Below are 230,686 nucleotides of genomic sequence, written 5' to 3' on the forward strand. Positions count from 1 at the left end.
TCATCAACGGTAACCATATCAGTAGCTATTGCTGAGCTTCTAAATGAGCTTGGAATTGAGACAGCAGGTGTTCCAACGACGAAGAACAAATTGCCAGAAGCTTTCGTTAACCTGCCTCGCATTGGCTCATCCCATCAGCCGGATCTAGAGCAAATTGCGAAGCTTCAGCCTGGTGTCATTCTTGGACCAAGCTCCATTAAGGATAGTTTGGATAAGTCCTTTAAACCAGCGAATCTACCTACAGCTTATTTGCCTGCAGACTCCTTAGACGAGTTGAAACTCAGCACGGTAGTTCTAGGTCGAGTGTACGGGAAAGAAGACAAAGCGAATGAAGTATTGCAGAAGCTGAGCGAACAAGAGGCGGAAGCAGTTAAGCTATCCGAAGGCAAAGATGCTCCAAGCGTAATGGTTCTATTCGGTTCTGCTGAATCATTAATGTTCATGAATGATAGTACTTTTGTAGGCAGCTTGGCGAAGAAGCTAGGAGCAAAAAACGTATTATCAGAAGTATTGAAAAAAGAAGATGCTTATGTACCACTTGATATGGAAAGCATCGTAACGGCTAATCCAGATATTATTTTGCTAGTTGCTCATGGTGATCCTTCTGCTGTTACGAAGCAGCTTGAAGATGATGTGAAGAAGAACGGAGCTTGGGAGAAGCTGAACGCATTCAAAAACGGCAAGCTGATTGCACTTGATTATAGCTTGTATGGCGTAGCTTCGTTAGTAAATGCACCAAATGCATACCAAGATATGGCGAAAATTTTGTATAACTAATGAAAGGGAGCTTAGAGGTGACGGATAATAAAAAAATGAGAACGACCACGCTTCTAGCTCTCTCATTTTTGTTGCTGATTGTAGCTATTTTGTTCTCAGTTGCGCTTGGTAGTGCAAGATTTGATCTAGCTTCTACTTTTCAAGCGATATTAGGCAATGGGAATGAAGCGGCAAATTCTGTGCTTTGGGACATTCGAATTCCTAGAGTATTTCTTGCTTTGATTATCGGCGCGAACCTTGCTGCATCAGGAGCTTTGCTGCAAGCGGTTATGTTAAATCCACTGGCAGACCCGGGGCTAACTGGTGTTTCGTCCGGGGCAGTGGTTACCGTATTATTCATTATGCTAGTCATGCCTAGCTATTCATCGTTTATTCCGTTAGCTGCAATTATTGGCGGCGGTATTGCTGCCGGAATGGTTTATACTTGGGCATGGAACAAGCAAACAGGTTTTACACCTGTTCGCATCATTCTTTCGGGTGTTGCCGTAAATGCGGTATTTGGAGGAATGATCGGCCTGCTCTCTATCAAATACAGCGATAAGCTGCCTGGCGCACTTGCATGGATGAACGGAAGTTTGGCAGGCAAAGGAATGGGCGATGTGCTCATGATATTGCCCTATTCGATTATTGGATGGATTGCGGCGATTCTATGTATTCGGCAAGCGAATATATTACGTTTAGGCGAGCAAGTAGCACATAACTTGGGGCAAAACCTTAATCGAAGCCGCTTGATTTTATCGTTTGTGGCGGTGTACTTAGCTGCTGTTTCAGTGTCGACAGTAGGGCTTGTTGGGTTTATTGGCTTAATTGTGCCACATATGGCTCGTTTATTAATTGGCACAAATTATCGCCACACGCTGCCGCTTAGCTTAATACTTGGGGCACTGCTTCTCTTAGTGGCAGATACGATTGGGCGGACTGCCTTCGGCTCTGTAGGGGTGCCTGCAGGTATCGTCATGGCATTGGCAGGAGGTCCGTACTTCCTCTATTTGATGCGAAAAGGAGGGGTCTAAGTTGTTAAAGGTCCAATCGTTGAATATTCGTTATGCGGATCGTACAATAGTGAGCGACTTTTCTCTTGATGTGAATGAAGGAGAAGTGGTGTCCATTATTGGACCGAACGGCTCGGGAAAGTCGACTATTTTGAAGGCTGTATCTCGAATGATTCCATGCGTTAGCGGACGCGTCTGTATTGCCGATCAAGAGATTCGCTCGCTTAGTACGAAGCAAGTATCGCAAATGCTGTGCATGCTTTGTCAGAAGAACGTCAGTCCGTCGGACATGACAGTAGAGGAATTGGTTGGTTATGGGCGAATTCCTCATAAGAAATGGTATGAGCGTCTTGATGCCGAAGATTATAAGGTCGTACATTGGGCGCTTGAACAGACGGGCATGATGGAGTTTAAAGACAGACTTATCGTATCCCTCTCTGGTGGAGAAGCACAGAAGGCATGGCTTGCTATGGCGCTCGCTCAAAGACCTAAGGTGCTTCTACTTGATGAGCCCACTACTTATTTGGACATCGCACATCAACTGGAAGTGCTCGAACTTGTACGACGGCTAAATCGTGAATTGAAGCTGACGGTTATAATGGTGCTGCATGATTTGAACCATGCATCCGCTTATAGCGATAGGGTTTGTGTGATTAAGAATGGGGATAAGCATGTATTTGGCAAGCCGAAGGATGTTTTTACGATGGAGCTGATTCGCAGTGTCTACGGTGTGGAAACAGAAATTCAGCAAATGCCCGAAAGCGCTAGTCCACGAATTCACGTATTAAAAAAAGTCTTATAAAAAAAGCGAGGGATGACGAATGAAGGCGATGGATATTGAAATGATTAAGGTGAATTATTTAAACTTTACGGAAAGCTTGAAATCTGTCGTGCTCGGTACAATCGACGATGAGGGAAAACCTTTTGTTTCCTATGCTCCCTTTGTGAAGTTCAATGGAAAGCTCTACATTTATATTAGCAGAATCGCTCATCATTTCCGGTACATGGAAGCCAATCCATCAGTGGACGTTATGCTGCTGGAGGATGAGTCGCAGACTACAAATTTATTTGCTAGGCAGCGCGCGCGCTTCGTGTGTAGTGCCGTTAATATCGGCAATGAAGGGCATATTGAGATATTTGAACGGTTTGAGCAAACCTTCGGCAAAAACATGATTGGCATGCTTCGCGGCCTTGATTTCTCTTTGTTTGAGTTGACGGCTTCGGAAGGCCGTTATGTAGCAGGCTTCGGTCAGGCTTACGATATCGACTTGTCAGGCGAGAAATTTGAGCATGTAGCAAGAGATGGGCATGCACAAGCGAAGAAAGTTTAATAAGAGCAGAGGAGCGGACTCTATTATGACGATCACAACAGTACTGCCTATTTGGCGTGCTATTCAAGAAAGATTCCACAAAACGGTCAAAGCATTGCCGGAGCAGGATTTGTCTTTGCAGCTTGGAGCATCCTCCATTGGCTATATGCTTCGACATAATGCTGAGGTTGAATATATGTTCGCAGATTGGTTCTTCGGGAAAAAGATGCCGGAGGGATTGCAGATCTCGACAAGCAGAGGTGCTGCTGGGAGCAAAGCAACCTACGATAATTTACAGGAGCTTATTGAGCTGCTTGAATCCTCCAACAATCATCTTATGGATGCAATGAAAGAGCTTCCAGAAGAGAAATGGCATCAAATCGTGGACTGTCCGATCGGCCCCTCAACGCCGCTTGAGGCTGTTGGCCGTTTGATGTATCATACCGGCATTCACGCTGGCCAAATCTCGCTTATTCAAAAATGCGCTCCTAAAGAGGAGCCAGCTACTTAGGGATACGATTGAAGTCTCAGAGACCACTCTCTGGGGCTTTTTTTTATGAAATAATAGTCAAATCCAAATGTCGGATCATGACGGAAAATACGGATTAAGAGTAAAGGTCGCAGGTGATTTCGGTAAAAGATGCCACAATTTAAAGGGGAAGAATCGATTAAATTGAACTCGCTCTGAAAATTATGGATCACATGGAGCGATTAGACAGTTTGGAAAACAAGATATCCGTCATTTGATTTACTCTTTGCCTTATTTGCAGTACCACTTATAATATATACATAACATCATAATTAAGATTGCCAGGCTATTGCTAAAACTAGATATTTAACTAGGAGTTGCTATCATGATATTAGAGGTTGCTTCATTGCAGGTTAAGGCAGGGCTGTCCGAACAATTTGAAAGCAATTTCAAAGCCGCATCGAAAATTATCTCAAGCATGAACGGTTATGTCAGTCATGAACTTCAGAAATGCTTAGAAGAGGATAATAAATATATATTGCTTGTACGATGGGAAACGCTGGAGGATCATACCGTTGGTTTTCGCGGATCGGCGGAATATTTGGAGTGGAAAAGTCTGCTGCATCATTTCTATGATCCATTTCTAGCAGTGGAGCATTATACGAATGTGGATATTAGCTAAAGTGAATGGTAAGAGCCATCACTGAAAATAAATATAGAGGTGAGAAGCATTCAAGATTTTATTCCGTTACATCTTTGCTTCGATGGTGTAGGTCAAGAGGTCGAGATACTAGACGTTGTACAACTGGGTGATGACCTGTATCGCATTGAGGAGAATCCTGTATTTACTGAAAATGTTGCCTTTGGAGATGTTATTCGCGTAAGAGCGTTCAAGGATGTATCCATGTACATAGAAACGATAGAGAAATCAACGTTCACCAGACATAATTGGCTGCTAAGCAAAGAAGTGATCTATTCATTAGAGCTTAAACTATTAAAAAATAAAATTCGAGAGTGCCAAGGCAAGTCGCAGCAAGTGTTTGGCGGTATTTTTATTGTAAATTTACCTGCTCATTCGGAAATTGATATAAACCATGAGGTACAAAAGGTGATCAAAGCAGTTGGGAAGTAAACATTAAACGATATAGTAGCAGAGAAGGAGGAGTTACAGATGGAGCTTGGGCTAAAAGGGAAAATCGCAGTCATTACAGGCGGAAGCAAAGGCATTGGGCTGGCAACAGCATTGCTGCTAGCTGAGGAAGGTGCTGAGGTGGCCATTGTTGCACGGGAGGAGGAGTCTCTGCGCAGCGCGGCAGCACTTATAAAGGAACGAACAGGCAAAGAAGCGTTAGCAATCAGCGCGGATGTAAGTCGGCCGGAAGATGCTGCAAGAGCGGTTGAGCAAACGGCAGCACACTTTGGCGGTGTCAACATTCTTGTGAATAACGCAGGGGTTTCTGCAGCGCAGCCTTTTGAGAAGGTGGAGACTGATGCATGGACTGCGGACCTTGATTTAAAGCTGCTCGGAGCAGTTCATTTTGCGCGTGCGGTACTTCCATATATGCGTCAAGCAGGTGGAGGAGCTATCGTCAACGTGACAGCAATAGGCGGGAAAACGCCGGGTGCTTCCTCTCTCCCAACCTCTGTTAGCCGCGCCGCAGGTCTTGCACTGACCAAAGCGATGAGCAAGGATCTGGCTGTGGATCAAATTCGTGTAAATGCAGTTTGCATCGGGCTGATTCGCAGCGCACAAATCGAGCGGATGTGGCAAGCTGCGAGCCCTGAGCTTAGCTGGGATGAATTCTCAGCGGACAAGCGCCATGGGATACCATTGGGTCGAATCGGAAGAGCGTCAGAAGCAGCAAATGTTATCGGTTTTCTCGTTTCGGAAGCCGCATCCTTCGTAACGGGCACGTCTGTTAATATTGATGGCGGCATTTCTGCGGTGCTGTAGTCTGTCTGCTGTAATAAGAAACGAAAGAAGCTCCTTACAGATTGCCGCATTGAACGGCTCTGTTTGGAGCTATTATTATTACTAATTTTTTATTTCTTTTGTTGAAATCGTTGGTTGAAGCGGTCAACTCGTCCACCTTTATCGGTATTGCGTTGTTTGCCAGTATAAAAAGGATGCGAAGCGGAGCTTGTATCTACGCGAATGACCGGGTAGCTATTCCCGTCTTCCCATTCCATTTTTTCATTGGATGATTTGGTTGAGCCCGTCAAAAATTTGTAGCCGCTGCTCACATCAAAAAACAATACTTGATGGTAAACGGGATGTATGCCACTTTTCATTTTATTCTCTCCTTTTATTTGTAATTGTTACGAATAACTATTTTTGTATCATACTCGATATACGATTTTTGTGTCAAGGAGTATGGTTAAACACTTATTAATATATGGTATTTGCTAATTTCGCAAAAGTATACTACCATTAAATTATAATCATTCTAAAAGTAAGCCTTTACATAAAGTGGAATGCATTCATGTACTGGCTTTTCAATAAAAGGAGGTAGCTTTGCATGTTAAACATCACAGCAGAAACGGATCGAATAAATCGACATTTGATGGCGAACGGATATAAACTGACAACTCAGCGTGAGATTATATTGCGAGTGCTGCTTGAGAACGAAATGGATCACTTGAGTGCAGAAGGTGTCTTCATGCTCGTTAAGCGGAAAAACTCTGAGATCGGTCTAGCGACTGTATATCGGACACTCGAACTGCTTGCTGAGCTTCATGTTGTTGAGAAAATGAATTTCGGGGATGGTGTAGCCCGCTATGACCTTCGCGGTGAGGATCATGAGCATATGCATCATCATCTCATATGCGATGAATGCGGCTCGCTGACAGAGATTAAAGAGGATTGGCTGCTCGAGCTTGAGCAGCGGATTGAACGGGAGTATGGCTTTAAAGTGACCGATCATCGGCTTGATTTTACAGGCAACTACAAGTCATGCAGCAAGGGTCAATGCAAGCGGAGAAATAAAGCTGTATCTTAACTTCATAAAGGTTTATAAGAAGGGCTTCCCCACTATGTGGGAGAGGCTCTTTTTTGTTTATTTATGCGGTTGTTGCATGTCTAGTCATCATCGAAATTTTTCAAAAATGTTTCAAAACATTATTGTATAATATAAGAATGCTCTCGCAGATAAATATCTTACATAGAATAGAGGGGATTTAATGGAGCATGTTCATGGAACCTATGATAGTTTATTAGTTATTTTCTCTTATATTATAGCAGTCATGGCTTCATATACAGCACTGGATCTTGCAGGGAGAGTGAGCACCGCCAAAGGAGGCACGAAGCTAAGCTGGTTGATGTTTGGAGCGGCTTCTATGGGGATGGGAATCTGGTCGATGCATTTTGTCGGCATGCTCGCATTAAAGCTTCCTTTCCCTATAAAATATGATTTGGTTATCGTGCTTATCTCGGTAATTGCAGCGATTGGAGCGGCTTTTACTGCGCTGTATGTTGTCGGTCGTAGTGAACTTTCGAGATCGCAATTGCTAGCTGGCGGACTTTTGCTTGCCACAGGCATTACGATCATGCACTATGTTGGCATGTCTGCAATGCTTATACATATAACCTATAATCCGATTATCGTTATGCTCTCTATTCTTATCGCATTTGTCGCATCCATTGCAGCTCTTTGGCTATCGTTTTATTTCCGGAAGGATAGACAGAAAGGACAATGGTGGAAAAAGCTTGGAAGCGGCGCAATTATGGGGGCTGCGATAGTTGGGATGCATTATACGGGAATGATCGCAGCTAATTTTCATACCAGCAATAAGACTGCATTGTTTCTTGGCGTTATTTTGGACCAAACGTGGCTGGCCTACATTATTGCGTTAGGTATATTTTTTACACTTGGATTATCGTTGTTTGGGATCTATATATCGAAGCGATTTGCCCATAAGGACTCAGAAATTGAACAAAATGAAAAATGGTACAAGTCCTTATATGAAAATAGCCAGGATGGCATCGTGTCTGTTGATTTGCATTACCGTGTGACTAGCCATAATACGAATGCTTTGAAGATAACAGGTTTCAGCAGCAAGCAGGTTATGCATCAATCGATATCCACGTTAAGCGGGATTATCGTTCATGAGGATCAAGAACGTGTGAAGCAAATGTTTCAAAGATCCTTTGCGGGGGAGACTGTGAATCACGAAACCGCCATCATCCGTGCTGACGGCATGAGAATTGAGCTCAACGTAGCTAATGTACCGGTTGTTGTGGATGGTGAAGTAGTAGGCAGCTATATTATTTTTAAAGATATAACCGCTGAGAAGCGGGCGCAGCTGAAAGTCAATCATTTAGCCTTTCATGACGAATTGACAGGTTTGCCGAATCGTCGCAAATTCAATCAAGCGATTGCTGAGACCATTGAACAGAGCAGTACAAGCGAATCACACTTTGCTGTGATGGTGCTTGATATCGACCGTTTTAAAATTATAAATGATTCACTCGGGCATTTGGTCGGCGATCAGTTTTTGCAGGAAGTTAGCGGACGCATTCAACAAGCTATTGCAGGGCAAGACGTTATGCTTGCTCGCATAGGCGGAGACGAGTTTACGCTGCTCTGCCGCCATTATGAAACGCAAGACACGATTAAGCGGTTAGCGGAACAGATCATTAGCTGCATCCAAGCGCCGTATCGATTAAAGGACAGTGATTTTTATGTGTCCGCGAGTATCGGAATTGCACTGTTCCCTAGTCATGGACAGGATGCGGTACAGCTGCTCAAAAATGCCGATACAGCGATGTATGAGGTCAAGAAAAAAGGTAAAAACGATTATCAATTTTTCACTGGCGAGCTCGACCGAGTGCTGCAAGAAAAAATCGAATTAGAGGGCGATCTTCGAAAAGCGATCGAACGAGGGGAACTGCTGCTCCATTACCAGCCGCAAATCCGAACAGAGGATCGCACGATGATTGGGATGGAGGCGCTTGTACGCTGGCAGCATCCAACTAGAGGGCTGCTAAGCCCAGGCGTCTTTATACCGCTTGCGGAGGAAACCGGTCTCATTTATGAAATGGGAACATGGGTACTGCGCGAAGCCTGCAAACAAATGCGGATGTGGCATGTACAGGGAGGGCCGCTTATCCCTATATCCGTCAACTTATCTTCGCAACAATTCCATCAGCCTAAACTTGCGGATTATATTATGGCTATACTGCAGGAAACGGGATTGGAGCCGAAATATTTAGAGCTGGAAATAACAGAAAGCATGATGATGGATGCTGCATTGTCCAGCAGCATTTTGAATCAGTTGAATGAATATGGTATTCGCATTAGCTTAGATGATTTTGGGACAGGCTACAGCTCGCTCAGTTATTTGAAAATGTTCCCGATTCAAAAAGTTAAAATAGATCGCTCCTTCATCCGTGATATTACAAATAACAGCGATGATAGAGCCATCGTTTCAACCATCATTGCGATGGCTATGCATTTGAACATGGAAGTTATTGCGGAGGGAATTGAAACGAAGGATCAGCTGGATATTTTAACGGACAATTCGTGCAGAAAGATACAGGGCTATTATTTTAGCAAGCCGTTGTCTGCAAGTGCTGTGGAAGAACGTTTTTTTGTGCCAGCCCGATAAGCAAGCTTTAAAAAAAAGAAGCTGTTTCTAAAAGGTGGTTTACCTTCCAGAGACAGCTTCTTAATTTTGTTCTTCAACTGCTTTGCTTAAGCAATTTCGGCAGATGCAGGCTTTGTTTTTGAGCTCTGCAGGAACGGCTTCTAGAAGCGCGCTGGGAAATGATTTCTGGAAGCACCAGCAATCTTTCGCTGCATTGTTTTCTTCCATAGCGCAATCGTTTGGCTCATTGCAAAGGGGACAATTCATAAATGCAGTCGCCTCCTTGCTTATTATTCCGTGACGTTAAGCACAAACTTCTCAATAACGTGGCGAACGCCTTCCTCGTTATTTGACAATGTTACATAGTCAGCAATGTCCTTCAGAGATTGAATGGCGTTGCCCATTGCTACACCAAGTCCGGCAGCAATAATCATTTCATTATCATTCCATGCATCGCCAAGGGCGATTGTTTGGTCCATTGTACAGCCAAGATGCTCGGCCATAAATTTCAGTGCATGTCCTTTAGTGCCTTCCTTATGCATGAACTCTAAATAGTGCGCTTTGGATTTAGTAATATGCACGCGATCACCGATTAGTGGCTTAAGCTGCTCAGCGATTTCATCGAGGCGAGCCGGATCATCGATAATAAGCATTTTGTTCATCGGAAAGTCGAGCAGTTTGTTGAAGTCAGGCTCTATTTTGTAAGGAATATTGGCAAGCTTAGAATAAGCTTTGATTTTGTCATTGTCATGTGTGCTGTAAAGCTCATCGTCAACGTAAAGCTGCAGGTGCAAGCCGTTCTCTTCAGCGAAAGCGTGAAGCTCTTTAGCTGCATCAATCGGTACGTTTCTTTCATACAGGACTTGTCCATCAAGCAGTGTTTTGACGAGTGCCCCTTGATAGGTAATAATAGGAACATTGAGTTCAATTTGCTTAGCAATTTTTTGAGCGGAAGCAAACATGCGGCCTGTTGCCAGTGTAACGGTTACACCTTGGGCAATAGCAGCTTCCATGGCACGCTTCGTGCCTTCCGTTACGGTTAGGTCATCCGTTAATAACGTGTCGTCAACATCAATAGCGATAAGTTTATACATACTAGCGGTGAAGCTCCTCTCCAGCTCTCTATATTTAAAAATATAAGAAGTTATAAGTTTCACATGTATAACTAGGCTTATATTTCGCTGCGAAACGATTGTATACGCCGCCAAGGTGGCGATAGCCGTTTACGCTTTGATTAGGTTGATTGTAGCTAAAATGATCCAGACATTCAAGACTAGGCTTATGCTTTCGAAGTAAGTTTACTTCGTAAAACTTTTGAGGAGATGAACAGATGAACTATTTTACATCAGCGGCAGCAAAACAAAGATTTCTGACTCTCTGCGTCATGGGAGCTGTGGTATTTACTGCTCTTGGCTTTGCAATCGGGTTTTTCTGGATGGGGAATCAGTATCCGATGATCAAGGAGCCGACCTTTAAGCAATTTACGGTTTCATACAACAAAATTATGAATGACTACTTAAACGGAGCTGAGCCGAAGAAGCTGATTAATGGCGCAATTGCAGGCATGGTTAGCTCGCTTGAGGACCCGTATTCCCGGTATTTGGCTGAGGAAAAGGGCAGTGCCTATACCCAGTCCTATGAGGGCGAAATTTATGGTATTGGTGCTGAACTGCGCGAAGAGGAAGGCATGTTCATCATTACCGGGCTCACGAAGGGAGCTCCAGCCGAGCGAGGCGGCTTACTGACGGGCGATATCATTCTCTCTGTAGATGATCAGAAGCTGGCTGGAAAGACGTTTGAGGAGCTGCTTGGCCTTGTTAGAGGCAAGGAAGGAACATCAGTTTCGCTGCAGATTCAGCGCCCGAATCAAGTTGAGCCGATTACATTAAAGTTGAAGCGGGAAGCTATTCCAGTACATACGGTAACGTCAGAGCTTCTTGAAGGCGGTATCGGGCATGTTACGATTAGCCGTTTCGCTGAGAAAACTGCGGATGAATTTGAAGCTGCAATTACGGAGCTGCAGGCGAAGCAGCCGCTTAAAGGATTGCTGCTGGATATGCGATCCAATCCAGGGGGATTGCTGCAGCCGACCATTAAGATTGCTAGCAAGCTTATACCGAAAAACAAGGTTATTTTGAATGTTGTTTACAAAAATGAGCGGCAAACGATTTCGTATAAATCTGATCAGAAGAAGGAATGGAAAGTGCCGATTGTAGTACTCGTGAATGGACAATCAGCAAGTGCGAGCGAGGTGCTGACGGCTGCGTTAAAGGAATCAGCGGGAGCAACAGTTGTCGGTGAAAAAACCTATGGCAAAGGTGTTGTGCAAGCTTTTAATCAGTTTAAGGACGGTTCTGTCTTAAGCTTAACGGAAGCGCAGTGGAAGACGCCAGGCGGCACTTGGATTAACAAGACAGGCGTATCACCGGATTTTGCAGTAGCCCTTCCCGAGTATACGAAACTTAGACCGCTTGCGATTGGTACACATATGAAGATAGGCAGCTATGGCGAGGATGTAAAGACGCTGCAGATGATGCTGAAGGAGCTCGGTTATTCACCTACAGGACAAGAAGGCATGTTCGATAAACAAACAGCAGCAGCATTAACTAAGTTCCAAAAAGCCGAGAAGCTGGAGGCAACGGGCAGCTTTAATGACAAAACGGGGTATAAGCTGCTGGAGCGTCTACGCGAGAAGCTTGGACGCGAGGACAGTCAGCTGATTAAAGGGTTAGAGGTTCTTAAAAACGGCAGTTGACAACGGGGATGATAATCATTATCATCAAGTAGAAAGCAAATCCTTCGTTGCGCTGCGGGGTGTATCTTATGAAGAAGATTAAGTATTGCAAACGGAATCTCAAGAACGGTTTGGAGCCGGTTTATAAGGCGATGAAAAATCGATATCCGGATATTAAGCAGAAAAAAAGTGATTGCCTTGGCGATTGCAAAACCTGCAAGCTAGAGTGCTTCGTCGTGGTCAAGTCGAAGACGGTTAGCGCGCCGTCCGCAGAGAAGCTCTATAAGCGATTGAAAAAAATGATTGGGTAGCTTAAATTTCAATAAATTAACAAGAACGGCATTTGCCGTTCTTTATTTTTATGTTAGAATAAGTACAATCTAGGAAAGCTGAGGTGCATAAGCATGAATGATGGATTAGCAGAAGCATTAAATGAACAGATGAATTTTGAATTTTATTCAGCGCATGTGTATCTGGCAATGGCGGCTTACTGTTCAGGTGAAAGTCTTGATGGTTTCGCTAACTTCTTCATTGTACAGGCTGAGGAAGAACGGTTTCATGCAATGAAAATATACAAGTTTTTGAATGACCGTGGTCGTCGTGCTACGCTGTCTGCTCTTGGAGAGCCGAATAACGAATACTCTTCCATTTTGGACACTTTCGAGCAAGGCTACGGACATGAGCAGCAAAATACAAAACGTTTCTATAATTTATCTGACCTTGCGATCAACGATCGCGAGCACGCAACGATCAACTTCCTCAAATGGTTTATCGATGAGCAGGTTGAAGAAGAGGCGTTGTTCGATAACATTATCCATAAGCTGAAACGCATCGACAAGGATAGCAATGCATTCTATATGCTTGATGCTGAGTTCGCTGGACGCTCCTTCACTCCTCCAGCAGTTTAAGCTGGACACCGCAATAATGAATAATAAGGGGATGTGCCGGAAGTAGAGAAATCTACTTTCGATACATCCCCTTTTTTCGATTGTGTGGTTATTCAGCCCTTTAGCATTTGCTCCACTATTTGATTGGCTGCTGCTGCGGTTGAAATTCCATGTTCGTCAGCTGTTTGAAATACGTTCAACAGTGTACCATTTATTTTCTCAACTTTTCGCTGCGCTGTCGCAGCATCCCCGCCAATAAGCTCAACAGAGGTTACGATGATCCCGCCTGCGTTAATCACATAATCCGGTGCATACAAAATGCCTAGCTCATGAAGCTTCTCGCCATGGCGGATTTCTGCTAATTGATTGTTCGCTGCCCCAGCAACGATGCTGCAGTCCAGCTGCCCTAAGGTAAAATCATTTAGGATGCCGCCTAAAGCACATGGCGAGAAGACATCGCAAGGTATGCGCATAATGACATCTGGCTTGCAAGGCATTGCCCCAAACTCCTCGACAACCTTCTTCACCCGCTTTGAATCAACGTCCGTTACAACGAGCTCTGCGCCCGCATGCTTTAAATAGCGGCATAGCTGATAGCCTACTTTGCCTAATCCTTGAACGGCAATGATTTTTTGCTGCATATTTTCGGAACCGTAAACCGTTTTGAGAGAGGCCTGAATGCCAAGGAAAACGCCGTATGCGGTCATTTTAGCTGTGAGATCATTTACTGCTCCGAGCGACCCGGATACATCAGTCACATAGGGTGTCTCGAGGCGAACCCAGTCCATATCCGAAACATCTGTACCCAGATCCATACCGGTAATATAGCTTCCTTGCAGGTTTTGAATATGCTGGCCTAGCGCCCGAAACAATATTTCCCGCGAGCTTTGACCGGGCTGGCTTAGAATGACAGCTTTGCCGCCGCCAAATGGCAAACCTGAGATCGCTGATTTATAGGTCATTCCCTGCGCTAGCCGCAGCGCATCGAGGACAGCAGCTTCATCGCTGGCATATTGCCAAAACCGGCAGCCGCCGAGGGAAGGACCAAGCTTTGTGCTGTCTATTGCAATAATTGCCTTTAAACCGATAGAACGATCCTGAAGGAAGATGAGCTGCTCATAGCTTTGATTCCATACATCCAAGTGGATTCCTCCTTTGAGGTCTGCCTGTCGCGCTTCTTGTATGTAGTGTATTCATTGCTGCTATCATGAGCTACGTCATGTGTCCCAAGCCGCATCAATAAAGCGGGCAAAATTAATCATAGTAATTCTCTACCAGATCGGGGACAAATAATTTGCTATGATATGGATAGTGGAAAGTAATAGATTCATCATTTGCTAACAACTAGGATGGATTCACGATTTAAAATAGATAATGAAAAAGGATGAGGTACCCTTGCATTTATTTCCTGTAGCATACTCGCTATTATCAACCGAAGCGTTATTGTCGCATATTAAAGCCCACTATGGCATTCATGAGTCCGCTCGCCTGCACTATTTTCTGAGAGGGATGAACGATACTTATATTTTAGATACGGAGCAAGGCAAATACATATTTAGAGTGTACCGAGCGGACCGGAGAAACCAATCAGAGATTGCTTTTGAATTAGATTTATTAAACGCTCTTCATGCAAAAGGGATAAGCGTGTCCGTACCGATTGAGAAAAATGACGGCACATTGATTAATGAGTTTTTGGTCCCTGAGGGTGTAAAGTACGGGGTAATGTTTAGTTTTGCTGATGGTCAAGAAAAGCGTATGCAGCATCCAGAAGACAGTCGTCTATTTGGCGCATCCGTTGCTCAGATTCATCAAGCTGCTGACGATTTCACCTCTGAGCACACAAGGGGAGAGCTCGATTTGGAGCATTTGATAGACAATCCGCTTCGCATAATTAAGCAGCATATGGAAAATCGGCAAGAGGATTATCAATATCTATATGAGCTGGTTATGCGCTTAAAAGATCAGCTTAACATTCATCTGAAAGCAGGGCTGGACTTTGGAATTTGTCATGGGGATTTGCATGGCAATACGAATGTCGCTTTTACGGAACATGGAACATTGACGCATTATGATTTTGATATTTGCGGTTATGGCTGGCGAGCTTATGACATTGCAGAATTTAGACTGGCAAGAGAAATTCATAGCAGGCACGATAAAGATGAGGTTGAACGTCTTTGGGATGCATTTGTTTGCGGATATAGAGAAATCAGATCTATAGGCGAAAATGATATTCAAGCGGTTCCGATATTCGTAGCGCTTAGACAGCTTTGGCTCTTTAGCTTATGCTTCAGTGAATCTGAGTTGATCGGAGCAGCTGATTTTGATGACGGATTTATCGACAGCAAGATGGAGTATTTTAGAAATTTAGAGTAATTGTCACAAAAGAGCTTATCTCATCGTTTTATGTGCAAACATGCACAGGAGCTGATGGAGATGAATGAGAAAAAGGAAATAACATGTGTCATTATTGGCGGCGGTTATGCGGGAATTAACGCCCTCAAGGCAATACGAAAAACATTGCAGCCGGAATTAGGAGCTGAGAAGCTCCGTTTAATTCTGATTGATAAGCAGCCATACCATCTTAGGAAGGTACTGCTGTTCAAGCCGGCTGTCAATGATGATAATATTGTTGTTCCTTTTGGCAGCTTGTTTCCGGATGGCGTGGAATTTATTCAAGGAATGGTAATGACCATAGAAAAAAGGGATAAACGGTTATTGTATCAAGATGAGGATGGGCAGGAGCAGAATTTAAAATACGATATTCTCATTTTGGCAGCAGGAAGCGTTATTCGTCAGCCCGATGCCGATCAGGGAGGTATTGCCTTGACTGGACTCGCAAGCGCAGCTCATATTCGAGAGCTTTGGCATGAAAACTTGAGAAAAGCGGTAAAGGAAACAAGCCGTGCGAAGCGTCAAAGATGGATGACTGTTGCCGTTGCAGGAGCGGGGATTAGCGGAATCGAATCATCTGCTGAGCTTGTCTATGCTTTGCGTAAGGAAGCAAGTACACTCGGACTTGATCCGTCAGAAGTGATTCTCTACTTGCTAAATGCGCAGGATAGGTTATTTCAGGAGGGACCGGCAAAGGTTGGCATGAAGCTGGAGCGCTTGCTTAAGGGCAGCGGAGTGACTGTTCTGCACGGACGCAAAGCTATTCGTGAGAGGGAAGGGGAGCTTCTCTTATCGGATGGTGGGATTTTAAAGGTGGGCTTATGTATTTGGACGCTTGGCCTGCTGCCCAATCCGATGCTCAGAAGCATGGGGCTGCCGCTTACTACAGATGGTCGAGTCATTGTGGACGCTAATTACCGTGTGAAAGAAGCACCTGGGATATATAGCATTGGCGACTGTGCTCAAATTGTTGACCCGGTGAGCGGGCTTGAGGATAGGATGACGTGCAAGGAAGCGACAGCGCAAGCAGATAGGCTGGGGAAAGTCATAACGGCAGATATAATGGGTCATTCTGCACCTGTTCACAAGAGCTATCTTGATTTTTTCTGTTTTGGTCTCGGGCCAGAGCGGGGAATGGTATGGACAAGGCAATGGGGCCTCGACATTATCATAACGGGGAAGCTCGGATGGAAGGTACGGAAAATGACTTGGGATTATGCGAGTCTCATAAAATGATAAAAGCAGCACTTGTTAGGAAACGAGGGATGGCGAAATGAAAGAGCTTTACCTGCAATATAAAGCGCTTTTGTTCAAAATTGCATACCAGCTTACGGGTTCGGCTGCTGACGCTGAAGATATCGTGCAGGATGTTTTCGTGAAGGCATATGATATAGATCCAGAGAGCATAGCCGAGCCGAAGGCTTATTTGTGCAAAATGGCGACAAACCGCAGCTTGGATTTGCTAAAGTCTGCCCGAAAGCAGCGAGAGCGGTACGTTGGGCCGTGGCTCCCAGAACCCATTATTACAGAAGAGACGGATGCACTGGATGCCGTTATTCACCACGATTTGTTGTCTTATGCAATGCTGGTTTTGCTTGAACGGTTAACCCCCTCGGAGCGTGCTGTATTTGTGCTTCGTGAAGCGCTGGGCTTCGAATATTCGGATATTGCAAAGCTAATAGAAAAAAGCGAAGTCAATTGTCGAAAGCTGCTGAGCCGTGCGCGAGACAAAATGGGGATTTCCGAGGCTGAACCTGTTTATGCGCAGCCTGCGGGTGAAGAATGGGTTCGTCGTTTTGTATTGGAGCTTGCGGAGGGCAATGTGAAGGAGGTCCTTTCTCTGCTTGCAGAGGAGGTTGTACTCCTTTCAGATGGCGGAGGCAAAGTGTCTGCTGCTATTCATCCTATTAAAACACGCGAAAATGTTTCTCGGTTTTTATTCGGTTTGGTTCAAAAAGGACCACTTGCTGATGGCAGTGTGAAAGCCGAGCTTAGAATTCTGAACGGTCAGACGGGACTTGTTTTACGATCAGATAAAGGAATCGAGGGGGTTACTCTTTTCCATGTGGTGCAGGGGGGTGCACTTCATCTCTACATTGTAAGAAACCCAGATAAGCTGAAACTGTTGGAATTGTATACTGGTGGATCATAAGGAGGGAGGTGTCTTCATTTGAAGTTAATTGACGAGACCGTTGTAAAATTAGCAGAAGCCTTTCAACTGCCTGAACGCATATTTAAAATAGATGATTTGCCATGGGTTCCTTTTGATAAAAATCATACCTGCTATTTCAAACCTTTACGCTTTGATCTTAGCAATGGAACATGGATTTATTTATTCAAAATAAAAAGCAATCAAGTGTTAGGCAAGCATAGGCATACCGGCGGATCTGTGATCGGGTATAACATTCAAGGGAAATGGCGATATGAGGGGCGCGATTGGGCAGCCACCCCGGGAACCTTCATTTATGAACCGCCCGGAGATATTCATACGCTCATAACGGAAGACGAGGAGGTGCTGACGCTCTTTATATTAGGGGGAGCGCTGCAATACTTCGATGACAACGATGAGATTACCGGACAAGATGATATTTTCACTGTACTTCAGAAGTATAAGGATTTTTGCGCACAAAATAATATACAGGAAAATCATGAGTTGATTTATTAATGCTGAGAGTAAAAATAGGAGAGATTATTGTGATGACACAACTTGCAAAACACATCATTGAGGGGAATTCGGTATTATTGCGTCCAGCAAAGGAGTCCGATATAGAGCCTTATTTAGCTTTTTTACAAGATACGGAGATGAACCTGCTGACAGGGTCACAAAAAGCTTTTACACGTGAGGAAATCGAAGCTTGGATTCGTAAAATTAGCGTCATAAACGAAGAGCGATTTGACTCCATGATTATATTGAAGGAAACAGGAGAGCTGCTTGGCGAGGTTGTACTAAATGATATGGATACGATCAATCGCAGCGCGAATATACGTATCGGTATTCAAGGGACGCAGCATCGCGGCAAAGGTTATGGTACAGAAGCGCTGCTTCTCATGCTTAGATACGGCTTTCAAAAGTTGAACTTGCACCGAATCCATCTCGGAGTATACGCCTTTAATCCGCGCGCCATCCATGTGTATGAGAAGATCGGATTTCATCGCGAGGGAGTAGAGAGGGACGCTTTGTTTATGGATGGGAAGTTTCATGATCTCATTACGATGTCTATATTAGAGGATGAGTTCGACGCGCTATATGGAGCATAAAAACAAACAAATAAAGCGCCAATCGAGGACACGGTTCATTCCATGTTCGGGATTGGCGCTTTTATTTTGCAACTACATCTCGTTAGAATGGAGCGCGAGGAAGGAGTCAACGAGCTCAGGGTCAAAATGCAGCCCGCGCTGTTCACTAATATATTCCAGCGCCCGTTCTTCGGACCATTTTTCTTTGTAGGGACGAGTGCTGGTCAATGCATCATAAACATCAACGACGCTGACGATACGTGCTTCAATAGGAATGTTTTCTCCGGCAAGCTGATGCGGGTAGCCGGTGCCGTCCCATTTTTCATGATGGTATAAAATAATATTTTTACCCATTTCGAGCTCAAGCTTAAATAAATCATCTGTAAGCTCAGCATAAATTTTATCAATGATATCAACGCCGATTTGGGTATGCATCTCAACAATATTTCGTTCGTAATAAGCGAGCGGACCCGGCTTATATAGAATGCCCTCCGGAATTCCTGATTTGCCGATATCGTGCAAAATGCTTGCATGAGAAATGCGGTTCACGGCTTCCTCCGTCCAGCATAATTGCATGCGTTCATTATGGAAGTGAGTGAGCCGTTCCGTTAAATCCCGCACACGGACGAGATGCTGCTCGATGCCCGGATCACGAATCTCGCAAGAAATGGCGAGCACCTTAAGCATCGAGCTTTGAATGGAGCCGATGCGCTCCTCTGGTAAATAGAAGCCGCTCTTTAACTTCTCCAGCTCACGAAAAATACCGATATAATAGGTTACCCCTGTGATTTGCAGAGGTGTTATGGTAATGGAGGAATGCCAAATGCTGCTGTCTCTTCGCCGATTTGTTAGTACGCCTGACCATGGCAAGCCTTGTTTAAGTGCTTGCTTCATCTGATCATGCGTTTCCTTTGGCGTATAGGATGTTCGCAGGATGCCAGCTTTTTTCCCTGCTATTTCTTGTGATGAGTAGCCCGTAATTTTCTCGTAGGACGGATTGACTGCAAGAATATGATGTTCTATATCTGTGATGATCACAGCATCAGCTAGTTTAAGGTAATGGACGAGGTGTTCATTCATGTTGCAAATCGTTTCTCCTCACTTCTTTTTCTTCGGCAATATCTTTGTGCCTTGCTCCATTGGAGACTGGCATAATGGGCAAGCACGAGTCTCTGATTGTGAATCCTCGTACGTTATAATACGCTGCCATACCTCGCAGGAATCGCTAGTACATAACCATGCAAGAGCAGATTCAGTATCACCGTCCTCTTCTTCACCTGACATAAAGGCAGAGCGGATGAACCTTGATAGTTCAGCCGGTTTTCCTCGGTACAGAGCAGGGGAGCTGATATACAACTCCTCTTGGGCTCTAGTAACAGCAACATAGGCGAGTCTTCGTTCTTCCTCCAGCGCTTCTGCCAGTGCGTTGTCGCCCGTTTGAATGGAGCTCCGGTCACTATGCTTATCCGCAGCTAATGCAGAGCTATGCGGTAAAATGCCTTCTGAAGCGCCGATGACGAATACAACAGGAAATTCAAGTCCTTTGGATCTATGAATGGACATCAAAGATATCGCACTGCGGTTATGATTATGCTTCTGAAGCTGCTGCACGGCAGCATGCTTGTCCGTAATATCATCAATATAGGCCAGAAAAGCTTCAATGGTATCATATGTGCTCGCCGCAGATTCGAACTCATCAAGCACTTCCTTTAGACCTTCCTTATGCTCCGTCATTTCATGACGCTTGCTCGTTTCAAGAAATTGGTCATAAAAGGATTGGCGAAGCTGCATAATAGCTTCAGCAGGCTTTAATTCGGCCAGCGCTTTAATAAGCTTAATGCGTTCCTTGATTTTGTCTTTCTGAAATTCTTTGATTTGCGGAAATTCAAGCAGATGTATGAGCGGCCATTTCTTAGCACGCTGCTTGTCTTGGTTCCATATGAAAGCCATAGCCTGTTCCCGATTGACATAAAGCGAGGGGAGCAAAATTTCCATCGCATCGAAATTGCGGCGATCCATTGCAAGCCTCAGATGGGCAACTAGCGGCTTTATCGCCCACTGGTCATAAAAGAGCTGGCCGTCGCCGAAGTCGATAAACGGAAGCTCCTTTGTAAGAAGCAGCTCGACGAGCGCCCTGCTGCTGCTCGCAGTACGGAATAAAACAGCAAAATCGCCAAAGGAGCGATTGCCTTGAGCAATTTGCATGCTAATCGTGTCTGTAATGAGCTTTGCCTCGTCTTGCGTCGTCTTGAGCCGTGCATAGGAAGGGCTAACTCCTTTGGGCTTGACAGCAAAGAGCGATTTCTCTTTGCGGAGCTTATTATATTGAATGATAGCATTGCCAAGTCCCACGATTGTGCTCGTTGAGCGGTAGTTAATATCCAGTACATAAGTTGCTGCACCTGGATACTGATGCTCGAAGTTCAATATATAATCGTTTTTTGCGCCGTTGAAGGAATAGATCGTCTGATCGTCATCGCCGACGACCATAAGATTGCGATGCTTGTCGGCAAGCATTTGGACGAGCACGTATTGCACCTGATTCGTATCTTGGAATTCATCGATCATGATGTACTGAAAGCGCTGCTGAAGGGTAGCAAGCAGCGCCTTGTCGTCCCTCAGAAGCTTGTACGCTTCAAGCAGCAGATCATCGTAGTCGAATTTATCCATCTCTTTCTTCCACTGCTCATAACGGGTGAAAAGCAGCTTTAGCTCTCTTTCCTCCGTTGTAGAAGCGGGAAGGTCTTCGATGTTGATCATCTGCAGCTTAATGGCGGAGAGCTGTGCTAGAATGGTTTCGGGCTCATATTCGTTTTGCAGCAAAAGCTCCCGCATCAGACGTTTGAAAAAAATATGCTTTTGTCCGGTTTCACCCAAAATGCCTTGGCGATAGCCGCGCCCTCGCAGCAGTTGGAGGCAGAAGGAATGAAAGGTACGAGCCTCTACGCCGCTTGCTGCTTGCGGATTAAGCACAGGAAGAGCGCGAATGCGGCTTCGCATTTCATCGGCTGCTTTTTTGGAAAAAGTCATTAATAAAATATGCTGCGGCAAGGCGCCTTGCACAGCCAGCAGATAAGCAGTTCGGCATACGAGTACAGACGTCTTGCCCGATCCTGCTCCGGCCAGCGTTAGCGCTGCTCCTTTGTTATGGCGAACAGCGGCAATTTGAGGCCTATTGAGTGATATGCCGAATTGCTCTAAAGACCGGAAGAAGCCGGCATCCTTCTGGCTTGCATCAACAAGCTGAAGGCTCGTTTCGGCTTCTGCTTGCTCGGCAAAAGGAACCTGACTGTTCCGAATGCCTATGGGAAATGTATAATAGACATGACTCACTACTTCATCACCTTTAAGAATAATATTCACTTATTATAACAGAACATTAAAAGAATGAGGGATGACATCATGATTGAACAAGCTGTGAAGGAAGACTTAAAAGAAGTAATGCCGCTGCTGCTATCTGCGATCGGCCATATTGCCTACACATTGGCAGGAACTGAGGATGATGCTGAAGTAGAGCGCATCCTTGGCGATTTTTATGTTCGCGAGGACAATCGGATTAGCTATAAGCATGTTCTTGTCGATAGGAGAGAAGATGGTATTGCAGGAATGCTTCTTAGCTATTCAGGCGATGGAGCTGCAGAGCTGGATGTGCCATTTGTTACACGTCCTGGGCGAGATAAAGGTGTGCGTGCGGATGAAACGATTGCTGTTGAGGCACAAGAAGGCGACTTTTACTTGGATTCCATCGCAGTTGCCGAACGTTATCAGGGGCAGGGCATAGCTAAGGCGCTAATTAGCGCTTTTGAACAGAAGGGCAAAGAGGCTGGATGCAGCAGGCTGTCGCTGATTGTAGAGCCAGAAAATACGAGAGCTTATGCGATTTACAAAAAGCTTGGTTTTACTGAGGATGGTACGATTTTAGTGAGCGGAAGTCCTTATATCCGAATGGTGAAAATGAAGTAATTGTTCAATAAGTTAATTATGGAATAAAAAGGGTTTGTGCGGTAAGATGAGAGAGTTATATGTAATTTATAATAGACTTTCATCGTAACCGGGGGCGTTTTATTTATGGCTATGGCAAGCTTCAAATCGAAATTAGCTTACAGCTCGGGAAATTTATCAGTCAACTTAATTGCACAGGCCTTCGCATCCTACATCGTTTTTTATTATGTGGATGTGCTTGGTGTAAAACCGACTTTAATCAGTCTAGCGATGGTGATTCACGGCATCGTCAATGCGGTGCTAAACCCGTTGTTCGGACACATTTCCGACCGTACGAGCTCCCGTTTTGGCAGGCGCATTCCGTACATGCTGTTTGGCATGGTGCCGCTGGTGGCCTTGTTTACTGCGATTTGGTTTCCAGTTGGCACCGGATCAGCGCTGTTCTGGTACTTCTTAACGATCGTGCTGCTCTATGACATTATGTTCGTTATGGTTGTATTGAACTATTCTGCACTTTTCCCTGAAATGTTTACAACGATGAAAGAACGGGCTACGGTGTCTTCATGGCGTCAAATGTTCGGCATCTTGGGGATGATTATTGGTGTGGCTCTTCCTCCCCTCGTTTATGCGAATATGGGCTGGGGGCCGATGGGAGCGATTTTTGCCGGAATCGCGCTTATTTTCTTTATTGTTATGGTATCGGCGAGCAAGGAGAAAATAGTAGTTTCGCGTGAAGAGGTCGGATTCGTTCAATCCTTGAAATTCACATTTTCGAATAAGGCGTTTGTTTTATTCGTTATCGGCAGCTTTTTCGTCCAGTTTACCTTTGCCATGCTGCCCGCGGCTATCCCTTTCTTCACCAAATACGTGCTCGGAGCTGAAGATAGCAGCAATACGATTTTGCTGGGCGCTATTTTTGTTGCTGCCATTCCGTGCGTCTACATATGGGGGAAATTGCTGCAAAGATGGGGACCGCGCATGACCGTTATGATTGCCGTTAGTATTTATGCATTAGCAACGATTCCATTTTTATTCGTATCCAGCGTTGCAACTGCGGCCATGGCGGCGGTCGTGATCGGCATCGGTTTAGCTGGATTGCTCGTTTTGCTGGATGTTCTGTTGTCCGAGATTATTGATGAGGATGAGAAGCAGACAAACGTACGCAGAGAGGGCATGTACTTTGGGATGAACGGCTTTATCGTCAAATGGGGAATTTCACTGCAGGCTGTTGTTCTGGGTGTTGTGCTGGAGGCTACCGGCTATGTGAAGGACGCGGTTCAAGTGGAAGCGGCAGTGTGGGGCATTCGTTCAATGCTCAGCTTCATCCCATTCATAGCTTTGCTTGTAGCTCTTCTATTTTTCTATTTATACCCTATTCGTCCTACGAATACGATTACAAAAAGCGGAGCGGTGACCCATAGTAATGACTAGTTTTATAGATTGGGTAAAAAAGAACCCATTATTGCTGCTTCTGTTTCTCGTCGGGGCTGCGGTGAGAGTAGTATATGCGGGCGCCATACCAGGCGGCTTGAATCAGGATGAGGCATCGATCGGCTATGAGGCTTATTCTATTCTGCATTATGGCATTGATCGCAATGGCATATCGCTGCCGGTTCATCTTATTGCATGGGGAAGCGGTCAGAACGCGCTTTATGCTTACCTGTCTATGCCTTTTATCTATTTATTCGGTTTAAATGAACTGTCAGTTCGGATGGTTAGCATCTTGTTTGGTCTACTGAGTATGGTGCTATTCTATCGGATTGCAAATCAGCTATTTAAAAGAAAGCATGCAGCTGCGGCTGCAGCTTTTTTTATCGTCATATGTCCTTGGCATATTATGATGTCACGATGGGCGCTGGAGTCGAATATTTTTCCTACTCTAGTGCTGATCGCAGTGTTTTTTTTGTTCAAAGCGCTGCAGCAGCCGAAATGGCTGATTGGCTTTACATTAACACTAGCCGCTTCGCTTTATGCTTATGGAACGGCTTATTTTTTTGTACCTGTTTTTGGAGTAGGCGTATTGGCTCTGCTCGTTGTTAAAAAGACGTTCAAGCTTCGAGTTCTGCTTTGGAATTGCGTGGTTCTCATTATATTAGCAGCACCTATCGGTCTGTTTCTTCTTATTAATCGGTATAGCATGGCAACCATACAATTTCTGTTTTCTATTCCTAAGCTAACCGTTCCTCGTGTAGAGCAAATCTCTACCGCATTTGGCGGTCATTTTTTCTCAACGTTTGCGGAAAATTTCAAATCATTTTTGCAAATGTATTTGACTCAAAATGATGGTTTGCTGTGGAATGCCATGCCTAAATTTGGGTATATGTATCCGTTAGCATTACCGCTGATCGGGATTGGCATCTTATATGGTGTTATGAAACTGATTAATAATTTCCGCATAGAGACAGCAGTCATTGCTATCTGGTTCGGAACGGCAATTCTAATGACATTGATTACAGATGTGAATATCAATCGTATTAATATTATTTTTTATCCGACGGTATACTTGGCAGTTGCAGGCCTTATGTGGCTGCACAAGCGGATTAAATACTCTTTCCCTATCGTTATAGCGGCGTTCACCATTTTCTTTGTTTTCTTCTGTGCTAACTATTTCACTACTTATGCGAAGCAAATGAGCCCGCTTTTCTATGAGACCTTTGGAGAAGCTGTACAGTACGCATCGGATGAAACGGAAGGCAATATCTATGTGACAGATCAAGTGATGATGCCTTATATTTATGTATTGTTTTATGAAAAAATGGATCCGAAGCAGTTTATAAGCACAGTCGACTATATCAATCCAGGTGAACCCTTTCAGTTTGTTCGGGCATTCGGCAGATACCATTTTGGGCAGCCAGAGCTGAAGCCAAACGAGGAAGCGGCTTATATTTTCAAAAATAGCGACTCTATTCCGGGTGAGGATTCAGGCTATAAGATTAAAAGATTTAAACATTATACGGTCGTGAGCGGTACAGGAACAATGGTGGCTCTGAAGGTTCATGAATCATTTCAGAACGGCGGCTTTGAGGAAGGGCAGCAGTATTGGTCATTTACTTCCGGCACGGGGATCGGCTCAAACCGTCCTTACAGCGGTTCCAACTTAATGTATGTTGACCCAGGCAACGGTCGTGTCGTTTCCCAGACCTTCTCGGTTGCTGATGACGGTGACTATATTCTTTCTGCTAAAGTGAGTACGAGCGCTGCTGTTGGAATGATTGGGGTTTCCATCAATGGAGTAAAGATTGAAGATCTTGCGATTAACGCACAAGAGCAATATGTAGAAGTTAAGCTGCCTGCTGTATCCGTGAACATGGGGGACACCGTTTCTATCTATTTTACCGGAGGGGCGGGCTGGTTAAATGTCGATGATGTGGCGTGGAGCAAGCATGCTTAATAGAAAGATGGAGGAGTCTCAAAACCATTTGGATTGGGACTCCGGGAGTGGGAAGATTCCAACGACAACTGGAAAATAACGTCCATCACACGATACATGGAGTGAAATTATTCCGATACGGCTTCACCGTTAATATAATAACTGTCCTCGCGATAAGCATGAAACACGATTTCAATTTCGGATAAGCCAATCTGGCTGACGTATTTGGTAACTGCCTGTGCAAATCGATTTCTTACTTGCTGTCCCCGCTCGAACCACCCGACCTCGATAAATGCAAACCCTTGATCATCTGTCTCAGTGCCAAAAACGCTGGTCGCATTTAGACAAGCCATTGTAAAATTATCGGTACCGCACTCGCAAATAGCGGCAAGCTCAGCAGCAAGCGGTGCCGAAACGGACTTTAACTGCTCGGACGGTACTCCGCGGAATAATAAATGTGGCATTATACTGTTCCTCCTGCATAGATAGATTAATTATCCATAGTAGTATAACAAAAAAAAAGCATCAGCCGCTTTATACCAGGGAATGCCGTCTGATTCACAATCAGTGGGCATTCCAGTATAACGATTGATGCTTGTTTGTTTGCTGCTATTTACTCCGTCACATGAAACGGCTTAAGAAACAGCTTAGGAATTTCAGTTTCAAACTTGACCAGCTTGCCGGTTATCGGATGCGTGAAGGACAATACGCGGGCATGCAAGCCAAGGCGGCCAATGATGCGTGTGCGTGCGCCGTATTTTTTGTCGCCAACAACGGGATGGCCGATGTCCTCCATATGAACGCGAATTTGATTTTTTCGGCCTGTCTCGAGATTCACTTCGAGAAGCGAGAAGTTTTTATTGGAACGAAGCACCTTGTAATGGGTAACGGCGTGCAGACCATCGTTCGGATAGGAGCTGGAATACATTTTGAGCGTTTTGCTTTCCTTCAGCCACGAGCTGATTGTTCCTTGCTCCTTCTTAACCATTCCTTCTACGAGCGCGATATAGCTGCGTTCTTGAACCGAATCCTGCCAGCTGGTTTGCAGCTGCTGCTGAACCGCCTCGCTCTTTGCAAACATCATGACGCCTGACGTATCACGATCCAGACGATGCACAACGTAAATCCGGTTTTTCGTATTTTCGACCCGTACATGCGCCATAAGCTGACGATAGGCGGTCACTTCATTTTCTGGCGCGGAATCAGATGATATGGACAGAAGCCCCGATTCCTTCTTTATAACGATAATATGCTCATCCTCAAACAGGATCGCGAGCCCTTCCAGCGGTATTTTATCCTGCGGCCGGTCTCTGCCAACCGTAACGGTTTGACCGGGCTGAAGCGGATAGTTGTAAGCGGTCGTTGATTTTCCGCCTACAGATACTTGTCCATTCGCTAATATGGATTTCACTACATTGCGTCCAGCACCTGAAATATTTTTTATGAGAAAGGGAAGCAGTTCCATCGGTTCGTTAACCGGGTAGGACTTGCTCTTATCTGCTTGTGATTGAGGAGCTCCGCGCTTTTTTCCCCTGTGCATGCCAAAAAACCTCCTAGATTCAATGCTCCTACTATACCATGAGTATGGGCTTCAGTTCTAATCTTCTGTTTAGCAGTTTAACAACGCTCTATGAATCTCGATCTAATAGACAAAGAGTTAAGAGGAGTGGTAGGATTAATGATAGATTTACCAAATGGTGAAAAAGGAAAAGTTTGGAGGAAATGATCGCGTGAAAACAAAAATTTTAAAGACTATGCTAAGTCCTATGCTCATTGCCGGGTTATTGCTTGCCCCATTGTCAACACTTAGCGTAGATTCTGTAGCGGCAGCCAGCGCTGCAAGCAAGACGGTTGCCGTATCGACGCAACAACTGCAGGTGATTGTAGATGGCAAGAAATTATCTCTATCAGCCGGCGCGTATGCAGAGAAAGGCGTCACATTTGTTCCGATGCGCGATATTTTTACAGCACTGGGCGCTACCGTAACTTGGGAAGGCAAGACGGAGACGATTATTGGACGTAAAGGCAATCGTTCTATTTCTCTTAAAGTAGGCATGAAGCAAGCGGTCATTAACGGTAAAACAGTGAAGCTCGATTCACCTGCTGTCGTTCGCAAAGGCGTCACGTTTGTACCCGTTCGGTTTATCTCGGAAGCTCTTAACGCAAATGTGAAATGGGATAAAGCCGCTAACGCGGTTCGAATCACATCGCAAGAGGCTGCCGAGCAAGCAGAATACAACGAGTGGCTTGAGCAGCAGAAAAACATTCCTAGACTTACTCCTAAAGAAATCGTAGATAAATATGATGAGAGCGTTGTTCTCATTATGACCAATCGCGCTCAAGGCAGCGGCGTTGTTATTGGTGATAATCTGATTCTTACTAATTATCATGTTATCGGCGATGCAGCCTCCGCTACTATGCTGGATGTTTATGGTGACGAGCTGAAGATTACAGGCGTGGTACATTATGATAAGGCAGCAGATCTAGCTATTGTTAAAACAGAAAAATCAATAGACATTCCGCCGGTCGTTCTAGGTTACGGGTTAAACTCGTATAAAGGCGGCAAAGTCGTTGCCATTGGGAGTCCGCTAGGACTGCAAAATACAGTTTCTGACGGTCTGATTAGCAACATCACCTATGAAGACGGTATCCGATACATTCAGACTAGTGCTCCGATCGATCACGGCAGCTCAGGCGGGGCATTGTTTAATGAGTTCGGAGACCTTATTGGCATCACCACGCTTGGATACTCTGGGACGAGCGCGGATTTGAATTTTGCTGTATCCGTTATTCATGCCGCTAGTCTGAATAGTGAAGTGACAGAGGAGAAAATAAAGAACGCCAAGTTTTTACCTTCAAGCTTGCCGGATACGCTCGTTGGCGCTCCTCTGGCTGATATCGAGAAGGTGCTGAAGGATCAATTTTCTTCTGTATCTACTACAGAAGGCGAGGCTAAGTTTACGAAGTGGGAAGCCAAACGTGATTCCGCTGGCTGGCTCGTACTGACAGCAGATATTGATCCTAGGTTTTATATGTTATACGGAGCGTCGATGTCTCAGGAGCTCAGGCTTTGGGCAATTAATCTAGGGAATGAGTTCCATAAGATGCTGCCGGATGAGAAAATTCAAGTGCTCATTTCCTTCGAGCGCGATTATGGTTTCGAGCCGCGCGGCTTTGAATCGGGCGAGGTCACAGCACTTGGCGGCGACAAATGGCGTGTTCGCTATCCGATTATCGATATGCAGCTCAAAAATGAGCTTTATATTAAAGTAAGAGTGTAAAAAAATGGAGGCATCTGCTGCTGCGATCTGCGGCAAGGGATGCCTCTTCTTTTTTTTGATTTTTTTCTGTACAATAGAAGGCATCTTGCTATAAGCGCTGAAGGCTTTCGCGAACGTGCTTTATAGGCAAATGCTTAAGTTAGAGAGGTTATTACTTATGAAAGTGGTACTGTCCACATTAAATGCCAAGTTTATACACACATCACTGGCGCTGCGCTGTTTGAAGGCGTTTAGCGGCGATCGATTCGATATTGAAATTGCAGAGTACACCATCAAAGATCCAGTGATGAACATCGTGTCCGATATTTTTTCTAGAAAACCCGATGTAGTCGGATTCTCCTGCTACATTTGGAACATCGAGGAAACGATTACGGTTATTAATATGCTGCGCAAAATCATGCCTGAAATCAAAATTATTTTAGGCGGTCCAGAAGTCAGCTATGATATGGACTATTGGATGGAGCGTGTGCAAGAGGTTGATTTTATCGTGGTGGGCGAAGGCGAAGAGACCTTCCATCATTTGCTTACTGAGATTGAAGGCGATGGCAAATACCATATGGTATTTGGAATTACCTATCGGAAGCAGCGCGAGGATCGCGTCGAGGTGCTGATTAATCCGCCGCGTCCCAAGCTGAATCTGAATGAGCTGCCATCTCCGCATCGCTTTGAGGAGGATATTCCTCATTTGGGAAGCCGTGTCGTTTATTTTGAGACAAGCCGAGGCTGTCCGTTCAGCTGCCAGTTTTGCCTATCCAGTATCGAGGTTGGCGTTCGTTATTATGATATGGAGCGGACGAAAGCGGATATTTTGTATTTGATCGAAAAAGGCGCCAAGCTTATTAAATTCGTCGATCGAACATTTAACATTAAACGGGATTATGCGCTTGAAATTTTTGAGTTTTTGATCAAAAATCACCAGGGCTGTGTTTTTCAATTTGAAATAACAGCAGATATCATGAGACCTGAGGTGCTTGATTATTTGGCTGAAAATGCGCCTCCAGGCATATTCCGCTTTGAAATTGGCGTACAATCTACGAATGATCCAACAAATGAAGCGGTTCAGCGTCGTCAGAACTGGATGAAGCTGGTGCGTACCGTTATGAAAGTGAAAAATTCTCAAAAAATCGATCAGCATCTTGATTTGATTGCCGGTCTGCCGCTTGAGAACTATGATACGTTCCGCGGAACGTTTAATGATGTATTCGAGCTGCGTCCCGAGGAGCTGCAGCTAGGCTTTCTCAAAATGCTCCGCGGTACGGGTCTGCGCCGTGAAGCAGATAAATGGGGCTATATTTATATGGACAGATCGCCTTATGAAATGCTGGGCAATGATTTGATGCCATTTGGCGATATCGTACGCATTAAGCGGGTAGAGGATGTATTGGAGAAATATTGGAATGCGCACCGAATGGATCATACGCTGCTTTATTTGGTTGATCGTGTGTTTCCATCGCCATTCGACTTCTTCCAGGCGTTCGGCGATTTCTGGGAACGAAGCGGCTGGCAAAAGATCGGCCATCAGCTGGAGGATCTGTTCTCGCGGCTCTCGGCGTTTCTTGGATCGCTGCCTATCTCAGTGGAGAAGAACAGCGAGCTTGTGCCAGCACTGCAAGAGGATACGAAGAGAGTTTCCGCATCTCAAGAAGAGATACTCGCAATTGCAGGGGAACGCCTTGATAAGGACGTCGTGCTGGGGCTAATGAAATACGATTATTTCCTTAATCATAATTATAAGCCTCGCAAAATTTGGTGGGAGTTTACGATGGACAAGTCGCTGTGGAGCGGCTGGATGCGCCACTTAGCGGATCGCCCAGAGGATGTATCTCCTGAATTCGCAGCACTGCGATTTGGCGAGAAGGAGCTTCACAAACATGCGGTTATTGAGAAGCTGCCGTTTGATCTTGCAGCATTCCTTGCTACAGGAGAGGTTGATCGCGAACATCATACGCTGCTCGTTGTTCTGTATGCACTGGAAGCAGGCAGCAGCAAACCGAAGCCGCGTCCTTTCACTTTAAAGATTAAAGCTGGTCAAGAAGCGATGATTAAGTAGTCCTGATTGAAATGAAAAGAACCTCCAAACCCATGAAGCAAACGGGTTTGGAGGTTCTTTGTTATTAGTTTGAAAATATGAAATTAAACAGAAGCAGGTACAATACTGCGAAGTACAGTCATGCTGCCGGAAAGCTCATAGTCGCCAAGGTTAGCGGGAAGGAGGAAGCACTCGCCTGCTTTAACGGATTGCTCGCCATCTGCCCATTTTACTTGTCCCTCACCATCGGCAACTACAAGGATAACGAAGCTATCAAGCGATGTGGACAGCTTCCAAGGCGCGGCTACGATACCTTTCTCAACGATGAAGTAAGGAGAAGAAGCGATGGTCAGCCACTGGCCAGCTACTGCGCTGTCTGTTTTCATCCGCTCAGCGCCTGCGCCTTCATAGGCAATGACATTAAGGGAATCTTCAATATGAAGCTCGCGCAGCTGACCATCAAGCCCAAGGCGATTGTAGTCATGCAAGCGATAAGTAGTGTCGGAGTTTTGTTGAATCTCAGCTACAACAACGCCAGAGCAGAGAGCATGAACGGTTCCTGCAGGAATGTAAAAGGCATCTCCGGCTTCAACAGTCACTTCTTGTAGCGCGTCCATAATGCGGCCTTCAGTGATTGCTGCTTCCATCGCCGCACGGTCAATGCCGTCTTTTAGGCCATAGATGATTTTTGCGCCTGGCTTAGCGTCGAGGATGTACCACATTTCTGTTTTGCCAAGCTCGCCTTCAGGCAGCCCTTCGTACGCATCTGTAGGATGGACTTGAATGGATAGGTCATCATTGCAATCGAGCAGCTTGATAAGGAGCGGGAAACGTCCATTTTTCTCGGAAAAGCCTTGTGAGCCAAACCATACAGGTCCGTAAGTTTCACGAATTTGGTCAAGTCCAACGCCAGCAAGCTCGCCGTTCATTACTTTTGTAATGCCGTTAGGGTGATCACTGATCATCCAGCCTTCGCCAATTGAGCCTTCAGGCATTTCAAGGCCAAAACCTTCTAGTGCGCGTCCTCCCCAAATACGTTCTTTCATTTCCGCTTTAAATTGTAATGGATAAGGTTTTACTGTCATTATTTATCTCTCCCATATCGGTAGTATGTCGTTCTACTGCAGCTAAAAAATAACATTCAGAGCAATTGGCTTTAAAGAGCTGTAAGGTGAGCGCGTTGCAAAAAAATTAACGAGCAGTTGGACGCTTCTCGGCCGCTATAAGGTAAGGGGCCGTCTTGCGCTGGGTCTGCCTGTAACTAACGGTCTGCGCTAAGCTTTGAGGCAGCTGTGCTGCCCAAGACTCTACCGCGGCGGCTTCCTCAGCACCTCCAGGATGCCCTGGATACAATACGCAGGTCACGATACCTCCAGGACGAAGCAGCATGAGAGCTGCATCGAGCGCAGCCAGTGTTGTTGCAGGCTCGGTTATGATCGTGAGATCATCGCTTCCCGGCAAATAACCGAGATTGAACATTACGGCTGAGACTTGTCCGATAATAGAAGGATCAACAATCTCAGCCATACTTGCGTGATTGCTCAGCACAAGTTTAATATCGGGAAGCTTATTGTTATTTTGAAGGGAAGAAAGGCGCTCTTGCGTGCGATCAAGCGCCTCCTGCTGGATATCAAAGGCATATACCGTGCCGTTAGGTCCAACAAGCTCGGCAAGCGCAAGTGTATCTACACCACCGCCGGCAGTAGCATCAATGACAATGTCACCCGGTGAGGTACGCTCGTTGATCCATTTGTGAGCCATGCTTAGGACTGATAGAAACCCCATATTTCGCTAAACCTCCTGCTGCCATAGCTTGCCTTGCCACGTATTGCGGCGTTTCAACTCGTCGTCGAAGGCATTCAGCACTGACCATTTATTCATGCTCCACATCGGACCAATCAACAGGTCACGCGGCGCATCTCCCGTAAGGCGATGCACGATCATTTCTGGCGGGAGAAACTCAAGTGTATCAACAATCAATTTCACATATTCATCCTGCTCAAGAAATTGAAGCAGACCAGCCTCGTACTGACGTACCATCGGCGTCTTGCGCATGAGATGAAGCAAATGAATTTTAATGCCTTGCACGTCCATCTTGGCGACGGCGCGACCTGTATCTAGCATCATTTCATGCGTTTCCTGAGGAAGACCGTAAATGATATGCGCACATACGCGAATGCCGCGTTCCCGAAGACGCTTTACGGCATCGAGATAGCAGGCCGTATCATGTGCACGGTTAATGAGCTCTGAAGTAGATTCGTGCACGGTTTGAAGTCCCATCTCCACCCAAAGGTAGGTTCGTTCATTCAGCTCAGCCAAATAATCGACTACATCATCGGGCAAGCAATCAGGTCGTGTTGCAATGGACAAACCAACAACGCCAGGCTGCTGCAAAATGACTTCATAATATTCCCTTAGCTCTTCAACGGGCGCATACGTATTTGTATAAGCTTGGAAATACCCAATATACTGCGCATTTTGCCATTTTTGATGCTGACGGTCCCTTATTTTATTGAATTGTGTAACGAGGTCGTCCCGCCTGCTGCCCGCGAAATCACCGGAGCCGCGAGCGCTGCAAAATGTACAGCCGCCCTTCGCAATGGACCCGTCACGATTCGGGCAAGTGAAGCCGGCATCAAGCGTAACCTTGAATACCTTGCCTCCCAACTGCTCATGCATTTCGTAATTCCATGTATGAAATCGTTTATCGCCCCAAAGCAGTGGCTGCTGGTGTTGCGATGTTGATAATTTAATCATCGTTTTCCCCTTCATTCAAGACCTACACCATATATTTTAGCGAAAAACGAGTGGAAAAGCCACGTTTGTCATGCGAATAGATATTGAATGTTCGGAAAACGCTTTAATTGGAAATATTTTTTGAAATGGGTGTTTTTAGACTTGCGTAACCTTACATGAAGTGTTATATTAAAAGTGCGACAAAACAACAAATAAACCTAACATAGCCCATATGCACCTGCATTCATGAAACGTCGATTAAATGGAAATACTCTTACTAATAAATCGATGAGGTGATTAGAGATGAATAATGTAACCAAAATACCGCACGGCGACGATACTGTAACTGTTGAGCTAACTGTAAAAGAATTGATGGCGCTTACAGGCGTCCGCTTTCACAATAATCATGGTGTTGAAATTTCCGCTCGCAAGAAGTTGAATGAAGTATTAGTGGGAACATACGAGCGTGAGCAGAAAGAGAACGCTCCGATTCCGTATCAGCTTTTGCTGTAACGACTATACATCCAATGACATGATAAGCAAGCCGCATCGCCGATAATTGGCTGCGGCTTTTTTCTATCCTCTTTACATTGCTCAATTTCTTGGGCACAATAAGGACTAGTCTATTCGTTGCATCGTCTACGATAAATGGAGGAATCACTGCATATGCGTTTAAGAGGAAGAAAAGGTATTCGTGAAAGTTTAGAGGGTCAGCCGGAGCTAGTCGTGCTCGATGCTGCGCCGCACAAAGGCAAGTGGCGTGAGTTTTTTGGCAACGACCAGCCTATATATGTAGAGCTTGGCATGGGCAAGGGTCGTTTTATTAGTCAAATGAGCGCTCGCTACCCGCACATCAATTTTATTGGCGTTGACATGTATGATGAGCTTCTTCGCCGCGCAAGCGAGAAGGCACGCATCGTATGGGAGCAAAAAGGGGAGTCGCATCCGCCCAATCTTGCGCTGCTTCGCGCTAATATTGAAGGAATCGAGACGATGTTTGCTCCGGGTGAGCTTGAACGCGTCCATCTGAATTTTAGCGATCCATGGCCAAAGGCTAAGCATGCGCGCAGAAGACTAACGCATCCAAGACTTGTTGCCAAGTATATTGAACTGCTTAACGAGCGCGGCGAGATCCATTTTAAGACGGATTCACAATCTCTGTTTGAGTTTTCATTGAACAGCTTCGCGGAAATGGAGCTTATCATGCGCAATATTTCGCTTCATTTACACAAAGAAGGCCCTCGAGAGGACCTTGTGTTTACGGAATATGAGATGAAGTTTATGGAAAAAGGACAAAATATTTATCGAGTTGAAGCCGTTATCGGCTCCGAGGCTATTCGGAAGCATCGTGAAGCGAAACATGAGAAGTCGCTTAAAGAGGAAGCTGAGGCATCAGAATCCGTCTCGAATGATTCAGATGACGAGGATAATTAATTTAGTCCTACTGCAGACGATACCCAAGAATAATTGACTGCCAAAGCTGTTATCGTTCCGATCAGTGCGCCAGCTGCAACATCAGATGGGTAATGCAGCCCTAGATACATTCTTGACCATCCAACGGATAGTCCAATTATTAACGCAAGCGGCACCAGCAGAGTCATCCATATCCCGCTAGTCAGCAATATAGGGACTAGCCATGCGAAGATCGCTGTTGTGTGTCCGGATGGAAATGAAGAATCGACAAGCGGCTTATGACATGTATTTACATCAGGCAGCGCTTGATAAGGTCGAAGCCGTTTGAATTTACGCTTTACAATTGCTACTGGCAAGTGGCTTATGACGACCGCAGTCAAGCATTGCCACCCAGTAAGGCTCCAAGGAGCAGGTGCAAGTAGTGCATATAGAAGGGCGGTTGCGAGCGTAAAGGTTGCGCCGCCCATATGTGTGACCGTGCTTAACCATTTCCCCAGAATTCGATGTCTTTTTCTCCCTGAAGGTCTCCGGTTTGCCCAAATCAATAATCTTTGCTCACTCGTTTTCAGCCAGCCTATCATTCGTTCCATCGCTGTCATCCTCCTAACGGTGGCTTACTTCTATAACATTTATCAATTCCAGACTTAATTTTAGCATGTTTTTGTTCGCTGAGCGTAAACTATTTCTTGTCCCTATATTAAGGATAAGTAAGTATTATAGCACTAACTTGCTTTCCATGGGTGCTGCCTGATGCGAATGCGCTGTCATGCGTCTATCGGTATCCTATTTTCACTCCAAATACAGGGAATAAATATTGATTTCAAATTACTGTTTAATAATGTGCATTTGATGGTAAAACTGTAATGGACAAATTCCACGCGGTTATGACAGGGTCTGTCGAAACCGCAAAAGATGTCGGAACGGAACTTTCTCGTTCACTTGTTCGTCACATAGACCTATTTCGATTTAAGAAACATTTTCACACATTTTAACGTAAATAAGGACGTTAGTGCTAAAAACTTAGCAATTGGTTGAAAATAAGGCTGAGTCGTCGTAAAAGGAGGTAATGTATTCATCCGTGAGCAATGCAAGCGTTTTTCTGCCGAGATTAAGCGCAATGAAGACTAATTCAACTTTTGACAAAGAAGTTGTTTCTGTGGAGAATCAATTAAGGTCCGAGAGTGTTTGCAGAGAAACACTCATACAAAGAGAAAATATATAATAAAAAGCTTACGGCAGCCACGGGTGGATGCTGAAAAAAGCAAAAAAAATGGGGTCTAAAGGGGTAATGCCGCATGTTCAATACGATTATGTTTGTGGTTCAAATTCTATTTGCGTTGCTAGGTGTGTATCAGCTGTTTTTAACGTTTTTCGGATGGCGGCGTAAAAAAGAAGATCTTTCTCATGCACCGAAAAAAACATTCGCACTGCTGATAGCAGCTCATAACGAAGAGCAGGTTGTTGGCGCACTGATTGAAAACTTGCAAAAAATGAAATATCCACGGGAGCTTTATGATATTTTTGTAATTTGCGATAATTGCACCGATGGTACAGTCGATGTTGTAAATAGTTATGATGGAGTATATGCATGTGTTCGTGAAAATCCAAATCAACGCGGCAAGGGCTTTGCAGTTGAGTGGATGCTTAAAGAGTTGTGGGCTATGCCAAAGAGCTACGACGGCGTAGCGATCTTTGATGCCGATAACCTTGTAGCGACTGATTTCTTGCAGTACATGAACAATGACTTGAGCAATGGGTTCAGAGTTATTCAAGGCTACCTGGATACAAAAAATCCAAATGATTCTTGGGTCAGCTCAGCAAATGCAATCAACTACTGGTTCTGCAACCGGCTTTGGCAGCTTCCGCGTACAAATCTTGGCCTTGCCAACTTTCTAGGTGGAACAGGCATGTGCTTTGATTCAAAGCTGCTTCAGGAAATGGGCTGGGGAGCTACAAGCTTGGTTGAAGATTTAGAATTTACAGTCCGCTGCATTAAACGCGGAATTTATCCGAAGTTCAACTTTGAAGCAAAGGTGTTCGACGAGAAGCCGATTACGTTCCAAGCATCAGCTCGCCAAAGGCTTCGCTGGATGCAAGGACACTTTGATGTTACTCGGAAGCATATGCTTCCTCTGCTTTGGCAGGGAATCAAGGATCGCAGCATGACAAAGATTGATGCGGCCCTTTATGTGTTCAATGCTTATAATTATTTGGCTGGATTTTTTATTGCAGCGATCATTTGGGGAGACATCCTGCTCTCAGGCGGAGATAACGTCACCTCCGTGTACAACCTGCTTCCAATTTGGCTGAGCATTCCGTACATGGCATATATTTTTGTGCAAATACCTTTATCCATGTATATGGCTAAAGTTTCGTGGAAGCTATATTTGCGGATTCCGACCTTTCTATTGTTCACCTTGTCATGGTGGCCGATAACGGTGCATGCATTCTTCACGCAAAACAACAAAAAGTGGAGTCATACCCAGCATACACGCGTCATCCGTCTTGAAGAAGTTCAAAGCAAACAAGTTTAATCGCTTGTTGACAAGGCTTTGTAGGCCATGGTATAGTAACACGGTAACATTTACAACTAACTTAATACGCACAAGCAGAAGCACCCGCTTCTCACCTTTCGGCTCAGGCTGGCTGGTTCGCGATAATCGATTAGTCATTCCATCATTTCAACTGAAGTGATGCTCTGACATACATGTACGGTTATGAGATGCGGGTTCGAGCGAACCCGCATTTTTTTATTGCGTGGAGACATGAACAAACCATTTTTGGAGGTGGCACGTTATTAGCAGAGAACATCAAATCAATGATGAAATCCGGGCCAGAGAAGTGCGTTTAGTAGGCGCTGAAGGCGAGCAAATCGGTATTAAATCCATTCGCGATGCTATGCAGCTTGCTATCGAGCTGAATTTGGACCTGGTGAACGTCGCACCGACGGCTAAACCGCCGGTATGCCGCATCATGGACTACGGAAAATTCCGTTATGAGCAGCAGAAGAAAGAAAAAGAAGCACGCAAAAACCAAAAGATCGTTGATCTTAAAGAAGTTTGGTTCCGTGCTAACATTGATGAAAATGACTACCAAACGAAGTTTCGTAACGTTGTTAAGTTTCTCAATGAAGGCGATAAAGTGAAAGCATCCGTAAGATTCCGCGGTCGTGAGATTGCTCATGCATCTCTAGGCCAAAAGATTTTGGATCGTCTTTCAAAAGAGGTTGCCGAATTATGCAGCGTTGAGCGCGCTCCTAAGCTGGAAGGCCGGAGCATGATTATGATTTTGGCACCCAAAACCAACAGCTAACAACTGATGAAGAACTTTAAGGAGGATAACTGATATGCCTAAGATGAAAACTCACAGCAGTCTGAAAGACCGCTTTAAAATTACTGGAACTGGTAAAGTAAAACGTTACAAAGCTTACCGTAACCACTTGCTTTCACACAAATCCGGTCGTCAAAAACGCGTACTTGCTGGTCAACCGCTTATGGCTGCTGGCGATGTTCGTCGTTTGAAACAAGGCCTTGCTAACTTGTAATAATAAGCTACACCAAATAAGCTAATTCAACCTACAGGAGGTTTCCACTCATGGCAAGAGTTAAAGGCGGTTTTGTCCGCACTCGTCGTCGCAAAAGAATTCTAAAGCTAGCTAAAGGTTATTTCGGTTCGAAACATCGTCTGTTTAAAACAGCGAAGGAGCAAGTTGGTAAGTCCCTAATGTACGCTTACCGTGACCGTCGCAACAAAAAACGTGACATCCGCAGACTGTGGATCGTTCGTATTAACGCGGCAGCTCGTATTAACGGACTTTCGTACAACAAATTCATGCACGGCTTGAAACTTGCGGGCGTAGAAGTAAACCGCAAAATCCTTGCTGACCTTGCAGTTAACGATATGACTTCGTTCAACTCGCTTGCTGGCATTGCAAAAGAAAAAATTAACGCTTAGGCGTTGACCGCATATAAGGGCTGTCCAAGTCATCTAATCGATGATTTTTGGACAGCCTTTTTTACGTTTTTTTTGCGAAAATGAACCGACATGCGCACATTTATAGGAGCAGAGGACAAATAAACAGACGGATGCCACCCTCCGCGAATATGCTGTAGGACAACGGGAAGGGAGGGATTTCGCATGCGTAACGTTTCCAAGCAGCAAGTACGGAAACTGGTCGGCAAATCCATTTATGCAGTACGTCCTGACGGCTCTGTCGTCACTGGCAAGCTCGTTCGGGTACACCAAAATAAACTGATCGTCGCTCCACTTGAAAAAGACAAAGGCAAGCTCGTGCAGACGAAAGCAATTTTGCCTCTCGTATTGTTTGACCTTCTTGCCATCGGCACGCTTCCTTTATGGGGTGGCGGCTTTGGTGGTGGTTTTGGCGGTGGCTACGGTGGCGGCAACTGCTGCAACAACAACTTTAACCAATACGGCAATGGCAACTATGGAGGTTATGGCGGCAATGCTGGTTATAACGGCAATGCTGGCTATGGCGGTTATGGAAACCAGGGCTACAACGGTTTCTAATGGCAATTAAGTAATCATAGCGGGGTGAGCGGTTTAAGTAATTCGTAGCAGCGCAGCTCAGGATAGTATTGGACGGTATAGTAACCAAGCTTACTATAGAGTTGATGTGCTTTACCATTAACCTGATCGACAAACAGCCTGGCAACTTTGCAATTCTGCGTTTTGCCGTAAGCTTCGCTATGAGCTATTAATTTTCTGCCCCATTGTCTATTCCGGTGATCAGGATGCGTGACCATCATATCTAAATAAAGCACCTCACCCATCACTTCAAAATGGATGAAGGAGACTGGAGGGCTTTTTTTAGATAAGGATGCTACAAAAGTAACGCCGCGACGGAAACGCTTAGGGAGCTCTCGAATCGTTTGCGCATCATGCTGGTGTACCGTATGGGATAAGGGAATAAGCTCGTTGCGAATGAGGCGAACCACTTCGGCTTGGTCATACCTTGGCTCATAAATACGAATCATGCTCATCATTCCATTTCTACCGCGCCAAATGGATCTGGGACGCAGCATGAATTTGCCGCATTAGGGCTAAACTAGTATATGTAGCGCGCTAAAGGATTGCGCCGAATACATTTTACAACAAGAGTTGTTTATGGTTCTTGACGAACTGAGATTCACGGCATATAATAAGGAAAGTCTTATCTACCACGTACTGGTATTCGTACCATGTGGTAAATACAAAATCAGCATTGATGAGGACGAAGTGCTTAGGGCCCTTTTGAACAGAGAGCGGATGGATTAGCTGCAACCATCGCCAAAATCCCTTTTCTACGAGCTCACCTCGGAGCTGTTTTCTTGAAAAGCAACCATGTGTTGCCTATTAGGGGGAATCGCAGGGCAAGCGTTACAGTGCCATTGGTAGAACGTATATGCATGACGTTCTTACTTGTAGAGGTTATACATCGGGAGATGTGTAACGAATTTGGGTGGTACCACGGAAGATATACCTTTCGTCCCTCGTTGCTTCGTATTGAAGCATGAGGAACGAGAGGTTTTTTTGTTTTTTCTGAGAGGAGGATGACTGATGATAACGCAAGGTGCAACACTGAAGTCAAAAGAGGAAATGAAGGAAAGAATTTCGAAACCTGAGGTTATTTCTGGTTCGGAAATTTTGCTAAGAAGTCTATTGCTTGAGGGTGTAGATTGTGTGTTCGGCTATCCAGGTGGAGCAGTGTTGTACATTTATGACGCGATGCACGGAAACCCCGATTTCAATCATTTATTAACACGGCACGAGCAAGGCGCGATTCACGCAGCAGACGGTTACGCCCGCGCAAGCGGCAAAGTAGGCGTATGTATCGCTACATCAGGTCCTGGTGCAACAAACCTCGTGACGGGAATTGCAACTGCATATATGGATTCCGTACCACTAGTTGTTATTACCGGTAATGTCATCTCCAGTCTGATTGGCAGCGATGCATTCCAAGAGGCAGACATTACGGGTATCACAATGCCAATCACTAAACACAGCTACTTGGTTCGCGACGTTGAGGATTTGCCTCGTATTATTCACGAAGCATTCCATATTGCCAACACGGGGCGCAAAGGTCCAGTATTGATCGATATTCCGAAGGACATCTCAGCGGCTAAGACATTGTTCAAGCCAGTAACAGAAGTTAACATCCGTGGTTACAACCCGACAGTTACGCCTAACAAAAATCAAGTGGATAAGCTGATTAAGGCGATTGAACAAGCGGAGCGCCCGTTAATACTAGCAGGCGGCGGTGTCGTTTACTCTGGCGGACATGAAGAGCTGTTCGAATTCGTTACTAAAACGCAAATACCAATTACAACAACATTGCTTGGTTTGGGAGCTTTCCCAAGCGGCAATGATTTATTCCTAGGCATGCCAGGCATGCATGGCACATATACGGCTAATAAATCGATTCAAAGCGCAGACTTGCTAATTAATATTGGCGCTCGCTTCGATGACCGCGTAACCGGCAAGCTTGCGGGCTTTGCTCCACTGGCGAAAATCGTACACATCGATATCGATCCAGCGGAAATCGGCAAAAACGTACCAACAGACATCCCGATTGTCGGTGATGTAAAGACTGTGCTTGAGATTGTGAATAAGCTTGCGAAACGTGCAGACAAAGCGGATGATTGGCGTGCGAAGCTCAAAGCTTCATGTGCGGAATATCCGTTCAGCTATACCGATTCTGACGTTGAGCTTAAGCCGCAGTGGGTTGTTGAGCTGATCCATGAGACAACGAATGGCGATGCGATTGTAACAACTGACGTTGGTCAACATCAAATGTGGGCTGCACAGTATTACAAGTTCAACAAGCCTCGTTCATGGGTTACTTCCGGAGGGCTAGGTACGATGGGCTTCGGATTCCCTTCTGCTATCGGTGCTCAAATGGCGAATCCGGATCGCGTAGTCGTTTCCATTAATGGTGACGGCGGGATGCAAATGTGTGCGCAAGAGCTTGCAATTTGCGCAATTAACAACATTCCGGTTAAGGTAGTAATTATCAATAATCAGGTGCTTGGTATGGTAAGACAGTGGCAGGAGCTTATCTATGACAACCGCTACAGTCATATTGATCTCTCCGGCAGCCCAGACTTTGTTAAGCTGTCAGAAGCTTACGGAGTTAAAGGCTTCCGCGCAACGAACAAAGAAGAAGCGCGTGCCGCATGGGAAGAAGCATTACGCCATCCTGGTCCAGCTGTTGTTGAGTTCGTCGTTCGCAAAGAAGAGAACGTGTACCCAATGGTAGCGCAAGGAAGCACCATCGACGAAATGATCATGGGGGATGCGGAATGAAAAAACACACGATCGCAGTAATCGTTAACGATCAGCCCGGCGTTCTACAGCGCGTATCTGGTTTGTTCGGACGCCGCGGCTTCAACATTGAAAGCATAACGGTTGGTTCCAGTGAAGAAGCAGGCTTGTCGCGTATGGTCATCGTCACTTCTGGTGATGATCATACGCTCGAGCAAGTAACGAAACAGCTTTATAAGCTGATTGACGTTATTAAGGTCATTGATCTTAGCTCAAATCCGATGGTTGGCCGCGAGCTTGCACTCATTAAAGTGAATGCAGAGCCAGCATCTCGTCCGGAAATTTTAGGTGTTGTTGAAACTTTCCGCGCAGCGGTTGTGGACATTGGCACTCATTCGCTTATGGTACAAGTAGTAGGTGACACTGAAAAAATCGATGCTATGGTTGAACTGCTTAAACCGTATGGCATTCGTGAACTGTCGCGCACAGGAGTAACAGCATTAAACAGAGGCAATTCCAAGTAATAAGAGTTCATCATTCAACATCCCGCTTTGAGCGGGAGTTTAAGGGGAGAACCGCTGCTTAAGGGTCATTCTCTGCTTAAACACCCGCTCAAAAGGGTTAAACTAAAGGAGGCAATTATTAATATGGCAGTTACAATGTACTATGAAAAAGACGCTGATCAAGGCGTACTACAAGGTAAAACAATTGCAGTTATCGGTTACGGCAGCCAAGGTCACGCTCAAGCACAAAATCTTCGCGATAGCGGCTTGAAAGTTGTTATTGGTCTTCGTCCTGGTAAATCCGCAGACGTTGCTAAAAAAGATGGTTTCGAAGTACTTACTGTTGCTGAAGCAACTAAAGTGGCTGACGTTGTTCAAATTTTGCTTCCTGATGAAACACAAGCGAAAGTGTACAATGATGAAATCGCTCCTAACTTGAAAAAAGGCGCGGCTCTTATGTTCTCCCACGGCTTCAACATTCACTACGGACAAATCGTTCCAAACAAAGATACAGATGTATTCTTGGTAGCTCCAAAATCTCCTGGTCACATGGTTCGCCGTACGTACCAAGAAGGCTTTGGCGTTCCTGGACTTATCGCTATTGAGCAAGATGCTACTGGCAATGCTAAAGCTATCGGTCTTGCATATGCTAAAGGTATCGGCTGTACTCGTGCAGGCGTTATCGAAACTTCTTTCAAAGAAGAAACAGAAACAGATTTGTTCGGTGAGCAAGCCGTTCTTTGCGGTGGTGCTACTGCACTAGTTAAAGCTGGTTTTGAAACGCTTGTTGAAGCTGGCTACGCTCCAGAAATGGCTTACTTCGAGTGCTTGCACGAGCTTAAATTGATCGTTGATATGATGTATGAAGGCGGAATGGCGTCCATGCGCGATTCTATCTCCAACACAGCTGAATACGGCGATTATGTAACTGGTCCTCGCATTGTTACTGAAGAAACGAAAAAAGAAATGAAACGTGTATTGGAAGATATCCAATCCGGTCGTTTTGCTCGTGACTTCATCTTGGAAAACCAATCGAACCGTGCAATGCTTACAGCTACTCGCCGTAATGAAGCTGCTCACCCGATTGAAAAAACAGGCGCACAGCTTCGTGAATTGATGCACTGGATCAAGAAGTAATAAAAGATAGAATGTAGGAAAATATCCCGGTTCGCCGGATCGTTTGACGATGAGCACGTTGTATCGCCATGTGGTCCGAGCGCACCGGGATCATTTTGTTCACGGAGGTGCATTGCACAAATGCGGAAAATATATGTTTTCGATACAACGCTTCGTGACGGAGAGCAATCTCCTGGGGTTAACCTGAACACGAAGGAAAAGGTAGAGATTGCCCTTCAGCTTGAAAGGCTGGGAGTGGACCGCATGGAAGCTGGCTTCCCTGCTGCGTCTCCGGGAGACCTTGCTGCAGTTAATGCGGTAGCGCGAGCAGTTAAAAATGCTACAGTTATCGGACTCTCACGCTCGCGTGAGCAGGATATCGATGCTGTTCGTGAAGCGCTTATCGGCGCACAGGATCCGTGCATTCACGTATTTCTTGCTACAAGTCCAATTCACCGCAAGCACAAGCTGCGGATGGAGAAGGAGCAGGTGCTTGAAACGGCAGAGCGTGCCATTCGGTATGCAAAGCAATATTTTGACAAAGTTGAATTCTCAGCAGAGGATGCTGGACGTACAGAGCTGGACTTTCTGTGTCAGGTCGTTGAGATGGCCATTAAAGCGGGAGCAACGGTCGTAAACATTCCGGACACGGTCGGTTATATGAATCCGCAAGAATTCGGGAACATCTTTAAGGTGTTGAAGGAAAATGTGCCGAATATCGAAAAAATTCAGTTGAGCGCACATTGTCACAATGATCTCGGCATGGCGACTGCAAATTCGCTGGCAGCGATCTTGAATGGTGCAGATCAAGTTGAGGGTACGATCAATGGTATCGGGGAGCGCGCAGGTAACACAGCGATCGAAGAGATTGCAATGGCGCTTGCTACGCGCCCGGACTACTTCGGAGCTCAAACGACGCTGAACCTGAAAGAAATTGCCAAGACGAGCCGCCTTGTCAGCAAGCTGACGGGCATGGTCGTTCCAGGCAACAAAGCAATTGTTGGTGCCAATGCATTCGCGCATGAATCTGGTATTCATCAGGATGGCATGCTGAAAGAAAAAACGACGTATGAAATCATTTCACCGGATACGATCGGACTGAAGGAATCCAAGCTGGTGCTTGGCAAGCATTCGGGACGCCATGCGTTTCGTGAGAAGCTGATCGACCTAGGTTATGAGCTTGAGGACGAAGCGGTTAATGCTGCTTTTGCTAAATTTAAAGATTTGGCAGATCGCAAGAAAACCGTAAGTGATGAGGATATTCTTGCTCTGCTTGAAGAGAAGCTCATTGATACGCCGGAAGTATTCAAATTAGAGATGATCCAAGTAAGTTATGGCAATCAATCTACGCCAAGCGCATCCGTTCGGATTCGTAAAGCGGAGGGTGAGGTCATCGATGAAGCGGCAATCGGCAACGGTTCCGTAGACGCCATCTATAACGCGATCGACAAGGTGACACAGGAAGTCGTGGAGCTTGAAGATTATTCGATCAAATCCGTATCGCAAGGCAAGGATGCGCAAGGCGAGGTTCATGTTGTACTAAAGCAGGATGATGTTTCTGCTCAAGGACGTGGACTTAGCACGGACATTCTTGAAGCTAGCGCGCGAGCATACATCGATGCGCTTAACCGACTGATCGAGAAGCGCAAGACGCCAGGTCGCCGCGATAAGATGAGTCTAATCTAAAAAGAAAGCAGTTCGCCAGAGTTTAACCTTTGGGCGGACTGTTTTTTTTGTTCTTTAATAGATATAGCTTCAAAAAAGGGATAATCAATGACTCTATAGTTACAGCCTATAGAGTAAATAGATTTTATATCTTGGTAATCAACTCGTTTTTATGGTACAAATGATAATAGAATGAGAATGAATGTGTAGACTTGTATTTTTCAACAGGATTCGCCAAGCAAAACGCCTTTGGCGTCCTTTGGACGCTGAAGTAGCTATGACGGTGAAATATAAGCCCTTTATAAGCTAACAAACTTATAAATTCTTATATTTTTGAAAACGTTGAATGGACAAGTTTAACTCAAAACGAGGAGTGTTACATTATTATGTCAGAAGTTAAAAAAATTGCAGTTATTGCCGGCGACGGTATCGGCCCTGAGGTAGTTGGCGAAGCACTTAAAGTGCTCAAAAAAACAGAAGAGCTTTACGGCTACAAATTCGAAACAGAACACGGCTTGTTCGGCGGTATTGCAATTGACGAGAAAGGCACACCATTGCCGCAAGAAACACTTGACCTTTGCAAAGGTGCAGACGCGGTATTGCTTGGTGCAGTAGGCGGACCAAAATGGGATAATAACTCCAAGGAGCTTCGTCCAGAAACAGGCTTGCTCGGCATTCGCAAAGCACTTGGCCTTTTCTCAAACATTCGCCCAGCTACCGTATTCGATTGCTTGAAAGAAGCTTCAACTTTGAAGCCGGAAGTGCTTGAAGGCACGGATCTCATCGTTGTTCGTGAATTGACTGGCGGTATTTACTTTGGCGAGAAATTCCGTCGTGAAGGCGCTGGCGGCGAAGAAGCGGTTGATACATGCGTATACAACGTGCAAGAAATCGAGCGCATCGTTCGTCAAGCATTTGATATCGCTATGACTCGCGGCAAACGTCTTGCTTCTGTTGATAAAGCAAACGTACTAGAAACATCCCGCCTATGGCGTGAAGTAGTAAACCGGATTGCTCCTGAATACCCAGAGGTAGAGCTAGAGCACGTGCTTGTTGACAACTGTGCAATGCAATTGCTTCGCCGTCCTTCGAGCTTTGATGTCATCGTTACAGAAAATATGTTTGGCGACATCCTTAGTGATGAAGCTGCAATGCTGACTGGATCAATCGGAATGCTCTCATCTGCATCGCTTGGCGAAGGCAGCTTCGGCTTGTATGAGCCGGTACACGGCTCAGCACCTGACATCGCGGGTCAAGGCATCTCCAACCCAATTGCAACAATCCTTTCCGTAGCGCTTATGTTCCGCCTTACATTTGGTTACCACGAGGCTGCTGCAGCAATTGAAGCAGCGGTGAAAGAAGTTCTTGATGCAGGCCACCGTACAGGTGATATTGCCGTTGATAAGAGCACAGCAATTGGCACAACAGAAATGGGCGATTTGATCGTAGCTGCTCTAAGAAAATAGTATCCAGATTATAATTATTATAAATAAATATTAATTATAATATTGACTTGTTTATAAACTAGTGATACTATTTACTAGGTAAGTCACACAGACGAAGTGGCATAAACAATAAAATTTATGGATAGGTCAAGGAGGTTTTCTATTATGGCAGAGCGTTTGGTAGGCCGTCAGGCCCCTGATTTTTCAATGGAAACAGCAACAGGTGACGGTAAAGATTTCGGTACAGCATCACTTGCAGATTATAAAGGAAAATGGTTGGTATTGTTCTTCTACCCACTAGATTTCACATTCGTATGTCCAACTGAAATTACTGCACTAAGCATGGCTGCAGCTGAGTTCAAAAGCTTGAACACTGAAATTCTTGGTGTCAGCATTGATAGCAAACATAGTCACCGTGCATGGATCAACACGCCGGTTAACGATAATGGTCTAGGTCAACTAGAATTCCCTCTTGCTGCTGATATTACGAAAAGCGTAGCTCGTGACTACGGTGTATTGATTGAAGAAGAAGGTATCGCTCTTCGCGGTCTATTCATCATCAATCCAGAAGGCGAAGTACAATATCAAGTTGTTAACCACAACAACGTTGGCCGCAGCGTAGACGAAACTCTTCGCGTATTGCAAGCTTTGCAATCCGGTGGTCTTTGCCCAATCAACTGGAAACCAGGTCAACAAACTTTGGTATCGAAATAATATATTTCGAATAGCAGAATTAACAAAACCCGTGCCATTTAATGGTACGGGTTTTGTTTTTGTCTACATAACGATACGGATAATGTGGAGAGAAAGCAGGAATTTCGTCCATGCAGAGCGAATATGGTATACTTAGCAACAGATAATAAAAAATGATAGGTTTGTTAACGCAAACTTTAGATGATGGTTTTGAAGATAGGTTTGCTTACGCAAGCCTAAGATGATGCTTACGAAGATAGGTTTGTCTTCACAAACCTAAGTTGATGCTTACGAAGATAGGTTTGCTGCGCAAACCTAAGTTGATGCTTACGAAGATAGGTTTGCTGCGCAAACCTCTAAGGAGGAGTCGTCAATGAGTTTTTGCTGTGGAGCTAGTATGATTGGAACAAAAGGTACACTTAAGCATATTCGGACGCATATTCACAATGTGCCCATTATGTTTTGTCCTGTCTGTCACCGTGTAGATATTCATTATCTAATCGAAAATGAATATGAGATACTAGCCGAATATGCACATGGCGACGGTGCTGCTGAAGTTGATTTTCAGGAGTACGTAGAGCAAGAAGGCAAGGCGCTGCTTGAGAATTGCGTTAACCATGAGAATGAGGATCCAATGGATGTTGTCCACAGTCAAATCGATATGGCGCTTGATTTGCTAAGCTTTGCTAAGCAAATTGAGGATACGGAATGGCAGCTTGTTCTTAAGAAGCGTCTAGGGATGCTTAACAATAGAAGGAATAAGCTCCGTCAACGCCGTACTTCCGTTTAGTTTTTTAAACATGAATGGTGAGCCTCCTTCACGGGGGCTTTTCTTTATTTTAATCATATACAAATGTATCATTTTGTAATTTTATTAGTTTCGTTTGTTTCTCAATCAACGGTTTTTTGGCGATATAAAGGGCACTAAAGATGCTTTTAAATGTAAATTAAGATTTTCTCAGAATGTACCCCCCGAAACCGGGCAGACAGAAACGAATCATACTAATAGTGAGGTGGAGCGGTTGTTACTTGTTTTGTTCAAACGCTTTCTGCGGAAGTCTGTTTCTGCCAAAGCAGCAGAGGATGAGCAGAAGCTCACTCCAGAACAATGGGTTGCTCATATTCATGAAGGTGACGAGCTGCTGCGTGAGCAGTTCATAGCAGACTATAAGCCTTATATAATGAAAGTTACAAGTCGATTTTGTAAACGGTATATCGATCCGAGTCGAGATGATGAATTCAGCATAGCGCTGCTCGCTTTTAACGAAGCCATCAATCAGTTTTCCAGCAGTGCTGGAAAATCATTTCTCGGATTTGCTGAAACCGTCATTCGTCGTCGGCTTATTGACCATGTCCGGAAAGAACAGAGGCATTCTCAGGTTGTGCCTTACAGTATGTTCGACTCAGAGGATGAGGAGCAGCCTCAATATAATTCAGTCGAGACAAGACAAGCGATGACTGCATTTGAAATGAAGCGCACAGAGGACGAGAGAAGGCTTGAGATTACTGAGCTTAATCAAGAGCTTTTGCGATTTGGCATTTCCTTTGCAGAATTGGTAGACAATTCTCCCAAGCATACCGATTCAAGAAAGCTGTTGATTGGTATCGCGCAAACGCTCGTAAGTGAAACGGAATTATTAGATTCTTTAAGGCAAACGAATAAGCTGGCTGTAAAAGAGCTGACCGAAATGTGCGGCGTTTCCCGCAAAACGGTGGAAAGAAATCGGAAATATATTATTGCTATCGCACTTATTATTTCTGGAGCATACCCTTACATGCATGATTATTTACATATATCCGATGAGCGCATCATTGAGAATAAGGAGGCAAGCAAATGAAACGTGGAGTCGTTATGAGCATTCATAAGCAGTATGCAGTTGTGATGACGGCAGACGGTCAATTTTTGCAAGCCCCTATTCAGGGAACTACACAAATCGGAGAAGAAGTGACATTCGAAGAAGAGTTTAAGAAGCGCGTCATCCAGAGGCCGATTTATTGGTATGGGAGTGCTGCCGCCCTTATTTTGATTCTGTTTGTTCCACTTTTATTTTTCATGCAAAGAGATTCACAATCCGTAGTTGCTTACGTGAGCATGGATATTAATCCAAGCGTAGAGCTGGGCGTCGATGAAAACGAGAAAGTACGTGAGCTTCGCGCACTTAATGAAGATGGAGAAGTCATTATTAAAGGGCTCAAATACACAGGTATTCATGTGGAAGAGGTTGCTGCTTCTATTTTGAAGAGGGCTAAAGGCTCACATTATCTGGATACGCCAAACAAAGATATTTTTATTACGAGTGTTTTATTAGACGACAATTTTGCGAGTAAAGGCGATTTTGAGAATATTTTGACGGGAAAAGTCGATGAGAAACTGAAAATGCTGCTCACGCAGCTTGAGGCAGAAGCAGCAAGTGCTACAATTACAACGTTGTCGCTGCCTAATGAGGTGCGTGAGGAAGCAGCTATAAATGGTATTTCTTCAGGCAAGATGGCCGTATATTTAATGGCAAAGGATGAAGGCTACAGTATCGAATTGGAGCAATTGAAAAAGCAATCCATCGATCAGGCAACAGCGTCTATCGGCGGAGTGAAGACGATTGTTAGCAATGCGGGAGATACGAGCAAAGAAAAGCTCAAGAAGCTGGTAGCACTGGAAAAAGAGGATAAGGTTAAGCAGCAAAAGGAAGAAACAAAGACGAAACCGAAACCGATTAAACCGACTACGACTCCAACTGCAAACAAGCCTGTAAAAGTGGAAAAACCAACTAAGCCTGTCGTTAGCGGAGTAAATAAAGGCAATGCAACTAATAAGCCCAATAAAAACGGGACATGGGGCAATAAGCCGGTAATTACGCCAGGGAAACCAACTAAGCCAGTTCAGCCTACAATGCCGAGCGGCGGTAAAAACGATAATAAAGATGACGACAAAAATAATAACAATCATAATCATGATCGAAATAATAATGATGATGACAATGATCGAAATCGAGATCGCAAGGATAGAAATAATGATAGCAACAATAATCGCAATAATAACGTAAACAGTCCTCAAGGCAAGCAAGAAAATCATAATTGGAAAAATCGATATGATGATAAGAAAAATAAGGAATGGAAGCACGATTGGAATAGATGGTATAAAGGTCGGGGGAGCAACAATAATGATTAGACTTCCGATATAAAAATGAACAAATAGCAGGAAATGAATGCAGTAGGCTAAAGTCCTAGATGACTTTCGGGCAGACTTTTTGCCTATTTACGGTGCATAATTCGACAGGATTTCCGATTGACAGCGATTGTAAACTCGCCCTATGATTAGTAGTAACTGTAACCGTTATTTATAGATGTTGCCGGGGAGGAGTACAAGATGTTGGCCATTCGAAAGCGCTATTTCCCGGCGCTTGCCGAGTATATTCGGAGTGGTAAGGAAGTATCATTATTCCATGCTAACGAGCTTGGCAAGGAGCTTTACGGAATAAACCCTGAAGAAATTATTGCCGTACATGAGGAATGCATACAGTCTTTGGCTGCAAATGTTGACTCGGAGGAGGCTGTGCGATTATATAATCGTTCCTTTGTTTTTTTAATGGAGATTATGGTTGCTTGCCGATTTCGTTTGCAGCCAGAGAGATCAACAGAGCAAAAATTCACTGAAATGCGAGAGATGCTTTTCAGATCCAACCGCTCCTTTGAACGAGTCAAAAATAAATATGAAAATGTTTTGCAGCACATGGACAGCGGAATTGCTTTGTTTGACAGTGATGGAATTTTATCGTTTATTAATGTGCAAATGGCCAAGCTACTCGACATCCCTCGGAAAACATTAATTGGTTGTACGATAAAGGAAATATTAAGACATCGGCGGCTTACTAGCAGCACGAAGCGAACAGTTCTTAGACTCTACAAAGAAATGTTTCTCATGCATAGCAAGTATTATGAGTTCCAACACAAAGATGGTAAACATCTATTGGTAACGGTTACATACGGTGATCAGTTAGACGGTGATTTTTTAATTAGCGTTAAGGATGTTTCTGAATATAAGCAAATTGAGCAGACGGCATTGCAAAACGACAAGCTTGCCATGCTCGGGAAAATTGCTGCTGCAATTGCACATGAAATTCGTAATCCGTTGACAAGTATTCGCGGCTTTATTCAGCTATTGCGGCCATATTTACTGGAAGTGGGCAAAGAAGAATACGCTCGTATTATTTTAACGGAAATTGACCGGGCAAATGATATCATTTATGAATTTCTAAATTCGTCCAAGCCATCAGCACCAATGAAACAATTGGTGTCTATCGATCATTTAATAAAAGAGGTTGTACTTCTGACCGAAAGTGAAGCTTTGATGCGGAATTGCGAAATTAAAGCGGAGTGTTATTGCTCAGAGCATCTCGTCTCGATTGATGTTAAACAAGTGAAGCAGGTTATTTTGAACATTATTAAAAATTCACTCGATGCGATTGAAGAAGTTCAGAGCGAGCGAAGAGGCCTTATTGATATTATTACGCGTGGAAATGGACAATTTGCCGAAATTATTATTAAGGATAATGGAAAAGGCATGGACAAAGCAACGATGAGCAGATTGTTTGACCCCTTCTTTACGACGAAGCAGTCGGGTACAGGGTTAGGCTTATCGGTAAGCTACAGAATTGTTCGCAATCATAACGGTACGATTAGAGTGGATAGTCAATTAGGGGTAGGGACTGAATTTATTCTGACACTGCCATTAGCTTAATGCTAACTACAAAAGAATTGGCTTAGCTGAATTGAATCGGATGCTCTCCCCCCAATCGTGGGCGGGGAGTATTTTGCTTTTTCATATCATGTTAGCTGAGTGACAAGTTTGCAATTATAAACATGGCAAAGAGGAGAATGCTTAGGTATAATGAGTTTGAAAAAAGCGATTGAGAGCGAGGAAATAATAATGAATATTCATTTTACATACGGGGTTCGCGGTACAGAGCAAGCAAATGCAGATGCGGTTATTCGTTTTGTCAGTAAAAAAGAGTTGACGCAATCAGATGCAGCTACCCCGATCGTACAGCCGCAAATCGATGAAGCGCTTAGAGGGCGTTATGCTAAAGGGTTGTTTAAAGCGGATTCAGAGCAAACGGAGATTATGCCGACGCTTGGATTGTATCCTGCGTCTCATATCGTGTTTGTTGGGCTTGAACAGGATGGCGGAGCTACGAGCCTGCGGCTTGCAGCAGCGGCTGCAGCCAAAGCGTTGAAAAAAATACAGGCGGTAAATGTACAAGTACTACTGTCTGATGCAATTGTTGAAGGGCCGGCTGCTAGCCTTGGAGCGGAGTCTACTGCACAAGCGCTGACTGAGGGCTTGCTGCTCGCGCTTCATGATCGGCAACCGTTAAAACGGGAGAAAGCAGAGCGATTTTCACTGAAAGAGGTTGCACTCGTACCACAGGGAGCAACTGTATCAGCAGAGGAAGCCGCGTTGTGGTCGCAAGGGATAACAAAAGGCCGGTTGTATGTTGAAGGGGTCATTTTGGCGAGAGATCTTACGAATTTACCTGGCAATGACCTTACGCCAGAACGGTTGGCGTATCATGCAGAAGAATTAGCGCGTGAGCTTGATTTGGAAATAGAAGTCATTGATGAGTGGAGTGCGGCTGAGCAGCGGATGGGCGGTCTATTAGGCGTTGGTCAAGGCAGCATAAATCCACCGCGTATGATCGTTATTCACTATAAAGGCAATCCAAATTCAGAAGAGGCATGGGGACTAATCGGAAAAGGAATTACATTTGATACGGGCGGTATTTCCTTGAAGAGAGCGGAAGGCATGCAGGATATGATTTCCGACATGGGCGGCGCAGCTGCTGTGCTAGGTGCTATTCGCGTCATTGGAGAGCTGAAACCAGCAATCAACGTCATTGCAGTCATTCCAACAGCTGAGAATATGCCTTCGGACCGAGCGATTAAACCTGGAGATGTGCTGCGCATGATGAGCGGCCATACCGTTGAGATTGTGAATACCGATGCTGAAGGCAGATTAGTGCTGGCAGACGGACTTACGACCGCCATTACAAGGGGAGCAACGAAGCTGATAGATGTGGCAACTTTAACTGGTGCCGTATCCGTTGCCTTGGGTACGCACGCAACAGGCGCGATTACAAACAATGAAGAGCTCTACAAACAGGTGCAGCTTGCGTCAGAGAGAGCTGGCGAACGAATCTGGCAGCTTCCTTCTTATCCGGAATATAAGCGGCAGATTAGAAGCGATGCAGCAGATTTGAAAAATAGCGGCGGAAGATATGGCGGTACGATTACAGGCGGATTGTTCATTGGACATTTTGCCGAAGGATTGCCGTGGGTGCATCTCGATATTGCCGGAACTGCATGGCTGGATTCGAGCAGAGGCTGGGAGCCCAAGGGAGCTACCGGCGTCATGGTTAGAACTTTAGTTGAATTGATTGTACATCAAGAATAAGCTTTGAGATGTGATGATTTGGAGGTTCGCCGCTTCTGGCGTACCTCCTTTATTTGCGCAGTAATAAGCGGACTAAAATGGAGGGCTGACATATGACCTATGAAGAGATAATGAAGGAATTAGAGCGGCTTGGCAATGAGCAAACGAAAATGACCTTTATCCGTCATGGAGCCATGGAGCCGCTCTTTGGTGTGAAAATCGGTGATTTGAAGAAGCTTGTTAAGTATGTGAAAAAAGACGAAGAGCTAGCGCTAAAGCTGTTTGCGTCCAGTAATAGCGATGCGATGTATTTGGCGGGACTTTCAGTTAATCCAAAAACCATTGCTAAAGAGACGCTGCAGCAATGGGTCAAACAAGCTTATTGGTACATGGCAGCAGAATATACGGTAGCAGGTGTCGCAGCGGAAAGCCCTTTTGCCCATGAGCTGGCAGTAGAATGGATAGACTCCTCGGAAGAGATGGTGTCCACGTGCGGCTGGAGCACTTATGCGAATTACATTTCTATTACACCGGACGAGCAGCTGAATTTTGATGAGATACGCTTTTTGTTAAACAGAATAAAGGAAACTATTCATACGGAGCAAAATCGTGTTCGTTATACGATGAACACCTTCGTTATGATTGTCGGTATTTATGTCTCGGAGCTGCGTGAAGAAGCAGAGGCCGTTGCAGCATTCATCGGCAAGGTGCATGTAGATGTCGGAAATACAGCGTGCAAGGTCCCGTTAGCTAGTGATTATATCCAAAAAACAGTTTCTTTGGGCAAAGCAGGCGTTAAGAAAAAAACATGTATCTGCTAACTGTAAATATCTTATGGTATATAATGAACAATTCATTTTCAAAAAAAGGCTATTTTTGGTTTGGCTCAATGAGTTAAACTTGAGATAGCTTTTTTTATTTATGCCTCAAAGAACAATTTCTTTGTGTGTCGGAACGAAAATACATAGTGGAATAGGGGTATACTTATATGCATGCAATAAATAGAAGGAAAAATGATTTATTAGCTTATCGGCCATCCGTAACGATGGATGTTGAAGAGTTAAATCAATACTGGGAAAATGTATTAAACAGCTATGCAGAGAGGCCGCTTGATGTGAAGAGACATACGGTTGAAACGCCAATCACGACGGTGAGAACGGAGCGTTTAACTTATAAAGGCGGAGATGATACGCCTATTCACGGGTTATACATCGTGCCTCAGCAAGGATTAAACGGTGCGAAGCTGCCTTGTGTCGTTATTTATCAGGGTTATACAGGCGACAAGGGACTACCAGAGCGTTATGCTGCATGGCTGCTGCTGGGTTATGCCGTATTTGCAGTTGATGCTAGAGGGCAAGGTGGCGAAACAGGCAACTTGCTAACCTCTGATGAAGGTTTCGTCAAAGGCTGGGTTTCACAGGGAATAACGAATACCGAGCGCAGCTACTACCAGGCGATTACAATGGATGCCGTTAGAGCGGTGGATACAGCTGCCCTACAGGATGAGGTGGATGAGTCGCGGATTGCGGTTGTTGGCGCTAGCCAAGGAGGCGGATTGTCATTGCTTGCTGCAGCGCTGAACTCCAAGGTAAGCGCGGTCGTTGCCGATATTCCGAACATGTGCCATATGGATTTTGGCCTAATGAATTCGACGAGCTCGCTTACGGAAATTGCTCAGTACATTAAAAGGTATCCTGAGCGGCTTAACGCAGTGATGTCTACGCTTGCTCATTTTGACCTGTTGAATTTGGCTGAACGCATTAAGGCGCCTGTGTTGATGTCGGTTGGCTGGAAAGATACCGTATGTATGCCAGAGACCATCTACGCCGTATACAATCGGATACGATCGCTTAAGCAGCTAAATGATTATCCATTTTCAGGGCATGAGGTAAGCGAATACCAGAACCGAGAATCGATTTTGTTTTTACAGGAAGCACTGAAAAACGGCCTAAAGCCTTCAATTGATGCAATCGAGCAGCAAGATCAGAATTAATGCTCAATTAGTTGTCCAAAAGAGACAATCAATGCTTCAAATGGATGATATCGATGCCAATATGGTTATGGATGGAGAGCGTACTATGTACTAGAATATATATGAGCTATAAAACGGTGTCCCTGACACATGTTCATTTTTCTTACTTTTCCCTTTATATGTTAAGGGATTAGTGTTTGCTTGATTATTATTGAAAACGATTTAGGCAAGTGCAAGTTGGCGAGCATGTATGGCGAGCATCGCCTTAGAAAATAATAGGATGGCAATGAATAGAGAGGGTGGAATTTTCTGCAATGAGCAACCATGATGAGCGAAATTATTCGCCTTGGCAAAGCTACTATGGCCCCAACCTTGGGTATGTGCAGGAGCAATACGAGCGGTTCTTAACTGATCCAGACTCCGTGGAGTCTACAGTTCGTGAGCTATTTGTACGTTTCGGGGAACCTCCGGCTACACTACAAGGAGAAGCTCCGAGCATTACGGCTAAGCCAAGCGAGCAAAAGGCTGCATCACATGCAGCAGCACCTGGTCCGATTGATTCAAATATGTTGAAAAAGGTTGTCGCTGCGCATCAGCTAATGCTGAACATCCGCAGATACGGCCATTTAGCTGCAGATATTGATCCGCTCGGCTTCAGCCCTGCTGCTGATACAAAGCTGCTTGAGCCAGAAACTTTCGGACTTACGCAAGCGGATTTAACTTCTATTCCAGCATCGCTTATTTGGGATAATGCGCCAGCATCAATCTCGAATGGCTGGGAAGCAATCAACCGCTTGAGAGAGATTTATACCCGTTCAGCGGCGTATGAATTTACACATATTCATGATGAGAGTGAACGCAATTGGCTCAACAAACAGGCGGAGTCGGGAAGTTTCCCAGCACCGCTGTCTGCAAGAGAACGTTCAGCGCTGCTTGAGCGTCTAATGGAAGTTGAGTATTTCGAGAACTTCCTGCACCGGACATTCGTTGGACAAAAACGTTTCTCTATCGAGGGCGTAGACATGCTCGTGCCAGTGCTTGATGAAATCGTCCGCTCCGTAGCGCATGATGGAGCAAACCATATCCTTATGGGCATGGCGCATCGCGGTCGTCTCAACGTACTGACGCATGTACTTGGCAAGCCTTATGAGAAAATATTTTCTGAATTTCACCATGCTCCGAATAAAGAGCTTATACCGTCTGAAGGATCAATGGGCCTTAATTATGGCTGGACCGGCGACGTAAAATATCATCTAGGTGCTGACAGAGCTGTGAAGGAAGGCGAAACGATTCGAGCGAATCTTACCCTTGCGAACAACCCGAGCCACTTGGAATTTGTTAATCCAGTAGTTGAAGGCTTCACACGCGCTGCTCAAGAAGATCGCAGCAAGCGTGGAATGCCTACACAAGATCCAGCGAAAGCAGTGACGATTGCCGTTCACGGCGACGCGGCTTTCATTGGAGAAGGAATTGTTGCGGAAACGCTCAATTTCAACAAGCTGCAAGGTTATCACAATGGCGGTACGATTCATATTATCGCGAATAATCGCCTTGGCTTTACGACGAACAGCATAGATTCACGCTCGACGCATTACGCAAGTGATCTTGCGAAAGGCTTCGACATTCCTATCGTACACGTAAATGCGGATGAGCCGGAAGCTTGCTTGGCAGCAGTACGCCTCGCTTGTGAATACCGTCTCCGCTACAATAAAGGTTTTGTTATTGATTTGATTGGTTACCGTCGTTTCGGTCATAATGAAATGGACGATCCAGAAGTAACACAACCGCTGATGTATGCAAAGGTTCGCAATCATCCGACCGTTAGCGTGCTTTACAGCGAGCAGTTGAAGGGTGAGAAGGCGATTACGGAAGCGCAGGTTGAAGAATTGCGTCAACGTACGAACGGCAAGCTGCAAGCAGCCTATGATGCAATGAAAGCGAAGGAAGGCGAGCCGAAGCTTCGCGGTGAGCAAAATAAAACAACGCTGCCTACTGGCGAGGAAGTACGCACTGCAGTTCCGCTTGAGACGCTTCGTGAAATCAACCTGGAGCTGCTTAACCGTCCAGAGGGTTTCACCGAATATACGAAGCTTCAACGTATTTTGCAGCGCAGAGCTTCAGCTTTGAACGATGGGGAAAAGGTTGACTGGGCACATGCCGAAACGCTTGCCTTCGCAACGATTCTTGCAGACGGTACACCTATTCGTCTAAGCGGTCAGGATTCGGAGCGCGGAACGTTTGCACATCGTCACATCATGCTTAATGATAATGCGACGGCAGCTAAGTTCTCGCCGCTGCACATTTTACCGCAAGCGAAAGCATCCTTTGCCGTTCATAACAGTCCATTGTCTGAAACGGCAGTACTCGGCTTTGAATATGGCTACAACGTTTTTGCGCCTGAAACCTTTGTTATCTGGGAAGCGCAATATGGTGACTTTGCCAACGTTGCCCAAGTTATTTTTGACCAATTCATCTCAGCTGGCCGTGCGAAATGGTCGCAAAAATCAGGCATTACGATTTTGCTGCCGCATGGCTATGAAGGCCAAGGACCAGAGCATTCAAGCGCTAGACTTGAACGTTTCCTTCAGCTTTCAGCTGATAACAACTGGACCGTTGCGAACCTTTCAACGTCCGCTCAATATTTCCACTTGCTGCGCAAGCAAGCAGCGTCGCTTGGCACGGAGCATGTTCGTCCGCTCGTTCTAATGGCGCCTAAGAGCTTGATCCGTAACCCTCGTGTTGCGTCGCATGGTGTTGCATTCAGCGAAGGCTCCTTCAAGCCGGTGCTTCCGCAATTCAAGCTGACAGAGCCGAAGGAACAGAAGGATAAAGTAAAACGTTTGCTTCTTTGCACAGGTAAAGTAGCTATCGATATTGAAGAGGCGCTTGCATCGACAAATGCTGAAGATTACGAATGGCTGCGCGTTGCAAGAGTAGAGCAGCTGTATCCGTTCCCTCATGCAGAAATTGAACGTATTGTGAAGCAATTCGACAAGCTTGAAGAAATCGTATGGGTACAAGAAGAACCGCAAAACATGGGGTCATGGAGCTTCATGGAACCGCGTCTTCGCGCGTTAGCGCCTAAGAAGGCAGCTGTTCGCTACGTTGGCAGACCTGATCGTTCAAGTACTGCAAGCGGACACCAAGAAGTACATGCCGCAGAACAAAAATGGATTATTTCGACAGCATTGAACGGCAAACCAGTTGAAACAAGTTTGATTAGGGGGTAGTGACTAATGGCTGAAATTATTGTACCGGAACTAGGCGAGTCCATTTCTGAGGGCACAATTACCAAATGGTTCGTGAAGGAAGGCGACTCCGTCAATCAGGGAGATGTCCTACTAGAGCTTGAAACCGATAAGGTTAACATAGAAATTAGCGCTGACAATAGCGGTGTTGTATCTCGCATCGCTAAACAAGACGGAGAAGTTGTACTTGTAGGCGAAGCGATCGGTTCGATTGGAGAAGCAGCGGGCGGCGCAGCCGCACCTGCTGCTCCGGCAGCTGAGTCAGCTCCTGTTGCTGCTCCTGCCGCAGTAGCGGCACCAGCTGCTGCTCCAGCGGCGCCTGTTGCCTCTTCTGCAAATGAAAGTGCAGCAACGATTAATGCATCGCCAGCTGCTCGTAAACGTGCTCGTGAGCAAGGCATTGATCTATCAGCGCAAGGACAAGCTCCTGCTGCTGCACCTGCACCAGCGGTTGCCACTCCGGTTAAATCTGCTCCGCTAACACAATCAGAACCTGCTAACGCAGGCAAAGATGTGAAGCCGACTGAACGCAAACGGATGTCTCGTCGCCGGGTTACGATTGCTAACCGCCTAGTTGAAGCACAACGCACAGCTGCGATGCTGACGACTTTCAATGAAGTGGATATGACTGCGATTCTTGATTTGCGCAAACGCCGCAAGCAAGCTTTCTTCGAGAAAAATGATGTAAACCTAGGTTTTATGTCATTCTTTACGAAAGCTGTAGTTGGTGCGCTTAAAGCATTCCCGCTGCTTAATGCTGAAATTGACGGCGAAGATATTGTTACGAAAAAATTCTATGATATCGGCATTGCAGTATCTGCAAAAGAAGGTCTTGTCGTTCCGGTCGTTCGTGACGCGGACCGTCTAAGCTTCGCTGAAATCGAGAAAAATATCGTTGAGCTTGCTGGCAAAGCAAGATCAAACACGCTTGCCATTTCTGATTTGCAAGGCGGAAGCTTCACTATTACGAATGGCGGCGTATTTGGCTCCTTGCTGTCCACGCCAATTCTTAATGCACCGCAAGTTGGTATTCTCGGCATGCACAAAATTCAAATTCGTCCTGTAGCAATCGATGACGTTCGTATGGAAAACCGTCCGATGATGTATCTTGCATTGTCTTACGATCACCGTATCGTAGATGGCAGCGAAGCTGTTCGCTTCCTCGTAACCGTCAAAGCGCTTCTAGAAGATCCAGAAGCACTTCTTCTCGAAGGCTAAATATAAAGCATTACATTAGAGACTGTCCTTTAAGTAGAGTGATCTACTCAAAGGACAGTCTCTTTTTTTTGCGATTAAGTTGGCCATTTTATTATGTTATGAAAAAAGATGTCGAAAAAAGATCTGAATATCGATTACAATAAACATAATATTGAACATGGAAGCGGGCGTATTATCGGCTACAATTAAGATTTAAGAAGTATTCAATGGAGAGAGGCTGCATAATAGATGCGAGAATCCTTTACTAATCTCACAATGCTCCAGCGGTTCATCGCGTTGTTTATTGCACTCGTCGTTATACCTGTTATTTTTATGGATTGGGTTGTCTCGCGCAATGTCGCAGAAATTACGGAGCGGCAAGTGGGTTCGACGCTGGTGAAGTGGGTGGAATCGAGTCATGTAACGATTGATCGAACAATCATGCATATGGAAGAGACCATGAATTCGATCATGATGACCAAGGAAATTCAGGAAATGCTTAATATCCCGTTGTCTTCATCCTACGAGCGTTTTAGACGATTCACGTCTCTGGATGAGATGCTGCTGAAACAAACATCTCCTAAAATAGCGTATTCTTTTTTTATGCCGGATTCTGAAAGCCTTTACTCTTTTGTACCATCATTGGATATTCAGACGCGAGGCATCTACTTCTCTACTAATGTGGATGCGCTTCCATGGTATAAGGAGGCATATCGAGCACAGGGGAGGGGAGTGCTGAAGGTACTGCATCAATTCGGGGATAATCCGTCCGATCTGGAGACGCTTGTTATGGTTAAACAAATGAACAGCATAACGAATGGGCGATCACCAGAAGCTGGGTACTTGATCGCGTCGGGACTTGAACGTGTGCTGGCAAGTGATCTTGATCCTGATAATGTGGCGAAGGACGGCGAGTTGTTGATTTTAAATGAAGATAATACGATCATCTCGACAACAAGCAACTACTCCATCGGAAAGATCCTCCCGTTGCCGGACTACGTATCGAATTCCAAAGGTGGATATTATACGCTAGAGGTTGATGGCAAGAAGTGGCTGTATGCCATTCATCAAAGCGATGAAAGCAAAACAAAGCTGCTCTACAAAACACCGCTGCAATCCATTATCGGTGATCATGAGGTTATCGAGCAGCTCGTTTATTATTCAATGATGGGTTATTTCCTGCTGTTGCTCCTATTAGGTGTTTACTTTATTCGTTCCATTGTTCGTCCAATTTCTAGACTCGCTAGGCATACACGCTCTTATGAGCCAGGCAAACCGCTTGGATTAACACAGTATCCGCAGCGTACTAAGGATGAAATCGAAATTTTAAACAACAATTTTATGGATATGACAGAGCGATTAAATGAAACGATCAACGATAAATATGTGCTTGAGCTGAAGCAAAAGGAAGCGGAGCTGTCGATCCTTCACTCACAAATCAATCCGCATCTGCTGTACAATACGCTGGAGTCAATTTATTGGCGGATGACGCTTGAGGGAACGGACGAGTCAGCGGAAATGGTTCGTGATCTGTCTCTTGTTATGCGAATTGGCCTTAGCCGCGGCAAATCATTAATTACGATTGAAGAAGAACTGCAGCATGCAGAGGCTTATGTAAGGCTGCAGCTAAAACGTTATGACTATAATTTTAATGTCAATTGGATCATTCAAGAGGAAGCGAAGAGCTGTCTAATTCCGAAGGTTGTACTGCAGCCGCTTATCGAAAATGCAATCGTACATGGTATTAAACGAATGGATACTGATGGCGAGCTATGGATAACGATCAAGCTGGAGCTGGATTACATCGTCATTGCAATAGAAGACAACGGATATCGCTTGAAGGATGTTGCGCACATTTATGATATTTTGGAAGGCCGAAATCCGGATGCGGGATACGGCATTCGAAACGTCAATAAACGAATCCAATTGCATTTTGGCGAGTTATTCGGTTTGGAATATGCTTTGCGTGCGGAAGGCGGGCTTCGGGCTCAGCTTACGATACCAATCTCACATACCATAGATGACCTCATGAGGGAGGAAGAGCATGTATAATATACTGATTGTTGATGATGAACCGATGATTTGTAAAGGGATCAGCTCAATATTAAGGCAGTCCGATATTCAAATCGGCGAGCTGTTTACGGCTGGCAATGGCTTTGAAGCTTTGGATTATTTTCGACTGGAAAAAATAGATTTGATCATTACAGATATTCAGATGGAGCATATGAACGGCATTGAGCTCATGGAAACGATATTTGTAGAAAATAGTGCGGTCCCGATTATCGTGCTGTCAGCGCATGGAGAGTTTGCTTATGCTCAGAAAGCAATGAAGTTCGGCGCCAAAGAGTATATCGTGAAGCCAGTCATGCCGAAGCAGCTTATTCAAATAGTTGGAGGTTTGCTAAGACATAAGGAAAGTGAGCTTCGTACGGCATCCGATGCTGCGTTCAACCGCAAGTTTTATTTGGAGGAAACGAATCCAAAGCAGCATATGCTGCTTAACGAGTTAATTACGGAAGGGCTTGGCGAGTCGGAGGTTGAAGCTTTATTTCAATCATTAGGATTAAAGCTGGATGGCCCCTACTTCAGTTTATTTACGATCCAGCTGCATTTGAAAAACGCTGGTAAAACGGATAAAGACATTCAGTCCTTGCGTGATCGGAATTTGCTTAAGTATGCCTGCTACAACGTGGTAGAGGAAACGATCAGCAGCTGGGATAAGTTATTGTTTTATTCACCGAATGGAGCTCTGACTGTCGTGCTGCAGCTTTCAGCGAAGGAGCTGGACCATTCGATGCGAAGCAGCTTGCTGACGACGATCGGACAACAGCTTCATGCGCATTTGCTGGAATATTTAAATGTCCAATGCACGATTGGGATTAGTACGATTAAGGAAGGGCTTTTCAGTTGGGCAGAGCTTTATAAGGAAGCGATATCCGCGTTAAAAATGACAGAGGTTCATCCTGATCATCATGTGTTTTTGGCCGAGGATATGTCAGACAAAAAATCTACTGAGGATCATAATGGGGATATTCAGGAAGCGAGAGGCTACATAGACAAACATTTTAGTAAAAAAGGAATGAAGCTGCAAGATATTGCTGACGCTGTTCATCTAAGTCCCAATTATTTGAGCTATTTATTTAAAAAGGTGCTTAATATTACGATATGGGACTACTTGACGAAGCAGAGAATGGAAGCGGGAAGAAGGCTGCTGCTTACGACTGATATGCGGAGATACGAGATTGCGGATGAGATTGGTTATGAGTCGCCGGAGCATTTTAGCAAAATGTTTAAAAAGTACTTTGGCTATAATCTATCAGATTTAAAAAAATAACATTTCTGCTCGTGCTGCTGCGCGAGCAGTTTTTATATGTCGAACCATATGTCGAAATCATAACAGCGCACACCTTAACCGTAACAGCGACCATCGTGTAGAGAGAAGAAGCTGACTTATAATGAGGATGCAAGCAACAAAAGACCTAATTGAGAGGGGAACTAACACGATGAAGATCAGGGGAATCGTAATCAGCATGCTCGTATTGATGATTGTGCTAGCAGGCTGCAGCGGCGGCAGCAACAATGGCGGGAATAAAGGAAAAGAAGAAAATGCTGGAAAAGCAACGAATGCAGCTGTAAATAAAACAGAGGAGCAGCCAGCAACTGAGAAACCAGCAGAGCCTGTTGAAATTACAGTTCAAGGCCAACCGCCGGATAGAACAGAAGCAATCGAGCAATTGAACCTAAAAATTGAGCGTTTCAAAAAAGCAAACCCTAACGTTACGATCAAAACAGATGATTGGCAGTACAATCCATCTGAAATCGGAATTAAAATGGCTGCTAACAATGCGCCAACAGAATTTAATGCTTATTTGACAGAAGGACGTGTTCTAGCTGAAAAAGGCTGGGCAGCTGATGTTACGAGCCTTATTGAAAATTGGAAAAACAAAGATGATTTAAATCCAATTATGACGGGTCCGTTCTCTGTTGACGGTAAAATTTACGGTATTCCAGTAGATGCTTATGTTATGACAATTACGCTTAACAAGAAAATTTTCGAAGAAAAAGGCGTTCCGCTTCCATCGCTTGACTGGACTTGGGAAGAGCTGATTGAAACGGCGAAAAAAGTAAATGATCCGGCTAAAGGTATTGCTGGCTTTATCCCAATGGGCAAAGGCACAGAAGCGGGCTGGAACTGGACGAACTTCTTGTTTGCAGCGGGCGGCGACATTCAAACAGTTGAGAACGGCAAAGTAAAAGCAACATTTAACAGCGAACAAGGTTTGAAAGCGTTGGAGTTTTACAAGCAGCTAAAAGATGCTGACGTGCTTCCGAAAAACTGGGCTCTAGGCTACGGCGATGCACTTAACCTGTTTAACCAAGGCCGCGGTGCAATGGTTATGTGCGGAAGCGGCAACGCAGCGGATGCAGCCATCAACACAGGCGGTATCAGCAAAGACGACGTCGTTATTTATCCGATCCCATCCGTAACTAAAGGCGGCAAGCACACTGGCGTATTAGGCGGCAGCTTCAAAGTCATCAACCCTAAAGCAGATGCTGCACAGCAAAAAACAGCATTTGACTGGTTGACTTCGGAATACTTCACTGACGAATTCATAAATGCAATCGACGGTGAAGTCACTACACGTAAAGCAGAAAACAAAGTATATATTCCACAAACGATTTTCTACTGGACACCAGAATCCGAGTTCGGTAAAAAATGGGATACGATGTTAGCTAAACACGACAACGTGTTCACATATGACCCTGCTTTGATGGCTTTGCTTGATGGTAAGCCAGAGCCGCAGTATGAAACACAAGCTTTCTATGCTGAAATGGCTAACGTTATTCAAAAAGTGTTCACGACAAAAGATGTTGATTTGAAAAAAGTGTTGGATGAAGCAGCAGCTAAAGTCCAATCGGAATTCTACGACAAAATTACGATCCAATAATAAGCCGCGACACCAAGGGCCAATACCAATAACCTCGGTATTGGCCCGTTTTTTTTCAAATTAGAAGTGATCATAAGTATCGCTGCACCTTGGGAGGGGGAGAACCATGGCAACACAAACGATTACATCAACGATAAGCACGAAGAAAAAGCGAAAGTGGAACCTCTATATGTGGGGGGCCTTGTTTGTACTTCCCGAAATTATCGTTTTCTTGCTTTTTCTCTGGATTCCTATTATTAAGGGAGTTCTGTACAGCTTTCAAGAGGTGGATTTCGTTAAAGGGAATGTTTTTGTTGGTCTGCAAAACTACATCGATATTACGAGTTCAATTGACTTTTATATCGCAATAAAAAATACGCTGTATTATATGGGGCTTTGCGTAGTCATTGGTTTTTGGGTGCCTGCTGCGGTTGCTATTGCTGTATCGGAGCTCAGAAGATTTCAAGGGCTAGCTCGCGTTGCGGGTTATTTGCCAAGTGTAATACCAGCTATCGTGCTATACGGCATGTGGGTTTGGTTTTATGATCCGATCGGACCAATTAATGCATTCCTGATGGGCATCGGATTGCCGGCAATTGATTTTTTCACAAAAGGCATGTCCATGATCTCGATCGTTATTATGGAAACATGGCAAAACTTTGGCGGTGCGGTGCTCATATATTTAGCCTCAATCGTTGGCATACCGCGGGATCTGTATGAAGCTGCGGAAATTGACGGTGCAAGCGTGTGGCAGCGGATTAAATTTATTACATTGCCTAATTTGCGTTCATTGCTGTTTCTAATGTTTTTACTGCAAATCATTAACACCTCGCAAAGCTTCCAAGCACAACTGGCTATGACTGCCGGAGGTCCGGACAACGCGACTTTAACTTATATGCTGCTTATGAACAGAAATGCATTTACTTATTTGGATTTTGGCAAAGCAACAGCAATGGGTACGATGATGTTCGCCGTTATGATGGTGCTCTCCTTCTTCTACCTGAAAGTGCAGAATAGGAGTGAAAAAGGATGAAAAATACCGAGCGTTCCATAATCTCATCATTTGATTTCAAACGTTGGCAAGTAAAGCTTGGTTACGCTGTGATGGTGCTTTTTATTGGCATAATCATTGTATCCATGCTGTATCCCTTTCTGAATACGCTGCTTAGCTCTCTGAAGACGACTGGGGAATTTTTTGCTTTCCCTGCGCCGTTTTTCCCAAAAGATTGGCTGTGGCATAACTATATTGATGCATGGCATGTTATTCCGATGCTTAAGTTTTTGAAAAACACGCTGATGATTTTTATTGGAACAGTTGTTTTCGCCCTTGTCTTTATTGGCATGACGTCATTCGCGTTGTCTCATATGCGGGTACCTTTCAAGAAAGTGGTCATGCTGTTTTTCTTGTCTACCCTGATGATTCCATCTGCTACTTATTTAATTCCAAACTTCCTTAACTTGCAAAGCTTAGGTTTGCTAAACAGCTACTGGGCCTTTTGGCTTCCAGCAGGCGCGAATGCTTTTTATTTGCTGCTCATGAAAAACTTCTTCGATGGACTGCATAAGGAACTGTTTGAAGCAGGCAGAATCGACGGAGCTAGTGAGTTTCTATGCTTCATTCGAATCGCAATTCCTTTATCGGTACCTATTCTAATGACGCTCATTATCTTCTATTTCTCCAGCACATGGAATGATTTTTATTGGCCGTCACTTGTTATGCTGGAGAAGGATATGTATCCTCTTGCAACAGGTATTTTCAGATATGTGGTGTATTCCGGCTCCACGATTCAGTGGAATGTGAAGTTTGCGGTGCTCTCCATTACAATGGTTCCGCCGCTAATATTTTTCCTTATTTTCCAGCGTTACATTATGGGTGGACTTAATGTAGCTGGGGTGAAAGGTTAGCATTTTATCAGCTAGAGTTTAGTGAAACGGCTTTATGAATGAGTAGTAAAACGGATTAAATGACTCTCTTATAGACATTGCCGCTAATCGATACACTTGCTGGCGGCAATGTTTTTTTGTATTTTAAAATCGAAGCGGAGCAGGAAGAAGGCTGGAGATGTTGAAAGTAATCAACAGGATGAAGCTGCTTGATGAAATGAGATGAGATGAGGGGATTAAAATCGTCGAGGTTAATGAACAATTGAGGGAAAGCGAAGAGAGATATCAGCATTTAGTTCATATGCTTCCTGACGGGCTTATTGTTGTGTTAGAAGGTAATATTGTATTTGCTAATCACGCAATGCTAACTATGCTGGGCATTAGTAATTTCGATGATATCATTGGAGACCCCATAAACAAATTCATACATCCCGAGTTTATGGAGCGGTTTCCAGCTATGATCAACTATTTGATTCTAGAGGCTAATCCTTCTACGTTTACCTATTACGAGCTGCTTCGTCTGGATCAGGAAGTGATAGAGGTTGAAATGAGAGCAGTAGCTGTGAAGTTTGATGGTAAAAATGCTGTCCAGCTTATAATTCATGATATAACCAAGCAGAAGCGAATGGAAGCCTCCTTGCTCGAGAAGGAATATTTATATAAAAGCTTGATGGAAAACGTTGTAGCAGGTGTATTCGTAGGGCTAAGGGATAAGATTGTTTATGCCAACCCGTATCTAGCGGAGATGTATGGTTATACGGTTGAGGAGATGTACGCCATCTCGGTCAACGATTTGATGGATCAGGATGAAATCAATTTTCACAAAAGCAAGATTTTAAGTGGAATGGGTATTGGATTAAGTCAATTCCCTATCAAAAGTAAAGGAATAAAAAAAGACGGCAGCCGCATCTATTTGGAGGGAAACAGTACAGTTATTATGTTCAATGGAGAACTGTCCTTGCTTGGAACCGTTCAAGACGTTACACCTAAACGTGAAAAAGAAAAATTGTTAATGGAAAATGCCAAGTTGTATCAAAAAATTATAAAGTTTGTTCCCGAACCGATCGTTATGAGTGATCAAGGGATCGTGCTTTACGCGAACAAGCTAGCTTTGGAAGTGCTAGGAATTGAATCGGAAGCAAAGATAATTGGAACAAGTGTGTTCGAATTTATTCATCAGAGCCACCATGCATTAACGCTTGAGAAAATGCATCTCATTATGTCGACGGACGAGGCAACACCTTTTGAGGAACGTGTTCTTATTCGTATGGACGGAAAATTACTGGATGTGGAAGTTTCAAGTATCCGAATTAACAATTATTTGGGCAAGGATGTCATGCTCAGTGTGATTCGTGATTTGACCGACCGCAAACGCTCGGAGGAGGTTCTTATTCGTTCGGAGAAGCTGTCGGCAATTGGTCAGCTTGCCGCAGGAGTAGCGCATGAAATTCGAAATCCGTTAACAGCGCTAAAGGGCTTTACACAGCTTTTGAGCAGTAAATACCCTGAGAACCCGCATTATTTTTCAATTATGGCCAATGAAATTGACCGTATTACTTTAATCGTAAATGAGTTTATGACGTTAGCGAAGCCGCATTTCGCGAACTATCGCAGCGAGCCTCTAGAGCCGATACTGCGAAGTGTATTATCTTTGCTGGAAACACAAGCTATTCTTATAAATGTGGAGTTGAAGGTTTGTTTTGACCATACCCGGCCGAGTATATTTTGTAATGTGGACCAGCTTAAGCAGGTTTTTTTGAATATTATTAAAAACGCGTTAGAGGCAATGCCGCAGGGCGGCGAAGTTGTTGTGACGGTTGCAAGCTTGGAGGATGGCTTTGCTCATATCCGAATTATAGATGGCGGTCCAGGTATACCGGAGGAGCTTATTTCGAAAATCGGAGAGCCTTTTCTAACAACGAAAGAAAAAGGGACTGGGCTTGGCATAATGATCAGCAACCGCATTATTGAAGCGCACAAGGGTACGCTTCAAATTAGCAGTGTGATGAACGAAGGAACAGTTGTGGAAATTATGCTGCCTGTTGAGGATCAGCTAACGATAGGCCTAGGATGAGCTATAGGCGTTATCATCTAATGTGGCCAATAATCTTTTGCGTTTATGGTGAAGTGTGAAATAAATGACGGAAGATAAGGCAATTATAATGGCACAAAGTACATACATAACACTGTATCCGTAGCTTGAAGCCAAGGAGCCAAGCGTGTAGGATCCAATGCCATATCCAAGGTCGAACAGCAAATAAAACGTTGCTGTAGCGAGCCCTCTGCGATGAGCCGGAGCAGCAAGCACGGCTATGGTCTGAAAGCAAGGCAGCAGGGCGCCGTATCCGAGGCCAATGACAGCTCCGGAAACAAGCAGAATAACTGGCGAGCTTGCTTGGCTAAGCAGCAGCATGCCGATGGCAAAAATAACGATGCTGGGATATACAATGACATGTTCTCCCACACGATCTAGCAATTTTCCGACAAGCGGACGAGGCAATACTATCATAATGCCGAAGCACACAAAGAAATAGCTGGCATATTGATCAATAGCCTGTTCATGTGCATAAACCGACATAAACGTTACGAGCCCGCTGTAGGCGAACGCGACTACAAACCCGCTAAGTGCAATGGGCACAGCTTTCTTCTCTACAAGATCGCGCCAATGCAGCTTGCTCTTCGTTTTTATGATCGGTTGTTCAGCTTTGGCAGCGGCGGATTTTTTGGCTGTTGAAGCGCCTAGGATGAAGGCGATGAGCGCGCAGACAGCGCATAATGCGAACATCGCTGTAAAGCCGCCATGCGTTGTTATCGTTAAGCCAACGAAAGGACCAATGACCATCGCGAGGCTCATAAATAAGCTGAAGTAACTAATTCCCTCTCCTTTGCGATGCTCGGGTATGATTCCGATTGCAGTCGTATTTGTAGAGGTAGTTGCGATAGCGAACGTGCCGCCATGAAAAAAACGAACCAGCAGCAGCATCGCGTAGCCAAAAACACCTAAGTATGCGATCGAAAACAATAGGAACAGCAGCAACGAAATAATAACGATCTTCCGCTCCCCGTAACGGGTCATCAATTGGCCGGCGAAGGGCCGAAGCAGTACTGAGGCGATAACGAAAACAGTCATCGATAATCCGGCCTGCGTGTCAGATCCTCCAAGTCCATTGGTCACATAAACGGACAACGCTGTTGCTAATGTATAAAAAGCAAAAAATAGAAAAAAGCTGCTTAAACATATTTTAATGAAGTCGGCGCTCCATAGTTTATTCGTATTCATTATAGGTTCCCCTCTCAGATGTTCGCCGATCATTCACTCGTTTTTGTGTTTGATTCGTGGTTCAGTTCTGCGTTTTTAGTTATTTTGGCCATAAATTTTTTGAAGGATTGAATTTCATCTTCGGAAATATCTGTCAACAGCTGTGCAACAAATTTTTCTTCGATAGGTGCCAGTTCATTAGAGCATGTTCTGCCATTAGCAGTTAAATAAAGCAGTTGCGAGCGGCGGTCATTCGGATTGGCGACACGTCGGACAAGCGCTTTTCGTTCAAGCTGGTCAACAAGCCGTGTAATGTTGGCGGGGTCCTTATCGGAGCGCTGTGCCAAATCTTTATGAGTCATGCCATCGTGCTCATCAAGATACATGAGCAGCGACCATTGTTCAGGCGTAACGTCATAATCTTGAAAAAGCTGATGCAGCCGAAGGTTTAGTTTACGGCCTGTATTGCTGAGCATATAGCCTACTGATTGTATAATTTCCATTGCTTTCACCTGCTATTTTCATTTACTTGTTATGACAATAATACGCTTAACAACTAAAAGGGTCAAGAGCTTCAATCCACAAATTTGGAATGAAGCGGTTTACAATTGATCGGAAGAGACATGATTTTGCTTGCGATATTGTTCGGGTGTAAGGTCGGTATGCAGCTTGAAAGCGCGGCTGAAATGAGAGGGATGCTTAAAACCAACATCATAACCAATGTCGGTGATGGGGTGAATGGTGTTGATAAGTTCGATTTTGGCCTGATAGATTCTACGCTGCATGAGAAACTGGAAGATTGTAAATCCAGTAACCTCTTTGAATGTTTTAGCCAAATAGTATTTGCTTAAGTGCAGCTCTGCTTGAATCGCCTCTAGCGTAATATCATTATGATAATGGCACTCCAAATAGGAGATAATCGCTTGAACATGTCGTTCCTTGGAGGTTGGAAAGGATGGCTTATCCTTCAGCGGCTTCTGGCAAAGCTGATTGATCTGAATAAGAAAATCAAGCATTAAAGCTTGAAATCGCTGAATGGAGAAGCTGTCCTGCAGGACGTAAAGCTGTTCAAGCTTGTGAAGACTAGCTTCTATTTCCGCTTTCTCATTGCCCCTTAGCTGCAAACGTATATTTTGAAGCTTCTCGAAGGGCTCGAGCAGATCCGCTGCAAATGAAGGCTGAATAAATTGCTTGAAGTAATACGGATCAAAATGTAGGATCGACCGGTGGTAAACTGCGCTTGGATCGACATGCGCCCGGTGCAGTGTCATCCCGTGCATAAGCAGCAAGTCACCAGGCTCCAGAACATAGATGCGGTCATTAATAAGATAGTTTACTTTGCCGCCATGGAAATAATAGATTTCGTAATGAAAGTGACTATGATAGGGAATATGAGCATTAAAATCAGAGCTGGTTCCCATTGTGAACGGTAATTGGATTTGTTGCTGCTTGCTCATCATTTCGCCTCCACTCATAAATACCATCATTATACACCAACCACAGTCAAATAAAAGCGTAAACAAGTTAATGCGAATGAAGCCCACTGCATCCCAAAATGCTACCATATAGGCAGGCAAAACGATTGTGAAAGCAGCTGCTATTATAACATTGTAAATAAAGGGGCGGTATTCGGATGCAGATCGTTCGTTTGGGAATTATCGGACTAGGAAATATGGGCAAGGGTCATATTGGCTACTTAGTAAAAGGTGAAGTCAGTGGAGTTGAAATAACCGCAGTTAGTGATTGTGTACAAGCAAATCTTGCGTGGGCAAAAGAAAAGCTTGGCGATCAAGTCGGATTATATGAGGATCCTTATGAAATGATGGACTCTGGACTTGTTGACGGAGTGCTCATTGCAACGCCGCATTTCTCCCATCCAGATCTCTCTATTGCTTGCTTTAAGCGTGGTCTGCATGTGCTTTGCGAGAAGCCGGCAGGTGTTTATACGAAGCAGGTTCGCGAGATGAATGATGCAGCCAGCCAAACAAATGTGAAATTCAGCATGATGTATAACCAACGCACAAACCCGATATACGTGAAGCTGAAAGAATTGATAGATAACGGCGAGCTAGGTGAAATAAGAAGAACCAATTGGATTATAACCAATTGGTATCGCTCTCAAAGCTATTATGACTCCGGTACTTGGCGTGCAACTTGGGCTGGTGAAGGCGGCGGAGTACTGCTGAACCAAGATCCGCATCAGCTCGATTTGTGGCAATGGACAATCAGTATGATGCCAAAGCGCGTCCGTGCTTTCTGCTACTTCGGCAAGCATCGTGACATCGAGGTTGAGGATGATGTAACTGCATTCGTAGAGTACGAGAACGGAGCTACTGGCGTGTTCGTGACGACGACTGGCGAAGCGCCGGGAACGAACAGACTGGAAGTGAGCGGTGATCGCGGTAAAATTGTAATTGAAAATAACCAATTAACGTTCTGGCGTCTAACGGTTCCTGAACCGGAATTCAACAAGCAGTTCAAAGGCGGCTTCGGTCAGCCGGAATGTTGGAAATGTGAAATTCCGATTCATGGCAGCAACCCCGATCATAAAGGCATTACACAAAACTGGGTGAATGCGATTCTGTTCAATGAACCATTGATTGCTCCTGGCGAGGAAGGCATCAAAGGGCTTATGCTCTCGAATGCGATGCTGCTATCGACATGGACGGATGGCTGGGTAGATTTGCCGATTGATGAGGAGTTATTTTATAAGCATCTGCAAGAGAAAATCGCAAGCTCAGCCTATCAGAAGGAGGACTAGATCGATGAGTAATGCAGATGGCATGAAATATGCGCCAAAGGGAAAGCCGAATAGAGTAGTTGAGGATGGGCAATTCGTAATCGCCGCTGTTAGTCTTGATCACGGTCATATTTATGGCATGTGCAACGGACTTGTGGAAGCGGGCGCCACTTTAAAATGGGTATACGACGCTGACCCCGCTAAGGTTGAAGCATTTATCCGTCAATATCCGCAGGTACGGGCAGCAGAGTCGGAAGAGCAGGTGCTCTCCGATGATGAGGTGCAGCTGGTTGCAGCTGCAGCGGTTACATCGGAGCGCGGACCGCTAGGCGTTCGCGTCATGCAGAGCGGCAAACATTATTTTACCGATAAAGCGCCATTTACGACGCTTGAACAGCTCGCGGACGCTCGCGCTGCATACGCAGATACAGGTAAAAAATACGCAGTATATTACAGCGAGAGATTGCATGTGGAATGCGCGGTTTATGCGGGTCAATTGATCGAACAAGGTGCCATTGGACGTGTTGTTCAAGTCATTGGACTAGGGCCGCATCGTTTGAACGCTGCCTCCCGCCCGTCATGGTTTTTTGAGAAGGAAAAGTATGGCGGCATCATTTGTGATATCGGATCGCATCAAATTGAACAATTTCTATATTTTACAGGCAATCAGAATGCCAATGTTGTAAACAGCAAGGTGGCCAACTATGCCAATAAGGAGTACCCTGAGCTTGAGGATTTTGGTGATATGACGCTTGTTGGCGAGAATGGGGCAACCGGTTATTTCCGTGTCGATTGGTTAACACCAAGCGGTCTTGGAACATGGGGCGACGGTCGTACTATGATTCTCGGAACGGAAGGCTACATCGAGATGAGGAAGTACATTGACATCGCTAAAGATAAGGATGGGGACCAGCTTTATTTGGTAAATGCAGATGGCGAGCAGCATATTCAGCTTCGCGGCAAAGTCGGCTTCCCTTATTTTGGCCAACTCATTCTCGATTGCTTGAACGGCACTGAGCTTGCCATGACGCAGGAGCATGCTTTCAAAGCTGCTGAGCTGTCGCTTCTTGCTCAGAAGCATGCGACAAAAGTGGAGTAGAAATGATTGCTGCTAATGGGTTGTTGCTTTTTTGCTCGTACTCAGTATAAAATAGGTGAGAATTAATAAATGGAAGGAGTGGGAATATGAGGATCAAGTGCAGGGTTACGTTATCCAATTGTGTTTTTCATATTCCCATTTCACTTTTACACTAAAGCATCTATTGCTTTAGTGTTTTTTTTTATCCTATGGAGGTGTAACGGCGAATGAGGTACAAGAGAGTTCTTATTAAGCTTAGCGGCGGGGCAGTTGCAGGAAATGCTGAATTCGGTTTTGAGCCTGAACGGTTAAATTACATTGCGAATGAAATTATATCCGTGGTCCGTTTAGGTGTTGAGGTGTCGCTCGTTATTGGCGGGGGAAATATATTTCGCGGCAATATGGCGGAAAGCTGGGGAATCGAAAGAGCGGAAGCAGACAACATCGGTACACTTGCGACCGTCATTAATAGTTTGATGCTACGCGGGGTGCTGAAAGCTAAAACAGACAAAGAAGTTCGCGTAATGACAGCAATACCGATTACTTCGGTCGCTGAGCCATACATCAGACTGCGTGCAATCCACCATTTGGAGCAAGGTTATATCGTCATATTTGCTGGAGGCAACGGCCAACCCTATGTGACAACAGATTATCCTTCGGTACAAAGGGCCATTGAAGTGAATAGTGAAGCGCTTTTGGTTGCAAAACAAGGCGTAGATGGCATTTTTAATGCCGATCCTAAATACGATGCTGATGCAAGGCGGTTCAAATCTCTCCATTACAATGATGTTTTGCAATATAATTTGAAGGTTATGGATCAGTCAGCCTTTATATTGGCTAGAGACTATCATTTGCCTATGCATGTGTTCAACTTCGACAAGCCCGGATCCATGAAAGAAATTTGTGAAGGCGGAAACAATGGTACCATCATTAGCGGTGAATCTGTTCTTGCCTACTAATAAATATTGAAATAAAAAGGACTGCTTATAAAGGTACTCCCGTTTGATGAAAGCCGGGAAATGTACTTTTTAAGCAGTCCTTTGATGTTTTGAGGAGTCGGGAATTTTATAAAGACCGTATTCAACATCATAACAGAGCCGTAATTATAAGTCTATATTTTTGTATGATAATATGTAAAAATTTGATTATCTTGGATGGGAGGTACAGCATGAACCTACAATCATTATTTTCTGAACCTATTATGTCACAGTCCACTCTGGGTGGCTTTGCTAGTGACGTGTTTCTAGTCATCACGGAAGCAGGGGAATACGTTGTTCGATCATCCGGCGTAGATGAGACCGTTGATGCTCCTTTTGTATGGGCATGCAGCAATTTGTTCGGGAAACAATTAAGCCAGACGTTTGATATGGAGACTATTAATCAATATCTCTCACGATTGACAAGCAATATCGCTATTCCCAGTGTACTTGGCAAGGCCGTGATCGATGGAAGACAAGTGATTTCGCTTGAAAAAATAAATGGAATTCCATTGTCATTTCAAAATAAATCCGCGATGCTGATGGAGGATTTCGGCCGGTCGATTGCGGAGATCCATTCCCACAAAGTTATGGAATGGGGTTCTCTAAATGGCTCAGTTCGGCATGCATTAGCGGATTTCCCTCAGAAGCTAGCAGATGCATTAAGGGTGATGGCTGCCCGTTATTACAAGGAAAATGCGGCAATCCATGAATCTCTTGATTACTACTGTTCATTAGCTGAAAATATGCCGGTACCGACGTATGCCTCATGCATCATGCTCGATATGGATCCGAGGCAGTTTCTATCAAATGGAGAACGGGTTAGCGCGATCGTTGATACAGAAGCGTATGTGTTTGGCCCTCGTGAAATGGATTTAATAGCGATTGAATGCTCGTTGGATGAGGCGGGAGCTCATTATTTCCACAAAGGTTATGCTGAAGTGCTGCCTTTCCCTGATTTATTGCAGGTGCGTGAATTGTACCGATATTTCTTTTGCTTACTCGAAATTAAGGGGCCAGCTTTTGACTATCATAAATGGATGTCCTTTCCTCATCTATTCGGGAACTTTAGGAACGCAGAAGGGTCTTCTTAAATAGAGAGGTGATGAGGTGGAGCTCGAATATGTGAAGTATTTGGCAAAAGGGTTTGAAACGGATGCCGTATTGATTGATTTGATGAATGCATATGGCAACGACGTTTGGAATTTTGCATTCTTTTTAATTCGGAATGCCGATGCGGCAGATGACATTTGTCAGGATGTTTTTTTGACAGTATATGAGAAGCTGCATACATTTCGAGGCGAAGCCAGTATGAAGAGCTGGCTGCTTACCATTACACGAAACAAAACGTATAAGTACAAAAGAAGCGCTTATTTTTCTAAGGTCATTGTGATGGATTTCGTAACAAGAAGGGAAACATCCAGATCAGCGGAAGCAGAAGTTTTTGACCTTATGGAAACCAAATATATTTGGAACACCGTTATGAAGCTTCCGCTGCGCTACCGAGAAGTGCTCATACTGGAAATTCATTATCAATTATCAATGCAAGAAATGGCAAGTATGCTGCAAATAGCGGAAGGGACGGTTAAATCGAGGCTGCACCGCGCACGCAAAAAAATGACAAGTTTACTGCAAAGTGATTCAAAAGGAGGAAACATCATATGAAGGAGCCAAAACAGTGGGAAGAAGCGCTTAGCCGCTCCCCATTTGTGAATCCTCGCTTCACTGAGCAATTGCGGGAGAAAATTGTTTATAGGGCCAATGATAAACCGAAGAAAAAGTCTTATATTGCTCGTCTGGGAGCACTGAGTGCAATTGCAGCCGTCCTTGTTTATATGCTGTTTGTTACAGATTTGAGCAAGCTGCTTACGAGCCCTTCACAAATAGTTGGAACAAATGGAAGCGGCAGAGTAGAGGAAACTCGAACGGAATACAGGAAGAACGGCCAAATGATATTTCAAGTATTTCCTGAGGAGAATGTGGTTGCAGGTGTCATGCAAGGCTATGTTCTCCATTTCACGCAGCCCATTGATGTTTTTCTTGGCAAAAACATTTCTATTGAAGGCTATCATGCGCAATCGGGAAAACGGTTGACCGTTATGTCCCCTGTGACTATTACAGAGCCGAGCTCAGGATATGAAACGTTGGAACGTTTTACAACCGGCTTTAGCCTGCCATTGGGCGGAACATGGACATTCGAGGTCAAGCTGAATGAACAATTTTACGGTGACTTTATTTTGGCAGTACAGGAGCCTTCGCCATGGATAAGCACATCTACTTTCAATTTGCCGTATACAGGCAACGATGGAATGCCTCATAACTATGTGCTTGCCGGCGAGAAAGACAAGGTGGGATTTCTTGTGGGTCCCTATCAGAATGAGAAAGGATTGATCCTCGATGAGCAGCCGATTGTAGCGGGGAAAGGAAATAAGTATATGTGGTATTTTTGGGGGAGCAAGCAGGAGCTCACGGGCAGCTTTAACGTTATGGGCGTAAAAGAAGGCACCACGCAGGAGATTGAAGTTTTCTCTGCGCGCAGTGTAGGGTCTCCGCTGAATGGGGCAGACGCTGTTATTCCATCATCGATGGTACTGCCCGAAGCCGGCATGTGGCGGCTAAACGTATATATTCAAGATAAGTTATTTAGCAGTATTACTATTCAGGTGGAATCGGCGAGCTGATAATCATTACTTTAAAACGAGAAGGCTGCCATTAGGCAGCCTTTTTAGTAAACTATTTACATAAGAACGTATGTGCGGTAAATTATGGGTATGAGATCAATGCCAGAATGGAGTGCATGCATGAAAGCGTTCATAGAGATAGAAGGAGCAAGGCTGCATAACCTCAAGGATATCGATGTTCGTATTCCAAAAAATAAGCTGACAGTCATAACAGGCGTATCGGGAAGTGGCAAATCGAGTCTTGCTTTCGATACGTTATATGAAGAAGGAAAGCGGCGCTATCTATTGTTCTCGGGTACGCAATATATGGTTGATGCGGTGTCTTCTTTTGATAAAATAACGGGATTGTCCCCTGTGGTAGCCATTGAGCAGCGTATCGTCCGGCAATCCAATCCTAGAAGTACAGTAGGCACGCGGACAAAAATTGGGAATTTACTTGCCATTATGTTTGCAACGTATGGCAAACGTGATCCTGCATACAATGACGGGCTGCCGCTCTCCATGGAGTTGTTTCAGAGGAACTCGCCTAAGGGAATGTGTGTGAAGTGTCTTGGTACGGGAAGCCATCAAATGATTCAAGAAGAAGCGATTCTTAATCCGGAAACACAAATCAAAAACGTGTTTGATGGTTTTTTGGTCAAGCATCGTTTTCATAGAGGAAACTTCAAAAAGTTTTGTGAAATAAACAAGATTGATATAAATGATAAAATCGCTGTTTTGCCGGATGATGTTTTTCATTCCTTCAAGTATGGCTGCCGCAAGAGTGGATTTGTAGGTGCAGTTGTTGTTTTTACAGATATGATGAAACATATGGCTAGCAAAGTGAAGAGGCATGGGAGCAAAGACAAAGAAGTGAATTTATGGGGGATTCATGCGGATTCCATCCCATGCCCCAAATGTAAAGGCACAGGTCTTGGTCTTCAGGCGATTCATACCACAATTGGCGAGAAAACGATTAAAGAGCTCGAGGATATGTACATCAATGAACTGCTTGCGTTTTTGCAAAAGCAGCACGCCAATGTATCTAGCAAAAATCTGCTGGATGAAATGGTCATGAAGCTTCAGTGTATGGTCGATGTAGGGCTGCATCATCTTTCGCTATCGCGTGCAGTTCCTACTCTCTCAGGCGGTGAAATTCAGCGTCTGTTTCTGGCGTCTTTTATTATTGCGGATATGGATTCTATTATTTTTATATTCGACGAGCCTACAATCGGATTGCATGAAGTAGAGAAGGAGATGCTGATAAGCATCATTCAAGGCTTAGTGGAGCGAGGTAACACAGTCGTTGCCGTAGAGCATGATCATAAATTTATGCAAGCTGCCGATTACATTGTCGATCTTGGACCCGAAGCGGGAGTTCATGGCGGAGAGCTTATTTTCCAAGGCAGCTACCTTGATTTTATGGCTTGTGAACGATCGCGAACTGCCCCTTATTTGAATGGCACCAAAACCTTGCATGTCAAAAAACAATATAAGTTAGCTGATCCAAGCAAACTACTTAGGCTGGAGCATGCGAGCCTACATAATCTTCGGGATGTCTCCGTTACGATACCTCTTGGACGGATGGTAGGAATAGCGGGAGTATCGGGCAGCGGCAAATCCAGCCTAATCCAGCACACACTTGTGCCAAAGCTTAAGCAGTCACTCCAAAGCAAGTTCATATATGACAACGATGATACAGAGCTTGTGCTGCAAGACGAGGTGACGTTACTTGGAATCGAGCAGATTAAAAAATGTATAGTGGTGGACCAGAAGCCTATTGGAAGGAGCAAAACCTCTTGTCCAGCAACCTATACGGGTATATTTGATCGAATCCGGACTTTGTTCAGCAAAACGCCTGATGCGGTGGAAAAAGGATATACAGCCGGTCTGTTTACCGTTAATTCTGAAGGAGGCTGTAGAGGCTGCAAGGGTGAAGGTTTTAAAAACCATTATGTTGGCTTCGGCAACTTCATAGAGGTAGAGTGCGATATGTGCGGGGCAACAGGATTTGTTGAAGAGGCTCTAAGTGTAAGGCTTGAGGGAAAAAACATTAAGGAAATTATGATGATGAGCGTCGCGGAGGCCAGCATTTTTTTTGGAAATGAACAATCTATGGCTTATGACAAAATGATATCGGCTACGCTCAGCACGCTCGAAAGTGTAGGGATGAGTTATATTACGCTCGGCCAAAAGACGCCATCTATTTCAGGCGGTGAAGCGCAGCGGATTAAGCTTGCCAAGGAGCTGTGCAGGCAAAGCGGGAAAGATAATGTATATATTTTGGATGAACCGACGACAGGCCTTTCTTTCTCAGATACGGAGCGGCTGATGACATTGCTGCAGCAGCTCGCAGATGCTGGCAATACGATTATCATTACCGAGCATGATCCAGCTGTGCTTGCCAATTGTGATTATATTATCGAAATGGGACCTGGTGGCGGAAGCGATGGGGGAGCTATTATCGCAGAGGGCATGCCGCTTGAACTAATGTCGAACAGTCATTCCATCATTGGGAAATATATAAAGCAGGTGTTGAAATGAGCTTTGAATGGCAGTTGTCCACTCCCGAGGCGGAGGGAATGGATGCTAAACTTCTAGAGCAGATAGATGATTACGTGAAGCAAAAGCGATATAGGCTCATAAACAGCGTGATCATTGTAAAAAACGGGAAACTGGTTTATGAACGTTACTTCAATAAGTGTAATGAAAATACGAGGCATTCTATTAAATCAGTATGGAAGAGTATTTTAGCCATCGCTGTAGGCATTTGTTTGGACAAAGGCTTGATTAATAATCTGGATGAACCAATAGGCAATTATTTGCCCGCCTTTGCTGGTCATAACCATCATTATCATAAGCTGATAACGATTCGGCATTTGCTAACGATGTCATCAGGCATTTACTGGAATGGCGGTGTTCATTACCATTGTCCGATGCTGCAGCAAATGATGCGTACGAATGACTGGCTATCGCATATCGCTGATATTGACATGCACAGTGTTCCTGGCATGAATTTTCAGTATAAGGAATGGGATGTCATGTTGTTATCAGCGGTCATAGGCAAAGCCTATGGAAGCACATCCTACGATCTCATTTATCATGAAATGTATAAACCGCTCGATATCGCCAGTGGAATTTGGCCGAGCAGTCCTTGCGGTTTCTCCTATACGGTAATGAAGGGTGAAGAACAATCGGATTTGTCTGCTAGAGATATGGCTAAGGTAGGTTTGCTGTTTTTAGGAGATGGCAGTATTAATGGCAATCCGATTGTTTCTCCAGCATTTGTGAAGCAAGCGATAACCCCATCCTATCCGTCCTATGGTTTTTTGTGGTGGCTGTCTCAAGCTGGATATGGATGTCGCGGATTTGGCGGGCAAGAGGTGAATGTCATTCCTGAGCATCAATTTGTATCCGTCATACAAGCGACCCCCACACCATCGAGCAAATCGTATCCGGATATTCATGACTTGTTTCTTAGCCAAGCGATTAAATAAAAGCTGCTTATGATCTGAACATTAACGGAGGATAAACCTATGAATACGGTCATTTATATGGTTAGACACGCAGAATCGCCTTTTGAATTTGGACAAGAACGAACGCGCGGGCTTTCGGAGGAGGGTTTCTCAGAAGCAAAACGTGTTGCAGAGGTGCTGGGTGAGGTTGATATTCATTTTATAGCATCCAGCTCTTACACGAGAGCGGTGCAGACGATTGAGCATTTAGCAAAGCGGAAAGCGATGACGATTGTAGAGTATGAAGAGCTGGTGGAAAGAGCGATAAAAGGTTTGGATTATAAGGCTACTTGGGACGTTCTGTATGAAGCGATAAAGAAATCTTTTATCGATATCGATTTTGCTTTGGAGGGCGGCGAAACGACTCGAAGCGCACAACAAAGAGCGATACCCGTCATAGAGAGAATACTGGAGGAGCACCGAGGTAAAAACATTGTTTTGGGTACACATGGCAATATTATGACGATCATTATGAATCATTATGATGATAAGTTTGGATTTGATTTTTGGAATACGACCTCGAAGCCAGACATTTATAAATTAACATTTAATCTGAATAAGCTTGAGCATGTGGAAAGGATATGGACTTAAGTAAGGCGACGAGAATCCATTGAAACCAGTGGTCATCCTGCAAAGGATGGCCTTTTTGTATGCTATCATTCCAACGAAATCGTTCATTACATATATAGGATCATGTATTATTTTTTTGCAACAGACCAGATATTTAGTGTTATACTCGCTATTAAATTAACAACTAATGCGGAAATTCATCAGTAAATGAGTGAAAGCGACCGCATGAAGATGGAGCGTGAGCGGATTGAAAATACTAATTGTAGACGATGAGCCAAGGCATCTCAGAGGAATGGCAAAATTAGTTAGTGCGATGCGGCCAAAAGCTGAAATATTAGTAGCGAAGGATGGGGCAGCTGCTATCGCTATCATTCAACAGGATCAACCGCAAATTGTACTGACGGATATCCAGATGCCTAATATGGATGGATTGACATTATTGAAATGGCTTGAGGATAAGGAACATCGACCGAAGGTAGTTATGGTATCGGCGTATAATCTATTTGAATATGCGCAAACCGCTCTGCGTCATGGCGCTTATGACTACTTGTTGAAGCCGATTGATATAGATAAAGTGGAGCATATTTTGGGGCGGCTTGATGCACAACTAGCGGCGGAGTCCATGCAGAGTGAAGCTTCCGAAAAACTGCAGCATCGGCTTAAGCTCACCTCCTCTGCCTACCAGAACAATCTGCTTTTGTCATGGTTAAGCAGCAATCTATCAGCAGCGGAGCAAGTGGAGCTTGAAGCACTCGATATTGTGCAAGGAAGCGGTACAGTTATCTTTTCTGAACTCACCATCCGTCTTGAGGAGGATAAGAGCCTCTACACACCTGCATTGCTGCAGCAGCTGGAGCATTTATGTTCCTGCTACGGTCAAGCCAGTACCTTCTCAATTAATTCGCTTCGAGAAGACGTATTCCAAGCGATTACCATTTTGCGTACGCCGAACCCATCCCTTAGACACGATGAGATTCGATTGGCATTTAGCGAACTAAACAAGGAGTGGCTGCCGTATGGCCGGCTTGTTCATGGTATGGGGACGAGCTGTTTATCTTTAGTAGAGCAGCTGCCGCATTCTTACCGAACAGCTCAAACGGCATGTGAGTATAATTTCCATGATTGCTGGCATGGAGTCCTATTTCATGATGAGCTGAACCACTCCAGCAAGTCCTTTCACTTAGATGGGGAGCGGCTTTTTGAAGCGTTGCAGGATAATGATCCAATGGCTGCCATCATACTGTGCCGATCTGCCTTTCAAGAACTGGCAGGCGAGGGCCACACAGAACCGCAGCTTATTAAAGAGTGTGCTTCACTCACACTTATGAAGCTTAAAAGCCGAACAAGAGATGTTGTCGAAAGAAATTTTGGAAGCGTCCTCACGAATACGGTCGTAACGGAAATACCTGCATGCGATAGCTATAGTGAGCTGCTGGCGCTCTTGGAGTCTCAAATTCGTGATCTGCACCAAGCGTTACGGAACATGAAGCAAGGGAAAAACGAGATTATTATGGAACAGTGCTTGAGCTGGATACAAGAGAATTATATGGAGGATTTGACACTAGAGATGGCAGCTGAACAGTTTGCCTTTAATCCGTCTTATTTCAGCACATTGATTAAAAGCCGTACCGGAAAGTCTTTTTCTGACCATATTACCGAGGCTCGGATGCGGCGGGCAAAACAATTGCTCAGAGATGGCCATTTGAAAATTTATGATATAGCTGCGCAATGCGGCTACCGCGATACGAAGTATTTTTGCCGAGTGTTCAAGAAACAGAATGGTCTATCGCCGGAAGCTTATAAGCACAAATCCCTTACAACGAATAGAGACGAGATATGAATATGACATTTCGATCACGGTTGTTCATCAGCTATATCATCCTAATTGCTTTGCCGTTTCTTGTGTTAAGCACTTTATTTTATCGTACAAGCCTTAAGGTTGTGACGGAGCAAGCGCAAAAAAATGTTTATGAGATCGTCAAAAAAAATAATGAAGTCATCGATACGAAACTCAAAGTTGTCGATCAGAACAGTTTGGCCTTGTTCGTAGACAAGGATCTATTTCAAATTTTCAGTCAGCTGAATCCAGCAAAGGCTGAGGAGCTGCTGGCAGCTGATCGACGCGTATCTACTATTCTCAGCAAATACTTTTCACAAAACGACGATGTTTACGCCTATCAGCTTTGGACTTCGTACTTCACCTTCGGCAATTCGCAAAACATGCCGCAAGGAGATCCTACACTTTCAACTATTTACAAGCAAGCTGTGCATGCGGGTGGAAAAATGATTTGGTATCCTACCTATGATTTTACGGAGATGTTTGATCAGTCTTATCTTTCCAAGAGCATGATCGATTATCGCTATTTATATTCAGCCACGCGTTTGCTCAATTTCTCACATATGGAAGACAGTACATTAATTAAGCTGAATCCGAATGTGGAGCGTCCAGTGCTTACGATAAGCTTCAAATCGACCGTACTGGATGCCCTGTTTGAGAAGAGCATACCAGTCGGTTCCCGCTATATGGTGTTAGATTCGAACGATATGGTAGTTGCCGGCAGTGATGTGTCACAAGTGACAAAAAGCTTCAACGAGAATTGGGTGGATTCATTCCGCATGACGGGAAGCGGGACTCAGCGAATGAAGCTGAACGGCGAGAATATGATCATATGCTTTGACCGCTCAACCGTAACCGGATGGTTGTCGATCGTCATAACGCCGGAGTCTGCATTGGTAAGCAACCTCGTGCCTGTTATTCGAACCTCAACGATTGTGTTAGCTGCTATATTGAGCGGAATTGCATTTTTATTTGCCTATTTCATATTAAGCCGCATCACAGGTCCGATTAAGAAGCTGCTTGGAGCGATGAGATCCGTTGGCGAAGGCGATTTTCAAACCCGTGTGGAAGTCAGCACGAATGACGAATTCGGTATCTTAATGCAGCGATTTAACCGGATGAATGATCGGATTCACCTGCTCGTCAAAGAAAATTATGAGATTAAGCTAAAGGAAAAGGAAGCAGAAATTCACGCGCTCAATATGCAGATGAATCCTCATTTTCTGTATAACACGCTCAATATTATGAATTGGACAGCGATTGAAAATAATCAGAAGGAGCTAAGCAAGATGCTCGTCTGTTTGTCCAATATGCTGCATTATACTTCTCGTAAGGAATGGGGCGCCGTTCATCTGTCAGAGGAAATCGAATGGATGAAAAACTACTTTTATATTATGTCAGCGCGTTTCGAAGGCAAGTTTACCGTTAACTATGAAATTGATCCGATCCTTTATGATCATAAGCTGCCTAGGCTGCTGTTTCAGCCGTTTGTTGAGAATGCTATTTTGCACGGGTTTAATCAGATGGAAGAGGGAGGCGTTATCCTCATTCGCGGCTGGGCAGAAGAGGGAAAACGTTTTTTTGAGATTAAGGATAATGGACGAGGAATAAGCGAAGAGATGATCAAGGTGATTTTGTACAAACAATCTTCTTCGGTCGGCATTAAAAATACGATCTCCCGTTTACAGATGGCATATGGGGATGAATACGGCATCGAGATTCGGTCTGTGCCAGGATCAGGTACCAGCATTCTGATAAAACTTCCGCTCGATACCTAATAATAGTCCACCATTCCAATAATACTCGGGTTTTGAAAGCGTTATCTATCGATTACAATAAAACCATCATAGACTGCAGCTATGAGCCAATGAGATGGATAAATGAAAGGGGCTCGTTACGAATATGAGAAGACAATGGAAATCGGTTTCCGTTCTCTTAGTTGTGCTGCTTATGGCAATCAGCGTACTATCGGCTTGTACGAAGTCTGATTCAGGTAACAAAAATTCTCAGGCTGGGGCGACGAATGGCTCAAGCAACACCGAAAATACAGGCAGCGGTGAAAATGTATCCAAAGATCCGATCAAACTGCGTCTTACAGCTTGGGGCGCACCTGATGAGATCGCAGCATTTAAGAAAGCAGTCGCTAGTTTTGAGGCTAAGCATACAAATATTAAGGTTGATTTCCAAGCCATTTCAGCGGATTACGATACGAAATTAACGACCATGGTAGCTGGCAACGATGAGCCGGATATTGCCATGATGGAGTCCAGCACGATCGCTTTTCCTTTAGCGGAAGAAGGCAAGTTCGTTAACCTTCAGGATTTCCTTGATAAGGATACGGAGTTGACTGTGGATAGGCTCGTTCCTAACATTATGTATTCCTCGGAGCCTGGCAATGTAGTTGGTATTGCGCCTGGCCCAGAATCTTTTGCTTTATTTTATAATGAAGATGTATTTAAGGATGCAGGCTTAACACCTCCGCCAGCCAAAGCTTCTGAAGCGTGGACATGGGATCAGTTCGTAGAGGTTTCTAAGAAACTTACAATTGACAACAAAGGCAAGAATGCGACAGAAGAAGGCTTTGATCCTAAAAACATTAAACAATTCGGAGTCAACGTGCCAACTTGGTGGGGCGCATACAGCAACTTCATCTATTCAAATGGCGGAGACTTCTTGTCTGAGGACGGCAAAACCTTTGCTCTGAACCAGCCTGAAGCTGTTGAAGCTATTCAGAAGATTTCCGATCTTATTAATGTTCATCATGTAGCACCGTCACCTGTTCAAGCGAAAAATATACCAGGCACCAACGTTGCGCTGCAAACCAAAAAAGTAGCGATGGCATTTGATGGTCAATGGGCAAGCACAAGCTTGGCACAATCCAAATTTAATTTTAATGTTGGCGTGCTCCCCGTTATGAAACAGCCGATGACGACTGTCGTTTCTGGCATGTTCTCGATGTTTAAATCAACGAAACATCCGGAGGAAGCATGGGAGCTCTTGAAGGCACTGATTGATCCAGAAGCTTCAATCGAGCTGCTAACTGCCGGCACTTGGATGCCATCTCATAAAGAGTGGTATACGGATGAGTCTTACCTAACCAGATGGACTGAAAACCTGCCTTCTCGCCCATCGGGCTACAAGGATGCGGTCGTTGAGATGGTATTGAGCAACAGCCATGCAACACCAACCGCTTATGTGAAAAACTTTAATAAAATTATGGATATCGTTAATCCAGCACTCGATAAAGTTTGGTTAGGCCAGCAAACCGCTCAAGAGGCAATGGATTCTATCGCTGCGAAAGCACAAGCACAGGTTCAAGGACGTCGTGACGTACAATAACCAATTAAAGAAAGAACTATAGTCAGATTGACGGCGTTCTTCCTGAAGACCGCCGTCTTCTTAGGATAGGAGGCAAGTATGGGCATGGATATTCCTGTGCAAACCATTCCAGCAGTCAGTAAAAAAAGTCGCATAAGAGAGCGTAAGGCGTTATTCTACGGGTTATTATTTACAGCTCCTGCCATACTAGGCTTCATCATATTTACGCTTGGTCCTATGATTGCTAGCTTGGTGCTCAGTTTAACTGATTATAGCGTGTTCAAAGATACAACCTCATTTATTGGTTTCGATAATTACGCCAAGCTGTTCTCAGGTGAAGATGATTTATTTTATAAATCACTAGGCGTTACCTTCTATTTTGTTATTTTGCGGGTACCTGCCGTCATCATCATCTCATTTCTGCTGGCGCTGCTCCTTAATATGAATGTAAAGGGTAGATCGTTGTTCCGCACCATTATTTATTTGCCAAGTATCGTTCCAGCGGTTGCATCGTCCATGATATGGCTGTGGCTGCTTAATCCAGATCTTGGTTTAGTTAATACGGTGCTCGCATGGCTTCATTTGCCGACAAGCAACTGGTTGTTTGGCGAGAGCAGTGTTATTCCATCTGTTGTCTTAACGACGCTTTGGGGAATAGGCGGCACAGTCATTATTTTTTTAGCGGGGCTTTCGGGTATTCCAAAGCAGTACTATGAAGCCATTGATGTCGATGGCGGAGGATGGATGCATAAGCTGCGCCATATTACGATCCCGATGGTAACGCCAACAATCTTCTTTAATACCATCATGACGATTATCGGTTCTTTCCAGGTGTTTAGCGAAGCCTACATTTTGACACAGGGCGGGCCGAATAATAAAAGTTTATTTTTCGTGTTTTATTTGTGGAGTACAGCATTCCGTGATACAGAGATGGGTTATGCATCTGCCCTGGCATGGATTCTATTTATCATTATTTTGTTCTTTACGTTTATTGTGTTCAAAACCTCGAAATCTTGGGTTTACTACGAGGGGGAAAAATCATGAGAGAGTCCAAACTCAAGCTGACAGCAGGTTATGCGGCCCTTATTATTATTTCAGTTATGTTTATCATTCCGTTCGTTTGGCTGATTCGAAGCTCAGTGATGGATCTATCGCAAATTTTCGTTATGCCGCCGGAATGGATTCCAAATCCTTTTAAATGGGATAACTACGAGAGAGCACTGACCGTGCTGCCTTTCGGACAATTTTTCAAAAATACACTTATTATTGTGTTCAGCGTTATTATCGGAACTGTGCTTACGAGTACGATTGCAGCCTTTGGTTTCTCCCGTATTCAGTGGAAAGGCAGAGACACCATTTTTGCAATCCTTATGACCAGCATGATGCTGCCTGCTGCAGTTACGTTAATTCCGAGCTTTCTCGGATGGAAAACGCTGGGTTTCTATGATACGTTCTATCCGCTTATCGTACCGGCGTTCTTTGGCGGAGGTATCTTTAATATCTTCCTGCTGCGCCAATTCTACATGACGATTCCGCGTGATTTTGACGAGGCTGCTTTTGTGGATGGGGCTAATTATTTTCAAATTTACTGGCGTATTCTTATGCCGCTTAGCCGTTCGGCTGTTATCGTCGTTGCGCTATTTACCTTCTTAGGTTCATGGAATGACTTCATGGGGCCGCTTATCTATTTGAAGAGTGACAGCCGCTTTACGCTAGCACTTGGCTTGCAAATGTTTCAAGGCAGCTATACGGCGCAATGGGATTTGCTCATGGCGGCTTCAGCAACTGTCGTTATGCCCTGCGTGCTCGTATTTTTAATTGGCCAGCGTTATTTTCTGGAAGGCATTACGTTAACGGGATTGAAAGGATAAGAATTAGCGATGAAAGGATGGTTAGACGTGACATTAACAGAAACGAAGGCGATAAAAGGCTGGCAAAACGTGCCCTTTACGAAAGTTGAGATCAATGATGCTTTCTGGAGGCCGCGGCTGGAAGTTCTCAAAAATATTACGATGAAGGCATGTTTAGTCAAATGCGAGGAAACAGGCCGAATTGACAATTTTGCAATAGCAGGCGGACTGCTGGAAGGCAAATTTGAGGGGATGTATTATAACGACTCCGATGTGTATAAGGTGCTTGAAGGTGCCGCTTATGCCCTTATGACGGATCGTGATCCAGTGCTGGAAGCAGAGATTGATCGGATTATCGATCTCATAGCTGCGGCGCAGGAAGCGGATGGATATTTAAGTACTTATTACACGCTTGAAGCGCCTGATCTCAAATGGTCGGATATGGAAAAACACGAGATGTATAATGGCGGCCATCTGATTGAAGCAGCGGTTGCATATTTTGAAGTGACAGGCAAGCGGAAGCTGCTGGATGTTGCATGCAAAATGGCTGATCATTATGATCGCGTATTTGGTCCTGGCAAGCGGCACTGGGTGGAGGGGCATGAGGAAATTGAGCTTGCGCTTGTGAAGCTTTACCGCACGACCAGCGAGGATCGTTATTGGAAGCTGGCGCTTTGGCTGCTTGAAGAACGTGGTCATGGTCATGGTAAAGGTGCCATTTGGGACAAAGAGGAATGGGGCCCTGCGTACTGTCAGGATGATGTGCCTGTTCGAGATATCGAGAAGGTAACAGGACATGCTGTACGAGCGATGTATTTGTACACCGCGATGGCTGATGTCGTGCATGCTTCCGGTGATCCGACGTATATTGATGCGCTGCACCGCGTTTGGTCGCATACGGTTGAAAGGAATATGTATGTGACAGGCGGCATCGGTCCGTCTCAGCATAATGAAGGCTTTACACATGATTACGATTTGCCGAATGAATCGGCTTATTGCGAGACTTGTGCGGCGATCGCTATGGTTTTTTGGAATCACCGGATGAACTTGTTGTTTGGCGATGCCAAATATGCCGATGTTGTAGAGCGGGAAATGTACAATGGCGCTTTAGCCGGAATCTCGTTGTCTGGCGACAAATTTTTCTACGTCAATCCGCTTGCATCAAAGGGCGAGCATCACCGCGTGGATTGGTTTGGCACTTCTTGCTGCCCGACTAACCTAGTTAGATTTTTACCATCCATTGGACAATATGCTTATGCTGCTACGGATGCTGGAATAGTCGTCAATCAATACATGAACGGGGAAACTGCTTTGGAAATTAAGAGTGGGACAACCGTCAAGCTTAAGCAGACAACCGCGTATCCTTGGGATGGAAAAATCGAAGTTGCGGTAAGCTTGGAGCAAGCGGAAACGTTCGAGATCCGGCTTCGTGTTCCTGGCTGGTGCAGAGGATATAAGCTGTCGCTTCTAGGGGAGCAGCCGCAGCCATCGGAAGGAAAAATCGAAAATGGTTATCTCGTACTGAATCGCTGCTGGACACCGGGAGACTCCATTGTATTAGAGCTGGATATGCCAGTTGAAGTTATTCGGTCACGGCCGGAGGTGGAGGCTAACATTGGAAGAATTGCTCTGCAGCGCGGACCTATTGTGTATTGCATGGAGCAGACTGATAATATGGAGTTATCCTACGATGAATTTTCTATTGCAGCACATGAACCGCTACTCATTGAGCACCGAGCAGAATGGCTTGGCGGCGTGACTGTTCTGAAAGGAAAAGTGGCTGAAGGCAGCGCTTGTTTATTTATTCCTTATTATGCTTGGGATAATAGAGATGCGGGCTTCATGCAGGTATGGATTCGTGAAAAGGAAGATCGCTACTTATATCGTTAATAAGCAGAATGCTTTAAAATGAAATAGATAGATAAGCAAAAATCCGAGAGACAAGACGCTATTTTATAAAGTGTCTATCTTTCGGTTTTTTGTTCTTGAAGCTGGTAAAGGGAGCCAAAATAAATGAATGTCGTAAATGCAACATTAGAAGATCTAAATGGATGGTTAAAGCTGGCTGCTGAGGTGGAGTACCTCTTTGGCCCAATGGTGGATGATCCAAACTTTGTTCTGGCACTAGAGAGAAATATACATCAAAATCGCGCGTTCTGCGTGCGGGAATATGATGGTTCGCCAGGGTGCAGACTGTTAGGGGGACTATTACTTTCTACATCAAATGCCCCAAGCTACAAAATCGGCTGGTTGTCTGTCTCCGCTGAAGCAAGAAATAAAGGCGTAGCATCGGCCTTGCTGAATCATGTTCTAACGCTTGTTGATATTCCTTCAGAAATAGCAGTCACAACATTTGGCGATGATATTCCAGATGGGATGCCTGCAAGGCGCCTTTATGAGAGATTTGGTTTCATTCCCTTGGAGGAATCAATTCCAAACGGTCCCGAAGGCGGTTCAAGGCAAAAATTCCAATTGACGATTGCTCATCGGTAATGATGATTTCTTTAGTTGCCTAACCGTTATTACAAATCGTTGTGTACCGTTTTACCTGGATAAAACATAGCGCTCTCTACTTTCTCGTTTTCTTTCGCAGAGATGGAAGCTGCTATTAATTTAAATACTTTGGTTTTACTTCCCAAGGATGATTCGTATTTTTCCAAATGCGATTTGGACAACGGTTGTTTATAGTAACCAGGCACATATTTGTCCAGCATACTTTGCATAGCTTTTGCAGCCTCGTCTATTTCATTAACAAACTGTATTTTCCCAGAAACCATAACGCTCATATAAGAGGTATCTGTATGAGCAGGCACGGGGTCAGTTAATGTTCCATATTCTTCGCTTACGGTAAAACAAGCTTCTGGGTTTTGCTCAATATAGGAGATTTTCCGCCCTTCAGCAGCACCATGAAAATAAACCGTGTCGTTCAGCCAAGTGAAGTTTAACGGAACAACGTAAGGGATTCCATCGGCAGATAGGCCAAGGAATCCTGTTTTTGCGTTTAACAAAAAGGATTGAATCTTGCCCTGATCAGTACACTCTCTTTTCTGTAATCTTACAGGAAACATATTTAGGCACACCCTTTGTCTTTATGATAATGTAATAATAATGAACATTTGTCCCTGTGAAAAGGGGCAGATTCTGAATATTTCATGGGGTCAGGTGCTGCATATGATAGAGATTACTCCTTTACTCGATAAGCAGGGAAAACATCCTTTATACTCGCAGCTGTATACGTATATTAAGGATCAAATTGAATCTGGATTAATAGCTGAAGGGACTAAGCTTCCATCGATTCGTGAGTTGGCGCACTATTTGAAAATTAGCAAAAACACTGTAGAAGCTGCTTATCAGCAGCTGATTGCAGAAGGGTATGTGGATAGTAAAAGTCGTAATGGGATAAGAGTGCTGCCGTTAGAGGATGTGAATACAAATCGAGATTCAGTTCAAGTAAGTTTCACTAAAGATGTTAATTGGAAAAGGTATCGGTATGATTTTAACTATGGTGATATTGAATGGCATCGCTTCCCGATGAAGATATGGAAAAAATGTTTGTCGGATGGTTTAAATGGAGACCCTTATCGAACTTTGGGTTATGGACATCCACAAGGAGAAGAGGAGCTTAGGGAAGAAATTGCAAAATACGTATTTCAATCTCGCGGAGTATCGTGCAGCCCCAATCAAATTATCATTTGTTCAGGAACACAACCTGCCATTAGCATGTTATTGCAGTTTTTGTCTCTAGGGGGGAAAAACATAGCAATGGAAGAACCCGGCTATAATGGCGTTCGAACGATTTTTAAAAATCATGGCTGCGAAATTACGCCCATTTCGGTCGATTCTGATGGCTTGAACATAGAAGAGCTGCAATCAAGCAGCGTCAACGCAGTGTATGTGACACCATCACATCAATTTCCATTAGGCATGGTGATGTCAGTACAGAAACGAATGAAGCTGCTCCAGTGGGCAAACCAAAACGACGCTGTCATTATTGAGGATGATTACGATAGTGAGTTTCGATATGTTGGCCAGCCGATTCCCTCTCTTAAAGCATTGGACTCAGGAGAACGTGTCGTTTATTTGGGGACATTTTCAAAATCGTTTTTGCCTGCTGCCCGGTTAAGCTATATCGTCTTGCCAACAAACATGCTAGAAAAGCAGGATGAGATATTTTCCGTTTACAGTCAGCCTGCATCACCAATCATTCAGCAGGCCGTGTTTTTGTTTATGAATCGCGGACATTTTGCTGGACATATACGCAAAATGAGAAGACTGTATCAGGCGAAGCATAAAGCTTTAGTTGCTGCGATTTCACTGTATATGGGTGATCGTGTAAGTATCATTGGAAGCAAATCAGGACTGCATTTGCTGCTTGATGTTAAGGACAGAGAAAGCGTCCAACTGATCGAACAGGCAGCAAAAAATGGGGTTAAGGTGTATTCTCCGAATGTACATTGGATGGATAGTGAGCGCTGTCCGGCATCATTTGTATGGCTTGGATTTGGCGGAATGAGTGAGGATGATATTGAAGAAGGCATTCGTCTGCTAAGCCATGCTTGGTTTGGCTCAGCATAGGAGATTTATTCTAATTGCTTGTGCTATAATTTTACTAAAAATACAAGATTACACTAACAATCATTGAAAAAAGAAAGGTGTGATTAGTAGAATGGCTCAGGTCAAAGTTTTTGGACTTAAGGATCAATTAAATCCGATAAAACAACAATTATCAGAAGTTATTCATTCCTGTGTAGTGGATGTATTTAAAATGCCGCTCGATAAGAAATTTCATCGTTTTTTCGCAATGGAGAAAGAAGATTTTTATTACGCTCCTGGACGGACCGCAGCGTATACGATTATCGAAATAAGCGTATTTGAAGGTCGTTCCATCGATTCCAAAAAACAGCTTATTCGTTCGCTCTTTGATCACATTCAAGCACAATTGCATATTTCTCCTGAAGATATCGAAATAACAATTTTTGAAACTCCAAAATATAACTGGGGCATTCGCGGCCTGCCAGGGGATGAACTGCAGCTCTCCTATAATGTTAATGTGTAGTGCGCGTAGATTAGATTCTTCTGAGGCTAGTATTGCACCGTGGCTGTCGGTCAACAATGCGGCCGAGGCAATAACGTTTTATAAAGCGGCATTTAGTGCAGTCGAGCTTTATCGGTTAGAGGACGGTGACGGGAATATAGCTATTGCTGAGCTTTCCGTTAGAGGAGCGAATTTTTGGATTCAAGAAGAGGCTGCCGCTATACCCGCAATGGCAGGTCGTGGCTTCTTCCGGATGGTTATCACGGTCAACGACCCCGATGCCTTATTCGAATTGGCTATCGCTGCGGGAGCAACAGAAATTGCACCTATAAATGAAGAACATGGCTGGCGTATTGGTCGTGTAGCGGATCCGTTTGGCTATCATTGGGAGATTGGCAAACGGCTGTTTAAATAGACGAATGATAATAGGTCGATGAATCCAAAGCAATGGGGTCATCGGCTTTTTTTGTATAGTAATCATACACGTAGCGAGGTGCGAGGATATGAATAATTTCACAAAGGAACGAGAGGGATAGATGCAACTAATATCTCCCAATTACGTCTTTAACATTGCATAAATTCAATTGGGGGGCATTAAAATGAAACGTTTATGCTCAGTTTTACTCCTATTTGCAATTATCGCAAATGGTTGCAGCAAGGGGACGAGTGCAGAGATAGACACTGTTGATCAGCATCAGCCAACAAATGATGTCGTTATAGAATCAAACAATATGCCGAAAGAAATGCCAAATGATTTTGATTTCATGGTGCGTTACGGATACAGCGAAGTGAATAAAAACGAAATTAATACTTTCCTAGATACGGCTACAAAGGATTTAGTGATGAATGGGACTGCATCTGCAAAAATTGCGTTTACGACAGAAGAGATGCGCAGCATTTATGAGAAAATGAGAGAAATAAATATAATGGGAACAAAAAACTTAAAGCCTGCTGCTATAGGATGTGAACAGGTTCCTTACGGTGAAGACAGCTGGGAAGTTAGTATAAATGGGGAATCCAAGACATTTACTTGGTCCGAGAAATATTGCGAGTTAACAAAGGATGCAAAGCAATTGCTGGAACTGCGGCAGTTCATTCATCAAATCGTTGCAGGGAAGGAAGCCTATCAGAAACTGCCAGAAGCAGAAGGGGGATATGACTGAAGATTAGAGAGAATAAACTTGAATAAGGTGGAGGTTCTGGCTTGTGTGCATTCGTGCAAAAAAAATTTGTTGTACAGAAGCTTGGATTTGAAAAAGGGAATTACAAACAAAGCTTTTCTATTAAAAAATAATGGCAGCGATGGAAATAAATGCTCAATTTAGTTTGGTTTTTATGGAAAAACGATAAAAGGGACAAAAAGCATGATTGTTTAATTGTAATGAATACGATCTTGACGAGTGAGCGAGATATCGTTATACTCATTAAGCGTAATGATTACTATTAATCGATATGCTTTTTATTTGTTGTATAATCGTAATTATTACGTTTAATTCAAAGCTTAAATTAATTGGAGGTGCCAATGATGACTGTTAAAAAACTGCCTGTAACTGTATTGAGCGGATATTTGGGTGCTGGCAAGACGACGATTATGAATCATATCCTACATAATCGCGAGGGCTTGAAAGTCGCTGTTATCGTAAATGATTTAAGTGAATTGAATATAGACGCTAGTCTTATTAAAGATGAGGGAGGCTTGTCACGGACAGAAGAAAAGCTTGTTGAAATGTCCAATGGCTGTATTTGCTGCACGCTTAGGGAAGATTTGCTTAAGGAAGTAGAGAGCTTGGCGAAAGAAAATCGATTTGATTATATTTTGATTGAATCAACGGGTGTTGGTGAGCCTGTTCCCGTAGCTCAGACCTTCTCCTATATCGATGAAGAGCAAGGGATTGATTTAACACAATATTGCAGGCTTGATTGTATGGTGACGGTTGTTGATGCTTATCGCTTCTGGCATGATTACGCATCAGGTGAAACATTGCTTGATCGCAGTCAAGCCGTTGGCGAAGACGATACACGCGAGGTCGTTGATTTGTTGATTGATCAGATCGAGTTTTGCGATGTGCTTATTTTGAACAAATGTGATCTTGTTGATGATGAGGAATTGGCAGAATTAGAAGGGGTGCTCCGGACCATGCAGCCGCGCGCCAAGTTTATTCGTACTTCCAAAGGCGAAGTTAATCCGAAAGAAATTTTGAATACGTCGTTGTTTAATTTTGACGAAGCTAGTCGTTCAGCAGGGTGGATAAAGGAATTGGAAGCTCCATCACATACACCTGAAACGGAAGAGTACGGTATATCCTCCTTCGTATACGAACGTGCGAAGCCATTTCATCCGCAGCGTCTTAAAGCTTGGATGGAGCGCTGGCCAGAGGAAGTCGTTCGAGCCAAAGGTATCATATGGCTTGCGACTCGTAGCGCGTATGCCCAAAGCTTGAGCCAAGCAGGGCCTTCCATACAGTTTGGACCGGCTGGTTTATGGGCTGCTGCATTGCCGGATGCGGAACGAGAAGAATTACTGCTCGAAGACCCAGAGCTGGCAAACGCATGGCACGAGGAATATGGTGATCGTGTTAATAAGTTTGTGCTTATCGGCATCGCGATGAATCGTAAGCAGCTGACCGATTCGCTCGACGACTGCTTGCTGAGAGACGAGGAGCTGCCGCTTGACTGGAATGTGTTTATTGATGAATTTCCGAATGCGATGAATGATCAGATGTACTGATATTTCGGCTGTCAGTGTTGTTTTTATATAAGAAGCAGCCTCAGGGAAACCTTTGAGGCTGCTTCTATTTAAATATCTTTAAAGCAGCTTGCAATTATGAATTGACAGCGCTCCGGAACATTGGTACCATATTTTCATAAACGCGCGTTTACAGAAAGAGGGACTAGGATTGAGCAAGGAAATTAACAGTACGGAAATAGCTAAGCTGGCGGGTGTTTCCAGAAGCACGGTCAGCCGTGTGATTAACAATTATGCAAACGTTCCTGAGAAGACGAAGCAAAAGGTTTTAAAGGTCATTCAGCAATACAATTATTACCCAAATCTCTCTGCACAGGTGCTGGCAGGCAAACGCACGCGAACGATTGGTTTGTTTATGGCCGATTCCGGCCGAGTATCCGGCGACAGCATTTCAAGCTTGCTGCTTGCCCGGGTTATTGAAAACGCTTCTTCGCATGGATATTATGTGCTGACTCATATCGTTCACGATATGAAAGATCAGAATGAGGCTCGTACGATTAAGGAGAGCTTCTATCAGCGTAGAATCGATGGAGGCGTGTTCATTGGAGCAGCTAATCATGAACCGCTTATTGAAGAACTTATAGCCGAAGGATTTATGGTGGCAATCGTGGATCAGCACTTGCCAGGACGGACCGAATCCAATCGTATTGTGTTCAACTTTGACAACGAAACGGGCGTAGGGCAAGCGATTGATTATTTAGTCAGCTTGGGCCATGAGCGAATCGGCATGATTAACGGAGATATGAATAGATACTCCGGACCATCCAAGTGGCGCGGCTTTCAAGCAGCAATGGCAAGGCATCAATTACCGCTTGTGCAGCAGTGGATGCTGCCGGGAGATTTTAACGAATCAAGCGGCTACATGGCCATTAAGGAATTTATGAAATCCAAGATGGAGCTGCCGACAGCGATATTCGCGGCAAACGACAGCGTTGCATTCGGAGCTATTCGAGCATTGAAGGAATCCGGTATTCGCGTGCCGCAGGATGTATCGATCGTCGGTTTTGATGACCATATATTGAGTGCACATTCCAGTCCGGCATTAACAACGATTCGGGTTGATTTTGCAGACATGATGGACAAATTAACGAAAACCTTGATCTCCAGCATTGAGAATGGTTCGGGCGACTATCAGCCGGTTGCGGCAAGCACGGAGCTTGTTATCCGTGATTCCTGTCAAAGGGCAAGGGAAGATTCATAGTTAAGCCCTAGCCCTACGTAGTTAGAGGTCGTTATGATTTGCATAATGGCTTCTAATGTCAGGCTTGAACTGCACATTATTTTTTACTTTCAAATGAACACGCGTTCATGCGTTGTAGCTTTGTGAGAGGGGGAATGCGGATGTAGGTGAAGAAATTTCAATGAATTGGAGTATCGGGATATTGAATAGCGATTACACGGCTTTTACAGCACTTATAACGATAAAATCAACCTACAGGGGGAAACGGGCATGTATAAAAACTTGATTGGAACACGTACAGTAACTCAAATTGGACTATTAGTTCATGATATTGAAACAACGTCGCAGGCGTATGCTGATTTTTTTGGAATTGAAAAGCCGAATTGGTTTTGGACTGACACGGTAGATAAAGCACAAACGGAATACAATGGTGAATCGTCAGTGGCTCGCGCCAAGCTTGCTTTTTTTGATATGGGTTCCTTGCAGCTTGAGCTTATCGAGCCAGATGAACATCCAAGTACGTGGAGAGAGCATCTCGATAAGCATGGTGAAGGCCCGCATCACATCGCGTTCGTTGTTGACGGCATGAAAGAAATTGTAGCATCCATGGAGAAAAACGGAATGGCATTGGTTCAAAAGGGAGAGTATACCGGCGGACGATACGCTTATATGGATACTTTTAAAAATTTGAAGATCATGCTGGAGCTGCTGGAAAACGATAAAAAGTAAATGATCCGATAACGAGCTTCCCAATATAGGTGATGAATGAACAGGAGGAATGAGCAGTATGAACATATTAATTACAGGCGCCAATCGAGGTCTTGGCTTAGCGATTGCCAGTGAAGCGTGCGAACGAGGGCATTATGTGTTAGCTGGGGTTCGCAGCCCGGGATCATCCGCAGAGGGCTTGCAAGAGCTGCTCACAAAATTTCCGGATCAAGTAACGATCCTGCCGCTTGATGTTACGGATGAGAATTCGGTTCGCTACGCTTCCGAGCAAGCGCAAAACCGAGTTCGCAGTCTGGATGCGGTTATAAACAGTGCAGCGATATTGCTGGGACGGGATCAGAAGCTGGAGCAGCTCGACTTGGAGCAAGTAGAGCAATCGTTCCAGACTAATCTTTTTGGTCCGATCGTCGTGCTCAAGCATTTTTTGCCTATGCTTCGTCAAGGAGAGCGGCAAAGCATCATTAATATTAGCTCGGAAGCAGGAAGCTTCACAGGCGCTTATGGCGGCGACTATTCGTATGCGCTGTCTAAGTCTGCTCTGAACATGTTCTCAGCTCAGCTGCGGAACGAGCTTGCACCGCAAGGATTTGTTGTTCATGCGCTTCATCCCGGCTGGATCAGAACAGATATGGGAGGCGAGCAAGCGCCAGGAGATGCGACAGTATCTGCAGCTGGCATCTTGAACATCGTCGAGCGGAAAACGGAAGCAGATGCACTTTTTATTGATCATAATGGCGCTCCTATGAATCTGTAAACCAGAACAAAATAAAATTGGCGGTGGCTGATGCGCATACGCAGACGTACTTTGTATGTCATAGGCGGAATCGTTACTCTTTTGTTAGTCGTGACGATATCATTTCGACTGTTATCAGGGTCAGAAGGCGGGAATACATTGAATAAGCAGCAGGAACAAGGAAATGCTCCAATAAACAATGCTGAATTGCCAATTGCAACGGTACCTGACTCGCAGCCAGAAATTAAGCAAGGAACGCAAGTGAAGGTGGATCAGGTTGGCTATGGAACAGCGCATGCGAAGTTTGCCATCGTGGAGGGTGAACTGCCAAGCGGAACGGAATTTTCGTTAGTAGACAGCATTGGCAACACGATGTTTACGGGCAGCTTATCTGAGCCGCTTGTGGATGCAGCATCACAAAAGACAATAAGAAGAGCGGATTTCTCCAGCTTCCAAACGGTTGGAGAATATAAGCTGCTGGTCGCTGGGGCGGGCAGGTCTTATCCTTTTGTCATTGGAGATGCTCCGTATGATGATGCGCTCGCTACGCTGCTCAGATCTTATACATTGCAGCGTTCGGGCGTAACGATCGACGATCCGATGACGAAGCTGAAGCAGGCAGCAGGACATTTACAAGATGCGCAAGCGGAGATCTTCTTTGATGATGGAGTCTCGCATAAAGGTGATCTCATAGATGTATCCGGCGGCTGGTACGATGCTGGTGATTATGGGAAATACATACCTCCAGCAGCTGTTACAGTTGCTCAGCTGCTGCTCGCCTATGACCTCAATCCAGAAGCATTTCCTGCGGAACAGCTTAAGTTCCCTGAAGGGTTAAAGGCTGCTAATTCCTCGCTTCCTGATATTTTGGAAGAGGTGCGTTATGAGCTGGAATGGATGCTGCGCATGCAGCGTGCAGACGGTGCGGTTTATCATAAAGTGAGCGGCTCCGCATGGACTGGATTTGTTACGCCAGATACGGATACGCAAACTCGTTATGTATTTGGTTTGTCTACGTATGGCACTGCTCAATTTGCGGGTGCAACAGCGCTGGCGTCCCGAATATATAAACCCTTCGATGAAAAATTTTCAAATCGTCTGTTAGCTGCGGCAGAGAAAGCACAGAGCTACTTGAGCGCAAACGAAGCCGCTGCTTTTCGGCAGGATCCGATGCAGGATAACGGCTCTGGCGGATATGGCAAGCAAACCGATGCAGAAGAGAGGATGTGGGCACTTGCTGAGCTGTTTCGCACTACGGGAAACAGCAGCTATAGCGACGTGCTGACCAGTCGGTTTGATTATTTGTTGAAGAGCTCCCCGCAGGCAGTCAACTGGGCGAACGCCCAGCTGCTTGGTCAATGGGCATACTATCGTGCGGAGAAAGCGGATGAGCAGTGGAAGGAGCTTATTCGTAAAGCGGTGACGGATCGTGCGAAGGAGCTTGTTGCAAGATCAGAAGCAGACAGCTATTTCAATCTATTGAATGCAGAGGAATACACGTGGGCATCGGTGAAATCGGGTGCTGCTTATGGATGTATCCTTCTTATTGCAAATCTAATGGAGCCTGAAGAAGCTAGCTTCAGAGCTACAGCGCTTGAGCAGCTGCATCATGTATTCGGCCGCAGCGCAACGGGGTTTAGTTATGTGACGGGAATAGGCAGTCAATACCCGCTGGAGCCTCATCACCGCATTAATGCAGCTACTGGAGTATTGATTCCAGGTTTAGTCGTTGGAGGTCCGAATCGTTACGGCGGAGATCCTGATTTGGATGCGGTCAAGGATAGTCTTGCTCCTGCCATGGCTTATTTGGATGTAAGAGGCTCTTATTCGAGCAATGAATATGCGATTGATTATAATGCTCCTGTCATTTTATTGGCCTCTTTTTTCGCTAATGAGTAATTAAGTAGGGGAACAAAAAAGGAACTGCCCTGCAAGGTCTGTATAGACCAAGCGAGGCAGTTCCTTTTGTATAGCTTATAGATATACGGCTTTGCCGGTTTTGGATGATTCATAAATCGCTTCAAGAATTTGAGAAACGACAAAAGCTTGCTCTGGTGTAACAACAGGCTCAGTGTCCTCTTCAATAGCTTTCAGCCACATTCTCATTTCGAGATCAGCATCGCTTTCTGTTTTGCCATCGTAGAAAGCAACTCCGCCTGCATTCAGATCAACCTTAGTTGCAAATAGACGGCTGTGCTTCTCGCCATTAATGCGAAGGCCATCTTTCATGTCCGCGCCGCCTTCAGTACCAGACAACGTACATTTAGCTTCGTCAACTTCAAGTGTATTAAGTGCCCAGCTGGATTCAAGCACGATTGTAGCGCCGTTTTCCATAACGATCATACCAAATGCGGAATCCTCAACCGTGAACTTCGCAGGATCCCAAGGGCCCCATGCATTAGCAGCATTCTCACGTTGCGAAAGCTTGTGGTAAGAAGTACCAAGCACTACTTTTGGCTTGTAGTTGTCAAGCATCCAAAGCGTCAAATCAAGTGCGTGAGTACCGATATCGATAAGCGGTCCGCCGCCTTGTTTTTCTTCGTCAAGGAAAACGCCCCAAGTTGGAACTGCGCGGCGACGTACAGCATGCGCTTTCGCGTAGTAGATGTCACCAAGCTCACCAGCTTCACACAATTTTTTCAAGTGTTGGCTGTCTGGACGGAAACGGTTGTTGTAGCCAACAGTAAGTTTCTTGCCAGTACGGCGAGCAGCGTCAACCATACGTTGTGCATCGTGAGCTGTTTTGGCCATAGGTTTTTCAGTCATAACATGTTTGCCAGCTTCAAGCGCAGCAATGGCAATGTTCGCATGTGAATCGTTTGGTGTACATACGTGAACGACTTCAATGGAAGAATCGTTCAACAGCTCCGTGTAATCCGTGTATACTTTCGCGCCTTCTGCTCCGTATTGAGCAGCTGCGTCAATCGCACGTTGTTCAACGATATCGCAAAATGCAACAATTTCAACGTTTTTAAGTTTCTTCAAGCTTGGTAGATGTTTACCGTTTGCAATTCCGCCACAGCCAATAATAGCAAGTTTGTATACTTTAGACATGTTATAAAGCCTCCTAGTAGTATAATGAATTTTTTTATTGAGAAACGGTTTGACGAGCATTTCTGCGGTATTCGGAAGGAGTGACGCCGAATTTCTTGCGAAATACAGCGTGTAAATAGTTGCCGCCGGCAAAACCGGATAACTTAGCTATTTTCTCCACCGAATGCGAACTCTCCAGCAGCTCACGGCATACGACAGCTAGCCGAATGTCTTCAAGAATACGGCTGAATGTATGTCCGTGATGAAGCTCTTTGAATAATCGCTGAATTTGCCGAGAGCTTAAATTAAGCTTGTCCGCAACGTCCTCAAGCGTGATGAAGCCATCATAGTTAGCGTAAATATACTCCAAGGCGAGTCGATAACGATAAGCCTTCATATCCCGCGTTGGAAAATGCTTCTGTTCACTTGCTGTTTCATAAGCACGGACCGCTCGCATTAAAATCTGGATAACTGTCTGCTTAATGGTAGTATAGCTACCGACAAAATTATCGTTGCAAGCTTGATACGCTTCAAGAAAGCGAGGCATCGCTTGATGAAGATCCATTGTTGGATACAATGGAAGCGCCTTGAGCTTCTCGATACAATTGCGCGCTTCAGCAGCTTCCCAGTCGTCATAGGAATGAACATCCTCGCCGTTATTCTGCTCGGTGCGATCAATGATATCGACATGCAGACAAAGCTCATCCATCGCTTCAAGCGGGTCTGCTTCTTGATAATGCATGATCTCAGGTCCGGTTAAATAAAGCATGCCAGGTTTTAACGCATACTCCTGGTCGCTAATAATGACCTTTCCTTTGCCCTGCGGTATGAAGTGAAATTCATATTCCGCATGCTTATGAAATCCAATCATTCTGCCGGGAGGAAATTGCGTCAGATGGAAGCGCAGTACATGGATGTCGTAGGGTCCCCATCTGATGCACAGCTCCAGGCGTTCAAGCGCATCCTGGCGTTCATGCATGACCTCATACGGGAAGTTAGGCATGCCGATCACTCCTTGGAGTCGTTCAAATTATGTGTGTCGTATTACTCGCTCAGCTCATCGATGCGGATTGCACGGTGCTCATTAGCAGAACGGTTTGATGCTTCCATCAGCTTTGTTAAGTCAATGGCAAGGCTTACATTTTCGTCAGCGGACGTGTTGTTCTCGATGTGCTGCACCCATTGGTCAAATGCACTTTCTCTGTTCGGCGGAATCACTTGTGCCGTCCATTGCTCAGATGATTGTGCTCCTGGTGTAGAAGTGCGAAGCAGCAGCTGGCTCTCAGGATTGCCATACAATAGCGTTCCTTCAGTTCCATGCACCTCAAGCGTAAATGGTGAATGATTGTTAACGAAGCCGGCTTCTACGATTCCGATTGCTCCAGATGGCGCGTTCAATACCGCAACTGCGTTATCTTCTACTTCTTTGCCAGTCACATAACCAAAGTGAGCAGAAACCTCTTTTGGCATCTCATTCAAGAAAAGTCTAGTCAAATACATAGGGTGACAGCCCAAATCGATTAAAGCACCGCCGCCGCATTGCTCTAGGTTGTAGAAGTGTTCAGGCAGCCAGTTCGCTGTTGCTCCGTTATGTGAGAGACGAGCACGAACGAGTGTGATTTTTCCAAGTACGCCTTGTGACAAAATATCGCGAATCGCCAGTGTATAGCCGTCATTTAGACGAGGCAGCGATACAGTTAATTTTACATTATTTTTAGCTACTTCATCTAGTATAACATTTACTTCTTTAAGAGTTGGGGCAATAACTTTCTCTGTGAAAATATGCTTGCCGGCTTTAGCCGCTGCTACGATAACCTCTTGGTGTCTGAAGGTTGGAGCGTCAACAATAACTGCGTCAATATCATCGCGACTCAACATTTCATTAAGATCGGAATGAAAAGTAACGCCAAGCTTCTCGGCAGCTGCTTGACCGCGTTCCGCGATTTCGTCCCATACAGCAACGATTTCCGTACCAGGGTGCTCCTGAGCTTGCTTCGTATAATCCCATGCGTGTACATGCCAATAACTAATTTTACCGATTCGAATCATAGGTTCATCTCTCCCTGGGCATCTATTAGCGAATTTGCATTGCATATATAAATTTATGACAACAGCTATAATTTAACACAGTTTTATGCTTATTTTTAGTGTAATTTAATGACCATATTTGTATGAAATTACGACAAAAATTTGTTTCACTTAAATTCTCTTACCTATATTGCTTCCGATATTGACGCGGGGATAGGCGGGTTATCTTTTTAAAGGTTTTACCGAAGTGGGAGAAGTTATCAAAGCCAACCGCAGCGGCAATATCGGTAATGCTACTATCGGACTCGCGAAGCAGACGCTGGGCTTCTTTCATGCGGGTCAGAATGATGTAATCGGAGAAGGTAAAACCTGTCAGCTCCTTGAACATGCGGCTTAAATAATAAGGACTGATGAAAAAATGTTTTGCGACCTCGTCAAGCCGCAGCACCTCCCCAAAGTGAGCGTTAATGTAGCGGATAACCTCTGAAATTTTGGCATGCATGGGAGTTGCGTGGTGCAGAGGCACTGGCTCATGCTGCTGAATATGTCTAGCTGCAGTCAGCAGAAGCTCCGTTACAGCAAATGCAGGAAACAGCTCGAAGCCAGCAGGCTGCTGTCTGATCTCTGAGAGCGTTCTACTCATTAATTGTGCTGTCGCCAGCTGCTCTTGCATAGGCATACGAATAATATGGGATTGCTGTTCAAATGGCGTCAATAAGAAGCTGGCATGGACTCCTGCCAATTTGCTCAACATGGCATCATCAAAGTGTATGATGATTCGTTCATGAGCGGCATCGCCGGATTGCATCGTTTTGTGCAGCTCATGCTTCGAAATAAAGACGAGGTCGCCTTGCTCAACGGAATAGGAACGGTCACGTATAAAATAAATCCGCTGGCCTGACAGCATATAGTAAATTTCATAATAGTCGTGGTAGTGATTGTATTCCATCGTGTAAGGTGCTGTCCGCTTCGTATACTCAATGTATAGGTCGGAAATAGAGCCAAAGCTGTAGATGTCGGGCTGGATGCTCATTAGGGACGTACTCCTTTTGATTTTATCGCAAAATAAGCGGTGTTTGATCGAAATAGAGCAGGATATGCAGAGAATTATATCACTATCATGCAGTAATATGAAGGTAATTGGAATCGAGGAGGAATAATGAGTATGACAAAAAAACGGTATGTATTGGTAGGCAGCGGCGGCAGGGCAGAATTTTTCTACGGTGCGCTTGCAACCGATTTCAGAGAAACGTCGCAGCTGCTCGCTTTTTGTGATATTAACCAAACTCGGATGGACTATGCGAATCGCATATTAGTTGATAAATATAACCATGAGGCTGTAAAAACGTACAAGTCAAATGAATTTGAACAAATGATTGAGCAGGAAAAGCCGGATGCGGTCATCGTTACGAGCATGGATCGGACGCATCATACGTACATTATTCGTGCGCTGGAGCTTGGCTGTGATGTTGTAACTGAGAAGCCCATGACGGTAGACGAGAAAAAATGTCAGCAAATTTTGGATGCGGTTGAACGGACGGGCCGCAATGTGCGTGTGACGTTCAACTATCGGTATGCGCCGCATCATACGAAAGCAAGAGAGCTGATTGCTAATGGTACAATCGGCAAAGTAACCTCTGTTCACTTTGAATGGCTGCTGAATACGCAGCATGGCGCAGATTATTTCCGCAGATGGCATCGCAACAAGCAGAACAGCGGCGGTTTGCTGGTTCACAAATCGACGCATCACTTTGATCTCGTGAACTTCTGGATCGGCTCGCAGCCGGAGTCGGTATTTGCCTTTGGTGATCTCTTGTTCTATGGTCGCGAAAATGCAGAGCAGCGCGGGGAGACGCAATTTTATGAGCGCGCGACGGGAAATCCGCTAGCTGAGAATGATCCATTTGCGCTGCATTTGGACAAAAATGATCATTTGAAAGCGATGTATTTGGACGCGGAGCATGAGGACGGCTACCGCCGCGATCAAAGCGTGTTCGGTGACGGCATTAATATTGAAGATACGATGGGCGTGCTTGTCCGCTACAAAAACAATGCGATCTTAACCTACTCCTTAAACGCATATTTGCCATGGGAAGGTTACCGCATTGCATTTAATGGAACAAAGGGACGCATCGAGATGAATATCGTGGAACAATCGTATGTGAATTCCGGCGGCGAGAAATCCGATGAGGGCGCGCTGAAAGAGCAGTCGATTAAAGTATTTCCAATGTTTGCAGCTCCTTACGAGGTTGAGGTAGAGGAAGGCGTTGGCGGTCATGGCGGCGGCGATCCGGTATTGCTGAACGATCTGTTTGGAACGCCTGTAGAGGACCCATTCCATAGGGCGGCGAATCATATTGATGGAGCAAGATCGATTCTAACGGGCATTGCAGCGAACCGTTCTATCCAGACGGGACTCGCAGTACAAATTGATGAGCTGGTGAAATTTCATAACTAGGTTGCGGAGGAGGAAGCTTAAATGAAGCCATTTATGGACGATCATTTTTTGTTGTCAAACGAAACGGCGATTAAGCTGTATCATGATTTTGCAAAGGATATGCCAATCATTGATTACCATTGCCATTTGAGTCCGCAGCAAATTTTTGAGAATAAAAGCTTTGAGAACATTACGGAGGCATGGCTGTACGGTGACCACTACAAGTGGCGGGCAATGCGTGCGAATGGAGTAGAAGAGCGTTTTGTAACAGGGGGCGAGGGAGTAACCGATTACGAGCGTTTTGAAGCATGGGCCAAAACCGTTCCGCAAACGATCGGCAATCCGCTATACCAATGGTCGCATTTGGAGCTTCGTCGTTATTTTGACGTTTATGAGCTTATTAATGAGAAAAATGCGCCGTCCATATGGGAGCAGGTTAACGCAAAGCTCGCGACAGGCCAATTTAAAGCGCGTGATTTGGTCAATATGTCCAAGGTTGAGGTCATCTGCACGACAGATGATCCTGTTGATTCGCTGGAGTATCATATCGCGATCAAAGCTTTAGATGATTTTAACGTACAGGTGCTGCCTTCCTTCAGGCCTGACAAAGCGCTGGAAATCAATCGTCCTACTTTTCTTGAATGGGTTGGCAAGCTTGAAGAGGCGGCTGCAACGACGATCGACAGCTATGATGCGCTGCTTGATGCGCTTGAGGCAAGAGTAAAGTTTTTCGCTGAGGCGGGCTGCAAAGTATCTGACCATGCGCTGGACTATGTTGCGTATGCAGAGACAACGAAGGCTGATGCTGCTGCTATTTTTGCCAAAGCCTTGAACAAGGAAACGGTCTCCCTAGAAGAAGAGAAGCAGTACAAGACGTTCACGCTGCTCTTCTTGGGACGTTTGTATGCCGAGCGCGGCTGGGCGATGCAGTTCCATATCAATGCGGCTAGAAACAACAGCTCGCGCATGTTTGGCAAGCTCGGACCGGATACAGGATTTGATTCGATCAATGATAGTGATGTAGCTTACCCGCTCACAAGGCTGCTTGACGCGCTGGATATGGACGACGCGCTTCCAAAAACAATCGTTTATTCGCTAAATGCCAAGGACAATGATGTACTGGGATCCATTATTGGAAGCTTCCAAGGGGGCGGGGTGCCTGGGAAAATTCAACTTGGCTCTGCATGGTGGTTCAACGATACAAAAAATGGTATGCTTGATCAAATGAATACGCTTGCCAATCAAGGACTGCTTAGCCGCTTTGTTGGCATGCTGACCGATTCCCGCAGCTTCCTCTCGTACACCAGACATGAATATTTCCGGCGTTTGCTCTGCAATTTGCTAGGTGAATGGGTCGAGAATGGCGAGGCGCCGGAAGATATGGAGCTGCTGGGTCAAATGGTTCAAAATATTTCTTATCGCAACGCGAAAGCTTACTTCGGCTTCTAGCATGCTTGAAACGTTCTACAATTCCGCTGGCTCAGCGGGGGCTGTGGGACGTTTTTTTGTATCCAAGCGATAAGCAGCCATCAAAAATTTGAGCATCTGCGGTCCGGCTATATTCGCGGCTATGCCGAATAGCTCGGAATGCACTGCTTTTCGGCATAGCAAATAAAATGCCGCGCCGCCGATGAGCTCAAAGGCAATGAACTCCTTCCATTTCCAGGCGGGAACAATGTATATTTCAAATTCTTCTTTTTTGGCAGCTCGTGTACGCAAAATGGGAGCCCTCCTGCTAATTAGGCGCATTACAACCGTAACTAGATTATGCGGAGCAGCTTATCCATCATTCGCAATGATTTCAATAAGTATAATAGGAGTGATTGTATTGAAGAAAACAGCCTTCGTAACCGGAGCAGATCGAGGAGTAGGCTTGGCCCTCGTGAAATGCTTGCTTGAGCTAGAATATGACGTTTTTGCTGGACGATATGCGGACCATGTACCGCAGCTTGATGAGTTAAAAGAAGCACATGCAGATCGGCTGCAGGTGCTGCAGCTGGACATATCAAGTGATGAGAGTGTGGCAAGGGCGTTCAAAGCAACAGCTGCAAGGACGGATCAGCTGGATCTATTAATCAATAACGGAGCGATATTGGGAGACATTACAGCAACGGTGCTAGATCCGCTTCATTATGCGGAGATGCTTGATGTTTTTAATGTGAATACACTTGGGAGCTTGCGGATGAGCCAGACCTTTATGCCGCTCCTGCTCAAGGGAGAATCAAAGTTTCTGCTCAATATATCGTCGGAGGCGGGCAGCATAAGTGATTGCTACCGGGACAGCTGGTATGCGTATTGTATGTCAAAGGCAGCGCTGAACATGCAATCCAAGCTGATCCATAATGGCATTAAGCAGCTAGGTGGCCGTGTGCTGGTTGTGCACCCAGGCTGGGTGCAGACGTATATGCAGGGCAAGTTAGATGCTGCAGCAACGCTTACGCCTGAGCAATCGGCTTCCTCTATTCTAAAGCTAGTTGAAGCTCGCATAAGCTTGGATGCTGCGGCAGCAGATTGTGAATACGTGGATTATGCAGGCAATGCGCTGAATTGGTAGAAGCTTGAGTCGCGGATTCGATTGTGCAGCTGAGGCTAGCGCAAGAGCTCACTTCAATAAACCAGCTGATTCAGCGCTCGCTGGATCAGCTGGCTCGTTACGAATGAGTCATTATTTGGCAGCAAGCAGCTGACGGAAAGAGCGGCGCAGGATGAATATCATGAGATCGATATCCTTCTGCGTTACAATTAATGGAGGAACGAGGCGAATGGTAGATGAATTCAGTGCATTGATAAGCAGTCCCTCACGCATACAAATCGCAGCAAGCTCATCAGCGGTGTTCTCGGGTACGTCAAATGCGAGCAGAAGCCCTTTGCCGCGAATATTCGCAATCGGAAATTCGTGAGAAAGATCGCGAAGGCTGCCTTCTAGAAATTGGCCTTGCACCTTAGCGTTGTTTGCCAAGTTTTGCTCCAGCAGTTCCTGAAGCACGGCATAACCTGCAGCCATGGCAAGCGGGGCTCCTGTATAGGTTCCGCCTTGATCTCCCGGCTCAAATAAATCATATTTGCTTTTTGTCAGCATCGCCGCTAACGGAAAGCCAGCACCAATGCCTTTGCCTATGGTGATGACATCAGGCATAATACCGTAATGCTCATAAGCGAACAGCTTGCCTGTTCTGCCCATCCCCGTCTGTATTTCATCAAATATTAACAGCATGCCATACATATCGCATATTTTACGCAATCCGAACAAATACGCTTCATCTACGGAATGAACGCCGCCTTCCCCTTGCACGAGCTCGACCATAATTGCACAGGTGTTGTTCGTAACCGCAGCAAAGCAAGCATCAAGGTCATTAATAGGTACATGCTTAAAGCCCTCGACCTTAGGAGCGTATAGATCCTTCCACTTTGCTTTCCCAGTTGCAGACATCATAGCTAGCGAGCGTCCGTGGAAGCTGTTCGTTAACGTAATAATCTCATATGCTCCATTCAAATTAACAGAGCCATGTTTTCTTGCGAGCTTAATTGCACTTTCATTCGCCTCAGCACCGCTGCTTACAAAAAAAGCTTTATCCATACCGCTGACGCTGGTCAGCATCTCGGCGAATTCAATCATTGGTTTATTATAGTAACCGGGGCTTGCATGAACAAGCGTTGAAGCCTGACGTGACAATGCCTCCTGCAATACAGCAGGGGAATGCCCCAAGCTTGCAACCGCCCAGCCGCCGACAAAATCCAAGTAACGATTTCCATCCGTATCCCACAAAAACATACCCTTGCCTTTTTCCATCACGACGCTGGGACGGTGCGCCGTAAAAAGAACCGATTTCTCCGCCGTTTCTAACAATGCCTTTGTTGCTGACTTTTCCATCTGAATCATTTACGTGCCTCCCGGTTATTCATTGTATTGCATAAATATACAACATTAAGAATAAAAATTCAACTGCTTTGCTTGAATTTTCTTAAAGACAACAGAATGTGGGGAAGAGGACAACAAAAACGCAAACAAAGAGGAGAGATCACGATGTGGAATGGTGATTCTTATTTAACGAAGCTATATGACGAAGCCATTGCTCGGCATCAACAGCTTCGAACTCTGCAGCTCCGAAATGAACGCAGGCCGAAGCTGAAATCAGCGCTGCGAGAGTTGGTAGGCCAGTTCGAGCCTAATCCCGCACATATACCGAAGGTGCTGGAGCGCGTTCAATGCGATGGATATGTTCGCGAACGGGTGGAGCTGTCGGCTACGCCAGAGCTGACGTTTGCCGCGTATGTGCTTATTCCGAGTGATGTGCAGGGGCCGCAGCCGAGTGTGCTGGCACTGCATGGTCATGGTTATGGGAGCAGACAAATTGTTGGTTTGCGGCAGGATGGATCACAAGATGATGAAGACCCGGGCAGCCATCAGCATTTTGCTATTCAGCTTGTGAAACGGGGCATGGTCGTGATCGCACCAGACGTCATCGGCTTCGGCGAGCGCAGGCTCCATGCCGATCTTGCGCTTAATCCAGATGCGCCGAGCTCGTGCTACCGGCTGTCAACGCAGCTGATGATGCTTGGCAAGACATTGACCGGCCTGCGTGTATCAGAAGCGTTAAAAGCATTTCATTATTTGTCTGCGCGCAAAGAGGTTGATGCTGATCGGATTGGCCTCATGGGTTTTTCTGGCGGAGGTTTAATTGGGTTTGTGACGGCCGTGCTGGAAGCGCGCATAAATGCAACGGTATTGACTGGCTTCGCGAACACAGTCAAAGATAGCATCTTTGCCGTTCATCATTGCATTGATAATTACACGCCAAGTTTACTCGTTCACGCGGAGCTGCCTGAATTGATCGGATTAATTGCTCCGCGTCCGTTATTTCTTGAATCTGGAGAAAATGATCCGATCTTTCCGGTGGCAGGTTTTCGGAAGGCGGAAGCAGAGATTCAGGCCATTTATGAGGCGGATGGAGCTGGTGACAAGCTTTTAACGGACGTATTTCCGGGCAAGCATGAAATAAGCGGCCGACTGGCTTACGATTGGTTGAAGCAAACGTTATCGTCTTAAATTACGTCGTATATTGCTTGCGAAATTTCGTAGGCGGCAACCCGATTTGCTGCGTAAAGCAATTGGAGAAGTAGGGAACATTTTCAAATCCAACATACTGTGCGATTTCTGCGATCGGCCATTCTGTTTTGAGCAGCAGCAGCTTGGCTTGCTCAAGCCGATATTTGGATAAATAGTCGATAGGCGTCATGCCATACACCTGCTTCATGCAGCGGGTAATGTAGTTATAGTGAAAATTGAGAGCTTCAGCCATCGTTTTACTTGAAATTTCGAATCGATAATTATTTTTTATATAAGCCTCCGCTTTCTCAGCTAGGGTGACAATGGGGCTTGTATAGCTGTCATTTTGCCGCAGGTCCATCATGCGCAGCAGCTCCTCGAATGTCTGCTGCTGCGTCCAGAATGCACTCGACTGACGCTCTCCTCCAGCTTTGTTCAGCGTACGCATTAAGCGAAACGCTTGCTCTGGATAGGGGAGCGTCCATGCTTTCTGCAGGTGAAGGGAGTAAGGAGAAGTTAAGAAACGATTGTAATGCTCTTCTTGGTTAATGCCTGAGTGATCGAGCTCCGTTTGCTGCCATTCCCCCACCGCTTGAAAATGAACCCAGTAAAAGCGTGTTTTTTCCTCAGAAGGCTTTACGGAATAGTGATAGCGGTCAGGCAGCAGAAGCAAGGTTTGCCCGTCTGATAATTGCCATTTCCGCTCATCCTCGCCTATAAATAAGCAGCCATGTTCTACGATAAGAAGATCAAATACGCCTAGCTGCTTCCGGCTCGGATGCTGATCGCCCCGTTCGTGATTCGTAACGCCGCTCTCTAAGTAATAAGGAAGCGGAGGGGCTGCAAAATAAATATGCTCCGATGCTGCTATCATAATCAATTACACTCCCTGCTTGTGTGAAATTTTATAAGTATTTAGTTATTTTCGTTTGTATTTAAGTTTTATTTTAACCCATAAAATAGAGATCAGCAGTATGAAAGTTATTCATATCGGAAGAGGGGTTTTAATCAATGGAGCAAATCGCAAGCAAGGACCATGCCAAACCCGTATCACTTAAGCAGATCAATATTCAAGATTCTTTTTGGAATTATTATATTAATTTAGTTAGGGATGTTGTTGTACCCTATCAATGGGATGCTATAAATGATCAAGTAGAGGGAGCCGAACGAAGCGGAGCGGTTCGTAATTTTAAAATTGCGGCAGGTTTAGAAAAAGGGGATTTTTACGGCTTCGTATTTCAAGATACCGATGTAGCCAAATGGCTGGAGGCGGTCGCTTATTTGCTTGAGACAAAGCCAGATGCTGGTCTAGAGCAAATTGCTGACGAAATGATCGACATTATTGAAAAGGCGCAGCAGCCTGACGGTTATTTGAATACCTTCTATACGATTAAAGAGCCGGGCAAGAAGTGGACAAACTTGACGGAGTGCCATGAGCTTTATACCGCAGGCCATATGATTGAGGCTGGCGTAGCTTACTATAAAGCAACAGGCAAGAAGAAGCTGCTTGAAATTGTATGCCGCATCGCAGATGATATTGCTGTCGTGTTTGGTGATGGACCAGGTCAAATTGCAGGATATGACGGTCATCAAGAAATTGAGCTGGCACTTGTGAAACTATATGAGACAACGGGTGAACGCAAATATTTGGAGCTGAGCAGCTACTTTATTGATAAGCGCGGCCAGCAGCCCAGCTTCTTCGAAGCAGAGGCTGACCGCAGGGGCAGAACTTCGCATTGGAGCAATAATAAGATTCATATCGAAGCGGATTATTTTCAGGCGCATTTGCCTGTTCGTGAGCAAGAAGCAGCGGTTGGCCATGCAGTGCGTGTCGTTTATATGCTTGCGGGTATGGCGGATGTTGCACGCGAAACGGGCGACGAGTCATTGCTTGCAGCATGCCGCAGATTGTGGGACAACATAGCCTCCAAGCAGATGTACATTACTGGCGGTATTGGATCAATGGCGCAGGGCGAAGCTTTTTCATTCGATTACGATCTGCCAAATGATACGGTATATTCAGAAACCTGCGCATCGATCGGCCTCATTTTCTTCGCTCATCGCATGCTTCAGCTCGAGCCTAACAGCCGCTATGCAGATGTAATGGAGCGTGCTTTGTACAATACCGTTATTGCAGGCATGTCGCGTGACGGCAGACATTTCTTCTATGTGAATCCGCTGGAGGTAACGCCGGATGTATGTGAAGGAAGAAACAAAAACTTTAACCATGTGAAGCCTGTTCGCCAAGAATGGTTCGGCTGTGCTTGCTGTCCGCCGAATATTGCTCGCTTGCTTGCTTCGCTGGGCGAGTATTTATATTCCACAAAAGGCAATACCATTTATGCGCATTTGTATATCGGCGGAGAAATGGAGCTTTCATTAGGAGATACAAAAATCAAGCTTCATCAGCAATCCAATATGCCTTGGGCAGGGTCAGCACGTTTTGAGGTGACACTCGGCGAGCCGGCAGTATTCACTTTGGCGCTGCGTATACCAGACTGGTCTTCCAATGCAGCGATACTCATAAACGGAGAAGTGTATTCCCTTGCGAATCAAATCGTGGACGGCTATGCGCGAATTGACCGGGAGTGGACGTCCGGCGATATTGTGGAGCTTGCACTCGATATGCCTATATTACGAGTAAGAAGCCATCCGCTAGTGAAGCAAAATGCTGGTAAAGTAGCACTTCAGCGCGGACCGCTCGTCTATTGCCTAGAGGAGGCGGACAACGGGAAGCAGCTTCAGCAGCTGCTTCTGCCGCAGGATGCCAAGCTGGAGGAAACGTTTGAACAACATCTGATTGGCGGCATCCAAGTGATTAAGGCGCAGGCGCTGAAGCTTCAATTCGAGGATTGGGGCACTCAGCTTTACCGCACCAACGCAGACGCAGCTCTTGAGCCGACGGATGTTACGTTTATTCCCTATTACGCATGGGCGAATCGCGGCAAAGGCGAGATGGCGGTATGGGTGAAGGAACGTATATAGACAACTTGGAATTCCAGCATTTTTGAACGGAAAATAAGAACATAACTTGTCATTGCTAACCGAAAATTATTCGGGAGTAATCGCTTATCGCTCCCTGAAAAAACTCGATAGCTTACGAAACAGCGGACGCTTATGACATGAACAACACGAAGATTACCCATGAAGTCATCAGACAAGCTGGGGTCGATTATATCAAATGGATTCTGTACAACACGAAAGTGCCGGACTACGACATCCGTCTGGCGTACATGTCGACTCCGACCAAAGACAGCTACAAGGCCAAAGGTCTAGACAAGAAGATCGAGGAAGTAAACGCGAAAGCGAAAGAGCAAGGCATTGAATAAGATTAGATAGCGAGAAGGCCATTCACGGTGGGGAGACCCGACTTGATGGCCTTTTTTCTGCTCCGTAAATTTTCCATACCGCCATCTGTAGATTGTCCTGTTCACTCAACACTCCTTATTTGTTACATTAGTAGAAGCAATATAGAATGCGCTTACTTTTTTGCGCGGCAAGGGGGCGGCATGTTCGGATCGTTAAGATATCAGACTAGTATATTTTTGACATTGTCCATCTTCCTGTTCTCCGTGATTACGATCGTTAACGTCATTCATTATTTCCGTAATGAATCGTTGATCGAAAACGATATGGCGCAAAACAAGCAGCAGACGACGATCAAGCTTCAGGAGCAAGTCGACGACATGCTGGAGGAAATGGACAAGCTTTCAATCTCCGTCAATGCATCAGACTCGATTTTGGGTGTGCTGAAGGGGATCGCGTCCAATTCCGAGGAGAACTACTTCACCGCACACCCGGAAATTAGTGCGGAAGTGCGCAATACACTGCTATCCTTCACGTCGCTGCAGCCGCTCAAAGGACGAATTAGCATCGTCAGTCGCTTCGGCGATTATTTGGGATTAAGCAATAAGATGGACAATGTGAAAGCCGACAAATTCCAAGTTCGCGCCATGCCTATGTTTCGAGAATACTTGAACATGGACGATTATAAACGGTTTTTACCGCCCCATCCTGATCCATGGTCCGAATCGGGAGATAAGGTCGTCTCGATCGTACGTCCGCTTAGGGATAACTACAATGTGTACGGATACGTGGAGGTTAGCTATTCGGTAAAAGAGCTGGAAAACCTCTTTTTCTTCCGCAACGACCTGTCCTTCGGCAACGTGCTTATTCTCGGTCCCGACCGCAGCGAATTGTTCAGCAGCTTAAGTCCGGACATTGCCGGCAATATTGAGGAGAACGACCGCTTGAAGATGCTGCTGGATGAAGAATTCGGGCATTTTCAGATGCAGTTTTCCGGGACAAACGAGATGTTGTTTTATTCGAAGCTGACGGAGGTGGATTGGACGGTGCTGCTGATCGAGGACGTATCCGTTTACCGCAGGCCTATCGCGTATTTGCGCCATAGTTCCGTTACGATTTTTTTGGCGGTGATGGCCGTATTGTTGCTGGCGCTCTATCTCTATACCAGCCGCGTGACAAGACCGCTAAGTAGACTGAAGGATTCTCTGGCTAATGTCGATCTTGCGAAGCTGGAGCTGCTCCCCTCAAAGCTGAGAACCCGCAACGAAATTACACTGCTCGGCTTGGCGTTTCAGGGCTTGCTCGACGAGCTGAAGCGGACGATGCGCCAAGAGGAGGTGGCCAAGCAACGAGAGATGGTCGCGCAGATGAACGCGCTGCAAGCGCAGGTCAACCCTCACTTCCTCCATAATACGCTGACGGTAATCGCGGCCAATGGCAGAAGCTCGGGCAATCCGAAGGTGGTGGAAATGTGCATTGCGCTTTCGGATATGCTTCGCTACACGATGAAGTTCGACCGAAAGGATTCCACCGTCGGGGCGGAGATGGAACATGTGGAGCAATATTTAACGTTGATGCGGAGCAAGTACGAAGGATTTCTGGAGATCGAAATGAACATCGATCAGGCGATCGGTCCCGTTTCCATTCCGCGATTATCTTTGCAGCCTCTCGTCGAAAACGCATTCCAGCACGGATTCGCGGGAATCGAACCGCCATGGAAGCTTGCCGTGTCGGGTACGGTCGGCGAAAGCACGTGGACCGTCTCTATCGCCGATAATGGAATCGGCTTGTCGCCGGAGCTGCTGGAGAGAGTACGACAGCAAATCGGGCGACTCCGAGACGACCCCGGAGCGGAAACGGATCGTCTTGCTGAAGTGGCAGAAGCGGATGGCGGCTTGTCGATACGCGAGGGCAATGGCATCGGCCTGGCGAATGTGGTTGCCCGACTATACTTATTTTATGGCGAGGCCGTCGAGGTTCGGGTGGATCAATCTCCGGCCGGCGGCACGGTATTTACGATAACGGGGAGGCGATAAGGCATGAACCGAATTATGCTCATTGAAGACGAACCGCCCATCCTTCAAATGATTAAGGGAATGATCGAGTCTTCTCCACAAGGCTTTGCCGTATCGCATACGGCGTTCAACGGTGCGAAAGCGCTAAAGCTGCTGGAGGACGGAGCGAAGCCGGACTTGATCGTGACAGATATCCGGATGCCGGTTATGGACGGGCTTCAATTGATGAGGGTGCTGTCCGGTAGAGGGTACGAGATCCCTTGCATCATCTTGTCCGGATACAGCGACTTTAACTACGCCCGCGAAGCCCTGCAGCAAAACGCATGGGATTATTTGCTTAAGCCGCTGAAAGAAGACCATCTGGAGCAAGCGCTGGCCAAAGCTTCCGTCATGCTTCGCAAGCGCAAATCTAAAGCGGAACGAGCCTATATAAAGCGGGCATTGCAGCTCTCTGATGACTTTGGAGAGGAACCCGCTAATCCGGGGTATCTGCATTATCAGCTGCTGCTTATAAGGAGAGGACCCTACCGGACAGGCGCTTGGGAAGATCGGCTGCCTTCGCCAGGCGACTTCTATAGCCAATGGGATGATGACGCCATGGAGGCGGAGATAAGCACCGAATGGAAAGCGGATCCCGTATGGTGGATGAGCGGTTGGGCGTCGAATGAGAGAATCATGGTTCGCGCCTTAATGGGCCCCAAATCGGGAAACGTTCACCGGGAGGCTGCGGAATCCATGCTGGCTGCATGGACATCCCGTGCGAAAGCGGATGAAGGGGTTGTTAATATGGCCGTCTCCGAGCCTGTTGCCGAGGAGAATCTCGCGGTTACGCTTCGTAAGCTCAGGGAAGCATTGGCCCGTGAGACGAGATTCGGCGAAGCGCGTGTATGGATGCAAGGCGATATGCGGCGTCCTAGCTTCGTCTTGTCGTCTGAGCTGGATCAAGCCTGCCGGAGTCTGACTCATTCGGCCTACTATGAATCGTTCGAGAAGGCTATCCAAGGATGGGTCAGAGAGTGGCGTAAAGAAGGCTACGGGCAGCCCGAGGTGGAGAGCTTATTCGCAGCGATCGTCCGTTCCTTCCATGCACATTGGCCGAAGGAAATCGCTTCGACAATGGCCGCTTTTGATGCGAACGAGCTTTTATCCGTCTGCCGAACACTGGATGAAGCGGTAAAACAGTTCTGCGGATATATGAAGGAGGGATATGCGGCTTTGGCTAAGAGCCGCCCGGACCGTTCGGCAAAAGACTTGATGGAAAGCGTCCGGCGTTACTTGGACGAACACTTCATGGAGCCGATCGGAAGCGACAAGCTTCAGCAAGTGTTCGGCTATAACAAAACGTATATCTCAAACGTGTTCAGCGACGTAGTCGGCATGCCGCCTGGAAAATATTTGGCGAAGCTCCGCATTGACAAAGCGATCGCGCTCATCCATGATCGGCCGGAGCTGTCGCTCCGCCAGATCGCGGAGCTCGTCGGTTACGAAGACAGTCTGTACTTCAGCAAAGTATTTAAAAACGCGACGGGGATCAGCCCTAGGGAATACAAGGATAGGAGGGCGAAGGATGGGCAGAACGGGGGCTTGTAACGGGCAGTTCATCCGTACGAGTGTTATACTGATGCTCGTCTTCGCTGCACTCCTCTTCGGATGCAGCACAGGAAATAATGAGACGGAGGTCGCACTGGGCAAGTCGCAGGCGATTACGCTAACGCTGATGGGCAACCAGGATTGGACGGTCAAGCCGATTCTGAAGCGGGCTATCGCGCTCTACGAGGAGCAGACCGGCAACCGGATCGAGCTGCAGGCTCTTCCGATCGATACAGTCGATACATTAATCAGTAAGAGGGTCGCGATTGGCGAAATTACGGACCTGGTCATGCACTTCGGAGGGGCTGCGCTCAGCGACTTGCATCCGGAGCGTAACTTCGTCGATATGAGCGGTGAGGACTGGGTGGCAGACCTAACCGAAGAGGTGAAGCCGCGCCTGTCGAAGGACGGCAAGCTGTACGGCTTGCCCCTATGGATGGCCTCCACCAGTGGGACTTTATATAATAAACGCATATTTGAAAAGCTGGGCTTGCGGGCTGCTGAGACGCAGGAGGAATTTTTTTCCTTATGCAAGAGGCTGTTTGAGGCAGGCATCGTTCCGGTCTATTTGGCTAGCAAAGACGTATGGCCGCTAATGCCTCAATTCGGCATGGATTATGCAGCGAAACGAACGCCGGGTTTGGTGGAAGCACTGAATTCGAACCAAGTGAATTTGGCCGACGTGCCGGCTGTCCAGGAAGTCGTAGATTGGTACAAGACGATGTATGATCATGGGTATTTCGGTAGCGATTCGGCCAGCAACAACTGGGACGGCTTGCCGACCGCGCTGCATAGCGGCGATTACGCTATGGTCATGTCATGGGACGATTATTTGTATTCCGATCTGGACGAGAAATATCCCGGTTTGGCAGGCGATTTTGGGATAATGCCCCTCTTCGTAGGCGGCAAGGACGCCAAGCTGTACGAAGGACCGAATGCAGCCATGCTTATGGTCAACAAAAACGGCAGCCATGCCGAGGAGGCGATGCAGTTCATCCGTTTCCTTGCACAGCCCTCCGTGCTGAATGACATTTACCGCGATCTGAAGACGGGAACGTATTTCTACAGCGTGACGACGAATCAGCCAACCCCTCAATATGTGGAGAACAAGGAGCAGATCGATCGTCACACTTCTCCCTCCGTCACTCCGTTTATCGTAGGCTACAGCCAGTATGAGATGGCCAAGTGGGTCCGGCAAGCGATGACAGGCGCCATTACGACCCGGGAGGCGCTCACCGGTATGGACAATTACCGCAAGCAAGCCGCGATTGATCGCGGCATCCCCGAGTTCCAATATCCCCGCTAAAACGATGTAAGATTTCCATATCGACTCATGTGGAATGTCCATAGGTGCCCCCTTCGGCGCATGTTATGCTTGTTTTGCAAGCGCTTAATACATGCTCGAAGGGGGTTTATTCATGAAGAAACCAGTCAACAAAGCTTATTCGTTGCTAAGCGTGCTCCTCGTATTTGCCATGACGCTGGCCGCGTGCGGCACATCGAACGGGGACGGCGAGCCAAATGCCAGTACACCGGCTGAAAGCGACAAGCCGTCCGCGACGGTGAGCGGCGAGGAGTCTGTCACCTTGAAATTTTGGACGTGGCATCCGTCCGCGGATCTCTACAAGCCGGTTATCGAGAAATTCGAAGAAACGCATCCGGGCATTAAAGTCGAGCTTACGGTAATGGAGAGCAAAGACTTCCAGACGAAGATGCCGATGGCGCTCAGCACGCAGGAAGACCTGGATGTCGTAGGCGTTCAGACCGGGGCGATGCCGAAGCAAATCCAGGCGGATCTGCTGCCGCTGGAGGAGCTGCTGTCCGAAGCGCGGCCAGATTGGCAATCGGTCATTAACGAGAACAGCGTCGCGCAAGCGAAGTCCCAAGCGGACAGCCTGAAGTTCTTACCGATGGCTTCTGTCGGCTCTATGGTTATGTATTACAACAAAGACATTTTGAATGAGCTTGGTCTGCCGGCACCGCAAACCTACGCGGAGTTGAAGGACGTATCCGATAAGCTTCGCGAGACGAAGAGCGACAAGTTGTCCGTAGCCGTCGGCGGCAAGGACGCATGGATTTTGGATGAGCTCGTCTGGACGATCGCCGGTCAGCAATCCGACCTGTTCAACCAGTGGCGATACAACGGAAAGAAGCTGGACGGACCCGAGTTTACGCAGGCAGTTGCTAGCTTTCAGAAAATTTTCGTTGACGGCATCATAAGCAAAGACGACGTACTCGATATGGACTATACGTCTTCCCGTACCGCCTTTACTTCCGGCCAAGCGGCGTTTTTTATCCAAGGCACTTGGGAGGCGAACCTGCTGCTGGAGAGCTTCCGCAAGTCCAACCAAGTGGACGTGGGCGACGTAGGAGTCCTGCCTATTCCGGCCATCGAAGCAAACGGCAAACCGTCGATCCGATCCTTCATCGATCTCGGCATCGGCATACCGGCGCATTCCAAACATCCGAAGGAAGCGATGCAGCTGATCGACTTCCTCGTATTCGGCGAAGGCAACGACATGCTCGCCTCGACGTTCGCCTTCTCGACCAACAAGACGGGCTTCGCGCCGGATGCTTCTCTTCTGACGACACCGACGGCGCAGCAATCCTATAAGACGTTAACCGATCTGCTCAGCTTCCCGACGGCCGACCGGAACAACAATTCCCCGTTCTCCGATGTCGCGGGCCAACAGCTTCAGAAGCTGCTCATAAGCAGCCAGACACCTGAAGAGACGGCCAAAGCGATTGAAAAAGAATTTCAGACGGGCAAATACCCGAACGAATGATAGCCCGGTAGGAGCGGCATGTCGCTGCTCCTGTCCTGCTAAGGAGGGAGTGTGCATCTTATGAAAATCACAGGCAGGGAACATGTAGTCGGGTTTATGTTTATCGCTCCGCTGCTGCTTTTGTTTTCCGTTTTTTTGGTTTATGGATTTTATTTTATCGTGCATGCCAGCTTCTACGACCAGACGCTGTCGTTCAGGGATGCGACGTTCGTGGGCTGGGACAACTATGTCACCGCATTGTCGGACAACCGATTTTTGCGCTCTATTGTCAACAATTTGGCTTATTCGGCGGCCGCCATTCTCATCAGCTTGTCGGTCGGATTTTTGGTATCCGTCGTTTTGAATATGGGGATCAGAGGCTCTAAGCTGCTGGGATCGCTGTTTTTTATCCCGTCTTTCATGCCGCTGGCTCTGATCGCGATGGTATTCTCCATCATGCTGGAGTTTCGCTTTGGCACGCTGAATCAGCTGCTGCACGGCATCGGTCTCGATTTCCTTGCCCAACGGTGGTTAAGCGATCCGACGCTCGCTTACATGTCCATCATCTCCATCTCTGTGTTTCTAATCGGGCTACCCATGATGTACTATAACGCAGATATGACGACGATTAATGCCGGCATACTCGAAGCGGCCGTTATCGATGGAGCGGGACTTGGACGTATGCTGTGGAGCGTTATGTTTCCGCTGCTCAAGAACGCCCATAAAACGATAATATTGTCTACGCTGCTCGGGAGCTTCCGTGAATTCGAAAGGGTGTTCCTGCTAACGCAAGGCGGTCCGGCGGGCACAACGGAGAATTCGAGCGTCTATATCTATTCCTTTGCCCGGTCCGCCGGGGCGAATATCGGTTACGTCTGCGCGGCATCCGTCATCGTGCTCCTTATCGCTTTGGGGATATCCGTCATCCAGCTTATCGCTTATCGTCCTCGGACGGGAAAGGGGGGACGGGCATGAATTTCGCTATCGCAAACCGCAAGCAGAAGAGAATCATTAGCTTATTTTTGTATGCTTTCGCTCTTGTTTGGCTGTTTCCGTTTTATACCGCTATCCGCAATTCGCTGAAAGTGAACGGGTTTCAGAATTACGTCGATTTGTTCACCAGCGATTTGAATGGCATTTCGCTTATAGGCACGTTCTGGAACTCGGCGCTTATTGCTAGCGGCTCGACATTTCTGCTGCTGTCGATAGGCGCGCTTGCTGCCTTCGCCTTCTCCAAGCTTCGATTTTTCGCGAAGGAAGCCATTTATGTATCAGTTCTACTATGTCTGGCCGTACCTGGCGTCGTCATTTTGATTCCATTTTATTATATTTTGAAAAACTTGGATCTCTACAATACGCTTTGGGCAGTCATCTTCTCGGAAGCGGTTCTTACGCTGCCGTTCGCCGTCCTGATGCTGCGGAACTACTACGACAATCTGCCGCCCGAGCTGATGGAGTCGGCTTCGATCGACGGTGCTTCCAAGCTGCAGGCGTTCATACACATTTATTTGCCGCTATCCATCCCTGCGCTAATTAATCTCGGGGTGCTTTCGATCATGTGGTCGTTCCAAGATTTTCTACTGCCGCTTATGTTCCTGACGGATAAGTCCGTGCTGACGGCTACGGTTGCCGTCAATACGCTAAAAGGCTTGTTCGGCTTTTCTCCCGCCGACCTGGGGAAATTCAACGCGGCTCTAGTTGTGCTGGGGATGCCGGGTGTCGTCATCTTTACGTTTGCGCGCAAGTTCATCACAAGTGGAATTACTTCTGGAGCAGTAAAAGATTAGGCAAATGCTAGCGAAGCCAAAGCGTTTAGGAGGATGGAACAATGCGACAGGAAGAACAGACGCAGGTCAATTATTACGTTAGCCTGCATGGGGACGACCGCGCTCCGGGAACGGAGAGAGAGCCGTTCGCCACCTTGGACCGGGCAAGAAGGGAACTTAGAAGTACGGGAACCGCGGGGGTGCGCTCGGCAACGGTATGGCTGCGGGAAGGCACACATTACGTGGGCGTGACGTTCGCGCTGACGGCGGAGGATTCCGGGACGGAAGAAGCTCCGATTCGCTACCGGGCCTACCCTGGCGAGCGTCCCGTCATTAGCGGAGGCATGCGGCTTCACGGGAAATGGGAGCCGTACCGGGACGGCATCTGGGTATGCGAAATCCCGGAGTGGCGAGGCGTCTCGAAGGAGAGCTTGTTCACCGAGCTGTACGTGAACGGCGCGAGGCAGATACGGGCACGCTATCCGAATACCTTAAATGGCGAACCTGCTTATTTGCGTCCTCTCCATGAACCGGCCACGTGGCCTCATGCCGAATTCGCCTTCGACCCCGCCACATTTACCGGCAAGGATTGGGCTCATCCGGAAGATGCGGTCGTACACATCTTCGGCAAAAACAGATGGGGCAACCTGCAATGGCGCGTGAAAAAAGTCGACCGTGAAGCGGGCTTCATACGTCTCGGCGACGGCGGCAATCAGATTAACGACATTATGCAAGGGGCCGATGGCACCGGCATCGACGAGCGTTCCGATTATTACATCGAGAACGTGTTCGAGGAGCTGGATGCGCCGGGCGAATGGTATGCGGACCGGGAATGTGGACATCTCTATTATTATCCGCCTGTCGGCCTCGATCTCCGTGCTGCCGTCGTGGAAGTGCCGGTCTTGGATGGTATCGTCTTATGCAGGGGAACGCAACGGAATCCCGTTCGGCATGTATCGTTTATCGGACTAGCCTTCAGGCATGCGGCACCGACTTACCTTCAAACTTACGAGGCGCCATCGCTTGGAGACTGGACGATCCATCGAGGAGGAGCCGTCTTACTGGAAGGGGCGGAGCATTGCGAAATCGCGTATTGCCGCTTCGACGCCGTGGGTGGAAATGCCGTGTTCATGAGCCTGTACAACCGGGGGAACCGGGTACATGGCTGCTGGATGCATGACATCGGAGAAAGCGGCATTTGTCTGGTCGGCTCGAAGCCGCTCACGCTCGGTAGCCAGCATGCTTACCCTGCCGAAATTACGGTCAGCAACAACAAAATCCACGATATCGGCGTATACGGGAAGCAGACAGCCGGCGTGTTCATCTCGGTCAGCCGGGACAATATCGTCAGCCATAACGAAATATTCCGGCTGCCGCGAGCTGCTATCTGCATAAACGACGGCACTTGGGGCGGGCACGTCATTGAGTTTAACGATATCTACGACACGGTTAGGGAGACTGGGGATCACGGCCCCTTCAATTCATGGGGACGAGACCGATTCTGGTGCATGTCCCAATCCCACGGACCAGCGTCGCATGGCGCCGGGGATGTTTGTCTGGATGCCAGGAAGCCGGTCGTCATCCGCAACAATCGGTTCCGCGATCGCAAAGGATGGGGCATCGACCTGGATGACGGCTCTTCCAATTACGTCGTGCGGGAAAACTTGTGCATCGGCGTATCGATTAAACTGCGGGAAGGCGATCACCGAACGGTCGAAAACAATATTTTCGTGAACGGGGCCAATCCTCCCGGCATCCATATCGGATACGAGGGGAACAGCGACCGGTTCATCCGGAACATCGTCGTCGCGGACAGCGAATGGGACAACCCCGAGGTCGACATCGATTTCCAGAAAGGCGTGTCCAAAGGCGTATTGTATGAGTTCATCGGCCCTCCCGTTCATGGCGCGTGGGTGCGGGAACTGGATGGCAATGTATTCTACAACGATGTGGGACGTTTTCTTGCTAGAGTTCATTATCGTCCGTTAGGGAGCCGGACCGAGACGTACGAATGGTCCGATTGGCAAGCGATGGGTTGGGACGTCCATTCCGTATTTGGCGCCCCGTTGTTCATCGATCCCGAGGGAGGCGATTATCGCGTTAGACCGGAATCCCCCGCGTTGGCGCTTGGATTCCGCAACTTTCCGATGGATCAATTCGGCTTGGAAGATGACTTCCCTGACTTTGGCTGACTCGGATACTTAGGAGAGGAAGATGCGGACATCTGATCCGTTATTACGAGTCAATCTACCCGTTCCCGATTGAATCCGGACATCCGTTCCGATAACGAGGGTATTTCATAAGATCGAACCCGTATTTCATTGGAATAACGGAATGGATGTCCGCTGAAGGTGGTGACGAGGCCATATTTTTTGAAATAACGGAACCCATGTCCTATCTGCGCGAAGGCCAAGCATTGAGACGTTCTCACCTTAACCCTGCTTAATACTATTAAGTGGGGACTTTAATGGCATTAAATGTAAGCGCTTTCTAATTTGCAAAAAGGAGGTGAAACCGTTATGCCATAAAGGATCAGCTTCTATCATGAGTGAAAAATAAGAGGGAGGCAAATGAAAAATGAGAGCAAAAAAGTGGTTGGCGATGGTATTGGCGTTAGTCTTGGCACTTCCTTTCCTGCCGGCGGTGAATGTGTCGGCACAAGCCCAGCAAGGCGGAACGTTTGTGCTTAACCCGGCAAAAACGATCGATAATTTGGAGATGCTGCCGGCGGCGGCGGCGGAACGGGACGATGCGATCACCATATTTAACGCCGGGGTGCCGAAATATTTTTGGATCAACAATTTTGGTGAAAGAAGCAGCGACTATTTGAAATGGACTGTGCGTTCGGATTTGAACGAAACAACCGATTATTTTGCTTGGCTGCATTTGAAAGCAACGGCGGGTACGCAGTTCAAACTGACTGTTAAGCAAAATCAATCCTTTACCGAAACGAATTTCACCAAAGAGCACAATGGTTGGGAAGTAGCGGAAGTCGGCGCACTGCAAATCCCGCCGGGGGAAAGCACGATCACGCTTACGAAGGTGACGAGCACCAATCAGAATATTTCCATTAAGGGGCTTGATATGATCCGCCTTTCCGACAAGGCGGCATACTTGGACAGAGCAGCCTCTTATAAAGCCGCGGGAAGCGAGCAACGGGCCAAATTTGGCAATTCCGGCTACGGTTTGTTTTTTCAGTACGGCACATGGGGGTACCCGCAATTCGGATCGAAAAAGAACGCGGAAGATTCCACAAATGATTTTGATGTCGAAGCGTTTGTGGACATGTTGGAAGATACGGGCACAAGCTTCGTCATCTGGTCGATTACATGGTGGCAGTACAGAATGCAAATGCCTGTGCAGGCGGTAGATGACATTATGGGCGATTCTTCGCTAACGACGGAACGCAATTTGGTGGGTGAAATCGCAGCTGCAGCCAAGGCCAGAGGCATCGACTTTTATTTGTATTACCACCAAGGTATTCAGCAGGAGCCGGCTTGGAAGTCGAAACAAAATTGGCCGAACGATTTTACGAAATACGGAGTCGGAGATCGCAGCACATTTATTAATAACTGGGAAAAAGTCGTTAAGGAAATAGGCACAACTCTGGGAACGAATTTGGACGGCTGGTTTTTCGACGATGGCTGCGTCTATTATCCTGCACCGTTCGAGAGAATGGCCCTCGCGACGAAGGCGGGCAATCCGAATCGGATTGTATCTTATAATTCCTGGGAAGGGACGAAGATCACTGAGTTCCAAGATATGATTTTTGGCGAAGGCACTTGGGGAGACATTACGGAGCCTACGGCGAACGGTATATTCCAGGTGGGCAGAGAAGCAGGCCTGCAGCAAGTGGGGATGCCGATGCTGAATAACGACAACTGGGGCATTACGAGCCAGAACGAAACGATTGATCTGACGGTCAATACGAATACGTTGATTGCCAATGTAAAGAGCGCATCGGAGAGAAAGGTGCCAATAGCGCTTAACATCAAAATGTGGGAGGGAGGCACGACCGGGGATTCGACCATTCAAGCTCTCTTTGCGTTGAAGAAAGCGATCCGTCAAGCAGAGCCTGAGCCGGAAGTGTTGGTGAACGATAACGACGCCCGGATCAGGTACTCCGAGAATACCGGCTGGACCTATGGCCCGAACGTCTACAGCGGCTACTATAACAACGACACCCACTATTCCAAAAATACGGAGGCATCGCCGTCCGTCGAATTTGAGTTTATGGGTACCGGCATCGGCGTGATCGGCAATAAAGCGTCATGGTCTGCGAATATGGACGTCTATATCGATGGAGATATCTTGACGGGCACGATTACGGGCAGCGGGGACTTTAACGGCAGCCCCGAACAAAACCGATTCGAGGCTTACAAAAAGACGGATATGCCATACGGGCTCCATAAAATCAAAGTGGTGTATAAGTCCGGAGCCCAAGAGGCGCAATTGGATGCGTTTAAAGTGTATAACAATACGACTCAGCCGCCAGAAGACGATTATCCTGTAAAAAATGTGCTTATTTCCAGCGAAAGCCATGAGATGGGATTATCATCGTCTATGCAAATGACGGCTTCGGTCATCCCGCAATACGCAAGCGACAAGTCGGTCGAATGGTCTGTCGGGGATGTTAACGGCAGTACCACAACTCTCGCCGCGATCGACAGCAGCGGGTTGCTGACATCCAATCAGGTAACGGGAACGGTTAATGTTATTGCCAAATCCAAATCAAATGGGGCAATCGTTGCAGAGAAGCTTATTACGATCAAAGTGCTGCCGAAAGTGACAACGGTCTTCGGAAACGACCCGGCTATCGTAAAGAAGGGCACGTGGACGACGAGAGCTACCAATAAATCGATCGATTCAACTGTGGCGGGCGCATCGGCCAGCTTCAGCTTTATGGGCAATATCATCGAATGGTATGGCGTTATCGGCGACGATCATGGCATTGCCGATGTCTATATCGACGGCCAATATGTGACGAACGTAGATCTGTATTCGACGAGCCGAGAGACCGGAGCTTTGCTGTTCCGTTCGGAACATTTGGGAGGCGGTCAGCACACAATCGAAATTGAGGTGCAGGACAGCAAAAATCAAGCGTCGTCGAATAGCTATGTAGAGGTGTATTCTTTCCGAATAGAAGAATCTGTTAATAGTCCATCTACGCACAAAAAGGAGATTAAAGATTTAATCGATTATGTTGAAGAACAAAAATTAACGCTGGATTATCCCTATCTCGTACCTGTGGTCAAGGAAGCTATCAAAAATGCGCTGGAAGAAGCATATGTCATCTATATGAAGGATGATGCATCCGAAGCAGAAATCACGGCTGTATATGAAAACCTTCTTGCGAAAGTGCATTTATTGAGTTTTACAGGCAATAAGACGGAATTGAGCCACTTGTATAACTTACATGAAGACCTCGCGCAAGGCGATGTGCCTGACGAAGTATGGGGAGTATTTCAGGCGGCATTGGCGATAGCGAAGGATATATTAGCTGATGTGAATGCATTACAGACTGAAATCGATCTGGCAAAAAACGAACTACAAAGAGCAATCGATCGTTTGGGGACGACAGCGCCAGCCAACTATACCGTAACTTTCAACAGCAATGGCGGCAGCGATGTTTCTGACCTGTCCAATGTTACTAGCGGCAGCACGATCACGGCACCTATAACTCCTGCCAAAACAGGATATACCTTTAACGGTTGGTATAAAGAAGCGGCATTTAAAACCGCATGGAATTTTTCAACGGACAAAGTAACGGGAAACATTACTCTGCATGCGAGATGGGTAGAGAATACACCGACACAGCCAACACAGCCAACACAACCGACACAACCGACACCATCAACACCAGAAATATCGAAAGATGGGATTGTTGTTGAAAATCTAAAACCGAACAAAGACGGAAATGCAATAGTAGAGTTCGGTGAGCTGGATATGAATGCGGCTATAAAAGCTGCAGAAGTCAAAAAAGATGGAAGTAAGCAAATAACAGTACGACTTAACAGCAAGGAAGATATACAACAATATACGATAACCATTCCTTTAGATACGGCAGCAAAGGAAAAGGTTGATATTGTGCTGGAGACAGCAATTGGCAGCGTTTCATTACTGAATCATGTCGTAAAAGAGCTGGCAAATGATAAAAACAGCAAGATTGATATAATCATAAGTCGTTCTGACAAAAATCAATGGACTAAGGAGACACAGCGACTTGTAGGAGATAGACCGATTGTGGATGTGAAACTTTTGCAAAATAATAAAAAAATAAATGCAACCGCAAAAGTGTCCATAAATTATGCTCCAAATGAAAAGGAACGGGCTGATTCAGAACATATTGTAGTATATAAAGTGGCGAAAGACGGTTCAATTGCCATTGTAGCTAATGGCAAATATGATGCGGCAACCGGAACAGTTACAGTATCAGGACAAGCAAATGCAATCTATGCTGTAGGTTTTGTAAAAAAGACATTTGACGATACATCAAACGTTAAATGGGCTGAAAAACAGATATCGGTACTCGCATCGAAAGGCATCATAAATGGAACAAGTGAAACTAGCTATTCGCCTGAAAAGAGTATAACAAGAGCAAACTTCTTGAAGCTGTTAGTAGACACTTTGGAGCTTAGCGCAGACGCCAAAAATAATTTTCATGATGTGGCTGAGGATGCACACTATTATAAGCAGATTGCAATAGCCAGGGCGCTTGGCTTGGCATCCGGTGTAGGAAACAATCATTTTAATCCGGAATCCGAGATTAGCAGACAGGATATGATCGTACTGATAGATAGAGCGCTGAAGATTGCAGGAAAAGCGCCTAGCCTAGGGGATAAGTCTGATCTAGATTCATTTGCTGATGTGGATGAAATATCTCAATATGCATTAGAGAGCGTAGCGTCATTGGTGAGAGACGGAATCATATCGGGCACCGGCAGTGGAATTGATCCGAAAGGATCGACAACCAGGGCGCAGGCAGCTGTGGTGCTTTATAACTTGTATAATAGGTGACCGCCAACGTTCGGAACAAATTTACGGGGAGTGAATGCAGTGAAAATAAAAATGATTAGCACGTTGCTATCCGTTGTTATTTTGATGACAGCGATTTTTTTGAGTTTTTTTTCTGTATATGCCGAAGATAAACAAGCCGAGATGCAAATACGAACAAAATCGAATGAAAACCTTGCAAGGCAATCAGGCGTAACATACCAAGCGAGCTCGGAAGATCCTCTTTATCCGGCTAGCAAGGCTTTTGATGGAGATCGTATAGATTGGGAAAACAGTCGATGGGCTGCCAAAGCATTTAATGACCAGTGGCTAGAAGTGGATTTTGGATCCGTCGTCACTTTTGACAAAATCGATATTTATGAATTTGATTATCTTAAAACGATTAGAAACTGGAGACTTGAGTACCATGACGGTTCAGATTGGAAAACAATAAAGACGGGAGATCGCTTTGCCAAAGGGTCTAATGTATTTACGTTTGAATCGGTACAAGCCCAAAAAGTGCGATTGTTTGTTGTACAAGCTGAAGGGGACTTTCCAAGCATTTGCGAATTCGAGGTTTACAATACGAAAGAAGCTCAGCCGGTCAAGTATACGGTTAGCTTTAACTCAAACGGAGGCAGTGCAGTAGCCGCGGTCAGCCCGATTACGGGAATTTTACATGGCGCCACAATCCCTGAGCTTCCAACATCAACATTATTGGGCGGCTTTATATTTGAAGGCTGGTTTCTGGATGACCATACGTTTAAACATGAATTTACAAGCGAAACAGCTATTACCGCAAGCATTACCGTATACGCTAAATTTTCTTTGAAAAGTTCTCCCGAAGTGAATAAAGCTTGGCTTGATGCCCATATTGAATTTTCCCAAAACCTGAATCTTGATCATTATCTGGAAACAGGAAAAGCAGAACTTTTAGATGCTCTTGCAAATGCTAAAGAAGTATCCGAAAACCCGAGCGCACTTCAAGAGGATATTGATTTAGCAAATCATAATCTTAAATACGCGCTTTATAGAATGAGAATGAAACCAAGTAAGGAGAAACTAGAAGAATTAATTAGTAATTAAAGTAATCAATAGCTGGCGATATGGTGGCTAACAACGGAAACTAGAATGACATGCAATCAAACGGGCGGGACATGATCCATTCATGTCCCGCCCGTTTCCGTTGATGCGTTTTTTCTTTTACTTCTCCGCATCTAGTTCTCATGTCTGCACCGACCGGAGGTGCTGGAGGTAAATGATGAGTTACTATCCATCACGCGCGCAAGGATGAAAAAATCTATGATGAGCATTCGTTAATTGGCTTATTAAACAGCGGGGCATGGACTCTAGGATCGGACTGTAGCTCATGATTGAGCATGCTATAAAAGATCCAGACCCATCAAAGAAGGTATGGATCATTTCTAAGGAAACACACGTTGAAAATCCAGGTGCTAAAAAGATTTTCAACGAGCTACGTGAGACGCTCACAGCGAACTTTCCGTGGATGGAGTATCACATTTTCGAACCAAAAGAAGATAATATACTTTTAGTTTGTAGTATAGGTAAGGGATATGAAGCTCCCAACGTTACCTTTAAGTATGGTGTCAGCCGCCTGAAAATCGAACCTGCACGTGATTTTCTCGAGGCTGTGTTTCTTGCAGATGGTGGAGAATTTTTGTTGCAAAATATATAGTTTATAGGGTTGACACTATACTTTTTACATTGTGCAGTTTATTTTTTGAAATTACAATTTAATTAAACATGAATACGCTTTATTTCATCTTTTTATTCAATTACATGTCATAATAAATCTGAAGGGGTGCACCTATAAAATGATAAAAATACAAAATGTTGTGGATGATTTATTGGCCCCTGTTACTCCAATTGCAGGCAGCGTGGATACGTTAAAGTTCGGAAATCCACAAACGGAAGTCAAGGGCATTGTCGTTGCGTTTATGGCCTCGCAGCAGGTGCTCGAATGGTCTGTCGCAATGGGGGCGAACCTCATCATTACGCATGAAGGAACCTTCTTCAGCCACCATGATGCCAAGGAATCTACTTATGTGAACGATCCTATTTATAAGGCTAAAAGCCGATTTATTGAAGAATCAGGATTGGCAATTTATCGCTTTCACGATTATTGGCATCGGTACGAGCCAGACGGCATTATGGAGGGGCTTATTGATGCCTTGGATTGGAATGATTATGTGACGGAGCATTTGCCCGCCGCATCAATCGTAGCTGTTCAACCGATGAAGCTCGAGCAAGTAATCGAGCATATCAAAAAAAAGCTGGGAATCTGTTATGTGCGTACAGTAGGGGATTTATCCACGAGTTGCAGCCGGATTGGATTGTTGGCCGGCTACAGAGGCGGGGGGGACAACGCAATTCCTTTATTTGCAAACTATAAGCTGGACTTGATCATATACGGCGAAGGCCCGGAGTGGGAGACGCCAGAGTATGTAAGGGATGCCGTCCACCTGGGCAGGCACCAAGCGCTAGTTGTTCTAGGTCATTCCGAAAGCGAGCAGCCGGGTATGAAACTGCTGGCTGATCGGCTTCGCCATAAATATTCTACTATTCCTGTTCATTACTTGCCTGTAGATCCCGTTTTTAAAGTGGTCTAACCCCTAATAAGAGGAGGAATTTGATGCATTTACATCGTGCAATTCTGGTTGACGATGAACCATTTACCCGCAAAGGCTTAATGAAGCTAATCGATTGGGAAACCTGCGGCTTTCAAATCGTAGGGGAAGCTGATAATGGCGAGGATGCGCTTGAACTGATCAAGCGTGTGCAGCCTGAGCTGGTCATAACGGACATTCGTATGCCGGTCATAGATGGGCTTGAGCTGATTCGATGCGTCATGCTGGAAAATATAGCTGTACCTTATTTTATTATCATTAGTGGTTACAATGACTTCAATTATGCCCAGCAAGCGATGCGTTATGGCGTTCATGACTTTGTTGTTAAACCGGTCGATGACGTTGAATTCACCGCTACGTTGACCAAATTAAAAGATAAATTAATACTGCAGCAAGAGGAACAGGCTAGAAATGAACGGCTGCTGGGCGGTGAAATGATTAAATCACTCATTCTCGGTGAAGCGAGCGAGGCGTCCATTGCAGGCTGGGAGCAGCGTTTGAACCTGAGAGAAGCTGATCGTTTATATTATTTGCTTGCTGAGCTGAACGACAACTACAACTGGCATCCATATGAGGAGAAAGTTCCCTACGCGCGCTTCAAGGAGCTCGTTCAACAAGAGCTTACGCGTATAACTTCTGCAGATCAGCCCATTTGCTTAAATGAGCATCGCAATCGTATCGGGATTTTGCTGCCTAGTTATTTGCTGGCAAGATGGGGCGGAGATCTCGAGCGATTGTTAACGGCCTTTCGAGATGCGCTGGATGCACATTTGGGAAAAGGCGTATTTCTTTACGCAGGTTCTGCTGTTCAACATTTGTCGGAGATCCGAGAATCGTACAAGACCGCCAAGGAAGCCAGCTTATACAAATATATAAACGAGGACAATCGCATCGTTAGCTTCGATCAAAAAAAGCTGGAGAGGCTCAATTATATCGGGTTTGATCCTGCTGAATTTAATTTATTTATGGAGCAAATGGAAGAGCTGCAGCTGGAGGCAGTGAAAACTATTGTTGATAAATGGTTTATAGATTTTCGCGAGAAACGATATGCTCCAGAAGCGGTTAAGATGAATATCCAGCTATGCTTGATGGGGATTTTGAAAACGATCCGCAATATGGAGGGGGATGAAAACTCCTTGCATACACTGGGACCGCTGCTTAACTGGCATGATTCTAATTTATCGCTCGGTGAACTAAAAAAACTGTTTCATGCATTTATCGAAGAGAGTCAGCAAAGTATTGCTGAGCTTAGGAAGGAACAGCTGAAAAGCGATATTCAAAAAATTAAAAGCTATATTGAAGCCAATTATTCGCAAAACATCAGCTTGAAGAGCATTGCTGCGTTATTTTATGTCAATCCGGTCTATTTAGGCCAATTATTTAAAAAGACATACCGCGTCTATTTTAATGAATTTTTACTTCAGCTTAGGGTAAATGAGGCCAAAAAGCTGCTGAGACAATCGCGCACGATGCGCATATATGAGATTGCGGAGAAAATTGGCTTCAGCAATGCAGATTATTTTGTTACGCAATTCGAGAAGATCGAGCATATGACTCCTACAGAATACCGAAATAAGCTCTTGTAGGCGTAGTTTCTTAAACCATCCGTTATCACAAGAAAAGGAGAATATCCGTGAAGCTGAGCCTAAGTCTCAACAATGTTCGTCTGCGGAATAAGCTGCTCATCCTTTATATCTTTTCGGTGTTTCTTCCAATCGTGTTAACCAACGTTATTTTTTATAATGTGACGACGGATAATGTGAGAAATCAACGGATGAAAGATATTACACGAGCAGTAGAACAGATCAACAACGAATTCCGCGCCGAAGTCGAGGATGCCGTGACCATTTCCGCTGTGTTTTATACCGATTACAATTTAAACGAAATTTTAGAGACGGACTATCAAGAACCGGCTGCTTATGTTGAAGCTTATGATACGTATTTCCGGAGAATTTTGAATAGCTATACTCCTGTTTATGCCTCCATTCAAAGCATAAAAATTTTCGTGGAAAATCCAACAATGCTGCATTCAGGCGGCGTTGGTTATTTATCAAACGAAATTAAGCAGTCTGACTGGTATCAATTGTTGAAGGAAAGAAACAATTCTTACCCAATCTTCATCCGAACGCAGCAGGAGGATTTATATCTAAAAAGCGATGGCGCGGACAAGCGGAATACATTCAGCATTATCCGTGAAATGAATTATTTTGAATCTAAAAATAAATGGCAAAAGTATTTGAAAATCGACTTGAAAACGAGCACGATTGACCAAATATTTCGAAATCAGAACCTGCAAGGCAACATTTATTTAATTGATGATAAAGGTCATGTGGAGTATACGACAGACCCTGAGGTGGACTGGAGCGGAAAACCGGTATCGTTTGATGAATTGGTTTTTCCAAAGGATTCCATCCAATTTCCTTCAACGAATTCCTATGTGAGTTATTTGGAAAATTGGCGCATTGTAGGGACGATTTCGGAGGAAGAGGTGCTGAAGGACGTAAGGCAGTCTAGAGAATTTGTTTTTGTGCTGGCCTGTTTAAATATTTTCATCCCAACGCTGATTATATTATGGATTTCACGTTCACTGCACGAGCGGTTGGTTCGCATTTTGCAGCATATGAAAAAAGTGAAAAACCAGAACTTCGATACGATTAAGCAGGGTGAATCCCTGGATGAAATCGGACAATTAACGAGCGAATTCAATCGGATGACGATACAAGTGAAAAGCTTGATTGATGATGTGTATATCGCGGACATTCAGACCAAAACATTAGAGCTCGAACGGAGGAAAGCGCAGCTGAATGCGCTGCAAAGCCAAATCAATCCTCATTTTCTATTTAATGCGCTGGAAACGATTCGAATGCGAAGCTTGATTAAGGACGAGATGGAGACGGCCAAGATCATTCATAATATGGCGAAAATATTTAGAACCTCGCTCACTTGGGGCAAAGACCGCGTTATGGTTAGTGAGGAAATTGAATTTATTTTGTGTTTCCTCGAAATTCAGAAATATCGATTTGAAGATCGGATGAATTACGACATCCACATAGATCCTGCTGCTAAAGAGTGCATGGTACCCAAAATGATGTTTTTGCCTTTCGTAGAAAATGCCAGCATCCATGGTATTGAGCCGCTAAGACATGGAGGCAGCATTCAGGTCCAAGTTGAACGCGAGGCGGACACGTTAATTTTCTCGATCAGAGATAATGGGATTGGCATGGATGAACAAAAAGTAAAACAGTTTTATGGCTATTTGGAAAGCGACGAAGAGCTGGGCGAAAGAATTGGCGTTCAAAACGTTATTTATCGCTTGAAACTGATTTATGGTGATCGTTTTCAACTATTAATTGAGAGTGAGCCTGGACAAGGTACATTTATTCGGGTTGCAGTTCCTGTTGAAATATGAGATGCCCGTAAAACGAATATCGTATATGTTTTTTAAAGTTTGAACTATAGTTTATTGGGTAAACAAAGTATTTTGAATTACTTATAATGAAAGTGCTTACAAAATAAGTTGCACTCGAAAGGGGCTGGGGAAAGTGAAAAAGAAAATATTATTGACTTGTATGACTGCCTTTATGATCTTTACTGCTGCATGCTCGAACAGCGGCAATGGCGGAGAAGCAAAGCCAACTAACAGCACGAACACTCCTGCAAATACTGCAAGTGAAGGGAAAGAAACAGATAAGCCGGTTGAAAAAGTTACTTTTTCTTATTTCAATGGTGTTGCAGCAGCTAAGGACATTAACAGCAACGAGACGACGATTGGTAAAATTTTGGAGGATCAAACGGGTGTTAACTTTAAAATCGAGCATTTGGTTGGCGATCTGAACACGAAGGTCGGAACGATGATCGCATCCAACGCTTATCCAGATGTTATGATTCCGGATGCAGCAATAGACAAAATTCTTGAAGCGGGTGCGTTTATTCCATTGGACGACCTGATTGAAGAACATGGTCCGAACATCAAGCGTGTATACGGTAAATATTTCAACCAAATGAGAGCTGCAGATGGAAAAATCTACTTCCTGCCGTTTTCCAACACAGTAGGCGAATATATTCCAGATCCGAATATTAACCAAGGTGCTTTCTGGGTTCAAAGACGTGTTTTGAAAGAAGCAGGGTATCCAAAAGTTACAACTCTTGATGCTTACATGGATTTAATTAAAAACTTCGTAGACAAGCATAAAGATGAAGATTTGACAGGTATCGTTTCTTTAACACATGACTGGAGATTTTTCGCAACTTCCAACCCTCCAAACCACTTGGCAGGTTACCCGAATGACGGAAACGTCATCGTGGATATGAACACGTTTGAAGCAAAAACCTATGCAGCAGATGACAACACAAAACGTTGGTTGCAGAAGCTGAATGATATGAATACTGGCGGTTATTTCGATAAAGCATCTTTCGTAGACAATTACGATCAATATTTGGCGAAATTGACTTCGCATAAGGTAGTAGGTTTCTTCGACTATGGATGGCAGTTTAACAATGCGCAAGCTGCACTTAGGGACGCTGCTAAGGTAGATCCAGCACAGGACGATTTTGTTTATTTCCCACTTCCAGTTACATTCGACGGACAGAAGGATCAATATTTAGATCCTCCAGGTTTTGTTAAAAACCGTGGTTTGGGTATTACTGTAAGCGCGAAAGATTCGGTTCGCATTATTCAATACTTGGATAATTTGTTGACAGACGAGAACCAAATTCTTCAAAGATGGGGCATTAAAGGCGAAACGTATGAAGTAGACGATAAGGGCCGTATGTATCGTACAGCTGAACAAATCGCGAAAATCAACGAAGATTTCAACGTATCATTCGGCTTTAAATATTATTCATGGAACTGGCCTTTGTATGGAAATGGTTCCTCGCTTCCAGACGGAAATTCGGTTGCTCCTGGTACACAGCCTGAAGTATTCCAAATGGGCTTGACGGAAGGCGATAAACTCATTCTTGATAAATACGGCGTTAAAACATATGCCGAGTTGTTCGCTGCTCCAGATGATCGTCCATGGTACCCGGCTTGGGGCATCGCGAAAGAGCAAGGTTCTCCGCAGCAAATTTGGGAAACGAAAAAAGATGAGCTTACGAAAAAATATTTCCCTAAGCTTGTCCTTGCAAAGTCAGCAGACTTTGAAAAAGTATGGACAGAGTACACAAATGCATTCGGCAAGCTCGATACGGCTGCTTACGAGAAATGGACAACAGATGAAGTAAAAAAATTGATCGAAGCATCCAAGCAATAATATAGAAGGAACGGTGAAAGGCCGGTTTGCGGATGCAAAATGCCGGCCTTTCTTTAAATATAAGAATTTATAAGTTTGTTAGCTTATAAAAGGCTTATATTTCTCCGTCAAAGCTGCTTCAGCGTCCAGAGGTCGCCGAAAACGTTTTGCTTGCTATCCAGCATCATTCAGTCCGGAAGGAGAGATTCAAGATGGAACATAAGCCCGATATGTCATCGTCAAACCTGGTGCTGCCTAAGAAGCCGTCGGGACTGAAGAATTTTGCAAAAAAGCTCATTGAGCAACGAGTGCTTGTTCTTATGTCTGTACCGTTTCTAGCGTGGTTGTTTATTTTTAAATATATGCCTCTATGGGGGTGGACGATCGCCTTTCAAGCCTATAAGCCAGCGAAAAGCTTCAGTGAGCAGAAATGGATCGGGTTTGATCATTTTAAATTTTTGTTCGAAGACGAACGGTTTATTCGTGTCTTGAGAAATACGGTGGCGATGAGCGGAATCAATCTGGTTCTCGGCTTCGTTACGGCAATCACACTCGCTTTGTTGTTAAATGAGGTCAGGAAGGTTGCTTTTAAACGCATTGTTCAAACGGTCAGTTATTTGCCCCATTTCATTTCTTGGGTAGTTGCGGCAAGCATTATTCAAACAACGTTATCTCCAGATGGCATCATCAATCAAATGCTGCTTTGGACCGGCTTTGTGGAAAAAGGCGAGGAAATATTATTTCTCGGTATACCCGAGCAATTTTGGACCATTTTTGGAGCAAGCTCTGTATGGAAAGATGTAGGCTGGAATACAATCGTCTACCTAGCGGCAATGACGATGATTGACCCTGCGCAATATGAAGCAGCAGAGATGGATGGAGCAGGCCGAATTAAACGGATGTGGTATGTAACGCTTCCGGGTATCAAACCGGTTATTATCGTATTGCTCATTATGAATATCGGGTATTTGCTGGAATCGGGCTTCGAGCCGCAGTATTTGCTGGGGAACGGCATGAACGTCGATTTTTCCGAAAACCTTGACATATTTGTTCTTAAATACGGGATTGCGCAAGGCAACTACTCGCTATCAATTGCAGCGGGCATGTTTAAAACCATTATCAGCTTTATTTTATTGTTCGCAGCGAACAATCTTGCAAAACGTATGGGCGAGTCCAGACTGTTTTAGAGGGAGGGGTACAACATGAGTCATTCGGCATCGGAAGCTGTATCAAACAAACCAAGCCGCATCCGCTCATCACGCGGCGATCTCATATTTGATATTTGCAATTATATATTTCTTACTTTACTGATGGTTGTGACCTTATATCCTTTCTTGAATACAGCCGCCGTATCGCTCAACAATGCGACGGATTCGATTAAGGGCGGTATTTATTTGCTGCCGAGGATATGGACACTGGACAATTATAGCTACGTACTTAGGGAAGCAACGATTTTTCATGCGACGCTAATTTCCATCCTTCGAACGGTGATTGGAACGATAGCTACTGTCTTTTGTTCAGCGATGGTGGCTTACACGATTACTCGACAAGAGTATGTGCTTAGGAAATTCGTGACGATTGCGTTCATTTTGACGATGTATTTTAACGGCGGGCTCATTCCAAACTTTCTATTGATCCGTGATTTGGGTTTGCTTAACAACTTCTGGGTATACATCTTCCCAGGTTTGATCGGTGTATTCAACTTAATCATTATTCGTTCCTTTATTGAAGGGCTGCCTGAGAGCATTTTGGAGTCTGCGAGAATAGACGGAGCCGGCGATTTTAAAATGTTTTACAGCATCGTCCTGCCGCTTTGCGTTCCTGTGCTCGCGACTGTTGCGCTTTTCTCGGCAGTGTATCAGTGGAACCAGTGGTTTGACGTGTTCTTGTACAATTCCTCGAATATCGATCTCAGTACGCTGCAGTATGAGCTGCAAAAAATTCTGCAAAACTCCAATGCTTCCTTGACGACGAAGACGGCGGGCGATGCGTTCGCCAATGCCGGCAATTCAGGAGCCAATACAGTAACGCCGTTCGCCATCCGGGCAACGATGACGATTGTGGCTTCCTTGCCGATCATTATGGTATATCCGTTTCTACAGAAATACTTTGTAAAAGGTATGACCGTAGGCGGCGTGAAAGGTTAATAGACAGGGGGAAATAAGATGAAAAGCCATGCAGCCAGTTCTATTCCTAAGTTATACGAAGCATTTAAAGATTCATTTGATATAGGCGCAGCAGTTAATCCGCGTACGATTGTTCAGGCTCGCGATCTCATAGCCACCCATTTTAACAGCTTGACTGCTGAGAATGAAATGAAATTTGTTAGCTTGCACCCTTCCGAAGATACCTATACGTTCGAAGAGGCAGACAAAATCGTCGCATTTGCAAGAGAGCATGGGAAAAAAATGAGAGGGCATACACTGGTTTGGCATAATCAGACATCCGATTGGCTGTTTGAAGAAACGAATGGCAGCTCGGTTAGCCGCGAGAAGCTTTTGGATCGATTGAAATCGCATATTCATACTGTTGTTGGCCGTTATAAAGATGATATTTATGCATGGGACGTCGTAAATGAAGTCATTTCTGACGAAGGCGCAGCTATGCTGCGTCCAACCAAATGGCTGGATATCGCCGGAGTGGACTATATTGCAAAAGCGTTTGAATTCACACATGAAGCAGATCCTAAAGCTCAGCTTTTCTACAATGATTATAATGAGTCGAACCCTCTGAAACGCGATAAAATCTATCAATTGGTTAAATCGCTGCTCGAGCAGGATGTTCCGATTCATGGCGTTGGCCTTCAAGCGCATTGGAGCTTATATCATCCTCATTTAGATGAAATACGGGCTGCTATCGAGAAGTACGCTTCACTTGGCCTAAGACTGCAATTAACAGAGCTTGATATATCGATGTTCCGCCATGATGATGTACGAACCGACTTAGCAAAGCCTACTGAAGAAATGCTGGAGCTGCAGGAGAAACGATATGAGGCTGTCTTTCATTTGCTGACGGAATATCGCAATCATATTGATGCGGTTACGTTCTGGGGAGCGGCGGATGATTATACGTGGCTTAGTGATTTTCCTGTACGTGGACGGAAAAATTGGCCAATGCTATTTGATGAGAACCATGAGCCAAAAGGTTCGTTCTGGCGCGTCATGAAGCAGCACTCATCTCTCTGAGCCAGCTTACAAGGAGGCACGTTAATAAATGGACAGTCACACGTATAAGGCTTGGCTGAATCCTCAGCGGATAGAGGATTTGCATTTAAAAAAGGAGTATTCGGCTCTTTTTGGTCAGATCGTCTTTAGTGGCGTGGCGACTGGCGTTTTGGAAACGGCAATCAAGGAGCTGCAGCATGGTATTCATGCCTTAATCGGCATAATCCCGGCAGTAAAGGAGCGGGCTGAGCCTGCGACGGCTGGCTTTCTTCATATTATGGTGGATTCCGTATTGATGGATTCTGATAGATGGGAGCCGTCGAAAGCGGGATATATGCTGCGGTACAGCTCTCAGCAAGGCCATGGCAATTTATCTCTTGTCGGCGGATCAGATACAGCCGTATTATATGGTGTATTTCATTTACTGCGTCTATTAGGCGCCGGTAAGCCAGTGAAAGAACTGAATGTCGAGGAGTCTCCAGCCATGTCGCTTCGAATGATTAATCAGTGGGATAATGCTGATGGTTCGGTAGAGCGAGGGTATGCAGGACAGTCTATTTTTTATCAAAATGGAGAAATAACGAGTGAATTTAATCGAATAAACGATTATGCAAGAATGCTCGCATCCGTTGGCCTCAATGCGATTTCTATCAATAATGTGAATGTTCATGCGATTGAAACGATGTTCATCACAGAGGAAAAGCTTCCTGCTGTTGCGGTTATTGCAGACATTTTCCGCAGGTACGGAATTACGCTGTTTCTAAGCGTTAACTTTGCTGCTCCTCTGCAAATCGGAGGTCTGGCCACTGCGGATCCGCTGGATGCTGGTGTGAAGCAGTGGTGGAAGGAAACGGCTGAACGGATTTACGCGTTCATTCCTGACTTCGGTGGTTTTGTGGTGAAGGCAGATTCTGAGCATCGGCCGGGGCCATTTGCTTATGGACGCGACCATGCAGATGGAGCGAATATGCTTGCTGAAGCGCTGGAAGCTCACGATGGCATCGTCATTTGGCGCTGCTTCGTTTATGACTGCATGCAGGATTGGCGTGATCGGAAGATCGATCGAGCGCGTGCGGCATTTGACCATTTTAAACCGCTCGATGGTCGTTTTCGGAATAATGTCATTCTACAAATTAAGAATGGACCGATGGACTTTCAGGTTCGCGAGCCCGTATCCCCGTTGTTTGGCGCGATGAAGAAAACGAACCAGATGATGGAGTTCCAGATCACGCAAGAATATACCGGTCAACAGAAGCATCTTTGCTATCTCGTCCCGCAGTGGAAGCAGGTAATGGATTTCGATACTTATGCGGAAGGTGCATCGACTGAAGTTAAGCGAGTGGTGGATGGTACATTATACGGCATGAAATATAGCGGAATTGCAGCAGTAAGCAATATTGGGAATGAAGAGAGCTGGACAGGGCATATTCTCGCACAAGCCAATCTTTACGGATATGGCCGGCTAGTGTGGAACCCGGCTTTAACAGCCGAGGAGATTTCGCACGAGTGGATAGCCGCAACGTTTGGCAATGATCCTGAGATAGCTTTAGCAATCGGTGACATGCTGATGAAGTCGTGGCTGTTATATGAAAGCTATACGGCGCCGCTTGGCGTAGGCTGGATGATCACGCCTAACCATCATTTTGGTCCGGATGTCGATGGCTACGAGTATTCAAGATGGGGAACCTACCATTTTGCAGATCGTGACGGTATCGGCGTTGACCGGACGCAGGCGAGTGGAACAGGATATACGGCACAGTATAATGAACCAAACCGTTCGCAGTATGATAGTTTGGACACTTGTCCAGACGAGCTGCTGTTATTTTTCCATCATGTGCCTTATACCCATTTACTCCATACTGGCAAGACGGTCATTCAGCATATCTACGATACCCATTTTGCGGGTGCGGAGGAAGCTGATCAGATGTTGCGGGATTGGGCTGGTTTGGCCGGCAAAATCGATGAAGCAAGGTTTGCGCATGTCGCTGAGCGATTGGCCTTTCAAGCTGATCATGCGAAGCATTGGCGCGACGTGATCAATACGTATTTCTACCGTAAATCGGGCATTGCCGATGCGGCTGGTCGGAAAATATTTTAATGGGTTTGGATGCGAGGTGGAGATTTGTCCACCTCGTTTTTTGTTTGACGGTGGAATAGAGAGTAGAGGGGCGGCTCCAATGGTGGGGGAGTAACTCATCGATGGGAGCGTTTAAGAGCATATAGGTTCTTAAAGTGGCGTGTCAGGCTTGGTTTGCGGGCTGTAAGAACGCATATGTTCCTATACGCTCCACAAAGCAGTCCTTTACCGCGTTGGTAGAGGGCTGTTTTTGTCTATAGATAAAACCTTTACAAATGAGGAAAGCTTTGCAATCATTAAGTAATGGTATTTTATTGGAAATTGCGATGAGGAGTGAAGCTATGAATGTCATGAGAGGATCAGATTGGTTAGCTGCTGCAATGAAGTTAAGCGTAATATCTGCTTTTGTTGTTTTGTTAAGCGCTTGCAGCAATACAATTAAAGTCGAGCATATCGAGGCATTTAGCATAGAAATTTTTTCAGAGGAAAATAAAGATGGCTTTTATGAACAAACAGGCTTTAAGAAGGTGAACTCTATTACTGCTTTTGCAGAAAATAAAAATTATTTAAGCTCTGACATCAAAATGGTCGTGGATTATTATGATCTGGATGGAAAATACGTTAAATCAGAAATCGTACATACGAAATTCAGCAAGTCTCATATCACGATGGTTGAAGATGGAGATAATCGAAAAAAAGAGCTTCAGGAGCCATCAACCATTATCATACCTGATGACAATTTACAAAATTTTCGATCCAGTGCTCTATCAGACGACGAGAAAAAACAGATTAAACAACATGTGTTAAATTTTATAGATAGTTTATAAGTTTAGGACAAACGAATATGGAGGAATTGCATTGCAATTGATCTCATTAAAAAATAAGATAGCGATCGTTACAGGAGCGAGCAGATCCACGGGAATTGGAACAGCGATTTGCCGTTCGCTTGCACGCTTAGGTGCAGACATTTTCTTTACGCATTGGCATGCTTTTGATGAAACGGAAGGCAATGGGGGAGAGAAGGACTGGCCTGAGCAGCTGCGTAAGGAACTAGAAGACTTAGGTGTGAGGGCAAGTCATATGGAAGCGGATTTTACCGATGTGGAAACACCTGCCCTTATAATGGAGCAAGTAGAAAGGTCGTTAGGCCACGCGACGATTTTAATTAACAACGCCACCTATTGCGTACCTTCCAATTACAAAAGCTTGAATATCAGTATATTGGACCAACATTATGCAGTTAATAACCGCGGACCGATATTGTTAAGCACAGAGTTTGCTAGCAGATTTGAGAAAAACCAATTTAAAGGGACATCGGGCAGAATTATCTTTATGGTTTCAAAAGGGCCCGATCCTAATAATTTGGCTTACATTGCAACAAAAGGCGCATTGATTGGGCTAATCGAGCCGTTATCTGTAGGGTTAGCTCCGCTTCAAATTACGGTGAATGGGTTTGATCCAGGCCCTACCGATTCTGGCTGGATGGATGAGCAGATGAAAGCTGGCTTTTTGCCAATGTTCCCTATGGGACGCATCGGTTTGCCGGAGGATGCAGCTAAAGCAATCAACTTCTTGGCGAGTGACGAATCACAGTGGATAACTGGGCAAGTTATAAAATCTGAAGGCGGCTTTTTAGGTAAATAGCTGATTTTGTCCCTTATTATCCTACACACATGTGATAAAAGAAATCTATATAGTTTATAAATCATTGAAATATAATTTATCGATAGCCATGATACAATGCCGTTAAGCGGGAAAATGGAGGGATGGCATTGTTGAACAAACCTATTTTGACTGAGCAATTTATGGTGTTCGCGACGAGGGAATGCAATGGCTCAAGCCGTTTATATGAACAGCTATCATTAGCCATTGCAGATGATGATGAAATGCTTCAGATGGCTTCTTATTGCAGAGAAGGGCAGCCAGTTCCCAATCTTTTTTTTGCTGCGGTTCAGTACTTGCTGCGCAAAGAGAGCAGCCACGAACTGCAAAAGTTTTACGGCAGCATAGTTAATCATCCGAGAGATGCGGCGGAGGCATTCCCTTTTTTTAAACACTTTTGCCTTCAGCATAAAAAGGAAATTGTTCAACTGCTCCAAAACAAGCTTGTACAAACGAATGAGGTTAGACGCTGTGCTTACCTGTATCCTGCATTTTGTTATATGTATCAAAAATCGAACAAACCATTAGCAATCATTGAAATTGGAACAAGTGCGGGGCTGCAGCTTTTTTGGGATAAGTATAGTTATCAATATAACGATAGTGAAACTTATGGAAATACAGATGCTGAACTGGTACTGCGCTCGGAAGTTCGTGGAGATGTTATTCCGCATCTCCTAAAACAAAGTCCGCCAGTGATAGCAAGGATAGGAATAGATTTGCACATTAATAATCTGGAAGAGGCAGACGATTATCTTTGGTTAAAGTCGTTGATATGGCCTGAGCATAACGAGCGGATTGTGAATTTTGACAAAGCGGCTTCTTTATTAAAAGGGCAGCAGATGGAGTTGTTTCAAGGGAATGGTGCGAAACGACTTGCTGAAATGGCTGCTAAAATAACGGAGGATTGTGTTATTGGTGTGTTTCACACCCATGTAGCCAACCAAATGACTCATGATGACAAAGTTGAATTAACAGACAGCATTAGGAGAATAGGGCAACAAAGAGATATATTTCACCTCTACAATAATATGTGGGACCCATATCTTCATCTTGATTATTATTTGGAGGGCAAGGAGCAGAAGGAAACGTTAGCGGAAACAGATGGTCATGGCCGTTGGTTTCGGTGGATGCTTTGAGCCTACACCGTTCATTGTGGATTTAACGAAAGAGCATAATTTCAGCGCGCAGGGATAGAGGTCGAGAGATTTATGGAATGGGATGCGGGTGCTTACACCATTGCATGGAAAGCACAAAAGATTGTACTGCTTCCGAAGGAATATGCGCTGCTGCATTTCATGCACAGCCATGCAGGGCAAACGCTGTCGCGCGAACAGCTGCTGGACAACGTCTGGCCAATGGAGGCGCCGGTAGATCGTACGGTAGATGATCACATTTACCGGCTGCGGCGCAAGCTTGCACAATGGTCGCCGACTATTCAGATCGATACGGTACGTGGACTCGGTTATCGATTGCTGCTGAAGCAGGAAGGTCTGAATGATAACCCTCTAATCGAGCTGCCTTCGTTTACGGAGGAGCTAAGCGGGATTGTCAGCACATATTTGCGCTATGGAAGAGGGGATGCGCTCCTCATGCTGACACGGAATGAGCAGGTATTAGGCTTTAAGGTGGACCTGACCTTAAAGCTTTTATTTCGCGTAATGGAAGGCGATGTACGTTTTATTGTGCGGGAGGAGGCGGGCTCATTTGCAGATCGTGCCTTCCTTTTGCTGTACTTAAATCAGTTTATTGACCCACAGGACAACCGTGAGTATGTGGCGATCGTTCGTAGGCAACAGGTGCTTGCGCAGATATGGCAAAACGAGCTCGAAACGATGTCGATCATCAGCATGCTGATGGATTGGGGAGAGTTCGAGGCTGCCAAGGAAAAGCTGGATTTGCTTAAAGCAGAAGTGAAGCGAAATAATTGGGAAGGGCTCATCCCCTACACCGCTAATCTAGAGCTGGAATTTGTGCTGCGCGCTGAGCTGTGGTCAGAAGTCGATTCGGCTGCAGTGGTTGTTGAGGCGAAGCTCAAACAGTTTCCTTATCAACGCGAGGAGGGGCATTACCTTGTTTTGAAGGGGATAGCGCTTTATCGTTCGAACAGAAAATCCGGCTTGTCCTTTATTGAACAGGGATTCTCGCTGCTGAAGCAGTCGCATTTTTTAGCCAATCTGTTAAACAGCTATCACACCCTTCTGATCATAACCAAGGTGCATGGCTGGGGAGCAGACCGGGATTACTTTGTGAAGGAATGGAGCCGGTTAACGGCACAGATTGGGCTGGATGATATTGCAAAACAGGTAAAGGAGCAGCTTCAAGCTGAGCTGAAATCCTACCAATAATTTTCTGTTAAATTTCTATTAAATCTTTATTCATGCTCTGATAATGCTCTGATAATTGTCCGGTATCGTTGGATTTATCAACTTATACCGGAGGTTATCAAGATGGAAAATGCAAAAAAGAATGATCCGATTTGGCGCCCGCTGCGGGCAAAAGGCTTCCGCCAGCTGTTTATTGGCCAGCTGTTGTCCGACCTTGCGAATTGGCTTGATTTTATAGCGCTTAGCGCATTAATTGTTTATGCATGGAATCACGGCTCTATGGCAGTTGCCGCTTTATCGATCTGTGTCGGTTTGCCTTATGTCATTGTGGGACCGTTGATGAGTGTGCGTCTACGTTGTTTTTCTGGAAAAAGCTTGTTAATCGGATGCGATCTATTGCGATTTGTATTCGTGCTGGCCATGGCTTGGGCGCCGTCTCTTCCTATTCTTCTGCTATTGGTGCTGTTTAAGCACAGCATGAGCGCTATATTTGACCCGGTTAGGCAAAGCGCTGTGAAAAGAATCGTTGACCGGCATTTGCTGGCGCAGGCCTCTTCACTCAGCCAAATGTCGGTTAATATGACCAAGGTGTTGGGACCTATGATCGGCGGAGCAATAACGGCATGGCTCGGAGCAGCGGTTCCATTTTTCATAAGCGCTATATTGTATGCACTGTCAGCTCTCATGCTCGGTTTTATCCCGTCTTGGAGAGGACAGAAGGAGCAAGCGGCAAAGCCATCCGGCGGATTAAGGGTTGCCTGGGAGCATATGATGCGCAGGCCGCTCCTGAAGGCGGTCATTATGTATGCTGCTTCTTTGTTTTTCCTTATCTTTTTGTATGATGGTTTGTTCGTTTTGCTGGCGAAGGAATCGGGAATGGCTGAGAATTTATTCGGACTGCTCATTGGCGCGGTTGGTGCAGGCAGTGTTGCCGGCGCTTTACTGGCAGGACAATGGAGCGGGTGGAAGCGGCGGCCGCTTACTCATATGACGAAAGCGGGTATCGCAACGGGAATTCTCGTTATTGCGGTCGGAATTAGCGGCATGGGCATATTCCAAGCGGAGCTTGCTTTGTGGCTGCCGTTATGTGCGGCGCTTGGCTTTTGCAGCGCACAAAGCGCGGTGCCGTTTGGCTACGTGTTGCAAATTGAGACGACGGATGAAACGGTTGGTCCTGTGTTTGCGTTAGCGAATGCTTTTCAGACGAGCTCTATGCTCATTGCACCTGTAATAGGGGCGATGATGGCTACGTGGTGGAGTGTCGGCAGTGTATTCCTCGGTGTTGGGGTAGCTACAACAGGAATAGCGGCTGTTTACCTTTTTTACAGTGAGATGATGGTAAATAAGCAGCGACAACGGCGAACCTTTACACAAGAACTGAACGACTGATCACTGGCTATCTTAAATTTGACACAATGCATTGCTCGTATTTATCTTCAATAATGATAAGCTGGAGATATCTACTATTCAGGGGTACAACGATGCTCAAAAAAACAGGTTTAGCTGCTTTGTATGCCAGTATTGCTTTTCTTATTTATCGTTATGGCGATGTGATTTTGACGTGGTTTCAGCAAGCGGATAATGTTCCGCTCGTCGTTATTATGGCAACGCTCGTCGCACTATTTCCTGTCATCCCGTATCCCGTAATCGGCGGGCTCATTGGTGCTGCTCTTGGCCCAGTGTTAGGCGCGGCAGTAACTTGGACGGGCTCAGCGGCAGCATCCATTGTGATGTTTCTGTTTATCCGCTATGGCTATCAAGAGTGGGGGAAGAAGTTTTTCTACCGTTATCCAAGCATCGGAAAACTTACGGTGATGTTTGAGCAGAATGCTTTTCTGACGATTATGTTTGCTCGGCTCATTCCGTTCATTCCATCCATTGCAGTTAATATGTACTCGGCGCTAAGCCGTGTTTCCTTTACCGTTTATGCCGTCGCCTCATCGATTGGCAAAATTCCAGCGATGCTGTTGTTCGCCACGATCGGTGATACGCTTATGACGGACCCAAGAAACGTATTCGTTACCGTTTTAGTATACGGCATGTTTATGGCGGTATCTCTTTATGTTTATCGAAAGTGGAAGCTTCAGTAGATTTCCTCTAAAACAACAAACGGCCTCTTCGCAAATGATGCGCGCGGAGGTCGTTTTTTTGTTATACAGTCTTCTCGGAAATAAAAATGCTCCTGCTAATCTTGAATGTTTAAAATGTTCTTTTTATGTTCGTAAATGTGTGTTATTATAAAAACGAACAATAACAAACATTAGCGTAGCTTGCGAGGCAAGTCTAACGCAAATAACTTTTAGGAGGCTTTTATCCAATGGAAGTACGCCATACTACGAATCCTACTGATGTGAAGCAATATGATACGGAACGTCTGCGCAGCGAGTTTTTGATCGAAAGCTTGTTTGAGCAAGATCAATTAAAAATGACATATACGCATTATGACAGAATGGTTGTAGGCGGAGCATTGCCTGTGAACGAGACGCTTGAGCTGGAGGATGCTGCAACGCTAAAAACCGAATATTTCTTGGAGCGCCGCGAGGTTGGTTTCTTGAATATTGGCGGACCTGCTTCGATTTCCGTTGATGGGGAAGTATACGAGCTGAATAAGCTCGATGTGCTTTATGTTGGCAAGGGCAAACGTCAAGTGCTGCTTTCAAGTGTCGATAAAGCGAACCCTGCGAAGCTTTATTTCTGTTCCGCGCTTGCGCATGCTGAAATTGCAACACGCAAGATGACGATGGAGGAAGCGAATCCGACTCATCTTGGTTCGCAAGAGACTTCCAATGAACGTATTCTTTATAAATATATTCACGCAGACGGCATCCAAAGCTGCCAGCTTATGCTTGGTGTAACGAGCTTGAAAACGGGAAGCGTCTGGAATACGATGCCTTCGCATGTCCATGACCGCCGCATGGAAGCATACTTGTACTTCGACATGAATGATGATGCTCGCGTATTCCATATGATGGGCGAGCCTTCGCAGACGAGACATCTTGTTGTTGCCAACGACCAAGCGATTCTTTCACCGCCATGGTCGATCCACTCAGGAGTGGGCACAAGCAATTATACATTCTGCTGGTCGATGGCTGGAGAGAACTACACATTTACAGATATGGACGCCGTACCTGCAAGCGAGCTAAAATAGAAACATTCGCTACAGGGGGTGCACTATGCTTGCTGCCGAACGGCATCGTAAGATTATAGATAAATTGGAGCAGCTTGGCGCGGTTAAAGTTTCCGAGCTAAGCGAGCTGTTTCAAGTCACGGAGAAAACGGTTCGTGAAGATTTAGAGAAGCTGGAAGAGAAGGGATTGCTGAAACGGACTCATGGCGGAGCTGTGCCCCAGCATAGAGGCGAAGACAGCCTTTATCCGCTGCAGTTCCCAAACAGCAAGCATCAGCAGGAGAAGGCGGCGATTGCGGAGCTAGCTCTTTCCTGCATCGAGCCTAATGATATTATTGCGCTGGATGCTGGCAGTACTACGCTCGAAATGGCAAAGCGTCTGCCCAATATCCCGGTTACGGTGCTTACGAACGATCTGCTTATCATTCGGGAGCTGACTGCGAAGGACCAAGTAAGGCTTGTTATTCCCGGGGGCTACCGGCATAACAATTTGCTTATCGGCGCAGAATCGCAGGAATGGATTAAACGACTGAATGTACACAAGCTGTTTCTTTCTACAACCGGCATTCATATGGAATATGGGCTTACCATATTCACAGAAGAATTGACGAAGCTGAAGAAGCTGTATATGGAAAATGCCAAGGTCGTCTACTGCCTTGCCGATCATAACAAATTCGATAAGGGTGCACTAATAACGTTTGCGGGTTTGCATGAAATTGACTATATCATCACAGACGAAGGTATAGATGCGGACGTTGCGGCGAGGTATGAGTCGCAAAATATAAAAATGATGAAAGCAGCGCTTTCGGAAAACGGGAAGCGTACTAAAGGTAGGAGCTGAGCCGATGAGTTTGTTTGATTTGACGGGTAAAACAGCTGTCGTCACAGGTGCAGGGCGCGGGCTTGGAGAAGCGATTGCGCTTGGATTAGCACAAGCGGGTGCGGATATTGCGCTTGTCACGAACCAAACGCCTGCTGACAAAACGGCAGCGGCGATAAGAGAGCTTGGTCGCAAAGCGATTACAATTCAGACTGATATTGCTGACCGAACGAAGCTTGCTGGCATTGTTGATCGTACAGTTGAAGAACTGGGACGCATCGATATTTTGGTCAACAACGCGGGTATCATTCGCCGCACGCCAGCTGCAGAGCATAGCTACGAGGACTGGCAGGATGTACTGGACGTTAACTTGAATTCTGTATTTCTCCTTTCCCAGCTGGCTGGGAAACATATGATCGAACAGGGCTCAGGGAAAATTATAAACATTGCGTCGATGTTAACCTTCCAAGGCGGCATTAATGTTCCGGGTTATACGTCCAGCAAACATGCCGTTGCCGGTCTTACCAAAGCGCTTGCCAGCGAATGGGCAGCTAAAGGCTTGCAAGTAAATGCGATAGCCCCAGGCTACATGAGTACAGACAACACCGAAGCGCTTCGCGAGGATCCTGTTCGCAGTGCTCAAATTTTGCAGCGCATACCAGCGGGACGCTGGGGTACATCGCAGGATTTGATTGGACCAGCGGTGTTCCTAGCCTCTTCAGCTTCTGATTATATGAACGGCCATATCTTGGCTGTTGATGGCGGTTGGCTGGTTAGGTAATTGTATAAAAAACCAATAAGGCTTTCCTTTTGCAGCGCAGGCTGTTTAGAGGAGAGTCTTTTTTTGATATTATAATGATTTCCATTGTATGGTTATTATTTTGCGTGTATAGTTATTCGTGATCCTAAAAAATGCGATCAACAACTGAAATAAGTGGAAATAGGTGCTCTTGCGGTATAGCTTGAGCTTAAAAGGGAAGTCCGGTGCAAAACCGACGCGGTCCCGCCACTGTAACAGAGGAGTCTAAGCGCCAACGCCACTGATCTTTAAAGGTTGGGAAGGCAAGCTTACGATGATGATTCTGGAGCCAGGAGACCTGCCTATTTGAACGACACTGATTTTACCTACGGGAGATAGGGAGGTGTTAAGACAGAACCGCTGTTTATTAAAACGCCGGGCGTCTTTACCTTTGCTTCTTTAAGGTAACGACGCTCTTTTTTGTGCTTTTATTTCATAATAATTACATTTATTAGGAGGAAATATGAACGTGAGCAAACTGCAAAACAGTGTACTTGGATATCCGCGTATCGGCGAAAATCGGGAATGGAAAAAAGCGCTTGAAGCTTTTTGGAAAGGTGATTTGGACGAAACGATATTCCTTCAAACGCTTGAAAGCATTCGTCTAAACAACCTGAAGCTGCAAAAGGATAAAGGAATTTCTTTAATCCCTGTAAATGATTTTACGTTGTATGATCAAATGCTGGATACTGCAGCGATGTTTGGCCTTGTGCCAGAGCGTTTTTCCTACGATGGAGGTCCTGTTCCCGTACAGACCTACTACGCAATGGCGAGAGGGACACAGGAAGCACAAGCCTGCGAGATGACCAAATGGTTTAATACCAACTATCACTATATCGTGCCAGAACTTGCGGGTGCTGCTCCGGTACTGACGGAAAACCGTCCGCTGATTGCGTACCGGGAAGCCAAAGAAAAGCTTGGCATTGAAGGTAAACCTGTCATTATTGGCCTATATACCTTCCTCAAGCTGTCGAAGGGCTACGATGCCAAGCAGCTTCCGCAGCTCATTGAGCAGTTTATACCGCTTTATGCTCAGCTGCTTAAGGAGCTTGAGCAAGAAGGCGTACAATGGGTGCAAATCGATGAGCCAATCCTTGTTACCTCTATTTCTGAGGAAGAGATGCAATGGGTTGAATCGATCTATGCAAGGCTGAACCAAGCAGCGCCAGCGCTTAACATTATGCTTCAAACGTATTTTGAAGCGGTTGAGCATTATGAAGCTGTAGCTGCTCTCCCGGTACAAGCGATCGGTTTGGATTTCGTTCATGGTTTGGAGCAAAACTTGAAGTCGCTGGAGCAATTTGGTTATCCGAAGGATAAGCTCGCTGGTATCGGACTTGTAGACGGACGCAACATTTGGCGCGCAGACTATAAGCAAAAGCTTGAATTGCTGCAAAAGATTTCGGCATACATTCCAGCTGAGCGCACGATCATTCAATCGTCATGCAGCCTGCTGCATGTGCCGGTAACGGCAAAAAACGAAACCAATCTGCTAGTAGAGCTGCGTGAGGCGCTTGCATTCGCGGAAGAAAAGCTGGATGAAATCGTGTGGCTAAGTGAAACAGCGACTGTAAATGAGGCGGACATCTCAGAACTTCGCAAGCTTGAGCTTAAGCTTAACGGCGAGCGGATTCATCATTTATCCATTTCTCCTGCCCGCAATCGTCAAGCTGCTGATGCAGCAGCGGTAGCGGCGCATCCTTCAACGAGGCAGAAGCCATTTGCGGAGAGACAAAAGCTGCAGCAGCAAAAGTGGAATTTGCCGTTCCTTCCAACAACGACAATCGGCAGCTTCCCGCAAACGCTGGATGTACGTCAAGCAAGGCAAAAGTGGAGAAAAAACGAGCTCAGCTCACAGGACTACGCTTCCTTTATCAACGATAAAATTAAAAACTGGATTGAAATCCAAGAAGAGCTTAACATTGACGTCCTCGTTCACGGTGAATTTGAGCGTACGGACATGGTCGAATTTTTCGGAGAGAAGCTGGATGGGTTCGCATTTACAAAAGGCGGCTGGGTTCAATCGTATGGTTCCCGCTGCGTAAAGCCGCCGGTCATTTATGGCGATGTTGTATTTACTGAGCCAATGACAGTAACCGAAAGCGTGTACGCGCAGTCGCTGACAAGTCGTCCGGTAAAAGGGATGTTGACGGGTCCGATTACGATTTTGAACTGGTCATTTGTCCGCAACGATATCACACGCGAGCAGGTTGCATACCAAATTGCGCTTGCACTTTCAGAGGAAGTAAAGGCGCTTGAGACCGCAGGCATCGAAATGATTCAGGTTGATGAGCCAGCTTTGCGAGAAGGCTTGCCGCTTAAACGCAGTGATTGGGATGCTTATTTAAAATGGGGCGTGCATGCCTTCCGTCTATCGACTTCAGATGTGCATGACACCACACAAATTCATACACATATGTGTTATTGTGAGTTCCATGATATTATCGATTCCATTCTTGCGCTGGATGCGGATGTCATCTCCATTGAAACCTCGCGCAGCCATGGCGAGCTGATTCATAGCTTTGAGGAGAACACCTATGACCAAGGCATCGGCTTGGGCGTTTACGATATTCACAGCCCGCGTGTACCGTCCGTGGAAGAAATGGTCAGTATGATCGAGCGCGCCATTAAAGTGCTCGATCCTACGCTCTTCTGGATTAATCCGGACTGCGGCTTGAAAACACGCGGAATGGAAGAAACGGTTGCTTCACTGCGCAACATGATGCTGGCTACTTACCAAGTCAGGGAGCAGCGTGCTGCATTAGCGAAGGTTTAAATTCTAAATACAATAAGACAGTCCAGAACTAGGTTATCTGTTCTGGACTGCCTTTTTTTTTCTTATGAACGAAATTAATCCAAAGAGATGTAGGAGACGGAACGTTGACGCAAAACAGACTCTTCATGGTCGTTGCTGTACGGGGCTGCATCGGCGGATTGTGCTAGGACATGCTTGACGGCGGAGACGAATAAGTCGAGAACGCGCCCATCCTGATCCGTTTTGTCATAGTGATACTGGTTAAGAGGTGGTAGAGGAATGCTGCCGATAAAAGACTGAAGCAGGTCGCTCCATCGTTCTAAGTCAATGAGCTCTTCTGTGTCGCTGGCAAATAGTTCACTCCAGCCGAAGCCTTGATTGCTTGTTAAACGAAGACATACGCGATGGCCTGCAGAATCGACGGCAAGAGCAGGAATGACGAATAGCTCGATTCGTGTGACAGATAAATAAGGGGTCTGTTCCGTAAAAAGATGCAGATTTCGTGCACAATTTGTCAACATATACATCTCTCCTTTATTCGCTTACGAGGTTAGCTGTCGGATTCGGGCTAGAGAGAAAGCCCTACCAGGGTTACAAATCCCTGGATTCACCCCTTGCGAATCGATTTCGATCGATCGCGATGGTTCCCCCGCTTTTTCATTCGAAAAATTCAGCGTAAATAGTTTACTCTTAATTATACCCTTCATTAGCGCATCTGTAAATCAGAAGTGCCTAAAATAACGATACATAGGAGATAGCTTGTTTAAATAAAGTATGCTCTTCACGGTCATATTCACAGTTTGGAAAAGAGTAAGGATTGGATTCTATATGCAAAGTAGCGGCTGCAAACAAATGATATATACGCTCGTCCTTCATCATTGGATCTGTTTGAAAAACAAAAGGAGACGCAAGAGGAAGTGTGCCGATGAACCTTAGCAGCATACTGCTCCATCTGATCCAGTCGCGAGGCTTCTCGGATTTTTTAATAAACAGCTCACTCCAGCCGTGACCATTATGAGTGGAGATCCTTAGACAAACACGGTAACCATTCGATTCAAGCATGGAAGCCGGCAGCACAAACATTTGAATTCGTTTAATTTCAAACAAGGCAGCAGGATGATTTTCCAAACTTGGCAAGGGTACTTCAACTGGTGTAGACATCAATGAGATCTCTCCTCGATTTGAATAATTCACCGATAATACTCAGCCATATTGGCTTGCCGTCTATGGTAAACCCGAAATGCAATATTGTAAAACTGTGGTATATCGTGAAAAGGCAGCCATATGCCATTTTAAAAGAAATCCATTCGTTATGGCAGTAAAAAGATATTTATTCTTCGAAATACTCGTTTATTCTCTTCCATTCTCGATTATAGAGAAATCTGATTATTCACGCATAAAATCGTTAGAAAGGGAATGAACACTATTTTTGAAAACAAGAGTAAAACTGAGAAATAGTGAGATATCGAGAGATCGAAATGAATGTAAGCGTTGCGAATCGCTCTGCAAGGCTGAAACTGGCTAAATTAGGTAGCAGACTGCCTTTACAGTATTTATAGCGAGGAGTAATATTCGATACAGGATTTATAAATAAGTTTCGATTTACTGATCGCTGAGTTTCCGTGAAAGCGGAAGCGGGGGAACCAATAATGACGCGATGCGCCTGTTCGATGTGAGAGTCGAACAAACGCAGAGCAGGGGTGAATCTTTGACAGGTGCCATGGATACCGGTCAAAGTAGGGCGACTCTCACCGCCCGAATCCGACAGCTAACCTCGTAAGCGTGGACCGAGAGAGGAATGATGAAGCTTGTGATCGATTAACTTCGACCGCAGAGTGTCATAGACCTCTGTGGTTTTTTGTGCCCAAAAAAGCTTTATTTGCTACAAAATGTAAGAAAACGCTGAGTCCTGCAGCAGCAGGAACGGGGGAACCAACGAACGATTCGTGAGTGATCACGATTTCGCTTCATGGGGTGAATCGCTTGAAAATAATCAAGCGTAGGGCAACTCTCAAGGCCCGAATCCGACAGCTAACCTCGTAAGTGTACTCGAGAGAGGCAACAGCCATCGTGCTTCCCGCGGCTTATTCTGCTGCGGGCAAAGAAGCCGCGGGAAAAGTTCCTCTTATCCCAAGGCTTCTTTTTTGTTGCCTTTTTTACCATATGGAGGAGAATTCGGTTGCAGGAAGAGCATATTATTGTTGCTGGTCTAAACGAGGCTGGCCAATCATTCATACGAACTTTGCAGTTTCATCAATTAAAATTTATTGTTTTGACCAATAGCAAACAGGAACAAAAACAGCTTCGCAAGCAGGGCATCAGCAATGTTTTGTACATCAATACGAATGATCGTCAAAGCTGGAATGTTCCTTCGATGAACATTAGCGAGGTATTTATATTTGAGAGCAGCTTGGCGCTTAGCTGCCGCTTTGTACAGTGCTGCAGAGCTTGGACCTCAAAGTCCATTTACGTCATCACACAGCAGTGGAATCCAAGGGCTATTTACAAGGGGCTAGGAGCGGATCATATCGTATTCTCTCATACCGGTGAAGTCGGTTTTCTATTAAGCAACAAATAATGCAGGAGGGGTTTACATGCAGGATTTTTATATGTTCGGGGCGTTGTTGGCTAGCTTCGGTTTATTTTACGGATTTTTAACTTGGTGCTCCAGTGTTATTGAGAAAACAGGAGGCGAAGGCCAATGACTGTCATAGCGATAGCGGCTGTATTTGTTTTCGTTTATCTGATTTATGCGTTAATTCATCCGGAGAAGTTTTAATAGAGGGGGATTTACAAGATGGATATTTTACAATTGCTTATCGTCATTGCCGTTCTTGTATTGTTAGTTAAGCCGCTTGGTACTTACGTCTATCATGTGTTCTCCAATGAACACAATCGGTTAGACAAAGTATTCGGAGGGACGGAGCGATTTATATTTAAGCTTATTGGTCTCAAAAAAAGAGAGGGCATGAGCTGGAAGATATACGCACTCAGCTTTGTTGCAACCAATTTAATTTTAGTTGCTTTCAGCTATTTGATATTGCGGTTCCAAAATGCGCTGCCGTTTAATCCAAATGGCATGGCAGCCATGGAGCCTACACTGACTTTCAATACAGTCATCAGCTTTATTACCAATACGAATCTTCAGCATTATAGCGGGGAAAGCGCCTTATCTTATTTCTCTCAAATGGCGGTCATCATGATGATGATGTTCACGTCAGCGGCGACAGGCTTCTCGGTTGCCATCGCGTTTGTTCGTGGGATTACGAGTAAAGGAACGACGATCGGCAACTTTTTCGAGGATTTTGTAAAAGCACACACAAGAATTTTTCTTCCGATTTCCTTTATTATCACGCTTGTGCTTGTCGCTCTACAGGTGCCGCAAACGCTTGATCCAACATTTACAATTAAAACGCTAGAGGGAGCCATGCAGCAAATTGCAATTGGTCCTGTAGCTTCGCTTGAATCCATCAAACATTTGGGCACAAACGGCGGCGGTTTTTTTGGAGTGAACTCGGCTCATCCATTTGAAAACCCAAATCCATTAACGAATGTGATTCAAATCTTGTCGATGTGGGCGCTGCCGGCTTCGCTTCCTTATGCATTTGGGCTTTTTGCAAAAAACAAAAAGCAGGGCTGGGTTGTATTCTCCGCCATGATGTGTCTGTTTCTAGTGTTTCTAAGCCTTGCTTACACATCGGAGAAAACAGGCAATCCTGCTATGAGCGCACTAGGAATCGACGCTACTCAAGGAAGCATGGAAGGCAAGGAAGTAAGGTTTGGTATCGCGCAATCGGCACTGTTCACAACGGTAACAGCCGCTGCGACAACGGGTACCGTCAACAATATGCATGACACGCTTACACCGCTTGGCGGCTTGGTTCCGCTTGCTGAAATGATGCTTAATGTCGTCTTTGGAGGCAAGGGAGTAGGGCTTATCAATATGCTCATGTACGCCATACTAGCAGTGTTTATATGCGGGCTAATGGTTGGGCGAACGCCGGAGTTTCTGGGCCGAAAAGTAGAGCCGCGAGAAATGAAACTGATAGCGATAGCGATTCTAGTTCATCCTTTCATTATATTGGTGCCCACCGCCATCGCTTTTATGACGGATTTGGGTCACGGGGCGATAACGAATCTCGGGTTCCACGGCATCAGCCAGGTGCTTTACGAATATACGTCATCGGCAGCGAATAATGGCTCAGGCTTTGAGGGGCTAGGCGATAATACGCCTTTCTGGAATATTAGCACTGGACTTGTCATGCTGACCGGCCGTTATATTTCGATGATTGCGATGCTGGCGGTTGCTGGATCTCTTGTTCGCAAGCAGCCTGTTCCAGAAACAATCGGTACGTTCCGTACAGATAATGGGCTTTTCACTGTATTACTAATTGGTACTGTTCTTTTAATTGGTGCATTAACCTTCTTGCCGGTCATCGTGCTTGGGCCGGTTGCAGAATATTTGACACTCCGCTAACGGATGAGGTGAACGATAATGAATAAAAATAAGAAGAATAATTTGCTGTCGGGAGATGCGGTTAAACATGCCGTTGTCGATAGCTTTGTGAAATTAAATCCAGTTACGATGATGAAAAATCCAGTTATGTTTGTTGTCGAGGTAGGGACGGTTATCGTTCTGCTGATGACTATTTTTCCAAATTACTTTAATTCTCAAGAACGCATAGGCTTTAATATTACCGTGTTTTTCATCCTGCTTTTTACGCTGCTGTTCGCAAACTTTGCTGAAGCTATTGCAGAGGGCAGGGGCAAGGCACAGGCCAATTCGCTCAAAAAATCTAAGCAGGAAATGAGCGCCAATAAGCTTGTCGGCAGCTCTATTGTAGTCGTATCATCAACGGAGCTCCGCAAAGGCGATATTTTCATCGTCTCCCAAGGCGAAATGATTCCTGGTGATGGCGAGGTTATTGAAGGGCTGGCTTCCGTAGATGAATCAGCGATTACAGGTGAATCGGCGCCAGTCATTAAAGAAGCTGGAGGAGATTTCAGCTCGGTTACAGGCGGTACAAGGGTTGTGAGTGACAAAATTAAAGTGCGCATGACGAGTGACCCCGGGGAGTCATTCATCGATCGGATGATTGCCCTTGTTGAAGGAGCGAAACGTCAGAAGACGCCTAATGAAATTGCGCTCAATACGCTTTTGACTAGTTTAACGATTATTTTCTTAATTGTAGTTGTTACGTTGGCACCAATCGCTGACTATTTGGGTATCCACTTAGAAATTCCAGTATTAATCGCGCTGCTCGTATGTTTAATTCCGACGACCATCGGCGGACTATTATCAGCAATCGGCATTGCTGGGATGGATAGAGTAACTCAGTTTAATGTGCTGGCTATGTCAGGTAAGGCTGTTGAAGCAGCAGGCGACATTAATACGATGATTTTGGATAAAACAGGAACGATCACGTTCGGCAACCGGATGGCAAGCGAGCTTGTGCCTGTCGGAGGCAGCAATCTTCAAACTTTATCGGGTTGGGCGGCGATTAGCTCGCTTAAGGATGAAACGCCTGAAGGCCGTTCTGTGCTTGAATGGATGAAGAAGCAGGGCTTAAGCTATGATGCCTCACTTGCGGAAGGCGGCGAATTTATTGAATTCAATGCAGAGACGCGAATGAGCGGCATTGATCTGGCAAACGGCCGCCGAGTTCGGAAGGGCTCTGTCGATGCGGTTCGGAAGTGGGTAGCTTCTCAGGGGGGAACCATCCCATCCGATTTGGATAATATTTCGAATACGATTGCTACATTAGGCGGTACACCGCTCGCAGTAGCTGTTGATAACCAAATCTTTGGTGTTATCTATTTGAAGGATACCGTTAAGCCAGGAATGAAGGAAAGATTCGATCAGCTGCGAGAGATGGGCATCAAAACGATTATGTGTACGGGAGACAATCCGCTTACAGCAGCAACCATCGCGCATGAAGCGGGAGTCGACGATTTTATTGCGGAGAGCAGGCCGGAAGATAAAATAGCTGTTATCCGCCGTGAACAAGCCGAAGGAAAAATGGTTGCAATGACTGGTGACGGTACGAACGATGCTCCAGCACTTGCCCAAGCGGATGTGGGTCTTGCTATGAACAGCGGGACGATTGCTGCTAAAGAAGCTGCCAACATGGTGGATTTGGATTCGGACCCTTCCAAAATTATTGAAGTTATTGCTATCGGCAAGCAGCTGCTTATGACAAGAGGCGCACTGACGACTTTTAGTATCGCTAATGACATCGCCAAATATTTTGCAATCATTCCAGCGATGTTCATGCTTGCCATTCCAGAGATGGGCGTTCTAAATATTATGAATTTAGGCTCTCCATTGTCAGCTATACTGTCGGCGCTTATTTTTAACGCGATTATTATTCCGCTGCTTATCCCGCTTGCTATTAAAGGCGTAGCGTACAAACCGATGAGCGGAGCCAAATTGCTTAGCCGAAATGTATTTATTTATGGTCTGGGCGGTGTCATCGTTCCGTTCGTTGGCATTAAACTCATCGACGTTGCAGTGCATTTATGGATTTAATATAACCATACACGAAAGAAGGCTTATCTATATGAATGAACAAGCGAAAAACGCTTCACGATTCCAGTTGTCATCGTTAATGATACCTTTACGAATCAGCATCATATTTATGATTATTTGCGGTATTATTTACCCGCTTGCAAGCACGGGAGCAGCTCAGCTGCTGTTCCCTAAGCAAGCGAATGGAAGCCTTATAAAGGATAGCTCCGGCCAAGTCGTTGGTTCAGAGCTGATCGGCCAAAGCTTTGTTGATCCAAAATGGTTTCAAGGTCGTGTATCAAGCATTGACTATAATGCTGCCGGTTCTGGATCGAACAATTTTGGACCATCCAATCCAGCTTTAATCGAAAGGACCAAAGCTTCCATTGAGGCTTGGAAGGCACAAAATCCAGATGTACCGGTTTCCCAGCTGCCGATCGCATTAATTACGAACTCAGGCTCAGGCCTTGATCCGCATATTACGCCACAGTCGGCTGATGTACAGATCGCAAGAATCAGCAAGCTGACCGGCGTGTCGCCAGCAGAGCTTAAGCAATTGGTTAAAGCAAATACGGAAGGCCGCGATTTAGGCGTTTTCGGTGACGAACGGGTTAATGTGTTGAAGCTGAATATCGCATTGTCAAAAATGTTGGGGGAATAGCCATATGGCTCCGCTGAAAAAGAAAACGCCAGAGGAGCTGCTGCTCTCCATCGCAAAGCTGCATCAAGGACGTCTGAAAATACTCATTGGAGCGGTGAGCGGTTCAGGCAAAACGTATCATATGCTGCGAGAAGGAACAGAGCTGAAGCGAGATGGCATTGATGTTGTCCTTTGCGCGGTTCCTAGGCCGCAGAGTCCGGAGACGCTCGAATTGATTGAACCTTTCGAGCGTGTGCCAAGCATTCATTGGCAGAAGGATGGTGCAGAGCAAAAGGATCTAGATCTGGATGCTTTGGTAGAGAGGGACGCTGAGGTGCTGCTCATAGATGGGCTAGCCCATCGCAATCGAGAAGATGCAAAGTTTCAAACGCGGCTAGAAGATATTATTTTTTTGCTTGGCAAGGGCATAAGCGTTATTACGACAATCAATGTGTATGAGCTCGAGGGTGTAGATCAGGCTGTTCTCAAATGGACGGGGATTCGTCCGAGCTGCACCGTTCCTGCTCATACGCTTGAGCTTGCTGATGAGGTTAGGCTGATTGATGTCTCGCCTGAAACGATGCTTAAGCGGTTTGAGGATGGAACGCTCGGCGTAAAGCCCGATCCTGCAATTTCCCTGCGGGGAAATCTTGCGGTGCTGCGAGAGCTGTCGCTGCGGCTCGTCGCAGAGGGAGTAAATGAATCGCTGGAGAAGCATCGGGAGGAGATGGGGCTCACGGGTCCGTCGGGTGCTTCCGAGCGTATTCTGGTAACCGCACAATATCATTGGAACGGCTCTTTATATGTAAGAAGAGGACAGCAAATTGCCCGCAGGCTTAATGGAGATGTCGTAGTCGTTTCCTTTAAAGAGCCGCAAAAAAAACTGTCCAAGGAAGAGCAGGCTTTTAAAGCTTCAATAAAGAAGCTTACGGTTAAAGTAGGGGGCACATTTGAGGAGCTGCCGTTGCAAAGCCGCCGTCGTTTGCCGTCCGCTCTAGTAAGGTACGCGGAGGAGCATCAGGTTACTCGTATCGTTATGGGCCATTCCAAGCAGAGCAGATGGCAGCAGCTGAAACAGGGCTCGATTGTTGACAGCGTGCTGCGCAGGCTGAAGCAGATCGATTTATTTCTTATGGCAGACCGCTCAGAGCAAGAAGGCGAGCGGATTTTGCCTGTTAAGCAAAGAAGTGATTCGCGAAAAGCGTTGTTTCGAAGGTTCAGCCCAGATGAGCGCGAGCAGCAAATGGAATCCATGAGAAGAGGCAGCTTCAATCTGTATATCGGGGCGGCGCCTGGCGTCGGGAAAACGTATCGGATGCTTGCTGAAGCGAACATGATGTATCAGAAAGGTATAGATGTCGTTATTGGACTCGTGGAAACACATGGGCGCGAGGATACATTGAAGCAGATTGGAGAGCTGCCGATTATCGCTAGGCAAACGATTCAATATCGAGGTACTCAGCTCGAAGAAATGGATGTTGAAGCGATAGTTAGCAGAAATCCCGATGTTGTGCTGGTGGATGAGCTAGCTCATACGAATGTGCCGGGCAGCTTGAGGAAAAAGCGTTATGAGGATGTCATTTATTTGCTGCAAAAGGGAATATCGGTTGTTTCGACGATGAATGTGCAGCATATTGAAAGCTTGAATGACGCCATTGAACAGGTTACTGGCGTTCGTGTTAGAGAAACGGTACCCGATGCGATTATAAGGCTGGCAGATCAAGTAGAGCTGATCGATGTGACACCGCAAATGCTGCAGCAGCGTATGAGAGATGGGAAAATATATGCCAAAGCCAAAGTGGAACAAGCGCTTGGTGCTTTTTTTACGACGGGCAATTTAATTGCGCTGCGCGAGCTTGCCCTTCGCGAGCTTGCTGATGATGTGGATGAACGGCTTGAAGCATGGGATCGCAATCAGACGCTGCGTGGAACGCTGCGCCGAAGAGAGGTCATCTTTGTCGGCATTGATATTCTCGCGGACGCAGAGCGTCTTATTCGGCGGGGCTTCCGCATTGCGTATCGGCTGAAGGCGCAGTGGCATGTGCATCATGTGCAGGATGGCGCACCTTGGACAGACGAGGCGATCAATAAGCGTGATCTGTTGATGAAGCTGACCGAGAGGCTTGGCGGAGTATTTGAAATGTCCAAAGCGGAGAGCAGGGAGCATATTGCGGGTACGCTTCTAACGGCAGCCAATCGCATCAAAGCAACGCAGCTTATCGTAGGGCAGCCTAGCAGAAAGGCGTGGTATGCAAGCTTTCGCGGCAATATCGTCCGTGAATTGCTGCAAGCCGGCCGTCATATGGATATGCTCATTGTGGCGAACCGGATTACGGATAAATGTTAAAAAAGGGAATATCTGCTCAGCGCTTAAACCCCGCTGAGCAGATATTCCCTTTTATGCTGTGTAGGATGGATTAGACTTTGGTTATCGGTTCAATCCAATCTTGAGACCACACTTGTATTTCACGGATAATCGGCTCAAGAGCAAGGCCTTTTTCCGTTAATGAATATTCTATGCGTACAGGTATTTCAGGGTATACATGTCTATCGACAATACCTTCATTCTCAAGTTCTTTGAAACGTTCTGACAGCAATCTGCCGCTGATCGGAAGGGCGGACTGAACGGCGCAGAAGCGCTGCGGGCCGGACAAAAGCTGGAATATGATAAGGCCGGTCCAACGCTTGCTTATAAGTTCCATTCCCTTCTGAAAACGGGGACAAAGGTTAGATTGATCCATGCGCATCACCTCTTTTTACTTCTAATAAGTATAACTCCAATATCTTATTTATACAAGCACACTTGGATATTGTTAATTACTTGACTATCTTTAGTTATAAAATTATAATTAGTTACAAATAGTAAGTGAATTTGAGGAGGTACCGCAATGAATCCTTTATTTCTAGCGCATGGATCACCGATGCTCGCTGTCGAGCAAAATGAATATAGCGAATTTCTAAAACAAACAGGTGCGAGTCTAAAGCCGGATGCGATCGTTATTTTCACGGCGCATTGGGAGACGGACATCGTTACGATTTCATCCAAGGATGATGTATATGAAACGATTTATGACTTTTATGGTTTTCCTGACGAGCTCTACCAGATCAAATATGCTGCTAAAGGCTCAGTAAGAGTCGCTGAGCATGTTGGCCATTTGCTGAGCGAAAATAATATTCAGGTAGCATATGATAATGAAAGAGGACTGGATCATGGCTCATGGACGATGCTAAAGCATATGTTCCCGAAGGCAGATATTCCAGTTGTACAGATTTCTGTAAATCCATATCGTGCTCCACAGGAGCAGTTCCGAATTGGCGAAGCGCTGCGCAGCTTGAGCTCACAAAATATTTTGCTCATTGGCAGCGGCGTGACCGTTCATAATCTTCGATCTGTAAACTGGGGACAGAAGGAGCCGGAGAGCTGGGCTGTCCAGTTTGATGATTGGCTAATAGAGAAAATGAATAAGCACGATACAAATTCGCTATTTCAGTATGAACAGCTTGCTCCGCATGCTAAAATGGCAGTACCCCGTCCAGAACATTTTGTTCCATTATATATAGCTTTAGGCAGCGGCAGTCCAGAGTCAGCTCCAAAGGTCATATATCGAAGTTATGAATTTGGTACGCTCAGCTACTTATGCATGCAATTTTAATTGCGTATTCTTTTAGAGAAGGTGAACTAGCATGATTAAACCTAATATAGCAGCACTTATTAAAAATAAACTAAAACGTATGCAAAGCGGAAATGATGACATTTATGTGATCGGTCCTGTGAAGCTTCCCGTCGACCTTGACGGAGAAACTAAGATTTTTCATTGGTATAGCTGGCTCCGCAAAGAAGCAGGCGAGGAGCTGTCTCCCGAGCAGCTCGTTGATGATTTAAATCGATTCTCTTATGCGGACCTGCAGCAATCAAGCGTTCTCGTATATGGCGATTTTGAAAATAATGAAGACGCGCTCATTCGGATGCACAGCATCTGTCATACAGGCGATATCTTCGGAAGCGCAAGATGTGATTGCGGCTTTCAGTTAAAGCAATCGATGCGGATCATTATAGAGCATGGCACGGGGGCGCTCTTTTATTTAGCCAATCACGAGGGCCGTGGAATCGGTTTGTTCAGTAAAGCGATTGCCTACTTGCTTCAAGAGGATGGGCTCGATACGGTTGATGCGAATACAGAGCTTGGTTTCGCAGATGATTCGCGTGATTATAGTGATGCCATTGCTGTACTGAAGCTGCTGAGGAAGCACCCGGTATCGATTATTACCAACAATCCGCGGAAAGTGGATGCTCTGCGCAAATCGGGCATGAACGTGGCGGGAAGAGTGCCATTATGGGGAAATTCCTCTACTTATAATGAAAAATATATCCAAACGAAAATGAAGCGATCGGGTCATTATGGACAAGAGCCTCATACGCTTGTTAAATAATTTTTTGTAAAAGCAGCCAAAGAAGCCGGTTTCTACGTTAAATCGTTGAGACGGCTTTTTTGTCTGAACATTGGTCATAATAGTCAAAGTAGATGTCCTATCGCTGACCTAGAAGGTGTTTGCAGAGTAGACAAAACTGCTTCTAAATTAACCATAAAACGACAAAATTATTTTGCGTTCCTCATTCTTTTCAAGTATGATGAGATAAAATGAACTCATGTTCACATCAAAGGAGTAACAAAGCATGCAATCAAAAACAAGCCACTGTAAAATTGTTGACTGCACGATCCGTGATGGCGGACTCGTAAATAATTGGGATTTTAGTGTCGAGTTCGTTCAGCATTTGTACCAAAGCTTGAACGAAGCCGGCGTCGATTATATGGAAATCGGCTACAAAAACTCTCCGAAACTGCTTAAGGGTGCTGAAAGTGCAGGACCTTGGCGTTTTCTAAATGATGATTTCTTGAAAAAAGTTATCCCTAACAAAGGAAATACGAAGCTTTCCGCACTTGTTGATATCGGTCGTGTTGACGAGAACGACATTTTGCCGCGCAGCGAGAGCTTGCTTGATCTGATTCGCGTTGCTTGCTACATCCAAGATGTAGACAAAGCACTTGAACTGGTTAAAGTATTCCATGATCGCGGATACGAAACGACAATTAACATTATGGCTCTCTCTAACGTAATGGAGAACCAGCTTATTGAAGCTTTCCAGCTTATCAATGAGAGTGTTGTTGATGTTGTTTACGTCGTTGACTCCTACGGCAGCTTGAAACCAAGCGATATGAGCTACCTCGTTGACAAGTTCCGTCAGCATTTGCCTAACAAACGTCTAGGCGTTCACGCACACAACAATTTGCAGCTTGCATTCGCTAACACGCTGCTAGCAGCAGAACATGGCGTTGAGCTGCTTGATGCATCTGTTTATGGCATGGGCCGCGCAGCGGGCAACTGCAACACGGAGCTATTGGTATCTGAGCTTCAAAACACGAAATACAACATCCGTCCTGTCCTTGATATGATCGAGAAGTACATGGTTCCGCTTCGCGAGAAGGAAGAATGGGGTTACATCATTCCTTACATGATTACAGGTATTTTGGATGAGCATCCACGTTCCGCTATGGCGCTTCGTGATTCTGCGGACAAAGATAAAGGCGTAGAGTTTTATGATCGCCTTACAACGCCTGAAATTGCTCACGGCAAATAATAATAAATCAAAAGAAGCTAAGGCAAGTCATGAACATGACTTATCTTAGCTTCTTTTTTTGTGTGAATTATGTTTCAAGCAGCTCGCCATCGCCCCGAACAGCAGCAGCTTGATGAGGCTCATTCGGATGAAAATAGCCTTTGCCTCGGAAGGTTTGCCCACTGCTGGCGACAGCAGTAAGCTCAATTCCGATATCCTCATTTCTGCCAAACCATGCTAATAGCTCACGATCGCCAACGCCATTTATATCTACGTACCATAATCGATCCCCATACTCCGTAACTCGAACGAGCTCAGCGGAAGTAAAGGAAAGCTGAATCGTCTTTTGCTGATAAGTCATTTCAAATGCGATTAATTCGAATGTTTCCAAGGTGAAGTCCTCCTGAATAATTGCTTCATGCAGTCGATCATGGGACTCGCAGCATGTCTGTTAACGATTGTAATGTTACTGGCTTATTAATGCAACATTACACTTCCAATAATCGTCAGATTAGGAAACGTAAATATAAATAAAAAGGGGCTGAAAGAATGAAAGCGGGTCATTCTCTCAACAAGGCAATTAGACAAAGAAAAAGTTGGATCTTCTCGATTACCGTTGTGTTGCTTTCCCTGTTTCTTGTATTAAGCGCGTGCTCTTCCTCTAAGAATGATGCCTCGAACAGTGGTAACCGAGACATGGAATACAGAAGCAATTCGGAGAGCGGCGCTCCGAGCAAAGGAGAAGAAACTACAAGTGGTGAGGATCGAAAATCCATTAGTGTGGAGCCTCTAAGACAAAAAGAGGGGGGCAAACGCGGGTATTCAAATCCAGATAAAATAGAGCAGGCCGGGCAACTAACTGCTGGCGAATGGGATGATATAGCTGCTTGGGATCGCTTTGGCAATTTACTCAACTCGCAAGAAGGGGATAGCAGCAAGCGGGTATGGCAGTTCTGGAATTTTAACCGCCTTGAGGTTATCGTCACAGCTGGAGGCAAAGCAGTGTCTGATGCACGGGTAGAACTGTACGCAGGCAAGAAGGCGATATGGAAGGCACGTACAAACACGGAGGGCAGAGCCTATGTGTACGCAGGTCTATTTGAAAGTGATACGACGAACTTAGGCCGTTATACCGTTAAAGTGCAATCGGGTCAAGAAAGCAAGACGACGCAGGAGATGGACATCCCACAGCAAGGCAGCATTAAAGTTGATTTAAGTAAAGGTACAGCGCTGTCAGATCAGGTAGACATTATGTTTGTTGTGGATACGACAGGTTCCATGGAGGATGAGCTGAATTATTTGGAAGCGGAGCTTAAGGATGTTGTGAAGCGAGTGTCCGATGAGCATGCAAATCAGCTTGGCATTCGTATCAGCGCAAACTTTTACAAAGATAAGCATGATGATTATATCGTCAAGCCGTATCCATTCACTACGGACATAAATAAAGTGATAGATCAATTTAGCAAGCAAAAGGCGGATGGGGGCGGAGATTATCCCGAGGCTGTTGATCAGGCGCTGCGCGATGCGCTTCATGAGCATGAGTGGAGCAATGATGCTAGAGCGCGTCTGCTGTTTCTCGTTCTAGACGCACCGCCTCATGATGAACCACAGGTTATCGACGAGATAAAGCAACTTACAGAGGATGCGGCTGAGCAAGGGGTTAGAATTATACCTGTAGCTTCTAGCGGAGTGAGTGCAGAGACGGAATATTTGATGCGTTTCATGGCAACAGCGACGGGCGGCACCTATTTGTTTTTAACCGATGACAGCGGTATCGGCAGTGATCACCTAGAGCCGGCAGTAGGCGAATATGAGGTTAAGCTGCTCAATGATTTGCTTGTTGAAGTCATTAATCGTTATGTTCAGCAGTAGTTTTCTTCATTATAAAAAGGGCAATTCCTCGGCAGCCAAAGCTGGTTGAGGAATTGCCCTTTATTTGAATCTGTAAAGTCACATTTATGACTAAGAAGCTCTTAAAGGAGCATGCAGATACCTAGTCAGGAAGGCATGTTAATAAAGCTTGCCTTGACGATACAGCACGGTTGACAGCTTCATAACCGCATGATTATAACAATTTTGACGGAGCGGGAAAGGATCGCCGAAGAAAGCGGGCAGGATGCCGTTTAACGTTGTTTGCATTTTCTCATACAACATCTTATACACCTGTTCCTCGGTGAAAAATTGTGTTTCTCTTCCTTGCAGCCATTCGAAATAGGAGACGATAACACCGCCGGCGTTTGCAAGAATGTCGGGAATAATGATGGTGCCCTTTGCAGTCAGCACCTCATCAGCCTCACCTGTGACAGGGGCATTCGCACCTTCTACAATGATGCGAGCTTTTACTTGATCGACATTGTCTTTGCGAACTTGTTCCTCAAGTGCGGCAAGAATAAGCACATCTACATCTAAATAAAGGACCTCTTCGCGGCCAAGAATTTGGGCTTTCATATCAAGCTCAGACAGTGCAGCTTCGTCCGAAGGCAAATCACCTTGGTGAAGCGATGCGTATTCAAGCAATGAAGGGATAGAGAGACCGTCCGGATTGTACAACGTGACGTTGCGATCGCTTACAGCTACTACTTTATTGTTTAAATAAGAGCATTTATATGCTTCCATTGCAGCGACTGAACCAACGTTGCCGAAGCCTTGAACGGCGATCGATAGCGGCTTGTCCGCATGCGCTAACGCGGTTTGCACAAACGGGTTTGTGCTGCCGGCGAGCCAGCTGCTTTGCTCTTTAAGAAAATCATAAAGCATGTAACGGAAAGTGAAATAAACGCCTTTTCCGGTTGCTTCTCTGCGGCCTAAAGATCCGCCGTTAATGACGCTTTTGCCGGTGAAGCTGCCGAGGTAAGGATGACCGGGATGAATGCTTTTGTATTCGGCCATCATCCAGTCCATCTCACGCTCGCCGGTTCCCATATCGGGTGCCGGAATATCTTTGTCAGGTCCGAGCACGTCACTGAAATATTGCACATATTTTTTGCAAATGAGATAAAGCTCTCTAGCGGAATAGGAGCGTGGATTAATAACGACTCCACCTTTACCTCCGCCGAAAGGCACCTCGTGAAGCGCGTTTTTGAGCGTCATTAGCGCAGCTAGATTTGTTACTTCATCTTCGCTTACGGATTCGTGAAACCGAATTCCGCCTTTATAAGGCCCGAGTGTATCGTTATGCTGTATGCGATAGGCCGGAATTCGAACGACATTGCCGTTATCTACCGTAATGCGCAAAAAAGCTTTATGAACTTTATTTGGCGTGGAAAGAATAGCAGCAAGTGATAAGAAAGCTTGCTCACGTGCTTGAGCTTGTAAATTTGGTAAAAAAGCAGGGTCTCCCATTAGTGCGTTTAAGGATTGCTGTACGATGGCTCCTGTTTGGCTTGCCATAACTAAACGACCTCCTATGTATTCAGGAATGAGATTTTTTCAAGCTGCAGCGTATAATTGCCAAAGGATATGAAGCAGATACGCTAGCACTTGAATTCTAACTGTAACATATTGGAACGTTATAAGCCAAAACTAGGGAAAGCTTGATGTGCGATTGGTTACAAAATGATAGGAATTCAGCTTCGAATCCACTCTTATTAAGCTAGGTAACAGGAAAACTTCCCGTTATATTAGCGAATAAACGCCTTGCAACACAAATAACAGGAAAAACTCCAGCTTATTTTGATGCAAATGACTTATCAGTGGTCTTTTGCAGAAATTAACAGGAGTTTTTCCATTTCAAACATGGTAGAAGTATCGTTTGAGTGAGTTTAACAGGAGAAATTCCTGTTAGAAAAAACAATTGGCGGCCGTGCATGGTCCAAAAAGCTATGTTAATTTGAGCAATAACGATCCGTGTGGAGGCAGAGAGAATGACAGCTCGTTCAAGCTGCCGAGATTCTCGCGTGTCCAAAGATTTCGTACGAGCGGAGCATTGGCTAAACCAAGCTGCGCAAGCGTCACGGCAACCGTATCCTCTTGATCACTGGCATTAAACAAAGCAACGTACAATGCATCATCGCCCTGTGCTGTCCATGCAATACGGTCCTGTTCTCGATAAAGCTGGCGTGCATCGCGTCCATTCCGATGAAGGGATAATACTTCCTCATTTGTGAGCAATGACAGCGTCCATTCGTCGTTGTCCCGCATTTCACCGCCAAACATAAGCGGCGATCGGAAAATAGCCCATAGCGACATCATCGTTACCTGCTCGTCCCGTGTAAATCTTGTCCAGCGATCGCTGCCTCCGCCATCTACAGAACGAATGCCCAAATGCCCCAGCGGCAGCATATCACAATCCGGCCATGCTCCATCCCGAGCATGCGGCGCCCACTTCTCGCAGCGCTCAAACATCTCATAAAGCAGGTGCCACAAATCCCAGTAATCATCTGTCATTCGCCACATATTCGCATGCTCTGCAAGCGGACCCGCATCCTCGAGCGGAGCAGGACCAGGCGATAGGCTAAGCACCATCGGCCTGCCGCATTGTTCTATTGCGTGATGAATAAGCTTGATTTCATCCAAATGAATGCCGTAAATTCTGGAAGCGGCAATATCATCCACTTTAACGAAATCGACTCCCCATGATGCGTATAAATCAAATAACGAATTGTAATATTGCTGTGCGCCGTCTTTGGAAGCATCAACGCCATACATGTCTGTGTTCCACGGGCAGATCGAATTCGGATGTGCAATCTGGCGAGCGGTTATGTTTGTTCCAAGCAGGCTGGTGTCTGCATGAACGGCTTGACGAGGAATGCCCCTCATCATATGGATACCGAATTTTAGCCCGAGTGAATGAACATAATCTGCTAGAGGTTTGAAGCCTTGACCGTTCGCAGCGGATGGAAATCGGTTAACTGCGGGCTGCAAGCGGGAATACTCATCCATCTCAAGCGGAACGAAAGGACGATATTGGGATGAATTTGCTCCTGGCTCATACCACTGAATATCAACAATGACATATTCCCAGCCATAATCTCGCAGATGTTCGGCCATATATGCTGCATTTCCGCGAACCTCGTCTTCTCTCACACTTGCGCCATAGCAGTCCCAGCTGTTCCAGCCCATAGGCGGAGTTGCGGCATATTGATGATGTTTGGAAGTTGTATACATTTGATTTCGTCCTCTCTTATCGTAATATTGCTCTATACGATAATCGTAAAACGAAACGTTAGTCGATGACTAGCGTAATTTATTGCGTTGATATGTAAAATATTGCTCTTCAATTGAACTGTAAACGATCGATTGAAGGAAGCTCCTTGGCTAAGCGGAAATCAGCAGGAGGAAAGCCGACGCGGCTTCGAAATACTTTACTAAAGTAGCTGCCGCTCGAGTAACCAACCGTATGAGCGATTTCTTCGACTGTGAGGCTGCTGCTCCTAAGCAGCTGAACAGCCTTCTCGATTCGGAGCTTCGTTACAAAGTCCATTGGTGACATGCCTGTCGTCTTCGTGAACATTCGCGTAAAATAATATTTAGACAATCCAGCTGCAGCTGCGACATCATCTAAGCTTTGCAAACGATGAAATTCAGCTTCCATATAAGCAGTTGCCTGCTTAATTTGCTGCGGCCAATTCATTTTCTCCTGCTGCTGCAGCGTGCTTGATTGGAGCAGTTCCATCATAAGACGATAAATAAGAGATGATGCTTGGTAGCTGTTCTGAATACGATTGCTGCGAGCCTCTGCATATAAATGTTGAAGGCTGCGAACGACAGCGCTTGCAGGCTCAAATGTTGGTGTGGCGCCGACGGCATGCAGCAGCTCAGACCACAGCGCTTGCATATGCTGCTGGCGAAATAGCACAAAATAAAAAGTCCAGTGGTCGCTCGACTGCGGCAAGCAATAGTGATGATCTCCGGGTATTTCTACAAGGAAAGCATTGCCTGCATAGAGATCATGTGTTTCATCTCCGAGTCTGAATTGACCGAAGCCGGAGACGGTATATTGAAATAAGTAGAGCGGGCCGTCGATTCGTTTCATCCCGTCCCAGTAGTAGTCAGTCTCTGTTACCTCTTGATAGCCGGTTGCAAATAACTGATAGATGGGGAGCTGCGGCGAGTCTTGAAACCGATATCCATATACACCATAGGGCTGATTCATCATCACTTGGAACAATCACCTCGAAGGAAGACGGATTTTCAATCTATTATTTCATGATGGAAGGTGCTCGAGAAGAGATGCTGCAAATACCTGTTTTTATTTACGGTTCGTTATTGCCTGGTCAGAGCAATCATCATTTTGTTTCATCCTATGTGCAATCGATTCGACCTGGCAAAATCGCAGGGAGACTGGTGGATTGCGGAGATTATCCAGCCGCCGTTCGAGATGCTATTGCTAAAGAGTGCAATAGTATTATAAGCGGTCAATGGATAGTCGTCGATAGAGAAGGACTTGCATCCATGGATGCGCTCGAGCAATTTTATGGTCACGAGGAGCAAAATGATTATGAAAGGGTATGGGTTGCTGACGCAAAGGATAAGCTTGTTTCAGGCTGGGTGTACGTTTGGGAATCCGATAGAGGCTGCCCGGCAATCGCGGATGAATACTGGCCGCTATTCTTCGCTCGTAAAATGAGGGGCATTTTATAAAAAAAAAAGACATAGCCTCTGTGAATTGCACAGGAGCCATGCCATTGATTACGCCTTAATATGCTGTTTAGGCTTTATCTTTTTCATTATCTGCGTCTGCGGCATAAGCAATTAATGCGACTTCTGAGCCATAAGTTTTAGTCAATTGCTGCTCCAGCTTGCGAATGGCATCGAGCGCATCGCTTTGGTTGTTTAATTCAGCGAGATGATAGTCCTTGTCCATCATTAGGGTTCACGTCCTTAGATTCATGGTTTTAATAGTAGAATAGGCTTAAAAGTAGGTTGCTATACGTATTTGCTTGACCGAACTGCAATTGTTCTTTTTAGAGCGGTCGAGTACACTGAAACAGTATGACATAAAGGGATGTGACATCAATGGAAAAATATTTGCTCCAACTAAAACAAATGGCGTCCGGCAGATGGGCGAAATATATGGCAATGGTACTATTGTTTCTTCTGATCGCCGCTGCTGCTTCTTTGTGGGTATCGCCGCCGCAGGCTTTTGCACAGCTGTATTCGGGAATGGAAGAAACAAATTTTGATCCTCATAAGCAGGTTGGCCATGATCATTCGGACGGGACACAATCAGAAGATGGAATTACCGTTTCGCAAGCTTTATTTTATACGGTTAGAGCGATTTATTATGCTGCATTTATGTTCGCTGCTGGATTAATGCTTTGGTCCATAACGCTGCCAAAGGATGCGGAATCCGGTCTGAGCAAGCTCGTGCAAAAATGGAGCATCTATTCGCTTAGAGGATTGCTGCTTGCGGTTTTACTGTTCGTATTTGTTCATGCGAGTCAATTAATGAAGGGATATGACGGCGGTAATTCGAATGAATGGGTCCGCTTGCTGACGGAGACGTCCACCGGCCAATCATGGCTTGCACTGATCGTACTTTCGCTGCTTGGATTTACGGTTATGCGATTGCATGATTCATTCAAAATGATTTGGGCTCTGCTGCTTATTGCGGTTGAAAGCTTTAACGGGCATGTTAATGCACTTCCAAGCAATACGTTTGCTATTGTGTTCGACTTCATACATATCGTCTGCTCTGCTTTGTGGGCTGGCGGATTAATGCTGCTATTGTTATTGTGGCGGACAGATCGCAAGGAGGCAGGGAGATTCGCTGAGCGATTTACGAAGGTCGCATGGCTGACAATCGTGCTGCTAACGATTAGTGGAATTGGCATGACGGCACTTCTTCTGCCAAGCTGGCGCTATTTGTTTTATACAAGCTGGGGGTTCATGCTGCTTGCCAAATCAGGATTGGTACTGATTGTTGCTTGCGTTGGATTTCTGCTGCATCGGCGCGCCAAACAGCAGAAGCTGCCGAGCGGCAAGCTGCTGAAGCTGGATGGATTTTTGATGGCTTTGGTGCTGATTCTTGCAAGCATCTTCACTTACGTAAGTCCGGTTCCCGATACAGAGCCGTTATCCTATCATAAAATGGGTGAAACGCTCCATTACACGGTAATCATAACGCCAAATGGGCCTGGTCCAAATGACGTGAAACTAAAAATTTGGCTGCCTAAGACGCTTGGTTCGCCGGCATCTGTACAATTTCTGCTTCGTACGCCGGATAATCCGAAGAAAGCGGATATCAATGTTCCAGTGCGCGGTGCCAGCGGGGAAAATTATTTAGCTTTCCCTGGATTTTTAGAAACGGATTATGAGTCCGATAAGTTCGAGCTGCCTATGCGCGGGGCATGGGAAGCAGAACTGATCATTACGGATCAGACCGGCGCAGTAACGAAGCAGTTGATTCCGTTTCGGAATGACTAATGGGGAGAAAGGGAGCTGAGCAGATGTCATATAAATGGCTGAAATGGCTAATTTTATGGATTCCGACGGTCGCTATCGGGCTATGGGAATATTTGCGCCACGCACTGCTGCTCCCGTTCATTTCGATGGATCTCGGCAATTTGCTCGCGCCTGTTTTTGTTTTTATTATTACGCTGACGCTGCTCCGTGCGTTATTCGCTAAACTGGAGCAAACGCAAGAGACGCTGCAGCGCGAGCGTATTGTCAAGGCGGCTCTTGAGGAACGTGAGCAGCTCGCTCGCGAGCTTCATGATGGCATTTCACAATCGTTGTTTATGCTATCGGTTAAGTTGGACAAGCTGGAGCGGGCGGAGTCCGCTTCAGATGCGCAGCAAACGACGGATCAGATTAGAAAAACCGTGAGGCATGTATATGATGACGTCAGGCAATCTATTGCCAATTTGCACGATGCGCCTTTACCAGCCGATATGTCATGGATGCAAAGCATCCACCATCTAACCGTTGAAATGGAACAGACCTCCGGCATTCAAACAACAGTGGAATGGCATGTACAGGACGGCTTGTTGTCCTATAAGCAGAAGGTCGAATTACTGGCCATTATGCGTGAGGCTCTTATGAACGTACAGAAGCATGCGAAAGCAAAACAAATTGTCATTCAAGGTGAAGGAGTCGGAAGCTCCGATAAGACGCCAAATACTTTCCGCTGCTCCATTCTCGATGATGGTATAGGGGCTGAGAAGGAGAAGCTTCACGGCAAAGGCAAGTATGGGGTCAAAATGATGCAGGAGCGAGCAGCTGCGATGGGCTGGACGATGACGGTACAGCAGACGAAACCGCAGGGTACAGAAGTCGAAATCATCGGAAGGAGTGATGCCAAATGACAGATAAAACGGCTAAGGTACGCGTTTTTTTAGTAGATGACCATCCCCACGGCCGGGAAGGCATACGCGATATAGTATTAAGCGATAACTCATTTGAAGTAATAGGGGAAGCGGCAAGCGGCGAGGAGGCAATCGCTGCAATCGAAGAATTACAGCCCGATTTGGTGCTTATGGACATTAATATGCCTGGCATTGGCGGACTCGAAGCGACGCAGCGGCTGAAGCTGCTCATGCCCTCATTAAAAATTGTCATGGTTACGGTCTCCGATGACATTACTAATTTATTCGAGGCGATAAAGCGAGGAGCGCAAGGTTATTTGCTCAAAAATCTTGCCCCGTCCTCATGGATGGAATATTTGCGAGCGATATCTTTAGATGAAGCACCGATGTCGAAAGAGCTTGCCTTTCGCATGCTGCAGGAATTTTCAAAAATGAAGCCGCAGGAGACCAAGCATCTTGTGAATAAACCTCAAACGCTGGATAAAAATGCGTCTATTATTACGACTCCGCTTACCGATCGGGAGAAAGAAGTGCTTGAGCGGGTGGCTACAGGCGCTTCCAATCGTGAGATTGCAGGCGAGCTGTGCTTGTCGGAGCATACGGTAAAAAACCATCTGAAAAATATTTTGCAAAAGCTTCATCTCGCTAATCGCGTACAGTTGACGATTTACGCCTTTGAGCAGGGGCTTGTTGAACGTTAAAACTTTTGCTGAAGATGTACTTCAAACTATTCGACAAAAATAGCAGGATTCCAACAATATTCGTAGAACTACTAGATTCATATCTTGCTTAGTTTCTGCTCGGATAGGTCAGATTCAATTTGGGGGGTAGTAAATGTCGAACGATTGGCAATTTCCCATCGATCGTGAAATTAAGCTGTACAATCGGCTGGAGGAGCTCCAGCGTCTGAATGAAGGGCTTGAACAAATTGGTGCCGAGGCGGGCTGGTCTGAACGCGCAGTTCTCGACTTGTCTCTAGCATGCGAGGAGCTTGTCATCAACATTGTAAACTACGGCTTCCCATCTGGGGGAGAGCATCATATTGACGTCATTATTCAAGCTTCTCCAACCAGCGTTGAAGTGAAAATAGAAGACGGGGGCGTTCCCTTTAATCCGCTGCAGGAGGCTGATCCTAGAGCACTATTAGAGCTCGAGCTGGAGGATCGTCCGATTGGCGGCTTGGGTATTTTTTTTGTGAAAAGGTTAATGGATGACATTCATTATGAATATGCGGGCGGTTTGAATCGCTTCCGCATGCGCAAGCAATTCGTACTTAATAGCAATGGCGATAAGCGGGAGGAAGCAGACAAATGAACATTCAAGCAACGGAGTTAAATGGCATTACGATTATTCCACTAGAGGGAAGATTGGATGGAAATAACGCGACGATAGCAGAGCAAGCCTTCTTGAAGCTATTTGCAGAAGGCAAGCAGCAATTTATTTTTGATTTTACGAATCTGCAATACATAAGCAGTGCGGGACTGCGCGTTATACTGGTGGCGGCTAAAAAGCTTAGAGCCTCTAAAGGACAGATGGTTTGCGCATGTCTCGGCGAGCAAGTCTATGATGTATTTGAAATGTCGGGTTTTACAACGATATTGGATATGGCGAAGACACGGGAAGAAGCGCTAGTCAAACTGGGAGCAGGGGCTTAATGATGGTTCAGCTGAAGCTAGAGAGGCGGTAACGGTCTTGTCAGTACTCTATTTAATATTCGGAGCTGCGGGCCTTGGCGCTGCGGCATATTTATTCGTTTGCAATCGTCGTCTTACCGCAAAGCTGAGGCGTGCGGAAATGCTGTTTGATTTAAGCACGCAGGTTCATTCCTCGCTGCATAAGCCGGAGCTAATAAATTCGGTAAATGCAGCAGCGAAGCAGCTTATATTCGCAGAAGAGGCAGCTGTTGGTCTGGTCGATGACTGGGATTCGCAAGATAATGAGCTTACAAAAACCATGTCCCATAGTGTCGGTGACAAGGTAAGCGTGCCGATGATGGCGAGAGGCCGCAAGGTGGGTGTTCTGGAAGCAACCGCTAAGATCGGCGGAGCTCGATTTAGTAGGGCAGATCATGAGACGCTTACTCAGTTCGCAAGGCCGCTGGCATTGGCACTGGATAATGCTAGACTCTATGAAGCGCTTGAGGAGTCGGTGGGGGAGCTGCAAATGGCAACAGCACTCAAGGATCGCCTTGAGAATGAACTGCAAATTGCCGGCAGCATTCAGCTCAGCTTTCTTCCTACGACAATGCCTTCCGCAAACGAACCTTTTGACGTTTGTGCACTGTTGAAGTCAGCGAAAGAGGTAGGAGGCGACTTCTACAACTTTTTCAAAATAGACGAGGAGCATCTGTTTTTCACATTGGGTGACGTGTCGGATAAAGGAATACCGGCTGCGCTGTTCATGGCGATGACGCTTTCGTTAATTAAAGGGAAAATGAATGCGAAGCTGTCGCCAGGTGAGCTGCTGGAAATGGTCAACGATGAGCTTTGTACGGACAATGCGCAGCTATTCGCAACGATCATATGCGGCGTGCTGAACATTTCGACTGGCGAGGTTGTGCTTAGCGATGGCGGACATTGTACTCCTTACATTGTCAAAGCGGACGGTTCCGTTCTGCCGATTAAGCTCCCCAAAGGCATCCCGCTTGGTTCTTTCCCGGAATTCACTTATCGGAATCAGACCATCGAGCTTGAGCATGGTGATCGTTTTGTCCTCTACACCGATGGTATTACCGAGGCCGAGAACGAACGGCAAGAGCAGTATTCCACTAGTCGTTTACAAAATTTCTTATCTCAAACGTCCGGTTATTCTAGCGCTGAAATCATCGATGCGCTGCTGATGGACGTGTTCATGTTCGCGGACGGAGCTCCACAATCCGACGATATTGCGGTACTTTGCCTCATGCGCCGATAAGCGTAATGCATTCATATAAGGGTGAACCATCATGCGATTTTATGAAACAGGATTCGATTATTTACGTGACGAGCTCGCTTTGCTCGAACAAGGGCTGCGAGTTCTTCTTGCAGATTTTGAGAGCAAGGAAATCGATGGTCAAACGCCAATGTCAATGCGCGGCCTCGTCGTTAACGCTATCGATATAGAACGTTCGTTTCTAGGAAACGAGTCTTTACAGGAAGAAGATGCACTCGCTTCGTTTAGACAATTTCGCTTAGAAGCGGAACGACAATTTTCACATCAGATCCATGACAGCGTAAGCGAGGGAGCAAGGCTCCCGTTCGCTTATTTGTCATGGACTCTTCGTCTTTCGGCATGGGAAAAACGCTGCGTTATGTTATGCCTTGCAGCTGAGCTCGATTCACGTTATGAAAGCTGGTTTGGCTATTTGAATGACGACGTTACGCTGCGGGTGCCTACTGCGGAGCTTGCGCTGCGATTGTTAGGGGATTCGAAAGAAGAGTTTTATCATGCTCGTTCGCTGCTTGCAGGTTATTCGACCCTTGGCAGATTTGTGCTGAGATCAGGCAGAGTGGCAGTACCCGCTGAGAGAAGTATGCTGAAGCAGCCGCTGCGCATGGACGCTCGTATTATCTCGTTTCTGCTGGATACTGAAAAGCTGGATTCCAGAATTGAAGACGTTTGTACCTTATACGATGGGGCGAGGTCAGCTCCAGAGCTGGCGTTCAATTGCGAGCTTCAAGACATGCTGCTGCAAATTGTGCAAAGGGAACGATCCTTCAAGGGAGACAAATCATTCACTCAAGATGATGAGAATGAGCAGTATGAAATACCGTTTATTCAGTTGAGCGGACCTTCGGGCGCCGGCAAAAAGCTGCATGCCAGACATCTGGCTCAGTCTTTGGAGCAGCCGCTGCTGCTTGTCAAGCTAGACAAGCTTGCTAAGGATGAAGATGCGATGGCGGAACAGTTGAACAATATTGTACGTGAATCGCTCTTATCTGTAGCTGTCTTATGCTTCGATGAGGGGGAGGGAGAAAGAAGCGCATCGGAGGGCTGGCCTCATCAGCAGGAACGGGTTCGCAAGGCGCTTGCTAACTATATAGAATTAGCAAGGCTCCCTGTCGTGTTATGGCTGACGCGTGTAGAAAGACGCGCCTCACAGCTGCCGCTTCCAGCGTTTTCTGCATTAACGAGCCATACTGTGCATGTTCCTAACGCAGAAGTGCGATTGCAGCTTTGGCAGCGCTGCAGCGATGAAAGAGCTGCTCGTAGTCTGCTTAGTCATTTAGCCGATAAGTATGCTTTTACAGCTGGGCAGATCGAGGGAATGAGCAAACAAGCAGATCGCCTAGCTTACCATAACAAGCACGAGTTCCCTACACTTGATGATTACGCCCATGCCTCGCGAACACAGGTTCAGCATCGTTTGTCCGAGCTTGCGGAGAAGCAACGGCTAGTTCGGCGATGGGATGATCTGATATTGCCAGAGGAGCCGCTGGAGCTTCTTAAGGATGCGTGCAGCAGGCATAAGCATAGCGAAACGGTGTTTAATCGATGGGGCTTTGGTCATAAGCTGCCTTATGGGCGAGGCTTAAGCATGTTGTTTGCTGGGCCTCCTGGCACGGGCAAAACGATGGCAGCCGAGGTCGTTGCGGGAGAGATGGGTCTAGAGCTTTACCGTATTGATCTGTCGCGCGTTGTGAGCAAATATATCGGGGAAACGGAAAAAAACTTGAGAGAGCTGTTCGCTGAAGCGGAAAGCAGCGGCGCTGTCCTGTTTTTTGACGAAGGAGACTCCTTGTTCGGCAAACGAACGGAAGTAAAAGATTCAAATGATAGATTCGCTAATATGGAGGCATCCTATCTTCTGCAGCGTATTGAAAGTTTCGAGGGTATCTCGATTCTAGCAACCAATTTGCTGCAAAATATGGACGAAGCCTTTTTGCGAAGAATGCAGGTGATCGTTAACTTTCCATTCCCGGATGCAGCCCATCGGGAGCAAATTTTCCGCTCGCTGCTGCCTAAGGATGCGCCGCTTGATCCTGACCTTGATCTGTCATTTCTAGCAGCGCGCATCGATGCATCAGGTGGTCATATTAAAAATATTGTCCTGTCTGCCGCGTTTATGGCTGCCTCGGAGCAAGCTACAATAGGCATGAGACATATGGTCCGTGCGACACGCCAAGAGCTCCATAAGATGGGGAAAATTGTCGTGAAAGAATCGTTCGAACCGTATAACTAGCAAGTTTTTCTCAATAATTTGTTGTAAAATGTAGTAATTTTACTGAATTTGGTTCGCGGAGTCAGGAAAATTGACATAAATTGAGTAATTTTGCGTAGTCAATTGGTAGTAGAGAAGCTATAATAGAAATCGAATACCATTTTGATTTTTTTGGGAGTGATAGGCTGATGGGTGGATATACGGTTATTGCGGATTTGGAAGCCAGCATGCTGCGCTTGCTACGTGATCATCTTACGCCTGACCCAGTGCCGCGTCCCGAGTTGATCGGAATGGCTTCGCCCCGGGATGCAGGCGATCTAGCTCTTTCCTTGTTTTTGTTCAACGTTAAGGAAAATGGCGAATCTCGTCGGACGGGCATGGTGGATCGTGGAGGCGTGCTTCAGTACCCGCCGCAGGCGCTTGATTTTTACTTTTTGATGACAGCGCATTCGAGTGCGAATCGATTAACGCGTGCATTGGACGAGCATCGGATATTAGGTCGTGCTATGCAGGTCTTTTATGATAACGCCGTACTCAGCGGTACTTATCTTGAAGGCACGCTTGCTGAAGGAAACGGTGCGATAAGGATAAATCTAGTGAGCATGGAAGGCGAAGATTTACTGAAGCTTTGGCAGTTCGGTGATACGCCGTACAAGCTTTCTGTCGTCTATCGCGTAGGCCCAGTCATGCTCGATTCGAATCGTGTAAAGCCGGTTTCGCGAGTTGTCGAGCGTCATATTGTGCTTGAGGAAAAGGACGGTGGCTAATATGTCACACCATCGTTCAACGAGGGTAACTCGCTGCTCGCTTGTTGTATCGCCAGTTGACGTATGGACAAGAAGGCTGCTTGCACCTTCAGCGTTATCCGTTTCACTTGAGGGCATTCATAAGAAACCCATTCGGAAGCCTGACGGGACCTTTCTGTTTCTTGACCTTCCCTCTGGCAGCTATGTGCTCTCCGTTACCTCAGCTGTATTTATACCCTACAGGAAAAAGATTGAAACCGCTTCTATTTCAAAATTATACCCAATGATTACAGTACCGCTTTTGCCTGGTCCCAAATATGCTTATCCTGCAAATTCGACAGCTGTCACCTTTGAGTTATGTGATGCTGCTAGCAGACCTTGTGCTGATGCTGAGGTTTGGGCTTACATATGCGAGGATGCCGCAGCACGAGGTAGAATTATGCAAGATTCGCTGCTTGCTGGTGCGGATACAGCAGCAGTGGGTCAGTTGCAGGGCCAGACGGTTGCAGGCGAGAGCTTGCTGCTTCGCGGCCTAGGCAATGAGGAGCTTGTGCGTGTAGCCGAGATTTTGCCCGGTAATGGTCTGCGATTCGAGCAGCCATTGAAGGAAAACTATCGAAGAGGCGCGTTATTATTGCCTGCTGTTCAAACGAGCAGTGCAAACAACGGTATTGTTATTCTTCCATTCCGCGGTATACTGCCGAACAGCTTTTCTATTAAAGTGTTTGCAAATAACGAGCATGGCAGCGCTGCGACCGAGTTGACGGCGCAAGCGGGTGAAGTAGTATCAGCGCAGACTTTAGTCCTTCAGTAGGATTAACTATTCTGACGCATTCCAATTGGTCTTGGGGTTGACGCGGGAGAAATATGCCTGCCATTACCTAATACATAAATAGATTCAGAGAGGAGATCACACATGGCTGAGTATTTATCGCCAGGCGTCTATGTGGAGGAATTTGAGAGCGGCGCCAAACCACTGGAAGGTGTTAGTACGAGCACAGCGGGCTTTATTGGGCTTGCTGCTCGCGGACCAGTCGAGGGTTTACCGCAGCTTATTACAAGTCCAGCTGATTTTGGGCGTGTATATGGTTCCTATTTATCTGAAAATGCTTTTGGCTCATACCGTTTTCTTGCGCATGCGGTCAATCAGTTTTTCACAAACGGAGGCTCCCGCTGCTTCATTACTCGGGTAGCACCGTCAGATGCCAAAACAGCCTCTAACGAAGCTCAGAAGGATGCGGTTCTCTCCATTACCGCCAAAAATCCAGGCGCTTGGGGCAATCAAATTCGTGCTGTTGTTGTACCTGCAAGCAAAGCAAAAACACCGATCTTTGAAGCAAGCGAAGGCAATCGTTACCGCGTGAAAAACGCTGCTGGCTTTTATGCTGGGGATGTGGTCGTTTTTACAAATGGTACAGACAAGCAATACAACCGCATCATCTCTGTTCATGATCAAGTGATTGAGCTTGCAGAAGCACTTAGCGGCGATGTCGTGGATACGGCTCTAGTTCCTACTAAAGTACTGAGCTCCTCGGAGTTTACGATTAATGTGCTTTATGGGACAGAGTCGGAAACCTACGAGAAAGCATCGCTCAATCCAGAGGCTCCAAACTATGTGGAGAAGCTGGTATCCCGCTCGAATATCGTAAGCGTACAAGTACTAAAGGCATCGGAAGAGAGCGTTGCTCCGCTGGAGCAAATTGCTGGTTCTGAGCTTGCCGTATTTGAAATTTTGCTTGCGGGCGGCAGTGATGGTTCTGCTGCAAGCTTGTCGGCTGCTGATTTTATCGGCGAAGACTTTGGTCCAGGCAGAAGAACTGGTATCCAGTCGTTTATCGACAACGATGTTGTCAGCATCATGGCGATTCCAGGTGTAACCGATCCTAATGTACAGCTGTCGCTGGTTGCTCATTGTGAAAGCTTGGGAAGCCGCTTTGCGATTCTTGATCTTCCTCGCGAAGTAACGAAGGTACAGGATGTGCTTGCTCATCGTGATTTGTTCGATTCAAGCTATTGCGCACTGTATAATCCATGGCTGCAAGTGTTTGATCCGCTCGACAAACGCAATATTTTCATCCCGCCGTCTGGTACAATCGCTGGGGTATATGCTCGTTCTGATACAACACGCGGCGTTCAAAAGGCACCTGCCAACGAAACGCTTCGCGGCGTAGTAGGCCTCGACGTTCAATATAACAATGGCGAGCAGGATATTCTTAACCCAGCAGGCGTCAACTTGATTCGTGCTTTTACAGGTCAAGGCATTCGCGTATGGGGTGCTCGTACATGCTCATCCAATACACTTTGGAAATATATCAACGTACGCCGCTTATTCATTTTCATCGAAGGTTCAATTATGAATGGATCAAGCTGGGTTGTATTTGAACCCAATACCGAGCAGCTATGGGCCCGGGTTCAGCGCACGATTGACGCATTCTTAACTCGTGTATGGCGTGACGGAGCATTGTCCGGTACAAGCCCGTCTGAAGCATTTTATATTGAAATTGGACGTTCAACGATGACACAGGATGACATCGACAATGGACGATTGATTTGTGTAATCGGCGTAGCGCCGGTGAAACCAGCTGAATTCGTCGTATTCCGCATCACGCAAAAAACAGGTTCGGAATAGTCATTAGCTTCCATATCGAATAACGGAAGGGGATCCACATGCCAGGAGATCGTATTGATCCATATCGCAATTTTAGATTTCGTGTAGAAGTAGAAGGTCTTGAGCAAGCAGGATTTAGCGAGGTTTCCGGTTTTGAGGCAACCTTTGATGTGGTCGAATACCGCGAGGGCAACGAGGTTATTACACCTCGCAAGCTTCCAGGCTTAATCAAGTACGGCAACATTTCACTGAAATGGGGCACGACTGAATCGATGGAGCTGTATGATTGGCTTCAAGAATGCGCTGAAGGAACGATTGAGCGCAAAACGATTACGATTATCGCGCTTGACGAAGAAGGCGAAGACGTGGCTACTTGGCAGGTTATCGAAGCTTGGCCTGTTAAATATACTGCGCCTACCTTCAATGGTACCGGCAATGATATTGCGCTAGAGCTGATTGAATTCGCTCATGAGGGTTTAACGCGCACCGCATAGAAATGAGTAATTAAAGCTAGTTTATGGCGAACAAGGGAGGTCAGCAGGCGAGAAATCGTTTGCTCCTCTCTTGTTTTCCGCTTTTTTAGAAATCGATTCTATTTTACGTATTGGAGTGATAACCGGATGGCGTTTCAAACGGAATATGAATTTGAATTGCCTCGCGGCTACGTGGATGATCAAGGCAATCTCCACCGGCGGGGTGTTATGCGGCTTGCTACAGCAGCTGATGAAATTTTACCGATGAAGGACCCGCGCGTACAATCCAACCCTAGTTATTTGACCGTTATTTTGATGGCTAGAGTGGTAACAAAGCTTGGGGATGTTAGGCATATTGATACGAAGCTGATCGAGAAGCTGTTTACGGCAGATCTTGCTTATTTGCAAAATTTATATCGTCAGATTAATGACTTAGAAGCGCCTAAGGTGCTTACGGCTTGTCCGAAATGTGACCACGAGTTCGAGGTGGCTGTCGATTTTTTGTCCTTAACGGAAGCTCTCTCTTAGGTTATCCGGTTGACCGGCTGTACGAGGAGGTAGGCTTCGTCGCGTATTATTTTCATTGGTCGCATGACGAAATTATGAGCATGGAGCATGCAGAACGCAGGCGCTGGTGCGATGAAATTTCCAAAATTAATCGCAAGATGAACGATGAATCAGATAGCGGTAAGAAAAACATTTTCGACGTTTTTGGAAAGAGGTGACGCGGCGCTATGGCAGTCATGAAGGGGCAAGAGAAAGGTCGCTTTCACGATGTAGCTACAACATTCAAGTTTTGGGTGGAGCTCGATGACATTTTTGTTGCAGGCTTCTCTGAGGTTTCGGGACTTGAGGCAGAAACAGAAATTGAGGAATACCGTGAAGGCGGAGTGAATGGTTATGTTCATAAGCTGCCGATGGGTGTTCGGTTCCCAAATCTAGTGCTGCGCAAGGGTATGACCAAATCGCCTGCTCTTTGGAGCTGGTACGAAAGCACAATAGATGGAACGATTGACCGCAAAACAGGTGCAATTGTGCTGCAATCTGCTGACGGAACAGAATTTGGGCGCTGGAGCTTCTTTGATGCTTATCCGGTGAGGTGGACCGGGCCGCATCTGAATGCGAGCACGAGTGACATTGCGGTTGAAACGATAGAAATTATTCATAGCGGTTTATATGGTGATTTTCAGAAGTAGGGTTGTGCAAGTAGTTAAACGTTAATGAATCATAAATTGCAAGTTGAACGGGAAAAGGAGGATGCACCGGTATGAAACGAATATTGGACCGTATGGGCAAAGCTGCGACAAAGCAATCAACGTCGGTTCAGCCGTTTGCCGGAGGCATCTTAAATAAATATAAGACAGGCACAGGACGCAAAACATTTGAGCGGGTGGCTTTGTCGCATGTGATCAAAAATGAACCGACCATTACTCAGCAAACGCTGCATGTGCAAGTCGTAGCACCTAAAGCAGCAGCACCGAATGTCGGCAACAATAAAAATACGCCGCCTAGTCCAGAGCGCAAGCCTGAGCGCATCATGATGCGCGAGCGAGTAACGGTAGAGCGTGAAACGATCGTATTCAGAGATGTGACACATATTATCAAAGAACTAAGAACGATAAGAGAAATAGCAATAGCACAGCCTGTTCAAGGGAAAGAAACGAATGATGGAGCACTCCACAAAACAGGCATTACGAAGCAGTTAGATGAGATTGTTAACAGCAGTATAATAACGAACAGAGTCAAGCATGACCATTCCAAACGAATAATACCGCATGTTTCGCAGATGCCTACTCAACCATTGAAGGCAGAGCAGCAGGCGGATTACTATAAATGGCTGCAAGCCAAGCTTCAACCCGGTATTGTCATTCAATCGCTTCGCAAGCTGGATAACCTTAATAAGCCGCTTGCGAAGGATCGAGCTCAGTTTAAGTCTAATCTCAAGCAGGCTAACGATTCTGGCGCATCATTGAGCAAGGCGCCTTTGCAGCTTACGAATGCGCGCAGAGCAGTCGTTTCACAGGAGCAGCGGGAGGCGGATAAGCGGAGCGCCGCTGCGGGCAAGGTTCTAAGCGAGGCAGGGAAGAGAGCCGAAGCGGTGAAGCTGGAGCAGCGAGAGGCGGATAAGCGGAGCGCCGCTGCGGGCAAGGTTATGAGCGAGGCAGGGAAGCGAGCCGAAGCGGTGAAGTTGGAGCAGCGGGAGTCGGAGAAGAGAAGCACCGCTGCGGGTAAGGTTATGAGCGAGGCTGGGAAGAGAGCCGAAGCGGTGAAGCTGGAGCAGCGGGAGGCGGAAAAGCGGAGCGCCGCTGCGGGCAAGGTTCTAAGCGAGGCAGGGAAGAGAGCCGAAGCGTTGATGTTGGAGCAGCGGGAGGCGGAAAAGCGGAGCGCCGCTGCTGGCAAGGTTCTAAGCGAGGCAGGGAAGAGAGCCGAAGCGGTGAAGCTGGAGCAGCGGGAAGCGGAAAAGCAGAGCGCCGCTGCGGGTAAGGTTATGAGCGAGGCAGGGAAGAGAGCCGAAGCGGTGAAGCTGGAGCAGCGGGAAGCGGAAAAGCAGAGCGCCGCTGCGGGTAAGGTTATGAGCGAGGCAGGGAAGAGTGCCGAAGCGTTGGAGTTGGAGCAGCGGGAGGCGGAGAAGAGAAGCGCCGCTGCGGGTAAGGTTATGAGCGAGGCAGGGAAGAGAGCCGAAGCGGATAAGCTGGAGCAGCTAGAGACAGCGACACACACGTTCCGTACGCTCTCGAGTAGACAGGACGATGATGCGTTACCGCAAGAAAAGCGTGCAAGGGGTAAAAAACAGCTAGAGCTCAAGCATCGTAATCATCAAAAACATATCTCCGAGCAAACGGAGATGTCGCAAGAAGCAGCAGCGAACAGTAAGGAAGCGGTTGTACGATCAAATGTCCCTTCGAAAAAAACGAATGAACTGAATCGTTTGGCAATGCGAAACGCAGAATCAGAATCAGAAACAGAAGCTGCAGCTATCCATTCAAGTATCAAGGTAACCGCTAGCAAGATAACAGATGTTAATCGAAATAGGCTTCAGCTTCTAGTATTGCAGCGTAAGCCGCAGCTTTTGAACGAATTAATTGAACGGAGCAGCCAATCAGCGATTGCTGCCAAACGTCTCATTCATCGAGCGAATCGTTCACAGTCGGATCAGCCACGAGAGGCCGATAATGATTCAACTGTAAATCTGAATAATAGCAGCATGATTAATCCAGTCGTGCCTTCCCATAAAAAAGAGATTAAAGCTAATGCAGATGGTATTTCATCGAATGTAAGCAGCCGGAAGCGAAATGAAACAAAACCTAGCTATACTGCTACTTCCATACATGCAGCACAAGAAGGGATATCAGCTGTTGGGTCTCAACGATTTATACCGTCAAGGACATTCTCAAATGCTCTAGCAGAAGCAGCAAGAATAAGGAATCGGAATATGGCTTCGAGGCCTGCCCAGATGGTTTTGCGACGTTTTGAACAGCGACAGCCTGCGCAGAGCGCAGAGTCAGTGTTAAGGCAGGATGCAAGCAAGGCATCCGAAGCTACCGCCCTGAAGAAGCCGTCAACTCAGCTCAACTATAAGCATAAAGCTGCAACGGATCATAATCCGGAAGGGATTATACGTGCTCAAAGCCGCCGTGCTATTTTACATAAACGAACAATCGAACCAGAATCGCAAACCTTATCTCATGATGCGAATTTCATTCAAGGAGCTTCTGCTACTGCCAGTCGAACAGACGCGAGTGCGAGAGCCGAGAATTTGTCTAAAATGGCAGAATTGAAGCCAAGCAAAGAGGCTGGTTTAAATGCGGGCTTGGCACCTGTTACCGTTCGCGGACAATTAATTGCGAGAGCTGCGAATAATAAGAAGACGTTATTAAAAAACGGAGCATCTCTGTCGCATAAGCGGCGAGTGATAGCGGCAAATCATGAAGCGAGCATCAGCGCTATACTTCAGAATGCGATACAAGGGAAAAGAAAAGGGACAACAATGATTAGTCCTTTTTCTCCTGCTAATGCTGGAGCAAAAGTAGATTCAGCTTCTTCTTTAGTTGGTAGAACGGTTCATCGTTTTGCTGCTGAATGGCTCCCATCTGAAGCGATTAAAACCTCAGCATATGGGGTTGAAAACAATAATATTAGGCAAGCATCCACTTCATTAGTGCGAAGGCTAGCGGAGCAGCAGACTTCTCCAAACACAAAGCCAAGCACTAGCGCGGAAGCGAAACAAAAGCCGGTCGAATCAAGACTAGTTCAGCGGCAAGTCCGTAAAAATAGCAGCACCTCGGTAAATGAAATAGAAAAAACATATGGCGCTGAGTCATTAAATGATGTGGCGAGTAAAGCATCGCAACCATTGTCTAACCGCTTTGAAATGTCAGCCGAAGCATCGGAATCAGCGAAAGCTTCCGCATCCATGCGCGCGTATCCAACACTAAGCGTGCACAAGCAGACAGAATCAGGAGACATGAAGCTGGCAGCTCCTGCTCTCCCTATTGGCGAGAGAAATAACCGCAGCGCACAAACCAATCCTGTACATCTTCAAACGGTAATGTCATCTTTCTTGAATAGCGGATCCAGAGCAGGAGTGACTCCATTCCGAACGATTCAAAGACATTCTGGCTTCGCCAATCTTGCTGCAAAAGCATCCAAAGAAAACAAGCCGATGCTTAGCGGACTAACATCGGTTGTCCAAGCAGGCTTCGAGCCTAGTTCCGTTCAATCTAGCGGCTCAATAGGCGATCAAGTAAGGCTTAGTTATACAGCAGCTGCCCGTCATCGTAATACAGCTGGCCAAGCTGTACCTAGCGGAGCAGAGACGAAAGCTGCTTCATTTGGTGAACGAGGCGAGATGCCCACACTTTCTCATCATAAACCAAGTGGGCCCGCTGCACAGGAGCCGCCGCGTCAGGTTAAGGTGGAAGCGCCTCGCGAGCTGGACCCTGTGCAGCTGCAGAAGATGATTATGAAAATGCCGCAGCTGCATCCAGAAGCGATTGCGGATCAAGTATATAAGGCGTTGGAGCGAAAGATGAAGCTGGAGCAGCGAAGAAGAGGCTTCTAGAATGAACAGATTTGGAGGGGACATCGAATGGCATTAAGCAAAGCGCAGTTTTGGATCTTTCGAGCGAAAGAAACCGAGAAGGTGGATGTGCTTTTTAACCCGACTGATTATGAGATGGAATCCGGAAATCAATATGCGGAGAAGGAGATTGCGGGGCTGCAAACCCCGCTCTCCCAATTTACGAGCGGTGAGCGGACAACATTGAAGCTGAATTTGTTTTTTGATACGTATGAAGCGGGCATTGACGTTCGTACCTATACTTCCAAAATCGTGGGCATTCTCGATGTTGACTCGGATTTGCATACGCCGCCGACCTGTAAATTCATTTGGGGCTCGCTTGATTTTAAAGGAGTTATTACGAGCATTACGCAGAAATACACGATGTTTCTGGAAACCGGCGTCCCGGTTAGGGCATCCTTAACGGTCGATATGCTGAGCTCGCAAACGATGAAGGAACAATACCAAGAAATACCGCGTCAATCTGCCGACCGTACGAAGCAAAAGACGGTCAAGCAAGGGGATCAGCTGTGGTCAATAGCGGCTGAGGAATACGAGGACCCGGGAGCATGGCGCCATATCGCCGAAGCGAATGGGATTGATAACCCCCGTATGCTGTTATCCGGAAGAAGCTTGACGATTCCGAGATTGGAGTGAAAACGTGGCTGCAAACTCCTTTGAGGATTTGGAATCCAAATATGGTGATTTTAGCGCACCTGAGGTTGATATTTTAATAGAGGGTCAATTGATCAAGCTTTCAAACATGGCTGTAGAATGGGTTGATGTCGAGCAAACGACGGATGCACAGGCGGATATCGCCAGGTTTTCAATTTCTAATGGCTATATTTGGAGCGAATCCCGTATGCAATGGGTAGGCACAACGATTGCGGTAGGCAAGAAGGTGCAAATCAAGCTTGGTTATGCAGATAAAAAATCGCTTGTATTTGATGGAATCATAACAGGTTATACCATTGATTATCCTTCAAACGGCAGCCCAAGCATTGTCGTAACGGCGATGGACCGCTCTTTTCTCATGATGAAGACGTCACACTCCAAGGTGTGGAACCAAATGAAGGACAGCGATGTCGTTCGGCAAATTGCCGGAAATTATGGTTTGTCTGTCGATTTGGACGATACGGGCGTCACCAAAAAAACGATTGAGCAAATCGGGGTGAGCGATTATCATTTTGTCCGCTCGCTTGCGATGGATAACGACAGGCATTTCTATGTAGAAGCATCCAAGCTTATTTTCAAAAAACCGAAAACATCGGGAGCGCCGCTTATTACGCTGAAATATGGGAAAAACCTCGTTCAGTTCACGCTGACGGTGGATGCTTCCAGCCAGACTTCACAAGTCAAAGTTCGCGGCTATGACGTCGATAAGATGCAAGCGATAGAATCCGTTGCCAGCTCGGTTACCATTATTGGTACGAACACCAAAAGCGGCCCAAGTGTAGCAAGCATGCTCTCTAATCAAAAGATGGAGGTCGTATACACGCAGGCAGCATCGCAGGACGAGGCGCAATCGCTTGCGAAGGCGATGCTGGATCGTATTTCCCGCGAGCTTGTGAGCGGTCATGGCACATCGATTGGTTTTCCAGAGCTGAAGCCAGGCGAATTAATCAAGATTGAGGGTCTCGGCAGCGACAAGCTAAGTCAACTGCTGCGATTGACGAAGGTTACGCATCGACTCGACGCAACGGATGGCTACATGATTTATTTTGAGACGGAGGGGAATGCGATATGAGCACGATGTATCCCGGTTTTTTTGACCAGCATCAGCGCTCCATGCAATCCGAGCAGCTGTCCGGAGTGTGGAATGCAATCGTTACCGACAACAAAGACCCGGATAAGCTTGGCCGCGTAAAGGTGAAGTTTCCACTGCGCGAAGGCGAGCTCCAGACCGATTGGGTGCGCGTTGCCACTTTAATGGGCGGGAACGACATGGGCTCTCTTTTTTTGCCGGAGGTGAATGATGAGGTGCTTGTCGCCTTCTTAATGGGGCGGCTGGATCAGCCGATCGTCATTGGCTCTTTGTGGAGCAAGAAACAGAAGCCGCCTGCGCCGAACGACAAAAACGATATTCGCAAAATCAAGACGAAAACCGGGCATGAGATTACGTTTGATGATACGAGCAGCGCAGGCACGGTTACGATAAAAACGTCAAAAGGCCATCATATTACGTTTGCCGATAAGGATAAGACGGTTACGGTTGAAACGCAAGACAAGCAGCAATCGATCAAGCTGGATGAGATGGGAAAGAAGGTCACCATCCAATGCGGTTCAGCGTCTACGATTGAGATGAGCGCGCAAGGCGATGTAAAAGTGACGGGCTCAAAATCGGTTACCGTAAAAGGCGCTCAGGTGAAGGTGGAGGCGGATGCAGCGCTCACGCTTCAATCCAATGGCATGCTTGAGGTAAAGGCTAACGGCATTTTGTCGCTGAAGGGCGCGATGGTTAAGATCAATTGATGGCTGAGGGAGGCTGCAGCAGATGTCGGCATCGTTTTTGGGGAAAGGATGGAAATTTCCCGTTCAGGTAGACGCAACAACCGGCCGTATTCGCATGGCGGAAGGCGAGGATGACATCGAAGAGTCTATCCGAATTATTATTCGAACGTCGAAGGGCGAGCGATTAATGCGTCCTGATTTTGGCTGCGGCTTGCGGGATTTTGTATTTGGCACAACGGATGAGACATCGCTTCGACTCATTGCCAGCGATGTGCAGGAAGCCATTCGAATTTGGGAACCGAGAGTAAAAGACGTAGAGGTAGAGGTCAAGCCTGATCGGCAAAATAACGGCCGTGTGCTAATGAGCGTCTCCTATGCGGTAAGATCCACAAACAATCTTTTTAATCAGGTGTTTCCTTTCTATTTAGAGGAAGGAAGCAAATAACGGGAGCGAGCAACGTGATGAAGCACGGGGGAAGAAATGGCGGTGACAACCGTCCGCCAAAAATCAATCATAATAACTTATCCTCTTTTATGGCTCAGTTAAAGGAGATGGCACCTCATTATACGCCGGAGTGGCGCTTCTCGCAGGAGGAGCCTGATGCGGGGACGGGACTCGCCTATTTGACCGCTGAGATGCTGGAGGACACGGTTAATCGGCTTAATCAAGCGCCGCTCAATCATTTCCTTGCTTTCCTCGATCTTATCGAGGTCAAGCTGCAGCCGCCTCGTCCAGCCCGGGCGACCGTTGTGTTTCAGCTGAGTGAAGGAACGGTCGACCCCGTTTATTTGCCGGCAGGCATTGCATTGACAGCCCCTCATCCTGACGGCGGCGAGCCGCTCGTATTTGAGACGGAGAAGGTGCTGCTCGCTACACCGGCGAAGCTGATGGAGTGGATTAGTGTAAATCCACAAAAGGATCATATTGCTACTGCAGCACTGGACTATGGAGATCGATTGAAGAGCGGCCTAGCTGAGCCAATCAGCTTGTTCGATACCAGCTCTATGCCAAATGAGCAGGAGCATACGCTTTATATTCGGCATGACGATATCTTTCTAGTAGATCGGCCAAGCCGATTTTACATAAATGTTCACCACACCGAAAAACGTTACTCTGAGCCGGAGCTTGCTTCCTCGCTCGCATCAGAGTGGGTGGAATGGACGTATCCATGCAACGGGGAATGGGTGAAATTCGATTCCGCAACGGCTGCAGGCAGCATGGTCGTTTTATATAAACAGCGAGCTGGAAAGCTGGAGCTCACTGAGCATGAAGGCATAACTGGCCGCTGGATCAGATGTACCGTGAAACAGCTGCAAGGCGCTGCCTCCCCTCTGCTTAACAAGCATTTGGAGATGGATAAAATAAGGCTTCGTGCGGCGCATGATGCGGCCGGCGACAATGTTGGCATTGAGCCAGGCGCATTATATTTTAATGATACGGAACTCTTGAAGGATGGGTTTTACCCGTTTGGAGAACATTTTGTTCCTTATTCCGTTTTTTATTTATCGTGTGAAGAGGCGTTTAGCAAGCGTCAAAGCAAAATCAAGCTGACCTTCTCTGCGAGAGCGATTCCGAGTAGGCTCAGAATGGCGCAGGATCCCGAAGTAAAGTGGAAAATGGTCATGCGGACCTCTGATTTTGACGAGAAGGATCCGCCGCGCGTATGCATCAGAAGTGTTCAATGGGAGTATTGGGATGGCAGCAATTGGGGCAGGCTGCCCGGCAGCGAGCAATTCGGAGCATTGTTTGCCGATCTGCCGGAGCAGAGTGAACGAAGCTTTACTTTGACGTTTAACTGTCCAGACGATATGGCGGAAACGTTCGTAAATGGTACGTCTGATTATTGGATTCGGGCACGTGTGCTGCAGACTGATCCCATTATCGCGCCTGTCGTGGAATATATGTCACCTTGGCTAGCACAACCTGTTCTGTCCTATGCTCATGCCTCGCAAAGCTTATTTATGCCAGAGCATGTCTATACAAGAAGCAATATTGACAATCGTGATCGAACGCCTTCTGCACAACATGGCGGTCAGTCCTTTAAGCTGTTTGAGCAAATTCCAGCAAGTCATCCTACGATGTATGCTTCCTTTAATGCTGCGCCGTTAAAAGGTCCCATTCGCCTGCATATTGAGCTGGAACGCAGGTTTACAGCCAGCAATCAACCGCCGTGGGTGGAGTGGGAAGCGCTTTGCTTGGAAGCAGGCCGCTACATTTGGCAGCCGCTGAAGGTGGTGGACAACACTGAGGCGTTTACGATAAGCGGAGAGCTGCAATTTGTAGGGCCATCTACGATGGCGCCGGCTCGCTTGTTCGGGCATGAGCGTTATTGGATACGCGCAGTCAATCGTGATGGCTCGTTAGGAGATTCCTTTCCGAGCAATCCTGTAGCCTCAAGCATGCATCTGAATGCTGTTTCGGTCAGGCAGCAGGTTAGTCAGGAGAAGGAGCTTACGATTCCTGCGGACGGCTTTGTACAGCTAGCGCCTATGGCATTCATTGAAGAAGAGGTGTGGGTAGATGAGCTCGCACATTTCACGCCAATGGATCGTGTGAAATGGTCTGACTCCGAGCCTGAATATTATATGCTGCAAAGAGACGGTGACGGTAATGACCAACGCTTCTGGGTGAGATGGCAGCCGGTCGTTTCGCTTGCAGAGTCTGGCCCAATTGACCGTCATTATTCACCGGATCATGCAGGCGGAATGCTGCAATTCGGAGATGGCATACGCGGTAAGCTTCCTTCCTCTGACACGGCGGAAACGGTGCGCGTTCGCTTTAAAACTACCGCGGGCGCAAACGGGCATGTCGATGCCGGGCAAATAACGGGGATGGTGCTTCCATTTGCATTCGTCAGCAGCATCAGCAATCCGGCTCCTTCAATTGGCGGCGGTGATGCGGAACGGGTTGAGCAAGTGCTCGTAAGAGGACCGCAGCGGCTTAAGCACCGCGGACGGGCCGTTACCGCAAGCGACGTAGAATGGATTGCTAGAGAGGCATATCCGCAGATCGCTAAGGTGAAATGCTTAAGCAATCGAAATGCAAGGCTGGAGCGCTCTCCTGGCTCCATGGTTGTGGTTGCTTTCCCAGCGGGCGGCTTAGAAAGCGCTGCTCAGTTTCCAGAGCTGCGCAAAGCGGTGGAGCGTGAGCTCATGCTGACAGCATCGAATCTGGTTTCCTTGGGCAGTGCCATACGGGTTATCGAGCCGGCCTATTTGGAAGTGTCCGTGCATGCAACGGTGGCATCCCAGTCCGTGGATGATCTGCTTCCACTAGAGATGGCTTGTACAGCCAAGCTGAATGCGTTCTTACATTCGGTAACTGGAAATGTTGACGGCAACGGCTGGAATATTGGAGAAACGCTGCATGTGTCAGTGCTTCACTCCCTTTTGCATGCTGTCCACTCGCTTTTATATATCGAACGTCTTTATTTACATATTGTCAAAATAGAAAATGGAAATCGTACCGAATGGGATCCCGGCCGGATGAATGAGGTTATTCATGGCATCGTCGTTAATGGCAGCCATAGCATAACGGCTTTCCCTGGTCCGAAATAAGAGTTTCGAATGAGGGTAGTACGATCAAAAAAAGAAAAGGAAGGAGAGATCAAATGCTGCCGAGGCTGCCGCTAGACGACCGCACGTATGCGGAAATCGTTCAACAAGCAAGAAGGCTCATCCCAAAGCGGGTTCCGGAATGGACGGATGAGAATGCGCATGACCCGGGCATTACGTTTATTGAGCTATTCGCTTGGCTGACAGAGATGCAGCGTTATTTCATTGGCCGAGTCCCGGACAAGAACAGGCGCAGGTTTCTTGATCTGCTTGGTATTCAGCCTGCAGACGCAAGTTCGGCGAGAGCTACCGTACAGTTCTCAAATATTAAAGCTCCGGTGACGCTGCCTCGCGGGACGAAGTTGATGGCTGAGGATCAGATGTTTGAGACGGAAGCCTCCATTTCCCTTGTGCCGCTTGCGCTGGATAGAATCGTTACGCGAACGGAACGGGAAGCCAATGACGTCACAGCTACAAATGATCATGCCAATGTTGCCTTTTATGCGTTCGGGAAGGATGCAAGGACAGCCTCGAAGCTTTATCTTTCCTTCGATCGTGAGCTGAGTGCGCAGGAACAGGTCACGATAAACATCAATCTTTTGGAAGCGGATAAAGGCGTTGGCAATGACGAGGTGCAGCATCTGGTAATCAATCGCGAAGCCATTTCTCCATCTGCAAGGCTCTCGTGGAAAGCTTATTGCTGGGATGAAGCAGCAGGGACAGCAGGGTGGATGCCCGTTGAAGTGGTAGAGGATGAGACGCTACATTTGACGCTTAGCGGCAAAATATCATTTTGCCTAAGGGCGCCGATGCGTACGGTAACTGTGCATCCTGCAAGCGAGCAGCCGCGATATTGGATATGTGCAACAGTTGAGGAGTCTGGTTATGAAATGCCGCCTCGCATTCGTCAGCTAATGCTGCATACGGTCAAAGCTGAGCAGAAGGATACATTAAGCGAAGTGATTGATTTTACGGTATCAGGGGAGCCCCATGAAGAAATACATATTGCTACCTACTTAGCTGTTTTTGGACAAATACGTGTTCAAGTGCAAGATGCTGATGGCGCATGGCGTTACTGGCAGGAGATTGCTTCCTTTGAGGGGCTGCCTCACTCTGATCGCCCGCCTGCATTTTATAGCGTTTTAAGACATGCTTCGATGGAACATGTCACAGTACAGTTTAGCGATGGCTCTACCGGAGCTGTTCCGCCGCCTGGACAAACGGTTCGTATCATTGCTAGTGAACCTAAATTTGATCTTTACCGATTCATTGGACGAAGCAATGGGCTGCCGAGCCAAAGCTTTGAGCTGTACAATCTATCCTGCAAGAAACGCGAGGCACTAAAGCTGCAGGTAGGTGAACAAGAACCGGATGGCCATTTCAAATGGCAGGATTGGAAGCGTGTAGATGAGTTTGACCGCTCTAAGCCAGGCGATCGTCATTATATTTATGATCCCGTCAAAAGACTCATCTACTTCGGCAATGGCGAAAAAGGTGCTATTCCGCCAGTCAGTATGGATACCAATATTGTTCTAACCGGTTGCGAATTAGGCGGTGGTGATCGTGGAAACGTTAAGCCTTATCTCATATCTGAGTGGGTGAACGAAGCACATAAAGCATTGCAAATCGAAGTGAATAATCCAAGTTTTGCAGCTGGAGGCTCGGAAGCGGAAACGCTGCAGGTAACGCTGCAGCGGGCGCAGTCAGAGCTGAAGCATACATTCCGTGCCGTCACCAATGAGGATTACGAAACGTTGGCTTTAGCAACACCAGGCGCTGCCGTAGCTAGAGTGCATGCAATTCCTCTCTATAAGCCAGGACTTGATGATTATCCAAGAGAGAAGGCAAATGGTCAAGTTTCGGTTGTAGTCGTACCATACGGTTTAAGCGATACACCAACGCCAAGCGCTGGTTTCCTTCAAACTGTAAAACGTCATTTGGATACAAGAAGATTAATAACGACAGAAGTACATGTCATTCCCCCCATTTATATTAAAGTAACCGTCAATGCCGTTGTTGTTGTCGAGCCTCAATTCGTAGATGAAGGACAACGTTTAGTGGAGCAATTGAAAAAGCTGCTAAGACCGCTTGATGGTGAGCATGGAACCAAAGGCTGGAAATTTGGCCGGTCTGTCTATAAGGGTGACATTTATAATGCGCTAAGCAAGGCGAGCGGCGTAGTATACGTGCAGGATTTGTGGATTGATGCGGAAGGTGCGCATGTTAGGAAAAGTGCAGGAGGGGACATCATTCTTCCGCCGCAGGGTCTTGTTTACTCAGGGCAGCATGAAATTGAGCTCATTAGTCGCACCCATCTATAGCATCGTGGCAATCGGCTGCAAAGGAGGTACAGCATGAACGGAAAAGACCAGTTTTTCTCGATTAACCGCGAGCAGGATTGGCTGCGCGGCACCGGGTATAATCTTGATTTTCATTTAGCAGGCTTCGGCGTTCGCCGCGATAACAAATATGGAATAGCGGGAACGATTCAGCTGGGTGACCTCGCAGGTACAGCTGCCATTCAAGAGCTGGCTGTTTCCCAGCATGAGCATATGTTTTTGCTGGATGAGCGCGCGGATCTGTGGATTTACGACCGCCGTAATGCTGATCATAAGCGCTTGTTTACACAAGGGCATGGCCTGTTCAGCTCCCATGCTAGACTTGCTGCCTCCGGCGAGCTTTTAATTGCCGCAGATCGCATGGGTGAGAGGACAGTCGCTGCTTATCATACCGGCAATGGACAAACGCTCTGGTCGCGCGGAGGCAATGAAGCAGATGGAGTTCTGCTGCATCCGCTTGCGATAGCAGCGGATAACCGGTATGTTTACGTGCTGACACCGCTTGAACTGGATACGGGAGGCGATGAGCCGTCAATAGCAGAAGGCGCTAAGCTGGGTATTATCCAGTTTACGTTAGGCGGCGCACTCGTCAGTGTATGGAGTGATCCAAAGTTTACACAGCATGTACGAGCGAAGCTAAGGCATTTGAACCGAACTTACTTCATGACCGTCGCGGCATCGGGTGAGCTTTATATATTTGATACGTTATACGCAAAGCTATTTTCATTTGGGCCTACTGGAACATTGAGTGCGAAACGTGAACTCCCTGCTCTTCCTTATGCAGGATTATGTGCTGACAGCAGCGGCATGATTTATATTGGCGACACGAGGCAAATGGATCAAGTGAGCGAGGATGACCGCTTTATCGTCCAGTTGAATGCTGCTGGCGAGACAGCTGGACGCATTACAGGTTTTCGAGGCAAAGCGGATCAGCTGTTGATTGATGAGAAGGACCGCATGTACATTTTGAACAGTGAAGACGGAACGATTACGATCTTGAACTTACAGCCGCAGACGCTGTTGATGGAGGAAACGGGTGTTCCTGAAGGGGTCTGGCTTTCACGGGCGTTCGATAGCGCAGAAGCCGAAACCGTCTGGCACAAGATGGCGCTTAACTCCTTTATTCCAGATGGCACACAGATTCATATATCCTATTTCAGTCAAAATGACGATAGCTGCATTATCGCAGGAAGCTATCGAAAAGTAGACGATTGGCTAGCTGATGCGACGATCCCCTACCGCGAAAAGCTGAATGCACTAGCCGAATTTTGGTCACCGCCGGTTATTAATCCGAGTGACGCATTGTTTTTTGGAGCAAAAGGACGTTTCTTGTGGCTAAAAATCGAGTGGATCGCTTCGGAGCGGTATACGCCGCTCTTGGAGTCCATGCGAATTTATTTTCCGAGAGACACTTATTTAAATTATTTGCCTGCTGTCTATCAAGAGGACCCGGCAAGCCGTGATTTTCTTGAGCGTTATTTATCATTATTCGGCACGTTGTTTTCCGAGATTGAGGAAGAAATTGAGGATTTATCGGAATACATCGATCCTGAACGGGCAACGGGCGAGCATTTACGCTGGCTGGCGACTTGGGTTGGCTTAGAAACGGATGATTATTGGACGGATGAGCAGGTGCAGGCGTTCATTCAAGCCGCACCGGAGCTTTATCGTTACCGCGGCACGCATCAAGGCTTAATGAAAACGATCGAGATTTATACGGGTGTTGCACCGCTGATCGTGGAATATTTTCAAACAAAGGTGATGCGCGACAACGGAGAGCTGCGGCATCTGACAGATCAGCTTTATAGCGGTGATCCGTATACGTTTACCGTGCTGCTGCGTCCGGAACAGGCGCCAACTGAGAAGCAGCGAGTCGTTATCGAACAGCTGCTGGATGAGCAAAAGCCGGCCTATACGGAAGCGAAGCTGGTGCTGCTGCAGCCATGGATGTATTTGGATTTACATACGTACTTAGGCATAAATACGGTGCTGACTGAGCCTTCCCTGCTCAAGTTGAACCCTGATCGTTCGATGCCAAATGATACGCTGATCGTTGACGTTGGCATGGAGAAGCGCATGGATATCCATACCCGTTTAGAAATGGATTCAGAGCTGGAATAGTATAATTACGCGAAGGAGCGGTACAAGTGAAAAAATCGAGGCTGTATCCATTTGAGAGAAATCGTTATTTTTACGGGAAGCTGTTGACGGTACGCGATTTCGAGTCGGAGCAAAAATATTTTAACGATAAAAGAAGGCTGTTGAACCGTCTGCTCTATGGCAGCGGCGTGTTGTCCGGCATGCAGGTTGTAGCGGTAGATGACAAAACAATTTCGGTCGAAATGGGCGTAGCGATCGATTATATCGGACGGGAACTCGTAATTCCTTCTCCTGTAACGTTAAAGCTGTCGATGATCGAGGGCTTTACAAACAATGAATATAAGAAAAACGTATACTTGTGCGTCGCTTATGATGAGAAAGGCAAGGAGCCCGTTCACTCGGTAGGCAATTCAGCAATTCGCAACGATGAAGTGAGCGAATACAACCGTGTGCTTGAATCCTATCGTTTATTCATTAATGAAGAAGCGCCTGCACCGTCCTCATTTGAATTCGTTAGATTGCTTGAAAATGTAGCTACGATTTATGAAGATGCGAATGTACGGATTACGCAGCGTATGCCAAAGTATGTGAATGTCGGCGAGGTTGTTGAGGTTAAGCTGGTGGTTGAGAAGACACTGCAAACGCCGCGAATTGCATTCCAATATGATTATGAAGCGATGGGCTTCACTTCTGTTGGCCATGATGGGAATACCGTTATGTTTGTTGAGCCGGGCGATGCGCAGGAAACAGAGTACTCCGTTAGCTTTCATTTGAAAGCGCCGCAGACTGCTGGCGTCAAAGCACAGCTTGCTGTACCTAATCATGCTGCGAAGTTAACCATTGGCGACTCGGCTATTCCACTGGATACGAATGCGAAGCACATCATTGAGGTGCTGGACGAGCCAGTAGCGAATCGAATATTGAAGGATTGGCATGAACGCAGCTTAGAGCAGGCAGTAGAGGGTTCTGCTGATCAAAGCATCTGCCTAGCCAAAATCAGCTTGCTCCAAATGGGACCGACCTACATGATTGAGAAGGTGGATCGTGTACCTTTTGATGAATATATCGAGAGCACCGCACTGCTGCAGCGTTTAACGCAAACGTCGCAATCCTCATCGCTTCATAAGTTTTATGCGAGCGCGGAGACGTATGATCTGGAATATGATGAGAAGCCATCTCTTGATGTACAGTATCATCCCGAACGCAATGAATTTGATTTCAAGCTTGGTATTCCGCGGCCTCAGCATTTGTATGATGAGATTTCAACGGGTACAATGGAAGTAGCGCTGGAGTCTATCGGAAAGACAGGCGGCTTCTTCTTCTCGCGCGGCAAAAAAAACTATGTGTCTGATGAAATTCAGCATGGTCTTGGCGAGGGTCAAGTATCGGTTGTAGTCGGCTTGGAAGAGATCGATAAGACGATTTTGGCTGACCAAACAAGCACGATGAAAAAAGTATATTATGGACAAAGCGACGTATTTAAAGGCACAGAGTTTGAGCCTGATATACCGAATGTATCGCTTGGAACAATTGTGTATCCGGAGAAGGGCACATTCCGTATCGGAATGAAGCTTCAAGGTGAAACCGAGTCGGCTGCGTCTGTAATCGCCGTTCGCTGGTGGGCATTCAAAAGTTTAGGCGCGGCGAAAGCGGCTGATCAAGTAAATGATGAGATAGATCAAGGGTTTGCAGAAGCAGCTGCGTCGCAGCAGGAGTAAGCCATTATAAGCTGTTCAGAAGGTCGATAAGAACGATGATCTTGCTGAGCAGCTTTTTTTATATATGGCGTAAACTAGTATAGGTGTACAAGAAGGAGGCTTTGATTTGAAAGACCTTTATGAGCGTTTAAGGGAGCTGAGCGAGGGTGAGGCTAGAAGCCTTCTAAACGACCTTCTAAAGCTGACTGTACCGTTTACTGAACAAGGAAATGGGGAGCAGAAGGCTCTGGCTGACTCCATTGTACAAATGTATGAAAAAAACGTGCAGCACTCACATTCCTTGAGTGTTGAAGCTGAGCAGCGGAAAAGCATGGTTCATCTCGTATGCAGCATGTCGGATGCAGGATCTTTGAAAGTAGCCCTAAGCAATTTAGGAAAACGAGCAGACAATGAGGTATTGTCGTTTAATGATTGCTTTTCAGTAGGTCCAATTAAGGATATTGATCGTGCAGAAGGACAGCGGTCACGAGAGTTTTGGCAAATGCAGAAGCTGTCTGGTTTTATGTTTAATCACCACATGAATCGTGAGCATCAGATTCAGAGAATGATCGAGAAAATAACAGCCATAGCTGAGCATAACTCTATCATCATCTGGTGTGCCGATAACGCGCACGATCAGGTAGGACTGCGCTTCATCATGCATTTGCTAAAGAATCGTACCAATAGCGTACATATGATGAATGTTTCTGAGCTTTTTCGGCTTAACGCGGCAATCATGCAGACTAACCTGCCTCACTATGCGCAAGGGCTGCTAGAGAGGGATGTTTACTTAAATATCGTAAACGGATATGAGCAAGCAGAGAAAATAATAGATAGTGAGAGACGACGCTATGAAGCAGAGTGGTTGGAGCTGTCTCAGGAAGAGTGTACACTGCGTTTATGGGAAGATGGCAAGATTAAGCTTGCTGCTGAAGAGGAGCTTGATAGGAGGCTTATAGCTATTATTGATAAGCTTGCAATCGATTGCGAGGATGGTTTTGTAAAGGCAGGAGCTGTTATCGGAGAATTACAGGACCACTATTTCCAGCTAATTGACTTTCGTTTCACTGAATATCGGCTGTGGACGCTAATTAGCGACGGCTGCTTGGCGTTTAGAGGACTGCCGAATGCGATGCATCAATATTCCGTGCGAAATAACAAAGGGAGGACCATTTGATGAAGCCGTTATTTGGGAAGGATTCTGCTATACCAGATAAGAAAAAGATCGTTTTTCTAGGAGACAGCATCACGGATGAGGGCACGTTTATTGCCTTCATGGATGCTTATTTCCTGCAGCATATGCAAGCCAATCAAATGACACTTATTAACCTTGGCGTAAGCAGCGAGACAGCATCTGGCTTAAGCGAACCGGAGCATCCTTTTCCTCGTCCCTGCGTGCATGATCGGCTTGGCAAGGCTCTAGCGGAAAGCAAACCAGACTGGGTCGTTGTATGTTATGGGATGAATGACGGCATCTATTATCCTTATTCTTCTGATAGATTCCAAGCGTATCAACAGGGTCTATTACGGGCTGTTACTCAGATTAAGGCTGCGGGAGCCAAAGTAATTCTTATGACGCCGCCTCCATTTGATGCCGTATCGTTCACAGGCGGCAGCTTGCTTCCTTCGGGGCAACCAGCATACAGCTACTCTCAACCTTTTGCTGACTATGAGGATGTATTGAAGCGATACGCAGACTGGGTGCTGACTTTGGACGATGTTGCAGATGCGCTCGTTTCTATCCATGATCCAATGCTTCGCATGTGGGAGCATAAGCGTAAGGAGACTCAAAATTATATAACGGGGGACGGTATTCATCCGAATGCTGAGGGGCACTGGCTGATCGCCGCGGCTCTGCTTCGCGTGTTGTTTAATATATCACTGGAGCAAATACCCGAATATGTGCTCCAACCAGACTCTTCATCGCTATTCTCAGCTGTACAGCAGCGCCATCGATTGCTTAGCTCGGCATGGAAGGAGCATGTCGGACATACGAACCCGAATAAAGCGGAAGCGCTGCCGCTGGAGCTGGCATTGAAGGAGGGCGGATCGCTTAAAAATCTCATTCTCTCCTTGGCTGATCGGCCAGAGAACAAAAATAATAGCCGCGCTTCGAGCTGGAAGGGCTATGAGCGTATCGATTTTATGCTGGAGGGAAGAGAAGGACTAATCGTTTTTCCTAAAGCATTTGCCGAAGGCAGGCCATGGATATGGCGCGCTGAGTTTTTTGACGCGTTCTCCTATGCCGATATGGCTTTGCTCGAGCAGGGCTGGGCAATTGCATATTATCGACTAAGCGACATGTATGGATGCCCGGGTGCGGTAGAGCGGATGCGAACGTTCCAAACCTACGTGACAGGAGCTTATGAGCTCGCTCCAAAAACGGTGCTTTTTGGCTTCAGCCGCGGCGGGCTATATGCGTTTAATTATGCAGGCAAGTACCCAGACCAAGTGAAGCTGCTGTACTTAGATGCTCCTGTACTCGATATGCGCAGCTGGCCGGGCGGGAAAGGCGCAGCTGCAGGTGGAGCGGCTGAGTGGGAGGAGTGTCTGGCTGTTTACGGCGAGCTGGAAGAAACGGAATCGTCACTAAAGGGCAGCTCTCCTCTGGACAGAGTAGAAGAGCTGGCAGCAGGCGGTATTCCCGTTTTGATCGTTGCAGGAGATGCTGATATTCCGCTGCCTATAGAAGAGAACACGCTGCCATTCGAGAAACGTTACCGGGAGCTTGGCGGAACCATTAAAGTCATTGTGAAGCCGGGAGTCGGTCATCACCCGCATAGCTTGGAGCAGCCAGAGCCGATTTTATCTTTTATTCAGCAGTATTGCTAGTGAGAGAATGATAGGCATAAAGAACGGGCGATGGGAAATGCACGAAAATGATAGTCTTCAACTTTGGTGTGTGGAGCTAACGGACATCGGAGCCGTTAATTGCTCGGAATCTCCATTTTTAAGGAGCAATCGGACATCAGTGTCGTTATTGCTCGGAATCTCCATTTATAAAGAGCTAACGGACATCAGATCCGTTATTTGCTTCGGAATCTCCATTTTTAAGGAGCTAACGGACATACAGTCTCTTATTTGGCTTCAAGAGCAATGATTATCCTTCAATTTGGATAAATAACGCATCTGATGTCCGTTAGAATTCGAAATGGGCTTAAAATCAGTAAATAGCGGAATGTATGTCCGTTATAATATGCTCCCCAAATAGTAGACAGGTGAAGTAATAAAAAAACCTTTGCTATGAGTGAATTACAGGCAAAACTAAACGGCCTCAGTCCAATGGAGTTTAGGACTAAGGCCGTTTAACGTTTTTTTCTACTTGACGGGGGGCAGTTCACTTTTATTGTTATTCCTCAGGAATGATATAGGACATTTCAAGTCGTACAGGCTTATCTTTATTTAATAGAAAAGTGAGAAGCGTACTGCCTGACTTGAACAGAACCCTTACTCGGCCATTGTCGAGCTTTTCCTTGGCTGATACCGTTTTGGCGGCTAATAATCTGCTATACGTTTGTTCCATGACAACTGGATTCCATGTCGTCAGTTGACTTACAAAAAAAGCTTCTGGATTGTCTTCATCGACTTCCAGTACAAAGGACATTTGCATTGCGCTGAACGTCAGCGTTTGCGGCAGTATTGGATCGAGTGCTAAGTCGGGATCAACAAATACAGGGTCTTCGCTTTTCGTTGTATCCTTCTCTGTGTTCGCCGCCGATTCCTTGGTGCTGCCTAGTGCAGCAGGTAGAGCAGTGGAGCCGCCAGCAGCCATTGTCTTTGTCTGAACGCTTTGAGGGGTTGCTGTTGGCATTGCGGTTAAATTGCTGCTGCTTTCCGGCGTCGCCGAAGGTGCTATCGCTGCTTGGTCTGTCGCTTTCGGTTCAGGTGATGAAAAATCTGCTGAAGCATCAGCTTCGTCGGCCGTTATAGGTTCAGTAGGTTCGTCTACAATAATTTCTTCAGTAAGCTCTTCCTCAGGAACAGTTACAGGAGCATCAGGTACACCCAACGTTTCTTGCAGCTTTACGAGCGACAGATTCATGAAGCCTTCAGCGTACAAGCTGCCGTCTCTGAAAAAACCTTTGTAGAGAGGCGCGCCGTCCATATCGTACAGTGCTCCTATGCCTTCATATTTGTTATTGACGAATTTGCCGTCATAGACAATACCGCCTGAGGCATTAAACATTTGTCCACTGCCATTCTGCTGTCCGCTAGCGAACGACCCTGTATAAACAACAGAGCCTGTCTCATTAAATAAGCTGCCAACCCCGTGATAGCTGCCGAGAAGAAAGGCGCCGTCATATTTTACGAAACCTGATGGGTAATATTGTTTCCCCGGGCCAGACAGCTTGCCAGCAAGGAAGCTGCCTTCGAATAATAAAACGCCATTATTGTCAAACTGCTTGCCTGCACCCTCATAAACACCAGTATTAAATTGGCCTTCATAGATTAGCTTGCCTGATTCATTGTAAAGTTTGCCATCGCCGCTGTATGAACCCTTCATAAAGGCGCCAGCATAGATGATCCCGCCGCCAGCATCATATGCTGTACCAGCTCCTTCGTACGCTCCAGCTGCAAACTCGCCCACATATTGAGGTTTTCCGCCTGCATAAAATAAAGTTCCAGCACCCGCATATTGATCGTCAGCAAACTGTCCGCGGTAGAGAAGCTCGCCCTCTTCATTAAACAACTCGCCTGAGCCCGCCATCATTCCTTTAGCGAAATCTCCTTGGTAACGAAGCTTGCCGTTTGGATAATATAGCTTCCCTGGACCGCTGTATTGACCATCGACCAGTTCCCCTTTAAATAGCAGATTACCTTCTGCGTCAAGGACGGATGCAGCGCCTGTGAAGCTGCCATTCGCAGCAGCAGCAGCTTCCAGCTGAGGCGTTCGTCCGAACCATTTGTTAATGAAGGCTGGCGGGCTTACAAATCCAAAATAAACGATGATTAGAGTAATGACGAGAACAAGAGCGATAAGCTTCTTTGCTATGTAGTAGCTGCCAATGCGCAAATAATTGTTGAGCGATCGAAGCGGGCCAAAAATAGCAGTGACCAGCCATTTGCGGAGCACGGCAAGCATACGCTTTGGCAGCGTTTTCGCCCGTTTAAGAGGCGCAATAATTTTTCGCTTAATGGGCTTGATTATGGGATTTAGAATTTGCGCTATCATAATCATGGCACCTGTATCGTCATTTGTCCCGGATTCACGAACTGAATGACGCCTCCCCAGTTGCACATGCATTTGGACGAATTATTTAAAGCAGGCATGTTCGCAACTAACACGGTTGGCGAGCCGGGCACCCATGGAGCGGCTGTAACGGGAATACAGGGCTGAGGGGTAAGTACGCCTAAGGCAGCAGCAGTTGCGGCTGCGACCATCGGATTGGCCAGCGAATTACAAACCCCAAAGGGCAATATATTAACCATCGGTTTATTATCCATAATGTTCGCGATCGGCATAGCCGTCAAAACGCGATTGGCAGGCAACACATTAAACGTGCCGGGAGCTGCTCCAAAAGAGCATTGCATGGTAGCCCCTCCGCATATAAGTTGTCCCATATAATTCCTTCCTGAGAGTAGGCCTTACTTAATGCCTCTCCTGTTTTTTTGCTATATTCTACTATTTTAATAGTACTATAAGCCCTAAAAGCCATCAACATAAACCTACTAAAATAGCTAACATTCGATGAATACTTACAACAATGCTGATGCTAAATGACTAAACATGTAGTAATATGGAAATAGAAATATTTTGAAAAATGAAAGCGATGGTGCACATGCGAAGGTCCACTATGGGTATGACTCTTCTGAGTATAATAGCAATTTGCCTCGGCTTCTGGCTTTATCCAAACTTAAATCACTTTCAAACCCCTCCGTATAAAACAGAGAAACCACTCACTTATTTATCCAAGGCTTCGGCAGGGCCGGATGGAAGCATGATCGTTATCGGAGATTCACGTCAAGAGATTATACGAATCGGCAGCAAAGGATCTATTGAAGAGGTCATCCGGCAGGATGATGCTACCATTAGACATGATTTTACAGATATAGCGGTGGCGGCTGACGGCACAATCTATGTTCTTGATACAATTTTGGACGGATATGGGCTTTATGTACGCGAAGAAAGGATTGTTCGCTACGCGATCGGCGATACAAAAGGAACGGTCCTGTTTACGTTCGAGGGAAGCGGTACCAACAAACGGGTAGGGCTGATCAAAGGTCTTCAAGTTGTAAAGGAAGATATTTATTTCTACATAAACGAAGAGACGAACGTACAATTAAATCGGTTATCTGCTGCGGGCGGAAAGGCAGAGGAGCTGCTAACATTCAAATTGCCTGCAGATCGTTACTTATCAGAAATCGTAGGTTATGCGCCGGAACAAATCTATTACTCTACGAAGCGCGGCGCTATTTTCAGAGTGAATGCAGGCGGCGAAAGCGAGCTGTCCTATCCGCTGGAAGGCATGGACCGCACTCGCAAAAACTTCCCAGAGGGACTGCTTCTGCACGAGAATGGAAAGTTATATTTTATTGATCGCCTAGTAAATGCAGTTACGAGTATGAATGCGAAGGATTCCAGTAATTTAAGAACGGTCATAGATGAGGCATCGTTAAAGACAATAGCTCCGCATGCGGAAAGCCTTGATATTATGGATTTGACAATGAATGCAGCAGGGCAAATGGAGCTTGCTTTAGGTGACAGCATCGTCAGCATGGATGAGGCTGGCAGCAACACGAGTGTCCTTGCGAAGCTAACTTATGATCGCGGTTCGGCGGTACAGGGTTGGATGACGTGGCTGGCCGCTGCCTTAATGCTCGTTATTTTAGTAATCATAATCAGACTGTTTTATGTATATGTGCTTAATCGCAGAATCTCATTGTTTTTCAAACAAGTTTTTGCAATTGTACCGATATTGATAATAGCGATGATTATGTTATCCAATTTTATTTATGATAGTTTCTCCAGCAAAATGGAAGATGAGATGCAGAAGCAGCTGTCTTTGCTTGCGCGCAATGGTCAAAATATGATTAACGGCGACCAGCTGAATCGATTGACTTCGCCAAACGATTATATGAGCAAGGATTATGAATCGATTCGGAGCAAAATGAACTTCTTGTTCGAAAGCGAGGATCCTGCAAATCGCAAAGGTCTGTACAGCACATTATACAGATATGAAAATGGTGAAATCTTCATCATTATGGATGATGATGACGGCGTTAATATGTACAAGCCTTTTCCTAAGAACGAGCTGAACCGGCTTGTGGTTGAGAAGGGCGAGGTTGTAACGGACCGATGGGAAGATGCTACAGGCAAATGGTTATATGCAATTGGACCTATCTATGATTCTACTAACAAAATTGTAGGCGTTTATGAAACAGGCCGGGATTTGAATGTATTGTATCAATCCAACCAAACCATTTACAAAAGCATTATGCGAAACATTGGGCTTATAAGCTTAGTATTAATCGTTCTCGTACTCGCTGTAACGTATTATCTGCTCTCGTCGCTGCGCAAGCTTCGCAAAAGCGTAATGGAGATGGCAAATGGCAACTGGGATGTGAAGGTCAACATACGATCACAGGATGAGGTCGGCGATTTGGGAGAGCAGTTCAATCGCATGGCGCTTCATATTCGAACGTACATAAAGGACATTACTTCGTTCAGCGAAGCTTCGCATCGCTTTGTACCTCAGCAGATTTTTAAATATTTAGGCAAAAAGGGAATTACCGATATTCACCTTGGAGATCAGGTTCAGCAAAATATGACGGTTATGGTCGCGAATATTCGCTCATTCCATCATTTATCGAAGCAGTTGACTCCAAAGCAAAATTTTGATTTTATGAACACCTTTCTAAAACGGTTTAGTCCATTTGTTCGGACAGAGGAAGGACTAATAAGCAAATATTTGGGCGCAGGTTTTATGGCTCTGTTCCCTTCACGAAATGAAGATGCGCTGCGCGCGGCTGTTGCGATACGCAGAGAGCTCGTTTCCTATAATGAAAGCTTGAAGGCTTCCGGCTTTGCTCCGGTTGATCTAGGGATGGCCATTCATAAAGGGCCGCTTATGCTTGGGATCGTGGGTGAAGAGCAGCGGATGGAAGGCAATGTGATCTCCGATGACGTGAATATTACAGCAACATTAGAGCGGATGTCCGATACGATGGGCGCATCAATACTTGTCACTCGTACGTTCTATGAGCAGCTGCGTTCACCTGAACGCTTCCGCTTCCGTCTGCTTGGTCGTGTGCGAATTGACGGCAAGGATGATCCGATTGAGCTTATTGACGTATATGAGGGAGATTCAGATACAGAGCGCGCTTTAAAGGATCGTACAAAGCCGCTGTTTGAGAAGGGGATTATGCTTTGCCAAGAGGGGCGTTTCTTCGATGCGAGAGAAACCTTTATAGAAGTGATCAAAATAAATCGTTTCGACAAAGCTGCAAAGTTATATTTTTACCTTTGTGATGAGTATTACCAGAAGGGATCAACTGAGGGCTGGAATGGCACACTCGCGGTTTAAAAATTGAAGTTAGGAGGAAGGTCGAATGCTTGTTGGACAGTTTCGGATTAGTCGCATCTCCACAATAGATGAGGCGGAAAAAGTCGTCGCATTTTTATTATCAGGCTTTTCATTTGATGATACTCGTTACACGCCAGGCGAGCTGACGCATTTCCGAGAGCTTCCATTTCGCGCGGTAAATAATGAAATTTATTTCTGGTATGCCGAGGATGAGGATGGAAATGTCATAGGCATAAATTGCATCGCCGAAAATGAGCAAAAAACCGGAGGTTTCAATTGGGACTACATGGTTGTTCATCATGATTATCGCAAAGTAGGCGTGGCGGCGCTGCTGATGGAGCAGATGTATGACTTTTTAGGAGAAGTAAACGCCAGATATCTAGTAACCTATACTTGCGATCTGCCAGAGTACAACCGCATTCGTCAATTGTTTGAGAGCAGCGGCTTTACACTGGTTGGTAGATGCCCAGATTATTACTACGAAGGGGAAGACCGCTTAATCTATCATCGAAAGCTGGTTTAAAAAGATATGACTAAAGATACCATATTGCGCGCAATCGGTGCCCGTCCAGAGGATCAGCGAAAGCTGCTTATGATGGCACCTGTTTTTTTTATTTGCGGCATATCTGAAATGCTTAATTACAATGGCTTTATGACGTTGTTCAATCAGCGGTTCGGAAGTGAATACCTTCCCTATGTATATGCGGCGGAGGCTATCATTTTGCCGCTGGAGGCGTGGCTCTTGTCCTGGCTTGCTGCTAGGCTGCCAAAGCCGAAGCTGATGCGCGTCTTATATGGAATAATGCTAGGCATCGTTGCCGTAAATGCATTGGTGCTGCTAGTATTGCAGAGCTTCGATCTAGAGCTGAGAGGGTATTATCCCGTCTTGTTCATAGCGTCCAGCTTTGTCGTAAGGCAGCAGACCCTATTGCTTTGGAGCTTGGCCGTTGATTTGTGCTCGACGCAGCAAGCGAAGCGTCTCATGCCCGTGTTCGTTGGTTCAGCGACGCTTGGCGGAGTAGCGGCAGGTTTGCTTGCACAGCTTTTAAGCCTATTTTTTGGACCCGAGGTTATTTATGCCGCTTCCGGTTTGCTGCTTCTGGCTGCATTGCCGAATTACCGTAAAGTGATTACCCGTTATTTGGTGCCATTGTCGATCAAAATTGAAGCAAATGCTCTGGAGGAGGAGCCGGTGTCAACGGGAGCGGTGTTTAAGCACGCGCTTCGATCTCCTTTTTTGCTAACCGTTATTTTGCTTATGACACTGATGCCAGCTCTTTATTTTCTAATGGAATATGAGTTTCTGAATGTAACAAAAATGTCATTCCCAAGCGAACAGGCTTTCAGCCGGTTTTTTGGGATGATTACGATGGTGTTGTTTGTTCTCGCCTTTTTGCTGCAAACCGTCTCAGGCAAGCTGATGGCACGCCTTGGTGCAAGCCAAATGCTTACGGCCATATCGGGCGTTTATGTTCTAGCCTTTGCCGGCGCTTTATTTTTTGTTGGCGGTCCAGCGGCGCTTCCAATGATTTCGATCGGTTACATGCTGTTATATTTGCTGCTTTATTATTCAGCCGAGCCTTCCTATCAGCTGTTCTTCAAGACGCTTCCGCTTGCGCAGCGCGACAGCTACAGATATGCAGCGCAAGGAATTGCGGCTACGGCGGGCATTTTGATCGGCGCTGGCTTGCAGTTTTTGCATTCAGGCTTTGGGGTATCCTGGACTGCCTTGTCGTTTGTAGGATTTGCAGGCGCCGTGCTGCTGTTTGTGCTTGCTTGGTTCGGCAGAAGGTTCTATATGCGTGAGCTTGTAGGCAGCATACAGACCATTGGCGAGCAGGATTTAGCCGAGCAGTTCGATGAATTTAGTCGAAACGAAGCTGCAATGGCAGAGCTCAGGGCCATGTTGAAGCAGCCGATAGACTCTGCGAAAGAAATTGCCTTGCAAATTATCGGCAGGCAACAAAATCCGAATGATGTTGCCGATTTGCTGGCGCTGATTGATGATCCGAATCCACGCATTCGCGTTGCTGCCGTTAGAGCGATGAATCTCGAGCGCGCAGACCTGCATGCGATGGTGAAGGTAGCAGCATTTCTTGAGGATCAAGACGATGAGATGCGTGCCGAAGGAGTAAGACAGATTGGCAGAATGAAGCATATGGAGCATCAGGCGTTTTATTTCCTGCGGCAAAAGCTGCTTGATCGGCATCCGAGCGTCGTTGCAGAGGCAGTCAAAGCGATGTACTCCTTTAACAATGCAGCAAGCCTCGAGGCATGTGCGGAAGTGATTGATCGTATTCTCGATGCAGGAGGCGAATCCTCGGTTTATATTTGCCGAGTTATCGCGGAGCTTGAGCTGTATTCGTTTGTGCCGAAGGTTGAGAAGCTTGTTGATGATGTGCATCCAGCTGCAAGAGTTGCAGCAATCGCTTGTTTGGGAAGGCTTAAGGTTACATCCATTATTCCCATTCTGTTGGAGCGTCTCCCGCTTATGGACCAAGAAATGTTCCGCACGACGACAGAAAGCTTTATTCAGATGGGCGATGGAGCGGTCGATCTGCTGATTGATAGCTTGAATGGCGCGCCGCCGAAGCGATGGACAGCTGTGATGATTGCGCTCTCGGCACTTTTGCCAGATGAGCAAGTACGTTCTAAGCTAACGGATGAAGCGTTAAGCCGTTTAAGTGAGCTTGAGGCAGCGTCAGGTTATTCCTTGTCGCTTAAACAGCTAGGGAAGACGGAGCTTGCAGAACTTGCTTTGCTGCGCTGGCGAGAGGTTCGCGACTTTATTTTTACAGGTGTATGGGCGGTGCTGACCAAGCTTGCGGATGAGCAGGTAGTTGATGCGATCAGAAGGGCAGCTGCTGATGAAGACGAAGAAATTCGAAGCAATGCTTGGGAAGTGCTCGCGGAGGGCATGGGTGAGCGCAGATTATCGCAGTTTTTGCTGACCGTTCTAGAACGCGGCGAAGCTGGAAGAGAAGTAACTGCCGATGAGGAAGCGACTGTCCTATTGGAGGCAGCGCTAAACGGAAATGATGATTGGTGGCGGGAGATCGCTGCAGCGGCGTTAGTGGAGGAGGGGGAACAAATGTCCAAAGACCAGCAGATGATGAGCCGTTTAAACAAAGTAGTCTTTTTAAGACAGGTTCCCTATTTCGCTGATTTATCGCTTGAGGAGCTAGGCTTAATCGCTAATATAGCCGAGGAGTATGTATGCCCGGATGGAGAGAATCTTCTGCAAAGAGGAGAGCCTAACCCCGCGATGTATGTCATCGTTGACGGCAATATCGAGCTCACTAGCATTTCCGCGGCAGGCTGGGAAGGAACGATCGGCGTACTCGGTGCAGGGGATGTGTGCGGCGTAACTTCAGCGCTCGACAGCACCTCATCTACAGTAACGGCGCAATCCTTGCTTGGCGATGTGAGAGTGCTGAAGCTGCTCGGCGATAATGTGTCAAGGCTCATTCGTCTGTACCCGGAAATAGGAATCGGGCTGCTCCGAGCATCGTTCGCACGCATTCGATTGCTGGAAGAAATGATGATGAGGATTGATTCGTAGCAATAAAGCAAGTTAGCGGTTGCAACGGTACTTCAGATTGCATATAATATAGATTATTATTTCATATTCGAAGTAAAGCGATGATGGAGAAGAGTAAGCAGTACTTTCGCACAGGAAGAAGACGCCGTAGACTGAGAGCGTTTTTGTGAAATAGGCTGCCCAAGTTCACTCCTGAGCAGACACCTGAAACGCCATGATATACGGCGCGTGTAGGGAAGGTCCGGTTCCCGCCGTTATGGGGCTAAGGGATTGTCATTCAGCGCCTCTAGGCGACGTTAGCCACACTTGGTTATGCGTACAGGCTGATGCTCAATCCGAATTAGGGTGGTACCACGGTTCTTTCGTCCCTTTAGGGAGAGAGGGCCTTTTTTTGTGTAAATATAACCATTTATAAGTTTGTTAGCTTATAAAGAGCTTATATTTTTCCGCGAAACGTTAGCTAAGCCTTCTAAGGATGGCTTTAGCCGTTACGCTTGCATGATTTAGGGATGATGATATGGAGGCGAAGAAAAATGAAGGAAAGATTGGAAGGACTGCGCGTTGAAGCATTGCAGGAGCTTCAGCATGTGGATACGCCACAGCAGCTAAATGATTTGCGCGTTAAATATTTAGGTAAAAAAGGCGCTTTGACTGAAATTTTGCGTGGCATGGGTGGACTAAGCGCTGAAGAACGTCCAGTAATTGGTCAAGTAGCGAATGATGTTCGAGCAGCTATTGAAACGGTTATCGATGAGAAGCAGGATGCATTCCAGCAAGCTGAGACGAACAATAGACTCCTTGCAGAGACGCTGGATGTTACGCTGCCAGGCAAGCAATTGCCTACCGGCGCAGTGCATCCTTTAAACAAGGTAGCCCAAGAAATTGAAGATATTTTTATCGGTCTTGGTTATACAATTGCCGAGGGTCCAGAGGTTGAAGAGGATTATTACAACTTCGAGGCATTGAACTTGCCTAAGAACCATCCAGCCCGCGACATGCAGGATTCGTTCTATATTACGGATGATATCTTGATGCGTACGCAGACTTCCCCGGTTCAGGTTCGTACAATGAAAGCAATGAAGGGCCAAACGCCTGTTAAGGTCATTTGTCCGGGTAAAGTTTACCGCCGCGATGATGACGATGCGACACATTCATTCCAGTTCAATCAAATCGAAGGTCTTGTCATCGGCAAAAATATTCGGATGAGCGATTTGAAAGGAGCATTGCTGCAATTCGTTCAGCAAATGTTCGGCTCACAAGCGCAAATTAGACTTCGTCCAAGCTTCTTCCCATTCACGGAGCCAAGTGCTGAGGTTGACGTTACTTGCGTTCAGTGTGGCGGCAAAGGCTGCCGCATGTGCAAGCATACGGGCTGGCTTGAAATTCTTGGCTGCGGCATGGTGCATCCACGCGTTCTTGAAATGGGCGGTTACGATCCGGAAGAGGTCAGCGGCTTTGCATTCGGCATGGGCGTTGAGCGTATCGCGTTGTTGAAATACGGCATTGACGATATTCGTCATTTCTATACGAACGATCTGAGGTTCTTAAGCCAATTCGCAAGAATGTAGCAATGAGAGAAGGGAAGAAAAGAGATGAATGTATCCTATAAATGGTTAAATGAATATATCGATTTGTCCGGCTTCACAGGACAGGAGCTTGCGGAGAAAATGACACGCGGCGGCATTGAAATTGACGTTGTGGAATCCCGCAATAAAGGCGTGACCGGCGTCGTAGTTGGTTATGTGAAATCGAAGGAAAAGCACCCGGATGCGGATAAGCTGAACGTGTGCAAGGTTGACGTTGGCACTGGCGAAGAGCTGCAAATCGTTTGCGGAGCCAAAAATGTTGATGCAGGCCAGCTTGTTCCAGTTGCAGTAATCGGTGCTGTACTGCCTGGCGATTTCAAAATTAAGCGTGCGAAGCTTCGCGGCGTTGAATCCCAAGGGATGATTTGCTCGGCGAAGGAGCTTGGCTTGAATGAAAAGCTTCTGCCAAAAGAACAGCAAGAAGGCATTCTTGTTCTTCCAGCTACAACGAAGATCGGTGCGCCAATTGGCGATGTGCTTGGCATTAACGATGAGGTGCTCGAGCTTGATTTGACGCCAAACCGTTCAGACTGCCTCAGCATGATTGGCGTTGCTTATGAGATTGGAGCTTTAACTGGCCGTGAAGTTCGTCTGCCAAAGGCTGTTATAAATCATACAACCGTACGTGCGGATAGCCTTGCAACAGTTAGCATTAGTGCGCCTGAGCATTGCTCGCATTATTCGGCTCGTTATATTAAAGGCGTAAAAATCGGTGAGTCCCCATTGTGGCTGCAAAACCGTTTGATCGCTGCCGGCGTTCGTCCAATCAACAACGTTGTTGACGTTACAAACTTTGTTATGCTTGAATACGGCCAACCGCTTCATGCTTTTGATGCAGATCGCTTGCCTGGCGGCCGCATTGATGTCCGCCTTGCAAAAGCTGGCGAAACGCTTGTTACCTTGGATGATCAAGAGCGCAAGCTAGAGCCGCATATGCTCGTTATTACTGATGGCGAGCAGCCAATTGCCCTTGCCGGCGTAATGGGTGGAGCAAGCACCGAAGTTACAGGCGAGACGGTCAACATTTTGCTCGAGTCAGCAAAATTCGATGGCGGCACCGTGCGCAAAACTTCACGTCAACTTGGACTTCGCTCGGAATCAAGCATTCGCTTTGAGAAAGAAGTAGATCCGGCGAGAGTTATTCCTGCGCTAGATCGTGCAGCTTCCCTTATCGCAGAGCTTGCTGAAGGTTTAGTTGCTGAGGGTATTGTAGAAGTGCATGCAGGTGAAGTGAAACCAGCCAAAGTGTCCGTTTCATTGGATAAAATTAATGGCTATCTGGGTACAGAGCTGTCCAGACTTGAAGTTCAGACGATATTTGGTCGTTTGCACTTTGAATATGAGCTGTCAGGCGACAATGTATTTACTGTAATTGTTCCTACACGCCGCGGTGACATTACGCGTGCAGTAGACTTAATCGAAGAAGTAGCTCGTTTGCACGGCTATGATGAAATTCCTACTACGCTCATTCACGGCGATGTTGTGCCAGGTTCGCTAACGAAGCCGCAAGCTATTCGCCGCGAGCTGCGCAAGCGCTTGTCAGATGCAGGTTTGCATGAGGTTGTCAGCTATTCCTTCACAGGACCTGAGCGGACGAAGTTATTCCCTGCACTAGCGGAGCATACGAATCCAATTCGCCTAGCCATGCCTATGAGCGAGGATCGCAGTGTACTTCGTACGACGCTTATCGCACAGCTTCTGGAGACTGCGGCTTATAACCGCAATCGCAAAAATGAATCCGCAGCGATCTTTGAGATCGGCAGCGTATTCCATACCGATGAAGAGCAATTGACTCGCCTGCCTCATGAGAAGCATCGTTTTGCAGCTCTTCTGACTGGCAATCGTTCAGAAGCTGAGTGGAATACAAAAGCGGCTCAAGTAGATTTCTATGATGCGAAGGGCATTTTGGAAACGGTATTTGCTGTACTTGGCTTAACAGCCAGCGTATCATTCGAAGCGGCTCAGCCTGAGCATTTCCATCCAGGCAGAACGGCTGCCGTTCTTCTTCACACGCCTAAAGGCAATGAAGTAATTGGTTATGTAGGCCAATTGCACCCTGCTCTTCAACTTGAGGAGGATCTAGCTGATACGTACGTGCTGGAAATTGGACTTGACCTCATCTATGAGCAAGCAGATGCGGCAATCGAATATAAAGTATTGCCTCGCTACCCGGCTATGCAGCGTGATATTGCAGTAGTCGTGGATCAAGAGGTTGCTGCTGCCAAGCTAACTGGCGTGGCATGGGACATTGCTAGCGAGCTGCTTGAATCTGTACGCGTCTTTGACGTATATACAGGAGAGAAGCTGGGAGCTGGCAAGAAGAGCGTGGCCATATCGCTTGTTTACCGTCATGGCGAGCGTACATTGACGGATGAAGAGGTAACAGAGCTGCATGGCAAGGTTGTTTTACAATTAGAACAATCTTTTGCAGCAGAATTACGCAAGTAGGCAGGAAACCTTTAAAGCCGCATCGAAATAGTTCCTAGTGAGCTATTGATGCGGCTTTTTTCCTTGTAAATATAAGGAATGATTGCTTTTTCATAACGATCATGAATTTATATTTGCTAGAGAAACGAAAGCAGTTCCTCTCTGGACGGCAACGGTTGAGAACGTAAACAACGTATGCCCCTGAAGGATGATGTCAGCCGTTTAAGCTAGCTCTACTTGTATATTAGGAGGATTCGCCTTAATGGATGCTGAACAAACGGTAGTTACGGTTGATATATATGGAATTCAATATAAGTTAAAGGGTCATACCAACGTTGAATATATGAAAAGGGTTGCTGCGGCGATTGACGAGAGCATGAAGAAGCTGGCGAAAGGGTATCCGCGTCTTGATATGCCGAAGCTGGCAGTCCTCTCTGCTGTGCAAATAACAGAGGAAGTATTTCGATTGCGCCGCGACAATACAAGACTTCTGGAGGAAGAAGCGAAGCTTAATCTCCTGATCAGAGAGCTGGAGCAAATGAGTGAGCAAGCGGTCTCGCTAAAAGCTGAGCTTGCTGAGACGAAGCGTATGGCGAGCGAGCAATTGCAAAAGGCTAAAGCGGCGGCAGAAGCAGAGCTGAACGAAATGCTGGCGCTTGCCGCAGAGCAAGCTTCGGCTCAGCAAGCAGCAGCAGCCGAGGCAATGAAGGTGCAAGAGGAGACGATTATCCGTCTTACACAAGAAAATGTGGAACGGATTACAGCGCTCAGAACGAAAAAGGATGAGCAATTTGCACAGATTCAAGCTCGGAAGGATTCGGAGCTGAATGAGTTAAAGCGTGTGATGGAAACAAAAATAGAAGAGCTTAGCAGCAAGAAGACTGCTGAACTAGCAGAGCTCGCAGGCCAGAAGGAAACAGAACTTGCAGAGCTTGCGAGTCAGAAGGAAACAGAACTTGCAGAGCTTGCAAGTCAGAAGGAAACAGAACTTGCAGAGCTTGCAAGTCAGAAGGAAACAGAACTTGCAGAGCTCGCAAGTTTGAAGGAAATAGAACTTGCAGAGCTCGCAAGTCTGAAGGAATTAGAACTTGCAGAACTTGCAAGTCTGAAGGAATTAGAGCTGGCAGAGCTTGCAAGTCAGAAGGAAGCAGAGCAAGCAGAGTTTGCCATGCTGAGAAAACAAAAGGATGCAGAACTGGCTGAATTGCGATTGTCCAAGGACAATCAGCAGCTTGAATTGGAGCTGGAGAAGGAAGAACTGCGATTAGAGCTTGAACAAGTGAAGGCAGATGAACTGGCTTCACTTAGACAAGAAAAAGAAGCCCAATTAAATGCTTTAGCCTCGGAGCAAGAAGCACTGCTTACAGCATTAAAGGCAGAGAAAGAGGCGCAGCTGACTGAGCTTGAAGGAAGCTGGCAGAGTAAATGGGATGAGCGAGAACTCAGCTGGTTAGCCCATGCAGAATCCTCGCAGCTAGAAATTGCCCGCCAGAGTGAAGAGCGTGAGCAGGCTTGGAAGGCAGAAGCCGTTAAAGCGGAACAAGCTTTTCGTGCTGATCTTGAGCGGCGTAGAAACGGCTGGCTGGAGGAGCGAGGCAAGCTGCAAACCCAGATTGCTGAGCTTCAAGAAGGCTGGAAGAAGGAAAAGGAATTATTTGAACATCGTATAAATTCAGCAGATGAGCAGCTCGTTCAGGCAATGGAGCAGGAGGAATCCTTCCGCACATCATATGCTCAGCTGGAACAGGAGCTCCGTGAAAAAGAAAATGAATGGGAGCTGCTGCAAAGCGAGCTGAATGAAACACGCAGCAAGATCGAGGAGCTGCAGGAACAGAGCAGCCAGTCCTTAGCGCAAATTCAAGAGCTGGAACAGAAGCTTGTTCATGAACGCAGTCATGTATCCGCTGCGGATAAGCGGGCAACAGATTTGCAAACGCGATTGAAAGAAGCAGCGGATCGTGAGCAGCAGCAGGAACAGAAGCAGCTTGAGCTTGAAGAGGAGTTATTAAAGCTGCAGCTTGAGCTGGAAGAGCAAGAATTGATGAGTCAGAAGCAGACAGAAGAGCATAACAACTTGCTTCGGATTGAGCTTGAAAATCAGAAGGAATTGCTGGAAGAAGAGCATGAGCTGAAACTGCAAAAGATTGAGGATGAGAAGCGTGAGCTTGCTAGGACGCTGCGCGAGGAGCATGAAGGGCAGCTGCGAATAGTCGAAGCCGACAATGACGAGCTGTTTAAGCAAATGACCGCAGAAAGCAATGAGCGCTATGAGCAGTTGGCAGAAGAGAAGGATGCTAGGTACAAGGAGCTCGCAGCAAGCCATGATGAACTGAATAGGAAGCTTGCTAGACAATATGAAGAGCAGCTGCAGCAGCAAGCAGATCAACATGAAGAGCAGCTTCTAGAGCAGGCTCTGCTATATGAGGAGCAAAGTAAACAGCTTGTCCTTGAATACGAGGAGCGGAGCAAGCAAAAAGCAGCTGAGCATGAAGCAAATAATAGAACAATGGCTTCGCTTCATGAAGAACAGCTGCTAGAGCAGGCTGTGCAGTACGAGGAGCAAAATAAGCAGCTGGCTCACGATTATAATGAGCAGGCAAAGCAAAAGGCAGCCGAGTATGAAGCTAGGCAGAATGAACTCGTTCAGAAATACGAAGAGAAGCTGCTTGAGCAAGCGATTCAATTTGAAGATGCTCAGAAGCAGCTGACAAGTGATTTTGAAGCCAAGTCCAAAGCAGCGGCTGTTGAGCAAGCCGCTATTGCAGAGCAGCTCGTTGACCAGTATGAAGAGCGATATAATGAGCTTGCTGCCAAGCAGGATGAGGTTCGCAAGCAGCTAGAGAATGAACAGGAAGCTCGCTTGCAGCAATTGGCTGCAGAGCATGACGAGCAATTGAAGCAGTTATCTGCGGATCAAGAGGAGCTGCTGCTGCTTCAGCAGCACGATTACGAGACTGCCACCCAGAAGCTGCAAGCGCAGCTGGACAAAATTGAGCAAATTGCGGCTTCTGCGGCAAACGGTGAGCAGGTTTATAAGGCTGATTTGGAGCAACTGCAAATTAGAGAACAAGAGCTAACGGAGCAGTTGGAATGGACAGCAGCTCGAGAGCGCATTGCAGCTCAGCAGCTAGAAGCGGCTTCTGCGCGTGAACGTGAGCTCAGTGAGCGATTGCAGGCACAGCAGCAATATGCGGAACAGGTGGCTGCTGAGGTGAAGCAGTATGAGCTTGAGAAGAAGTCGCGCGAATCAGCGGAAGAGGAGCTGAGAGAGCGGCTGGAGCGAGCAATGCAGGAAGCAGCTGCCGCATCCGATTTGAAGGAAGAGCTGAGTGAGCATACGTCTAAGCTTGCAGCAGAAAGAGATGAAGCAGCTCGTCAGGCTGCGCGATTAGCTAGTGAGCGTGATGAGGCGGCAAGCGCACTTGAGTCACTTGTCTATGAACGCGATGAAGCAGCTCGTTCTGCAGAGAGGCTTGCTGAGGATCATGCTGATCTGCAGGAGCAGCATCATAAGCTGAAAAATGAATATTCGAAGCTGCAAACCGAATACAACGAATGGATCGAGCTCATCGAGCACAGCTGATCCAGCGCCTAGAACCAAGAAACCGCAGAAACAAACAAAGGCTATTGCCGACGTTGTTTCTGCGGTTTCTTTTTAGAGATTAACCATAAGATACGATTGTGCCAGTTGGACCGCCGGCGGACAAGCTTGCTAGACGAATCAAGTCCGGTGTAACAATTGCAGGATCTTTGCCGGTCGCGTGCATTTCTGTACGAAGCATGCCGGGATTATAGAGGTTTGCAAGAATGCCATGCTCGTACTCCTCATCGGCTAAGGTGCGTGTCAACGACTCTAGTCCTGCCTTGGCTGCGCTATATGCTGCATAGCCGCCTGCACCGTTCCATGACAGGCCGGAGGTAATATTAATTATTCGTCCATATTTTGCTCTGCGCATAGTTGGTAAAACAGCCTTAGTCAGCAGAAATGGTCCTGTCAGGTTGATCGCAATTTGGTTTTGCCATTCTTCTGAGGTTAGTTCGAGCACGCTGCCTGATTCAAGAACAGCAGCATTGTTCAAAATAATATCGATATGCCCAAATTGCTGGACGACTGCTGAAATGGTGTCTTGGACTTGCTGCTCATCGGATACATCCGTCTGCAGCACTACTGCATCTTTTCCCGTCTTTGCTTTTACGATCGAAGCTGTTTCCTCAAGCTTCGCAAGTCTTCTCCCAAGCAGCACAACATCGGCGCCTTCTGCTGCAAACGAGATTGAAGCTGCACGTCCAAGCCCCGTACCAGCTCCACTAACAATGGCGACTCGATTTTGTAAAATTCCCATCACCATTTCTCCTTTCGCTTTGCATATTATTAATATTTTATCAGAGGGGACAAGGAGGGGAAAGAGGAAGGTCATCAAACTTTCTTACTCGATTGTTAAATAAAAATGATATATGCGATAAAAGAAAAATATATGTAGTTTGGCTGCGTGAATAGAGCAAAAAAGTGATATGATCCCCAAAATGCTCACTGCTTAGGTAAAAAATGAATATAGCGGAAGTTTCTCCTGCTTTAACCTCTCATCTCCGAGTAAAATAGAACAGGAAACAACAAAAAAACAGCAGAGCAGATTCATTCCATCCAGCTCGGCTGTTTTTAAGTTTTGTTTATTTTCAGAATCGTTTATTCTACGACCAAAACAGCTTTCATTTCTCTATGCCCTGCTCCGCATGGAACGGAACAAATCATTTGATAACTTCCCGGCTCACTAATGTTTACAGCGATCGTGTCGCCATTTGAAAGTTTGTAGTCGGTTTTTTGGATCTGAACGCCATGAATGCCGTCAACGGAATCAAGCTTGAGATTAACCGTCTCGCCGGCTTTGATTTTATATTCCTTTTTGTCAAATTTCCAGTTAGCTGCTGTCACGACAAGGTCAGATGAAGATGCTCCGCTATCTGCTACTGTTGTATTCGTTTCTTTATTTTCGGGTTTGGCTGTGTTTGTGCCGCATGCAGCAATGACAACGACTAAACACATTGCGCTTGCAAATAATAACCATTTTTTCATTCGTAAAGCGTCCCCTTTCGATTATCCAATGTAATAGGTAAGTTTTGGATTGTATCTATTGTACCTTAACCAGCTTTCAATTGCAGTGACGGCGTGATGACAAACTCATGAATTTCTTGTGAAATGATTAGGGGAAACGCGAAAATGGGGTTGGACGCAGCAATCAGCCCTTGACCGCCATTAAGGCAATCAAGGGCCGGTCTCAAATATAGCCTGCATTAATCGCGATCGCGTCTGCCTGCTTCATAGGGAGTGCTGACCGGTATAAACAAGTCGATGATCCCGATAACAAGAGCAGCTAAGATGGCGCCAAGCAAGGTTACAGTTACGCCGCCTACGATAAACTGAGCAATCCAGATAACGGCTGCGCTTGCGATGAAGCCGACGATTCCTCGGCCAAAGGGTGTAACCCGCTTGCCGAATATGCCTTCAATTACCCAGCCTAGTGCAGCAATGACAAGCGCTAAGAAAAAGGCGCTCCAAAATCCGCCTACGCTAAATTGTGGAACGATAAACCCAACAAGCATTAATACCAGCGCGGCTACGATAAACCGGACGACATGTCCCAAAAAAGACATTTTATAACCCTCCTTAAGTTTTACAAATGGAAAACATAACTGGAGCTGTTTTGGTACTTGTGTAGCTTATAGTCGCCCACGTTCGCAGTTCTTTGTTATTTCCTTCCGTACAGTATTGCTAAAGTTGCGTCGTTAGACGGCTCGTTCGTTTATATTGTGACCAATTGAGCATCATTTATGTATGAAACAACGGTTCAGTTCGTGCATCAAAGTCGTGATTCGGCTATAATAGGAAGGCGAGAGGAGTGTTAATTGTTGGACACTAAAATTTTGAAGACACTTGAATATCCTAAAATCATACATAGATTGTCTCAGCATGCAGCAACATCGCTTGGGAAAACCATTGTTGAGTCGCTGCAGCCGGTTTCGGATCTGGAATCGGTAAAGCAGATATTGCAAATTACCGACGAGGCCTATACAGCTGATCGTCTTAAAGGCAGTGCGCCATTTGGGGGAATTGTGGACATCTCGGCGCCGCTTCACCGTGCCCGTATAGGCGGTACCCTAAATCCGGCTGAGCTTCTGGATATTGCGAATACCGCACGGGGCGGTAGACGTGTAAAACGGCATATCAGCGTCTTGCATGAAGATAATCCGATTCCAATGCTGCACCATATTGCAGATCAAATAAGTGAGCATAAGTCGCTTGAGGATGCGATTTTTGATTGCATCGATGACCAAGCGGAAGTGATGGACAGCGCTAGTGCTGAACTGGCATCTATCCGGCGCGAGCTTAGAAATGGCGAATCACGGATTCGTGAGAAAATGGATCAAATGGTTCGTTCCTCATCCGTTCAAAAAATGCTGCAGGACGCCATCGTAACACTTCGCAACGATAGATATGTCATTCCAGTGAAACAGGAATACCGTTCTCACTTTGGCGGAATCGTGCACGATCAGTCTGGTTCTGGCGCAACATTGTTTATTGAGCCGGAAGCCATAGTTGCGATGAACAATAAGCTTCGAGAGCTAAAGGCAGGCGAGCTGCGGGAAATTGAGAAAATTTTGCAGAAGCTAACTGCTTTGGCATCCGATTATGTAGAAGATCTTATTTATAACTTGGATTTGCTTGGCCAAATCGATTTTGCTTTTGCCAAGGCTCGGCTTGCTCATCTCATGAAGGCTACACAGCCGCGGATGAATGACCGAGGATTTCTGAAAATAAAACGTGGACGCCATCCGCTTATTGCCCCTGAGCAGGTTGTTCCACTCGATGTGGAGCTGGGCAATCAGTACACATCGATCATTGTAACGGGACCAAATACAGGCGGTAAAACCGTTTCCTTGAAAACCATCGGACTGCTTAGCCTTATGGCCATGTCAGGATTGTTTGTACCTGCTGAGGATGGCAGTCAGCTATGTGTATTTGATGCTATCTATGCTGATATCGGGGATGAGCAAAGCATTGAGCAAAGCCTCAGTACGTTTTCCAGCCATCTCAAAAACATCATTCGCATTTTAGGCTCCATGACATCAAAGAGCTTAGTGCTGCTTGATGAGCTTGGTGCAGGAACAGATCCAGCTGAAGGCTCGGCGCTTGCGATTGCCATATTGGAGCATGTTCATGCTATGGAAAGCCGTATTGTAGCAACTACGCATTACAGCGAGCTGAAAGCTTATGCTTACAATCGCAAGGGAGTCATTAACGCCAGCATGGAGTTTGATGTTGCTACCTTAAGTCCTACATATCGTCTGCTTGTTGGTGTTCCTGGACGAAGCAATGCATTTGCTATCGCTGAGCGTTTAGGACTTGCTCGTTCGATTATTGAACATGCAAGAGGAGAAGTTAGCGAAGAGGATCAACGGGTTGAAAATATGATCGCCTCCCTTGAAGAGAACCGGTTAGGCGCTGAAACGGAACGTCAAACGGCAGAGTCGCTCCGCCGTGAGATGGAGACGCTGCGCGCGCGCCATGAGGCAGAGAGTCTGCGCTTTGAAGAGCAGAAAGAAAAGCTGATGCAGAAGGCGCAAGATGAGGCTCGCGAGACTGTCCTCAAAGCCAAACGCGAGGCAGAACAAATTATTGCGGATTTGCGGAAGCTTGCAATGGAAGAAGGTGCCTCTGTCAAGGAGCATAAGCTCATTGAGGCACGCCGCAAGCTGGATGAAGCGGCTCCCGAGCTTCAGAAATCGAAGCGGGGAGCTTCCAAGACAGCAACGAAGCAGGTTAAGATTGAAGCTGGCGACGAAGTAACTGTATACAGCTTAAATCAGAAGGGCACGGTCGTGGAAGTTCACGGTTCTGACGCCACGGTGCAGCTTGGCATTATGAAGATGAAGGTTGCGCTGGATGATTTGGAGCTGCGAAGCTCTGGAGCTGCCGCAAGTAAGACACAACAGCCGAGGCAAGCAGCCAGCTTGCAGCGCACAAGAGAAGAAAATATTAAGATGGAGCTCGATCTTCGTGGAGAAAATCTGGAAGAAGCAATCCTTGAGGTTGACCGCTTTCTTGATGAGGCCTTTTTATCAGGCTTAGCTCAGGTTGCTATTATTCATGGTAAAGGCACTGGTGTGCTTCGTACAGGAATACAGCAATATTTGCGTAGACACAGCCATGCGAAGAGCTTTCGACTCGGTAATTATGGCGAGGGCGGCGTTGGCGTGACGGTTGTGGAGCTTAAATAGCTCCTAGCCGCGCAATCGAATACGGCAGATGATGGAGGGGTCTTGTAAATGAGTAATGAAGTCGATCAGTTGCTGAGCAATCCGTATGCTGCTTCACTTGTTTATGTATCGGTTGCGGTGCTGTCTCTCATCGTTTTTTTATCTTGCTTTGAGCTCGTAACCAAATATAAATGCTGGACGGAGATAAAAAAGGGAAACGTTGCTGTTGCTATGGCGACAAGCGGTAAAATATTCGGTATTTGTAATATTTTCAGGTTTTCCATCGAGTCCAACGATTCGGTGTATCAAAGCCTTATTTGGGGTGCGTTCGGTTTCGTCATACTTATGGCAGCATATTTTTTATTCGAATTTCTAACGCCTGTTTTTCGAATCGATGACGAAATCGCTCGTGATAACCGTGCGGTAGGGCTTATTGCAATGATCATTTCTGTATCTTTATCTTACGTGATTGGTGCAACTGTCATTATATAAACGGGGTGAACCATATGAAATATTTATGGAGAATACTAGCGGTTGTCGCTGTTTTGTTTTTTGTTTTCGGTATCGTATATTTAATGAATCATTAGAGGGGAAGTTATGAGCATGGATGAGCATTTGATATGTCCTTGGTGTTTAACGGAAATTGTATGGGATGAAGAAATTGGTCCGGAATCGCATTGTCCGCATTGCGACAATGAATTAAGCGCATATCGTACGATAGAGCTTGGTTATGATGAGGATGAAGTGGAAGCTGATGAACATGAAAAAGCAGTTCAGGCGCTAAAAATCAATGATGCTCGCAGAGCAGCAAAGCAAAATGGCGAGGAACCTGAGGACGATTGGTCAGACGATGAACTGGAGGAAGAAGCGGAAGAAGACGATTCCGATGATCCAAACCATAAACGTTGGCTAGCTCAGGGTGATGGTTTCCGCAATGCTGACAGTGCACGATTTGCTGTGGAAGAAACGGTTCAGCGTGTGCTTGATGATCAGGATGAAGTACCTGAATGCCCGGCATGTCGGGCGTATATGATCGAAGCAGGCGTACAGACAATTGACGGGCAGCAATTCGAGTCGAGAATCGCTCCATCTTTAGGAAAAGCGGTGCTTGAAACTCCTTTTCAATTGACCTTGTACGTTTGTCCCGTTTGCTATCAAACCTCGTCCTTGCTGAGTTCTGGCGATCGCGAGCAAATGATCAATCGTCTAACACCGGAAGAGTAACAGACAACTGGCAATAATGGACGGGCATGGGCTGCATCCAATAAGGGAATCTTACAAAACGTAATTCTGAAACGTAAAGGGCTAGACATGTGAACGCATGAACTAGCCTGCGGCAGGAGGAATCGTTTTGGCAAAAACCTTAAATGGACAAGCAGCCCTTTTACTTATTGTGCAGGCGCTTTACGGGATTGCGAACGCGCTGTCCGGGACGTTTGTTCCCGTATACTTATGGAAAGCAAGCCAATCTTATATGTTGATCGGTTGGTTCACTATGGGTCAATATGTAATGAGTGGATTAACCTTTTGGGTTGTTGGGAAATGGGTAAAAGAGCATAACAAAATGAATAGTTTGCGCATAGGCATTATTTTTTCAGGCGTGTTTTATTGTTCAGTACTGCTGCTGGGCACACATGCGAAGGTATATTATTTGCCGCTTGGCGTTTTAAATGGGATGGCGCTCGGTTTTTTTTGGGTCGCATTTAATGTAGTTTATTTCGAAGTGACAGATCCAGATAATCGGGATCGATTCAATGGCTGGTCGGGGCTGCTTGGTTCTGCGGCAGGTATCGTGGCGCCGTGGGTATCAGGCTTGCTAATCACGTCGATGCAAGGAGAAAAGGGATATAGGCTTATTTTTACCCTTTCATTAATCATATTTTCTATAAGTGTAGTGCTCAGCTTTTGGCTTAAAAAACGCCATGGTCAAGGCCGCTATAATTGGAAGCACGGTTTCCAGCAGCTGATGCAAAAAGGAAATCCGTGGCGTCGCATGTTTCCAGCAATTGCAGCGCAAGGTGTGCGAGAAGGCGTATTTATGTTTCTTGTTGGCCTTACGGTATACGTAGCTACGCAAAATGAAAGCAAGCTAGGAACGTATTCACTCATTACATCCTTAGTTGCTTTAATCAGCTTCTGGATTGTTGGCAAAATGCTCAAAAAAAACAATCGCAAATGGGCGATGCTCATAGGCGTTATCATGATTGGAATTGTTATATTGCCGCTGTTCTGGAAGGTCTCTTATGCTACACTGCTTATGTTCGGAATCGGAACATCACTATTTATGCCGCTTTATATTATTCCTATGACCTCAAGAGTATTTGACCTCATTGGCCAATCCGAGGAAAGTGCGCGGGAACGTGAGGAGTTTATCGTCCTTCGTGAAGCAGGTTTGGTTTTAGGCAGGGTTATCGGCTTATCGTCATATTTAATCGTTTTGCCGCTGAATCATTCTGCTATCGCCATTACTTGGCTCTTGTTTGCGGTAGGCATCGTGCCGATTGCTGGTTGGTGGTTCATGAAGCCGTTTCTTACAGAGCAGCAAGCACAAACCTAAATAGAAAGGAAGTGAAGGAATGCCGAAAGTAGTTACAGACATTACGCAATTAATTGGGAATACGCCTGTCGTAAGGCTAAACCGTCTTCCAGAGGAAGGCAGCGCCGAAGTATGCGTTAAGCTGGAACGCTTCAACCCAAGCGGCAGTGTAAAGGATCGCGCAGCCTTCTCTCTTATTAATGATGCCGAGAAGCGCGGTTTGATTAAGCCTGGTGATACCATTATTGAACCAACTAGCGGCAATACAGGCATAGGTCTGGCCATGAACGCAGCAGCCAGAGGCTACAACATGATATTAGTTATGCCG

General features: G+C 46.1%; 195 protein-coding genes, 4 riboswitches and 1 other annotated feature (2 of these 200 only partly in view). Of the genes, 157 read left to right on the forward strand and 38 right to left on the reverse strand.

The window, feature by feature from the left end:
* The 8 genes from AC0VYE_RS07450 to AC0VYE_RS07485 form a co-directional block, all read left to right on the forward strand.
* Positions 1-777, forward strand: the 3' portion of a protein-coding gene (locus AC0VYE_RS07450; protein WP_475447029.1) for an ABC transporter substrate-binding protein. Its footprint begins 219 nt before the window's first position; the window shows 777 of its 996 coding nt (coding positions 220-996); the start codon falls outside the window, past its left edge; its stop codon occupies positions 775-777.
* A 35-nt stretch (positions 778-812) separates the two neighbouring features.
* Positions 813-1,790 (forward strand): FecCD family ABC transporter permease, encoded by a 978-nt coding sequence (locus AC0VYE_RS07455; RefSeq protein WP_475449476.1) that lies wholly within the window; start codon positions 813-815, stop codon positions 1,788-1,790.
* A gap of 1 nt (position 1,791) precedes the next feature.
* The gene (locus tag AC0VYE_RS07460) at positions 1,792-2,571 is read left to right on the forward strand and encodes an ABC transporter ATP-binding protein (RefSeq protein WP_076268047.1); all 780 of its coding nucleotides are present in this window, start codon (positions 1,792-1,794) and stop codon (positions 2,569-2,571) included.
* 19 nt (positions 2,572-2,590) lie between these two features.
* A complete protein-coding gene (locus AC0VYE_RS07465; protein WP_475447031.1) occupies positions 2,591-3,100 on the forward strand; it encodes a HugZ family pyridoxamine 5'-phosphate oxidase in 510 nt (169 codons plus the stop codon).
* Between the two features lie 25 nt (positions 3,101-3,125).
* Positions 3,126-3,590 (forward strand): DinB family protein, encoded by a 465-nt coding sequence (locus tag AC0VYE_RS07470; RefSeq protein WP_430057457.1) that lies wholly within the window; start codon positions 3,126-3,128, stop codon positions 3,588-3,590.
* A 343-nt stretch (positions 3,591-3,933) separates the two neighbouring features.
* Entirely contained in the window at positions 3,934-4,230 is a 297-nt protein-coding gene (locus tag AC0VYE_RS07475; RefSeq protein WP_475447034.1) for an antibiotic biosynthesis monooxygenase family protein, read from the forward strand.
* Positions 4,231-4,269: 39 nt separating this feature from the next.
* A complete protein-coding gene (locus tag AC0VYE_RS07480) occupies positions 4,270-4,680 on the forward strand; it encodes a DUF4265 domain-containing protein (protein ID WP_076268043.1) in 411 nt (136 codons plus the stop codon).
* Between the two features lie 39 nt (positions 4,681-4,719).
* The gene (locus tag AC0VYE_RS07485; RefSeq protein ID WP_475447036.1) at positions 4,720-5,502 is read left to right on the forward strand and encodes an SDR family NAD(P)-dependent oxidoreductase; all 783 of its coding nucleotides are present in this window, start codon (positions 4,720-4,722) and stop codon (positions 5,500-5,502) included.
* A gap of 89 nt (positions 5,503-5,591) precedes the next feature.
* On the opposite strand, the gene AC0VYE_RS07490 is transcribed toward AC0VYE_RS07485, so the two are convergent.
* Positions 5,592-5,840, reverse strand: a complete 249-nt coding sequence (locus AC0VYE_RS07490) for a type B 50S ribosomal protein L31 (RefSeq protein WP_076268041.1) — start codon at positions 5,838-5,840, stop codon at positions 5,592-5,594.
* Between the two features lie 227 nt (positions 5,841-6,067).
* Between AC0VYE_RS07490 and fur the strand changes: the two genes are divergently transcribed.
* Entirely contained in the window at positions 6,068-6,547 is a 480-nt protein-coding gene (gene fur, locus AC0VYE_RS07495) for a ferric iron uptake transcriptional regulator (RefSeq protein ID WP_076268040.1), read from the forward strand.
* A gap of 181 nt (positions 6,548-6,728) precedes the next feature.
* Positions 6,729-9,155, forward strand: a complete 2,427-nt coding sequence (locus AC0VYE_RS07500) for a bifunctional diguanylate cyclase/phosphodiesterase (protein WP_475447039.1) — start codon at positions 6,729-6,731, stop codon at positions 9,153-9,155.
* A gap of 60 nt (positions 9,156-9,215) precedes the next feature.
* Here AC0VYE_RS07500 and AC0VYE_RS07505 read toward each other — a convergent pair whose 3' ends face one another.
* On the reverse strand, positions 9,216-9,401 hold the full coding sequence (locus AC0VYE_RS07505) for a cysteine-rich CWC family protein (protein WP_076268038.1): 186 nt from the start codon (positions 9,399-9,401) through the stop codon (positions 9,216-9,218).
* Positions 9,402-9,424: 23 nt separating this feature from the next.
* Complete coding sequence (locus AC0VYE_RS07510) at positions 9,425-10,228, reverse strand: Cof-type HAD-IIB family hydrolase (protein ID WP_076268037.1); 804 nt, start codon at positions 10,226-10,228, stop codon at positions 9,425-9,427.
* A 236-nt stretch (positions 10,229-10,464) separates the two neighbouring features.
* On the opposite strand from AC0VYE_RS07510, the gene AC0VYE_RS07515 reads away from it, so the two are divergent.
* From AC0VYE_RS07515 to AC0VYE_RS07525, 3 genes are all read left to right on the forward strand, one after another.
* Positions 10,465-11,889: a S41 family peptidase gene (locus AC0VYE_RS07515; protein ID WP_475447042.1), complete on the forward strand. Its 1,425-nt coding sequence runs from the start codon at positions 10,465-10,467 to the stop codon at positions 11,887-11,889.
* A gap of 68 nt (positions 11,890-11,957) precedes the next feature.
* Positions 11,958-12,179 (forward strand): DUF1450 domain-containing protein, encoded by a 222-nt coding sequence (locus AC0VYE_RS07520; protein WP_076268035.1) that lies wholly within the window; start codon positions 11,958-11,960, stop codon positions 12,177-12,179.
* A gap of 93 nt (positions 12,180-12,272) precedes the next feature.
* Complete coding sequence (locus AC0VYE_RS07525; RefSeq protein WP_076268034.1) at positions 12,273-12,776, forward strand: ferritin; 504 nt, start codon at positions 12,273-12,275, stop codon at positions 12,774-12,776.
* Between the two features lie 92 nt (positions 12,777-12,868).
* Here the strand turns inward: AC0VYE_RS07525 and AC0VYE_RS07530 are convergent, their stop codons facing one another.
* Entirely contained in the window at positions 12,869-13,897 is a 1,029-nt protein-coding gene (locus tag AC0VYE_RS07530; RefSeq protein WP_256710885.1) for a Leu/Phe/Val dehydrogenase, read from the reverse strand.
* A gap of 253 nt (positions 13,898-14,150) precedes the next feature.
* Here AC0VYE_RS07530 and AC0VYE_RS07535 point away from each other — a divergent pair, with 253 nt between their 5' ends.
* From AC0VYE_RS07535 to AC0VYE_RS07555, 5 genes are read left to right on the forward strand one after another with little or no spacing between them, the layout of a single operon-like run.
* Positions 14,151-15,128 (forward strand): phosphotransferase enzyme family protein, encoded by a 978-nt coding sequence (locus tag AC0VYE_RS07535; RefSeq protein WP_475447045.1) that lies wholly within the window; start codon positions 14,151-14,153, stop codon positions 15,126-15,128.
* A gap of 60 nt (positions 15,129-15,188) precedes the next feature.
* Entirely contained in the window at positions 15,189-16,382 is a 1,194-nt protein-coding gene (locus tag AC0VYE_RS07540) for an NAD(P)/FAD-dependent oxidoreductase (protein WP_076268031.1), read from the forward strand.
* A gap of 37 nt (positions 16,383-16,419) precedes the next feature.
* Positions 16,420-17,298 carry an RNA polymerase sigma factor SigJ gene (gene sigJ / locus AC0VYE_RS07545; protein WP_475447048.1) on the forward strand — a complete coding sequence of 293 codons (879 nt, stop codon included), beginning with the start codon at positions 16,420-16,422 and terminating at the stop codon, positions 17,296-17,298.
* A gap of 18 nt (positions 17,299-17,316) precedes the next feature.
* Positions 17,317-17,811, forward strand: coding sequence for a 2,4'-dihydroxyacetophenone dioxygenase family protein (locus tag AC0VYE_RS07550; RefSeq protein ID WP_083681948.1), 495 nt, complete (start codon positions 17,317-17,319; stop codon positions 17,809-17,811).
* A 32-nt stretch (positions 17,812-17,843) separates the two neighbouring features.
* The gene (locus AC0VYE_RS07555; RefSeq protein ID WP_475449478.1) at positions 17,844-18,404 is read left to right on the forward strand and encodes a GNAT family N-acetyltransferase; all 561 of its coding nucleotides are present in this window, start codon (positions 17,844-17,846) and stop codon (positions 18,402-18,404) included.
* A 72-nt stretch (positions 18,405-18,476) separates the two neighbouring features.
* On the opposite strand, the gene AC0VYE_RS07560 is transcribed toward AC0VYE_RS07555, so the two are convergent.
* Positions 18,477-19,463 carry an HD domain-containing phosphohydrolase gene (locus AC0VYE_RS07560; protein ID WP_076268028.1) on the reverse strand — a complete coding sequence of 329 codons (987 nt, stop codon included), beginning with the start codon at positions 19,461-19,463 and terminating at the stop codon, positions 18,477-18,479.
* 18 nt (positions 19,464-19,481) lie between these two features.
* Positions 19,482-21,716, reverse strand: a complete 2,235-nt coding sequence (locus AC0VYE_RS07565; protein WP_076268027.1) for a UvrD-helicase domain-containing protein — start codon at positions 21,714-21,716, stop codon at positions 19,482-19,484.
* A 69-nt stretch (positions 21,717-21,785) separates the two neighbouring features.
* On the opposite strand from AC0VYE_RS07565, the gene AC0VYE_RS07570 reads away from it, so the two are divergent.
* From AC0VYE_RS07570 to AC0VYE_RS07580, 3 genes are all read left to right on the forward strand, one after another.
* Positions 21,786-22,346, forward strand: a complete 561-nt coding sequence (locus AC0VYE_RS07570; protein ID WP_076268026.1) for a GNAT family N-acetyltransferase — start codon at positions 21,786-21,788, stop codon at positions 22,344-22,346.
* A gap of 105 nt (positions 22,347-22,451) precedes the next feature.
* Positions 22,452-23,756: an MFS transporter gene (locus AC0VYE_RS07575; RefSeq protein WP_475447051.1), complete on the forward strand. Its 1,305-nt coding sequence runs from the start codon at positions 22,452-22,454 to the stop codon at positions 23,754-23,756.
* Positions 23,749-25,716, forward strand: a complete 1,968-nt coding sequence (locus AC0VYE_RS07580; RefSeq protein ID WP_475447053.1) for a glycosyltransferase family 39 protein — start codon at positions 23,749-23,751, stop codon at positions 25,714-25,716. Before AC0VYE_RS07575 ends, AC0VYE_RS07580 begins: the two co-directional genes overlap by 8 nt.
* 107 nt (positions 25,717-25,823) lie before the next feature.
* Here AC0VYE_RS07580 and AC0VYE_RS07585 read toward each other — a convergent pair whose 3' ends face one another.
* Positions 25,824-26,159, reverse strand: a complete 336-nt coding sequence (locus AC0VYE_RS07585) for a DUF1904 family protein (protein ID WP_076268023.1) — start codon at positions 26,157-26,159, stop codon at positions 25,824-25,826.
* A gap of 149 nt (positions 26,160-26,308) precedes the next feature.
* On the reverse strand, positions 26,309-27,235 hold the full coding sequence (locus tag AC0VYE_RS07590; protein ID WP_475447055.1) for an RluA family pseudouridine synthase: 927 nt from the start codon (positions 27,233-27,235) through the stop codon (positions 26,309-26,311).
* Between the two features lie 190 nt (positions 27,236-27,425).
* On the opposite strand from AC0VYE_RS07590, the gene AC0VYE_RS07595 reads away from it, so the two are divergent.
* Complete coding sequence (locus tag AC0VYE_RS07595) at positions 27,426-28,976, forward strand: stalk domain-containing protein (protein WP_179089796.1); 1,551 nt, start codon at positions 27,426-27,428, stop codon at positions 28,974-28,976.
* Between the two features lie 157 nt (positions 28,977-29,133).
* A complete protein-coding gene (locus tag AC0VYE_RS07600; protein ID WP_475447057.1) occupies positions 29,134-31,026 on the forward strand; it encodes a B12-binding domain-containing radical SAM protein in 1,893 nt (630 codons plus the stop codon).
* Between the two features lie 83 nt (positions 31,027-31,109).
* Here the strand turns inward: AC0VYE_RS07600 and AC0VYE_RS07605 are convergent, their stop codons facing one another.
* From AC0VYE_RS07605 to mnmL, 3 genes are all read right to left on the reverse strand, one after another.
* Positions 31,110-32,090 carry a type I phosphomannose isomerase catalytic subunit gene (locus AC0VYE_RS07605; RefSeq protein ID WP_076268019.1) on the reverse strand — a complete coding sequence of 327 codons (981 nt, stop codon included), beginning with the start codon at positions 32,088-32,090 and terminating at the stop codon, positions 31,110-31,112.
* A 106-nt stretch (positions 32,091-32,196) separates the two neighbouring features.
* Positions 32,197-32,790, reverse strand: a complete 594-nt coding sequence (gene mnmM / locus AC0VYE_RS07610) for a tRNA 5-(aminomethyl)-2-thiouridylate-methyltransferase MnmM (RefSeq protein ID WP_475447059.1) — start codon at positions 32,788-32,790, stop codon at positions 32,197-32,199.
* 6 nt (positions 32,791-32,796) lie between these two features.
* Positions 32,797-33,762 (reverse strand): tRNA modification radical SAM protein MnmL/YtqA, encoded by a 966-nt coding sequence (mnmL, locus tag AC0VYE_RS07615; RefSeq protein WP_475447061.1) that lies wholly within the window; start codon positions 33,760-33,762, stop codon positions 32,797-32,799.
* Positions 33,763-34,044: 282 nt separating this feature from the next.
* Here mnmL and AC0VYE_RS07620 point away from each other — a divergent pair, with 282 nt between their 5' ends.
* Together AC0VYE_RS07620 and trmB are read left to right on the forward strand one after the other, a co-directional pair.
* Positions 34,045-34,254 (forward strand): hypothetical protein, encoded by a 210-nt coding sequence (locus AC0VYE_RS07620; protein ID WP_076268017.1) that lies wholly within the window; start codon positions 34,045-34,047, stop codon positions 34,252-34,254.
* 153 nt (positions 34,255-34,407) lie between these two features.
* A complete protein-coding gene (gene trmB, locus AC0VYE_RS07625) occupies positions 34,408-35,175 on the forward strand; it encodes a tRNA (guanosine(46)-N7)-methyltransferase TrmB (protein WP_076268016.1) in 768 nt (255 codons plus the stop codon).
* Here the strand turns inward: trmB and AC0VYE_RS07630 are convergent.
* A complete protein-coding gene (locus AC0VYE_RS07630) occupies positions 35,172-35,744 on the reverse strand; it encodes a phosphatase PAP2 family protein (protein ID WP_076268015.1) in 573 nt (190 codons plus the stop codon). The genes trmB and AC0VYE_RS07630 overlap by 4 nt on opposite strands.
* A gap of 705 nt (positions 35,745-36,449) precedes the next feature.
* Here AC0VYE_RS07630 and AC0VYE_RS07635 point away from each other — a divergent pair.
* From AC0VYE_RS07635 to AC0VYE_RS07655, 5 genes are all read left to right on the forward strand, one after another.
* Entirely contained in the window at positions 36,450-37,688 is a 1,239-nt protein-coding gene (locus tag AC0VYE_RS07635; protein WP_076268014.1) for a glycosyltransferase family 2 protein, read from the forward strand.
* Positions 37,689-37,754: 66 nt separating this feature from the next.
* Positions 37,755-37,912 (forward strand) — a sequence feature (ribosomal protein L20 leader region).
* 56 nt (positions 37,913-37,968) lie between these two features.
* Complete coding sequence (gene infC, locus AC0VYE_RS07640) at positions 37,969-38,466, forward strand: translation initiation factor IF-3 (RefSeq protein WP_144376751.1); 498 nt, start codon at positions 37,969-37,971, stop codon at positions 38,464-38,466.
* 34 nt (positions 38,467-38,500) lie between these two features.
* Complete coding sequence (rpmI, locus tag AC0VYE_RS07645) at positions 38,501-38,698, forward strand: 50S ribosomal protein L35 (RefSeq protein WP_076268012.1); 198 nt, start codon at positions 38,501-38,503, stop codon at positions 38,696-38,698.
* Between the two features lie 50 nt (positions 38,699-38,748).
* The gene (rplT, locus tag AC0VYE_RS07650; RefSeq protein ID WP_054028358.1) at positions 38,749-39,108 is read left to right on the forward strand and encodes a 50S ribosomal protein L20; all 360 of its coding nucleotides are present in this window, start codon (positions 38,749-38,751) and stop codon (positions 39,106-39,108) included.
* Between the two features lie 183 nt (positions 39,109-39,291).
* Positions 39,292-39,684: a hypothetical protein gene (locus AC0VYE_RS07655; protein WP_076268011.1), complete on the forward strand. Its 393-nt coding sequence runs from the start codon at positions 39,292-39,294 to the stop codon at positions 39,682-39,684.
* A 14-nt stretch (positions 39,685-39,698) separates the two neighbouring features.
* Here the strand turns inward: AC0VYE_RS07655 and AC0VYE_RS07660 are convergent, their stop codons facing one another.
* Positions 39,699-40,199, reverse strand: coding sequence for a GNAT family N-acetyltransferase (locus AC0VYE_RS07660; protein ID WP_083681944.1), 501 nt, complete (start codon positions 40,197-40,199; stop codon positions 39,699-39,701).
* A 514-nt stretch (positions 40,200-40,713) separates the two neighbouring features.
* On the opposite strand from AC0VYE_RS07660, the gene ilvB reads away from it, so the two are divergent.
* The 20 genes from ilvB to AC0VYE_RS07760 all read left to right on the forward strand — a co-directional run bounded on the left by ilvB (position 40,714) and on the right by AC0VYE_RS07760 (position 67,516).
* The gene (gene ilvB, locus AC0VYE_RS07665; RefSeq protein WP_076268010.1) at positions 40,714-42,459 is read left to right on the forward strand and encodes a biosynthetic-type acetolactate synthase large subunit; all 1,746 of its coding nucleotides are present in this window, start codon (positions 40,714-40,716) and stop codon (positions 42,457-42,459) included.
* Complete coding sequence (ilvN, locus tag AC0VYE_RS07670; protein ID WP_076268009.1) at positions 42,456-42,941, forward strand: acetolactate synthase small subunit; 486 nt, start codon at positions 42,456-42,458, stop codon at positions 42,939-42,941. The genes ilvB and ilvN overlap by 4 nt, the downstream gene beginning before the upstream one ends.
* Positions 42,942-43,064: 123 nt before the next feature.
* A complete protein-coding gene (ilvC, locus tag AC0VYE_RS07675) occupies positions 43,065-44,057 on the forward strand; it encodes a ketol-acid reductoisomerase (protein WP_076268008.1) in 993 nt (330 codons plus the stop codon).
* Positions 44,058-44,177: 120 nt separating this feature from the next.
* A complete protein-coding gene (locus AC0VYE_RS07680; RefSeq protein ID WP_076268007.1) occupies positions 44,178-45,722 on the forward strand; it encodes a 2-isopropylmalate synthase in 1,545 nt (514 codons plus the stop codon).
* Between the two features lie 365 nt (positions 45,723-46,087).
* A complete protein-coding gene (gene leuB / locus AC0VYE_RS07685) occupies positions 46,088-47,167 on the forward strand; it encodes a 3-isopropylmalate dehydrogenase (RefSeq protein ID WP_339207563.1) in 1,080 nt (359 codons plus the stop codon).
* 144 nt (positions 47,168-47,311) lie between these two features.
* Positions 47,312-47,860, forward strand: a complete 549-nt coding sequence (locus AC0VYE_RS07690) for a peroxiredoxin (protein ID WP_076268005.1) — start codon at positions 47,312-47,314, stop codon at positions 47,858-47,860.
* 352 nt (positions 47,861-48,212) lie between these two features.
* Positions 48,213-48,629, forward strand: coding sequence for a hypothetical protein (locus AC0VYE_RS07695; protein WP_076268004.1), 417 nt, complete (start codon positions 48,213-48,215; stop codon positions 48,627-48,629).
* A 232-nt stretch (positions 48,630-48,861) separates the two neighbouring features.
* On the forward strand, positions 48,862-49,677 hold the full coding sequence (gene sigI, locus AC0VYE_RS07700; protein ID WP_076268003.1) for an RNA polymerase sigma factor SigI: 816 nt from the start codon (positions 48,862-48,864) through the stop codon (positions 49,675-49,677).
* On the forward strand, positions 49,674-51,005 hold the full coding sequence (locus AC0VYE_RS07705) for an anti-sigma factor domain-containing protein (protein ID WP_475447066.1): 1,332 nt from the start codon (positions 49,674-49,676) through the stop codon (positions 51,003-51,005). Before sigI ends, AC0VYE_RS07705 begins: the two co-directional genes overlap by 4 nt.
* A gap of 198 nt (positions 51,006-51,203) precedes the next feature.
* Positions 51,204-52,574 (forward strand): ATP-binding protein, encoded by a 1,371-nt coding sequence (locus AC0VYE_RS07710; protein WP_076268001.1) that lies wholly within the window; start codon positions 51,204-51,206, stop codon positions 52,572-52,574.
* 150 nt (positions 52,575-52,724) lie between these two features.
* On the forward strand, positions 52,725-54,287 hold the full coding sequence (locus tag AC0VYE_RS07715) for a leucyl aminopeptidase (protein ID WP_475447068.1): 1,563 nt from the start codon (positions 52,725-52,727) through the stop codon (positions 54,285-54,287).
* 92 nt (positions 54,288-54,379) lie between these two features.
* The gene (locus tag AC0VYE_RS07720; RefSeq protein ID WP_475447070.1) at positions 54,380-55,087 is read left to right on the forward strand and encodes a DNA alkylation repair protein; all 708 of its coding nucleotides are present in this window, start codon (positions 54,380-54,382) and stop codon (positions 55,085-55,087) included.
* Between the two features lie 167 nt (positions 55,088-55,254).
* Positions 55,255-56,259: an acetylxylan esterase gene (locus AC0VYE_RS07725; RefSeq protein WP_475447072.1), complete on the forward strand. Its 1,005-nt coding sequence runs from the start codon at positions 55,255-55,257 to the stop codon at positions 56,257-56,259.
* A 293-nt stretch (positions 56,260-56,552) separates the two neighbouring features.
* The gene (locus AC0VYE_RS07730) at positions 56,553-59,468 is read left to right on the forward strand and encodes a 2-oxoglutarate dehydrogenase E1 component (RefSeq protein ID WP_339207570.1); all 2,916 of its coding nucleotides are present in this window, start codon (positions 56,553-56,555) and stop codon (positions 59,466-59,468) included.
* A gap of 6 nt (positions 59,469-59,474) precedes the next feature.
* Entirely contained in the window at positions 59,475-60,704 is a 1,230-nt protein-coding gene (odhB, locus tag AC0VYE_RS07735; protein WP_076267997.1) for a 2-oxoglutarate dehydrogenase complex dihydrolipoyllysine-residue succinyltransferase, read from the forward strand.
* 228 nt (positions 60,705-60,932) lie between these two features.
* Complete coding sequence (locus tag AC0VYE_RS07740) at positions 60,933-62,735, forward strand: sensor histidine kinase (protein WP_475447075.1); 1,803 nt, start codon at positions 60,933-60,935, stop codon at positions 62,733-62,735.
* A complete protein-coding gene (locus AC0VYE_RS07745) occupies positions 62,728-64,017 on the forward strand; it encodes a response regulator (RefSeq protein ID WP_475447077.1) in 1,290 nt (429 codons plus the stop codon). Before AC0VYE_RS07740 ends, AC0VYE_RS07745 begins: the two co-directional genes overlap by 8 nt.
* 169 nt (positions 64,018-64,186) lie before the next feature.
* On the forward strand, positions 64,187-65,632 hold the full coding sequence (locus tag AC0VYE_RS07750) for an ABC transporter substrate-binding protein (RefSeq protein ID WP_076267994.1): 1,446 nt from the start codon (positions 64,187-64,189) through the stop codon (positions 65,630-65,632).
* A 106-nt stretch (positions 65,633-65,738) separates the two neighbouring features.
* On the forward strand, positions 65,739-66,644 hold the full coding sequence (locus AC0VYE_RS07755) for a carbohydrate ABC transporter permease (RefSeq protein ID WP_475447080.1): 906 nt from the start codon (positions 65,739-65,741) through the stop codon (positions 66,642-66,644).
* Positions 66,641-67,516, forward strand: a complete 876-nt coding sequence (locus AC0VYE_RS07760) for a carbohydrate ABC transporter permease (RefSeq protein ID WP_076267992.1) — start codon at positions 66,641-66,643, stop codon at positions 67,514-67,516. The genes AC0VYE_RS07755 and AC0VYE_RS07760 overlap by 4 nt, the downstream gene beginning before the upstream one ends.
* Before the next feature lie 55 nt (positions 67,517-67,571).
* Here AC0VYE_RS07760 and AC0VYE_RS07765 read toward each other — a convergent pair whose 3' ends face one another.
* Entirely contained in the window at positions 67,572-67,787 is a 216-nt protein-coding gene (locus tag AC0VYE_RS07765) for a hypothetical protein (protein ID WP_179089789.1), read from the reverse strand.
* A 9-nt stretch (positions 67,788-67,796) separates the two neighbouring features.
* Here AC0VYE_RS07765 and AC0VYE_RS07770 point away from each other — a divergent pair, with 9 nt between their 5' ends.
* The gene (locus AC0VYE_RS07770) at positions 67,797-69,569 is read left to right on the forward strand and encodes a PAS domain S-box protein (protein ID WP_475449480.1); all 1,773 of its coding nucleotides are present in this window, start codon (positions 67,797-67,799) and stop codon (positions 69,567-69,569) included.
* Here AC0VYE_RS07770 and AC0VYE_RS07775 read toward each other — a convergent pair.
* The 3 genes from AC0VYE_RS07775 to AC0VYE_RS07785 all read right to left on the reverse strand — a co-directional run bounded on the left by AC0VYE_RS07775 (position 69,561) and on the right by AC0VYE_RS07785 (position 72,241).
* A complete protein-coding gene (locus AC0VYE_RS07775) occupies positions 69,561-70,775 on the reverse strand; it encodes an MFS transporter (RefSeq protein ID WP_076267990.1) in 1,215 nt (404 codons plus the stop codon). The two genes, AC0VYE_RS07770 and AC0VYE_RS07775, sit on opposite strands and share 9 nt — an antisense overlap.
* Before the next feature lie 29 nt (positions 70,776-70,804).
* Positions 70,805-71,257, reverse strand: coding sequence for a MarR family winged helix-turn-helix transcriptional regulator (locus AC0VYE_RS07780; protein ID WP_076267989.1), 453 nt, complete (start codon positions 71,255-71,257; stop codon positions 70,805-70,807).
* Between the two features lie 99 nt (positions 71,258-71,356).
* A complete protein-coding gene (locus AC0VYE_RS07785; protein ID WP_475447083.1) occupies positions 71,357-72,241 on the reverse strand; it encodes a helix-turn-helix transcriptional regulator in 885 nt (294 codons plus the stop codon).
* A gap of 146 nt (positions 72,242-72,387) precedes the next feature.
* Between AC0VYE_RS07785 and AC0VYE_RS07790 the strand changes: the two genes are divergently transcribed.
* From AC0VYE_RS07790 to AC0VYE_RS07865, 16 genes are all read left to right on the forward strand, one after another.
* Complete coding sequence (locus AC0VYE_RS07790; RefSeq protein WP_076267988.1) at positions 72,388-73,515, forward strand: Gfo/Idh/MocA family protein; 1,128 nt, start codon at positions 72,388-72,390, stop codon at positions 73,513-73,515.
* Between the two features lie 4 nt (positions 73,516-73,519).
* Positions 73,520-74,593 carry a Gfo/Idh/MocA family protein gene (locus AC0VYE_RS07795; RefSeq protein ID WP_475447085.1) on the forward strand — a complete coding sequence of 358 codons (1,074 nt, stop codon included), beginning with the start codon at positions 73,520-73,522 and terminating at the stop codon, positions 74,591-74,593.
* 206 nt (positions 74,594-74,799) lie between these two features.
* Positions 74,800-75,531 (forward strand): UMP kinase, encoded by a 732-nt coding sequence (gene pyrH / locus AC0VYE_RS07800; protein ID WP_475447087.1) that lies wholly within the window; start codon positions 74,800-74,802, stop codon positions 75,529-75,531.
* A 209-nt stretch (positions 75,532-75,740) separates the two neighbouring features.
* Entirely contained in the window at positions 75,741-76,643 is a 903-nt protein-coding gene (locus AC0VYE_RS07805) for a phosphotransferase (protein WP_475447089.1), read from the forward strand.
* Positions 76,644-76,659: 16 nt separating this feature from the next.
* Entirely contained in the window at positions 76,660-77,214 is a 555-nt protein-coding gene (locus tag AC0VYE_RS07810; protein ID WP_076267984.1) for an RNA polymerase sigma factor, read from the forward strand.
* The gene (locus AC0VYE_RS07815) at positions 77,211-78,230 is read left to right on the forward strand and encodes a DUF4871 domain-containing protein (RefSeq protein ID WP_475447091.1); all 1,020 of its coding nucleotides are present in this window, start codon (positions 77,211-77,213) and stop codon (positions 78,228-78,230) included. Before AC0VYE_RS07810 ends, AC0VYE_RS07815 begins: the two co-directional genes overlap by 4 nt.
* 120 nt (positions 78,231-78,350) lie before the next feature.
* The gene (locus AC0VYE_RS07820; protein WP_475447093.1) at positions 78,351-80,753 is read left to right on the forward strand and encodes an ATP-binding cassette domain-containing protein; all 2,403 of its coding nucleotides are present in this window, start codon (positions 78,351-78,353) and stop codon (positions 80,751-80,753) included.
* Complete coding sequence (locus AC0VYE_RS07825) at positions 80,750-81,706, forward strand: serine hydrolase domain-containing protein (RefSeq protein WP_475447095.1); 957 nt, start codon at positions 80,750-80,752, stop codon at positions 81,704-81,706. Before AC0VYE_RS07820 ends, AC0VYE_RS07825 begins: the two co-directional genes overlap by 4 nt.
* A 39-nt stretch (positions 81,707-81,745) precedes the next feature.
* On the forward strand, positions 81,746-82,315 hold the full coding sequence (locus AC0VYE_RS07830) for a histidine phosphatase family protein (RefSeq protein WP_475447097.1): 570 nt from the start codon (positions 81,746-81,748) through the stop codon (positions 82,313-82,315).
* Between the two features lie 226 nt (positions 82,316-82,541).
* Positions 82,542-84,134: a response regulator transcription factor gene (locus tag AC0VYE_RS07835; RefSeq protein WP_475447098.1), complete on the forward strand. Its 1,593-nt coding sequence runs from the start codon at positions 82,542-82,544 to the stop codon at positions 84,132-84,134.
* 2 nt (positions 84,135-84,136) lie between these two features.
* Entirely contained in the window at positions 84,137-85,909 is a 1,773-nt protein-coding gene (locus tag AC0VYE_RS07840; protein ID WP_475447100.1) for a sensor histidine kinase, read from the forward strand.
* A 124-nt stretch (positions 85,910-86,033) separates the two neighbouring features.
* Entirely contained in the window at positions 86,034-87,470 is a 1,437-nt protein-coding gene (locus tag AC0VYE_RS07845; RefSeq protein WP_076267978.1) for an ABC transporter substrate-binding protein, read from the forward strand.
* Positions 87,471-87,554: 84 nt separating this feature from the next.
* Positions 87,555-88,493, forward strand: a complete 939-nt coding sequence (locus AC0VYE_RS07850; RefSeq protein ID WP_475447102.1) for a carbohydrate ABC transporter permease — start codon at positions 87,555-87,557, stop codon at positions 88,491-88,493.
* A complete protein-coding gene (locus AC0VYE_RS07855) occupies positions 88,490-89,320 on the forward strand; it encodes a carbohydrate ABC transporter permease (protein ID WP_076267977.1) in 831 nt (276 codons plus the stop codon). Before AC0VYE_RS07850 ends, AC0VYE_RS07855 begins: the two co-directional genes overlap by 4 nt.
* Positions 89,321-89,329: 9 nt before the next feature.
* Complete coding sequence (locus AC0VYE_RS07860; RefSeq protein WP_475447104.1) at positions 89,330-91,189, forward strand: glycoside hydrolase family 127 protein; 1,860 nt, start codon at positions 89,330-89,332, stop codon at positions 91,187-91,189.
* Between the two features lie 123 nt (positions 91,190-91,312).
* Complete coding sequence (locus AC0VYE_RS07865) at positions 91,313-91,792, forward strand: GNAT family N-acetyltransferase (protein ID WP_475447105.1); 480 nt, start codon at positions 91,313-91,315, stop codon at positions 91,790-91,792.
* A 29-nt stretch (positions 91,793-91,821) separates the two neighbouring features.
* Here the strand turns inward: AC0VYE_RS07865 and AC0VYE_RS07870 are convergent, their stop codons facing one another.
* A complete protein-coding gene (locus AC0VYE_RS07870) occupies positions 91,822-92,367 on the reverse strand; it encodes a pyridoxamine 5'-phosphate oxidase family protein (protein ID WP_475447107.1) in 546 nt (181 codons plus the stop codon).
* 103 nt (positions 92,368-92,470) lie between these two features.
* On the opposite strand from AC0VYE_RS07870, the gene pdxR reads away from it, so the two are divergent.
* The 9 genes from pdxR to AC0VYE_RS07915 all read left to right on the forward strand — a co-directional run bounded on the left by pdxR (position 92,471) and on the right by AC0VYE_RS07915 (position 101,621).
* Positions 92,471-93,874, forward strand: a complete 1,404-nt coding sequence (pdxR, locus tag AC0VYE_RS07875; RefSeq protein ID WP_475447109.1) for a MocR-like pyridoxine biosynthesis transcription factor PdxR — start codon at positions 92,471-92,473, stop codon at positions 93,872-93,874.
* Between the two features lie 91 nt (positions 93,875-93,965).
* Entirely contained in the window at positions 93,966-94,355 is a 390-nt protein-coding gene (locus AC0VYE_RS07880) for a tautomerase family protein (protein ID WP_475447111.1), read from the forward strand.
* Complete coding sequence (locus AC0VYE_RS07885) at positions 94,342-94,749, forward strand: VOC family protein (RefSeq protein ID WP_256710883.1); 408 nt, start codon at positions 94,342-94,344, stop codon at positions 94,747-94,749. The genes AC0VYE_RS07880 and AC0VYE_RS07885 overlap by 14 nt, the downstream gene beginning before the upstream one ends.
* 184 nt (positions 94,750-94,933) lie before the next feature.
* Positions 94,934-95,497, forward strand: coding sequence for a hypothetical protein (locus AC0VYE_RS07890; protein ID WP_475447113.1), 564 nt, complete (start codon positions 94,934-94,936; stop codon positions 95,495-95,497).
* 362 nt (positions 95,498-95,859) lie between these two features.
* Entirely contained in the window at positions 95,860-97,062 is a 1,203-nt protein-coding gene (locus AC0VYE_RS07895; protein WP_076267970.1) for a GTP-binding protein, read from the forward strand.
* 169 nt (positions 97,063-97,231) lie between these two features.
* Positions 97,232-98,281 (forward strand): LacI family DNA-binding transcriptional regulator, encoded by a 1,050-nt coding sequence (locus tag AC0VYE_RS07900; RefSeq protein WP_475447115.1) that lies wholly within the window; start codon positions 97,232-97,234, stop codon positions 98,279-98,281.
* 249 nt (positions 98,282-98,530) lie between these two features.
* Positions 98,531-98,989 (forward strand): VOC family protein, encoded by a 459-nt coding sequence (locus AC0VYE_RS07905; protein WP_475447117.1) that lies wholly within the window; start codon positions 98,531-98,533, stop codon positions 98,987-98,989.
* Between the two features lie 58 nt (positions 98,990-99,047).
* On the forward strand, positions 99,048-99,743 hold the full coding sequence (locus AC0VYE_RS07910; protein ID WP_475447119.1) for an SDR family oxidoreductase: 696 nt from the start codon (positions 99,048-99,050) through the stop codon (positions 99,741-99,743).
* A 30-nt stretch (positions 99,744-99,773) separates the two neighbouring features.
* On the forward strand, positions 99,774-101,621 hold the full coding sequence (locus AC0VYE_RS07915; RefSeq protein WP_475447121.1) for a glycoside hydrolase family 9 protein: 1,848 nt from the start codon (positions 99,774-99,776) through the stop codon (positions 101,619-101,621).
* Between the two features lie 75 nt (positions 101,622-101,696).
* Here the strand turns inward: AC0VYE_RS07915 and AC0VYE_RS07920 are convergent, their stop codons facing one another.
* From AC0VYE_RS07920 to AC0VYE_RS07935, 4 genes are all read right to left on the reverse strand, one after another.
* Positions 101,697-102,776 carry a Gfo/Idh/MocA family protein gene (locus AC0VYE_RS07920; protein WP_076267965.1) on the reverse strand — a complete coding sequence of 360 codons (1,080 nt, stop codon included), beginning with the start codon at positions 102,774-102,776 and terminating at the stop codon, positions 101,697-101,699.
* 34 nt (positions 102,777-102,810) lie between these two features.
* Positions 102,811-103,758 (reverse strand): AraC family transcriptional regulator, encoded by a 948-nt coding sequence (locus AC0VYE_RS07925; RefSeq protein ID WP_076267964.1) that lies wholly within the window; start codon positions 103,756-103,758, stop codon positions 102,811-102,813.
* A 41-nt stretch (positions 103,759-103,799) separates the two neighbouring features.
* Positions 103,800-104,804 carry a Gfo/Idh/MocA family protein gene (locus AC0VYE_RS07930; RefSeq protein WP_076267963.1) on the reverse strand — a complete coding sequence of 335 codons (1,005 nt, stop codon included), beginning with the start codon at positions 104,802-104,804 and terminating at the stop codon, positions 103,800-103,802.
* Positions 104,805-104,964: 160 nt separating this feature from the next.
* Positions 104,965-105,816, reverse strand: a complete 852-nt coding sequence (locus tag AC0VYE_RS07935) for a helix-turn-helix domain-containing protein (RefSeq protein ID WP_475447123.1) — start codon at positions 105,814-105,816, stop codon at positions 104,965-104,967.
* A 132-nt stretch (positions 105,817-105,948) separates the two neighbouring features.
* Here AC0VYE_RS07935 and AC0VYE_RS07940 point away from each other — a divergent pair, with 132 nt between their 5' ends.
* Positions 105,949-107,241, forward strand: a complete 1,293-nt coding sequence (locus tag AC0VYE_RS07940) for a Gfo/Idh/MocA family protein (RefSeq protein WP_475447125.1) — start codon at positions 105,949-105,951, stop codon at positions 107,239-107,241.
* A 21-nt stretch (positions 107,242-107,262) separates the two neighbouring features.
* Positions 107,263-108,669, forward strand: a complete 1,407-nt coding sequence (uxaC, locus tag AC0VYE_RS07945) for a glucuronate isomerase (protein WP_076267960.1) — start codon at positions 107,263-107,265, stop codon at positions 108,667-108,669.
* A 15-nt stretch (positions 108,670-108,684) separates the two neighbouring features.
* Here uxaC and AC0VYE_RS07950 read toward each other — a convergent pair whose 3' ends face one another.
* On the reverse strand, positions 108,685-108,939 hold the full coding sequence (locus tag AC0VYE_RS07950; RefSeq protein WP_475447127.1) for a hypothetical protein: 255 nt from the start codon (positions 108,937-108,939) through the stop codon (positions 108,685-108,687).
* Between the two features lie 100 nt (positions 108,940-109,039).
* On the opposite strand from AC0VYE_RS07950, the gene AC0VYE_RS07955 reads away from it, so the two are divergent.
* Complete coding sequence (locus AC0VYE_RS07955) at positions 109,040-109,774, forward strand: SDR family NAD(P)-dependent oxidoreductase (RefSeq protein ID WP_475447129.1); 735 nt, start codon at positions 109,040-109,042, stop codon at positions 109,772-109,774.
* A 111-nt stretch (positions 109,775-109,885) separates the two neighbouring features.
* Here the strand turns inward: AC0VYE_RS07955 and AC0VYE_RS07960 are convergent, their stop codons facing one another.
* Entirely contained in the window at positions 109,886-111,100 is a 1,215-nt protein-coding gene (locus tag AC0VYE_RS07960; RefSeq protein WP_076267957.1) for an aspartate aminotransferase family protein, read from the reverse strand.
* 144 nt (positions 111,101-111,244) lie between these two features.
* On the opposite strand from AC0VYE_RS07960, the gene AC0VYE_RS07965 reads away from it, so the two are divergent.
* On the forward strand, positions 111,245-112,267 hold the full coding sequence (locus AC0VYE_RS07965) for a dienelactone hydrolase family protein (RefSeq protein WP_475447131.1): 1,023 nt from the start codon (positions 111,245-111,247) through the stop codon (positions 112,265-112,267).
* A gap of 1 nt (position 112,268) precedes the next feature.
* On the opposite strand, the gene AC0VYE_RS07970 is transcribed toward AC0VYE_RS07965, so the two are convergent.
* Positions 112,269-113,141 (reverse strand): helix-turn-helix domain-containing protein, encoded by an 873-nt coding sequence (locus AC0VYE_RS07970; protein ID WP_475447133.1) that lies wholly within the window; start codon positions 113,139-113,141, stop codon positions 112,269-112,271.
* Positions 113,142-113,278: 137 nt separating this feature from the next.
* On the opposite strand from AC0VYE_RS07970, the gene AC0VYE_RS07975 reads away from it, so the two are divergent.
* The 30 genes from AC0VYE_RS07975 to metE all read left to right on the forward strand — a co-directional run bounded on the left by AC0VYE_RS07975 (position 113,279) and on the right by metE (position 155,330).
* Positions 113,279-115,252 carry a glycoside hydrolase family 127 protein gene (locus tag AC0VYE_RS07975; protein ID WP_475447135.1) on the forward strand — a complete coding sequence of 658 codons (1,974 nt, stop codon included), beginning with the start codon at positions 113,279-113,281 and terminating at the stop codon, positions 115,250-115,252.
* 137 nt (positions 115,253-115,389) lie between these two features.
* The gene (locus tag AC0VYE_RS07980; RefSeq protein ID WP_339207614.1) at positions 115,390-115,596 is read left to right on the forward strand and encodes a hypothetical protein; all 207 of its coding nucleotides are present in this window, start codon (positions 115,390-115,392) and stop codon (positions 115,594-115,596) included.
* A gap of 180 nt (positions 115,597-115,776) precedes the next feature.
* Positions 115,777-117,609 carry a sensor histidine kinase gene (locus AC0VYE_RS07985; RefSeq protein ID WP_475447136.1) on the forward strand — a complete coding sequence of 611 codons (1,833 nt, stop codon included), beginning with the start codon at positions 115,777-115,779 and terminating at the stop codon, positions 117,607-117,609.
* Positions 117,610-117,612: 3 nt separating this feature from the next.
* The gene (locus AC0VYE_RS07990) at positions 117,613-119,178 is read left to right on the forward strand and encodes a response regulator transcription factor (protein WP_475447138.1); all 1,566 of its coding nucleotides are present in this window, start codon (positions 117,613-117,615) and stop codon (positions 119,176-119,178) included.
* On the forward strand, positions 119,156-120,484 hold the full coding sequence (locus tag AC0VYE_RS07995) for an ABC transporter substrate-binding protein (RefSeq protein ID WP_475447140.1): 1,329 nt from the start codon (positions 119,156-119,158) through the stop codon (positions 120,482-120,484). The genes AC0VYE_RS07990 and AC0VYE_RS07995 overlap by 23 nt, the downstream gene beginning before the upstream one ends.
* A gap of 112 nt (positions 120,485-120,596) precedes the next feature.
* On the forward strand, positions 120,597-121,964 hold the full coding sequence (locus AC0VYE_RS08000; protein WP_339207618.1) for an ABC transporter substrate-binding protein: 1,368 nt from the start codon (positions 120,597-120,599) through the stop codon (positions 121,962-121,964).
* 60 nt (positions 121,965-122,024) lie between these two features.
* Complete coding sequence (locus AC0VYE_RS08005) at positions 122,025-122,918, forward strand: carbohydrate ABC transporter permease (protein WP_054028439.1); 894 nt, start codon at positions 122,025-122,027, stop codon at positions 122,916-122,918.
* The gene (locus AC0VYE_RS08010) at positions 122,915-123,730 is read left to right on the forward strand and encodes a carbohydrate ABC transporter permease (protein ID WP_475447143.1); all 816 of its coding nucleotides are present in this window, start codon (positions 122,915-122,917) and stop codon (positions 123,728-123,730) included. The genes AC0VYE_RS08005 and AC0VYE_RS08010 overlap by 4 nt, the downstream gene beginning before the upstream one ends.
* Positions 123,731-123,771: 41 nt before the next feature.
* On the forward strand, positions 123,772-125,901 hold the full coding sequence (locus AC0VYE_RS08015; RefSeq protein ID WP_475447144.1) for a right-handed parallel beta-helix repeat-containing protein: 2,130 nt from the start codon (positions 123,772-123,774) through the stop codon (positions 125,899-125,901).
* Positions 125,902-126,286: 385 nt separating this feature from the next.
* Complete coding sequence (locus AC0VYE_RS08020; protein ID WP_475447146.1) at positions 126,287-130,726, forward strand: S-layer homology domain-containing protein; 4,440 nt, start codon at positions 126,287-126,289, stop codon at positions 130,724-130,726.
* A 39-nt stretch (positions 130,727-130,765) separates the two neighbouring features.
* Positions 130,766-131,788 (forward strand): discoidin domain-containing protein, encoded by a 1,023-nt coding sequence (locus AC0VYE_RS08025; RefSeq protein ID WP_475447148.1) that lies wholly within the window; start codon positions 130,766-130,768, stop codon positions 131,786-131,788.
* 283 nt (positions 131,789-132,071) lie between these two features.
* A complete protein-coding gene (locus AC0VYE_RS08030) occupies positions 132,072-132,398 on the forward strand; it encodes a hypothetical protein (protein WP_475447150.1) in 327 nt (108 codons plus the stop codon).
* A 139-nt stretch (positions 132,399-132,537) separates the two neighbouring features.
* Complete coding sequence (locus tag AC0VYE_RS08035) at positions 132,538-133,332, forward strand: Nif3-like dinuclear metal center hexameric protein (protein ID WP_475447152.1); 795 nt, start codon at positions 132,538-132,540, stop codon at positions 133,330-133,332.
* 23 nt (positions 133,333-133,355) lie between these two features.
* Positions 133,356-134,936, forward strand: coding sequence for a response regulator (locus AC0VYE_RS08040; RefSeq protein ID WP_076267952.1), 1,581 nt, complete (start codon positions 133,356-133,358; stop codon positions 134,934-134,936).
* Between the two features lie 47 nt (positions 134,937-134,983).
* Entirely contained in the window at positions 134,984-136,759 is a 1,776-nt protein-coding gene (locus tag AC0VYE_RS08045) for a sensor histidine kinase (protein WP_475447154.1), read from the forward strand.
* Positions 136,760-136,892: 133 nt separating this feature from the next.
* A complete protein-coding gene (locus AC0VYE_RS08050) occupies positions 136,893-138,602 on the forward strand; it encodes a type 2 periplasmic-binding domain-containing protein (RefSeq protein ID WP_475447156.1) in 1,710 nt (569 codons plus the stop codon).
* Positions 138,603-138,793: 191 nt separating this feature from the next.
* On the forward strand, positions 138,794-139,768 hold the full coding sequence (locus tag AC0VYE_RS08055) for an ABC transporter permease (protein ID WP_076267949.1): 975 nt from the start codon (positions 138,794-138,796) through the stop codon (positions 139,766-139,768).
* A gap of 15 nt (positions 139,769-139,783) precedes the next feature.
* Entirely contained in the window at positions 139,784-140,728 is a 945-nt protein-coding gene (locus AC0VYE_RS08060) for a carbohydrate ABC transporter permease (protein ID WP_076267948.1), read from the forward strand.
* An 18-nt stretch (positions 140,729-140,746) separates the two neighbouring features.
* Positions 140,747-141,766 (forward strand): endo-1,4-beta-xylanase, encoded by a 1,020-nt coding sequence (locus AC0VYE_RS08065; RefSeq protein WP_475447159.1) that lies wholly within the window; start codon positions 140,747-140,749, stop codon positions 141,764-141,766.
* 28 nt (positions 141,767-141,794) lie between these two features.
* On the forward strand, positions 141,795-143,843 hold the full coding sequence (locus AC0VYE_RS08070) for an alpha-glucuronidase family glycosyl hydrolase (RefSeq protein ID WP_475447160.1): 2,049 nt from the start codon (positions 141,795-141,797) through the stop codon (positions 143,841-143,843).
* Between the two features lie 266 nt (positions 143,844-144,109).
* A complete protein-coding gene (locus AC0VYE_RS08075) occupies positions 144,110-144,649 on the forward strand; it encodes a hypothetical protein (RefSeq protein ID WP_256710881.1) in 540 nt (179 codons plus the stop codon).
* A gap of 37 nt (positions 144,650-144,686) precedes the next feature.
* On the forward strand, positions 144,687-145,466 hold the full coding sequence (locus AC0VYE_RS08080) for an SDR family oxidoreductase (RefSeq protein WP_475449482.1): 780 nt from the start codon (positions 144,687-144,689) through the stop codon (positions 145,464-145,466).
* Positions 145,467-145,594: 128 nt separating this feature from the next.
* Entirely contained in the window at positions 145,595-146,620 is a 1,026-nt protein-coding gene (locus AC0VYE_RS08085; protein ID WP_475447162.1) for a DUF2332 domain-containing protein, read from the forward strand.
* Between the two features lie 72 nt (positions 146,621-146,692).
* Positions 146,693-147,829, forward strand: a complete 1,137-nt coding sequence (locus tag AC0VYE_RS08090) for a winged helix-turn-helix domain-containing protein (protein WP_475447164.1) — start codon at positions 146,693-146,695, stop codon at positions 147,827-147,829.
* A 102-nt stretch (positions 147,830-147,931) separates the two neighbouring features.
* On the forward strand, positions 147,932-149,197 hold the full coding sequence (locus tag AC0VYE_RS08095) for an MFS transporter (RefSeq protein WP_475447166.1): 1,266 nt from the start codon (positions 147,932-147,934) through the stop codon (positions 149,195-149,197).
* A gap of 92 nt (positions 149,198-149,289) precedes the next feature.
* Entirely contained in the window at positions 149,290-149,898 is a 609-nt protein-coding gene (locus AC0VYE_RS08100; protein WP_475447168.1) for a TVP38/TMEM64 family protein, read from the forward strand.
* Between the two features lie 227 nt (positions 149,899-150,125).
* Positions 150,126-150,956 (forward strand): 5-dehydro-4-deoxy-D-glucuronate isomerase, encoded by an 831-nt coding sequence (kduI, locus tag AC0VYE_RS08105; RefSeq protein ID WP_076267940.1) that lies wholly within the window; start codon positions 150,126-150,128, stop codon positions 150,954-150,956.
* Positions 150,957-150,981: 25 nt separating this feature from the next.
* Positions 150,982-151,776 (forward strand): DeoR/GlpR family DNA-binding transcription regulator, encoded by a 795-nt coding sequence (locus AC0VYE_RS08110; RefSeq protein WP_076267939.1) that lies wholly within the window; start codon positions 150,982-150,984, stop codon positions 151,774-151,776.
* A gap of 4 nt (positions 151,777-151,780) precedes the next feature.
* Positions 151,781-152,536 carry a 2-dehydro-3-deoxy-D-gluconate 5-dehydrogenase KduD gene (kduD, locus tag AC0VYE_RS08115; RefSeq protein WP_076267938.1) on the forward strand — a complete coding sequence of 252 codons (756 nt, stop codon included), beginning with the start codon at positions 151,781-151,783 and terminating at the stop codon, positions 152,534-152,536.
* Positions 152,537-152,680: 144 nt separating this feature from the next.
* Positions 152,681-152,874, forward strand: a riboswitch (cobalamin riboswitch).
* Between the two features lie 149 nt (positions 152,875-153,023).
* Positions 153,024-155,330, forward strand: coding sequence for a 5-methyltetrahydropteroyltriglutamate--homocysteine S-methyltransferase (gene metE, locus AC0VYE_RS08120; RefSeq protein ID WP_475447171.1), 2,307 nt, complete (start codon positions 153,024-153,026; stop codon positions 155,328-155,330).
* Positions 155,331-155,404: 74 nt separating this feature from the next.
* Here metE and AC0VYE_RS08125 read toward each other — a convergent pair whose 3' ends face one another.
* On the reverse strand, positions 155,405-155,830 hold the full coding sequence (locus tag AC0VYE_RS08125) for a hypothetical protein (protein ID WP_076267937.1): 426 nt from the start codon (positions 155,828-155,830) through the stop codon (positions 155,405-155,407).
* A 3-nt stretch (positions 155,831-155,833) separates the two neighbouring features.
* Positions 155,834-155,995, reverse strand: a riboswitch (cyclic di-AMP (ydaO/yuaA leader).
* A gap of 46 nt (positions 155,996-156,041) precedes the next feature.
* Positions 156,042-156,470 (reverse strand): hypothetical protein, encoded by a 429-nt coding sequence (locus AC0VYE_RS08130; protein WP_475447173.1) that lies wholly within the window; start codon positions 156,468-156,470, stop codon positions 156,042-156,044.
* A 439-nt stretch (positions 156,471-156,909) separates the two neighbouring features.
* Positions 156,910-157,108: riboswitch (cyclic di-AMP (ydaO/yuaA leader) on the forward strand.
* Between the two features lie 91 nt (positions 157,109-157,199).
* A riboswitch (cyclic di-AMP (ydaO/yuaA leader) is annotated at positions 157,200-157,370 on the forward strand.
* A gap of 118 nt (positions 157,371-157,488) precedes the next feature.
* Between AC0VYE_RS08130 and AC0VYE_RS08135 the strand changes: the two genes are divergently transcribed.
* The 6 genes from AC0VYE_RS08135 (at position 157,489) to AC0VYE_RS08160 (ending at position 164,804) form a co-directional block, all read left to right on the forward strand.
* Entirely contained in the window at positions 157,489-157,887 is a 399-nt protein-coding gene (locus AC0VYE_RS08135; protein WP_430057572.1) for an NAD-binding protein, read from the forward strand.
* Between the two features lie 123 nt (positions 157,888-158,010).
* The gene (gene kdpF, locus AC0VYE_RS08140; RefSeq protein WP_076268070.1) at positions 158,011-158,088 is read left to right on the forward strand and encodes a K(+)-transporting ATPase subunit F; all 78 of its coding nucleotides are present in this window, start codon (positions 158,011-158,013) and stop codon (positions 158,086-158,088) included.
* An 18-nt stretch (positions 158,089-158,106) separates the two neighbouring features.
* The gene (gene kdpA, locus AC0VYE_RS08145) at positions 158,107-159,786 is read left to right on the forward strand and encodes a potassium-transporting ATPase subunit KdpA (protein ID WP_475447175.1); all 1,680 of its coding nucleotides are present in this window, start codon (positions 158,107-158,109) and stop codon (positions 159,784-159,786) included.
* Positions 159,787-159,804: 18 nt separating this feature from the next.
* Positions 159,805-161,838: a potassium-transporting ATPase subunit KdpB gene (gene kdpB / locus AC0VYE_RS08150; RefSeq protein ID WP_475447177.1), complete on the forward strand. Its 2,034-nt coding sequence runs from the start codon at positions 159,805-159,807 to the stop codon at positions 161,836-161,838.
* Positions 161,839-161,869: 31 nt separating this feature from the next.
* Positions 161,870-162,478: a potassium-transporting ATPase subunit KdpC gene (kdpC, locus tag AC0VYE_RS08155; RefSeq protein ID WP_475447179.1), complete on the forward strand. Its 609-nt coding sequence runs from the start codon at positions 161,870-161,872 to the stop codon at positions 162,476-162,478.
* Between the two features lie 4 nt (positions 162,479-162,482).
* Positions 162,483-164,804, forward strand: coding sequence for a histidine kinase (locus tag AC0VYE_RS08160; protein ID WP_475447181.1), 2,322 nt, complete (start codon positions 162,483-162,485; stop codon positions 164,802-164,804).
* 70 nt (positions 164,805-164,874) lie between these two features.
* Here AC0VYE_RS08160 and AC0VYE_RS08165 read toward each other — a convergent pair whose 3' ends face one another.
* Positions 164,875-165,198: a winged helix-turn-helix transcriptional regulator gene (locus AC0VYE_RS08165; protein ID WP_076267930.1), complete on the reverse strand. Its 324-nt coding sequence runs from the start codon at positions 165,196-165,198 to the stop codon at positions 164,875-164,877.
* Positions 165,199-165,345: 147 nt separating this feature from the next.
* Here AC0VYE_RS08165 and AC0VYE_RS08170 point away from each other — a divergent pair, with 147 nt between their 5' ends.
* From AC0VYE_RS08170 to AC0VYE_RS08180, 3 genes are all read left to right on the forward strand, one after another.
* Entirely contained in the window at positions 165,346-166,110 is a 765-nt protein-coding gene (locus tag AC0VYE_RS08170) for a DODA-type extradiol aromatic ring-opening family dioxygenase (RefSeq protein WP_475447183.1), read from the forward strand.
* 31 nt (positions 166,111-166,141) lie between these two features.
* On the forward strand, positions 166,142-166,888 hold the full coding sequence (locus AC0VYE_RS08175) for a GTP cyclohydrolase II (protein WP_475447185.1): 747 nt from the start codon (positions 166,142-166,144) through the stop codon (positions 166,886-166,888).
* A 244-nt stretch (positions 166,889-167,132) separates the two neighbouring features.
* The gene (locus AC0VYE_RS08180; protein WP_441879082.1) at positions 167,133-168,095 is read left to right on the forward strand and encodes an aldolase catalytic domain-containing protein; all 963 of its coding nucleotides are present in this window, start codon (positions 167,133-167,135) and stop codon (positions 168,093-168,095) included.
* A 67-nt stretch (positions 168,096-168,162) separates the two neighbouring features.
* Here AC0VYE_RS08180 and AC0VYE_RS08185 read toward each other — a convergent pair whose 3' ends face one another.
* On the reverse strand, positions 168,163-168,465 hold the full coding sequence (locus AC0VYE_RS08185) for a hypothetical protein (protein WP_441879080.1): 303 nt from the start codon (positions 168,463-168,465) through the stop codon (positions 168,163-168,165).
* Positions 168,466-168,770: 305 nt separating this feature from the next.
* On the opposite strand from AC0VYE_RS08185, the gene AC0VYE_RS08190 reads away from it, so the two are divergent.
* Complete coding sequence (locus AC0VYE_RS08190) at positions 168,771-169,946, forward strand: vWA domain-containing protein (protein WP_475447187.1); 1,176 nt, start codon at positions 168,771-168,773, stop codon at positions 169,944-169,946.
* Between the two features lie 138 nt (positions 169,947-170,084).
* Here the strand turns inward: AC0VYE_RS08190 and AC0VYE_RS08195 are convergent, their stop codons facing one another.
* From AC0VYE_RS08195 to AC0VYE_RS08205, 3 genes are all read right to left on the reverse strand, one after another.
* Positions 170,085-171,464 carry a Glu/Leu/Phe/Val family dehydrogenase gene (locus tag AC0VYE_RS08195; protein WP_076267925.1) on the reverse strand — a complete coding sequence of 460 codons (1,380 nt, stop codon included), beginning with the start codon at positions 171,462-171,464 and terminating at the stop codon, positions 170,085-170,087.
* Between the two features lie 429 nt (positions 171,465-171,893).
* Entirely contained in the window at positions 171,894-173,180 is a 1,287-nt protein-coding gene (locus AC0VYE_RS08200; RefSeq protein WP_475447189.1) for a glycoside hydrolase family 27 protein, read from the reverse strand.
* Between the two features lie 109 nt (positions 173,181-173,289).
* Positions 173,290-174,171, reverse strand: coding sequence for a helix-turn-helix domain-containing protein (locus AC0VYE_RS08205; RefSeq protein ID WP_475449484.1), 882 nt, complete (start codon positions 174,169-174,171; stop codon positions 173,290-173,292).
* Between the two features lie 74 nt (positions 174,172-174,245).
* Here AC0VYE_RS08205 and AC0VYE_RS08210 point away from each other — a divergent pair, with 74 nt between their 5' ends.
* A complete protein-coding gene (locus AC0VYE_RS08210; protein WP_076268067.1) occupies positions 174,246-174,656 on the forward strand; it encodes a gamma-glutamylcyclotransferase family protein in 411 nt (136 codons plus the stop codon).
* 67 nt (positions 174,657-174,723) lie between these two features.
* On the opposite strand, the gene AC0VYE_RS08215 is transcribed toward AC0VYE_RS08210, so the two are convergent.
* A complete protein-coding gene (locus AC0VYE_RS08215) occupies positions 174,724-174,882 on the reverse strand; it encodes a hypothetical protein (protein WP_339207657.1) in 159 nt (52 codons plus the stop codon).
* 149 nt (positions 174,883-175,031) lie between these two features.
* On the opposite strand from AC0VYE_RS08215, the gene AC0VYE_RS08220 reads away from it, so the two are divergent.
* From AC0VYE_RS08220 to AC0VYE_RS08340, 25 genes are all read left to right on the forward strand, one after another.
* Positions 175,032-176,441 carry a copper resistance D family protein gene (locus tag AC0VYE_RS08220; RefSeq protein WP_475447192.1) on the forward strand — a complete coding sequence of 470 codons (1,410 nt, stop codon included), beginning with the start codon at positions 175,032-175,034 and terminating at the stop codon, positions 176,439-176,441.
* A 23-nt stretch (positions 176,442-176,464) separates the two neighbouring features.
* Entirely contained in the window at positions 176,465-177,322 is an 858-nt protein-coding gene (locus AC0VYE_RS08225) for a sensor histidine kinase (RefSeq protein WP_475447194.1), read from the forward strand.
* Positions 177,319-178,023 carry a response regulator gene (locus tag AC0VYE_RS08230; protein WP_076267921.1) on the forward strand — a complete coding sequence of 235 codons (705 nt, stop codon included), beginning with the start codon at positions 177,319-177,321 and terminating at the stop codon, positions 178,021-178,023. Before AC0VYE_RS08225 ends, AC0VYE_RS08230 begins: the two co-directional genes overlap by 4 nt.
* Positions 178,024-178,156: 133 nt before the next feature.
* The gene (locus AC0VYE_RS08235) at positions 178,157-178,636 is read left to right on the forward strand and encodes an ATP-binding protein (protein WP_475447196.1); all 480 of its coding nucleotides are present in this window, start codon (positions 178,157-178,159) and stop codon (positions 178,634-178,636) included.
* Positions 178,633-178,977, forward strand: a complete 345-nt coding sequence (locus tag AC0VYE_RS08240; RefSeq protein ID WP_076267919.1) for an STAS domain-containing protein — start codon at positions 178,633-178,635, stop codon at positions 178,975-178,977. Before AC0VYE_RS08235 ends, AC0VYE_RS08240 begins: the two co-directional genes overlap by 4 nt.
* Positions 178,978-179,014: 37 nt before the next feature.
* Positions 179,015-180,235: a PP2C family protein-serine/threonine phosphatase gene (locus AC0VYE_RS08245; RefSeq protein WP_475447198.1), complete on the forward strand. Its 1,221-nt coding sequence runs from the start codon at positions 179,015-179,017 to the stop codon at positions 180,233-180,235.
* Between the two features lie 31 nt (positions 180,236-180,266).
* Positions 180,267-182,483, forward strand: coding sequence for an AAA family ATPase (locus AC0VYE_RS08250; protein ID WP_475447200.1), 2,217 nt, complete (start codon positions 180,267-180,269; stop codon positions 182,481-182,483).
* Between the two features lie 167 nt (positions 182,484-182,650).
* Positions 182,651-183,229, forward strand: a complete 579-nt coding sequence (locus tag AC0VYE_RS08255) for a Pvc16 family protein (protein ID WP_076267916.1) — start codon at positions 182,651-182,653, stop codon at positions 183,227-183,229.
* Positions 183,222-184,022, forward strand: coding sequence for a peptidase associated/transthyretin-like domain-containing protein (locus AC0VYE_RS08260; RefSeq protein ID WP_475447202.1), 801 nt, complete (start codon positions 183,222-183,224; stop codon positions 184,020-184,022). The genes AC0VYE_RS08255 and AC0VYE_RS08260 overlap by 8 nt, the downstream gene beginning before the upstream one ends.
* 102 nt (positions 184,023-184,124) lie before the next feature.
* Positions 184,125-185,837 carry a phage tail sheath family protein gene (locus AC0VYE_RS08265; RefSeq protein ID WP_475447204.1) on the forward strand — a complete coding sequence of 571 codons (1,713 nt, stop codon included), beginning with the start codon at positions 184,125-184,127 and terminating at the stop codon, positions 185,835-185,837.
* Positions 185,838-185,875: 38 nt separating this feature from the next.
* Positions 185,876-186,310, forward strand: coding sequence for a phage tail protein (locus AC0VYE_RS08270; RefSeq protein WP_076267913.1), 435 nt, complete (start codon positions 185,876-185,878; stop codon positions 186,308-186,310).
* Between the two features lie 126 nt (positions 186,311-186,436).
* Positions 186,437-186,817, forward strand: a complete 381-nt coding sequence (locus tag AC0VYE_RS08275) for a hypothetical protein (RefSeq protein ID WP_028611985.1) — start codon at positions 186,437-186,439, stop codon at positions 186,815-186,817.
* 17 nt (positions 186,818-186,834) lie between these two features.
* On the forward strand, positions 186,835-187,014 hold the full coding sequence (locus AC0VYE_RS08280) for a DUF6760 family protein (RefSeq protein ID WP_076267912.1): 180 nt from the start codon (positions 186,835-186,837) through the stop codon (positions 187,012-187,014).
* A 9-nt stretch (positions 187,015-187,023) separates the two neighbouring features.
* Positions 187,024-187,485, forward strand: a complete 462-nt coding sequence (locus tag AC0VYE_RS08285; protein ID WP_256710880.1) for a phage tail protein — start codon at positions 187,024-187,026, stop codon at positions 187,483-187,485.
* 71 nt (positions 187,486-187,556) lie between these two features.
* Positions 187,557-191,351, forward strand: coding sequence for a hypothetical protein (locus tag AC0VYE_RS08290; protein ID WP_475447207.1), 3,795 nt, complete (start codon positions 187,557-187,559; stop codon positions 191,349-191,351).
* Positions 191,352-191,378: 27 nt separating this feature from the next.
* Entirely contained in the window at positions 191,379-192,005 is a 627-nt protein-coding gene (locus AC0VYE_RS08295; RefSeq protein WP_076267910.1) for a CIS tube protein, read from the forward strand.
* A 4-nt stretch (positions 192,006-192,009) separates the two neighbouring features.
* The gene (locus tag AC0VYE_RS08300; protein WP_475447209.1) at positions 192,010-193,095 is read left to right on the forward strand and encodes a phage late control D family protein; all 1,086 of its coding nucleotides are present in this window, start codon (positions 192,010-192,012) and stop codon (positions 193,093-193,095) included.
* Complete coding sequence (locus tag AC0VYE_RS08305; RefSeq protein ID WP_218639588.1) at positions 193,092-193,820, forward strand: phage baseplate assembly protein V; 729 nt, start codon at positions 193,092-193,094, stop codon at positions 193,818-193,820. The genes AC0VYE_RS08300 and AC0VYE_RS08305 overlap by 4 nt, the downstream gene beginning before the upstream one ends.
* A 22-nt stretch (positions 193,821-193,842) precedes the next feature.
* Entirely contained in the window at positions 193,843-194,244 is a 402-nt protein-coding gene (locus AC0VYE_RS08310; protein ID WP_076267908.1) for a GPW/gp25 family protein, read from the forward strand.
* Between the two features lie 14 nt (positions 194,245-194,258).
* Positions 194,259-197,357: a baseplate J/gp47 family protein gene (locus AC0VYE_RS08315; RefSeq protein ID WP_475447211.1), complete on the forward strand. Its 3,099-nt coding sequence runs from the start codon at positions 194,259-194,261 to the stop codon at positions 197,355-197,357.
* Positions 197,358-197,410: 53 nt separating this feature from the next.
* Entirely contained in the window at positions 197,411-199,675 is a 2,265-nt protein-coding gene (locus AC0VYE_RS08320) for a putative baseplate assembly protein (protein WP_475447213.1), read from the forward strand.
* Positions 199,676-199,708: 33 nt separating this feature from the next.
* Complete coding sequence (locus AC0VYE_RS08325; RefSeq protein WP_475447215.1) at positions 199,709-201,814, forward strand: phage tail protein; 2,106 nt, start codon at positions 199,709-199,711, stop codon at positions 201,812-201,814.
* Between the two features lie 26 nt (positions 201,815-201,840).
* Positions 201,841-203,511, forward strand: a complete 1,671-nt coding sequence (locus AC0VYE_RS08330; RefSeq protein ID WP_475447217.1) for a hypothetical protein — start codon at positions 201,841-201,843, stop codon at positions 203,509-203,511.
* Between the two features lie 106 nt (positions 203,512-203,617).
* Positions 203,618-204,667 carry a DUF1835 domain-containing protein gene (locus AC0VYE_RS08335; RefSeq protein ID WP_475447219.1) on the forward strand — a complete coding sequence of 350 codons (1,050 nt, stop codon included), beginning with the start codon at positions 203,618-203,620 and terminating at the stop codon, positions 204,665-204,667.
* Complete coding sequence (locus AC0VYE_RS08340) at positions 204,667-206,322, forward strand: SGNH/GDSL hydrolase family protein (protein WP_475447221.1); 1,656 nt, start codon at positions 204,667-204,669, stop codon at positions 206,320-206,322. The genes AC0VYE_RS08335 and AC0VYE_RS08340 overlap by 1 nt, the downstream gene beginning before the upstream one ends.
* A 517-nt stretch (positions 206,323-206,839) precedes the next feature.
* Here AC0VYE_RS08340 and AC0VYE_RS08345 read toward each other — a convergent pair.
* Positions 206,840-208,663 (reverse strand): MORN repeat-containing protein, encoded by a 1,824-nt coding sequence (locus tag AC0VYE_RS08345; RefSeq protein ID WP_475447223.1) that lies wholly within the window; start codon positions 208,661-208,663, stop codon positions 206,840-206,842.
* Positions 208,664-208,665: 2 nt separating this feature from the next.
* Positions 208,666-209,052, reverse strand: coding sequence for a DUF4280 domain-containing protein (locus tag AC0VYE_RS08350; RefSeq protein WP_076267901.1), 387 nt, complete (start codon positions 209,050-209,052; stop codon positions 208,666-208,668).
* 233 nt (positions 209,053-209,285) lie between these two features.
* On the opposite strand from AC0VYE_RS08350, the gene AC0VYE_RS08355 reads away from it, so the two are divergent.
* The 6 genes from AC0VYE_RS08355 to AC0VYE_RS08380 all read left to right on the forward strand — a co-directional run bounded on the left by AC0VYE_RS08355 (position 209,286) and on the right by AC0VYE_RS08380 (position 223,152).
* Positions 209,286-212,015: an adenylate/guanylate cyclase domain-containing protein gene (locus tag AC0VYE_RS08355; RefSeq protein WP_475447225.1), complete on the forward strand. Its 2,730-nt coding sequence runs from the start codon at positions 209,286-209,288 to the stop codon at positions 212,013-212,015.
* A 25-nt stretch (positions 212,016-212,040) separates the two neighbouring features.
* Positions 212,041-212,538, forward strand: coding sequence for a GNAT family N-acetyltransferase (locus AC0VYE_RS08360; RefSeq protein WP_076267899.1), 498 nt, complete (start codon positions 212,041-212,043; stop codon positions 212,536-212,538).
* Positions 212,539-212,544: 6 nt separating this feature from the next.
* Positions 212,545-215,577 carry a cyclic nucleotide-binding domain-containing protein gene (locus AC0VYE_RS08365; RefSeq protein ID WP_475447227.1) on the forward strand — a complete coding sequence of 1,011 codons (3,033 nt, stop codon included), beginning with the start codon at positions 212,545-212,547 and terminating at the stop codon, positions 215,575-215,577.
* A gap of 512 nt (positions 215,578-216,089) precedes the next feature.
* A complete protein-coding gene (pheS, locus tag AC0VYE_RS08370) occupies positions 216,090-217,124 on the forward strand; it encodes a phenylalanine--tRNA ligase subunit alpha (protein ID WP_076267897.1) in 1,035 nt (344 codons plus the stop codon).
* 24 nt (positions 217,125-217,148) lie between these two features.
* A complete protein-coding gene (gene pheT, locus AC0VYE_RS08375) occupies positions 217,149-219,590 on the forward strand; it encodes a phenylalanine--tRNA ligase subunit beta (RefSeq protein WP_475447229.1) in 2,442 nt (813 codons plus the stop codon).
* Positions 219,591-219,831: 241 nt separating this feature from the next.
* Entirely contained in the window at positions 219,832-223,152 is a 3,321-nt protein-coding gene (locus AC0VYE_RS08380; protein WP_475447231.1) for a hypothetical protein, read from the forward strand.
* A 79-nt stretch (positions 223,153-223,231) separates the two neighbouring features.
* Here AC0VYE_RS08380 and AC0VYE_RS08385 read toward each other — a convergent pair whose 3' ends face one another.
* The 3 genes from AC0VYE_RS08385 to AC0VYE_RS08395 form a co-directional block, all read right to left on the reverse strand.
* Positions 223,232-223,912, reverse strand: a complete 681-nt coding sequence (locus AC0VYE_RS08385) for an SDR family NAD(P)-dependent oxidoreductase (protein ID WP_441908945.1) — start codon at positions 223,910-223,912, stop codon at positions 223,232-223,234.
* Between the two features lie 341 nt (positions 223,913-224,253).
* A complete protein-coding gene (locus AC0VYE_RS08390) occupies positions 224,254-224,640 on the reverse strand; it encodes a cupredoxin domain-containing protein (RefSeq protein WP_076267893.1) in 387 nt (128 codons plus the stop codon).
* A gap of 218 nt (positions 224,641-224,858) precedes the next feature.
* A complete protein-coding gene (locus AC0VYE_RS08395) occupies positions 224,859-225,218 on the reverse strand; it encodes a phage holin family protein (RefSeq protein WP_076267892.1) in 360 nt (119 codons plus the stop codon).
* A gap of 255 nt (positions 225,219-225,473) precedes the next feature.
* Here AC0VYE_RS08395 and AC0VYE_RS08400 point away from each other — a divergent pair, with 255 nt between their 5' ends.
* The 5 genes from AC0VYE_RS08400 to cysK form a co-directional block, all read left to right on the forward strand.
* Positions 225,474-227,843 (forward strand): endonuclease MutS2, encoded by a 2,370-nt coding sequence (locus AC0VYE_RS08400; protein WP_475447234.1) that lies wholly within the window; start codon positions 225,474-225,476, stop codon positions 227,841-227,843.
* Positions 227,844-227,891: 48 nt separating this feature from the next.
* The gene (locus AC0VYE_RS08405) at positions 227,892-228,314 is read left to right on the forward strand and encodes a DUF350 domain-containing protein (RefSeq protein ID WP_076267890.1); all 423 of its coding nucleotides are present in this window, start codon (positions 227,892-227,894) and stop codon (positions 228,312-228,314) included.
* Positions 228,315-228,425: 111 nt separating this feature from the next.
* Positions 228,426-229,046, forward strand: a complete 621-nt coding sequence (locus AC0VYE_RS08410) for a hypothetical protein (protein ID WP_144376747.1) — start codon at positions 228,426-228,428, stop codon at positions 229,044-229,046.
* A 127-nt stretch (positions 229,047-229,173) separates the two neighbouring features.
* On the forward strand, positions 229,174-230,379 hold the full coding sequence (locus AC0VYE_RS08415; protein ID WP_475447236.1) for an MFS transporter: 1,206 nt from the start codon (positions 229,174-229,176) through the stop codon (positions 230,377-230,379).
* Between the two features lie 19 nt (positions 230,380-230,398).
* On the forward strand, positions 230,399-230,686 hold the beginning of the coding sequence (gene cysK, locus AC0VYE_RS08420) for a cysteine synthase A (RefSeq protein WP_475447238.1). The gene runs 630 nt beyond the window's last position; the window shows 288 of its 918 coding nt (coding positions 1-288); its start codon is at positions 230,399-230,401; the stop codon falls past the right edge of the window.

Source organism: Pristimantibacillus sp. Z349TD_6 (genome assembly GCF_056173205.1).

Coding starts and splice junctions, on each gene's coding strand:
- AC0VYE_RS07455 (WP_475449476.1), top strand. CDS start 813: ATGAGAACGACCACGCTTCTAGCTCTCTCATTTTTGTTGCTGATTGTA.
- AC0VYE_RS07465 (WP_475447031.1), top strand. CDS start 2,591: ATGAAGGCGATGGATATTGAAATGATTAAGGTGAATTATTTAAACTTT.
- AC0VYE_RS07470 (WP_430057457.1), top strand. CDS start 3,126: ATGACGATCACAACAGTACTGCCTATTTGGCGTGCTATTCAAGAAAGA.
- AC0VYE_RS07475 (WP_475447034.1), top strand. CDS start 3,934: ATGATATTAGAGGTTGCTTCATTGCAGGTTAAGGCAGGGCTGTCCGAA.
- AC0VYE_RS07485 (WP_475447036.1), top strand. CDS start 4,720: ATGGAGCTTGGGCTAAAAGGGAAAATCGCAGTCATTACAGGCGGAAGC.
- AC0VYE_RS07490 (WP_076268041.1), bottom strand. CDS start 5,840: ATGAAAAGTGGCATACATCCCGTTTACCATCAAGTATTGTTTTTTGAT.
- fur (WP_076268040.1), top strand. CDS start 6,068: ATGTTAAACATCACAGCAGAAACGGATCGAATAAATCGACATTTGATG.
- AC0VYE_RS07500 (WP_475447039.1), top strand. CDS start 6,729: ATGGAGCATGTTCATGGAACCTATGATAGTTTATTAGTTATTTTCTCT.
- AC0VYE_RS07505 (WP_076268038.1), bottom strand. CDS start 9,401: ATGAATTGTCCCCTTTGCAATGAGCCAAACGATTGCGCTATGGAAGAA.
- AC0VYE_RS07510 (WP_076268037.1), bottom strand. CDS start 10,228: ATGTATAAACTTATCGCTATTGATGTTGACGACACGTTATTAACGGAT.
- AC0VYE_RS07515 (WP_475447042.1), top strand. CDS start 10,465: ATGAACTATTTTACATCAGCGGCAGCAAAACAAAGATTTCTGACTCTC.
- AC0VYE_RS07520 (WP_076268035.1), top strand. CDS start 11,958: ATGAAGAAGATTAAGTATTGCAAACGGAATCTCAAGAACGGTTTGGAG.
- AC0VYE_RS07525 (WP_076268034.1), top strand. CDS start 12,273: ATGAATGATGGATTAGCAGAAGCATTAAATGAACAGATGAATTTTGAA.
- AC0VYE_RS07540 (WP_076268031.1), top strand. CDS start 15,189: ATGAATGAGAAAAAGGAAATAACATGTGTCATTATTGGCGGCGGTTAT.
- sigJ (WP_475447048.1), top strand. CDS start 16,420: ATGAAAGAGCTTTACCTGCAATATAAAGCGCTTTTGTTCAAAATTGCA.
- AC0VYE_RS07555 (WP_475449478.1), top strand. CDS start 17,844: ATGACACAACTTGCAAAACACATCATTGAGGGGAATTCGGTATTATTG.
- AC0VYE_RS07560 (WP_076268028.1), bottom strand. CDS start 19,463: ATGAATGAACACCTCGTCCATTACCTTAAACTAGCTGATGCTGTGATC.
- AC0VYE_RS07570 (WP_076268026.1), top strand. CDS start 21,786: ATGATTGAACAAGCTGTGAAGGAAGACTTAAAAGAAGTAATGCCGCTG.
- AC0VYE_RS07575 (WP_475447051.1), top strand. CDS start 22,452: ATGGCTATGGCAAGCTTCAAATCGAAATTAGCTTACAGCTCGGGAAAT.
- AC0VYE_RS07580 (WP_475447053.1), top strand. CDS start 23,749: ATGACTAGTTTTATAGATTGGGTAAAAAAGAACCCATTATTGCTGCTT.
- AC0VYE_RS07585 (WP_076268023.1), bottom strand. CDS start 26,159: ATGCCACATTTATTATTCCGCGGAGTACCGTCCGAGCAGTTAAAGTCC.
- AC0VYE_RS07590 (WP_475447055.1), bottom strand. CDS start 27,235: ATGCACAGGGGAAAAAAGCGCGGAGCTCCTCAATCACAAGCAGATAAG.
- AC0VYE_RS07600 (WP_475447057.1), top strand. CDS start 29,134: ATGAAAGTGGTACTGTCCACATTAAATGCCAAGTTTATACACACATCA.
- AC0VYE_RS07605 (WP_076268019.1), bottom strand. CDS start 32,090: ATGACAGTAAAACCTTATCCATTACAATTTAAAGCGGAAATGAAAGAA.
- mnmM (WP_475447059.1), bottom strand. CDS start 32,790: ATGGGGTTTCTATCAGTCCTAAGCATGGCTCACAAATGGATCAACGAG.
- mnmL (WP_475447061.1), bottom strand. CDS start 33,762: ATGATTAAATTATCAACATCGCAACACCAGCAGCCACTGCTTTGGGGC.
- AC0VYE_RS07620 (WP_076268017.1), top strand. CDS start 34,045: ATGAATAATGTAACCAAAATACCGCACGGCGACGATACTGTAACTGTT.
- trmB (WP_076268016.1), top strand. CDS start 34,408: ATGCGTTTAAGAGGAAGAAAAGGTATTCGTGAAAGTTTAGAGGGTCAG.
- AC0VYE_RS07630 (WP_076268015.1), bottom strand. CDS start 35,744: ATGGAACGAATGATAGGCTGGCTGAAAACGAGTGAGCAAAGATTATTG.
- AC0VYE_RS07635 (WP_076268014.1), top strand. CDS start 36,450: ATGTTCAATACGATTATGTTTGTGGTTCAAATTCTATTTGCGTTGCTA.
- rpmI (WP_076268012.1), top strand. CDS start 38,501: ATGCCTAAGATGAAAACTCACAGCAGTCTGAAAGACCGCTTTAAAATT.
- rplT (WP_054028358.1), top strand. CDS start 38,749: ATGGCAAGAGTTAAAGGCGGTTTTGTCCGCACTCGTCGTCGCAAAAGA.
- AC0VYE_RS07655 (WP_076268011.1), top strand. CDS start 39,292: ATGCGTAACGTTTCCAAGCAGCAAGTACGGAAACTGGTCGGCAAATCC.
- AC0VYE_RS07660 (WP_083681944.1), bottom strand. CDS start 40,199: ATGCTGCGTCCCAGATCCATTTGGCGCGGTAGAAATGGAATGATGAGC.
- ilvB (WP_076268010.1), top strand. CDS start 40,714: ATGATAACGCAAGGTGCAACACTGAAGTCAAAAGAGGAAATGAAGGAA.
- ilvN (WP_076268009.1), top strand. CDS start 42,456: ATGAAAAAACACACGATCGCAGTAATCGTTAACGATCAGCCCGGCGTT.
- ilvC (WP_076268008.1), top strand. CDS start 43,065: ATGGCAGTTACAATGTACTATGAAAAAGACGCTGATCAAGGCGTACTA.
- AC0VYE_RS07680 (WP_076268007.1), top strand. CDS start 44,178: ATGCGGAAAATATATGTTTTCGATACAACGCTTCGTGACGGAGAGCAA.
- leuB (WP_339207563.1), top strand. CDS start 46,088: ATGTCAGAAGTTAAAAAAATTGCAGTTATTGCCGGCGACGGTATCGGC.
- AC0VYE_RS07690 (WP_076268005.1), top strand. CDS start 47,312: ATGGCAGAGCGTTTGGTAGGCCGTCAGGCCCCTGATTTTTCAATGGAA.
- AC0VYE_RS07695 (WP_076268004.1), top strand. CDS start 48,213: ATGAGTTTTTGCTGTGGAGCTAGTATGATTGGAACAAAAGGTACACTT.
- AC0VYE_RS07705 (WP_475447066.1), top strand. CDS start 49,674: ATGAAACGTGGAGTCGTTATGAGCATTCATAAGCAGTATGCAGTTGTG.
- AC0VYE_RS07710 (WP_076268001.1), top strand. CDS start 51,204: ATGTTGGCCATTCGAAAGCGCTATTTCCCGGCGCTTGCCGAGTATATT.
- AC0VYE_RS07715 (WP_475447068.1), top strand. CDS start 52,725: ATGAGTTTGAAAAAAGCGATTGAGAGCGAGGAAATAATAATGAATATT.
- AC0VYE_RS07720 (WP_475447070.1), top strand. CDS start 54,380: ATGACCTATGAAGAGATAATGAAGGAATTAGAGCGGCTTGGCAATGAG.
- AC0VYE_RS07725 (WP_475447072.1), top strand. CDS start 55,255: ATGCATGCAATAAATAGAAGGAAAAATGATTTATTAGCTTATCGGCCA.
- AC0VYE_RS07730 (WP_339207570.1), top strand. CDS start 56,553: ATGAGCAACCATGATGAGCGAAATTATTCGCCTTGGCAAAGCTACTAT.
- odhB (WP_076267997.1), top strand. CDS start 59,475: ATGGCTGAAATTATTGTACCGGAACTAGGCGAGTCCATTTCTGAGGGC.
- AC0VYE_RS07740 (WP_475447075.1), top strand. CDS start 60,933: ATGCGAGAATCCTTTACTAATCTCACAATGCTCCAGCGGTTCATCGCG.
- AC0VYE_RS07745 (WP_475447077.1), top strand. CDS start 62,728: ATGTATAATATACTGATTGTTGATGATGAACCGATGATTTGTAAAGGG.
- AC0VYE_RS07750 (WP_076267994.1), top strand. CDS start 64,187: ATGAAGATCAGGGGAATCGTAATCAGCATGCTCGTATTGATGATTGTG.
- AC0VYE_RS07755 (WP_475447080.1), top strand. CDS start 65,739: ATGGCAACACAAACGATTACATCAACGATAAGCACGAAGAAAAAGCGA.
- AC0VYE_RS07760 (WP_076267992.1), top strand. CDS start 66,641: ATGAAAAATACCGAGCGTTCCATAATCTCATCATTTGATTTCAAACGT.
- AC0VYE_RS07765 (WP_179089789.1), bottom strand. CDS start 67,787: ATGCTGATATCTCTCTTCGCTTTCCCTCAATTGTTCATTAACCTCGAC.
- AC0VYE_RS07770 (WP_475449480.1), top strand. CDS start 67,797: ATGCTTCCTGACGGGCTTATTGTTGTGTTAGAAGGTAATATTGTATTT.
- AC0VYE_RS07775 (WP_076267990.1), bottom strand. CDS start 70,775: ATGAATACGAATAAACTATGGAGCGCCGACTTCATTAAAATATGTTTA.
- AC0VYE_RS07780 (WP_076267989.1), bottom strand. CDS start 71,257: ATGGAAATTATACAATCAGTAGGCTATATGCTCAGCAATACAGGCCGT.
- AC0VYE_RS07785 (WP_475447083.1), bottom strand. CDS start 72,241: ATGATGGTATTTATGAGTGGAGGCGAAATGATGAGCAAGCAGCAACAA.
- AC0VYE_RS07790 (WP_076267988.1), top strand. CDS start 72,388: ATGCAGATCGTTCGTTTGGGAATTATCGGACTAGGAAATATGGGCAAG.
- AC0VYE_RS07795 (WP_475447085.1), top strand. CDS start 73,520: ATGAGTAATGCAGATGGCATGAAATATGCGCCAAAGGGAAAGCCGAAT.
- pyrH (WP_475447087.1), top strand. CDS start 74,800: ATGAGGTACAAGAGAGTTCTTATTAAGCTTAGCGGCGGGGCAGTTGCA.
- AC0VYE_RS07805 (WP_475447089.1), top strand. CDS start 75,741: ATGAACCTACAATCATTATTTTCTGAACCTATTATGTCACAGTCCACT.
- AC0VYE_RS07815 (WP_475447091.1), top strand. CDS start 77,211: ATGAAGGAGCCAAAACAGTGGGAAGAAGCGCTTAGCCGCTCCCCATTT.
- AC0VYE_RS07820 (WP_475447093.1), top strand. CDS start 78,351: ATGAAAGCGTTCATAGAGATAGAAGGAGCAAGGCTGCATAACCTCAAG.
- AC0VYE_RS07825 (WP_475447095.1), top strand. CDS start 80,750: ATGAGCTTTGAATGGCAGTTGTCCACTCCCGAGGCGGAGGGAATGGAT.
- AC0VYE_RS07830 (WP_475447097.1), top strand. CDS start 81,746: ATGAATACGGTCATTTATATGGTTAGACACGCAGAATCGCCTTTTGAA.
- AC0VYE_RS07840 (WP_475447100.1), top strand. CDS start 84,137: ATGACATTTCGATCACGGTTGTTCATCAGCTATATCATCCTAATTGCT.
- AC0VYE_RS07845 (WP_076267978.1), top strand. CDS start 86,034: ATGAGAAGACAATGGAAATCGGTTTCCGTTCTCTTAGTTGTGCTGCTT.
- AC0VYE_RS07850 (WP_475447102.1), top strand. CDS start 87,555: ATGGATATTCCTGTGCAAACCATTCCAGCAGTCAGTAAAAAAAGTCGC.
- AC0VYE_RS07855 (WP_076267977.1), top strand. CDS start 88,490: ATGAGAGAGTCCAAACTCAAGCTGACAGCAGGTTATGCGGCCCTTATT.
- AC0VYE_RS07860 (WP_475447104.1), top strand. CDS start 89,330: ATGAAAGGATGGTTAGACGTGACATTAACAGAAACGAAGGCGATAAAA.
- AC0VYE_RS07865 (WP_475447105.1), top strand. CDS start 91,313: ATGAATGTCGTAAATGCAACATTAGAAGATCTAAATGGATGGTTAAAG.
- AC0VYE_RS07870 (WP_475447107.1), bottom strand. CDS start 92,367: ATGTTTCCTGTAAGATTACAGAAAAGAGAGTGTACTGATCAGGGCAAG.
- pdxR (WP_475447109.1), top strand. CDS start 92,471: ATGATAGAGATTACTCCTTTACTCGATAAGCAGGGAAAACATCCTTTA.
- AC0VYE_RS07880 (WP_475447111.1), top strand. CDS start 93,966: ATGGCTCAGGTCAAAGTTTTTGGACTTAAGGATCAATTAAATCCGATA.
- AC0VYE_RS07885 (WP_256710883.1), top strand. CDS start 94,342: ATGTTAATGTGTAGTGCGCGTAGATTAGATTCTTCTGAGGCTAGTATT.
- AC0VYE_RS07890 (WP_475447113.1), top strand. CDS start 94,934: ATGAAACGTTTATGCTCAGTTTTACTCCTATTTGCAATTATCGCAAAT.
- AC0VYE_RS07895 (WP_076267970.1), top strand. CDS start 95,860: ATGACTGTTAAAAAACTGCCTGTAACTGTATTGAGCGGATATTTGGGT.
- AC0VYE_RS07905 (WP_475447117.1), top strand. CDS start 98,531: ATGTATAAAAACTTGATTGGAACACGTACAGTAACTCAAATTGGACTA.
- AC0VYE_RS07910 (WP_475447119.1), top strand. CDS start 99,048: ATGAACATATTAATTACAGGCGCCAATCGAGGTCTTGGCTTAGCGATT.
- AC0VYE_RS07915 (WP_475447121.1), top strand. CDS start 99,774: ATGCGCATACGCAGACGTACTTTGTATGTCATAGGCGGAATCGTTACT.
- AC0VYE_RS07920 (WP_076267965.1), bottom strand. CDS start 102,776: ATGTCTAAAGTATACAAACTTGCTATTATTGGCTGTGGCGGAATTGCA.
- AC0VYE_RS07925 (WP_076267964.1), bottom strand. CDS start 103,758: ATGCCTAACTTCCCGTATGAGGTCATGCATGAACGCCAGGATGCGCTT.
- AC0VYE_RS07930 (WP_076267963.1), bottom strand. CDS start 104,804: ATGATTCGAATCGGTAAAATTAGTTATTGGCATGTACACGCATGGGAT.
- AC0VYE_RS07935 (WP_475447123.1), bottom strand. CDS start 105,816: ATGAGCATCCAGCCCGACATCTACAGCTTTGGCTCTATTTCCGACCTA.
- AC0VYE_RS07940 (WP_475447125.1), top strand. CDS start 105,949: ATGACAAAAAAACGGTATGTATTGGTAGGCAGCGGCGGCAGGGCAGAA.
- uxaC (WP_076267960.1), top strand. CDS start 107,263: ATGAAGCCATTTATGGACGATCATTTTTTGTTGTCAAACGAAACGGCG.
- AC0VYE_RS07960 (WP_076267957.1), bottom strand. CDS start 111,100: ATGATTCAGATGGAAAAGTCAGCAACAAAGGCATTGTTAGAAACGGCG.
- AC0VYE_RS07965 (WP_475447131.1), top strand. CDS start 111,245: ATGTGGAATGGTGATTCTTATTTAACGAAGCTATATGACGAAGCCATT.
- AC0VYE_RS07970 (WP_475447133.1), bottom strand. CDS start 113,141: ATGATAGCAGCATCGGAGCATATTTATTTTGCAGCCCCTCCGCTTCCT.
- AC0VYE_RS07975 (WP_475447135.1), top strand. CDS start 113,279: ATGGAGCAAATCGCAAGCAAGGACCATGCCAAACCCGTATCACTTAAG.
- AC0VYE_RS07980 (WP_339207614.1), top strand. CDS start 115,390: ATGAACAACACGAAGATTACCCATGAAGTCATCAGACAAGCTGGGGTC.
- AC0VYE_RS07985 (WP_475447136.1), top strand. CDS start 115,777: ATGTTCGGATCGTTAAGATATCAGACTAGTATATTTTTGACATTGTCC.
- AC0VYE_RS07990 (WP_475447138.1), top strand. CDS start 117,613: ATGAACCGAATTATGCTCATTGAAGACGAACCGCCCATCCTTCAAATG.
- AC0VYE_RS07995 (WP_475447140.1), top strand. CDS start 119,156: ATGGGCAGAACGGGGGCTTGTAACGGGCAGTTCATCCGTACGAGTGTT.
- AC0VYE_RS08000 (WP_339207618.1), top strand. CDS start 120,597: ATGAAGAAACCAGTCAACAAAGCTTATTCGTTGCTAAGCGTGCTCCTC.
- AC0VYE_RS08005 (WP_054028439.1), top strand. CDS start 122,025: ATGAAAATCACAGGCAGGGAACATGTAGTCGGGTTTATGTTTATCGCT.
- AC0VYE_RS08010 (WP_475447143.1), top strand. CDS start 122,915: ATGAATTTCGCTATCGCAAACCGCAAGCAGAAGAGAATCATTAGCTTA.
- AC0VYE_RS08015 (WP_475447144.1), top strand. CDS start 123,772: ATGCGACAGGAAGAACAGACGCAGGTCAATTATTACGTTAGCCTGCAT.
- AC0VYE_RS08020 (WP_475447146.1), top strand. CDS start 126,287: ATGAGAGCAAAAAAGTGGTTGGCGATGGTATTGGCGTTAGTCTTGGCA.
- AC0VYE_RS08030 (WP_475447150.1), top strand. CDS start 132,072: ATGATTGAGCATGCTATAAAAGATCCAGACCCATCAAAGAAGGTATGG.
- AC0VYE_RS08035 (WP_475447152.1), top strand. CDS start 132,538: ATGATAAAAATACAAAATGTTGTGGATGATTTATTGGCCCCTGTTACT.
- AC0VYE_RS08040 (WP_076267952.1), top strand. CDS start 133,356: ATGCATTTACATCGTGCAATTCTGGTTGACGATGAACCATTTACCCGC.
- AC0VYE_RS08055 (WP_076267949.1), top strand. CDS start 138,794: ATGGAACATAAGCCCGATATGTCATCGTCAAACCTGGTGCTGCCTAAG.
- AC0VYE_RS08060 (WP_076267948.1), top strand. CDS start 139,784: ATGAGTCATTCGGCATCGGAAGCTGTATCAAACAAACCAAGCCGCATC.
- AC0VYE_RS08065 (WP_475447159.1), top strand. CDS start 140,747: ATGAAAAGCCATGCAGCCAGTTCTATTCCTAAGTTATACGAAGCATTT.
- AC0VYE_RS08070 (WP_475447160.1), top strand. CDS start 141,795: ATGGACAGTCACACGTATAAGGCTTGGCTGAATCCTCAGCGGATAGAG.
- AC0VYE_RS08090 (WP_475447164.1), top strand. CDS start 146,693: ATGGAATGGGATGCGGGTGCTTACACCATTGCATGGAAAGCACAAAAG.
- AC0VYE_RS08095 (WP_475447166.1), top strand. CDS start 147,932: ATGGAAAATGCAAAAAAGAATGATCCGATTTGGCGCCCGCTGCGGGCA.
- AC0VYE_RS08100 (WP_475447168.1), top strand. CDS start 149,290: ATGCTCAAAAAAACAGGTTTAGCTGCTTTGTATGCCAGTATTGCTTTT.
- kduI (WP_076267940.1), top strand. CDS start 150,126: ATGGAAGTACGCCATACTACGAATCCTACTGATGTGAAGCAATATGAT.
- AC0VYE_RS08110 (WP_076267939.1), top strand. CDS start 150,982: ATGCTTGCTGCCGAACGGCATCGTAAGATTATAGATAAATTGGAGCAG.
- kduD (WP_076267938.1), top strand. CDS start 151,781: ATGAGTTTGTTTGATTTGACGGGTAAAACAGCTGTCGTCACAGGTGCA.
- AC0VYE_RS08125 (WP_076267937.1), bottom strand. CDS start 155,830: ATGTTGACAAATTGTGCACGAAATCTGCATCTTTTTACGGAACAGACC.
- AC0VYE_RS08130 (WP_475447173.1), bottom strand. CDS start 156,470: ATGTCTACACCAGTTGAAGTACCCTTGCCAAGTTTGGAAAATCATCCT.
- kdpF (WP_076268070.1), top strand. CDS start 158,011: ATGACTGTCATAGCGATAGCGGCTGTATTTGTTTTCGTTTATCTGATT.
- kdpA (WP_475447175.1), top strand. CDS start 158,107: ATGGATATTTTACAATTGCTTATCGTCATTGCCGTTCTTGTATTGTTA.
- kdpB (WP_475447177.1), top strand. CDS start 159,805: ATGAATAAAAATAAGAAGAATAATTTGCTGTCGGGAGATGCGGTTAAA.
- kdpC (WP_475447179.1), top strand. CDS start 161,870: ATGAATGAACAAGCGAAAAACGCTTCACGATTCCAGTTGTCATCGTTA.
- AC0VYE_RS08160 (WP_475447181.1), top strand. CDS start 162,483: ATGGCTCCGCTGAAAAAGAAAACGCCAGAGGAGCTGCTGCTCTCCATC.
- AC0VYE_RS08165 (WP_076267930.1), bottom strand. CDS start 165,198: ATGGATCAATCTAACCTTTGTCCCCGTTTTCAGAAGGGAATGGAACTT.
- AC0VYE_RS08170 (WP_475447183.1), top strand. CDS start 165,346: ATGAATCCTTTATTTCTAGCGCATGGATCACCGATGCTCGCTGTCGAG.
- AC0VYE_RS08175 (WP_475447185.1), top strand. CDS start 166,142: ATGATTAAACCTAATATAGCAGCACTTATTAAAAATAAACTAAAACGT.
- AC0VYE_RS08180 (WP_441879082.1), top strand. CDS start 167,133: ATGCAATCAAAAACAAGCCACTGTAAAATTGTTGACTGCACGATCCGT.
- AC0VYE_RS08190 (WP_475447187.1), top strand. CDS start 168,771: ATGGAATACAGAAGCAATTCGGAGAGCGGCGCTCCGAGCAAAGGAGAA.
- AC0VYE_RS08195 (WP_076267925.1), bottom strand. CDS start 171,464: ATGGCAAGCCAAACAGGAGCCATCGTACAGCAATCCTTAAACGCACTA.
- AC0VYE_RS08200 (WP_475447189.1), bottom strand. CDS start 173,180: ATGTATACAACTTCCAAACATCATCAATATGCCGCAACTCCGCCTATG.
- AC0VYE_RS08205 (WP_475449484.1), bottom strand. CDS start 174,171: ATGATGAATCAGCCCTATGGTGTATATGGATATCGGTTTCAAGACTCG.
- AC0VYE_RS08210 (WP_076268067.1), top strand. CDS start 174,246: ATGCTGCAAATACCTGTTTTTATTTACGGTTCGTTATTGCCTGGTCAG.
- AC0VYE_RS08215 (WP_339207657.1), bottom strand. CDS start 174,882: ATGATGGACAAGGACTATCATCTCGCTGAATTAAACAACCAAAGCGAT.
- AC0VYE_RS08220 (WP_475447192.1), top strand. CDS start 175,032: ATGGAAAAATATTTGCTCCAACTAAAACAAATGGCGTCCGGCAGATGG.
- AC0VYE_RS08225 (WP_475447194.1), top strand. CDS start 176,465: ATGTCATATAAATGGCTGAAATGGCTAATTTTATGGATTCCGACGGTC.
- AC0VYE_RS08230 (WP_076267921.1), top strand. CDS start 177,319: ATGACAGATAAAACGGCTAAGGTACGCGTTTTTTTAGTAGATGACCAT.
- AC0VYE_RS08235 (WP_475447196.1), top strand. CDS start 178,157: ATGTCGAACGATTGGCAATTTCCCATCGATCGTGAAATTAAGCTGTAC.
- AC0VYE_RS08240 (WP_076267919.1), top strand. CDS start 178,633: ATGAACATTCAAGCAACGGAGTTAAATGGCATTACGATTATTCCACTA.
- AC0VYE_RS08250 (WP_475447200.1), top strand. CDS start 180,267: ATGCGATTTTATGAAACAGGATTCGATTATTTACGTGACGAGCTCGCT.
- AC0VYE_RS08255 (WP_076267916.1), top strand. CDS start 182,651: ATGGGTGGATATACGGTTATTGCGGATTTGGAAGCCAGCATGCTGCGC.
- AC0VYE_RS08265 (WP_475447204.1), top strand. CDS start 184,125: ATGGCTGAGTATTTATCGCCAGGCGTCTATGTGGAGGAATTTGAGAGC.
- AC0VYE_RS08270 (WP_076267913.1), top strand. CDS start 185,876: ATGCCAGGAGATCGTATTGATCCATATCGCAATTTTAGATTTCGTGTA.
- AC0VYE_RS08275 (WP_028611985.1), top strand. CDS start 186,437: ATGGCGTTTCAAACGGAATATGAATTTGAATTGCCTCGCGGCTACGTG.
- AC0VYE_RS08285 (WP_256710880.1), top strand. CDS start 187,024: ATGGCAGTCATGAAGGGGCAAGAGAAAGGTCGCTTTCACGATGTAGCT.
- AC0VYE_RS08290 (WP_475447207.1), top strand. CDS start 187,557: ATGAAACGAATATTGGACCGTATGGGCAAAGCTGCGACAAAGCAATCA.
- AC0VYE_RS08295 (WP_076267910.1), top strand. CDS start 191,379: ATGGCATTAAGCAAAGCGCAGTTTTGGATCTTTCGAGCGAAAGAAACC.
- AC0VYE_RS08305 (WP_218639588.1), top strand. CDS start 193,092: ATGAGCACGATGTATCCCGGTTTTTTTGACCAGCATCAGCGCTCCATG.
- AC0VYE_RS08310 (WP_076267908.1), top strand. CDS start 193,843: ATGTCGGCATCGTTTTTGGGGAAAGGATGGAAATTTCCCGTTCAGGTA.
- AC0VYE_RS08320 (WP_475447213.1), top strand. CDS start 197,411: ATGCTGCCGAGGCTGCCGCTAGACGACCGCACGTATGCGGAAATCGTT.
- AC0VYE_RS08325 (WP_475447215.1), top strand. CDS start 199,709: ATGAACGGAAAAGACCAGTTTTTCTCGATTAACCGCGAGCAGGATTGG.
- AC0VYE_RS08340 (WP_475447221.1), top strand. CDS start 204,667: ATGAAGCCGTTATTTGGGAAGGATTCTGCTATACCAGATAAGAAAAAG.
- AC0VYE_RS08345 (WP_475447223.1), bottom strand. CDS start 208,663: ATGATAGCGCAAATTCTAAATCCCATAATCAAGCCCATTAAGCGAAAA.
- AC0VYE_RS08350 (WP_076267901.1), bottom strand. CDS start 209,052: ATGGGACAACTTATATGCGGAGGGGCTACCATGCAATGCTCTTTTGGA.
- AC0VYE_RS08355 (WP_475447225.1), top strand. CDS start 209,286: ATGGGTATGACTCTTCTGAGTATAATAGCAATTTGCCTCGGCTTCTGG.
- AC0VYE_RS08360 (WP_076267899.1), top strand. CDS start 212,041: ATGCTTGTTGGACAGTTTCGGATTAGTCGCATCTCCACAATAGATGAG.
- AC0VYE_RS08365 (WP_475447227.1), top strand. CDS start 212,545: ATGACTAAAGATACCATATTGCGCGCAATCGGTGCCCGTCCAGAGGAT.
- pheS (WP_076267897.1), top strand. CDS start 216,090: ATGAAGGAAAGATTGGAAGGACTGCGCGTTGAAGCATTGCAGGAGCTT.
- pheT (WP_475447229.1), top strand. CDS start 217,149: ATGAATGTATCCTATAAATGGTTAAATGAATATATCGATTTGTCCGGC.
- AC0VYE_RS08380 (WP_475447231.1), top strand. CDS start 219,832: ATGGATGCTGAACAAACGGTAGTTACGGTTGATATATATGGAATTCAA.
- AC0VYE_RS08385 (WP_441908945.1), bottom strand. CDS start 223,912: ATGGGAATTTTACAAAATCGAGTCGCCATTGTTAGTGGAGCTGGTACG.
- AC0VYE_RS08390 (WP_076267893.1), bottom strand. CDS start 224,640: ATGAAAAAATGGTTATTATTTGCAAGCGCAATGTGTTTAGTCGTTGTC.
- AC0VYE_RS08395 (WP_076267892.1), bottom strand. CDS start 225,218: ATGTCTTTTTTGGGACATGTCGTCCGGTTTATCGTAGCCGCGCTGGTA.
- AC0VYE_RS08405 (WP_076267890.1), top strand. CDS start 227,892: ATGAGTAATGAAGTCGATCAGTTGCTGAGCAATCCGTATGCTGCTTCA.
- AC0VYE_RS08410 (WP_144376747.1), top strand. CDS start 228,426: ATGGATGAGCATTTGATATGTCCTTGGTGTTTAACGGAAATTGTATGG.